This is a genomic window from Enterococcus sp. DIV0236 (assembly GCF_050558525.1).
Classification (GTDB): Bacteria; Bacillota; Bacilli; order Lactobacillales; family Enterococcaceae; genus Enterococcus; species Enterococcus faecalis.
On record NZ_CP187891.1, the window covers coordinates 519,042 to 749,727 of the forward strand.

A 230,686-nucleotide genomic window follows, 5' to 3' on the forward strand; every position below is an offset into this window, starting at 1 on the left:
GAATTCAGAAAATTTGAATTCGTGTCTTATGATTTTTTTATTGAAAAACGGTATACTAAAAGAGAAATAAAGGTTTGAAAGGATGAGGTTTTTATGGATATTTCAGTAATTGATGCAACAAAAGTTAACACAGAAACAGGGCTTCACATTGGTGAGAGCAATGCCCCTGTCAAAATGATAGAATTTATCAATGTTCGCTGTCCTTATTGCAGAAAATGGTTTGAAGAGTCTGAGGAACTGTTAGCACAATCTGTCAAAAGTGGTAAAGTTGAACGTATCATTAAGTTGTTTGATAAAGAAAAAGAAAGTTTACAACGCGGCAATGTGATGCATCACTACATTGACTATTCAGCGCCTGAACAAGCGCTGTCAGCATTGCATAAAATGTTTGCTACGCAAGATGAATGGGGAAACTTAACCTTAGAAGAAGTAGCGACGTATGCTGAAAAAAATCTGGGCTTAAAAGAACAAAAAGATGCAACGCTTGTTTCCGCAGTGATTGCTGAAGCCAATGCGGCGCACATTCAATTTGTACCAACGATCATCATTGGTGAGCATATCTTTGACGAAAGTGTCACTGAAGAAGAATTACGTGGATACATTGAAAAATAAAAAAAATGGAAACAGCGACTGTCGCTGTTTCCATTTTTTTATTTTTAATTTAAGGCGCTACTATTTTCCATTACTTCATCGATTAAACCATATTCTTTTGCTTGTTCGGCAGTCATATAGTTATCACGATCGGTATCACGTTCAATCACTTCAATTGGTTGGCCAGTTCGTTCAGCTAAAATTGAATTTAAACGTTGACGAGTGTCTAAAATGTGACGAGCAGCAATTTCAATTTCTGTTGCTTGCCCTTGAGCGCCACCAAGTGGTTGGTGAATCATGATTTCCGCATTTGGTAAAGCGAAACGTTTGCCTTTTTGACCAGCTGTTAATAAGAAGCTACCCATAGAAGCTGCCATTCCTAATACGATAGTTTGGACATCCGCTTTAACGAAATTCATGGTATCGAAAATCGCTAAGCCTGCAGAAACGCTGCCACCAGGAGAGTTAATGTACAAGTAAATGTCTTTTTCTGAATCTTGGGCATCTAAGAATAATAACTGTGCAATCACTGAGTTTGCCACATTATCATCGATAGGGCCGCTTAGCATAATGATGCGGTCTTTTAATAAACGAGAGTAAATGTCATAAGCACGTTCACCGCGAGATGATTGTTCAATAACTGTTGGAATTAAATTCATAAGTAAATCCTCCTATATAAAGAAACTTTTAAAGTCATTCTATCACAAAGCACTTTGAATGCCTATGAAAAGTATACCTCTTTGGTCAATAAAGGTCAACGAAGTCGCTTGAAAAATTTTGTGTCATTTTTTATCCGAAACTTTTGGATTATGTTATACTAAAATGGAAAATTAGAAAAGAGCGAGGGGAAAAATATGTTTGTTTTTATCGCCGGAATGGTCGGTGTAATCGTCGGTGCGCTAATAGTCACAGCAAGTGCCGCCTTACATTCATCTTACAAAGAGCGAAAAGAAGTACGTTATCGTGAACTAGAACATTTGGTTAAAGAAATTGAATCATTGAATTTATTAAATAAAAAAGTCAAAGAAATTTTACAAAAGCGTGAATTATATATAGACAGATCAATTGAATACTTATCGATGGATGATTGTTTCATCAGCATCGATGATTTTATTTATTTGGAATCATTTTCTGCTCAAAATAATTTTTACTTACCGACGTACTTAATTGAAGAATTTTTCAAAAAAATTGCGCATCGTAAAGTCATTTTGACGGCCAGCGAAGTTGCTGAAATGGGTGGTCACACCTATAAAGGCGGCCGTGTTATTTTGGAAAATTTTTCAGACGAGATTTTAGCAATTATTGAAGATAAAAAACGTAAAATGCAGCGTTTGTCTAACGAACCACTTCATTATTTTAAAGCGATTAAATAAAAAAGAACCAGCGTACCCGCTAATTTTTTTGGGTATCTGGTTCTTTTTCTTGTTGTTCCATATCGGTCATAGTGTCTTCAATTTCTTTATGTAAGAAATAAGAAATAACTGTACGGATGATCACCAAGGTTGCCAATTTCAAAATATCTTGAAAAGTTGGTTTGACAATGGATTCAATAATATCAGCAGCAATTAAAATTTCTAAACTTAACAGAATGTAGCTACCAAGGAAGTTTTTGATGAACGTATTCATTTTGGTTAAGGTAAAGCGGCTTTGATTTTGTCGTTCACTTTTAATGAAATCTTTTCCTGCTAAACAAACACCCCAAACTAAAACAATAATCGAAAAAACATTCAGTCCTAAAATACATAGCTCAAAAAGTGGGGTTAAAAGCGTCATTAACTGATGGGGCCACTCATTCATCGTATTCACTCCTACCAAAAAGCCTTTTCTTTAACTATAACGAAACGGCTGACTAACGTCAAATATTGTTGAAATAAACAGGCTAAATTATTCAGCTTATAGAACAAAACTAAGAAATTTATGAATAGCATCTAACAATTAAGTAAAAGGACTGTAAAGGTTCTTTTACTTTTTTTGTGTAAAAAAAGAGTCTTAAAAGGAATCAAGTAGCAAAAAGTAAGTAAAAACCAACTTTGTCAGTGGATAGTCTTTTCATTAATTTTTAAAAGACAAATTTTACGTTTTCAAGAGCCGAATACTGCCAAGTTTTAGCCTTTAAAGGTGATAGAATCAGAAATTGAGTAAGAGATGTGTCACAAAAATAAGGAGACACATCGACTTGATGAAAGATTTAAGGAGCTGTAGTTGAAGTAAAGAGAAGCAAGTGTCCCAAACACTAGCGAAAGAAAATAGGGAGGATTAAAATGTTTAAGAAAGCAACGAAATTATTATCGACAATGGTGATTGTCGCTGGAACAGTTGTGGGAAATTTCAGTCCCACATTGGCTTTAGCCGAAGGAGTGGTTAAAGCAGGAGATACAGAAGGAATGACCAATACGGTGAAAGTGAAAGACGACAGTTTGGCTGACTGTAAACGGATATTGGAAGGACAAGCTGCTTTCCCAGTTCAAGCGGGTGAAACGGAACCGGTTGATTTAGTGGTTGTTGAAGATGCCAGTGGTAGTTTTTCAGATAATTTTCCACATGTAAGGCAAGCGATTGATGAAGTGGTTCAAGGATTATCTGATCAAGACCGTGTGATGCTGGCTTCGTATCGTGGCGGAAAACAATTTATATTTCCTGATGGAAAAGTAAAAATTAATTCAGCTGATTATGATATGAATGTGCGTGTTGATACTCAATTAACCCATGATAAAAGCCAATTTGTCTCTGGATTTGGAGATGTTCGGACGTATGGTGGTACACCAACTGCCTCAGGATTGAAACTTGCTTTAGATACGTACAATCAAACACACGGAGATTTAACGAATCGAAAAACATATTTCTTATTAGTGACAGATGGGGTCGCTAATACACGTTTAGATGGTTACTTGCATAAAACCAACACCAATGATTCAATCAATGAATATCCAGATCCAAGACATCCTTTTCAAGTTTCGGTTGAGTATAGTAATGACTATCAAGGTGCAGCAGCAGAAGTTTTAGCGTTAAACCAAGAAATTACTAACCAAGGCTATGAAATGATTAATGCGTATTGGGAAAGTGTTGAATCTTTAAGTTCAGTGAATTCATACTTTGATAAATATAAAACAGAAGTGGGTCCTTTTGTAAAACAAGAGTTGCAACAAGGGTCTAGCACACCAGAAGATTTTATTACAAGCCAATCTATTGATGATTTTACAACCCAATTAAAACAAATTGTCAAAGATCGTCTGGCGCAATCGACACCAGCAACAGCTTCATTAACGATTGCCAATCAATTTGATATTCAATCGGCGACCGCTACGGACGATGCTGGAAATGATGTGCCTGTTCAAATTAACGGACAAACCATTTCAGCAACTAGTACAGAAGGTTACGTAGGAAACATCACGATTCACTACGAAGTCAAAGAAAATACAGCGATCGATGCAGCAACCCTTGTAAGTAGTGGGACAATGAATCAAGGAACAATTGCTAAGGAATTTCCAGAAGCGACGATTCCTAAAAATGACAATGCGCATGCGTGTGACGTGACGCCAGAAGATCCAACGATTACAAAAGATATCGAAAATCAAGAGCACTTAGATTTAACCAATCGTGAAGATAGTTTCGATTGGCATGTCAAAACAGCCTTTGGTAACGAAACAAGCACTTGGACCCAAGCCAGTTTAGTAGATGATATTAACCAATTATTAGACATTATAGATGTAAAAGTCACAGATGAAAATGGTAAAGATGTTACAGCCAATGGCACAGTAACACAAGAAAATAACAAAGTAACTTTTGAAATGAACAAACAAGCAGACAGCTATGACTATTTAAGCGGTCATACGTACACAATGACTATTACCACTAAAATTAAAACTGACGCAACGGACGAAGAATTAGCACCTTATATTGAACAAGGCGGGATTCCCAACCAAGCTGACTTAAACTTTGGCAACGAAGGTGACGTGTTGCATTCCAACAAACCAACCGTAACACCGCCTGCACCAACGCCAGAAGATCCAACGATTACAAAAGATATCGAAGGTCAAGATCACTTAGATTTAACCAACCGTGACCAAGAATTTAAATGGAACGTCAAAACAGCTTTCGGTAACGAAACAAGCACGTGGACCCAAGCTAGCATGGTGGACGACATTAATAAAGTGTTAGACATTACAGATGTAAAAGTCACAGATGAAAATGGCAAAGATGTTACAGCTAACGGCACAGTAACACAAGAAAATAACAAAGTAACTTTTGAAATGAACAAACAAGCAGACAGCTATGACTATTTAAGCGGTCATACATACACAATGACTATTACCACTAAAATTAAAACTGACGCAACGGACGAAGAATTAGCGCCTTATATCCAACAAGGCGGGATTCCCAACCAAGCTGACTTGAACTTTGGCAATGAAGGTGACGTGTTACATTCCAACAAGCCAACCGTAACACCGCCTGCACCAACGCCAGAAGATCCAACGATTACAAAAGATATCGAAGGTCAAGATCACTTAGATTTAACCAACCGTGACCAAGAATTTAAATGGAACGTCAAAACAGCTTTCGGTAACGAAACAAGCACGTGGACCCAAGCTAGCATGGTGGACGACATTAATAAAGTGTTAGACATTACAGATGTAAAAGTCACAGATGAAAATGGCAAAGATGTTACAGTTAACGGCACAGTAACACAAGAAAATAACAAAGTAACTTTTGAAATGAACAAACAAGCAGACAGCTATGACTATTTAAGCGGTCATACATACACAATGACTATTACCACTAAAATTAAAACTGACGCAACGGACGAAGAATTAGCGCCTTATATCCAACAAGGCGGGATTCCCAACCAAGCTGACTTGAACTTTGGCAATGAAGGTGACGTGTTACATTCCAACAAGCCAACCGTAACACCGCCTGCACCAACGCCAGAAGATCCAACGATTACAAAAGATATCGAAGGTCAAGATCACTTAGATTTAACCAACCGCGATCAAGAATTTAAATGGAACGTCAAAACAGCTTTCGGTAACGAAACCAGTACTTGGACCCAAGCCAGCATGGTGGACGACATTAATAAAGTGCTAGATATCACTGATGTAAAAATCACAGATGAAAATGGTAAAGATGTTACAGCTAACGGCACAGTAACACAAGAAAATAACAAAGTAACTTTTGAAATGAACAAACAAGCAGACAGCTACTCATACTTAGCTGGACATACGTACACAATGACTATTACCACTAAAATTAAAGACGGCGCAACCGATGAAGAATTAGCACCTTATATTGAACAAGGCGGCATTCCCAACCAAGCGGACTTAAACTTTGGCAACGAAGGTGACGTGTTGCATTCCAACAAACCAACTGTAACACCGCCTGCACCAACGCCAGAAGATCCAACGATTACAAAAGATATCGAAGGTCAAGATCACTTAGATTTAACCAACCGTGACCAAGAATTTAAATGGAACGTCAAAACAGCTTTCGGTAACGAAACAAGCACATGGACCCAAGCCAGCATGGTGGATGACATTAATAAAGTGTTAGACATCACAGACGTGAAAGTTACTGATGAAAATGGCAAAGATGTTACAGATAATGGCATAGTAACACAAGAAAATAACAAAGTAACTTTTACTATGAACAAAAAAGATGACAGCTACTCTTACTTAGCTGGTCATACATACACAATGACTATTACCACTAAAATTAAAACTGACGCAACGGATGAAGAATTAGCGCCTTATATTGAACAAGGCGGGATTCCCAACCAAGCCGACTTAAACTTTGGCAACGAAGGTGACGTGTTGCATTCCAACAAGCCAACCGTAACACCGCCTGCACCAACGCCAGAAGACCCAAAAAAACCTGAACCTAAACAACCGCTAAAACCGAAAAAACCGTTGACGCCTACAAATCATCAAGCACCAACGAACCCAGTCAATTTTGGAAAATCAGCAAGTAAAGGAATTCATTTACCAATGACTAATACAACAGTAAATCCACTTTACATGATCGCAGGTTTAATTGTCCTTATAGTGGCTATTAGCTTTGGCATAACAAAAAATAAAAAAAGAAAAAATTAGACAAACTAAAAAGGAAGAAAAAACATGAATAAAAAAATTTCGTTCAGTCTGTTAATTTTGTTACTTAGTTTGTTGGTAGGTTTTACATTTATTCCGCATAAAAAGGAATTAAGTTTCAATGAGTATCAAGAAAAAAAACACTCTGGCGAAACATTTTATGTTGTTTTAAAAAAGAAAAACTGTTCAGATTGTCAGGATTTCGAGAAACTATTACAAGCACCTAAACAGGTTTATTATGTAGAATTAACCAACAAAGAGACCATGAAGGAATGGTCAACATTTATCCGAGAAAATAAAGTTTTACATGTGCCATCTATGTTTAAAATAGATAACGGCCATCTCAAGAAAATTGATGGAGAAGGAGATGCGAATCAATTATTCGCAAACTATCAAAAAATAACGAAGTAAAAAGAATAAAAAGACAAGCCAAGTTTCCTAAATAAAGGAAACTTGGCTTGTCTTTTTTCTAGTAATAGTCGTTTATTAAATAACATGTGAAATGTTTTACAAATCCATTTTGGTTTGATAAAATAAACGCAAACATATGAATTTGTTTTCATTTGTTTTGGGAGGAGGAACGAATGATTGAATTGATTTTACTTTTGTCGGTGATTCTTTTAGGTTTATTGATTGGAAATAAAAGAGTTGATAAGTGGCTTTTTCTTAAGGCATTACTTTTGTTTTCTGTTATGCTAAGTGTGAGCATCTTAATTTCGGTAGCTATGTATTTATTATTAACAATGGTCGTTGCAAACGTAATAGGGCAGCGGTTAGAGTCGTTATTTCTTTTAGGGATAGTCGTTATCATCAGTACGAGTCTTTTGTTATATTTTTTATTGAATTTAACGACGAAAAAAATTGTTTTACCCATCGCTTTAATGAAAATAATTGAATATTATATTCAATGGGTATTGATTTATGTTACTATTTATCAAGTGATTTTTGATCAGTTTATTGTTTCTTCAGAAGTAAAAAATACGTTACAAGGAACTATTGATGAGCCAGTCGCAATCATTATTGTTATTTTGCCATCATTTATTTCAATTTGGATTGCCGTTGTTTTATTTAGGCTTCGTATGGAAGAACTTTAATCAGATACTTTTAGAATGGAGGAGTTTGTATGTCTGCTTGGCAAACATTTAAAAATGGAACAAGGCAATTTTTTAAAGACATCTTGCAGTATTTATGGTTATTTTTTACTTTAAATGTCTTATTATTATTGGTGGGTGGGGCTTTTAGTTGGGCTACTTCCAACGCACTAAAAACTCAAGGTATTCCTTATCTTTCGTTTAATAACCTGAATTTATTGTTAGAAAAGCCGCTTGCTCTGGTGTTATTAATTCTCTTGTTGTTACTTTTTTTAGGTGCAGTTTTTTATCAGTTTACCTTTTTATTATTAGGGATTTTTCAAATACGGCAAGACCATCGCTTTCATTTTAAAGGAGTTACCAAGGCATCTTTTAAGGTTCTTAAAAAGCAAGGTGCCCGTTCGTGGTTATTCTTTTTCGGTTATTTTGTTGTCATTGTCCCTTTTGGTAACCTGATTTTCCAAAGTAATCTATTGACGAAATTTGTGATTCCAGATTTTATTGTTGAATTTTTGTCCCAACGAATTCCTTACTTGGTTGGGTTACTGGCCTTTGGGTTATTAGTCTGGTATTTAGCTATTCGTTTCATTTACACGCTTCCATTAATGATTCTGGAGAGAAAAAAAGCGGGCGAGGCAGTTAAGGCTAGTTGGTCAATGACAAACAAACGATTATGGTTCATTATTCGTAATATTGCATTTGTGACGATTGCGGTATTTGTTTCAACGTATGTTATTTATGTGTTACTTTATCTTCTACAGTTGAAGTTAGATACCTTGAGCGATACCATTAGTTTGCTAGGTGGTATTTTAAATTTAACGGTTGTCCAATTTTTACAGTTTGTCTCTAATGCTTGGCTTTCAGTATTACTGATTAATTTCTTATATACACAATTAAATGTTCAAGCAGAAACGACGACAAAAGTTGCCTTTGACAAAGAAACGAAACGTAATAAATTAGTGACTATCGGAATGGGCCTAGGACTATTCACCATTTTTGGCGGCTATATAATTTTCAACGCTGTTTACTTAACAGGGCTATTAGAATCAAAACCTTTGATTATTTCGCATCGAGGGGTCACCAATAGTAATGGCGTACAAAATACTATTCCTGCTATGGAAAGAACCATTAAATTTAAACCAGATTATATTGAAATTGATGTTCAAGAAACCAAAGACCATCAATTTGTTGTGATGCATGATGCAAACCTTCAAGAACTCGCCGGCGTTGATGGCACGCCGCAAGAATTTACGTTGGCTGAATTAACAAAAATGACCGTTAAAGAAAATGGCCAAGAAGCACCAATTGCCAGTTTTGATGATTATTTAGCGAAAGCAAACCAAGCCAAACAAAAATTACTAGTAGAAATTAAAACGTCTAAACAAGATAGTCAAGGTGCGCTATCTAACTTTATTGAAAAATATGAACGTCCTTTGATAAAGAATAACCATCAGGTTCAATCTCTCGACTACAATGTGATCAAAGCGTTTAAAAAAGCCAAATCAAAAGTAAAAGTAAGTTTTATTTTGCCCTATAATTTCACTTTTCCAGAAACACAAGCTGATTTGTATACAATGGAAGCTACCACGTTGAACGATACTTTCATTTTAAAAGCTGACCAACAGAAAAAAGCAGTTTATGCTTGGACAGTTAATGACTCAGAGGTATTAAGTAAAATGCTCTTTATGGACGTTGCTGGAGTGATTACCGATGATTTGGAGTTAGTCAATGAAGAAGTCAATGACTTTGAAAAAAATCCATCGTATGCGGATCGTATTTTGCATTATATTTTTATGCTGCCAAGTGTGGCTTCTCAATAAAAAATGAAGAAGAGGGTTAAACGAAATGAAAAAAGAATTTTCGCGAGTACTTCTTAAAAATCAATCAGATGAAATTCTTATTTTAAAAGATCGGCCAGACACTTGGAATTTCCCTGGCGGAAAACAAGAACTTGGTGAATCAGCGCTGGAATGTGCGATTCGTGAAATGAAAGAAGAATTAGCAGTGGAAATTACTGAACTTGAAGAAATTTTTACTGGACCACTTGTTTTTGATTCAATCGTTTGGCAAGGACATTTTTATTTTGCCAAACAAGCCCAAGGAAAAGTTACGCTGAACGAACCAAATAAAATTAAAGGCGTACAATTTATTAAGCGGTTTGAGGAAGTAAATTTTTCACCAGGATTAGCTCCGCTATTTGATTATTTGGCGCGTAGCGATTATTTAAAGTTAAACAAAACTAACTGGAAATAGAGAGAATAGGAGTGTCTTTTGCTAGGGCTTTGTCAAGCGCATCTTTGATTAGTTTAGAAAGCCCAAGGAAAAGTCGTGGGCATTGTTTATTCCTAATAAATGTGTTATAGTAATTAAGTAATCAATTTTGATAAGTAATTTGAGTTATATATTTAAAAACTATACTTCTCCTTTTGCCACTCAACATTTTTTGCAATAACTTGCATATTTTTATGCACTAGGAGGAAATATATATGAACAACGGTACAGTAAAATGGTTTAACGCAGACAAAGGTTTTGGATTTATTACAGGTGAAGATGGCAATGATGTATTTGCACATTTTTCAGCTATTCAATCAGATGGATTTAAAACTTTAGACGAAGGCCAAGCAGTAACTTTTGATACTGAAGAAGGTCCACGCGGCTTACAAGCAACGAACATCGTAAAAGCTTAATAATGAATGAAAACGGACCACGTGTTGGTCCGTTTTTTTGATAGCTGTTGTCTGATCTCGCCATTAATTACATAGCAAAACAAAGCAGAGGCCATTTAAAGGAGGAGAATCTGAAGATGACCTTAACTGAGCTGTTACTTGTAAGTGGATTATTTTGGCTAGTAATCATAATTGGTGTGATTGCGGGTAGCATATTTCTAATTAAGTATTTTAGAGGTCGGAGCTGAACGGTTCTGTTCTCGCCAATTATCAGGTTTTAAGCCTGGGACAAAAATCCAAAGTGATTTTTGCCCCAGGTTCTTTATTTAATTAGGGTATCAAGTTTTAGGTAAAATAATTAACAAATTAAAAGCAATTTACTATATAATCAGAAAGGGATCTTTAAGAGAGAAGCAGGTGTTTGCTTGTCGTAATACTTTGTTTAGCAGATAGAAAAAGGAAACGTTATGCGTTACAATAGGAACGGAGGAGTTTTAACCTTATTGGATTTGTAGCTGAAGCAGAACAAATGTTGTCGCGTTAAGTGCGATTGAGCTTGCCACAAGCAACATTTGAAAAAAATACGGATAGAAAAATCATTCCTAAACAAGAAAAAAACACTCTTTAGATGAATAAAGAGTGTCCAGAAACGTTGATAAATCAACATATTTAAATAACGCGCCCTGAGGGAATCGAACCCCCGTCTCAAGAACCGGAATCTTACGTGATATCCACTACACTAAGGGCGCGGCACGAATACTAGTTTAGCTGATATTGACAAAAATTACAAGAGGGAGGACGAAAATAATGAAATTTGAGCAACGAATGTCCCAACAACAAAAACAAGTCCAGAAGTTGGCCATGACTCAACAGCTTCAACAATCCATTCAAATTTTACAATTTAATACGGAAGAACTGGCTGCCTTTGTTGAAGCGAAAGCACTAGAGAATCCATTAATTGATTTACAAGTAGACACGCAGTACACCACAGATTTTCCGATAACTAGTCGTTCTTACACCAACCAAGACGAAGAAAATAATTATATGAATCAAATTCCAGACTATCATTTATCATTATTTGAGTCTTTAATTGATCAAATTCATTTGAATTACCGCGATACATACTTGCGAACATTGGTATTGTTTTTAGTAGAATATATAGACGTGAATGGTTATTTAACGATTTCGTTAGAAGAAGCGGCAGAGAAAACCGAAGCAAGCGCCATTCAAATGCTAGATGCATTAACTTTGTTACAACAGCTAGATCCAGCAGGTGTGGGGGCACGCAATTTACAAGAATGTTTGATGCTACAAACAGAACGAGACGATACCGCGCCTAATTTAGCGTATATTTTATTGGAGGAAGAGTTTGATGCCTTAGTGAGTCGTAAATGGGGCCCGTTAGCTAAAAAATTCGGAATTGAATTAGCAGAAATTCAATTGATCTTTGATTATATACAAACGTTATCGCCAGCGCCAGGGAATATTTTTGATGCGACCGAGGAATTGTATATTCGACCAGATTTAACTGTCCGAATCAAGGAAGATCGAATAGTGGTGATTTCCAACAAAGCCGGTCGACCGACATTAAATTTTCAAGAAAATTATTTCAAACGAATGCAAGAGACTGACGACAAAGAAGTCCAAGAATATATTAAGGATAAGAAAAACGAATTTGAATGGTTAGAGCGCGCAGTGAATCAGCGGGGGGATACAATTTTACGTGTAGGGCAAGAAATTGTGCGTCGTCAAGAAGCCTTCTTTTTAGAAGCAGATCGGCCATTAAAACCAATGACTTTAAAAGAAATTGCGGATGCTTTGTCTATTCATGAATCGACAGTTAGTCGCGCGGTTAATGGAAAATATCTAGAAACCACGTTTGGCGTCTTTGAATTGCGCTCATTCTTCTCCACAAGTATTCTTTCATCAGAAGAAGATGGCGAGGATGTCTCAACAACGATGGTTAAAAAGCAACTACAAAAATTAATTGATCAAGAAGTAAAAAGTAAACCGTTATCTGATCAAAAATTAGTCGAGCGATTAAAAGATTCAGGCATGGAAATATCCCGGCGAACGGTAGCAAAATATCGTGAAGCCCTAGGGATTCCATCTTCATCTAAACGAAAACGATATGAGTAAACAACCAAAGCTTATGAGTGATTTTCATAAGCTTTGGTTGTTTTTTTGTGATTTAAAAAATGCTGGTTTTTTGAATTGTAAAAAAAGCCTAAAGGAGGCAAAGTTTGCTTGCCATTTCCTAGGAAAAAACGTATATTAAAGTTACTTGCTTCTTTAAATAAAGGAAAAGAATAATTTTATAGAAAAGTTGGAAAGCACAAATGAATCAGACAGCAAATAGCAAGAAAAAACGCTATATTACAGGTTTTGATGGCATTCGGACGATCGCTGTAATTGGCGTGATTTTGTATCACCTTTTTCCCCAAGTCATGCGAGGTGGCTACTTAGGTGTTCCGATTTTCTTTGTTGTTTCAGGTTATCTTATTAACGACTTGTTGCGGCAAGAATGGGCAGAAAATCAGACCATTGATTTAAAAGGATTTTATGTGCGAAGGATGAAACGGCTGTATCCAGCATTAATCGTGATGCTTTTAAGTGCAGTTAGTTATATTACACTCTTTCAGCAGGATTTATTAAACAATATTCGCAGCGTTGTCGCTAGTAGTGTTTTTTATTACAACAACTGGTGGCAAATTCTTAAAGGGTTTTCTTATTTTGATGGATTTGCGACACAATCGCCATTTGTACATATTTGGTCATTGGCAGTTGAAGCGCAAAATTATTTAATTTGGCCATTACTTTTTATTCTTCTGGAACGCTTTGTTCGTAAGCGCGGTCGAATTTTCAGTTTAGTTTTAATCGGCGCCTTAATTTCGGTGACGCTGATGGCCGTTTTATATGTTCCTGGCGCAGATCCTACACGTGTCTATTATGGAACAGACACACGTGTTTTTTCTATTTTACTAGGTAGTGCATTGGCGTATGTTTGGCCAAGCACACGTTTGAAAGAAGAAATTCCAGAAGCCTCTAAAAAAATCTTAAATGGCGCTGGTTTAAGTGCCTTAGTTCTTTTAGTGTTAGCCTTTTTAACATTATCAGATCATACAAATTTTGTTTATTATGGCGGCATGTTTTTAATTAGTTTGGCAGCCACTGTCTTAGTGGCCGTCACTGCACATCCAGGGGCAGATATGAATCGTTGGTTAACGAATCCAGTCTTTACGTGGATAGGTAAACGGAGTTATGGCATTTACTTGTATCAATTCCCAATCATGATTTTTTATGAGGCCAAAATTAAGACCTTATCGGACCATGTTTTTCTACATTCATTGGTTGAAATAGCATTAATTTTAGTCGTGAGCGAATTGTCTTATCGTTTTATCGAACATCCACTGACACGATTGTCTTATAAGGATGTCTGGACTCAATTCACTGAGTTCTTACGGAAACCGTGGGACCTTCGTGAAAAAGGGACAATGGCCTTTATGACAGTGATTAGCGTGATTGCAGTATTCGGTTTAATTGTGGCTCCAGCAAACGCTAAAAGTGCGCAACAAGAGCAACTAGAAAAAAATATTGCGAAAAATCAGCAAAAAATTGAAGAACGTAAAAAAGAAGTCCAAGAAAGTGGCACGAAAAATAGTAGCACGTCCACAGAAAGTAGTACAAAACCGAGTGAAAGCCAAGACGTTCTACCCACACAACTCACACCAGAGCAAGTAAAAAAAGCGCAGAATTTAGAAATCACAACTATTGGTGATTCTGTTATTCTAGATGGTGCTAGCGGGTTACAAGATATTTTCCCTAAAATGATTATCGATGGGGAAGTGGGCCGTCAATTGTATAGTAGCATTTCACTAATTGGTGAACTAGACAAAAAGAAAATGCTCAAAGATACTGTTTTAGTGAGTTTAGGTACGAATGGTCCTTTTACAGAGGCACAATTTGATGAATTTATGAAAGCGTTAGGTAATCGAAAAGTTTATTGGATTAATGTTCGCGTTCCAACTAGAAGATGGCAAAATCAAGTAAATAGTTTACTTAGTCAAATGGACAAAAAATACGATAACTTAACGGTCATTGACTGGTTTAATTATAGTAACGCCCATGATGATTGGTTTTATGATGACCGAGTTCATCCAAATGTGGCAGGTGGCGAGCAATATACACACTTTATCGCGGAGAAAATTTTACAGTAGCAAGAAACTTCCAGCTCAGATGAAAGGGGCTGGAAGTTTTTTGTTGCAGATAAAGAAATCGTTTACAAAATATGGTGTTTACGTTACGATAAATAAATAATCATCGTTTTTATAGGAGGTAGATAATGAGAGAAAATCGGAGTGAAAACAGCGAAATTTATGCTGAAGATATTAGTTTTTTCTACAAAAAAAATTATTTTGTTTTGGAAGATATTAATTGGAAAATCGAAAAAGGACAATGTTGGGGGATTCTCGGGCACAACGGTGCGGGAAAAACGACACTAAGTTATTTAGTTTTAGGCTTGCTGAAGCCGAGCAAAGGTGTAGTACATAATTATATAAAAAAAGTAGAATATCTTCCGGAAATGGGTGGTTTCTATGAACGACTGACAGTCAGAGAAAATATACTTTTTAAATTGGAGCTGTCGGGGGAAAAACAAAAGTCAAAAAAATTGACACAAGTGTTAAAAGAATTTGGATTAATAGACTATGAGTTTAAACGTGTAGATAAATTGTCACAGGGATTAAAAAAAAGAGTTGCTTTAGCAATGCTTTTTTTAAGAGAGAGTGAAGCTTATTATTTTGACGAACCTACGAATGCTTTAGATCCAGAAATGAAAAAGAAGTTACGACAATTAATTATTCATTTAAAAGAAGCAGGAAAAATCATTTTCATTAATAGTCATGATTTAGCTTTCGTTGAAGAAATATGTACTAATTTTTTAATATTAAATAATGGAAAAGTCTGCTTCAATGAGCCAAATATAGGAGTCAATTTAGAAGAAATCTATTTGGAAAAAGTAGGTGAACGCCATGAATAAAGAATTTTTTTATGAAATCCAAGTAGTGATTAAACGTGAGTTTCTGGAATTAAAAAGTCATCTTTGGAAATATTTCGGTTTAATGCTTTATTTGATTTTTTTTACAGTTTTCATTAGTAAAAGCGGCGGTTCAGAAGGAATTGTTTTGCCAAATGAAGCTAACTTATTTTCCAGCTTTACTTTGGCCGGTAGTTTTGCTGCTATGTTTATCATGAGTACAATGCTTCAAGAAAAAAAGCAAATGACCTTACCTCTATTACTTCTGTCTTCTGTCAGTATAACTAGGGTAGTTGTTGGGAAAATAGTGGTTGCTGTAATGATTAGTGTACCTTTTCAAGTGTTTCAACTACTTATTAGTCTTGTTATTTTAAATAACCAAAAGAGTCCATATCTTTATCTATTGGCACTACAGAACATAGTTACTTTACCTTTTATTACTTACCTGTTAGGAAGTTTAGTTCTATTGCTTTCAGTAATTATCAAAGATAAAAAGGTGGCAGAGTATCTTTCTGTTTTTTGTTCGCTGACTTTAGGTGGCATTCTCGCAAGTGCCTATATTTTATTCAATGTACAGTTTTCTTTAGTAAAGATTTTACTTTATTTTCTGTTTTTAATAAGTTGTAGTATTTTGCTGACTATGGCAACAAGTAAGATAGTTAAAAATTCGCTATTCTTTATTGAATAGTGTGATAGAAATTTATAATAGGTTAATGATTTTCTTGAAAACCTAAGCTTTTTTTTTAGATATCTGGTATACTGTTTTTGTTACAAGTTCCCGAAAGGATTTAGCAAGTAATTGTCGTTACTTACTAAAGATGCCTTGTAACCGAAACTATTTAGGGGGAATAACATTATGACAGAAAGACATTTATTTACATCAGAATCCGTTTCAGAAGGACATCCAGATAAGGTAGCTGACCAAGTCAGTGATGCAATTTTAGATGCGATTTTGGAGAAAGATCCGATGGCCCGCGTGGCATGTGAAACATCCGTAACAACTGGTTTAGTCCTAGTATTTGGAGAAATTTCTACAACAGCTTATGTAGATATCCAAAAAATTGTTCGTCAAACTGTGAAAGATATTGGTTATACACGAGCAAAATATGGATTTGATGGAGAGACTGTCGCAGTTCTTGTAGCAATCGATGAGCAATCACCTGATATCGCTCAAGGGGTTGACGCAGCCTTAGAAGTGCGTGATCAAGATGAAAAAGACGATATTGGCGCTGGTGACCAAGGCTTAATGTTTGGTTTTGCCGTTGACGAAACACCGGAATTAATGCCATTACCGATCGCGTTAAGTCATCGTTTGGTTCGCCGTTTAGCAGAATTGCGGAAGGAAAAAGTCTTACCTTACTTACGTCCTGATGCAAAATCTCAAGTAACAGTGGAATATGATGATCAAGGTCAACCACAACGTGTGGATACGATTGTCATCAGTACACAACATGATGATGAAACAACCTTAGAACAAATCGAAAAAGATATTAAAGAACAAGTAATCAATGAGGTGATTCCTCATGAACTTTTAGATGATGAAACAAAATACTTTATCAACCCAACTGGTCGCTTTGTAATCGGTGGCCCTCAAGGAGATGCCGGCTTAACTGGTCGTAAAATTATCGTTGATACTTATGGCGGTTATGCTCGTCATGGCGGCGGTGCTTTTTCTGGAAAAGATGCAACCAAAGTTGACCGCTCTGCTAGTTATGCTGCGCGTTATATCGCGAAAAACATTGTTGCTGCTGGTTTGGCGAAAAAAGTAGAAGTCCAATTAGCTTATGCAATTGGTGTGGCGCAACCAGTGTCTATTTCTATTAATACGTTTGGTACGAGTGATCTTCCAGAAAGTAAATTAATCGAAGCAGTTCGTAAAAACTTTGATTTACGTCCAGCAGGTATTATTGAAATGCTAGATTTACGTCGCCCAATTTATAAACAAACTGCGGCTTATGGTCATTTTGGTCGAACAGATATTGATTTACCGTGGGAACAAACAGATAAAGTTGAAGCGTTAAAAGCTAGTTTAGCTGAATAATTAAATAAAAAAAACAAGAAGTCAGCCAATACTTGGCTGACTTCTTGTTTTTTTTTTGTAATAATTTTTTTATGAAAAAGCATTTTTTTAAGACATTTTGTTCTTTTTTGTATAGAATAGCTATGGAGCAATTTAGAAAATTGACAATTGAATAGAAAAGGATGTGAACAAATGGCAAAAGAAACAAATGTTAAGTTAGTCACGGTGAGTGTTTTTGTGGCAACATTTATGACAGCCATTGAAGGGACCATTGTGTCTACTGCGATGCCAACGATTGTCGGCTCGTTACATGGCATGGAAATTATGAACTGGGTATTTTCAATTTATTTATTAACGAATGCGATGTTAACACCGATTTATGGGAAACTTGCGGATAAAATTGGTCGCAAACCTGTCTTCATGATTGGCATTATCATTTTTATTTTGGGCTCCTCGTTGTGTGGCTTTGCTCAAGATATGTTGACTTTAATTATTGCCCGCGCAATTCAAGGTGTGGGGGCAGGCGCAATTTTACCAGTTGCGTTAACGATTATTGCCGATATGTATACATTGGACAAGCGAGCGAAAATTTTAGGTTTAAACAGTGCCGCCTGGGGAATTGCTAGTATTTTTGGTCCGTTAGCAGGTGGTTTTATTGTAGATACAGTCGGTTGGCATTGGATTTTCTTCATTAATGTTCCTATTGGACTTGTTTTATTGGGCTTGATTAGTATTTTCTTAGTTGAACCAAAGCGGGAACGGACCAAGATGCCAATGGATATTTTGGGCAGCGTTACTTTGATGGCCGTGCTGCTAACGTTATTGCTAGGTTTTCAAATGATTAGCGATAATGGTTTTACATTAGTAACATTTGGTTGTTTAAGTTTGAGTGTGCTCTTTTTTGTAGCGTTTGTGATGATAGAAAAACGCGCGCAAGACCCAGTGATTGATTTGCATTTATTTAATCAACCAACGTTTGTTTTAGTAAATCTTATTGCAGCGCTTATTAGCGGTTTCTTAATGGGGATTGATGTCTACATTCCGATGTGGATGCAAGGTGTCTTAGGAAAAAGTGCAGGAATTGGTGGCTTAGTTTTAGCGCCTATGTCGTTACTTTGGATGGCTGGATCATTTATAGCAAGTAGCTTCATGGAAAAATATGCTATGAAAAAAGTCTTAACGATTGGGTTATCGATTCTATTAGTCGGGGCCATCTTTTTAGTGGTAATGCCAATGGCCGTTCCGTTTTGGCTTTTCTTTGTAGTGTCTTCTGTCTTAGGAGTTGGTTTTGGGATTACTATCACAACGACTACGGTGACAGCACAAAGTACAGTGGAGCCTGAAAAAATGGGGGTTGCAACATCGTTTAATACGTTGGTGCGTACAATTGGGCAGACTGTGATGGTGTCAATTTTTGGTGTGATTTTAAATGCAGGAATGTTTGCGAAATTGGAAGCGAGCGCGTTAAACGTCGATGCAGATGTCATGAATCAATTAGTGAATCCACATACTGCAAATTTAATTCCAGCTGCGTTGTTAAAACCATTACGCGGTATCCTCTATGCAGGTCTGCATAATGTTTACTTAGTCGGTGCGGGCTTAGTTGTTGTCGCTCTTTTGTTAAATATTTTCGCAAAAGCGCAACGAGCGAAGGTTTAGTGGTACACTAATAGAAAGAGTATTGGAGGGAAAAGTAGATGGCCTTTTTACAAGCAAATATTTATTCAAATGTATTGGAAATGGAAGTGAATGTGAACGTAATTTTACCACAAGAAACGGTAAAAAAAGTGGGCACAAGTACCCAAGCAGCATTGACAGATATTCCCGTGTTGTATTTATTACATGGGATGGGAGGGAATCACAGTGTCTGGGCTCGCAGAACCTCTATTGAGCGGTATGTCGCTGATTTGGGGATTGCTGTCATTATGCCGTCCACGGATTTAGCTTGGTATACGGACACGCAATACGATATGAACTATTGGACGTTTATCTCAGAAGAATTACCGAAAATTTGTCATCAACTCTTTCCGCAGTTAAGTACAAAGCGAGAAAAAACCTTTGCCGCTGGTTTGTCAATGGGTGGTTATGGCGCCTTGAAATTAGGATTAGCGAAACCAGAATCTTTTGCAGCCGTTGCTTCTTTGTCTGGGGCAGTTAGTTTATCATCCACTAGTTTTGGGGAATTATTAAAAGTCCGTAAGCGAAGCTATTGGGAAGGTATTTTTGGCCCGTTAGATCAAATTGAAGGTTCCATTCACGATCCGCTGTATTTATTACAACAATTAGTAGAAAGCCAAACAGAAATGCCCCAATTTTACCTTTGTTGTGGGGAGCAAGATATGTTACTTTCTGCTAATCAACAGATGGCTCAAGCGTTGGAACAGGCACAGGCAAGTTACACTTTTGAAACTGGACCAGGAGAACATGACTGGGTGTTCTGGGATGAATGGATTCAAAAAGCCTTGGCTTGGCTACCGATACCAAAATAGAGAAAGTAGTTTTCGCTATTTATTTTAAAAGTTAACCCTTGGTCCGTCAGTCATTTCGACTGACGGACCAAGGGCTTTTTTTATTTAGATGAAGAGGTGTTATCTGCTTGCAACCCATCTAAGTAGGTTTTAACAGCTTGAATAAAGGCGGATTTTTGGTGAATGGAGCGCCGAAATTGAATGCTTTCCTCCATGTATGTTAACCCATTGTCGGAGACATATTGTTTCATGTGCAGCACTTGTTCTTTTAAATAGTCATCTCCGTTCAACACTTGCAAAACGAGCTGTTTTTCCTCCGTTGCGTCCATAATCATCCCAAATAAAAGATGTTGTAAAGACGTTACTGCTAAATGAGTCATTTCTGGTGAAAAACCTGCTTCTCTTAAAATGCCCATCATTTGATTTAAATGGCGTAATCGTTGGGGATAGGCAGGGACGGTTTGGATTTCGATAGCTACGGCACAGGGAAATTGTTGATAGAGATCATAATAGTTTTCCATGAAGGCTAGTAAGTCAGAATACCATTCACCACATAATGCAGGTTCTTGAAAGTGCTCTTCAATCGCTTCAGCCATACTTTGAAGTAAGGCTTGCTTATTTTTAAAATACCAATAAATTGCGGGCGCCTGTACACCAAGCTGTTTGGCGACTTTACGCATAGAAAGTTGTTCTAAAGTGGGACTTTTTTCTAACAAAGAAAATGCGGCTGCAATAATCGTGTCTTTTGATAATTTCGGTTCCATGATTTTAGCTCCTATTAAACGTTATCTTCGTAAGTTTATCAAAAAGAAGGTACACTTTATGATAGGAAAAACTTGTGAAAAATTAACTTGTTCGCTTGTATTTTACCACTAAAAATGGTAAATTATGAATCGGCCTTATTTTACAGTGTTAAATTGGTGAAGTCAATGAGCAAATTGATTTTTTTGTAATGGGGAAGAATTCGCAGACCAACACTGAAGAAGCAGGGAACTATTTTAAGAAAGTAGGGATAAGATGGACCTTATTATTCAACACGCCAAAAAATACAAAGGCTCGGTAGTTATTGCCTTGTTGGCGGTGATCGTAATGGTTGTCTCAGCACTTTGGCAACCAAAATTGTTACAACAAGTGTTGGAAGCAATTATGAATGACGATAGCGACAAAATGAAAAACTTAGGGATTCAATTAATTGCCATTGCAGGATTAGGACTCGTTGCAGGGGTTATTAATACAATTTTTTCTGCCAAAGTTGCCCAAGGTGTCAGTGCTGACATTCGTGAAGCAACTTTCCGCAAAATCCAAACCTTTTCATTTGGCAATATCGAAAAATTTTCAGCAGGTAACTTAGTTGTTCGTTTAACAAATGACGTTACTCAAATTCAAAATGTCATTATGATTGCGTTGCAGACACTTTTTAGAATTCCTTTTTTATTTATCGGGAGTTTTATTTTAGCGATGCTAACCTTGCCACAACTATGGTGGGTGATTGTTGCACTTGTCATCGCAGTTATTTTGATTTCTATGCTGTCCTTTTCGCAAATGGGCAAGCATTTCATGATTATTCAAAACTTGATTGATAAGATTAATGGTATTGCAAAAGAAAATTTGTTAGGCATTCGTGTCGTCAAATCATTTGTTCAAGAAAAAAATCAATTGTCACGTTTTACAAAAGTGAGTGAAGAATTAACCACCCATAACTTAATCGTAGGTAGCTTATTTGCTGTGATGATTCCAGCGTTTATGTTGGTGGCGAACTTAGCCGTTGTAGGCTCGATTTTCTTTGTGAGTAACTTAGTCAAGGATGATCCAACTTTAATTGGTGGTGTCGCTTCCTTTATGAACTATTTAATGCAAATCATGATGGCGATTATTATCGGCGGAATGATGATGATGATGACTTCTCGTGCCGCTGTTTCCATTAAGCGGATTAAAGAAGTGATGGAAACAGAACCAGATGTTATCTACAAAAAAGTCCCAGAACAAGAGTTAATTGGTAGTGTTGAGTTTGATCACGTATCTTTCCGTTATCCTGGGGATGAAGAAGATACCTTGAAAGACATCTCTTTCTCTATTCAGCCAGGTGAAATGATTGGGATTGTGGGCGCAACTGGCGCTGGTAAATCTACGTTGGCACAATTAATTCCACGTTTATTTGATCCGACAGAAGGAAAGATTGAAGTTGGTGGTGTCGATTTACGAGAAGTGAACGAACACAGTTTACGAAAAACAGTTTCCTTTGTGTTGCAAAAAGCAATCCTGTTCTCTGGAACGATTGCGCAAAATCTACGCCATGGTAAACGTGACGCTTCTGAAGCGGACATGGAACGGGCTTCAGGCATCGCCCAAGCCAAGGAATTTATTGAAAAATTAGCAGAAGGTTATGATGCACCCGTCGAAGAACGGAGTAATAACTTTTCTGGTGGACAAAAACAACGGTTATCAATTACTAGAGGTGTGATTGGTGAGCCTAAAATTTTGATTTTAGATGATAGTACCAGCGCGTTGGATGCTCGTTCGGAGCGGTTAGTCCGAGAAGCGTTGGATAAAGAGTTAAAAGAGACTACCACGATCGTTATTGCCCAAAAAATTTCTTCTGTTGTCCATGCAGATCGTATTTTAGTATTGGATAATGGACGTTTAGTCGGGGAAGGCACGCATGAAGAATTAGCAGCTACGAACCCCGTGTATCAAGAAATTTACGAAACTCAAAAAGGAAAGGAGGAAGCTTAATGACTGATTTAATAAAAGCTAGTAAATTTTTCTATCATTATTTAAAACGTTACAAAGTTTCTTTCCTCTTTATTTTCTTAGCAATTTTCGCAGCGACTTATTTACAAGTCAAAGCGCCGCAATTCGTTGGGGAAGCTATTCAGGAATTAGCGAAATATGCGGTTAATGTGATGCAAGGAAAAGACGATAAAAGTGCGTTCGTTTCTGTCATTTGGAAACTACTCATTTTTTATGTCTTAACTAGTGCCGCTAGTTTCATTTATAGTATTCTCTTTACACAAGTCGTGGGGAAATCAACAAACCGCATGCGGATTGGTTTGTTTAACAAATTAGAAAAATTGACGATTCGTTTCTTTGATTCTCATCAAGATGGTGAAATTTTAAGTCGTTTTACTAGTGATTTAGACAACATCCAAAACAGTTTAAACCAAGCGTTGCTACAAGTATTAACCAATATTGCCTTATTGGTTGGTGTCTTAATCATGATGTTCCGTCAAAATGTGGAACTGGCATGGGCCACAATTGCTTCTACGCCGATTGCGATTTTAATTGCGGTCTTTGTGATTAGCAAGGCGCGCAAATATGTCGATTTACAACAAGATGAAGTGGGTAAATTAAATGGCTATATGGATGAAAAAATTAGTGGGCAACGTGTGATTATCACTAATGGCTTACAAGAAGAAACCATTGACGGCTTTTTAGAGCAAAATGAAAAAGTTCGTGCAGCTACGTATAAAGGTCAAGTGTATTCAGGATTACTTTTCCCAATGATGCAAGGAATGTCATTAGTCAATACGGCAATTGTTATTTTCTTTGGTGGTTGGTTAGCAATCAATGGTTCTGTTGATCGTGCCGCTGCGCTAGGTTTGGTCGTTATGTTTGTCCAATATTCCCAACAATATTATCAACCATTGATGCAAATTTCTTCAGGTTATAGCATGATTCAATTAGCTGTTACAGGCGCTCGTCGTTTAAATGAGATGTTTGATGAACCAGATGAAATTCGTCCCGAAAATGGCGAAAAATTAGAAGAGATTAACAAAGCTGTGGCTTTAAATCATGTTGTTTTTGGCTATAATCCAGAAACGCCTGTGTTGAAAGATGTTTCTATTCATGTGGACAAAGGTGAAATGGTCGCTTTAGTCGGACCGACAGGCTCAGGAAAAACAACGATTATGAATTTAATGAATCGCTTTTATGATGTGAATGAAGGCGCCGTAACGTTTGATGGTGTGGACATTCGTGAAATGGATTTAGATAGCTTGCGTTCACATGTAGGCATTGTTTTGCAAGAGTCCGTTCTATTTTCAGGAACAATTCGTGAGAATATTGCTTTTGGTAAGCCAGAGGCCACGGATGAAGAAATTGTTCAAGCAGCGAAACAAGCGAATATCCATGAATTTATTGTAAATCTTGAGCAAGGCTACGATACTGAGATTACGGAAGAGAATAACCTTTTCAGTACGGGACAAAAGCAATTAGTAAGTATTGCACGAACGATTATTACCAATCCAGAATTATTAATTTTGGATGAAGCAACAAGTAATGTTGATACAGTAACAGAAGCCAAAATCCAAAAAGCGATGGACGAAGCAATTAAAGGGCGCACCAGTTTTGTGATTGCCCATCGTTTGAAAACGATTCTAAATGCGGATCGGATTATTGTTTTACGAGACGGTGAAGTCATTGAAGAAGGCAACCACCATGAACTAGTTGAACAAGATGGATTCTATGCGGAACTTTATAAAAATCAATTTGTTTTTGAATAAGTTGAAAAAGAAGCAAAATGAGTCATTCTCATTTGCTTCTTTTTTTGCTATGCTAAATAGAAAAAGGAGAAATGTCAATGGAAAAAATGAGGAATGTACGGCAATTACGGCGCACGTTTTTGGTGCTAAATACTTTATTTGTACTGAGTGTATTCAGAGAGAATCGATGGACAAAATCGGCACTACTTTTTTGGTTGTTGGCTAATAGTTTTTTATATGGACTGCAGTGGTTGATTTATCTTGGGGGCGAAAAAGGCTGGCTGATACATTTGCAGCGGTGGTATTATTGCGCGATTCTTCTCCAAATAGTAGGCACATTGATTGTATATTTTTCGTTTTTTGTATAAAGGTCTCTCGTTTCTTGCCGGAGAATATGCTAAAATAAAAAGCAGCAGGGGGCGAGAAAACCATGGAAAAGCCAAATAAACGCAAAGCTGATTTAGAACGTACACGGCAAATTATTTTGTCTGTCGCTTCTGAATTATTCATGACAAAGGGGTTCAAAAATACCTCCACTCGTGAAATTGCTTTAAAAGCGAACATTACCCAACCGAATCTCTATCACCATTTTAAAAATAAAAAAGAACTGTATTTAGCTGTGATTGAAGAATTAACGTCCCGTGTTCAGGAAGAATTAGTCCCAATTGTTTCTGGAAATGCATCAGTAGAAGAAAAACTTTATCAATTAATCAAAGTTTTGTTAGATGAACATCCGACCAATCTTTTCTTAATGTTGAACGATATGTTTCAAGAAATGGGCCCTGATTACAATCGTACGCTGTATCAAATTTTCAAAAAAACCTATATCAATAATATTGCGGCTATTTTTGAAAGTGAACCTGAAACCAATTGCTTACAAGAGGGCATCAGTGTAGATGATGCAACTCGGTTTATTTTATATAACGTTAGTGCATTATTAAGTATTGAAAAAACGTACCAGCGAAAAACAGTGGATGACGATGTCAAAAAATTCATTCAATTTATGCTACATGGCGTTCTGAAAAGTCACAAATAAAAAATAGAGAAGCCCTGTTGGAAAACAGACTTCTCTATTTTTTTGTAAAATTCACTTATCAATTGATAAATAATTATTGATTTATCGATTGATAAGTGATATAGTTTATTTCGAAAAGAAGAAAGAGGTGAACCATTCATGTTTTTAGGATTTAATGAAATGAAGTATTCAAAAGGACGGTACGTCCTTGTAGTCTTAGTAATGGTCTTGATTGCTTGGTTAATTTTTATTTTGTCAGGTTTAGCGAACGGTTTAGCTCAAGGAAATCGTTTAGCCGTAGATCAATGGCAAGCGAATCAAGTGGTTTTATCAAAAGAGGCCAATAGTAATTTAAATGTATCAGTGTTAGATGAAAACGTGAAAGAGACGATTTCAGGAGGCAAAATTGCACCGATTGGTCAACAGTCGTTAGCCATCCGCCCAGCAGATGATAAAAAGGCTGAATTAACGAATGTTAGCTTATTTGGGATTGAAAAAGAAAGTTTTTTAATGCCAAAAGTGATTGAAGGAAACGCATTTACTGATAAAAATCAAGTGATTGCTTCAGAAACATTGAAAAATCAAGGATTTAAAATTGGCGACAAATTAACTGCAGGGAAATATGATGAGCAATTAGAAATTGTCGGCTTTATTTCTAAAAGTAGCTATAACATTGTGCCAGTTATTTACACTTCTCTGGATACTTGGCGGTCAATTAAATATGGTGACAATCCAGCAATGGCCAAAATGGTTAATGGTTTCATTGTTCGCAGCAAGGACAACGCGGAAGTTAAAACGACTAATAAAGACAGCCAAGTTCTTTCAATTTCAGATTTTATTGAAAAACTGCCAGGATACAGCGCTCAAAACTTGACCTTGGATGGCATGATTTATTTCTTGATTGTGATTGCAGCGTTCATTATCGGTATTTTTATCTTTGTGATGACTTTACAGAAAACAGCAATGTTCGGTGTCTTAAAAGTTCAAGGGGTGCCGACTAGTTTCTTAGCAAAGGCAGTCATGCTACAAACCGCTTTATTGGCTGTTCTAGGAGTGGCGATTGGTCTTGCTTTAACGGGAATTACCGTGCTCTTTTTACCAGAAGCGATGCCTTATGCAACTAATGGACCACGCATGATTTTGTTTAGTGTACTATTGATTTTATCTGCATTAATTGGCGGGGCATTTTCAATTCGAACGATTGCTAAAATTGATCCGTTAATCGCGATTGGAGGTTAGAGACATGGCAAATGTTTTAGAAATGAAAAATATTTATAAAAAATACGGTGAAAAACATACAGAAGTGATCGCGTTAAAAGAATTATCTTTTGCGGTTCAACCAGGTGAATTTGTCGCAGTAATTGGTCCTTCTGGTTCTGGTAAAAGTACCTTTTTAACGATTGCAGCTGGTTTACAGGCACCGACAAGTGGCGAAGTCATTGTTGGCGGGCAATCACTAAATAAGTTAACGAAAAAGCAACGTTTGGCGCAACGTTTTCAAAAAATCGGCTTTATTTTACAAAGCTCTAATTTGGTGCCATTTTTAACAGTGGAAGATCAATTTCACTTAATTGAAAAAGTTGATAAGTCACGTAAAAATAGTGAATTAAAAGAGCAATTGTTAGAGACGTTGGGTTTAAAAGAATTACGAAATAGTTATCCTCGTGATCTCTCTGGTGGGGAAAGACAACGGGTAGCCATTGCGTGTGCATTGTATCATGAGCCAGACGTAATTTTGGCAGATGAACCAACGGCTAGTTTAGATACAGAAAAGGCGTTTGATGTTGTCCAATTACTAGCGAAAGAGGCTAAAGAGAAAGATAAAGGGATTATCATGGTGACACATGATGAGCGTTTGTTGAAATACTGTGATCGAGTGGTTCGTATTCGTGATGGTGAATTGACAGAGTAACAAAACAAATAAAAGAGAACATGATCGGATTGCTGGAAACAATCCGACCATGTTCTCTTATTTCTTTTCAATACAGAAAAGAACAGGTGGCTGATTTTTTTGATTGATAAACTCATAACGTAAGACACTGTAAACATCTTGTGGTAAGGCTTGCGTGTAATTAGTGACCAAATCAAGTTCCTCTGAACCACCTTCGTGGCCATAATAAACGACTAAAATAATGCGACTTCCTTTTACCAAATGAGGCAGTAACCCATCTAACGCCTGTTTAGTCGTAGCGGGTTTTGTAATAATTTCCTTATTACTTTTAGGTAAATAGCCTAAGTTAAAAATAGCGGCAGTGATTTCTGTTTCTTCATCTAGGACAGCATGAAGATGTTCATGTCCTAATGGAAATAACGTAGTTTGTGGGAGTAAATTAAGTTCTGTTAACTTTTGTTCTGTATTGATCAACGCTTCTTTTTGGATATCAAAGGCGAAAACTTCACCAGAAGGGCCAACCAGCTCTGCTAAGAATGCTGTATCATGACCATTTCCCATTGTTGCATCAATGACGAAGTCGCCAGGTTCCACTACTTCTTTTAAAAGTTGGTGACTAAAATGTAGGGCTGTTTGTAGCATTAATTGAAAACTTCCTTTCCTGAAATGACAGTATATTTTCCTTGATAACTGTTGCGGCGTTTCATTTCCGTATCAATCGCATTGAGAACTTCCCATTTTTTCAAGCTCCACATCGGTCCGATAATTGTTTCAAAGGGAGCATCGCCTGTCAAGCGATGAATAATAATTTCGGGTGGAATCATTTCTAACTGATCACAAATCACTGAAACATAGGCTTCTTTGCTCATCAATTGTAAGCGTCCTTCATTATAATCCCGCATCATTTTGGTATTTGTCATTAAATGAAGTAAGTGCAGTTTAATCCCTTGGATATCTGAATCCTGAATAGTTCGCCGCACATTTTCGCGCATCATAGCGGGGGTTTCACCAGGTAGCCCGTTAATTAAATGTGTACAGACCCGAATCCCGTGTTTCCGTAATTTAGCCACACCATCTAGATATGTTTGATAATCATGGGCGCGATTAATGGCAGCGCTAGTTTCCTCAAACGTGGTTTGCAAACCCAACTCTACCCATAAATAAAAGCGTTCATTTAATTCAGCTAAATAGTTCACTACCTCATCAGGCAAACAATCAGGACGGGTACCAATGGATAAACCAACGACGCCTTTTTCATTGACTACTTGTTCAAACCGATGACGAATAACGTCAACTGGCGCATGTGTATTGGTGAAATTTTGGAAGTAAACAATGTATTGATCGACAGTTGGCCATTTTTGATGCATCAATTGGATTTCTTTTTGAAATTGAAGCGGCAGGGGATCGCTAGGTGCAACAATCATGTCGCCTGAGCCAGAAACACTACAGAACGTACAACCACCTTTGGCAACCGTCCCATCACGATTGGGGCAATCAAAGCCACCATCAATTGGCACTTTAAAAATCTTTTCACCAAACTGTTGACGAAGTGCATAGTTCCAAGTGTGATAGCGTTTATTTGGATCATCTGAATAAGGAAAAATTTGCATAATCAAGACTTCTTTCTAGCGTTGTTTGCTTTGAAATCGCCAAACAAAGCGTTTTTCTAAATAAATAGGGTAACTTAATAACAACCAAGCTAAACCAAGACAAAAACCACCTAAGATATCGCTAGGGAAATGGACACCTAAATAGATTCGACTAACCCCAATCATGAAAATCCCAATACCTAGTAAAATTTGCACACAAAGGCGGACCGTTTTATTTTTAATGAAAATTGGCAGAATCAATAAAATAGTGCCGTAGAACAAGGTGCTTCCTACAGCATGTCCGCTAGGAAAACTATACGTATGTTCAGTTACTAAATGCTCCAAAGTAGGACGTTGGCGCATAAAGAATAATTTTAATAAAGAATTACCTACGCCAGCAATTAAGGCAGTATTAATAAAGAGCCATAATGCTTCAGCATAATATTTCCAAACAATAAACAGAGCAATGACAACGATTGCTAAGATGATAATCGTCAATGAATTGGCAAATTTGGTGTACCAAATAAAAAAGTTATTTAGCTGTGGAAAAGGACGACGAACAAAAGAAGTAATCGTTTGATCAAAGCCTTTGAGCCAGGTTGGATAAAAACGAACAACATAGCCTAAAAACATAAATACTAAAAGAAAACAACTACCTGCAAATTGATAATAAAGTTTGTTTTTCATAAAAAATCCTTTCAAAATTTAATCGCAACAATCCGTATTATACCATCAAAAGGGTAAAAAATTAAAAGATAATTTCATTGCCTGATTAGAGGGGATACAGATATTAAAAAAGTTCTGGCAGCACAATCTCTCATTGTGGTGCTAGAACTTTTTTAAATGGCGCATGTTTATTGATTATCATCATCAGGAGTATCAAAGGTAATATCGCCGAATTCGCTAGAAAGGTTAAACTCTGTATCCGCACGACCATTCTTATAAGATGTTCGCTCTTTGTTTAAAAGTTGAACATCGCCTAATTTTGATTCCCCTTTGATTGAAATGTTACGCAAAATTTCTCCAGAATTTACATAAATATCTCCATGGACAAGAGCAACAGTTAATTTTTTAGGCACAGCTGGCATGTCTAAAGAAAAATCACCATTTTCACTTGAAAAGTTAGCTTCTCCTTTGAAATCATAGACGCTAATATCGCCATCTGTCGTTGTTGCTTGGATGTTTCCGCGAGCATTTTGCACTCGAATATCACCAGAAATAGTCGTATTTTTGATTTCATCGAAATAGGCTGAATCCAACGTTATATCGCCGTCAGTGGTTTCAACTGTTGCTTTTTTAGCGGAAGTATCCGCTGAAAGGTAGATACCATCTGAAGAGTTAAGCGTCATTTTTTTGGCTTTAACACCCGATAGACTAACATAAGAATTTGGTAGATTAGTTGTTAATTCGTCTACGTTAAAAGCATTCAATGAAACTGGTGAATGGGTTGAGCCATCAATTACTAACTTTTTCACATTATTAGGAATCTGGACACTCACGTTCGGTGTGAAGTCACTAAAAATACCAATATTAAAGAATGACAATTCGGGTTGGTTTTGTGTGCGAGTGGTATTGATGGTTGCTGTTATTTTATTTTTTTCTTCTTTGACATTTAAGGTGCCTTCAGCTTTTGAATAAAAGGCATTATTCGGTGATCGTAACCCCATTTTGTTACTATCAGTTTTATAAATGGTATAAGGGCCTTTGCCTTTTAAGGATAAGTGAAGTTCTTCGCCTGCTTGTTTATTTTTTAGTGTATAACTTTCTTTTAGCGGTGTGACTGATTTTTCCGCTTGCTTGTAATAATAGACGGCGCCAGATCCACCAATTAGCATCGCTAAGACAGCAATGGATAAGAGAATCCCTGTTGTTTTTTTCATTAGATATCACCTCGTAAAACAGCAATGTTCCATTGGAAATAACGCTTAAAGACATGTGCTGAAAATTTTAAAATTGGTAGAAACAGTAACCAACCAATGATTGATGCACCAAATAAAAAGAGACTCATAGATAATTGGAAAAAGGAAGCGGCATTTGCTTGGGTAATAACACTATAAATACCATAAATTGGTGAAAATAAAGTTGCAGCTCCGGCAATGCCACAACCGACGTACATTAAGGCAATCCCTAAAATAACCCAAAACATGAAGAAAAAATTTAAACAGAAAATACCAAGCACTTGGAAAAATCGGGTTAGCGGCCGATGCTGTGGTCGTTGATAGTATGGAGAATCATTATCATAGTAAAATTCAGATTCTTCTTCATAGGGATGATCATAAGCAGGTGTAGCCGCTGGAATTTCTTGCCAGCCATTATTTTCAATTTTTCGTTCCGTCAATTCGATGCCTTGTTCTTTTAAAATTTCTTCTGCGATAACCCGTGGTTTCCCCAATGATTTTGCCACTTGTTCTTCTGTTTCGCCTTCCGCAACACGAGCATCAAATAACGCCTTGTATTTCGCAAGAATAATAGCTTGATCTTTTGGATTTAATGCTTTTAAATAAATTTTCAGCTCAATAATAAAATGTTCTTTATTCATTCCGCTCCCTCTTTCTACACGATTCATTTCTCATCTTAAACTATAATTTCTTTTTGGGCGAATAACAAGAGAAATTAAAAAAATCAGACTAAGGTAAAGAAGCGTCTACAACTAAAGTCGCAGTTTTTTTCCGAGTAGTAACAAGAGAGTAAATCCGTGTTAAAAAACATTACTTCTTTACAATCTAGTTACAGTAATATGAAATTTTGTTGAAGTGTTTTTAATTCGCCAGAAAAAAAGGTATACTTGTTATAATAACAAAACTAAAAAATTACATTTACATATAAGTTAAAAAAGGAAAGTTGGGGACGTATCAATGAAGAAAGAATCAATGTCACGTATCGAAAGAAGGAAAGCACAACAAAGAAAGAAAACGCCAGTACAATGGAAGAAGAGCACTACTTTATTCAGCTCGGCGTTAATTGTTTCATCTGTAGGAACGCCCGTTGCGTTACTACCAGTGACTGCTGAGGCAACAGAAGAGCAGCCAACAAATGCGGAAGTTGCCCAAGCACCTACTACGGAAACTGGCTTAGTAGAGACACCAACAACAGAAACTACGCCAGGAACTACGGAACAACCGACAACGGATTCGTCAACAACGACTGAATCGACAACTGAATCATCAAAAGAAACACCAACAACACCAAGTACCGAGCAACCAACAGCTGATTCAACTACACCTGTGGAATCAGGAACGACTGATTCTTCAGTAGCAGAAATTACGCCAGTAGCTCCTTCAGCAACCGAGTCTGAAGCAGCGCCTGCGGTTACACCCGATGATGAAGTAAAAGTACCAGAAGCTAGAGTAGCTTCTGCGCAAACTTTTTCAGCGTTATCACCGACGCAAAGTCCTTCAGAATTTATTGCCGAGTTAGCTCGTTGTGCACAACCTATTGCGCAAGCCAATGATTTATATGCATCAGTGATGATGGCTCAAGCAATCGTTGAAAGTGGTTGGGGAGCAAGTACGCTATCTAAGGCACCAAACTATAACTTATTTGGGATTAAAGGCAGCTACAATGGACAATCTGTCTATATGGATACATGGGAATATTTAAACGGCAAATGGTTAGTGAAAAAAGAACCTTTCCGTAAATATCCTTCTTACATGGAATCATTCCAAGATAATGCGCACGTGCTAAAAACAACTTCTTTCCAAGCGGGCGTTTACTATTATGCTGGGGCTTGGAAAAGCAATACAAGCTCGTACCGCGATGCAACTGCTTGGTTAACAGGTCGTTATGCGACAGATCCTAGCTACAATGCTAAATTAAATAATGTCATTACCGCATATAACTTAACTCAATATGATACACCATCTTCTGGTGGAAATACTGGGGGCGGAATAGTTAATCCAGGAACAGGCGGCTCGAACAATCAATCAGGAACGAACACGTACTATACTGTAAAATCAGGAGATACCTTGAATAAAATTGCCGCGCAATATGGTGTGAGCGTTGCTAATTTACGCTCATGGAACGGCATCTCTGGCGATTTAATTTTCGTTGGTCAAAAACTTATCGTGAAAAAAGGTGCTTCAGGTAACACTGGTGGCTCAGGCAGCGGTGGTTCTAACAATAATCAATCAGGAACGAACACGTACTATACTGTAAAATCAGGGGATACCTTGAATAAAATTGCCGCCCAATATGGCGTGAGCGTTGCTAATTTACGCTCATGGAATGGCATCTCTGGCGATTTAATTTTCGTTGGTCAAAAACTCATCGTGAAAAAAGGTGCTTCAGGTAACACTGGTGGCTCAAACAACGGTGGCTCTAACAATAATCAATCAGGAACGAATACGTACTACACAATTAAATCAGGCGATACCTTGAACAAAATTGCCGCCCAATATGGCGTGAGTGTTGCTAATTTACGCTCATGGAATGGCATTTCTGGCGATTTAATCTTCGCTGGTCAAAAAATTATTGTGAAAAAAGGTACTTCAGGTAACACCGGTGGCTCAAGCAACGGTAGTTCTAACAATAATCAATCAGGAACGAATACGTACTACACGATTAAATCAGGCGATACCTTGAACAAAATTTCTGCACAATTCGGTGTTAGTGTGGCTAACTTACAAGCCTGGAATAACATCAGCGGTAGTTTGATTTTTGCTGGTCAAAAGATTATCGTGAAAAAAGGCGCCAACTCAGGTTCAACGAATACGAACAAGCCTACGAATAATGGTGGCGGTGCGACAACATCCTACACGATTAAATCAGGTGATACGCTGAATAAAATTTCTGCACAGTTTGGCGTGAGTGTTGCTAATCTACGTTCATGGAACGGGATCAAAGGCGATTTAATTTTTGCTGGTCAAACAATCATCGTGAAAAAAGGCGCTTCTGCAGGTGGCAATGCTTCTTCAACAAATAGTGCATCAGGCAAACGCCATACAGTTAAAAGCGGTGATTCACTTTGGGGCTTATCAATGCAATACGGAATCAGCATCCAAAAAATCAAACAATTAAATGGCTTAAGCGGGGATACAATTTATATTGGTCAAACTTTAAAAGTTGGTTAATTTAAGATTGAAAAAAATAGCTATCTTTGGTAACATGAGTCTTATAATAGAAAAAAACAATGAGAAGGAATAGTAGAAAGAACCATGTGATAGAGAGCGTATGGCTGGTGGAAATACGTACAGAAGCTTTTGAACTCGCCTTTAAGTTACTTTTTTGAACAAACCAAGTAGGAAAAGTCGGTGACGATCGTTAAGACGTTTGAGGTTAAGGTGACGGTGACTGACCGTTTCTTTGACGAATTTAGGTGGTACCACGTTGCATTTGTATGTTCACGTCCTATAGGAATTTTTCCTATAGGACTTTTTTTTATCACTAAGTGGCTAGTTTAAGTCAGAATAGTGACAATGGCTGCAGGTGGCAAATTTTAAGAATGAAAAATTTTATATTACTAGGAGGAATAACATGAGCTACAATCACAAAGAGATTGAGAAAAAATGGCAAAAATATTGGGCTAAGAACAATTGTTTCAATACATTGGACGACCCAAATAAAGAAAAATTTTATGCACTAGATATGTTTCCCTATCCATCTGGACAAGGCTTACACGTAGGTCACCCGGAAGGCTATACAGCAACCGATATTCTTTCACGTATGAAACGTGCGCAAGGCTATAATGTGTTGCATCCAATGGGCTGGGATGCGTTTGGTTTGCCAGCAGAACAATATGCGTTAGACACAGGAAATGACCCAGCTGAATTTACTAAGAAAAATATCGAAACATTCCGTCGCCAAATTAATTCACTAGGATTCAGCTATGATTGGAATCGTGAAATTAATACCACTGATCCTGAATATTACAAATGGACACAATGGATATTTACAAAATTATATGAAAAAGGGTTAGCTTATGAAGCAGAAGTTGCGGTTAACTGGGTACCTGAACTAGGAACTGTTATTTCAAATGAAGAAGTCATTGATGGAAAAAGTGAACGTGGCGGTTATGATGTGGTTCGCCGACCAATGCGTCAATGGATGTTGAAAATTACTGCTTATGCAGATCGCTTATTAGAAGATTTAGAGCTTGTTGATTGGCCAGAAAGTATTAAAGATATGCAACGAAATTGGATTGGACGTTCTGAAGGAGCCAATGTGACCTTTAAAGTCGCTGGTACAGAAGAAAGTTTCACGGTGTTTACAACCCGTCCTGATACCTTGTTCGGTGCAACCTATACTGTTCTAGCTCCTGAACTAGAACTAGTGAAAAAAATTACGACATCTGAACAAACAGCAGCTGTAGAAGCATATATTGAAGAAACCTCAAAAAAATCTGATCTAAATAGAACGGATTTAGCAAAAGAAAAAACAGGTGTTTTCACAGGTGCGTATGCTATAAACCCGGTCAATGGCCAAGAAATTCCAATTTGGATTGGCGATTATGTTTTAGCAAGCTATGGCACAGGCGCAATCATGGCGGTCCCAGCGCATGATGAACGGGATTACGAATTTGCGAAAACATTTGGCATTGATATCCTACCAGTAATCGCAGGTGGCGACATTACAACAGAAGCCTATACAGGGGATGGACCGCATATCAATTCTGATTTCTTAAATGGATTAAACAAAGCAGAAGCCATCGCTAAAATGAATGAGTGGCTAGAAGAAAATCACGTAGGGAAAAAAGAAGTATCTTATCGTTTACGTGACTGGTTATTCTCTCGTCAACGCTACTGGGGTGAACCAATTCCTGTGATCCATTGGGAAGATGGAACAACCACAACGGTTCCTGAATCTGAGTTACCTCTACGTTTACCAGTAACATCGGATATTCGCCCAAGTGGAACTGGGGAATCGCCATTAGCAAACATTGATGAATGGGTCAATGTCGTCGACCCTGAAACTGGCATGAAGGGAAAACGTGAAACGAATACTATGCCACAATGGGCTGGAAGCTCTTGGTATTACTTACGATTCATTGATCCTCATAATAAAAATGAAATTGCTGATTTTGAAAAATTAAAACGTTGGTTACCAGTTGACATCTATATTGGTGGTGCCGAACATGCGGTGCTGCATTTACTTTATGCTCGTTTTTGGCATAAATTCTTATATGATATTGGTGTGGTTCCTACCAAAGAACCTTTCCAAAAATTATACAACCAAGGTATGATTTTAGGAGAAAACAACGAAAAAATGTCTAAATCACGTGGCAATGTTGTAAATCCCGATGATGTGGTGGCTAAATATGGTGCGGATACGTTACGTCTTTATGAAATGTTCATGGGCCCATTAGATGCTTCCATTGCTTGGAATGAAAATGGCTTAGAAGGAAGTCGTAAATTCTTAGATCGTGTTTGGCGTCTGATTGTTGATGAAGAAGGCAAAATGCGTGACCGAATTACCACAATTAATGATGGCCGTTTAACGAAAGTTTATCACCAAACGGTTAAAAAAGTGACAGAAGATATGGCAAACTTGCACTTTAATACAGCGATTTCTCAATTAATGGTTTTTGTGAATGAAGCCAATAAAGTGGATGCCTTACCTTATGAATATGTGGAAGGATTTGTCCAATTACTTGCACCAATCGCGCCACATATTGGTGAAGAACTATGGCAAATTTTAGGTAACGAGGAAAGTTTAACTTATGTCCCTTGGCCAACCTATGATGAAGCGGCCTTAGTAGAAGATGAAGTGGAAGTAGTTTTCCAAGTGAACGGAAAATTACGTGGCAAACAAAATGTCGCTCGTGGGTTAAGCAAAGAAGAATTAGAACAAATTGCAATGAACCATGAAGCTGTTAAAGAATTTATTGAAGGAAAAACAGTGCGCAAAGTGATTGCTGTTCCAGATAAATTAGTAAATATTGTTGCAAATTAAGTTATATGTTTTTATTAAAAAAAGAGCCGGACGTATCAAAACGTCAGGCTCTTTTTAAGGTTGTTTTGTTTTACCTTTTTGATTCATATGTTCTTTACATGTGATTGTTATAACCGAAAGCAAGGCGATGAAGAGAAAAAAGTAACCGAGCGGCGTACAGAAAAAGGCGGGTTCTTTTAAAAGTCCATCGCTAGATAATGTTGATCCAACTAAAATAGAGATCATAAATAATAAAAGACTAATCAAGCCAAGAAATAAGCTAATACGATATTTTTTCAACTTCAGTTCCTCCTTTAATGAACTATCACTAAGATAAATCAAAAAGGTTAACTTTTTTTTAGGCAACTGTTAAAACTTAGATAAGAAATCTATTTTCTAAGTTTGTCGTTGTTGGTAATTGGTTAAGATCATACGTGAAAAGGGACCGACAATCAGCAATTGATAAGGAAGGGCAACAATAAAGTTCAGGCCCCAAGCTTGGAAATACGCACTTAGTGACAACGTCTGGCCTTCCATTAATAAGCCAAATAAAGACATACAAGTCACCATGCCGATAATCATGAGACTCGAAATGGTCAGAATAAGTAATAGCCGTTTTTCTTTATTAAAGGGTAAAGAAAAAGCGATTTTCTTAGCTAAGACACCAACGATGAAAACGTCTAAAATAAAAGCAACGATAAATCCAGGAAGCAAACCTTTTGATAAGGCGTACAATGAAAATTCTCCATGCAATAATAAATTATAGGTGCTCATTCCGAAAACCATCAGAAAGCACATTAACGTAGTAAAAAGCATTCCTTCTTTTTTATTAGTAGGCATTTTTTTCTCCTTTCATTTATTGAGAGTAATGATTGTTCTAGGCAGAAAAGGACAAATTCTCTCGACTTTTACTAGTGTAGCAAAAATAAAAGTTCTTCATAAGTTAGAATTTGCTAAGAATTTGATTCAAATAAAAAGGTGTACTAAGTCAGCAGTACACCTTTTTATTCGTTATTTAGTTTATTTTTGTGTTATTTGTAACGTCCTCTCCAAACCATTTTTGAGAAATTTTACTAAGGGTGCCATCTTTTCGTAACGTTTCAAAGGCAGTATTGATTTTTTGGACTAATTGATTGTCTGATTTGCGGACGCCCACAGCAAAATCTTCATTGTCATAGCCTACATGAGAAATAGTATAGTTTTTTAAATTATCTTCGTGGGAAAGATAGTAGTTGGCGTAAACGCGATCGATTAGGAGTCCGTCAATTCGACCAGATTTTAAATCTAAGAAAGCTTCATTAAAGCCGTCATATAAAATAGGTGTTTGGTCTTTAACAAATTTTTTCAAAACGTCAGGCTGACTTTCGAAGCCATCATAGCCAGAAGAGCCGTTTTGAACCCCTAAAATTTTGCCTTGCATGTCGCTCGCTGTTGCAATGTTTTTTTCTTTTAAAGAAACAAGTACTTGGTCGTTCGTCATGTAAGGTTGTGTGAATTGAACTTTTTCGGCCCGCTCGCTCGTTTTAGTGTAGCCGTTCCAAATAAGATCAATGGTTTGATTTTGTAATTCTGTTTCTTTCATAGACCAATCAATCGGTTGGAAGTCAACGGAAATGCCATAAAGTTTAAAAACCGCTTTGGCTAAGTCGACATCAAAGCCGACAATTTTGCCTGATTTATCTTGAAAACCCATGGGCACAAAGGAGTCATCTAAGCCAATAATAATCCGTTTTTCTTCGTTAATCCGTGTCCATTGATCTTCGTTGCTTTTTCTTTTACCACAACCTGCAAATAGGAGTAAACTACAACAGATAACCAGCAAGGCTAAAGAATATTTCTTTTTCATCATAAACTCCTTTCTATTGGACGGGGGCAACCGTCAAAAGATTGTCTGCAATTTTTTCAGCGAAAGCCATATCGTGGGTCACGACAATCTGTGTCATGCCTTGTTTCCGTAAATCTAAAATAACTTCTTCCACTTGTTGGCGTAAAGCTGGATCTAGCGCGCTCGTTGGTTCATCGTACCCAAGAACTTTTGGCTTCATTGCTAAGGCACGAGCAAGTGCAACTCGTTGTTTTTGTCCACCGGAAAGTTGGTACGGATAGAGTTTTTCTTTACCAGCCAAGCCCAATTTTTCCAGTAATTCTAAAGCTTCTTGCTGACTTTTTGCTTTTTCTTCTTTTAGTACTAATGTAGGTGCTAAGGTAATGTTTTCTAAAACTGATAAGTGAGGGAAAAGTTGGAAATCCTGGAAAACGACCCCAACCACTTGATCGGCATTGTCCATTTCAGCAGGATTGAAAGGAACACCATCCAACAAAAGCTCACCAGAATCAATGGTTTCTAAACCAGCCAAACAACGAAGTAAAGTGGTTTTTCCACCGCCTGAAGGACCAACAATCGTTAAAATTTTACCCTCTGGAATTTCTAAATTTAAGTGATCAATAATGGTCCGGTTGTCAAAATGTTTGGTTAAATTTTTAATAGTTAACATGGTAGAGTCCTCCTATTTATAATATTGATAGAATTTTTCAATTTTCTTAGAAGCAACAGTCAAAATTGCCGTAAAGAGTAAATAAATCACTCCCACTAAAGCTAATGGCACTAATGTAACATCGCGGCTCATCGCAATTTTACCAGCACGTAAAAGATCGCCTAAGCCAAGGACATAAATAAGAGAAGTATCCTTGACCAAATTGATAATTTCATTTCCTACGGAAGGCAGCACGATTTTAACAACTTGTGGCAAAATAATCCGAGTGACTGTTTGAAAACGTGTTAAACGTAAAACCTTAGCAGCTTCATATTGACCTTGGGGAATTGCTTGAATCCCCCCGCGGAAAATTTCAGCAAAGTACGCAGCATAATTTAAAATAAATGCGAATAAGGCCGCATCGTAACGTTCAAAGACAATACCAATTAATGGTAAGCCGTAAAAAACAAAAATTAATTGTAACAATAGCGGAGTGCCGCGCATTAACCAAATGTAGAGGTTAATTAAGTAACGTAAAGGTTTAAACGAACTTTGTAAAATAAAGGCAATGATAATCCCCAGTGGAATCGAGCCAAGGAGCGTAAAGAAAAAGACTTTCAGTGTCATGCCAGCTCCGCTAACTAAAGCAGGTAAAATTTCTAAAATATAATCCATCATTTTTTCCTCCAACAATTTTTATTAAAAAACAAAAAAGCCTCTTGGCTGTGAGCCAAGAGGACGAATCGCATTCGTGGTGCCACCTCAATTTACTTATCTTTCACAAGATAAGCCTTATGTAGTTGCGTTGACAACTACTCTCTGTTAACGATAGAGTCACCGGTTTTTCTTACTAAAGGATTCAGAAAAACATCTTTTAGGTGTGAGTAAAGAAGAATCCATCTTTTTCTTTCAGCCAATGAAAAAGTCTCTGTAAAGGAAGAGCTAAATTACTATGTCCTAAGCCTTGATTGTAAGTATGAAATTGTTCGAACGGAACAGAAAACCTGTTGCTTTTCTAGCTTAGCCCATTAAGCATATGGAAAAGAGGACAACAGACTTGAGCAGTTGAGGCACTCTTTCAGGTTGAAAAGCGCATCTAAAAAACAAAAAAGTCCTTTGGCTGACTAGCCAAAGGACGAATAATCAATTATCGTGGTTCCACCTTAGTTTATTCGTGTTTCGCAACACGAACCTTATGAAGTTCATAACTTCGCCTGTTAACGAGTGGTCCCGGACTTTCCTACTAAGGGTTCAAAAAGTCAACTCCCAGATGTGGTTCGCTGTTTCTTTACGTCTTTTTCCACCAACCAAAGACTCTCTTCACTAAAGGAAACAGTTACTCTTCTGTTCTCTGTTTTTCAATACTGTACCACCAGAAAAAATATCTGTCAACTCTTATTCTTAAAAAAATATTTTTCTTTCAAAAAGTAAGTGCTGAAAAAGGACAAATGTATGGAAAATCATGTAAAATGTAGGTAAGTTGTTTGAACAGAAGGAGGAGTTTTGGTATGAAACAGAAAAAGTGGTTAATCGGACTTGTTGCACTGGGCTTGGTTTTAGCAGCATGTGGAAGTGGCGGTTCGAAAACGACCTCAAACGAACCAGCTACACAGAAAATTAACGTCGCATCTGGTGGTGAACTCTCGACATTAGACAGCGCTCATTATACAGATGTCTATAGTTCCGATATGATTGGTCAAGTAGTTGAAGGCTTGTATCGACAAGATAAAAACGGAGATCCTGAGCTAGCTATGGCGAAAGCAGAGCCACAAGTTAGTGAAGACGGGTTAGTCTATACATTCAAGTTACGAGAAGCAAAATGGACAAACGGGGATCCAGTTAAAGCAGGGGATTTTGTAGTTGCGTTTAGAAACGTGGTCGATCCAGCGTATGGTTCAAGTAGCAGTAATCAAATGGATATTTTTAAAAATGGGCGTGCGGTGCGGGAAGGACAAGCCACGATGGAAGAATTTGGTGTCAAAGCAATCGATGACCAGACACTAGAACTAACATTGGAAAATCCAATTCCTTATTTAGCCCAAGTCTTGGTTGGGACACCTTTTATGCCTAAAAATGAAGCCTTTGCCAAAGAAAAAGGTACTGCTTATGGGACTTCTGCAGATAATTTTGTTGGCAATGGACCGTTTGTAATTTCAGGTTGGGATGGCAATTCCGAAACTTGGAAATTGAAGAAGAATAATCATTATTGGGATAAAGAACACGTAAAATTGAATGAAATTGATGTTCAAGTAGTGAAAGAAATTGGCACAGGAGCCAATCTTTTTGATAATGGCGACTTAGATTACACTGTTTTAGCAGATACTTATGCACTTCAGTATAAAGAGTCAAAACAAGCGCATTTTGTACCTAAAGCCATGGTGGGTTATTTAAGTCCCAATCATCGCCGTGAAATTACCGGCAACGAACATGTTCGAAAAGCTTTTTTACAAGCGATTGATAAAGAAACTTTTGCAAAAGAAATTTTAGGAGATGGCTCGACAGCTTTAAATGGTTTTGTACCAGCTAATTTTGCAAAAAATCCAGATACAGGTGAAGATTTCCGTAAAGAAAATGGTGATTTATTGCCATATAATATTAAAGAAGCCCAAGCTAACTGGACCAAAGCGAAAGAAGAGTTGGGCAAAGATAAAATTGAATTGGAACTAATCTCAGCGGACTCAGCGATTGCCAAGAAAACCATTGAATTTGTTCAAGGGCAATTGCAACAAAATTTACCAGGTTTAACAATCAAATTAAAATCATTGCCTTTGCAAAATCGTTTGGATTTACAAACAGCAGGTAATTACGATTTAGCCTTTGGAACATGGACACCTGACTATGCTGATCCCATTAATTTTTTAGAATTTTATGATTCAAAAAGTGGCTTAAATACTTCTGGTTATAACGATTCGGCGTATGATGCGGGTCTCCAAAAAGTTAGAAAAGATTACGCCAATGAACCTGAAAAACGCTGGAATGAATTACTAAGTTTAGAAAAAACATTAATTGAAAAAGATGCCGGTGTTTTACCACTATTCCAAGGAGCCATTGGTTACTTGAAATCAGATCGCTTACAAGGTTTGCAAGTATTTTCTTTTGGTCGCACAGTATCCTATCGTTTAGCTTATGTAGAAGAATAAATTGACTTCTGAAAAGTCCTATCTTTTGAAAAAGTCTGCTTTCTGTTTTATCCTTAAAGTAGGAAAATTAACTAAAAAAATCAACTATGAAAGGTAGGTTTTTCAAATGTTTAGCTTTCTATGGGCATTAATTGTCGGAGGAATTATTGGCGCAATTGCTGGCGCAATTTTAGGAAAAGACGTGCCAGGTGGCATTATTGGAAATATTATCGTGGGCTTTTTAGGAAGTTGGGTAGCATCACTCTTGTTGCCTTCTTTAGGACCAGTCATCGGCGGCTTTCCAATTATCTCAGCGTTGCTAGGAGCGATTATCTGTATCGCAATTTACTCTTTTATTGTAAACCGCAAGGCGTAAAATTGTATCAAAATGATATCTTGAAAAGCATCATAAAACTTGTGAAGGTTGATTAAACCATTACTTTTGATGTCTTTTCTCTCATATTTTAAGTCTATGACAAAAATCTCTTTGGATTTTTGTCATAGACTCTTTTTTTTAAAAATATTTATTATGAGAATTTCCTGCGTTAGACTGCTTATTTTTCATTTATTATTCATTTTTGATAAAGGAAGTTTTGTTGGATAAAGTGAATAGCTCAAGGCTCAACAAAAATAAAGAAAAAATTAATATGTTAAGTTTGAGGAAGGTGAAATGCTGCTCTCATAATACGCCGTTTTATTCATTAAACGATAGTTGAAAAAAATAAGTGCCCTTGTTATTCTTTGAATTAAACTAATGGGGGCGAAAAGCATGGAATCGTTAAAAAGTAATCTTTTTTTGACCAGAGAAGCATATTTGGAAGCTTTTGAAACAATCATGACACCTTTAAAAACAGCTATTTTAACATCAGAAAAACCTGGCGTGAATTTTGGGTCCAGTGGTGCTGTCTATGATCAGCAACATGCTGAAATGGAAGCGCTCATTCGACCATTATGGGGAATTGGACCGTATTGGGTTACTTGTAAAGATGATGTTTTAAGAGATGCTTATGTGGAAAAATTAATCGCAGGAACTGATCCGTCATCCCCAGATTATTGGGGCGTTATTGTTGATTATGATCAATATATTGTGGAAGCAGCAGCATTATCTTTAACTTTATTGCTTCATAAGACATATTTTTGGTCCTGTTTTTCTGAGAAACAGCAAGAAAATATCATGGTTTGGTTAAATAAGGCACTTGGTTGTAAAATTCCTAAAAATAATTGGACGTTTTTCAAAGTGCTCATTCGTTTGGCACTCGAGGGATGTGGACAAGTGATTAACCAAACGGAACTAGAGGAAGAATTGGCGTTGATTGAACGCATGTATTTAGGTGATGGTTGGTATATGGATGGTAAAACTACGCAAAGAGATTATTATATTTCGTTTGCTTTTCATTATTATAGTTTGATTTATGTCAAATTTATGCGAGAAAGAGATCCTATTCGTGCGAAACGTTTTACAGAACGAGCCGTCATGTTCGCGCAGGACTATCTGTACTATTTTGATGAGGAGGGCGAAGCGTTACCTTACGGACGTAGTCAAACGTATCGGTTTGCTCAAGGAGCATTTTTCGCAGCTTTGATATTTGCAGAAGTAGAGGCGTTACCTTGGGGACAAATAAAAACGCTGTTAGCAAAACATTTACACTGTTGGATGCAACAGACTATTTTCACTTATGATGGTCGGTTGTCCATTGGCTATCATTACGAAAATTTAGTAATGGCAGAAGGTTATAATGCACCAGGCTCTCCGTATTGGGCTTTTAAAACATTTTTGTTGCTCGCTGTGGATCAAGACCATCCGTTTTGGCGTGCTGAACCGCTGGCGATAAAGCGAGAAGAAAAGCGTTTGATAGAAAAGGGAAACATGTTATTAATCCATCCTAAAATGAAAACGCATGTCCTCGGCTATCCTGCAGGACTATGGCTTGAAAATCAAGCGCATGCCGCGGCTAAATATAGTAAATTTGTCTATTCTAGCCGCTTTGGTTTTAGCGTTCCCAAAGCTGGCGCGTGTTATGAGGAGGGAGCTTTTGATAACGTATTGGCTGTTTCTCGTGATGGTGAATATTTTCGTGTTAAAGGGAAAGTTCATGATTTTTATTTAACAGAGGAGCAAGTTTATTATAAATGGCTACCTTTTCAAGAAGTAGAAATTGAAACAACCATTTATCCTTTTGGAGAATGGCATGTTAGAGTACATGAAATAGTGACATCGGTTCCATTAAAAGTGCGCGAAGGAGGATTCAGTCTACCGTTACTTGGAAAATTTTCAGAAAAAGAACTTGGTAAAGAGTGGGCTAGAGTCGATTCAGGAGAATTGGGTTCGCAAATAGTTGCAATTGAAGGGTATGACCACGCAGGTATTCTTCAACCTGAACCCAATACATCGTTGTTTTTCCCAAGAACAAGTTTACCTTATTTGCAAAAAGAGCTACCAATAGGAACGCATCGCCTGATTTGTTTGGTAGGCGGTGTGACAAGGGAGGAATAAAAAATGATAAAAATCGAATTGAAAAATAAAGACAATCAGATTATTACTGGCCGAATCGATCACGAGAAGCCAGAAGCGCCATTCATGGCGGAGGGAGACACGTTAGCGGTATTAGCAATTAAACAGTACCTTTATCAAGTTGGCGATAAAATTGTAGTGACTTATACAGGGGCTACCCCTTATTTGATGGTTCAATTAGATGAAACTTTGGCTCCTTCATTGATTTATCTAAAAGAAAAAGTTTGGGAATATCAAATTCCATTAGAAGAATCTGCTCGAAAAGCTTTTGTTGATACGGCCTTTCATTCAGCAAGGCACCAAATAATGGTTCGACAAGCGCACACGTTTGAAAAAGACAATTATCAAAATCTTTCTATGAATACACATGACCAAAAAGAATATTCAGGAGCCTATCCTCATGCGTATGCAAACGTTGAAACGAGAGACGATGCTGTTTTCTTTGCGAAAAATGCTATTGATTCTAAGTTTGGTAACCTTTCTCATGGCTCGTATCCATTTGCTTCTTGGGGAATTAACCAACAAAAGGAGGCACAGTTAACGATTGACTTTGGCAGACCTGTAGAAACGGACTGGATCCGCTTGCTATTTCGGGCGGATTACCCACATGATAGCTATTGGGAGGAAGTCACTTTAGCCTTTTCAGATGGAGAGGAACGAGTAGTTGCCACAACGAATACCGCCTGTTTTCAAGAAATAAAGTTCCCAATGAAAACAACACAAACTTTGACATTAAAATGCTTACGAAAAGCGCTGGACTCTTCTCCATTTCCAGCGTTGACCCAAATTGAAGTATTCGGTCGGAATAAATAACAAGAGGTCGGGACAGAACCGTTTAGCTCCGAGAAATAAGAAGAAATTTCCGAAAATTGATCTTTGATTTTTGGAGACCAAGTAGGTATTGTTCATCATCGAATCACTACGTTCTTCGTGATTCTCAACAATTTCGGCTTATTTCCGAAGGACCTTCAACTCTTAGAGCTTTAGCTCTTAGAAGTTGTTGAGATCGGAGCAACGCGTAGTGTTGGTTCTTTTCCCGCCGTTTATCAGTTTTTGAGCGTGGAGCAAAAATCCAAAGTGATTTTTGTCCCACGCTCTTGTTTTTAAGATAAATAATCAAGAAAGGTCGCTTTTTATTTTCTTTTACGTTATAATACAATAAGTTAATATGTTAACAAGTTAAGGAGTGATGGAGATGTGTAGTCAAGAAAATAAACAAAGACTGATCTCTCTAGGAGAAAATGTCACAGATGAATGGATTCAAACGCAATTAAATGAATGCGTTTCAAAAATTGCTAAAAATATGCAGCGTTTCGGAACACAGTTTCCTTCAGCTTGTGCTACGAATGGTCGATATCGTCTCAAAGCTAACGATGATTGGACCAATGGCTTTTGGACAGGCATGCTTTGGCTGGCATATGAGTGGTCTCACCAAGAAAAATTTCGTTTACTGGCAATGGAAAATATTGACAGCTTTCAACAACGATTAGAAGAGCATTTTGTTTTGGACCACCATGATATTGGTTTTTTATATAGTCTATCGGCGGGTGCTGGGTATAAAATTACCGGTGATGAGCGCTGTAAACAAGAAGTGCTAGCTGCCGCTGAAGTATTGTCAGCACGATTCCAAGAAAATGGCTCCTTCATTCAAGCGTGGGGCCATTATGGTGATCCCAAAGAATATCGATTAATTATCGACTCGTTAATGAATTTACCGCTTTTATTTGAAGCAACTAAATTATCTGGAAATAGGGTTTATGAGGAAATTGCCTCACGTCACTATCATACGTTAATGAAAACGGTGATTAAATCCGATGCGACAACTTATCATACCTATTATTTTGATCCAGAAACAGGCAAACCAAAACATGGAGCTACGCATCAAGGACATAGTGATACTTCCATTTGGGCACGAGGCCAAAGTTGGGCAATTTTAGGGATTCCCCTAAACGAAACATTTCTCCATTCCCAACCATTTCCAGAAATTTATCCACAAATAGTGGAGGTTTTTCTAGCTCATTTGCCAGCAGATTTAATTCCCTATTGGGATTTTGATTTTAATGACCAAATGCCATCTGACAAAGATAGCTCGGCACTGTCAATTGCGACATGTGGTTTATTGGAAGCAGACAAACTACAGGCTTTTCCTCAAGCAAAAGAGCTTGCCAAAGGAATGATTTATCAATTAGGAGAATATTATCGTACGAAAAATGATTCCGAAAATGAAGGACTGCTACTCCATGGTGTTTACGCACATGCAGAAGGAAAAGGGATTGATGAACCCAACTTATGGGGCGATTATTTTTACATGGAAGCCTTAATGCGTTTAGCAAAACCATCATGGCAAAGATACTGGTAAAGGGGAAAAATGATGCAAACGTTTGAGATTAAAGAAGACTTTTTATTAAATGGACAACCAATAAAAATTATTAGCGGGGCGATTCATTACTTTCGAATGACACCTAGCCAATGGGAAGATAGCCTCTATAATCTGAAAGCTTTAGGAGCTAATACAGTAGAAACCTACATTCCTTGGAATATTCATGAACCAGAAGAAGGCGTATACGATTTTGAAGGAATGAAAAACATTGAAGCATTTGTCCGCTTGGCAGAAAAACTGAATTTACTAGTTATTCTGCGTCCTTCGGCTTATATTTGTGCAGAATGGGAGTTTGGTGGCTTACCAGCATGGCTTTTGAAAGAAAAAGGCGTACGATTACGTTCGACAGATCCTATTTTTATGACTAAAGTTCGTAACTATTTTCAAGTATTATTGCCTAAACTAGCACCGCTGCAGATAACACAAGGTGGACCAGTGATCATGATGCAGGTTGAAAATGAATATGGGTCCTATGGCATGGAGAAAGCGTACTTGCGACAAACCAAGCAGATAATGGAAGAACTGGGGATTGAGGTTCCTCTTTTTACATCTGATGGCGCTTGGGAAGAGGTTTTGGATGCGGGGACGTTAATTGAAGAGGATGTTTTTGTGACAGGAAATTTTGGTAGTCATTCGAAAGAAAATGCTGCCGTTTTGAAAAAATTTATGACTCGTCATGGTAAAAAATGGCCGTTGATGTGCATGGAATACTGGGATGGGTGGTTCAATCGTTGGGGCGAACCAGTGATTCAGCGGGAAGGTACCGACTTGGCGAAAGAAGTAAAAGATATGCTGGCAGTGGGTTCTTTAAATCTCTATATGTTTCATGGAGGAACAAATTTCGGCTTTTATAACGGGTGTTCGGCGCGAGGTGCAAAAGATTTACCTCAAGTCACTAGCTATGATTATGATGCTTTATTAACAGAAGCAGGAGAACCAACAGAAAAATATTATGCCGTTCAAAAAGCAATTAAAGAAGTATGTCCAGAAGTTTGGCAAGCACAACCACGCACGAAAAAACTGGGGAATTTAGGAAGCTTTTCAGTAACTGCTAGCGTATCTTTATTCGCAGTAAAAGATCAAATGATGACACCGAAGACCACCGCGTATCCATTAAGTATGGAAGAAGCTGGCTCAGGCTATGGCTACTTGCTTTATTCGTTTGATTTAAAAAATTATCATCATGAAAATAAACTAAAAGTGGTTGAGGCCAGTGATCGTTTACACATTTATGTAGATGGAGATTTAGCTGCTACCCAATATCAAGAGACAGTGGGAGAAGAGCTACTGATTTCAGGGCAAACTGAAAAAGACACACTTGCGTTAGATATCTTAGTGGAAAACTTAGGTCGCGTTAATTATGGCTTTAAATTAAATAATCCGACACAAAGTAAAGGAATTCGAGGTGGAGTGATGCAAGACATTCATTTTCACCAAGTCTATCAACACTATCCCTTAACTTTTTCACAAGAGCAATTAGCCAAGATTGATTACACAGCTGGAAAAAATCCATTGCAGCCTTCATTTTATCAAGTAACATTTGAATTAGAACAGCTAGCAGACACGTATATTGACTGTCGAGGCTACGGCAAAGGATTCGTTGTGGTCAATGGCCATCATCTAGGTCGTTATTGGGAAATAGGACCCATTCATTCGCTGTATTGTCCCAAAGAATTTTTACAGCAAGGACAAAATGAAGTAGTAATTTTTGAAACAGAGGGAATTGAAATTGAGTACTTGAAATTTACGAATCAAGTAATCATAGATTAAAAAAATAGAAGTAGAAGCTGAAATTTATTCGGCTTCTACTTCTATTTTGGTTTTGAAATATTTCCAATGTTTATAACTAATAATATATTCAGCAACACTACCATCTGCGAGATAGGAATGTTTAACTTGTTTAACAGCGGGTTCACGAAAACTTAATTGAAGTAAATTCAATAACTCAGCATCTTCGGGAAAGACAATTTCATTTGTTTCTACAGAAGCCAACGAGAAGAGGTCTACTGAAAAATCTTTACGGACTCGTTCATACACACTTGCATAAGCTGTGAGGTCCTTTGAGAGCGGCTCTTTAACAAGCTTTTTGGGAAGATGTGTGATATGTACGAGAAAGGGTGTATCTTCAGAATAGCGTACACGCTTGATTCTATAATAAGAAGCGTTAGCTGGTAAGCCTAATTCCTTTAAAATTTCGGCTTGATTATCTTCTTCAATTGAAAGGACTTTAACTTTTTCAGAGTCTAAAGAATGCAACTCGATATCAGAAAATTTTACATTTTGAGAAACTTTTGATTTCGAAACAAAGGTCCCTTTTCCTTGGATACGATACAAGTAACCTGCACTGGTCAGCTCATTCAGTGCTTTGACAGCTGTGATAGAACTAACAGCATATTTTCGTTTAATATCGGCTTCAGAATAAAATTTATCACCAGGAATAAAGGTATGATTTTTTATTTCACGTAAAAGGTCTTGTTTAATTTGTTCATATTTAGGTAACATGCGATTGCCTCCATTCTAGTAATCGAATGAATTAAGCATAACATGTTAACTAGCCTTTAGCAAACACTTTGAAAAAGAGGAAAGACAATTTTTATTTAAAGAATTCAAAAAAATAAATTCAATATATTAAGATATTAGGTTTACGGATAACTTAGTATGTGTTATAGTAAGTTCGTAGAGAACATAACATGTTAAGTAGGGTCACCTACATCTAGGGAGGGAAATTCGTGGAAAACATTGTACTAATTAGTCATGGTAGCATGGCTGAAGGCGTCAAAGTTAGCTTAGAAATGATCGTTGGTCGGCAAGAACACGTGCATACAGTCTCATTACGACCAGATAGCGACAATCTTCAATTTGAGAAAGAGCTAAATGAAAAAATGAAAGCCCTTAACGGTACGACACTGATTATTGCTGATTTACTAGGAGGAACGCCATGTAACGTGGCAACTAAGAATTATTTGAACGTTGACGGAGTGGAAATTATTGCAGGGATGACGCTCTCTGTTGTGATTGAAGCAGTGGTTAATCAACAGGCTTCGATTAAAGAATTAGTTTGTTTAGCACAAGAAAATATTGTTGATGTAAAGGCTGGAATGAATCAAGCGGAACAAGAGATTTCAGAAGCCAGCAAAGAAAAAGAGTTAAGTAACTATAGTCAATATGCTGGAAAAGAAAATATTGTAAACACACGGATTGATGAACGGTTAATTCATGGACAAGTAGCGGGAATTTGGTCGACAAGTCTTAGTACACAGCGAATAATTGTAGCCAATGATGAGGCGGCTACAGATCCTTTACAAAAATCATCTTTGAGAATGGCAGCGCCTTCTTCGATGCGTTTATCTGTTCTTGGAGTAGAGGCTGCCGCTAAAAATATTCAATCAGGAAAATATGGTAAACAGCGTTTATTTTTATTATTTAAAAATCCGAAAGATGTGCTCCGCTTTATCGAAGCGCAAGGACCTATCAAAACTGTAAATGTTGGGAATATGAGTTACAAAGAAGGAGCACGCGAAGTAACAAAAAGTATTCAAGTTTTACCAGAAGAAGAACAAATTTTTGAAACAATCGCTTCAAAAGGCGTCACTGTGACAGCCCAATTAGTTCCAAACGATCCAGTCGTTGATTTTATGAAAAAATTACGCGGCTAAAACAGTCAGACTAAGAAAGAATATTTTTAAATTTAGGAGGAAATTTCAATGCATTTAGCAGCGTATCAAATTATTTTAATTACTATTTATGCGTTTATTGCTATTAATGACTCACTTATTTCAAATACGTTGACGCAACCAGCTATTGCTGGAATGATTTCTGGAATGATTATGGGAGATTTAAAAACTGGTTTAATGGTTGGCGGCACTCTTCAATTAATGCGTTTAGGAATTGCTGCTTTTGGTGGAGCATCGGTACCTGATTATTTCACAGGGGCTGTTTTAGGAACCGCTTTCGCTGTAATCTCTGGAAAAGGAGCGGAGTATGGCATTGGTTTAGCTGTTCCTGTTTCTCTGTTGATGTTGCAACTAGATGTAGTCGCCCGTTTTTGTAATGTCTTTTTACTTCATAGTGTCGATAAAGCGATTGATAAGATGCAAGTAAAACGGATTCCACGCTTAGTTTTATCTGGTTCTGTTCTGTGGGGACTGTCTCGTGCTATTCCGATTTTATTAATGTTATTAGCGGGGGATGCTGTAGTAACAACGATTACCGATAACATGCCAGAATGGCTAATGACGGGCTTAAAAACAGCTGGAGGAGTATTACCTGTTGTCGGTGTAGGGATTTTATTACGTTACTTGCCAACGAAGCAATATATCCCCTATTTACTATTAGGCTTTTTCTTAGCGGCTTATTTAAAAGTTCCAATGTTAGGTGTTTCGATAGTTGGGATGGTAGCAGCGATGCTTGTATTTAAACGTGATGGGGCAAAAAGCACGACACAAGCAACAACAGGAAATGGTGATTTTGAAGGAGGATATGACGGCGATGAGTAAGCATAAACTGACAAAAAAAGAATTAAATGCAATTAGCTGGCGTTATATTTTAGGAAGCCAATTAAACTGGAACTATGAACGTATGATGAGTTCAGGATATTTATACGGCATCTTACCTGTTTTAAAAAAATTCTATGGTCATGATGAAGCACAATTTCAAGATATGATGCGCACACACAATCAATTTTTTAACACCAATGCTATTTTTGGGAATTTAATTATGGGGATTGATGTGGCGATTGAAGAGCAAGATGGTTATAAAGCGAAAGAAACAATTATTGCGTTAAAAACAGCTCTGATGGGTTCTTTGGCAGGCGTTGGGGACTCTTTATTCCACGTTATTTGGGGGACGATTTTCGGCTCTGTTGCAGGGACACTGGCTCAAAATGGTTCGGTGGTGGGCTGTGTTATTTGGATTATTGCAAATATTGCACTATTGTTTGGTCGGGCCGCGCTCTTACCACTTGGTTATAAGCAAGGGGTCAAACTAGTGACGACCTTAAAAGACAAGTTATCTGCCTTTACGAATGCAGCAACTGTTCTTGGTGTGACTGTGATTGGTGCCTTAATTCCTTCAGTTATCAAGGCGACAGTTCCTTTTGTTTATAAAAAGAACGGGGTCGAATTAGTTATTCAAGATACGTTAGATGCGATTTTGCCTTCCTTAGTTCCAATCTTACTTGTTCTTTTAACTTATTGGATGTTAGGTCAAAAGAAATTAAATTCCACACGAGTGATTTGGATTATTTTAATTTTATCGATTGTTTTGAGTGCCTTTGGTATTTTGGCGTAAAAAGTATATTAAGTGATTTTCAGAGAGTCGGAGAGTGTAGAAAGTATTTTTCTTCACTCTTTTTCTCTGATTCGGATGTAAGCGTTTTACAATAATTTTTTAGGAGGAGAAAGAATGAAAAACAGGAAAATATGGTTAATGCTGGTCGGACTGTTTACTGCTTTGACGAGTGGATTTATGGGAACCACTCTTACTTTTGCAGAAGAAAACGAAGCGAGCCAAACGATTGAGCAACCCTCTTACATTTCAGATTTCCCCAATCAAGTTGGGCATTGGCAAGATTTGGTGGGAACAGCAGAAAAAAAGAATGATTCTGCTGGTTTATGGATAGCAAACACGAAGCAAGGGACAAACCTCGAATCTGTCTCTATCAATCTTGATGCACGCGAACAATCTTCAGGAGATCTTGAACTAACCTTTTTATATGAAGGGCAAAGTAACTTCGGATTGGTTTTTCGCGGAGATAAACAAAAGACGAGTCAATGGCAATCTTTTGCTTATAATCGTGACGGCCGCTGGCAATTAGGACAACCAGGCGGTAAATGGCTAACTAATATTCCGGGACCAACATTACTAAGTGGCCAACAATATAAACTGCTGGTTCGCTATGATGGGAAAAAAATTCAAACATTCCTGAATGATCAATTATTTTATGAAAATGAAGAGGTTCATTATCCTGATGGTACGTCCATTAATGATGACTGGATGGGTACTGTAGGAATTAGACTATTTGGTAATCTATCAAAGCTGAATATCATTTCTATGAAAAGTGGCCCCGTTGGTAGCGTTCCTGTTATCGATTCATCTGCAGAATACCGAGAATTAAAAGAAAAATGGCGAAATCAGCTTGTTTCAAAAGAATATGATTCAACTAACCAAGCGCTTGTAGACTATGTCCAAAAAATCTCCAATGAAGCAACAGAACTCGATCAAACGATGAATAAAGAGCCGAACCGCAGCTATTTATGGCCACTAGAGCCTGGCAATACGCCATCGGCTGATTTAACGACTCAATTTACCAAATTGCAAAAATTAGCGTTAGCCTATGGAACGAAGGGGAGTACGCTTTACCAAGATGACAAATTGGCAGCAACCATTATTGATGGCTTAGATTTTATGGTAACGCAAAAAGGGTATGATGGGAAAAAGTACCACGGAAATTGGTGGGACTGGCAAATTGGTGTGCCACAGAAGTTTCTTAATATTCTAATGATTTTAGAGGATAAAGTTTCTCCGGAAAAGCAACAAATCTATACAAATGCGCTGAGCAGTTATGTCCCAGATCCGTTTAAACAGTTGTATACAAAACCACAAGGAACGTTTGTGGATTTAGCTTTTATCCCAAATTTTGTGACATCAGGAGCGAACCGCACGGACTTAGCTTTAACTGTTTTGGGGTTAGGAATTTTACAAAAGGATAGCGGGAAAATTAATCAAGCATCCAGTAGTATCGTCGATGTATTTAAATTAGTCACAAAAGGTGATGGTTTTTACCAAGATGGTTCTTTTATCCAGCACAATAACATTCCTTATACAGGTTCGTATGGCAATGTTTTGGTGAAAGGGGTTGGACAAATTTTGGCCATTACAGCAGATTCATCTTTTCAAATGGATGCAACTCTTGTGACAGAATTTGTTGAAAATGTTGATCGTGCCTTTCTTCCTTTGATTTATAAAGGTGAAATGCTACCAACTGTGAATGGCCGTTCCATCTCAAGAGCCCCAGCAGTTGGAAAAACAGGCTATGGCTCAACTACCATGTATAATTTATTAATTGTGGCTAAATTTGCTCCTAATAATTATCAAAAGAAATTTCAAGAAGCCGTTAAATATTGGATGAAGGAGAACCCAGATTATTATTTGACAAATGCTCGTGATTTTAATGATTTACAGATGACTATGCAACTTTTAACTAATCCAGAAATTACGGGAGGGCAACTTCCTTTTACAGGCACGAAACTTTATGCTTCGATGGATCGATTTGTCCAACGCACACCTAGTTATATGTTTGGGCTAGGCTTGTATTCAAAGCGCACTGCATCTTTTGAAGCAGGGAATAAAGAAAATAAACGTGGCTGGCACACTGGTGACGGAATGATGTACGTATATAATGATGACGAGGTTCAATTTAATTCCAGCTATTGGCCAACTGTAGATCCCTATCGACTACCAGGAACAACGGTAGATACCATTTCTTTGGCAGATGAAGTTTCAGCATTTACAACAATCACATCGAAAGAGCAATGGGTTGGTGGAGTAACGTCAGACAATCAGGCAGTAGTAGGGATGGCTCTTAATAAAGACGGGACCAAAAATAATGGGAAACTTTTACCTATGAACCTACAAGCTAAAAAATCTTGGTTTGTATTAAATGGGCAAATTATCGCATTAGGCGCAGGAATTAAAGGGGATACAGAGGCTTCGATTGAGACAGTTGTTGATAATCGTTTGTTAAATGATGCGTATCAGTATCAAGTGCTATCAAATATTGGGGAGATTCATGAGAAAAATGAAACGAGTAAAAAACAATGGTTATTACTAAAGTCGGATCATTCCAATGCTAATATGGGTTATTATTTTCCAGAAGAAACAACGGTAAATGTTAAAAGTGAAACTAGAAAAGGAACCTATAAAGCAATTAATGAAGCATTTCCAAGTGATAAAGAATATGTAGGTGATTATCGAACATTTACGATTCAACATGGTCAACACCCAACGAACGAGCATTATGCTTATGTAGTTTTACCAGGAATCGATGAAACTGATTTAAAAACATATGCTGCCAAAAAAACAGTAGAAGTTCTCTCAAATACAGAAGAAATTCAAGCAGTTAAGCAAGAAGAAGAAGGCTATCTTGGGGTTAACATTTGGTCAGAAACTGGCGGTACAATAGCAGGGATTACCTCAAATAAAGCTATTTCTTTAATCAGAAAGACACAACAACACCAAAAAACGTATACTTTCTCTGATCCCACACAAACAACTAAGACACTGACTTTAAAAATACCAAAAGATTACAGCACAGTAATTAGTCAAAGTGACGGAATCACTTATGATGATGCAACAGAAACCTTTACTATTAATTTTGAAAATGCCGCAGGAAGTAGTAAACAAATTATTGTAGAATAACTAAAAGAAATTAAAGTAGCCTCAAATTCCAGTTTAATCGGAATTTGAGGCTACTTTGTTGAAATTATTTAAGATTCTAACATTTCTGCAGGTAATAAAATCGTTTCACGATGGCCATCATCAAAAGCAAAAATTCGCGACGGATATGCCGTAGAATAACTAAATGGTAAGTCGATTGCCATTTCTACTGAACTATTTTCTTGAGAAAAATGGACAGTCACTTTGCCATTATTGTTCAACAAATCAAAGTGAAGTAAGTCGTTTAAAGGGATAACCCCTTTTAGATTTAAGTCAATAATCAACCAAATACTATCAATTAAGCCACTAGGTAAGCTAGAAACAACACCTAATGAAGCATAGCGGCTACGGTCACTATCAAAACGTTCAAACATATGGATGACCTCCTTTTTGTTTACTTACTTTTAGTATACTGCAAATTTAAAAAAAAGAAATTGTTTCGTTTGAAAATATTGCGTAGATTAGCAAAAATTTAATATTCCTCTGTAGCTTCCTAGCTCTGCAGGTGTCATCATTTATGTGAAGAAATCAAGCCATGCAGTAAAAAGAAAATGGGACGTACGTTGTTTCAACGTACATCCCATTTCTAAAACTTAAGAGAATCAGCTGAACAAAAGTGTACTCTTTATTCGGCTAATTCTGGTTCAGTCGTTTCAGCAGCTGTTCCTTCTTCTTCTTCTTCAGGAGCAGTTTGTGCTTCAACAATAGCAACTAGTTGTTCTTCTGGATCAGTTAAAATTTCATAGTCTTTGTGTTCAGGTAAATCAGCGATTGTAAGAGCATCACCAATTTCTAAGTTTGTAATATCTACTTCAATTGATTCTGGCAATTTATCTGGTGTGGCTGCCACTAAAACAGTGTACAAGTTTTGAGCTAAGGTACCCCCAGCTTTCACACCTGCAGATTCACCAATTAATTGAACTTCTGCTTCGACTTCTGTTGTTTCTTTCATATTTACAGATAAGAATTCAACATGAAGCATTTGACCAGTAAAGGTATCTAATTGTGCTTTCGACATTAATGTGTTGATGTTTTTGCCATCAACTGTCATTTTAATAACGGTGTTAGCACCATGTTCGCGTAAAATTTTTGATAAGTCTTTTTCTTCAAAATAGATTGGTGTACTTTCAATTTGGTAACCGTAAACAATGGCAGGTACTTTCCCTTCGTGACGTAGCTGATTTCTTAGTGAACGTGGACGGATAGCTCTTTCTTTAACTTCTAATTGTACTGACATAACCTAATTCCTCCTTGAAATAATGAGTGATTTGGTTAAACTCAGAAACAAAACATAATGGAAAAAAGAAACTCTTTTTTCAGTTGTTCTTGTCTAGAAAAATGCTAACAATAATCAAAAAATCCCCACAAATATTGCCAGGCAACACTCATGGGAATGGTTCATTGTTATCGTTGTTCTCTCCCAGGTCATTACGCTGTTTTTGAGAAACCTTTATTTACTTTACTTATTAACCGTAACACTTATATTTTTATACGTCAAGGAATTACCTTTTTCTACTTTTCATCTTTAACGGATTCCACTATACTAATACCAGAATGGAGCGGAACAATGCGATTAGATAAATTACTAGAAGAACTTCAGTTTGGATCACGAAAAACGGTGAAACGATTAATCAAAGGCAAGCAGGTCACTGTGGATGGCATCGTGACTTTAAATGAAAGCCAAAACGTCGATGCGCAATTACAAATGATTAAAGTAAAAGGACAATTAATTTCGCATAAGACACATGTGTACTACATGTTGAATAAGCCAAAAGGTGTGGTTAGCGCTGTCTCAGATGCATCTAAAAAAACAGTTATTGATTTGATTGCGCCACAAGACAGACGCCCTGGTCTTTATCCAGTGGGCAGACTCGATGGCGATACGGAAGGGTTACTTCTATTAACAGATAATGGACAATTAGGGTATCAATTAATTCGGCCAAATAAAGAAGTAGCGAAATGTTATGAAGTGAAAGTCAATGGTTTGGTCTCTGCAGAAGATTGTGCTAAATTTAAAGATGGGATTGTTTTGCAAGGAGGCATTCAATGTAAGCCAGCAAAAATAACTGTTCTTGCAGCGACTGAAACGGAGAGTCATGTTTTCCTGACTATTCAAGAAGGAAAATTTCACCAAGTGAAAAAAATGTTTTTATCTGTGGGGAAAAAAGTGACTGCTTTAAAACGTCAAACTATGGGGCCGTTGCGGCTAGATCCGCAATTACCTTTAGGTGCTTATCGTTCATTAACAAGAGAAGAGTTACAATTGCTATTGCCTTATTTTTTTATTGAAAAACAACAAACAAGCAAAGCGTTACCGAGTAATTTGAAAAGAGAAGAGGAACGGAAATGAAAACATTGCTTTTTGATGTTGATGATACATTGTTAGATTTTAAATTGGCTGAAAAGAAGGCGCTCCATGCCTTATTTGAAGAAGAAAATGTACCATTTACATCTGAAGTCGAGTCAACATACCACCGAATTAATCAAGGATTATGGCGTTCATTTGAAGAAGGAAAAATAACAAAAGATGTTCTCCTTGATACACGGTTTGGTTTATTGTTTGACGCGTTTAATCGAGAAGTTGATAGCGTTAGAATGGGAGAAAACTACCGAGAATATTTAAGTCAAGGACATGACTTGCTTGGCAATAGTCAACGTATCTTGGAAAAATTAGCACCCCATTATGATTTATATATTGTGACAAACGGAGTGGCAAAAACACAGTATCGTCGGTTGGAAGATTCGAAATTAATGCCTTATTTTAAAGATATTTTTGTTTCAGAAGAAGTGGGTTATCAAAAACCGATGAAAGAGTATTTTGATTTTGTTTTTGAACGGATTCCTAATTTTAGTAGAGAAAAAACAATGATTATTGGCGATTCTTTGCATTCAGATATTCAAGGAGGCCAACAAGCGAAAATTCAAACTGTTTGGCTCAATCCGACCTCCGCTCCAGCAACACCAACAATTCAACCCAATTATACGATTCAACAGCTAGATGAGTTGTTACCAATTCTTGGGCATTAAAAAACAACATTTCCTGTACAGGAAATGTTGTTTTTTAACTTAAATGTAACCGTAAGCGAACCATATCTTTTAAAGGCAAGCCGTTTTCCATAATGGGCTCATCATAATGATGGATAAAAAAATCTGGTTCAATATGTGTCATTCGAAAACCGACTTTTTGGTAGAGATATAGCTGTTGAAAGCCTGTGCTCCCAGTCCCAATCTCCAAGTAATCATACTTTTCTTTTTTGGCAAAATCAATGGCAAAATGTAATAATTCTTGCCCGATGCCCCGCCCTCGGCTTTCTTCTGAGACAGCGATGTTTACGATTTCCAATGTCCGTGGGTGAGTCGGCAACAGGACTAAAATTCCTTGAAGTTCTTCAGTCTGATAGTCAAAGCAAATACCGCGGGTAATGTAATCTGCCACCATTTTTTTTGAGGGATCTGCCTCATAAAGAAGAGCGTAATGCGCAGTTGTAAGTGCTTCTTTTTTGACTTTTTTAATCATAGGTAGGATTCTCCTTTTATTGATAAGTATACTGTAATTGAAAGAAGTGTGGGCAGATTTTTCATAAGAAGATAAAAATCACATGAAAAGTCTTGGAAAAGGTCTGGCATTCTTCAGAGTTTTCATTATAATAGTAAAAGACAATGAAGTTTTTGAAAAGAAAGAGGTTTATACATGAAAGATAGTCAGCCAATTATCATTGGTGTTACTGGCGGATCAGGAAGCGGAAAAACCAGTGTTAGCCGTGCGATTTTTAATAATTTTCCCGATCATTCAATTATGATGTTAGAACAGGATTCTTATTATAAAGATCAGAGCCATTTGAGTTTTGAAGAACGTTTAAATACCAATTATGATCATCCTTTTGCGTTTGATACAGATTTATTGATTCAACATGTTGAACAACTGTTAAATTATCAAGCCATTGAAAAGCCAGTTTATGACTACGTTGCGCATACAAGAAGTACAGAAACGGTGATCCAAGAACCGAAAGAAGTAATTATTCTTGAAGGGATTTTAATTTTAGAAGATCGCCGCTTAAGGGATTTAATGGATATTAAAGTGTATGTGGATACAGATGATGACATCCGTATTATTCGTCGAATCAAGCGTGATATGGAAGAACGTGGCCGTACTTTGGATTCTGTGATTGAACAATATTTGACAGTCGTCAAGCCCATGTATCACCAATTTATTGAACCTACGAAACGTTATGCAGATATCATTGTGCCAGAAGGTGGCGAAAACCACGTCGCTATTGATTTAATTAATACAAAAGTGGATAGTATTTTAACAAAAATGTAATAGTCAGCTTAAATAGCCGTCTCTATATCAGAGTCGACTGTTTAAGCTTTTTTTGACTTTTAAAGGGTGGTTTTATCAAATATTTTAAGGGATAGCTAAAAAGTTGAAAATATTGCAAGAAACAATATGCTATAATTTTTTAAAGGAAAAGGAGGGAAGGGAATCTGAATGATAAAAAGAGGTGAGGTTTTTTATGCGAATCTCTCACCAGTTGTTGGTTCTGAACAAGGTGGGATTCGACCTGTCCTGATTATTCAAAATAACAAAGGTAACTTATTTAGTCCAACGTTGATTGTTGCACCGATTACCCGTAACGTAAGCAAGCGGCTGCAACCAACGCAAGTCCTCATCGAAATTCCCCATAACGAGTGCAGGACGCCATCACTTATTTTGTTAGAACAAATTCGAACATTGGATAAAGAACGAATGCTACACAAGGTTTGTCAACTTTCTCGTGAAGAGATGGAACAGGTCAATCAAGCTTTAAAAGTTAGCGTTGGTATCCGTTAATTTACATATAAAGAAATCGTTTTGGGGAAACGGTTTCTTTTTTTTTGTTGAAATGGTTTCCAAATATTCGTTTTTCTCGTATAGTGAAAGAGGAGGCGATCACATGGATAAAATTCGTTATGGAATTATGAGTACTGCCCAAATTGTCCCAAGATTTGTAGCAGGGCTTCGAGAAAGCGCGCAAGCTGAAGTGCGCGGGATTGCATCAAGGCGTTTAGAGAATGCTCAAAAAATGGCTAAAGAATTAGCGATTCCGGTGGCTTATGGCAGTTATGAAGAGTTATGTAAGGATGAAACAATTGATATTATTTATATTCCCACCTACAATCAAGGACATTACTCAGCAGCTAAGCTTGCGTTATCACAAGGAAAACCCGTCCTACTGGAAAAACCATTTACATTAAATGCTGCTGAAGCAGAAGAACTCTTCGCAATCGCACAGGAGCAAGGGGTTTTTCTAATGGAAGCTCAGAAGTCTGTCTTTTTACCAATTACCCAAAAAGTAAAGGCGACAATTCAAGAAGGGAGATTGGGAGAGATTTTATGGGTTCAGTCAGTTACTGCCTACCCCAATGTGGACCATATTCCCTGGTTTTACTCGAGAGAAGCGGGTGGTGGAGCGCTTCATGGCTCAGGAAGTTATCCATTACAATACTTACAATACGTATTAGGGAAAGAGATTCAAACTGTTACGGGAACCGCAACGTATCAGCAAGGGGCGACGGATAGTCAATGTAATTTAGCTTTGAAATTTGCTGAAGGGACGCTGGGAAATATTTTTATTAATGTTGGTTTAAAGATACCTAGTGAAATGACCATCTGTGGGACGAAAGGGCAAATCGTTATTCCTAATTTCTGGAAAACAGATTGTGCTTATTATACAGATGCTCAAGGCAACACTGTCAAATGGTCTGAACAATTCACTAGTGAATTTACCTATGAAATCAATCATGTGAATCAATGTTTACAAGACAAAAAGTTAACTAGCCCCGTAATGACGAAGGAATTAACGATAGCAACCGTTAAAATTGTTGAAAGTTTTTATCAAGAATGGTTTGATAACGAATAATTACCATCACTTGCTATCCAAACTATTCTGTGTTAAAGTGTGTTTTATGCGACGAGTTGACTCAATCAGATAGCTTCGGCTATTCCGTTTTGACGGCTAGTGATTGTCAAACACAACGACACCCGATAGTACGGCTATCAGTTACCGGATTTGTAACGTGTCGGACAGAATACTTTTGTGGAGAAGGTTTCTGTCTATTTATGTAAATAAATAGTGTGGTATCCCTTAACAGTAGTAACTGTTAAGGGATTTTTTTGTATGAAAAGAGAAGTGTTGCACTTTTATAAGTGCAACTTTTTTGTGTTGTGGAACAGATAAAATAACGCTATAGTTTTAAGTGTAAAGGGAAAAGAAAAGAGGTGACAAGGCATGACCGTGTTGTTGTCCAAAAGAGCGATAAATATTTTATTGATGCTTTTGGATTTGGAAGGGAGTATTACCACGCAAGAATTAGCTGAGAACTTTACTGTCAGCGTTCGAACAATTAAGTATGATTTAGAAGATATTCGTGCTTGGTTTGAACAGCACGATGAGACACTTTATTCAAAACGAAATAAGGGAATCTGGCTAGATTTACCTGACTCTAAACGCTTACTGTTAAAAAATGAAATTATCGATGTCGATCGATTTGAAACCTATCCTGATCAAAAAAGACGAGTCAATGTATTGATTTTTCAGTTATTGTCAGTCAAAGGGTACTTAACGGCACAGCAGCTAGCAGATGAATTATTAGTGAGTCGAAACACAATTGTCAGTGATTTGGAACAGGTCGAACGGTTGCTGCAAGCATATGATTTAACCTTAATTCGCCAAGCACGGCAAGGGTTTACAATTAGTGGTGAAGAAAGCAATGTACGCTTACTGATGGAATTTATCACTCAAAAAGAACTTACAGAATACGATATTTACCAAATTATGAACTATGTGACAAAGACAAAAGGGGCTGAAAAAATCCCTAAAATTAAATTTGGGTCAGGGACATTGTTTCAAGGTTGTTATCGTAGTGCATTGAAAAAAATGCGAAATTTAATTAATCCACTCGATCAAAATCAATTTGATTATGCCGAAATATTATCTATTACGTTGAGAGTGGCAATTGCCGCAGCACGTATGCAGATGGCACATACAATTGGGACTTACCGAGTGTTATCACAAAAAACACGCTTTGAACAACGGAACGAAGTACCACTTTTACTTTTACAAGAGGTGTTTGAACGGTATGACTTGCCTTTATTAGCGGATGAATATTTTTATATTTATAGTGATTTATTCGGAACCCATCAACGGCAAGATATGGTTCAATTAACAAAGCAAGTGATTGAAAGCGTTTCAAAAGAGCTGAATTATCCTTTTGTAAATGATCGCCAATTATTTACGAACTTGTTTGCACACCTGTCCTTACGTTTTACAAAGAAACATTTATTTATTAATGAATACAATCCGTTTTCTGAAGAAATCAAAGGAAAACACCCAGCGTTATTTTTAGCTATTCAAAGTGCCTGTAAACAATTAATTCAACGTTCTGTTTTGTTAGTCAACGATTCTTTCTGCGCATATATTGCGTTGCATTTTTTGGCAGCTCAGGAACGACAACAGCAGGAAGCTAAAGTTGTTAGGATTGTGTATGTTTGCTCGACGGGCTTAGGTGTGACCAGTTTAATTGAACAAAAAATTTTAGAGGAAGTACCAAACGTTGAACTCGCAGGATTTGCTTCTGTTTTAAATGCAACTGAAGTGATTCAAGCAGAAAAGCCCGATTTGGTATTGAGTATTTTCCCAATTGAAGAAATGACATACCCATTTATTAAAGTTAGTCCATTGTTGACGGACACAGACTTAAGTTTGATTCGGGAAGAGGTCGATAAAATTTTATTAGGGAAACGTCAAGGAAAAGGTACCGCTCGCTCCACGAAATCTGATGTAATTGAAAAAAATGAACGGATACAAAGCCAAGATTTATTAGTAAAAGCGTATATTATTTATGAAGAGTTAAAACGAATGTTTCAAACAAAGTTACTGAGCGAATATCAAGAAGCCTTTTTACTTCACGTTTTATTAATGACACATCGGATTACGTTTAATAAACAATACGAAGAGATTCCTTGTAATAGAGAAGTATCTCATGAACGGCAAGAAGAAATTCGGCAAATTGAATGTTTATTTGCTAAAAATGAGTTACCTGTCAATCATGCTGAAATTTCAGCATTACTTAATTATTTAGAACAACCAAAGGAGGAAGAGGATGGAACTAGCAATGGAAGCACAGGAGATCATTCGACAAAGTGCTGAACCAGAAAAGCTACAATCGATTATCAAACAAACCAGTGCGCGATTAGCAGAAGCACAAATTGAACCAACGGAATTACAGTGGACGATTTTGATTAACCATCTCAATGAGATGCTGAATCGTTCAAGAGAAGGAACGACATTAGCTGGTGTTGATCGGACGTTATTTACGGAACTAACACCAGAAACGTTGAAAATTGCACAAGAAACAACAGAAGCAATTGGTCAGTTATCAGAAGATGAGTGGTATGTTTTAGCTGTTCATTTTGAAGTTGCTAAACAAAACAATTAATAGGAGGAAAAGTTATGATTACAGTAGTTATCGCAGATCGTTTAGGAAAAGGACAAAATGTTGCAAAAGGAGTGGAGCAAGCCGGTGGTCGCGCGGTTGTTGTTCCAGGAATGGGCGCTGATATGCGTTTAGGAGATGTGATGCAACAAGAAAAGGCAGATTTAGGCATTTCTTTCTGTGGCAGTGGTGGTGCAGGAGCGTTAACGGCTGCTACTAAATACGGGTATCCCGAAAGACATGGCATGCGATCAATCGAAGAAGGGGTAACAGCAATTAACGATGGGAAAACTGTTCTTGGATTTGGTTTTATGGATCAGGAAGAACTTGGTAAACGAGTAACTGAAGCATTTATTAAGAAACACGGAGCATAGAAAGTAGTAACTTAGAAAGGAGCGGTAATTATGGATGCCACAAAACGGTCAACACAAACCGTGATTGTTTCTGGAAAAGGTAATAAGAAGAATGAAGCTTTTGCAAGTGCGTTGAATGATGTTTCAAAAAAAGTATTAAAAGAAACAACAGAGGTCCTCATCCGGATTGAACCGAAAGAAGTAACTATTCGTCAGGCAAAAGAACAAGTTTATACAGAAAAATTTCTGTTCTTCTTCTTTCCTAGAAAGAGAGTGATTTATCATGTCGAACTAGCTGTAGAAGTGGAAATCCAAGCCATTGCAGTCGAAGAAGTTGATTTTTTAACGGAAACAATTAAAGAACCGAACGCAGTAGTAGTTCCGTTTCTTTCAAAAAGAGGCGTATAAAGGGAGGAAGAAGGAATGGAATTTGTAATCATTTTGCTGAAGTCATTGCTTATTGGTGGTTTACTAGGTTTTGCAGCTGGCGCAGGCGCTGCTCGGATGTTTCATGCACCACAAACGCAAGGGTTAGGGGCATTTAGAACATTAGGGGAAATGAACGCGGCACAAGGAGATCCAGCATCACACTTTTCTTTTGGTTTAGGTTTTTTCTTTAATGCTTGGGCTTCGGCCGTGGGAGCAGGGGCCTTTACACAAGATGTGACCCACCGGATTGTGCCTAACTGGGCTGCAGCAATTTTATTGGTAAAGGATAAAGATGTCACTAAAACGATGCATAATCCCAAAAAAATGGGGATTGTCGGGGCCTTTGTAGGAATGGCGACTGTGGCTTTCTTAAATAGTACAGCTGCAGCAATTCCAGAATCGCTACAAGTAACAGCAGTTGCGGTGTTGGTACCTGCAGCAACGATTTTAATCAATACTGTGATGCCCGTTTTATTCTGGCTAGCGGCTTTAGATGCAGGAAAACGGACGGGTTTCTGGGGAACGTTATTTGGCGGATTATCTCAATTAGTCATGGGCAATGCTGTCCCAGGAGTTGTATTAGGGATCTTAATCGGTAAAGGTGTCGATGATTTAGGGTGGACCCGAATGACACGCAGCATGCTTGGTGCCATTATCTTATTATTTATTTTAAGTGGCTTCTTCCGAGGGTTCGACTTAGAAATGATCGAAAGTTTCCGCTTGTCTATTCCTCAATGGTTAAATAATTTACACAATGTCTTCACCGTTAAATAGAAAAAAGGAGGTCTCATAGATGGAACAGCAAGAAAAAAATGAATGGGCACAACAAGAACAAGAAATTCAAGAAGGTTTAAAAGGCAAAAGTTTTTGGTATGCTGATTGGGGCTTTCCGATTTTAGTCGGGATTATGTCAGCGGCAATTTTTGCAGGAACACATATGTATGTAGTTTATGGTGTGGGCGCCTTTAATGAAGTTTCAATTGTTGCGATGCTAAAAGCTGGTTTAGATGGTGGTTCTTATGGCGCTGCCGCAGCATTTGGTGCAAGTTTCCTGTTTGCACGAATTTTAGAAGGTTCTTTAGTCGGGATTTTAGATTTAGGTGGCTCAATTTTAACGGGGATTGGAATTGGCGTACCTGCAATTTTCCTCAGCATGGGTATTAAAGCACCTGTAGAAAACTTTGGCTTAGCCCTTTTAACGGGTGCGATACTAGGGTTAGCAGTTGGCGGCGTAATTGTGTTGATTCGGAAATTTACTATCAATCAAGGAAATTCCACTTTTGGTGCGGATGTGATGATGGGGGCTGGTAATGCCTCAGGACGTTTCTTAGGCCCGTTAATTATTTTGAGTGCGGCGGGTGCTTCGATTCCTATTGGGATTGGTGCTACATTAGGAGCTTTAGGTTTTTACATTTGGAAAAAACCAATCGCTGGGGGCGCAATTTTAGGCGCAATGATTTTTGGTGCAATATTCCCAGTTTCTTTATAATAAGAAAAAGCCTTTTGTTTTGCACTTTCTCTGTCACAAATAAGAATAAGCGTTTACATTATAATGTTACTATGTTATTATAAATGCGAAATAATTATTATTTTTATTAGTTGAACGGAGGAATTAACAAATGAATGGTTTTGTACAGTGGATGGAAGTTAAGTTAATGCCGATTGCGAATAAATTTGGTTCGCAACGCCATATGACAGCGATTAGAAAAGGATTAATTGCAACGATGCCTTTAACAATTGTGGGCTCATTCTTTACAATTTTTCAAAATATTCCAATTGAGGCATACACAAAATTGATTGAACCTTATCAAGCAATTTTAGATATTCCTTCCCGCTATACGATGGGGTTACTTGCACTTTATGCAACATTTGGGATTGCTTCATCATTGGCCAAAAGTTATAAGCTTGACTCTTTGACGTGCGGAATTTTAGCATTAATGGCCTTTTTAGTAACAGCGGCACCACCAACACGTGTCTTTGAAGATGTTGACAACGTCATTACAGCAGGGCGCTATATTAATTTAGCAAATTTAGGTTCAGCTTCTTTATTTGGTGCGATTGTAACAGCGCTGTTATCTGTTGAAATTTATCGCTTCTTTATTGAAAAAGATATTATGATTAAGATGCCAGATGGCGTACCGCCTGAAGTGTCAAATTCATTTATTGCATTAATTCCAGGAGCAGTTATTCTTTTATTATTCTGGGTTATTCGCCACGTAATTGGTTTTGATTTGAATGGTTTCTTGAGTACGTTATTAATGCCACTTAAAGGTATCCTTGCTGGTAACAGTTTATTTGGCGGCTTACTAACAGTCTTCTTAATCTGTTTCTTCTGGGTTTTAGGGATTCATGGTCCAGCGATTATGGGCCCAGTTATTCGTCCTTTCTGGGATATGTCGATTGCAGAAAACCTTGAAGCTTTTACCAATGGTGCAAACGTTCATCAGTTACCTAATATTTTTACAGAACAGTTTTTACAATGGTTTATCTGGATTGGTGGCGCTGGAACTACGCTTTCTTTAGTTGTTTTAATGATGTTTTCTAAATCAACGTATCTGAAAAGTCTTGGCCGTTTATCGTTCTTACCAGGCTTGTTTAATATTAATGAACCAGTTATTTTCGGAACGCCGATCGTAATGAATCCTATTTTAGGTATTCCGTTTATCGTGGCACCGTTAATTACCACAACGTTATCTTATTTCTTAACAGTCGCTAATATAATTCCGATGATGGCTGCACGCTTAGCGTTTGCAATTCCAGCACCAATTGCTGCTTGGATGAGTACCAATTGGAGTTTCTCGGCCGCAGTATTAGTGATTGTTAACTTCTTAATTACAATGGCTATCTACTATCCATTTTTCAAAGTTTATGAAAAACAACAATTGGATAAAGAAGCAGAAGAATTAGCAGCTGAACAAGCAGCAAAAAATTAAAAAATGTTAGGGCGGGTGTTCTGATATGAATATCCTGCCCCTTCTAAGTCAGAGAAGAAAGTCAGGAGCGTATAAGATGATTATTTGGTTCATTTTCTTTTTTATCGTTAGTCAAATTATTATAGAAAAAGGGCAGTTGCCTACTGTTGTTTATCAATTTGGTTTGGTAAAGACGTTGGTTTTTACGGCAGTTTGTATTACTCTTTCCATGATAATTGGCGGATTTCTAAATCAACCAGTATTGCTCGTTGGCTCTACAACAATCCTGTGTAGCTCGGTGATTGCTTGGAAATTTCGAAATAAATTTGAAAATAGCGGAGTGTGAGAACGAAGATGAAAAGAGCATTAGGTGTATCAGTTTATCCAGATCATAGTGATATCAATCAAGATAAAGCGTATTTAAAAAAAGCCAGCGAATGTGGGTTTACTCGAATTTTTATGAGTATGTTAGAAGTGACCGATGGCAAAGAAGCGGTTCAGAAAAAATTTAAAGAATTAATTAGTTATGCGAAAAATTTAGGATTTGAAACAATTTTAGATGTCGTTCCAAGTATCTTTGATGAATTGGAAATTTCATATGATGATTTGACTTTTTTCAGCGAATTAGGAGCTGATGGGATTCGATTGGATACAGGGTTTGATGGAAATAAAGAAGCCATGTTGACGTTTAATCGATTCGGCGTGGCTATTGAGTTGAATATGAGTAATGATGTCGCTTATCTTGATAACATTTTGACGTATGAAGCGAATCGACCTTTCTTATATGGTTGTCATAACTTTTATCCACAAGCGGGAACTGCATTGCCGTATGATTTCTTTGAAAAATGTAGCATCCGTTTTAAAAAGGAAGGTATTCGGACAGCTGCTTTTATTTCATCACAGGTAGGTGAAATTGGTCCTTGGGATGTGAATGATGGGCTACCTACTTTAGAAATGCATAGACAGTTGCCAGTCACTGTTCAAGCTAAACATTTATTTGCAACAAATTTAATTGATGATGTTGTTATTGGAAATGCTTATGCTTCCAACGAAGAATTAGAAGCATTGGGTCAGTTGAATCGTTATCAAACAGAATTGACCATTGTTTTTGAAGAAGCGACTTCTGAAATTGAAAAAGAAATCGTAACAAAAAATCAACATTTTCGCCGTGGAGATATCACTCAGCAGATGATTCGTTCCACAGAAGTGCGTAAAAAATATAAAAATGAAGTTAATCCCCCACATGATAATCAAGCAATGCTACAACCTGGAGATGTTGTTGTGGGAAATGATGCATTTGGAAAATACAAAAATGAATTACAAGTCGTTTTAGAACCACATCAAGACTCACGCAAAAACCGAGTAGGGCGTATTATAGAAGAAGAACTTGTATTATTAGAATTCATTAAGCCTTGGACAAAATTTAGATTTATAGAAAAGTAGGGAAGAATATGGACTACGATTTACTTATAAAAAATGGACAGACAGTAGATGGTATGCCTGTTGAAATTGCAATTAAAGAGAAAAAAATAGCTGCTGTTGCAGCAACTATTTCAGGTTCTGCAAAAGAAACTATCCACTTAGAACCAGGTACTTATGTATCCGCAGGCTGGATAGATGATCACGTTCATTGTTTTGAAAAAATGGCTCTTTATTATGATTATCCAGATGAAATTGGGGTCAAAAAGGGTGTTACGACAGTGATTGATGCTGGGACAACAGGTGCTGAAAACATTCATGAATTTTATGACTTAGCGCAGCAAGCAAAAACAAATGTTTTTGGATTAGTCAATATTTCTAAATGGGGCATCGTTGCTCAGGACGAACTCGCAGATTTAAGTAAAGTACAAGCGAGTTTAGTCAAAAAAGCGATTCAAGAATTACCAGATTTTGTTGTAGGGATTAAAGCCCGTATGAGTAGGACCGTTATTGGCGATAACGGCATTACGCCTTTAGAATTGGCCAAACAGATTCAGCAAGAGAACCAAGAAATTCCCTTAATGGTTCACATTGGATCAGCACCGCCTCATTTAGATGAAATTTTAGCCTTGATGGAAAAAGGGGATGTCCTAACCCATTGTTTTAATGGGAAAGAAAATGGCATCTTAGACCAAGCAACGGATAAAATAAAAGATTTCGCTTGGCAAGCGTACAACAAAGGAGTCGTATTTGATATCGGGCATGGTACGGATAGTTTCAATTTTCACGTAGCTGAAACAGCGTTGCGCGAGGGAATGAAAGCTGCATCAATTAGCACAGATATCTACATCCGTAACCGAGAAAATGGTCCTGTTTATGATTTAGCCACAACGATGGAAAAACTCCGTGTGGTCGGCTATGATTGGCCAGAAATTATTGAAAAGGTAACCAAGGCTCCTGCTGAGAATTTCCATTTAGCTCAAAAAGGCACTTTGGAAATAGGTAAAGATGCTGATTTAACGATTTTCACGATTCAAGCAGAAGAAAAAACATTGACTGATTCTAATGGATTGACACGAGTAGCCAAAGAGCAAATTCGCCCAATCAAAACAATTATTGGAGGACAAATCTATGACAATTAGTTACGAAAAATTCCACTTAAAAGAAGTCATTAATGCTTCTGGCAAAATGACCATTCTAGGTGTCTCCAAAGTTTCGGAGGCAGTCCTCGCGGCTCAACGATTCGGCGGCGAACATTTCTTTGAAATGAGTGAACTTAGTGTGCAAACAGGGGCCTTTTTAGCCAACTTGTTGAAGGTAGAAGATGCCCAAATCGTTTCCTCGGCTTCGGCGGGGATTGCCCAATCGGTGGCTGCCCTGATTGGAAAAGGCAGCTTGTACCACGCATATCATCCCTATACAGAAAAGATCGAACAACGGGAGATTGTTTTACCTAAAGGGCACAACGTGGACTACGGCACGCCTGTAGAAGTTATGGTAGCGCAAGGCGGCGGCCAAGTGGTGGAAGCTGGCTACGCCAACATGTGCAGTCCAGAACACGTGGAAATGATGATTTCTGAAAAAACAGCGGCCATTCTATACATCAAAAGCCACCATACCGTGCAAAAAAGTATGCTGACGGTGGCCGAAGCGGCCAAAGTGGCGCAACGCCACAAGGTGCCGCTAATTGTTGACGCGGCAGCAGAAGAAGATCTTTTCAAATACACCGAAGCAGGCGCTGATTTGGTGATTTACAGCGGCGCCAAAGCCATTGAAGGGCCAAGTGCTGGTTTAGTGGTCGGGAAAAAAGAATACATTGACTGGGTGCGCCTACAAGGCAAAGGCATTGGTCGAGCAATGAAAATTGGCAAAGACAATATCTTGGGCTTTACGCAAGCAGTGGAAGAATACTTGGCACATGGCAGTGAATCAGGGGCTTCGATGCAAGAGCGCTTAAAACCGTTTGTTGAAGCCATCAACAACCTGTCAGGTTTAACCGCCAAAATTGTCCAAGATGGCGCTGGACGAGACATTTATCGCGCCAGTGTCAAAGTGGACGGCAGAAAAACCGCCAAGGAAGTCATCCAAGCGTTAAAAGCAGAAAGTCCAGCTATTTATACGCGAGAATATCAAGCCAACAATGGCATCATTGAATTTGACATTCGTTCTGTCAATCAAGAAGAAATGAACAAAATCGTGCAACGATTACAAGAAATTATGGACACAAAGGAGAAATAAGCCATGTCATTAAAACCTAATTATTTAGAAGAACGCATTTGTTTAAACGTCTTAGCCAATTCAGTAGAAAATGCCCAAGCCTGTTATGAAGCAGCAGAAGGGCATGTTGTGTTAGGCGTCCTTTCAAAAAACTATGAAACCGATGAAGCAGCCATTGACGATATGAAAAAATACCAAGCAGCAACCAACAACGCTTTATCTGTCGGTTTAGGAGCTGGTGATCCAAATCAAAGTCAAATGGTGGCTCGCTTATCAGAAGTTTTACAACCGCAACACGTGAACCAAGTCTTCACAGGTGTCGGCGCTTCGCGGGCCTTACTTCGTCAAGACGAAACAGTGATTAATGGCTTGGTTTCACCCACAGGCAAAGTTGGCTATGTCAACATTGCGACAGGTCCGTTAAGCTCTGGTGCGCCAGCGGCGGAAGTGCCTATCGAAACCGCCATCAAATTGTTGAAAGACATGGGGGGCAGTTCCATTAAATATTTCCCGATGAAAGGCTTGGCTCACAAAGAAGAATACCAAGCAGTAGCAGCAGCTTGTGCCAAGTATGACTTTTATTTAGAGCCAACAGGGGGCATTGATTTAGAAAACTTTGAAGAAATTGTTCAAATTGCGGTGGATGCCGGCGTTAAAAAAATCATTCCTCATGTCTACAGCTCAATTATCGATCAAGAAACAGGGGACACTAGAACAGAAGACGTGAAAACGTTACTAACCATGATGAAAAAGACATTGAATAAGTAGGTGGCAAAGATGAAAATTGCTGCGTTTGGTGAAGTCATGCTTCGTTTCACTCCGCCAGAGTATCTAATGTTAGAACAAACAGAGCAGTTAAGAATGAACTTTGTAGGGACTGGCGTAAATCTCTTAGCAAATTTGGCTCATTTTCAACTAGAAACAGCATTGATTACGAAATTACCTGCCAATCGTCTTGGTGAAGCTGGCAAAGCAGCGCTAAGGAAGTTAGGAATTTCAGATCAATGGGTAGGAGAAAAGGGCGATCATATTGGTAGTTTTTTTGCAGAAATGGGTTATGGAATCCGACCCACACAAGTAACTTATCAAAATCGCCATCAGAGTGCTTTTGGCATCAGCGAGGCGAAGGACTACGATTTTGAGGTCTTTTTAGCGGAAGTAGATATGGTGCATATTTGTGGTATTTCGTTAAGTTTAACTGAAAAAACTCGTGATGCTGCTTTGATACTTGCTCAAAAGGCGCATGCCTGTCAAAAGAAAGTTTGTTTTGATTTTAATTATCGACCTAGTTTAAATACAGCAAATAGCGCACTCTTTATGCGTCAACAGTACGAACGCATTTTACCTTATTGTGATATTGTTTTTGGCAGTCGACGTGATTTGGTCGAGCTATTGGGTTTCATTCCGCGAGAAGATTTAGAAGGTGAGGCACAAGAAACTGAACTGATTCAGCGTTTCATGTCTCAATACAATTTGGAATGGTTTGCTGGGACAACGAGAAGTCATTCCCAAAATCAAAACTACTTAAGTGGGTATTTATATACCCAAAATGAGTACCAACAGAGTGAAAAAAGACCGCTTCTTAATCTTGATCGAATTGGTGCTGGTGATGCTTATGCGGCGGGGATTTTATATGGCTATAGCCAAAATTGGTCGTTAGAAAAGGCAGTTACCTTTGCCACAGTCAATGGGGTCCTTGCACATACGATTCAAGGAGATATTCCTTTGACAACGGTCAAACAAGTGAATCACGTTCTTGAGCATCCGAATCTTGATTTAATTCGTTAAAGAAGAAAACCAGAAGAAAAGTCGTGTGTGGCTTTTCTTCTGGTCTTTTTTTCATTATAATTAAAAGAAACAGATTGCAAAGGAGGCAGCAGGATGAGTGTTGCACATCTTTTAACAGTTTTAGAAAATGATGAATTTATTGAACGGATTCAAAAACGACCAGAAGCGTTCATTGGAACGACTGGCTTAGTCGGCTTAGAGAATTTACTTGTTCAGACAATTAACGGTTTATTAGAGTTTTTCATTGAAAAGAATCAAGGGAAAATTGCTATACAGTTATCGCGTCAACAAATCTCTTTTCAGGTATCTTCCACACGACCGCTTGTTTTTGAACAAAAGCAAGTCGATTTAGAACCACCTTTTCTGTATTTATCTGTTTTACAAGCCTTCTCAAAACAAGTAGGAATCAGTATCGATCAAGAAAAACAGCGAACTATTTTTATTTACCATCAAGGGCAATTGAAAAAACGATTATTATTACCTATTGAAGAAACCCAGGAACGAATTGAAGTCTTATTTTGGCCAGATACGCAAATTTTTGGTACAGAATCACTTTCTTATATGCGTGTTTTACAACAATGTCAACAGATTGCCATGTTGAATCCAGGCTTAAAGATTCTCTTAACACAAGAAGAGGAACAAAAAAATCTTTGTTATTACCCTAAAGGTTTAAGTAATTATTTATTTGAAAAAGATAACCCATTAACTAGAAAAGCTGCACCGATTATTCAAGCCAAGCAAACAGAATTGGCCCTTGTTCAATTTATTTTGAGTAAAAATCATGCGCCGCAAGTGCAAAAAACATTTGTTAATGGGCATTATCCCAGTCTTGGCGGAACCCACTATGAGGGCTTTCTTGATGGCGTAGTGGCCGCCTTTAATCAATTTTTAGAGGAGCAACATTACTCATTATCTGTGACAGCAGATAGTTTTTTAGCAGAATTTGATTTTGTTTTAGCCATTACGATACCAAAGCCCCGCTACACTGATGCAACGAAAACCATTTTAAGAAATACAGAGTTATATGAAGCGGTTAAAGAAGTCGTTTTTGACGAATTACAACACTACTTTCAACGTCATCCCAAATGGTTAGAGCAAGGAAGAAGCGAGGGAAATGAATGAAAATTTTTGTCGATGGCGATGGTTCACCTGTGAAAGAGACGGTTATTGAAGTCGCTGTAGAGAAAGCTTTGGATGTGGTGATTGTTACTAGTGTAGATCATTATTCCTTAAAAGATTATCCAGAAAATGTCTCTTTTGTGTATGTTGATAAAGGAGCGGATGCTGCTGATTTTAAAATTGTGCAGTTAATAAAAAAAGGGGATCTTTTAATTACACAAGATTATGGCTTAGCTTCCTTGGTTTTGCCAAAAGGAGTGTCGGTTTTACATCAACTGGGTTATCAATATACGAAAGAAAATATTGATGGCTTGTTAGAACAACGCTATTTTAGTGGCCAAATTCGGCGAAAAGGTGGCCGAACGAAAGGACCTAAACCTTTTACAGACAAAGATAGAACAACGTTTAAACAAGCCCTTATTGAGCTGGTGGAACGGAGTCTTTAGTAAGGAAAAGGCAAGCAAAGAATTTTTCCTTCACTAAATTTGCTTCTATTATGAAACTGGGTTTTATGCTAAAATAAGTAAGGATAATTTGAAAAATAATTTTTTCTAAAAGACAGGAAAGAAACTAGGAGGACAAGCATTTGAAGATTATTTTGTTGTATGGCGGCAGAAGTGAAGAGCACGATGTGTCTGTTTTGTCTGCATATTCCGTTTTAAATGCAATCTATTATAAATATTATCAAGTACAGTTAGTCTTTATTAGTAAAGATGGTCAATGGGTAAAAGGCCCTCTCTTATCTGAACGACCACAAAATAAAGAAGTTTTACATTTAACTTGGGCACAAACACCTGAAGAAACAGGCGAATTTTCAGGAAAACGAATCAGTCCTTCGGAAATTTATGAAGAAGAAGCGATTGTTTTCCCTGTTTTACATGGGCCAAATGGTGAAGATGGAACAATTCAAGGATTCATGGAAACCATTAATATGCCTTATGTAGGCGCAGGTGTCTTAGCTAGTGCTAACGCAATGGACAAAATCATGACGAAATATCTTTTACAAACTGTTGGCATTCCACAAGTACCATTCGTGCCAGTTTTAAGAAGTGACTGGAAAGGAAATCCAAAAGAAGTCTTTGAAAAATGTGAAGGTTCTTTAATTTATCCGGTCTTTGTTAAACCTGCCAATATGGGTTCTAGTGTCGGAATTAGCAAAGCGGAAAATCGTGAAGAATTGCAAGAAGCATTGGAAGAAGCTTTCCGTTATGATGCCCGAGCAATTGTTGAACAAGGGATTGAAGCACGTGAAATTGAAGTAGCCATTTTAGGAAATGAAGATGTCCGTACGACTTTACCTGGTGAAGTGGTGAAAGATGTCGCTTTCTATGATTATGATGCAAAATACATCAATAACACGATTGAAATGCAAATCCCAGCGCATGTTCCAGAAGAAGTAGCTCATCAAGCGCAAGAATACGCTAAAAAAGCGTATATTATGTTAGATGGAAGTGGCTTAAGTCGCTGTGATTTCTTCTTAACAAGCAAAAACGAATTATTCCTGAATGAATTGAACACCATGCCTGGTTTTACTGACTTTAGTATGTATCCTTTACTATGGGAAAATATGGGCTTGAAATACAGTGATTTAATTGAGGAACTGATTCAGTTAGCTTTGAATCGTTTTAAACAACGCCAAGAATTTTATAATAACTAAGAAGAAAAAATCACACAAGACTGGGACATGACAAGACTTTGGCATGTCCCAGTCCCTGTGTCAGAGGAGCAAAACATAATGAAATTAACCTTCTGGGAAGTAGCACAAGCGGTTGAAGCCAGTAATGATTGGCAACAATGGCCTGATTTTCCTTTAACAGGCATTGAATTTGATAGTCGTAAAATTGTGAAAGGAAATCTCTTTGTTCCTTTACAAGGTGAAAATGATGGTCATCGTTTTATTGAGAGTGCCATGGCTAATGGCTGTCAGGCCGCTTTTTGGGGACAGGATTTAGTCGATGCGCCGCAACAATTGCCTGTTTTGCATGTTACTGATCCACTGGTTGCTATGCAAAAATTAGCTACCTATTATTTAAATAAAATGCAACCGAATGTCATCGCTGTGACTGGCAGTAATGGAAAAACCACCACTAAAGATTTAATTGCTGCTGTGTTATCTGAAAAGTTTGTGACTTACAAAACGCAAGGCAATTACAATAATCAAATTGGCTTACCCTATACTATTTTACACATGCCTGATGAAACAGAAAAACTGATTTTAGAAATGGGCATGGATCATGCTCAGGAAATTTCTTTCCTTTCCAATCTGGCTCAGCCAGAAGTTGCTGCCATCACAATGATTGGCGAAGCCCATGTGGAAAATTTAGGCTCACGAGCAGGCATTGCACAAGCAAAAATGGAAATCGTAGATGGTTTAGCCAAAGACGGTAGTTTATTTGTGCCAAGCGATGAACCTTTGCTAGAACCATTGGTGGAAAAAGTCACGCAACAAGTGATTACTTTTGGTTTTAGCCAGGAAAGTCAACTTCAAGGAATCGTCACAAATGAAGCCAAAGAGCAAACCTCATTCAAAATCAGTGATACACAAATGACGTTTACGATTCCAGTGCCAGGAACCTATAATGTCACCAATGCATTAATCGCAATTGGTATTGGTCGGTATTTCCAATTAACGGATAGTGAGATTCAAAAAGGATTGGCTACAGCGGAACTAACAAAGAATCGGACAGAATGGCTGAAAGCAGCGAATGGTGCCGAAATTTTAAGTGATGTGTACAATGCCAATCCGACAGCTATGGGTCTTGTTCTGGACAGTTTTAGCAAAATGTCCAAAGTAGGAAAACGAATTGCTGTTTTAGGAGACATGCTGGAATTAGGTCCTGATTCTGCTGCCATGCATCAAGCAATGGCGCAGCATTTAGCCCCAGATGCGATTGAAGAAGTCTTTTTATATGGTTCTGAAATGGCTTATTTAGCTGATAAATTGCAAGAAACCTATGCACCAGCTAACATTCATTCTTTTAAAAAAGAAGAAAAAAATGAGTTGATTGAAGCTGTCAAAAAAGTCTTACAGCCAGAAGACATGGTGGTTTTAAAGGGAAGTAACGGGATGGGACTTCGTGAAGTCATCGATGCACTTTTGGAAAAGTAAATAAGTTTCATAAAACTTGCTGAAAATGGGATTCTATGATAGAATGACCTATTGCCGGAAGATGACGAGAAAAATTGAATCGTAGTAAATAAAATAGATCTATTTCTATGTTTAATAATAAATGTGAAGCTGAACGACCACGTTTGGCTTTTCTAATGCCATAAGGTGAATTTTTCGGTGAAATCAGGAAAGAAGAAATAGTTGGCACACTATAATGGATTTCTTTTTAACAACTGAAAGTGAAGACACCTGAAACTAGGAAGAAATCGTTCTTTCCGAAACAAAATCTAGGAGGATATCATTTGAAATTTAAAGAACTTGGTTTAGCGCCAGAATTATTATCAGCGGTAGAACGCGCAGGCTTTGAGGAAGCAACCCCTATTCAATCAGAAACAATTCCGTTAGCGTTAGCAGGAAAAGACGTAATCGGACAAGCACAAACAGGAACAGGGAAAACCGCTGCTTTTGGCTTACCAATGCTTAACAAAATTGACGCAGACAATCGCGTTATTCAAGGATTAGTCATTGCACCAACCCGTGAGTTGGCTATCCAAACACAAGAAGAGTTATTCCGTTTAGGCCGCGATAAAAAGATTCGCGTCCAAGCCGTTTACGGTGGGGCTGATATCGGTCGCCAAATCCGTGGACTAAAAGATCGTCCACATATCGTTGTAGGTACACCAGGACGTTTACTAGACCATATTAATCGTCGTACCTTGAAATTAGAAACTGTTGAAACATTAGTTTTAGACGAAGCAGATGAAATGTTAAACATGGGCTTCTTGGAAGACATTGAAAAAATCATCTCACAAGTGCCAGAACAACGTCAAACACTTCTATTTTCAGCAACTATGCCGCCAGCAATCAAGAATATTGGCGTGAAATTCATGAAACAACCAGAACATGTGAAGATTAAAGCCAAAGAAATGACGGCTGATTTAATTGATCAATATTATGTACGTTCAAAAGACTTTGAAAAATTTGACATTATGACACGTTTACTAGACGTGCAAACCCCAGAATTGACCATTGTCTTTGGTCGGACAAAACGCCGTGTTGATGAACTTGCCCGCGGGTTAGAAGCGCGTGGTTACAAAGCAGAAGGCATCCATGGCGACCTATCACAACAAAAACGGATGAGCGTTTTACGTTCATTCAAAAATGGTAACTTAGATATCTTAGTGGCAACAGATGTAGCAGCACGTGGGTTAGATATTTCAGGTGTCACCCATGTCTATAACTACGATATTCCACAAGATCCAGAAAGTTATGTTCACCGTATTGGTCGGACAGGTCGTGCTGGTAAAGGCGGTATGTCTGTGACGTTTGTAACACCAAACGAAATGGGTTACTTACATGTCATCGAAAACCTAACGAAAAAACGGATGACACCATTACGTCCACCAACCGAAAAAGAAGCATTTAAAGGACAATTAAGTGCAGCTGTTGAAACCATCGAAAGTGATCTAGAAGAAAATGGTTTAGACAAATATCTAGAATCTGCTGAAGCGTTATTAGAAAAATATTCAGCGACAGACTTAGCTGCGTTATTATTAAAAACAGTAGCGAAAGATCCAGCAGATGCGGTTCCTGTAAAAATTACCCCAGAACGACCATTGCCTTCAAATAAAAAAGGCTTTAACAAAAATGGCCGTGGTGGTGGCGGTGGGAACAACCGTAATCGCAACCGTGGTGGCAATGGTAAAGGTGGCAGCTATCGTGGCAACAAAAACCATAAAGATGGCGACCGTAATTACAAAAATAGCGACCGCAAAAATAAAGATCAACGTGGCGGCAAACGTCATAACGATAAAAAACGTGGTTTCGTCATTCGCGAAAACGCCAAATAATCAAAAGAGCGAGTGTTCCGTCTATGAACGGAACACTCGCTCTTTTTTGGTAGATAATCGTTAAATAGAAAAACTTAAAAAAAGTAAAAAAGGCATCAAAATGATATAGAAAAAGAAAAACGCCAAAATTATCCAAGTTTTCAACGGGGAAGTTACATTGAAGAGTTTCATTTTTTGTTGTAGCAAATGAATGGTTATAATCCAAACCAGTTGCAAGAGAAAAAATAGGCTGGGATTTTTAAATAAGATTGGAAATATGTAGAGCAACAAAGTAAAAATAAATAGGGCGCAACGAAGTAACTTTTTTTGCCGAGAAGTTAAAGTCATACGTTTTTCTCCTTTTTCTTTTTATTCTCCCATAAGTAGCCAAAATTTTCTATAAAATATCAGAACATCCACTTAGTTTTCTGATTTTTTTCCGATGCTTCTTAGTTGTTATCTTACTTTTATAAAAATTCAGAAAAATTTTATAAAAATGTAAATAGGAAGAAAACGTATGGTACTTCAATTTGTGTGAGATCTTGTAAAACATTCTTTATTTTTTTAGCGAATCAGTGGAAAAATTTTGAAATTTTGTTAAAATGAAAGGTAATTCGGAGTAACTATATTAAATAGGAAGTAAGGCGGAAAATGATAAAGGGAATTGGTATTGACGCAGTAGAATTAAGTCGGATAAAACCGATTGTTGAAAAACAAGGATCATTTATTCAACGGGTTTTAACACCTAACGAATTGACCCTTTTTGAAAAGTTATCTACAAAACGTCAAATAGAATTTTTAGCTGGTCGTTTTGCTTGTAAAGAAGCGTTCTCTAAAGCATGGGGCACAGGGATTGGTAAAGTTGGTTTACAAGATATTGAGGTGCTGACTGAAAAAACAGGTGCACCATACGTAGCAAACTCGCCCCATAATGGTAAAGTGTTCGTCTCGATTACGCACACAGATACTATGGCGATTGCACAAATTGTTTTAGAAAGCGAATAATAGAAGCAACGAAGAAAGAAGGATGTACAATGGTCGTTGGATGGCATCGTCCTACACGGTTACATATCGATACGCAAGCAATTACTGAAAATGTCCAAAAGGAATGTCAACGTTTGCCAGAAGGAACCGCTTTATTTGCAGTTGTAAAAGCGAACGGCTATGGGCATGGCGCCGTAGAATCCGCCAAAGCGGCGAAAAAAGGTGGCGCGACAGGTTTTTGTGTCGCGTTATTGGATGAAGCAATTGAATTGAGAGAAGCAGGTGTTCAGGACCCCATTTTAATTTTGAGTGTGGTAGACTTAGCTTATGTGCCTTTGTTGATTCAATATGATTTGTCTGTAACGGTAGCTACACAAGAATGGTTAGAAGCTGCTCTTCAACAACTAACGCCTGAGAGTAACACGCCATTACGTGTTCACTTAAAAGTCGATACTGGCATGGGACGGATTGGTTTTTTAACCCCGGAAGAGACCAAGCAAGCAGTGCGGTTTGTTCAATCCCACAAAGAATTTTTATGGGAAGGGATTTTTACTCATTTTTCAACAGCTGATGAAATCGATACAAGCTATTTTGAAAAACAAGCAGGGCGTTTTAAGGCTGTTCTAGCAGTTTTAGAAGAGTTACCTCGGTATGTCCATGTTAGCAATAGTGCGACAGCGTTATGGCATCCTGATGTGCCAGGAAACATGATTCGCTATGGGGTAGCCATGTATGGATTGAACCCTTCAGGTAATAAGCTGGCCCCAAGCTATGCGTTAAAGCCGGCCTTACGGTTGACCAGTGAACTTATCCATGTAAAACGCTTAGCGGCTGGTGAAGGGATTGGCTATGGCGAAACCTACGTAACTGAAGCTGAAGAATGGATTGGGACAGTGCCAATCGGCTATGCAGATGGCTGGTTGCGTCATCTCCAAGGATTTACAGTGCTCGTGAATGGTAAGCGTTGCGAAATCGTCGGACGAGTGTGTATGGATCAATGTATGATTCGTTTAGCAGAAGAAGTTCCTGTCGGCTCAGTCGTTACATTAGTTGGAAAAGATGGCAATGAAGAAAATACGTTACAAATGGTAGCCGAAAAATTAGAAACCATTCATTATGAAGTTGCATGTACTTTCTCACAAAGAATCCCCAGAGAATATAACTAGATAGGAGGTTCCACTATGGTCAAACGCGGAGATATTTATTTTGCAGACCTTTCCCCAGTAGTGGGCTCGGAACAAGGTGGCGTCAGACCTGTCCTTGTTGTCCAAAATAACTTAGGTAATCATTTTAGCCCAACGATTATCGTTGCGGCGATTACAGCCAAAATGGCAAAGCCAAAATTGCCAACACATATCGGGATTAATTCTGATGAAACAGGCATTGAAAAAGATTCAGTGATTCTTTTAGAGCAGATTCGAACAATCGATAAGGGTCGCTTGAAAGAAAAAGTTTGTCATTTGAGACTTGATATTATGGAAGAAGTTGATCGTGCCTTAGGCATCAGTGTTGGACTTAGTAGCGATTCAGCCCCAGCAAAAGCAAATTCAGCTACATAAAGAACGATAGCTACTATGAAATCAACAAAGACTAATTGGATTTTTTTAAAAGCGACTGATCTAGTTCGGTTCGCTAAACATAGTTTGAGTAAAAGCGAGAGAGATGGCCAAGTGGCATCTCTCTTTTTTTGTTTTATATTTTAAAAATTAAAATATAAATATAAAATATAAAATTTTATCATTGTATTTTAAATAAAGTTGTTGGCAAGGCTCAAACGGAATGTTACAATCAATACTATATAGAGTTTTTAAAGAGCGTAACAGGTGATTTTACAAGTTTTGATTGTCGAGCGATGACATAAAGGAGATTATATTTGTATGATGATTGTTGTACTTTTAATGAGTAGTTGCTTATTTTTATTTGTAAGCTATCAATTGTATTTGCGATTACTTGTCGAAAAACTGGATTCAGAGGACCGGACATTAAAGAGGAAAATAAATTTCTATAAGTATCAGAAAAATAGTCGTTTAATGATTTATTTATTGTTTAGTGTTTGTCTACTTAGCGTATTATTGTTAGGAATTGTTTATACATATTATCAATTAAATCAACGAAATATCCGCATGGAACAACGGATCGAGCGTTTGGCACAAGGCCAAGCTACTCAAGGTGACAAAATAAAAAAACAAGCGATTAAAAAAACAGCCTTAAATCAGTTTCCCTGGAAGCAAGCTGTTTCGGCAGAATCGGCCGCTGTCTTGACTAATTATGAATTACAATTAGCGCGTGAATGGCGTCCTTACTTCGGAGAGACGAGTATCACAATAATTAGAAGTGAAAAAACACAAACCTTGACACTGTCTGTTTTTTCAGTTGGCTTAAGTTACCATGAATTTCAAACAGGCCAAGACAATATTGTAGCACTTATTGCAGCGTTGAATTCAGTTAAAGAAATTACCATGATTGATTTTAATTTTACTTATCGAGATCAAGAGCAAACCCTTGTCAAATCCATTGATACGTATGCTCGTGAGACGTTGGAAACAAATTTGGAGCCTGTCGTGATTAGTTAAAAGGACGAGAGAAAGGACATATAGATGACAAAAAGACGTTTAATCAAAAAAATTAAAGATATTTCGGATGATACGCTTGAAAAAGAAGTCTTTTTTCAGCCAGGATTCGAACCAGAAAAAATAATTAGCGGAATCAAACCAGAACAACAGGAAAAAGAAATGGCGACGTTAAGAGAAAGGCTCGCCTACTATCAGAAAAAAGAAACAGCCTTTAAAAAACTTCAAGAAGAAAATGAGCAATTAAAGAACCAACAAGAAACGGAAAAACAAGCATTAGAAGAAAAAAATCAGTCATTACTTGAAATACTAAATCAAAAGGAACATGAAATTTTTGAATTGGAAGAGCAACTGGAAACGAACAGTGAAACCACGACAGAGGCTACCACTCTTCAAACAAATCTGCAAAATGCAGAAAAACAATTAACCACTGTACATAATCAAATGGAACGTTTAGAAAGTGAATTAACGCAGCAAGTGGCAGAATTAGAAAAAGAATCGGCTGAACAGCAACAACATATCCAGACATTACACAACCAGTTAGCAGAAGAAAAAGGAAAGTTGGAGAAAAAAGGAGATATTACAGGAATGGAAAAGCAAGTAGAAACGTTAACGACAGAATTAGAAGAAAGCACAACGACTCAACAAGCATTGCAGGAACAAATTGAAAAACTAACTGTACAATTACAAAAAGTAGAAGCCGAAAAACAAGCCTTACAAGAGGCTGTCCAACAAGAAGTGATTGTGAAACAGCGCATGGAGGAGTTAAAGAATGAGCTTCAAAATAGTTTACAGCAAAAAAATGAAGCAGAAGTAAAACTAGGTCGACTACAAGGTGTCAATGACAAACATCTTGCTGAAAAGCAAGTTTACGAAGGAGAATTAGCTGCTCTAAGAAAAGAAGTAGAGGCCAAAGAAGACAATTTAGAACAAGTTCAAAAAGAATTGAAGACACTACAAGCCGTTTCAAAAAATATTGAACCGAGTAGTGAGCAGTTAACAGAACTGCTACGCGCAAAACAGCAAATTAACGATTTATTAATGAAAAATCAGCAATTACAAGAAGAGGCTTTAAAATCGCAACAAGAAATTGGCGAAGTGATGGTTTCTGCCAAAAAAGAAGCCAATCGGATTGTTAATGAAGCGAAAGTAGAAGCAAAACATCTAATCAATTCTGCAGAATTAGAAATGTTAAATATTGGTAACCGAGCGAAAAGTATTTCGAATGAAGTCGAAGCATCAAAAGTAGAAGTACTTGAGATTTATCGCGAATTAGAGGAACGTTTAACTAAACTGACACGTCTTGAACAAGATAACTATTAATAAAATGGTCAGTAAAAAGTTAACGGGAGCAAGGAAACTACATTGTCTTGGGGTCCTTTTTTTAGCTGTTACATTAAGTAGCTCCGCAGAAAGATTACAGGCTGCTGCTGTCTCAAAGGAAGAGCAGTCGCTAAGGCAACCGCTTATCAGGAAAAACATAGTAACAGAGAAGAGCGAATATCTTGTAGAAGCAAATCAAAGTATTTGGGAGCTGGCACAAGATGCGCAGAAACCATTGAATCAGTTTATGAAGGAAAACCAGTTACGTAGTAGTTATATAAAAAAAGGAACGCAATTAGTTAAATAGAAAAAAGGAGCAAGAAAGGAAAAGTTTATTTAAGAAGCTTTTCCTTTTAAGAAAACGATGGAAGAATGGATAAAGCCCGTTATGCGAACAATTCGCCACATTAAGCGCGCCTTCTTGAAGCAAAAGTTGCCTGCGACATATCAGCTAAAAAAGCAAAAGGCTAACACAGCAATGGAATATTTGCTTGAGCAAACAGATAACCATCAATCAATAAGAGGACCGAAAAGAAAAATGACCGCTGAAGAGATTAAAAAAAAGCGGCAAGCCTACCAAAAGAAACAACGCGTCCAAGTCGTTAAATTTTTTATGCCAGCTATTCTTTTCGCCATTTTTGTGTTCTTTTTTGTGTTAAAGACATCTAGCTACCCAATTGCTGGGCAATCCATGAAGCCGACACTTAACGCAGGGGAACGAGTCTTAGTACAACGGACGAAGCAAGTAGCAAGGTACGATGTGATTGCATTTAAAGCACCGCTAGCTAGCAAAGGTACGTACGTCAAGCGAATCATCGGGGTTCCTGGTGATCGAATTTGGGTAAACGAGGGAAAACTTTATCTTTCAGAAGAACCTATAGCAAGCGATAATGAGGCACTGCCTGAGAATGCCAGTCGTTTTGACTTATCAGAAAAAGCGGCAGCCCAACTTCGCCTGTTTCAGAAGATTCCAGCTGGTCATTACTTTGTCTTAGGGGACAATCGTACGCATTCAAGTGATAGTCGTACGTTCGGCTTTGTCGAGATACAAGCGATTGAAGGAATCGTGGTGTTTAAAATGGCGCCGTTTAAGGAAATAGGGAAAGTAAAATAAAAAGCTTAAGTCAGCCATCTAAGAGTAGGGCACTTAAGCTTTTCTTTTTAGAGATTATTTGCCCAATAACAATTGAATGATTTTTTCAATTGATTGTAGGTCGTAACGATTACTAATATCCGAAAAAATATAGTAATGGTCATACTGGGCAACGAGCTGTTCATTATTGGTATTCATTAAAAGCAAATCATAATGGTTTTCTGCGTTGTAAGGCTCAATTTTCAGCGGATATTTTCCAGCGATACTCTGTTGTATTTTTTGTGCTACCAACTCGCTATAAGCACTGCTCAGTGAGTGATAAACACCAATTGTTATTTTTTTTTCATTTAATTCAGCAATGTGATTCAAAATAAGTGTATAATTAATTTCAGTAAATTGATTTTGGTACTTAGAAGCAGTGACTTTTGTGGCAAAGTTCGTTGTAGCGATCTCCACTAATTCGTAAACTTCACTTTCGCTAAAGGGATGACGTAAGATTTTCAAAAGTGACTGAATTGTCCAATAATCAAAGGGTAAAATAAATCCTGAAAAATAATAGAGTTGCGCATGTAATTGGAAAAGTAAATTTTCAATATAAAGTAGCCGAATAGGCAGCACGTAATGGGATAAATAACCACGTGCTTTAAGGTACGTTAAAATGACCCGGTTCATTTCGTTAAGATACGTTTTTTCAATTCGTTGTTGTTTTGCTAAACGAAAGGCGAAAGCAGCATTCGCAGAATAATTATGCATGGAACAAAAAAAGTCATAAAACATATAGGCTTCGTTGATTGTATATGGACGGTCGATTCTTTTCATATATGTATGTATAGATAAATTAATTTCTTCAAATAAAGGTCGATCGAGTTGGACATCCTGTGGACTAATCGTTGGCAGGGGTTCTAAAACCATGCGACGAAAAGAAATTTTCATCCAAAGTTTAATTTGGAGAATTTCTGTATGGTCAAAGGTAATTCTGGGGATTTCTTGTAATATCTCGATTAATCCTAGGTATTGATTGGCCAGTTCTTTTTCTAAATCTGTTTTTTCTTCAAAGATAAACCAGAAAAAATTAAAAAAGAAAAAGCGAATTTGTTTTTCTTCGCCGACAAGTTTTCCTCGTTTGATACGTAAATTAAACTCATTGAGTAAGTCATTTAATTCAACAATTTTTCGATAATAGGTAGCAGAGCTAATGGCATAATTCTGTTGGAAATACCCGCCATTTATTTCATTTTTATGGAAGAGTTGCTGGACCATGTGAAACTTAATAGATTTATCCAAGAACAACATGATCATTGATTTCATGGAAAAGGTTGGTGCTTTGTTTAGATAAAGGGTATCACCTAATGCAGTCACGGTGAGGCTTTCTTGAAGTTGCTCTTCTTTCAAAAATTGCTCTAAAAAAGAAAGGTATTCATTCAATGTTGGTAAACTAATATTGAAAAAATCTATTAATTCATTTCGTGTTGCTTGGCCTTTATTATTATATAGGAATAATAAAATATCATTCATATAATCATAAGGTTTCTCTAAAAAATCTCTTTTTAACATCGTTACTCACCTCTCTTTTAAGAATACTGTATCTATGATAAAATGGCAATAAACAACTGATAAAAAGATTGTTTTTTGAGGTGTTTTTTATTATCGTTGAGAAAAAGAAATAAAAAGAAAAAACAAAGTATTTAAATGATAACAAAATAATTAAAATGAAGGAGCGATAGAACATGAACAGCGTGGTGAACTTTAGAGATATTGGAGGATTTCCAACGCAACAAGGCACAGTTGTCAAGACAGGGCATTTTTTTCGGAGTGGTGAACTCGTCAATGTTGCACAAGCGGATCAACAGAAACTGGTAGAGGACTATCAAATTAAACGAATCTATGATTTTAGAAGTGCAGCGGAAACGCAAGAACGACCAGATGATTCAATTCAAGGAACCAACTATCTACATATAGATATTTTGGCCGATATTCAGGCGCAGACTGCTTCATTAGAAGGAATGCTTAAAACGGTTGGTTCACCCGATGAAGCAATGGACATGGCTTATAAAGAAATGGTTCTTTCCAATTCGGGGCGCAAAGGTTACCAAACATTTTTTGAAAACTTTTTAAGTTATCCACAGGAAGCTATTTTATTTCATTGTTTCGCAGGAAAAGATCGAACAGGAATCGGCGCAGCCTTGATATTAAGTGCTTTAGGTGTGGAACATTCTTATATTTTAGAAGATTATTTAAAGACGAATGAGCAAAGAAAAACCGCTAACGAGCAAATTATTGCGCAATATCAAGCAAATGGAACGCCTCCAGCAGAAATTCAACAATTAGAAACGCTACTTTATGTGAAAAAAGAGTACTTAGCGACCGCTTTACAGGCGATTGAAAAAGAATTTGGTTCGGTAGAGGGCTATTTAAAAGAGGGACTCGGCTTACCTTTATCCGCCAAAAAAGACATGCTAAGTCTGTACACAAAATCATAGATCCTAAAAAAAGGACTATCCTTTCTAAAAAAGAAGTTTTATAATAGAAAAGAATCTGTTTGTAAGGAGGGATAGGGAATGAAAGAAGGACAAGAACAATTCTTAACGTTCATACTAGATCGAACAAAAGAAGATAAAAAAGAAAAAATGCAAGCGCTACTTGCAGAAATGTTTGAACGCCAACAAACAGGCAAATTAGATAAAATGTACTTGATGACAAAAGCACCAAAACTTTTGGCTTATTTAAAACCAGAAGCCATTGATGAAGTTAAACAAGTCGTTTCGGAATTTTCTAAAAATATGAAATAAACAATCTTAGCTTGAACTTACGACATTTTAAAAATGTGTCGTAACATTCAAGCTTTTGTTTGTTATTCTCTTGTATTTTATGCTAAAGTTATTCAGGCACAAAAAAAAGCAGGTGATTTTATGAAACATATAAAAAATACATGGGAACTATTTATTTTAGATTGGAAAAGAATTTTTAAAAACCCAGTAGCAACATTTTTGATTGTTGCCTTAATGATTATTCCATCATTATATGCATGGTTTAACATTAAAGCACTATGGGATCCGTATTCAAATACAGGAGAGTTACCAATAGCGGTCTATAGTGATGACCAAACAGCAACTTTTCAAGATAAATCGGTCAATATTGGTGATGAAGTCTTGAAAAACTTGAAGAAAAACAAGCAATTAGGTTGGCGTTTTGTTGATTCGAAAAAGGAATTAGACAAAGGGGTCCAATCAGGAAAATATTTTGCCGGGATTTATTTACCTAAAGATTTTTCCAAAGATTTGCTAAGTTTTACTTCTGGTGATATCAATAAACCTAAAATTGAATACTCAATTAACGAAAAAATTAATGCAATTGCGCCGAAAATTACGTCAAAAGGCGCTTCTTCCATTCAGTCACAAATTTCGGAAGAATTCATCAAAACGGCAAGTAGTACGTTAATCAAAACATTCAATGATATTGGCTATGATATTGATAAAAACATGGTCAGCATTCAAAAAGTTAAGAGCATGATTTTAGATACAGATGCCAACATTGGAACCATTGATACGTATGCAAAACAAGTCACAGACTTACATGGTAAGATGCCAGAGCTAAAAGAAAAATTAGCGAAAGCCAACGATGCGATGAAATATTTACCTGAAGTTGATGCTTTAGGAGAGAAGATTGTTGAGCTAAATGGTAAAATGCCAAGCATCAAAGAACAAGCTAGTGTTATTTTGACGTTACAAGAAAAAATTCCAGAAATTCAAAACGCTGGCCGACAAATTGCTATGATTGATGAAGACTTTGCCTCTGTGGAACAAACAATGAGCGAAGGAATCCAAGAAGCAAAACAAGGATTAGAAATCATTCAACAAGTCCAAACGGCGTTACCAGATATTCGTAAACTAGGTGATCAAGCCAATGATTTAGGGAATGTCACATTAGATGGCGCCAATAAATTGGAAAAGGCTTTACCTGACATTACGCGGAGTGTAGGGACGATTGTCAAGGCAATTGAAACAATTAGTTCTGGTATAAATATCGGATTAGAGCAACTGAAGGATAAACGTTTGCCAGTGGAAGAAAGAGAGCAAATTAAACAACAAATATCTGAAAATTTAGCGAGACAGCATGAGAATATTCTGCAATTAATTCAATTGTTTACGCAACTACAAGAAGCAACTGGAAGTACTGCATTGCAAGATTCAATTGATAAATTGAATGAGGTAAATCAATTTATTTCAGACTTGAAAACGGTAGTTGATGGTATTGACGTCAACTCAGTAACAAATGATGACTTAACAATAATTCAAGATCAAGCGAAACAAGTACAGGATACTGCAGCAAAGATTTATCCAGATGAAATTAGTAATACCGTTTCAACCATCTTAAACAAACTAACTAGTACCATCCAAAACGCTCAAGGTCAACTAAACAAAGCGCAACAAATTGACTTTGAAGGATTATTGAGCTCAACAAGTCAAACGGTCACTAATGCGATTTCTTTATTAGAAAAATATCAAGCCGAAATGCCGGCAATTAAACAAGAAATTCATGATGCGAATACGATGTTGAATGGCAATATGGAAACCATTGTCAATGGCATTAATCGTGGTGCTGATTTGTATAAAAACGATTTACCAGTCATTCAAGACAAAGTCAGCAAAGCGGCAGCCTTTATGCAAAATGACTATCCAGGTATCCGAGAAGATTTAACGAATACCTTGAAAACAGTCAATGAGAAAATGCCAGATGTTGAAGCGGCCTTAGACAAAGCCAACGAACTGATTATTAATGATTGGCCAAATATCAAAACAGGATTACACAAAGCAGCGAATGCAATCCGTAAAGGTGAAAAAGAAGTTGATTTAGGTGAAATTCTTAAATTACTAAAATTAGATGCCAATAAAGAAAGTGACTTCTTTACACAACCAGTTGAAGTCAAAGAACATGCTGTTTATCCGATTGCTAATAATGGTTCGGCAAGTACGCCATTCTATACAGCTTTGTGTTTATGGGTTGGCGCTGTATTATTCTCAAGTGTTGCGACAACGGATGTTTATCTTGAAGGAAAAGATAAAAAACGCTTCTCTAAACGGGAACAATTTTCAGCACGGATGTTTACTTTCATTGTCATGGGGATTGGTCAAGCACTGATTGTAACCTTAGGTAATTACTTTGCGTTAGGCGTAGATGTTCGTAATCCAGCGTATAGCGTCTGGTTTGCGGTATTGATTGCCATTACGTTTATGATAATGGTTTATGTGCTTGTTGCTCTCTTTGGCAATGTAGGGAAAGGAATTGCGATAATAATCTTGGTACTATCCATCTCTGGTGGGGGTGGGAACTACCCAATTCAAGTCTCAGGTAAATTCTTCCAAATGATTAATCCGTTCTTGCCGTTTACGCATGCGGTGAACTTGCTAAGGGAATCAGCAGGAGGCATTTACTGGCCAAATGCTTGGTTTGCAATTTGGATTATGGTGGGGATTTCAGTCGTCTTTAGTATTGGCGGCGCAATTCTTTATCCACATCTGGAACACAGATCGAAAAAATTTGCGGCTTTAGCACAAAAGAGCCATTTATTCCATTAAAAAACAAAAAGCTGAAAACGTCTCTAGCGTTTTCGGCTTTTTGTTTTTCTTTATTTTCAAGGTAACCCTAACAAAGAAGTTTTGGGGGCTCTTGCTTTTGACTTTTTGGCAATGCTAAATAATAAAATCTCCCTCAGAAAGTGAGGTTTTTTGTGTACAAATGTATAAAAAGGTTTTATAGTATTTTTTTAAGAAATAAAAAGTGGGTAGGGGTTGTAAAATGATTCAAGCATTGCTTCAACGATATGAGAAAAAAATTGAACGTCGTAAATTGGAAAAACGAACAGCATTCGGTGCTTTTGCCGGGCGGATTGGGCTTGTTTCTAATTTATTTTTATTCGTTAGTAAATTTATGATTGGCTTGCTTTCAGGTAGTGTTTCAATCATGGCAGATGCCATTAATAGCTTGTCCGATACTATTTCTTCAGTTTTAACATTAGTCGGTTTTTATATTGCTGGTAAGCCAGCGGATAAAGAACATCCCTATGGCCATGAACGTTTTGAATATATTAGTGGAATGCTTGTATCATTAGTGATTACGTTTATTGGGTTTGAGTTTCTAACGACCTCCGTTGATCGTATCCTGCATCCAGAATCAATCAAGGTGACACCCATTTTATTTGCTGTTTTAGCTTTGTCAATTGGGATTAAAATTTGGCAAGGGCTGTTTTACAAAAAAGTATCAGCAAAAATTGATTCTCAAGCATTAGTTGCTTCTGCTAAGGACAGCTTCAATGATGTTTATACTACATTAGCTGTTTTGGTTTCTGCATTTATTGAAGGCGTCACTGGTTTGCGAATTGATGGATATATTGGTTTTTTAATTGCTGCATATATTATTTATAGTGGCTTGCAGTTAATTCGCGAATTTATTAATGAGTTGATGGGCATGCGTCCGAGCCAAACAGAAATTGATGAAATGAAAAATGTCTTATCAAAAATGGAAACAATTGTAGGGTATCACGATTTACTGATTCATAATTATGGTCCCAGCCAAACGTTTGCGTCTGTTCACATTGAAATTGATGATCGCTGGGATTTAAATAAAGCCCATCAGACAATCGATGCGATTGAAGCGAAGTTTAAAGAAGAATTAGATGTTAACCTTGTTTGTCATATTGATCCAGTGAATTTGTATGACCCAACACAACAATTTGTTCATCAAACAATCAAAAAGATTATTCGTTCTTTTGATGCGTCTTTAAAAGTCCATGATATCCGCTTAGTTACCCATGGTGAAGAACCGAAGATTTTGTTCGACTTGGTTTTACCTACAGAATCAAAATTATCTGAATTTGAACTGGGTGTGGAAATTCAACGGCAAGTTTATGAAAAAATTGGTCGTTATAAAGTGGAAATTACCTTCGATCATACGTACTTGTTACAATAAAAGGGAATAATTAACTAAGTTTTTAAGCGAGAGCCAAAAGGTCAAATAGACTTTTAGCTCTCGCTTTTTTGTTTAGAGAATGCAAATCCTTTTGTTATCTGGATTCTCTTGATAAGATAAAGGAAGCGGGGGACTTTAAATGAGTGTCTGATTAAAAAAAGATGGTGATTTTTTTATCTTTTTCAGTAACAAAAATCAATTGACTTTTCATTGTGAGAAGCGTAGCATATGGATTTGTTTGATAAAAAATAATGAAAAAAGTGAGCGGGTCACTCTAGAGAAAAGGAGTAGAAAAAAATGGCGGATTTAAAACGACTGTTCATTGGGAAACCATTGAAATCAGCCGAAAATGATGAACATAAATTAAGCAGATTTGCAGCGCTTGCGTTGTTATCTTCTGATGCACTTTCATCCATTGCGTATGGTACAGAACAAATAGTGGTGGTTCTGGTTACTTTGTCGGCGGCTGCGATTTGGTATTCATTGCCAATTGCTGCATTTGTTATTATTTTACTTATTTCTTTAACATTGTCGTACCGACAAATTATTCATGCGTATCCGCATGGCGGCGGCGCATACGTTGTTAGTAGTGAAAACCTCGGCAGAAATGCCGGTTTATTGGCTGGTGGTTCGTTGTTAGTCGATTATATGCTAACAGTAGCCGTTTCAGTTTCAGCGGGTGCAGAGGCGATTATATCAGCGATTCCAGCGTTATATGGTCATCAAGTAGCAATTTCTATTGGGATTGTGATATTGATTACCTTAATGAACTTGAGGGGCCTGAGAGAATCAGCTTCGTTCTTAATGTTGCCAGTGTATAGTTTTATCGCAATTATTACCTTACTGATTGTTGTTGGGCTATTTAAAATTGTGACTGGCGCACAGCCATTGAATGCGACAGCTTTACCAGGAGCCGTGGTTCCAGGAATTTCTATTGCCTTAGTTTTACGGGCGTTTTCATCTGGTTCTTCTTCCTTAACAGGGGTTGAAGCAATCAGTAATGCAGTGCCATTCTTTAAGAAACCACGAGCAAAAAATGCTGCTGGGACGTTAGCGTTAATGGCAACGATTTTAGGGTTCTTCTTCGTGGGGATTACATTTATTAACTATTGGTATGGGATTGTGCCCAAAGAAGAAGTGACAGTTCTTTCACAAATTGGGAAAGCGGTCTTTGGTCAAAATATTTTATATTATTTATTACAGTTTGCGACAGCCTTAATTTTAGCGGTTGCTGCTAACACAGGATTCTCAGCCTTTCCAGTTTTGGCTTATAACTTAGCCAAAGATAAGTTTATGCCGCATATGTATATGGATCGTGGCGACCGTTTAGGCTATTCAAATGGTATTTTAACTTTAGCTGCTGGTTCCATTGTTTTATTATTGATTTTCCAAGGTTCCACAGAACGTTTAATCCCATTGTATTCAATTGGTGTGTTTATTCCGTTTGCTTTGTCTCAATCGGGCATGGTTGTAAAATGGCGAAAAGAAACTAAAAATTGGTTGCCAAAATCAATTGCTAATATTGTCGGCGCCTTTATCTCTTTCGCGATTATCGCCATTTTGTTTATTTATCGATTAGGGGACATCTGGCCGTTCTTTATTATTATGCCGGTGTTGATTTATGCATTTTATCGGGTCAATACTCACTATAAAAATGTGGCGGAACAGCTACGTTTAGAAGATGGGGCACAGTTGCATGAGTTTGACGGGAATACAGTTATTGTTTTAGTAGGGAACGTAACCAAGGCAAATGTCGGCGCCTTGAACTATGCGCGTTCCATTGGTGATTATGTTGTTGCTATGCATGTCTCAATGGATGAAAATGTTGAGAAGGAAAAAGAAATTCAGGAAGAGTTTAAAAAACACTTCCCGGACGTTCGTCTATCAATTGTCCATTCTTCGTATCGTTCACTGCAAAATCCTATCTTACGTTATGTTGATTTGGTTAGTAAAAATGCCACGAAGCATAACTACAGTACAACAGTTTTAGTACCACAATTTGTACCAAATAAACGTTGGCAAAATATTTTGCATAACCAAACAAGTTTACGCTTGCGGATTCGTTTAGCGTGGCGGGAAAATATTATTGTGGCTACCTATAGTTATCACTTGAAAAAATAAAAAAAAAGTCTGCCATCTTTTGATGGCAGATTTTTTTATTGACGTAATTGTTTTTGATAAATTCTAGCGCAAGACTGCTCTTCAGTGGTTACCATTGTCAAAAATTCCCAGTCATATCTTTCATAAAAAGTAGTATGGTCTGTAAGCAGATAAAGCTTTTTAAATCCAGAATTAGCAAGAAAATCACCAACTGTTGTTAAAAGAATTCCTGCTAAGCCTTGGTGACGAAATGTTGGTTCGACATACAATGCACAAAGGTTTGGCGTAAGGTCTGCACGATTGTGGAAGTCATTATCAATTACGCCCACGCCTGCAACGATGTCCTGCTGTTTATTCAAGCAGACCCACCAATGTGGTACGTGGTTTTCGCTAGTTAGCATTTCCTGCATACTTGCTTGATACGCTTCAGCGGGGATTTGCCACTTTTGGCTAAACCATTGAGCAGCTGCCGGAATTAAGTGTGGTTGTTGGTTTAAATCGATAATAGTATAGTTAGACATTATTAATCTCCTAGATAAAAGAACAGATCCCATTGAAAAGAAACAATGTTGGATCTGCTCTGTATTTTTTATTAATTGGAATGTTTGCTAGCTGGGTCTAAACGACGTTCAATAATCCCTAGAACCCAATCTGTGATAATCGCCATAAAGGCTGTTGGTAAGGCACCGACTAAAATGATAGAAGCACCATCTGTGGCATTGGTTCCACGAATAATAATATCCCCTAAACCACCAGCACCAACGAAAGCGCCAATCGCAGTAATCCCGATTGCGACGACTAACGCATTTCGAATACCTGCCATGATTACTGAAACAGATAAAGGTAACTCGACCATATAAAGAAGTTGTACTTTTGTCATACCCATTCCTTTACCAACATCTAAAATATTGCGATCCACTTGAATCATGCCAGTGTACGTATTCTTGATGATTGGTAGGAGAGAATAAAGGAAGACCGTTACAACCACCGTGTTGACGCCTAAGCCCATTCCCAACATTAAAATCGAAAGCATTGCCAAAGCTGGTACTGTTTGGATAATGTTCGCTAAACGGATAATCCAGTTGGCTAAGCTACGTTTACGTGAAATCATAATCCCAATAGGAATCCCGACAATTGCAGCAAAGATTACGCCATAAATCGAAATTAAAAAGTGACGTAAAAATTGTTGAAAGACGTAGCCGCCATTTTGTTGGAAATAGTAGATAAATTGTTGGAATAAATTCATATTATTCATCTGTTACTCCCCCTCAAAATAGTTATTTTCTTTTAAGAAACGTTCGGCTACGACAGCAGGTTCAATTAAATCATTATCTGCTTGATAGTTCAATTCTTGCATTTTTTTGGTAGAAATTTTACCATCTAAGCGATTTAAGACATCTTTAATTTCCGGCGTTTCTTTTAATAATTTGTCACTAACCACAGGAGCGGCATCATAAGGCGGGAAGAAGCGCTTGTCATCTTTTAACATGACTAAATCGTAACTACCAATCCGGCCATCTGTTGAGTAACCTAAGATGACGTCCATTTTTCCAGCGTTGACTGCATCGTACACCAAGCCAATTTGCATTGGTAAAATAGATTTAAATTGGAAGTTGTATTCCTTTTTAAAGCCTTCATAACCGTCGCCTTCACGTGTGATCCACGCAGTATCGACACCAGCAACTAATTTGTCTGCGACTTTCCCTAAATCACTGACTGTTTTTAAATTGTATTTCTCAGCCGTTTCTTTTGTAACTAAGAATACATAAGTATTTTCAAATCCATATGAAGGGAACCAAGTTTGTTGATAACGTTTTTCAAATTCTGATTGAACTAGGTTAAACGCTTTTTTAGGGTCTTTTTCCGCTGGTAAGCCCAGCGTAGTAGTCACGTCAGTACCAGTATAACGAGCTGCAGAAATTGAGGCATCTCCGTTTAACATTGCTTGGTGATTGATGGTAGTAGTGGCTAAGTTGTTAATCACATTTGTTTTTTTATCTGTGTAATGCTCAACCATATCCGCTACAATGCTCCCTAAAATCTGCGCTTCTGAAGTAATCCCACCTGTAATGGCGACAGTGTTATCATCAGAAGTTGAAGCGAGACCAGGTAAAGAACAACCTGCCAATAAAAGTAAACTGCTTAAGAAGAGTAAGCTTAACTTGAGTTTCTTTTTCATCATTATTCGCCCTCCCTTAAAGCTTTTGGCGTTAAACGATTTTCTAATAATCCAAGAAGAACATCTGCTAAAAGCGCTAAAATAGTTACCGGAATAGTCCCGCCAAAGATTAATTCTGGCTGATAGTTATTTAATCCACTGAAAATCATATCACCAAGACCACCTGCACCAATATAAGAAGCCAGTGTAGCCCAAGCAATGACATAGACAGCAGCTAAACGAATGCCGGCCATAATTGTTGGCATGGCAATAGGTAATTCAACACTAAAAATAGACTGTAAATTGGTCATGCCCATGCCTTTAGCAACATCTCGGTAATTTTCATCGACATTTTTCATTCCGATATACGTGTTTCTTAAAATAGGTAGAAGGGAATAGATGAATAGCGCGATAATAGCGGGTGTTTTGCCGACACCAAAAATTGGAATCATCAAAGCTAATAAAGCCAACGAAGGAACCGTTTGTAAGGCACTTGTTAAACCAATGACAATATTGGCTACTTTGGGCAAACGTGTTAACCAAACGCCAACGGGCACAGCGATAGCGACCCCTAATAAAAGTGCAAAGAATGAAATATAAATATGTTCAATACTTTTTGAAATCATTTCTGATCCATATTCTTGAAAGAAGCTACTCATTGCTTACGCCTCCTCTTTATCAGTTTCGGACTCGCTTTGTTTTGCTTCTACAGCTTCACTAATCGTTGTTTCATCGCCCCAGATAACATCATAAACAATGTCAACAAGGGAAGCACGTGTTAAGATGCCCACCACTCGTTTTTGTTCATCAACGACTGGCACATATTTTAAGCCGCGTTTTAAGATTCTTTGTAAAGCATCACGTAAAAGAGCGGTTTTTTGAACAAAGAAGACATCTTTATTCAAGATATCACCAACACTAGAAGCTTTGCCACGTTGCTGATCTAATGTTTCAACATCGATAAAGCCTTTAAGCACATGGGAATTATCAACAACTAATAAGGTATCAACCCGTTTTTCACGCATCAATTTAATCGCTTCTTGTAAAGATTTTTCCGGCGTGATAGTAATAGCTGAATTTAACATGACTTCATCAACAGTGGTGAAATCAGGTTTGGCTTGTAATAAGCGATCTTCTCCGATGAGTTCTTCTACAAATTCATTGGCTGGATGACGTAAAATATTATCTGGTGTGTCAAATTGAATTACTTTGCCTTCGCTCATAATGGCAATTTTATTTGCTAATTTCAACGCTTCATCCATATCATGGGTAACAAAGACAATAGTTTTTCCTAAACGTTCTTGCAAATCTTTCACTAAATCTTGTAATGAATCACGGGTGATAGGATCTAAAGCACCAAAAGGTTCATCCATTAGAATAATATCTTGATTGGCAGCTAAAGCCCGCACAACGCCGATTCTTTGTTGTTGTCCCCCAGAAAGTTCATTGGGATAGCGGTCCAACATTTCTCGTGGTAACTCAACCAAATCAATCATTTTTTCGGCTATCTTATTGCGTTCTTCCACAGGTACTTTTAATAATTTAGGCACTAAAACGATATTTTCACGAATGGTCATGTGAGGCATCAAGCCGATATTTTGAATGACATAGCCAATTTGGCGACGTAGCTCTACAGGATTGATTTTTTGAATATCTTGGCCATCAATTAAAATTTTTCCTTTTGAAGGGTCGGTCATGCGGTTAAGCATCCGCATTGATGTTGTTTTTCCACTACCACTTGTTCCGATGAAGCAGATAAATTCACCTTTATCGAAAGACAAATTAATGTCATCAACGGCGACTTTTCCGCCTTTATAAAATTTTGATACATGCTGAAATTCTATCAACTTACTCACCTCAACTAAATATTTTGAAAATGTATCTTATTACTAGTATGCTATAAAAATGCGATTTCGACAAATGTAATCTATTTTTAATGGGAAAAAGAAGGCGGTAAAATTTTTTTAATTCGTTCTAAAAAAAAGAAAAGATAACTATTGTTTAGTAAAAGTTATCTGAACGAAACAAGATGTTAAAAAGAGTATTCTGAGAAGGAAGAAAAGCCGCTATAACAAAGAAAAGTGTCCTTTGTAGCAAGTTGACGGGAGCTGAGTTTTTCATTAGAATGGAAAGAGAACAAGGGAATAAAATAAAAAAAGGCGCTTCATGATTTAGCGGCAACTAAATCACGAAGCCTTGAATAGTCACCTGTGCAAGTGGACCATCAAGTTGCCCGTTCAATCAATGGAAACCATTGATCACTTTTATTTTACTGAATTTTTGAAAAAATTACCAGTTTTTTTAAGAAGTAAGAAGTGGAAGAACGAAGGATGCTTTTTATGGAATGTGCAATGACGTTCAGAAAAATCTGAAGGTCATTTTTTATTCTCTTGTTCAAACATTCAAACATAGGGGAAGAGAGACGGACGTAATTTTGTCACCGATTATTACGTCCGTCTTCCGTTGTTTTCTAAAGCGTTGGTTACATGTCTTTGTAGAGGTTGGCTTCAATTGCAGTCCGTTTTGGTTCTAAAAAAGGCGGTAAAGCCAATGTTTCCCCTAAATGTTCCAGAGGCTCATCCAATGTAAAACCAGGAGTCAAAGTAGCAAATTCAACCCGATTCCCGCCTGGTTCACGAATGTATAAACTTTTAAAATATCCACGACTTACATACATTTCAATTTCCCAGCCTTGTGCTAAAGCGCGAGTGTGTAGTTCTTGTAATGCTTCATCATCAGCCACAGAAAAAGCAATATGATCCATACTGCCACGCCCCATTCGGCTTGTTTTATCCGACGTTGTTTGATGAACAGAAAAGCTTTCCGTCTCACTTAAAATAATCGTATTGCCAACTGCTTGCCAACCAAGAAATGTTTCAAAAAAGGCCAAGGTTTTTTCAGAATCTGGCACATGAAATTCAGTAGAGGCCAAACCGATAATTTGAACCGCTGCTGGAATGTCGTTAGAAACAACGAGTGTTTCTTTTAATGGATTTTCAGGAACTTCTGTCAGGATAATATGCGTATCATCTGGATCACTGAAATGTAGGCTCTTTTCTTTTTTGTTAAATGGAATTTTGTTTTCTGTTAAACGTTGTTCCCAAAAGGAAAGGCTGTTTTGGGGAATTTTTAAGCCAATCGTGGCTAAATAATTTTTTTCTTCATAGCGGTTGCCTAATAAGGGCACGATAAAAAAAGTTACTAAGCTTCCCGGTGTGCCTTGATAATCGCCATAAAAATAATGAGGCATGCGATTGTTGTCTTGATTTACGGTATTTTTGACAAAGCGTAAGCCTAACAATTTTGTATAGAATGATTGGTTTTCTTGACCATGACGCGCTAATAGTGAAACATGATGAAATTGAGCATGCATTTTGAGTTCCTCCTCTAAATAACTATGTACACTTACTTAAAGTAAGTATAGTGCTTCTGACATTTTTTGACAACTATTTAGTTTGATTCAGAAGGCTGACATAGCCAGAAACAAGAAAAAGTGTTAGAATAACCAAGATAAAAACTAGTAGAAAGAGTGACGGAAATGCTAAGTACAGAAGATTTTGATTTTGATTTACCAGAAGAATTAATTGCTCAAACCCCACTAAAAGATCGCGCTAGTTCACGATTATTAGTTGTAAATAAAGAAACAGGGGACATGGAGGATAAACATTTCCATGATATTCTTGATGAATTACAGCCTGGGGATGCATTAGTCATGAATAATACACGGGTACTGCCGGCCCGTTTATATGGAGAAAAACCTGAAACAGGCGGTCATTTGGAAGTTTTACTTTTAACAAATACAGAAGGCGATACATGGGAAACCTTGATTAAACCCGCGAAACGTGCAAAAGTCGGCACGGAAATTCAATTTGGCGATGGTCGCCTAAAAGCGGTGGTTAAAGAAGAGTTGGAACATGGTGGTCGAATCATTGAATTTAAATATGATGGTATTTTCTTAGAAATTTTAGAATCGTTAGGAGAAATGCCATTGCCGCCATATATCAAAGAACGTCTAGATGACCCAGATCGTTATCAAACGGTTTATGCTGAAGAAAATGGTTCAGCTGCAGCACCAACAGCGGGTTTGCATTTTACAAAAGAACTATTAGAAGAGATCAAAGCAAAAGGTGTTCATCTCGTTTATTTAACTTTACATGTCGGTTTAGGAACATTCCGTCCCGTGAGCGTTGATAATATAGAAGAACATCATATGCATAGCGAATTCTATCGTTTAACTGAAGAAGCGGCTAAGCAACTAAATGAAGTACGCCAAGCAGGCGGTCGGATTGTTGCGGTTGGAACAACTTCTATTCGTACGTTGGAAACAATTGGCACAAAATTTAATGGTGAAATCCAGGCTGACAGTGGCTGGACCGATATTTTTATCACACCAGGGTATCAATTTAAAGTCGTAGAGGCTTTTTCAACGAACTTCCATTTACCAAAATCTACGTTAGTGATGCTTGTGAGTGCCTTTGCAGGAAAAGACTTAACATTGGCTGCTTACCAACATGCAATTGAGGAAAAATATCGTTTCTTTAGTTTTGGCGATGCAATGTTTATTAAATAAGCGACACTTTGTGAGCAGAATACTTGGGATTGAAACAAAAATATATTATGATAAACACGTGATTTTTGGAATCACAGTAAAGGTGTGCTTTATTTTTTCTTCCCCTGTAAATAATAAAGTTAGAAACCAAAACGCTACTAGGACGAAAATGCTTAGTAGACAATCTTAGAATAAAAAGAACAGCGCAACCACGGTTGCGCCGTTCTTTTTTTTATGTAAGAAAAGATTAATTATTGAAACAACAATACGAAGAAGTGCTTTCTTCGTATTGCCGGTACTAAGTTGTACCTCGGCAACTCCAAGTACAATCAGAAAAATTGTCTTGTTAAGTACAGCTTATACTGTTTAGGCTTCTTGTTCTACATCGTCATTCAGTGTTTCTTTGAAGGTGAACACATCATCAATGGTTACGCCAAAGACGTTCGCGATGTCATGCGCAAGAAGTAATGAAGGATTGTACTTGTTTCGTTCCAGTTGAATAATTGTTTGTCGAGAGACACCGACTCGATTGGCCAAATCTTGCTGGGTCATACGAGCCATAGCACGATAAACATGAATTGAACTTTCAAACGAAGATTTTTTCTTTTTTCGCATAGCATTCCCTCCTTTAAAAGAAGATAAAATAGAATGTGCACCTTGAATATAACACATATGATTATTTGATACAAATATATTTTATTGACTAAAAGAAAAAACCGAGCTTAAATTTAAGCTCGGCCTTGTTAACGGGAAGACATCAATTGGTTGAATAAGTGTTTACATTTCGCGATACATGTAAAGCAAAAGGTGAACGTGATGTGGTGAAACTAAAACCTTGTTTTCATACAGTTTCGACGCTTGGATGGTGGATAACTTGCGTTAGGTGATAACAGATAGGGTAAATGCTTTATAGAAACTCCATCCTTCTATAACCTTTCCCTATTTTCCGATACGAGTTATCACTAACAATTACTCTACACGTATTGTTTACAGGTGAATCTTGCAATTCTAACAACTTTGAGTTTACCGATTTTTATCTACTGAGAAAATCTTCAACCAATTGATTAGCATGTCCTCCTTACACTTAAAGAATAGCACTTTTTGAAAACGTTTGCAAGTTATAACACTTATTAATAAGATTAAATATAATATTTTTCTGGTTATTTTATAACATGTAAAATAAATAATCGTGCGAACTAAATAACATTGTATTTTTTTGTTGTTTTGTTTTGAATATATAGAAATAAACTATTTTTTTATCAGACAAAATGAAAAAAATGTCCATTGCTTTTTGGCTGAATTCGTTTCTTTTTTCATAAAATTCCCATAATCAAATAGAAACATTGCTGTAGCAACAACGAAAATACCAGTTTTTTCTGGACATATGAGAGAACGCTAAGCCAAAGATGAAAAAAGTTGCGTGTTCAAAAAAAATCATGTTATATTTAATAGAGACACTATTATATAGGAAGAAAAAATTAGAGGGGGAATAGGATGGAAGCTTACAAGCAAACTGTCGATACTGTCACAAAAGAAGTTTCAGTCAATACTGAAACTGGTTTAACACAACAAGAGGCCCAACAACGGCTGAAAGAAAATGGCCGCAATCAATTTGAAGAGGCTAAGAAGGATTCTGTGTTAAAGAAATTCATTCACAGTTTATCTGATTTTACGACGATTATTTTATTAGTTGCTGCGGCAATTTCGTTTTATACAGCAATCGTAACAGAACATGGCGAATATTTTGAAGGAATCTTAATTATTGCAATTGTGATTATCAATGCTGTTTTAGCCATTGTTCAAGAAGGAAATGCTGAAAAATCTCTGGCGGCTTTACAAGACATGAACAAGCAAAGTAGTGCAGTCTTACGAGATGGCAAGGTAATCGAAGTCGATGCTGAAGAACTAGTAGTAGGAGATGTTCTAGTTCTTGAAGCTGGTTCAATGATTACAGCCGATGCACGACTTATTCAAGCTTCTCAAATGCGCGTAGAAGAGTCAGCACTAACAGGTGAAAGTGAACCTGTTGAAAAAGATCCTACATACGTGGGGCATGACGATGATGGCTTAGGAGATCAAATAAATATGATTTTCAAAGGCTGTACCGTTGTGAATGGCCGCGGACGAGCAGTAGTAACTGCAACAGGAATGAATACAGAAATGGGTAAAATTGCTGGGTTACTGAATAACAGCGATCAGCAAAAAACACCATTACAAAAACGCTTGAATCAATTAGGCAAACGTATTAGTTTGTTAGCCTTAGGGGCTGCAGCAATTGTTTTCATTATTGGTGAACTGCAAGGAGAACCGCTTCTTGAAATGTTTATGACAGCCGTTTCCTTAGCGGTGGCAGCTGTACCAGAAACACTAACCGTGATTGTAACATTAACCTTAGCATATGGTGTTCAAAAAATGGCTAAGAAACATGCGATTATTCGTCGATTGCCAGCAGTAGAAACGCTAGGAACTGCGAATGTTATCTGTTCTGATAAGACAGGAACACTGACACAAAATAAAATGCGCGTCCGCCGAGTATGGCATCGTGGTGATGAAGTAACGGATACGGAAGATGCCATGACCGATGAAGCCATGGAAGTACTGAAAATGGCTGCTTTATGTACAGATGTCATTGTGGAAAAAGAAGGCGATGAATTAACTGTTACAGGGAATCCGACAGAAGCGGCAATTGTTCGTGCTGTCGAAGAAAATTATCATACTAAAGAAGAACTTGAAGAAAAATATCCTCGTATTGGTGAAATTCCCTTTGATTCAGAACGAAAAATGATGACTACGGTCCATCAATGGGGGAAAAAGTACATCTCAATTACTAAAGGAGCCTTTGATGTGTTACTACCTCGTTTTGGTTTCGGAGATGTCGATCAAGCGGCTATTGTTAATGATCGTTTCGGAAAACGAGCGTTACGAGTTATTGCTGTCGGTTATGCCGTATATGATGAACCACCCAAGGAAATTACATCAGAGGCTTTAGAAAAAAATCTTCGCTTGTTAGGCTTAATTGGCATGATTGATCCACCACGTCCAGAAAGTAAGGGCGCCATTGCTCGTGCGAAAAAAGCTGGAATTAAAACAGTCATGATTACTGGTGATCACGTGGTAACAGCCAGTGCAATTGCTAAAGAATTAGGAATTTTAAAAGATAAAAGTGAAGCCTTATCTGGTTCAGAACTGAAAAAAATGAGTGATGAAGAATTAGATAAACGGGTTAAAGATTTATCCGTTTATGCGCGTGTAACCCCTGAAGATAAAATTCGAATTGTTCAATCATGGCAACGTTCTGGCGCTGTTGTAGCAATGACCGGAGATGGCGTGAATGATGCGCCAGCCTTGAAAGCTAGTGATGTCGGTTGCGCAATGGGGATTACTGGAACAGATGTGGCCCAAGGCGCTTCAGATATGATTTTGACGGACGATAACTTTGCAACTATTGTTGATGCAGTGGCGCAAGGACGTGCCGTGTACCGAAATATTCGTAAAGCCATTAACTTCTTATTAAGCTGTAATATTTCTGAGATTTTTATTGTTTTAATTGCCATGTTACTTGGTTGGGGTGCGCCATTTACTGCAGTTCAACTGTTGTTTGTTAACGTGGTCGCAGATGGGTTACCTGGTTTTGCATTAGGAAAAGAACCAGCGGAAAAAGGAATTATGGATGAGGCACCAATCCCTAAAAACGAAGGGATTTTTGCACGAGGCTTATGGCAAAAGATTGGGATTAATGCAGCAGTGTTCACAGTCATTACTTTGTTTGGTTTTTACCTAGGTGCCTTTGTACCAGGTGTTTCAGCCTATGTTTCAAACAGCTATGAAGTTGGACAAACAGTGGCATTTTTAATCTTAGCTTATTCCTCTATCTTACATGTCTTTAATGTTCGTAGTGCGAACTCTGTTTTCCGTGTAAAATTATCAAGCAACAAGTCGCTCTTTGAAATGGTCGTTTTAGCATTACTAATTACCACAACCATTGCTTTATTACCATTCACACAAGAACTATTTGGATTAGTGCATATTAGTTTAAATCATTGGATGTTAGCAATTTTCCTATCCTTTGTGCCAATTTTCGTCAATGAAATGATTAAGTTCCATTTCTCTGAAGTCGAAGAGGAAGAAGAAGTGATTTAAATTTAACAGGAATAAAAGGAGCTACCTTTGTTCAGAAAATTATCTTAATAGTTAGCAAGTGGGGCAGCAGTCGTTTCGACTGCTGCCCCACTTATTTTTGATTTTCCTTTTTTCAAAATAGGTGGGTTTCTTATCTAAGATGAACATTCTCTAATAAAAAGACTTGCTAAACGATTTAAAACGTATTATAGTGAGTAGCATCGTTAGTCAAAAAGCGCTTTTTGACTAATGAAAAAGATATATAAAACGTTATATAATAAAGAGTTTTAAAAGTTTTTATGGAGCTGTTGGTTAAACTAAACGAAGTCATTTCTTTTGTAGGAGGAAAGTATTGTGTTACACAAAGCAGAGGGGTTTGATCGTCGGAAATTTACGATGGCAGGGATCTTAGTTGCCATGGGCGTTGTCTATGGAGATATTGGAACGAGCCCTTTATATGTAATGAAAGCCATTGTAGGAGATAATGGTGGCTTGGCACGGGTCTCTGAATCGTTTATTTTAGGTTCGGTCTCATTAATTTTTTGGACATTGACTATCTTAACCACGATTAAATATGTTGTTATTGCTTTAAATGCTGATAACCATGGAGAAGGTGGGATTTTCTCTCTTTATACATTGGTTCGTAAAAAAAGTAAGTATTTGATTATTCCCGCAATGATTGGCGGCGCCGCTTTACTGGCTGATGGCGTTTTGACCCCAGCTGTGACAGTGACGACAGCGATTGAAGGCTTACGGGGGATTCCGGCATTTTTTGAACGTTTTGGCAATGACCAAACGATTATAGTGGTTATTACGTTGACGATTATTTTAATTCTTTTTTCTGTTCAACGATTTGGAACAGAATTGGTCGGGAAAGCTTTTGGGCCGATTATGTTCTTGTGGTTCACTTTTTTAGGCATCATTGGTTTAATGAATTTTAGCCAAGATTGGACAGTTATTCGTGCATTAAATCCATATTATGCTTTGCAATTACTAGTCAGTCCAGAAAATAAATTAGGTCTATTTATTTTAGGGAATATTTTCTTGGCTACAACTGGTGCTGAAGCTTTATATTCTGATTTAGGGCATGTAGGAAAAATGAATATCCGCATTAGCTGGCCGTATATTAAGATTTGTTTGATTCTTAATTATTTAGGGCAAGCTGCGTGGTTGTTAACGGTCAAAGAAAACCCTGAAATGCAGGCATTAGCTGAAATTAACCCATTTTTCCAAATGATTCCACGAGGTATTCTCGTATTTGGCGTTGTTTTTGCAACAATCGCCGCAGTGATTGCTTCGCAAGCGTTAATATCAGGTTCGTATACTTTAGTTTCTGAAGCGATTAAATTGAAGTTATTACCAAGACTTAAAATTATTTATCCTGGGAGCAATATCGGTCAAATGTATATTCCAGCGGTAAATTTAATTTTGTGGTTAGCTTGTTCAGCAATCGTGCTGGCTTTTAGAACATCGACACACATGGAAGCTGCGTATGGTCTATCGATTACGATTACGATGTTAATGACAACCATTTTATTGTTGTTTTATCTTTTGGATAAAATTCCAGCTTGGTCTGCGTATCTAATTTCCTTGTTCTTTGCTGCCATTGAAGTTGTCTTTTTCTTTTCAAGTGCTGCGAAGTTTTTCCATGGTGGATATGTTGCTGTGGGAATGGCAGTCTTCTTGTTATGCATCATGATTATTTGGGAACGCGGCAACGAGATTAAGGAAGCAACGGCGGAACAAGTGTCGCTGGAAAAATATGTACCACAACTTAAAGCTTTGAAAGAAGATACATCTGTACCTATGTATCAAACCAACGTGGTCTTTTTAACCTCCGATCGAGTGGACGGCGAAATTAATCGTAATATTATTTATTCGATTTTGGACAAACAACCAAAACGAGCGAACGTTTATTGGTTTGTTAATGTTCAGGTAACAGATGAACCCTTTACTCAAGAGTATTCTGTTGACATGCTAGGAACTGATTTTATTGTGCAAGTTCAGCTATATTTAGGCTTCCATATTTCTCAAGAAGTGAATGTATATTTAAGACAAATTGTTCATGACTTGATGAAAACAGGCCGCTTGCCAAAACAGCCACAACGTTATTCATTAACGCCAGGGAGAGAAGTTGGCGATTTCCAATTTGTATTAATTCAAGAAGAATTATCTAACGTTTCTGAACTGAAAAAATGGGATCGACAAATTATGCAGGCAAAATTAGCTATTAAAAACTTAACTACCTCTCCTGAAAGTTGGTTTGGCTTGGAATACAGTGAAGTCAAATATGAATCTGTTCCTTTAATCATTGGCCCACAACGGAAAACGCACTTAGTCGAACGAAAGAATCGTTCATAAATAGAAGAAATTTAACTAAAAGATTGAGCCTAGGTCCTTGAGATACATGGCTCAATCTTTTTTGTAGAATCAGAGTAAATACTGTAATTCCACAAAGAATTCATTTAAAAGTGTTTGGTCTTTAAAGGAATTCATTCGCTTAAAGATGGCCAGTAAGACTTCTTTTTGTGGTTCAGTTAATTGATCTACTTTTAACAAAGGAAGAAAAGCGATAATCAGAGAATAATCCAATTCTGGATTTTGAGAATGTGTAAATAATTCATGTAGTTCCGACAAAATAAACGGATGATAATAAGATTGGTCAGACTGTTCTTCTGCAGTTGTTGGTTCATAAATAGAAATACTCTCTTGGGAATGAGAGGGGGCTTCTACTGTTAAAGGAAAAGCATAAAAGGACTGCTGTAACTTTTGCGCTTGAATCATGATTTTTAAGGAATCGTGATAGGATAGCTGTTCTTCAGATAAACGTCCCATCAACTGAGTAAAAAAAGGTGGTTTTAGCAGTTGTTTATTTTGAAAATTTTCTTTTAATAGCTGGCGCACAAATCGATCGAAATCACCATAAAGTAGCCAATCTACTGTTGTATCGCAGGCTTTAGCGATTTTTTTTAAGTATCGTTTATTGGGTAAATTCAAACCTAATTCCCAGTTACTAATTGTACTTCCACTAGATAAACCAATTTTATTGGCTAAATAACGTAAAGTGTACTTCTTCTTTTTTCGAGCTTCACGCATGCGCGCCCCGACTTGCTTTGTAGTAATTTTCATTGAAACACTCCTTTTGTAATAAATATGAGGATAAGGTGTTCTTAAAATATACATACGCAAAATTCGGCTCTTTTTTTTTTCTAAACTAAAAAAAGTAATTATTTCTAACAATTTTCATCTTGTGCTATGCTTAAGATGAAAATACTTAAGAAGAGAAGGGATCATATGTCAGCAAAACATAATCATGAACAACACCAGGAAAAACAGCCAACAATGTCCCACGATAAAATGAATCACATGAATCATGACATGGCGCATGAACAAATGGCTATGTCACACCAACATGAAGGAATGAAGGGAATGGATCATTCAATGCATATGGGGAATTTTAAACAAAAATTCTGGCTGTCATTGATTTTAGCTATTCCGATTATTGTTCTTTCACCAATGATGGGTTTTCAATTACCTTTTCAATTTACTTTTCCAGGTTCTGATTGGTTGGTCTTAATTTTAGCAACTGTGCTATTTTTTTATGGTGGACAACCATTTTTAAGTGGCGCTAGAATGGAATTACAGCAAAAGAGTCCAGCAATGATGACGTTAATTGCGATGGGGATTTCGGTATCATATTTTTACAGCTTATATGCGTTTTACATGAATCATTTTACGAATCAGGCCCACGTGATGGACTTTTTCTGGGAATTAGCCACTCTGATTGTTATTATGCTTTTAGGCCATTGGATTGAAATGAATGCTATTTCTAATGCTGGTGATGCCTTGAAAAAAATGGCTGAACTGTTGCCTGACACAGTCAAGCGAATGACTGAACATGGGGAAGAAGAAATTCCTTTGCAAGATGTCCAAGAAGGCGATCGCTTGATTGTTCGTTCGGGAGATAAAATTCCGACAGACGGTAAAATTTTGAAAGGAAGCACAACAGTCGACGAATCGATGGTTACAGGGGAATCAAAAACAGTAGAAAAAAACATTGGTGACTCCGTGATTGGTGGAGCTGTCAATGGCAACGGAATGATTGAAATTTCGGTAACTGGCACGGGTGAAAATAGTTACCTGTCAAAAGTTATGGAGATGGTTAAACAAGCGCAATCGGAAAAATCAAAACTAGAATCCATTTCAGACCGTGTAGCCAAGTGGTTATTCTATATTGCCTTATTCGTAGGTGTGTTAGCATTTATCGGTTGGTTACTCGTAACGAAAGATTTGTCTCTAGCATTTGAACGAATGGTTACAGTTTTTATTATTGCCTGTCCCCATGCGTTAGGCTTAGCAATTCCTTTAGTGATTGCTAGAAGTACCTCCATTGCTGCTAAAAATGGCTTACTTTTAAAAAATCGGAATGCATTAGAACAAGCCAATAAGGTTGAATATGTGTTGCTGGATAAAACTGGAACTTTAACAGAAGGACAATTTACAGTTACTGGCTTAGAATTAATGAGTAAGCAGTTTACTAGAGAAGAAGCACTTAAATATATTGGGGCATTGGAAAAAAATGCAAATCATCCGTTGGCAATTGGGATCATGAACTATTTAAATAAACAAGCCGTTCAACCTTATGAAGCCCATAATCTGCAAGCTTTATCAGGCGTAGGACTGGTTGCTACTGTTCAAAACCAAGAAGTCAAAATAGTCAATGAAAAAGAAGTTGCACGGTTACAGTTAACCTTCGATGAAACAATTAAAACAAACTATCAGGAGCAAGGAAATACCTTGAGTTATTTAATCATCGCTGGTCAATTAGTCGCACTGCTTGCTTTAGGAGATAAAGTCAAACCAGAAGCTAAAACATTTATTGCAGAGTTACAAGCGCAAGGCATTACGCCAGTCATGTTAACGGGGGATAATCAAACAGCTGCCAGTGCAGTTGCTAATTATTTAGGAATGAAGGAATACTACGCAGAGCTCTTACCAGAAGATAAAGAAAAAATTGTGCAACAATATCTTACTGAGGGACATCAGGTCATGATGGTAGGAGACGGTATTAATGATGCGCCAAGTTTAGCCCGTGCTTCAATCGGCATTGCGATAGGCGCTGGTACAGATGTAGCGATTGATTCGGCAGATGTTGTACTGACGGATAGTGATCCTAAAGATATTTTAAGGTTCTTAGATTTAGCCAAACAAACACGACGTAAAATGATCCAAAATCTTTGGTGGGGAGCTGGGTACAATATTGTCGCCATTCCTTTAGCGGCTGGGGTTCTTGCACCAATTGGGATTGTTTTAAATCCAGCTGTAGGTGCTGTCTTGATGTCATTAAGTACAATTATTGTAGCAGCAAATGCTATGACACTGCATATTTCAAAAAAATAATTCGATATAATTGTAGAGAGCGGAAAGTAATCAATACTTTTTGTTCTCTATTTTTTTCTTCTTAAAAAAATTTTTGCCTTATTTGACGTATTCTTATAACAAGGGAGTGAAAGGGGACGATATATGGATTTCAAGGAATTATTGTCTTTTGAACATAAAAATATGTTAGAATTGTTGGATTTACTGCAACAAGAGCAGACATTTTCTGTTTTGATGGCTGCAGAAAAACTAAAGGTGAGCGACAAAACCATCCATTGTTACATTCAACGTTTTGAAAAAAAGCAGGAAACGTTTAAGATAGAAGGGCTTTGTAAGATTTATACAACGACCAAAGGAATTGTAAAATATCGTGAATTATGCGTTTGTGGCTTGGCTCGGTTTAGACAAAAATTTTGTTATTTTATTCCCGAATTTTATATTTTACGTTGTCTAATTGAAGAGCGAATCAATTATGCACAATTGACCCAGGTATTGGGATTACAGGAATCAACTCTTCGGAAGAAACTTTCTAATATTCGACGTTGGCTAGTTAATTTTGATATTATTGTACGTCAAAAACATTACGATTTAACTGGCAATGAATGGCAAATTCGACAGTTAATCCTTTGTTTTTATTTGTTTTTTCAAGAAAGCTGTCTAGAAGAAAACAGAGAAATGACTCGGAAAATCATTACCTTTTTTGAGTTGGATTTAAATGTAGCACAACAGAATCATCTTAGTTGGCTAATTTATATTTGGGAGAAACGATATAGAGGCGGGCATGAAATTTCAGTGCCAAATGCTAATTTATTTCAACAAACAAGTGCTTTTTTTTATTTATTTCGTGTGGAAGTGTTGAGCACTTCTTTTATGTCTCTTAAAGAACAAAAAGCGTTATTTGTGATTCTTGAAGCACATTTTGGTGGTTGTTTTGGCAAGAGAGCGCGAAAGTATTTTATTCATGAGCAAATGAAAATAGAAAGTTTATGCTTAAAAACAGCTATTTTTATTATGAAAGAAATTAGGAGAAATTTTACACAACATCATTTTAATTATCAAGAAATTCATTTATGTCGATTTTTAAGTACGCATATGAATAGTTTATTAGACGGACAAGCATGGTTGCCAGCTCATAAACAGGAACAAACACTCGCTGTACGTTATCATCAAACTTGGCACAGATTACAGAAACTAATTAGGCTTTTAAAACGCCTATACCCAGCCTTTACTTCAGTAAAAGAACGGGAATTGACGAGTTGCTATTTTTATCACATCCTAGATTTATTTAACCCGATTTTATATGAAAAAAAATATATTATTTGCCTATTGACGGACTTTCCTCCAGAAAAGGAACAAGCGTTGGGGCAATCTATAAAAAGCTATTTCAGTGAAAAAAAGAATATTACAATTATTCATGGAAAACCAGCGTATCAACTTCACCAAGCACACCTCTTAATTGTCAATCATTTGTTTCAGATGAACGTAGCGCTTTCTTCTGAGACAGTTGTTTATTTGCCAGAGGAATTATCTCCTGCTTTTTTTGAAAAAGTCGAAGCGAATCTATCGTAAGAAGTCCAATTTTGTCTAAATAGTGTTAAAATGAAGAAGTAAGAGGAATGGATGAGGAGGATATTAAAATGAAACAACTGCAATTTGGTACAAGTGACGAAACAGTTTCTTCGGTTATCTTAGGATGTATGCGCTTAAATGGTGCTGAAAATCCTCAACAGGTAATTGAAACTGCTTATGATCATGGCATTACATTTTTTGATCACGCCGACATTTATGGTGGCGGCGACTGCGAAACCATTTTTGGTAAGGCCTTAAAAGAAAGTACCATTCGTCGTGAAGATATTTTTATACAAACGAAATGTGGGATTCGTCAAGGCTTTTTTGACTTTTCAAAAGCACATATTTTAGAAGCGGTCGAAGGGAGTTTACAGCGTTTAGGTGTAGATTCAGTCGATGCATTATTGTTGCATCGTCCAGATACTTTAGTGGAACCAGAAGAAGTAGCTGAAGCTTTTCATTTATTAGAAAAACAAGGAAAAGTTCGCTATTTTGGTGTAAGTAACCAAACGCCAGGACAAATTGAACTTTTAAAAACAGCTGTTAAACAACCGTTATTAGCCAATCAATTACAATTTGGCATCAAGCATACTGGCATGGTGGATCAAGGCTTACAAACAAATATGGAAATATCAGGAAGCATTGATTATGATCATGGTATTTTAGATTATTCACGGTTGAAACAAATGACTATTCAAGCATGGTCACCGTACCAATATGGTTATTTTGAAGGTGTCTTTATTGGAAATGAAAAATTCCCTGAGTTAAATCAAAAATTAAGCGAATTGGCTGAAAAATATCAAACAACGCCAACTGGTTTAGCCAGCAGCTGGATTCTGCGCCACCCTGCTAATATGCAAGTCATCGCAGGAAGTATGAATCTTGGTAGAATTGAAGAAATTGCTAAAGCAGCAGACATTGTGATTAGTCGCGAAGATTGGTACGATATTTATCGTGCAGCGGGAAATGTTTTGCCGTAAAAAGATTCTCATACTTGTGAAGATCCAGCGTGTATTGCTGATTGATTTTGGTATTTGATATAGTTGTCACTAAGGAACTATGTCAAATACCTTTTTCTTTCATTCTGCAATCGCCGTCTACTGCAAATTCTGTAGTTTTTTGTTAAAATAGAAAGGAAACTAGTTTGCTAAAGATGAGGGGAAAAAAATGACCAAAAAAAAATTATTACTCGTTGATGGAAACAGTGTAGCCTTTCGTGCATTTTTTGCGCTACATAACTCATTAGAACGATTCAAAAATAAGAACGGCTTGCATACAAATGCTATTTATGCGTTTAACAATATGTTTGAAAATGTAATGCAAAAAGAAATGCCTACTCATGTTTTAGTCGCTTTTGATGCAGGGAAAACCACATTCAGAACAGAATTTTATTCAGAATATAAAGCCGGACGTTCAAAAACACCTGGGGAATTTAAAGAACAAATGCCGTATATTCGTGAACTTTTAGAAGGTTTAGGCGTAAAATATTATGAACTACCTAACTATGAAGCAGATGATATTATTGGTACATTAGCCAACAAAGTTGATAAAGATGAATTTGATGTTGTCGTGTTATCAGGGGACCGAGATTTGACACAATTAGCGACGGACACTGTCAAAGTAGATATCACTGTTAAAGGAGTTAGCGATATTGAATCATATACGCCTGAGCATATTGCTGAAAAATATGATGGGTTAACGCCTAAGCAAATTATTGATATGAAAGGGTTGGCTGGCGACACGTCGGATAACATTCCAGGTGTAACGAAAATCGGTGAGAAAACCGCGATTAAGCTGTTAAAACAATATGGCTCAGTTGAAGGGGTTTATGAGAATATCGATGAAATGAAAAAAAGCAAAATGAAAGAAAACTTGATTAATGATAAAGAGCAAGCCTTTCTTTCTAAACGTTTAGCGACAATTGAAGTCAATGCACCAGTCGAAGTCAATGTGGAAGACTTGGCATATGAAGGGAAAAACTTAGAAAAATTGGTTCCTTTTTATAAAGAAATGGACTTTAAACAATTTTTAGCTAAGTTGGACATTACAGAAGAACCTGTTGAAATGGAAGATATTTTATTTGAAGTAGTCGAAGATCAGTTAACCAATGAAATGTTTACAGACGATATGGCTCTTTATGTTGAGATGATGGAAGATAACTATCATACGTCACCGATTGTCGGCCTTGCTTGGGGCAACAACAAGAAGATTTATACCACGAATAATTTAGCTGTTTTTGAAAGTCAGCCATTTATTGACTGGTTGATGGATGAGACACGTAAAAAAAATGTCTACGATGCAAAACGGACGTACGTTGCACTAAATCGCTATGTAGGAAAAATGACAGGGATTGCCTTTGATGTTTTATTGGCTGCTTATTTACTTGATACCAATGACAATAACGCTGATATTGAAGGTGTAGCACAACATTACGGATATGATGCGATTCAATCTGATGAAGCCATTTATGGAAAAGGGGCCAAAAAAGGCTTGCCAGAGGACGAAGAAGTTTTCTTTGGTCACTTAGCACGTAAAATTAAAGCAATTCAATTTTTAACAAGCAAATTAGATAGCGAATTAACAGAAAAGAATCAAGCTGATTTATTCTATAAAATGGAATTACCACTTTCTCGTATTTTAGGCGATATGGAAATAACTGGGATCCGTGTTGATGCCACGCGCTTAAAAGAAATGCAAGTAGAATTTTCAGAACGTCTGAAAGAAATCGAAGAAAAAATCTATGCAGAAGCTGGCGAAGAATTTAATTTGAATTCACCTAAACAATTAGGCGTTATTTTATTTGAAAAAATGGGCTTACCTGTGATCAAAAAGACGAAAACTGGCTATTCAACAGCGGTAGATGTTTTAGAACAACTAAAAGAACAAGCACCAATTGTGGCAGATATTTTAACTTATCGTCAAATTGCCAAAATTCAATCGACCTATGTTGAAGGACTCTTAAAAGTAATTCAGCCAGATAATAAAATTCATACTCGGTATGTACAAACACTGACACAAACAGGACGATTAAGCTCAGTAGATCCTAATTTACAAAACATTCCTATCCGTTTAGAAGAAGGCCGAAAAATTAGAGAAGCCTTCGTACCAAGAGAGGATAATTGGTTGATTTTCTCTTCTGATTACTCTCAAATTGAGTTACGTGTGCTCGCGCATATTTCTAATGATGAGCATTTAAAAGAAGCGTTTGTGGAAGGACAAGATATCCATGCCAGCACTGCAATGCGAGTTTTCGGTGTTGAAAAAGCAGAAGATGTCACACCTAACATGCGTCGTCAAGCTAAAGCGGTGAATTTTGGAATTGTCTATGGTATCAGTGATTATGGCTTGTCTCAAAACTTAGGCATTACTAGAAAACAAGCGCAACAATATATTGATACCTATTTTGAAAAATATCCAGGCGTGAAACAGTACATGGAAGAGATTGTCCGCGATGCCAAAGACAAAGGCTATGTGGAAACATTGTATCATCGCCGTCGTTATTTAAGTGATATTAATTCAAGAAACTTTAATCTACGTTCGTTCGCTGAACGTACAGCGATTAATACACCGATTCAGGGAAGTGCCGCAGATATTTTAAAAATTGCGATGATTGAAATGGCGCGTCGTTTAAAAGAAGAAAAATTACAAGCAACAATGTTATTACAAGTGCACGATGAATTAGTTTTTGAAGTACCAGAATCAGAATTAGAACAATTAAATCAACTCGTCAAAGAAGTGATGGAGCACGCAGTTTCCTTACATGTGCCACTTATCACCGATAGCAGTTGGGGAAAAACATGGTATGAAGCAAAATAATAGCTTACCCATTAAGAACGATGAATAAAATAAGGATAAGTAGGATCTGGACGTTGGTATCTAAGCGTTCAGACCTCTTTATATAAAGGAGCAAAAATAATGCCAGAATTACCAGAAGTAGAAACAGTGCGAAAAGGACTTGAAAAACTTGTTGTAGGAAAAACCATTCAAGAAGTCATTATTTTTTGGCCAAGAATTATTGAATCACCAGAAGTTGATGTATTTCAAGGTCAATTAGCTGGTCAAACGATTGAAGGGATTGAGCGAAGAGGAAAATTTCTGATTTTTAAATTGTCTGATAATGATATGATTTCTCACTTACGGATGGAAGGAAAATATGAGTTTCATCAGGCTGATGATGAAATTGCCAAACATACCCATGTAATGTTTACTTTTACAGATGGCACGCAATTACGTTATTTAGATGTACGGAAATTTGGGCGTATGACATTGGTTCCTAAGAATCAAGGTCATCAATATAAAGGGATTTTAGCTTTGGGCCCAGAGCCAACACCAGACGTTTTCCAATTAGCTACTTTTCAACAAGGCTTGAAAAAGCATCATAAAGCAATTAAGCCATTGCTGTTAGATCAAAAGCTAGTGACGGGTTTGGGGAATATTTATGTAGATGAAGCACTTTGGCAAGCGCAAATCCATCCAGAACAACCAGCAGATTCCTTAAAACCTGCGGAAGTTGCTACGTTGTATCAAGCAATCATTGACGTCTTGGCACGCGCTGTTGAAGCAGGTGGAACCACCATCCGCACCTATCTAAACGCGTTAGGAGAAGCAGGGACTTTTCAAGTAGCGTTGAATGTCTACGGGCAAACAGGCTTACCTTGCAATCGTTGTGGTACGCCAATTGTTAAAACAAAAGTGGCACAACGTGGTACGCATTATTGTCCACAATGCCAACAATTGAAAGGTCGTCGATTGAAATGACAAAAGTTTTAGGCATTACAGGAGGGATTGCGACAGGTAAAAGTACGGTTGTTGCTCTTTTTAAAAAAGCGGGTTATCCAATTGTTGACGGCGACATTATCGCCCGCGAAATTGTTGCAAAAGGGCAACCAGCCTTAGCCGCAATCGTTGAAACTTTCGGACCAGAAATAGTATTAACAACTGGTGAATTGGATCGGAAAAAATTAGGACAATTAATTTTCGCTAGTCCTCAAAAAAGAGAGCTGTTAAATGAAACGCTGAAACCTTTTTTAAGAAAAGAAATTTTACGTCAAATTGAAGAAGCTAAAAAGAAAGCCTCCCTGGTTATTGTTGATATTCCTCTGCTTTATGAAGCTCATTATGAGGCGATTATGGATCAAGTTGCTGTGGTATATGTACCAGAAAAGATTCAAAAAGAGCGTCTGATGGCCCGAAACCAATTAACAGAAGAAGAAGCGCAACAACGAATTGCTAGCCAATGGCCGATTGAAATGAAAAAAGAACGAGCAGATATCGTTTTTGATAATCAAGGAACTAGAGAAGAAACGGAACAACAAGTGAAGAAGTGGCTAGAGGAACAAACTGGAAAGAAGTGAATATTTTTTAAATGGCGTAAAATGTTTTGAAAATTTCAGAAAAACAGTGAAAGTCTTTGTTTTTATTAAAGAATGGCAAAGATTCAACTAAGAACCAGTTCTAAAGACCTAGTAATAGCGCAATTTCATGTTATAATATAGGCAACAAAAATTATACAGAATAGAAGAGGTGAACGTTATGCGTTGTCCAAGATGTCATCATAATAATTCCCGTGTTATTGATAGCCGTCAAGCAGATGATGGACGTGCAATTCGCCGTCGTCGTGAATGTGAAAATTGCAGTTATCGGTTCACTACATTTGAAAGAATTGAAGCGGCGCCATTACTTGTAATCAAGAAAAATGGGGATCGTGAAGAATTTAATCGTGATAAAATTTTGCGTGGGCTCATTCGCTCTGCGGAAAAAAGACCCGTTGCTATGGAACAAATGGTTCAAATTGTCGATAATGTTGAAAATCGAGTGCGTAGTTTAGGGGAAAATGAAGTCTCTACAACGCTTATCGGTGAATATGTGATGGAAGATTTAGTCAATCTAGATGAAATTGCCTACATCCGCTTTGCGAGTGTTTATCGACAATTCAAAGATATGAGCGTGTTTTTGAAAGAGTTACAGGACATTGTCGACAAAGCAAAATCTTCTTCTCCTGACTCAGAAAATTAAAAAGGAGGTCTTTCTTTGAAAGGAAATCGGCAAAGAATCCAACCAAAAAATATTTTTCAAGCGGTTATTGATTCACCGCTTTCTGATCAAGAGAAAGAGGTTTTAACCTTTTTATATCAACCAATTGTCGGCGCCAATGCGTTTAGTTTATATTGGCTTTTGTTATCTGAAACAAAAGACTCAGAGGAGAATGGCTCGCTGTTTCATGCAGATTTAATTAGTTTGCTGGACTTGAGTTGCCAACAATTAGAAGAAGCTTGCTACAAATTAGAAGGCATTGGGTTGCTAGAAACGTATAAAAAAACAGATCGGGAATTAGGAGATTGTTATTTATATTATTTAAAAGCACCTGAAACAGCCGCTCGTTTTTTTAAAGATGAAGTGTTAGCTTTAGTGTTATTTAATCGGGTTGGACAACGGAAATTTGATCAATTAGTGCAAAAGTTTCAACCGCATCCTACCAAAACAGAGGGCTATCAAAATGTTTCCGCTAGCTTTCAAGAGGTTTATGCCTTTAAAGAAGAACAAATTGTTTCCGAAGCGAACCGATTGACAACGATTCAAGAAACTTTTTCTCAACAAGAAAAATCGAAGAAAATTTCTGTATCAACGGATTCTTTTGATTGGCACTATTTTGTGGAAGGTTTGCACCGTTTAGGTTTACAACTGCCTGAAGATGAGGCTAGTTTTCAAGAAGAAGTCTATGTTTTTCATCAATTATATGGCATCAATGAGTTAGATATGGTAGACTTTGCTTCGAAATCCTTTGACTATTATACAAGTCGAATTTTGCCTAAGGAATTAGTGCGAACGATTCATCAAGCGTTTGATCCTGATAAAAAACCACAACCAACAAACGTAGTGACAAACAAGCAAGCACAATTGACGGTGGAAGAGCAACAAACGTATCGATATAACACATTAAAAATGAATGGTTTTTCTGAACTGGATATTCAAATGATTATGGATAGTGAAAAGAATCCGCCTATTCAATATTTAGAAGCTTTAAAAAATAGTCGAGGCGGCTATACGACACCACAAGAACGTTCATTAGTGAAATATTTGGTTGCCAAATCAGGCTTACCGACTAGTGTGATTAATATTTTGATTAACTATGTTTACAACATTCAACAACAACCGACTTTAAAAGCGGAGTATGTGAATCGAATTGCGAATGAATGGGGACAAAGTGGCATTCATTCACCAGAAAAAGCAATTGAACATGTCAGAGAATTGGCAAAACAAAGCCAAACCAAACAAAAACAGCGACAACAAAATTATTCAGGGAAACGCCAAACTGTTCGACAAGAGCGATTGCCAGAATGGGCAGATCAGCCAAACGATGAAACAAAACTTTCCCCAGAAGAACAAGCCGAGTTAGATCGACAAATTCAAGAATTTTTAAACCAAGGAGGTGACCAATGATGGAAGACGTAGGAAAAGAAATGTCAAAAATTATCCAGAAGCGTGACATCAATGAACGATATGAAGAGCTGGTTAACGAAGTATTGAAAGATCAAGATGTTCAAGCCTTTATACAAGCAAACCGAGAGCGTTTAACCGATGAAGATATTCGTAAAAGTTATGCTAAGCTGTATGAATTTGTTCAAGAAAAAAAGAAATTTCAATTAAACGATCCGGCAATGATTGCTCCAGGCTATGAGCCAAGATTGATGTTGAATTTTCATTACATTGATGTAACGTATGTCCCAACGGCTGATTTAATCGCCCGTCAGAAGGAAGAAGAAATTCGTAATCGAGTAAGGGCAATGGACATGCCAAAAGATGTCCGAGAAGCAAATTTACGAGATTTCGATCCATCTTCTCAAGGTCGAGCCAAAGCGTTAGCAGAAGCAATGCAATTTTTAAGAGAATATCCTGCGACACCAAAAGAATTTCATAAAGGGCTCTATTTACAAGGCCCCTTCGGTGTAGGAAAATCTTTCTTATTAGGTGCGATGGCTAATGCTTTAGCAGAACGTGGATTTACTACGACAATTGTTCATTTTCCAACATTTACAGTAGAAATGAAGCAAGCCATTGGTCGCGATCAAGTTGGTGAAAAGCTCGATGCAGTAAAAAAATCCCCTATATTAATGATTGATGACATTGGTGCGGAATCCATGACTAGTTGGATTCGTGACGACGTTTTAAGCGTAATCTTGCAATACCGAATGCAAGAACAATTAGTTACTTTTTTCTCTTCCAATCTAGATTTAAAAGCTTTAGAAGAGCATTTAACCGTGACGCAACGAGGAGAACAAGAGCCGCTAAAAGCCAGACGAATTATGGAACGTGTGCGTTATCTGTCAAAAGAGATTACGATGACAGGAAATGATCGACGAAACGGTTAAAGCAATCCTTTTATTTTTATGGATTGCTTTTTTTCTTGCGCTTGAAGAGGTAGCGTAAGTTTCGCAAAAACAAGTACTTTTGTGTACACTGACAATAAAGAAGTGAGGAAAAGAGGCGTAACAATGAAGAGAAAACTTTGGATTTTTATTGGGGTATTCGTGGTGCTTCTGGGAGGATATTTTCTTTTGTTTAGAGAAAAATCCTATAAAGTAGAGGTGGAAAAAGTGAATCCAAAAATTCAACGCTTAATGTCGACAGACAAACAACATTTTTTAACAAAACATGAATTTCACACAAAAGAAACCGCTGAACGCAAAGATTTGTTGAAGTTTTTTATTGAAACCCGGCTCAAAACAGACGGCGGTTTTTTAACCAACTATTTACCAGATGCTGAACGCAAAGATGTCGCCACAGGACATGAGCTGCTAAGTGAGTCTTCAGGTCTATATTTGCGTAATTTAGCTTTTGATACGCAGGGACGTTTTGATAATTTTTACAAGCAGACGAAAGACACCTTTTACGACGGCGTCCAATTTAGTTACCGAATTGACGAACAAGGCAATAAATACAATGTCAATGCCTCGATTGATGATTTACGGATCATTCGTTCATTAATTGAAGCAGGGGGTCATTTTAAAACAGATCAGTACGATCAAGAAATTAAAAAATTAGGCAAGAGTTTTATGAAAACCTCTATGAAAGATAATATTCTAATTGATTTTTACGATAGTAAATCAAAACAACAGTCTTCAGAAACTTCTTTGTTTTATATTGACTTAATTACGCTGGGTTATTTATACAAAGAATTTGGGATTTCAGCAGACTATTTGCAATATCATTACCAATTAATAGACGATGGCTATATTTCTGATGATTTACCTCTTTATCAAACGAAGTTTAATCATCAAACAAATAAATACGAAAACAACGGAACACTTAATATTATTGAATCTTTATTAACGATTGTTCATTTAAGTGAAGTGGGTATGGCGAAACAGACTAGTATTGATTTTGTACGAAAACAAGTTCAGCAAGGAACGCTATTTAACTCGTATGATTTAAATGGATCGCCCGTGGATAAAAATCAATCTGCAGCCAGTTATGCGATAGCGGCTTTAATTGGTGTTGCCGAAAATGACAAAGAGTTGTATCGTGCGGCAATTACAGTACTTAATAATTTTCAAATTATGGATTCAAGCAGTCCGATTTATGGAGGATTTGGTGATAAAGTTACGAAACAAGTCTATTCCTATAATAACTTAATGGCTCTTTTGGCCTATGATTTCTAGATGAGGTGAAAGCATGGAAAAGATCAAAAAATACATGAACTCGGCTTTTGAATGGTTGAGTCGTTATATTTCTCCAAGTCTTTTGGCCGTTTTAGGGATTGGGTTAGTGACAAGCATTTTGTTATTCGTTTATCCGATTAATGGCTTGGGAGATAATGGCGAGTATTTTCGTGTGTTAAATTCAAATAGTCTTTATCGTGTCAATGGTGATAGCTACGACAATGTGGCCTATTTTGTTAAGGACTTTTCGATTATGCGTTATTTTAATGAAACAACGACGCACTTTGTTTCCACTCAACAATTTTTCATCACCATTGCCATTTGGCTTAATAAACTTTTTTATAGTCAAACACTTTTCGATATTCGTTTCTTAGGTTTCGTTTATCTTAGTTGTTTTTTAGTGTCAATTTATATTCTGGTACGAGGCTTAACCGAAGGCGTATCTTTGAAAAAAAGTTATCTTATCTCCTTGTTGGTTATTTTCATCTTGGGGGATACCTCCTATACGATTTATTTTAATTCCTTTTATACAGAAGCGACGAGTTTTTTACTTTCTGTGAGTGTCTTAGCATTTTCAGTCTATTTTTATCGGGTGACGAAACCACGAACTTGGCTCAGAAGAATAGTTTTAGTTATCTTGGCACAAGCAGTAGTACTTTTAATAGGAACAACACGCCAAGAATATTTGCTGATTATTGGCGTAATTATTGCTGGATTAGGATTTTTTGTCTACTTGTCACAACGTTACCAACGATTGTCAATGACGGCCTTTTTAATTGCGTTGATTGGTTTTACAACGTTAGCAGCTTTTATCGTTCCTAACGATATCTATGAACGTGATGTCTACCACAGTATGACGCGCGGTGTAATGAAGGATAGTAAGGTTCCAGATAAACGGATGTCAGAGGGCGGAATCAACCCGCAATATGGGTTGCAAAAGGGACGTTCCTACTTTGAAGAATACAGTCCTGTATCACCAACTTCTGAACAAATGAAAAAAGATTTTTTTGATAAAACGAGTTTTGGATGGGTGTTATTGAATTATTTAAATTATCCATCTGAATTATGGCAAGGACTGAATTCAGCGGTCCCAAATGTTTACTTAGTAAAGCCTAATAATGTGGGGAATTTTGAGAAAACGACGGGGCGTGCACCGCTGGAACAATCTAAATTTTTTATGGTGTATAACCGTATTAAAGCCAGTTTTTTCCCTAAAAACTTTGCTTTCTATCTATTATTAGGCGTGATTCTGTTTGGTTTATATGGCGTTGGTTTATACAGAGGACTCAAGAGAAACGAACCCAGATTAGTTTTTCGCTTCTTTTTAATGACAGGGATATATCTTAATTTATTAGTTGTTTTCATTTCAACAATTATTATTGATGGGGATAGTGACTTAGTACGTCATTTGTTTTTAGTCTCAGTATTTTTAGATTTTCTCTTGTTACAAATTGTTTCTGATGTTATTGGTAAACGAATGTGGCAAGATACAACACCACAAGTCATTGGGGAGGTAGAGGGAATTGAAAAATAAACAATATCTTATTGGCTGGGTGTGTTTCTTACTCTTTTTCGTTTTTTTTGGCTTTGCCAAACCGGCGCTGGCTGCACCAAGTAAACATGTCTTACTTGTCTATGACAGCTTGAATATTGCTGGGAAAAAAGAAAATGATGTGGATGCTTTACAACGAGTGTTGACGAGTTTTGGAGTAGAAGTTCAGAGCGTGGCGGTGTCAGACTATGTGCCTGGAGAATTGCTAAATGATGGCTATGACAGTTTGATTTCTATGGTGAATTGGCCTGAACAAGCCGGCGTTATTGCCTCTGATTTTCTAGCAGATCGAGTTCATTTTAAAGGCAAACAATTACACATTGGTCGAAACATGCGTGACGATGAAAAACAATATTTTAGCGGTACATGGAAAGAATTAAGTCATCGTCAATATCGGTTAGAAGATGAAAAAAACCGCTTTTCTCAAGTATTGCCTTTTCAAGATCAATCAGTTGTGCTGGAAAATACGCAAGGTCAGACAGTTGGCCGATTAAAAACACAAGAATTAGCACCAGAAGAATATCCATTTGGTGTAATTGAGAATGGGCATGCTTTTCTACCAATGTTTGAACGCAAAGGCGCTGTTTTTTTAGAAAGCTTGGACGTGATTAGTCAATGGCTGGAAAGTGAAAAAATGTCACGGCCGTTTTTGACGATTTCTGATTTTAACCCGTTAAGAGATATGTCTGTGGCAACCTATTTGCAAGAAGAATTAGTTAAAACCACGTATCCTTATATTTTATCCAGTACGAGCGTTTCACAAAACAATACGATTTTACCTTATAAACTATTTACGAATGCGTTACGTGCGTTTGCTTCGACGGGGGTTATTTTCTTAGAAACACCGGTCGTTAACAATGTTGATTTAAATGACCAACGTGCCTTGAAACAATTGATGGAGCAGCAGATTAGTTTATTGGTCGACAGACATGTCTATCCAGTAGGCATTTCTGCTCCAGGATACTGGAATCAAGACCTTCAATACCAAGAGGATGGTCTAGCAATTAGTGATACAGTGATTCTAAGAGAAAATCCGCCGATTGAACGCGTTTTTTATCGGAACCAAACGGGAGAATCAATCACTTATAAGAATGCTTTGTTTGATTTACCGTATGATTATTTATCGGGGATTGAATGGACGGATAAAGATAATCCGAATGACTATCGATTTCCAATGCCGACCACCATTAGTTTTTCATTTCCAAATTCTAAAAAAGAAGTGGATCATCTAATTCAAGAAGTCAAGGAAGCACCAATAGTGTTTAGTGTTTCAGAAGCGGATCAACATTTCACTGTTCAAACACAAACGCAGAAAATCGAATTTCGGAATAATCGGTTCTTCTTAAACAATCAAATTGTCAATGGTTTGGCTGATACAGGGGCCTCAACAGTTGAAAAACAACGATTTACAGGCTTATTTTCATTCTTTTTCAGTATTACAAACAATATTTTGATTGGCGTTGTCACGCTGACTTTAATCATCCTGATTATTTTGTTTATGATTGGACGAAAGAATTATCGGTCGAAATATATTAATAAGGAGGAAGACAAATGACCATTGCTGACATTGTAATGTTAACAGCAACTATCATTATTTGGAGTCTACTAATTGTAAATATTCTCTTAGTTATTTTTGGCTATGTTTATTATTTAAAAACAGATCCTGTCGCACCACCACCTGTAGAGGATGAAGACGCGCCGTTTGTTTCAATTATGGTGCCGGCCCATAATGAAGGAATTGTCATTGTGCGAACAGTTGAAGCGTTATTGAATTTTAATTATCCGCAAGATCGCTATGAAATTATTGTGATTAATGACAACTCAAGTGATAATAGTGCCGAGCTTTTAGCGAATGTCCAAAAAAAGGCGGTTAATCGAAATTTGCAGATTATTAATACAGACAGTATAACAGGTGGGAAAGGTAAGTCTAATGCCTTAAACATTGGTTTCAAGCAAGCCAAGGGGGACGTGATTGCCATTTATGATGCGGACAATACACCTGAACCGAATGCACTCCGTTATTTAGTTGGAGAGTTAATCGCTAGTGAGGAATACGGCGCGGTTATTGGTAAATTTAGAACGAGAAATCGCAATGCAAGCTTGTTGACACGCTTTATTAATATCGAGACACTGGCCTTTCAATGGATGGCACAAGCCGGTCGTTTTCAATTATTTAAGTTATGCACGATTCCTGGTACAAATTTCATTGTTCGTCGTAGTATTATTGAAGCCATTGGCGGCTGGGATGACAAAGCGTTAGCCGAAGATACAGAAATCAGTTTCCGCATCTATATGATGGGCTATAAAATTAAGTTTCAACCAAAAGCAGTGACGTGGGAGCAAGAGCCGCAAACTTTGTCAGTTTGGTTCCGGCAACGGACGCGATGGGTCAAAGGCAATATTTATGTCATTGTTAAAAATGCTAAATTATTGTTTAATCCTAAAGCGAGTCGGATCCGTTTTGATATTTTATATTTCTTGTCCATTTATTTTCTCTTAATGACATCGCTCGTTTTGTCAGACATCATGTTAGTTTTATCAATGTCTGGTTACTTAACAACGACCCTGCAAGGATTTAGCAATTCCTTATGGTTGTTAGCGATTTTGTTATTTATTTTCAGTACTTTTGTCAGTATTACAACCGAAAAAGGCGAAATGACTTTAGAGAATATCTTAATTATTGCCTTGATGTATATTACATACAGTCAGATGTGGCTAGTAGTCGCCGCTTATGGCATGGTGATGTATATTAAAGAAAATGTTTTTCATAAACAAACACAAACAAAATGGTACAAAACTGAACGATTTAAATAAGGAGGAAACGTGCAATGAAACAAAAAACAGTCACTTTAATAGGGTTGTTCTTTCTGGCAATTCTGATTGGTGTCGCAAGTCCGACCGTATACGCCGAAAACAAAGAACAAGACAACCATACCTTTACACAACCTTTTCAAAATAAAACAATCTCTTTAACAGGTACTTCTGTCCGTAGCACCATGTATTTTACAAAAATTGATTATTGGAACGTTAAAAAAGCATCATTCAATATGACCTACCAAATCACACAATTAAAAAATAATCAGACCTCAGATTTAACTGTGGCAGTGAATGGTGTGAAGTTTTATTCTTGGCGTCCTGAAAATACGACTGGTATTCAACAAAAGACGATTGAAATCCCTTTGGAACTGATTAAAGAGACAAATACATTGACTGTTGAAGGCCAAATTATTAATCAGGCAGGAAACGACATGTATAATTTAATTGAAACTCCAGCAAATTGGTTAACGATGTATGAAGGATCTAACGTAAACTTCCAATACGATTTACAATTACCAGAGAATACAATTCATTCTTTTTATAATCATTTTGTGGGAGCAGACACGATTGCGAATAAACACAGTGTTATTTTGACACCAGAAAATGCATCGGAAAAAGAATTAGCTGCAGCGACCCATGCGTTAGCTGGCGCTACTCGTTTGATTACTACTTCAGAAGAATTGTTGCCAATGGCTTCTTTGAACAAAGAACAGTCAGCACCCTATCAGTTGATTATTGCCAGCTATGATAAATTACCAGATCAGTATAAAAGTCAAATTGATAGCAAACGCGTGGAGGACCAGGCTGTCTTAAAATTTTTCAATCAACCAGATAAGCATGTTTTAGTAGCTACTTCTAAAGATGAGGACTTACTTGTTCGTGCGGGACGTTATTTAGCAAACTATGAATTAATGACCCAAACAGATAAAGAAGAGACAACAGTTGATGAGAATACCGATACGTTTAGTTCAACTTTAGAATTTGATGGAAATTATCCATTAACCTCAACGGGGGATAAGCTAGAAGGGGCCTATCACCAAGAACAAACGTACTTTGTCAATTTACCAGTGGATCGAAACAATGCCAATGGAAGTCGCGTGCATTTACATTTTAAATACGCTGAAAACTTAGATTTTGATTCTTCTTTAGTGACGGTCTATGCCAATGATAAACCAATTGGCAGCAAGAAATTAACCGCTGCTCGTGCGAACGGTGATGAATTAAATCTCGAATTTCCAAAGAACTTAGAAATTGCTGATAGTTTTGTTTTAAAAGTTGCTTTTGATTTGAATGTTAAATCACCAGAAGTTTTACGAAATGGTCAGACTCCATGGGCCTTTATTGAAAATAATTCGAATGCGTTTATTCAAACAGAAGAACTGAATGACATATTATTTAACAACTATCCGAACATTTTTATCAGAAGCCGTTCTTTTGCTGATTTAGCGATTTTATTACCAGAAAAAATGGACGACAACTATTTTAAAGTGTTGACCAATTTATTTAACTTAATTGGTAATTATGCCGAAAGTAATGTCGGTGAGATTACGTATTATAAAAAAGCGCCTAAAAATGCGGCATTAGAAAATCATAACTTGATTATTTTTGGTACGCCTAAGGATAATCCGATGATTCGTAAGTTAAACGATCAGTTGTATTTCCATTATGATAAGGACTTCACACGTTTTGTTTCAAACGAGAAACTTAGCATTGAAAAAGATTATGGTAAACAAATCGGTACGGCGCAGTTAATGTTTTCTCCATATAATGCGAAAGCCGCGGCGTTAATCTTAACAGGAGCTAAATCACAAGGTGTCTTTTTAGCCTCTACACAAGTGAATACAGAGAAGAATACTTCTATGTACAAAGGAGATGCCATTGTGGTCGATCCGAACTATCGTCGCTATGATTATCGTTTCAAAAAACGTGTAAGCAACGTCAGCAACGAATCATTAGGTAAACGAATTGTCAATAATCATAAATTAATGATTTATCTATTTGTCTTCTTAATTGGTATGACTATTATTGGATTAAGTGCGTTCTTCATCGTGAAGAAGAATTTGAAAGGTGGGGAATAGAGTGAATCAAAAACGAGTGACCTTACTTTTGGATTTAACTTTGTTGGTAGGAATTGTTTTGGTTGTCGGCACAACCATCTTTATGGCCTTAGGAACGAATGATTTCTTTGTGGACTTAAGTTGTCTATTAATTTCAGTTATCTTAATTATCGTTACCTATTTTGTAGGAATTACAGCGGGGTTAACATTTTCGCTTATATTTATTTTTCTACAATTGACTTATGTTGTATATCAGTATGTCTATCATGATTTGTTTAGCTATGGCTCATTATTTTGGCTAATCATGCCGCCGCTCTACTGTTTAACAATCTATGCAGTGACTTATCAAATTCGTACGATTGAAGAAGAAAATATTCGCTTACGTAAAGAAACTTCACGGTTAAATGCGTTAGATGCAGTAACTAATTTAAGAACAGCAAAAATGTACGAGGAAGGATTCGATTTATTTTCTGATATTTCTACACGTTATGAAGCGCCGTTATATTTAGTCGTGATCCGAGTGGCCTATTGGGAAAGTATTCGTAACTTATTAAGTCCTGAACAAAAGAATGAATTGCTACAAATCGTGACAGCGGCGATTAAAGAGACAACGGATGATCGCTTCTTACCATACTTTATCGACGGCACACCGCCGACTTGGGCGTTATTAATTTTCCGCGATGGGGATGACGGATACACTACTAGAAAAGAATTCAAACAACAAGCTCAAGAGAAATTTGCCCATTCTGAAACCTTAAGGAATATTACTTTGACATTACAAGTTTCCTATACCAAATATGATCCTGCCGAATTTAACAACGCTTCAGAATTTTTAGGGGATGGAATTAATTCTCTTCAATATGATGTTTAAAAAGGAGGCAAACAAATGACTGAAAAACTTGCTGTTTTTACAGGGAAATTAGCAGAGGCTGGTGTGTTAAATGAGACGCAGCCATTGTCAATGCGATTACATTTAGAAAATATCCAAGCAGAAAGTGATCCAGAATCCATTGTTCCCTTATTTTCTCATGGGGTAATTTTAAACATACTTGTTGAACAGTTAGAGGAAAGTATCCCACTGTCTCACTTGAAAAAAGGGACCAAAGTCCGTTTCACAGTCGTGGGCTTGCCGCCGATGACTATGTCAATTCCACCGCATGTTGGTGGGCAAGCGATTGAATTGATAGAAGAAATCTAAAAAGCTTCTGCATTAGCTATGATTATTAGCTAATGCAGAAGCTTTTTTTATTCAAAGGTCATTCTTTCAATTCGATCGAACGCTTCCTTTAATAAATCTAAATTTTGTGTTGCGGCTAAACGAATGTACTCATCGCCCGTTGTTTCACCAAATGCTTTTCCAGGAATCACTAATACCTGTGTCTCTTTTAAAAGTTTTTCCACAAAAGGAACGGAAGTTAGTCCAGTTTTTTGAATATTAATGAAGGCGTAAATACTTCCTTTGACTGGATGAAGCGAAAGGAAAGGAATCTTTGCTACTCGCTGGGCCACATACTCTAAACGTGTTTGGAACACTTCAACGATTGGGTCTACAAATTCGTCAAAATGTTGTAACGCATAGATTCCTGCTTGCTGTGACAACGTAGGCGCAGAATACGTAACGCCTTCATTAATTAATTTGGCTACTTCGTTAATATAGTCTGGGGCAATCATATAACCAATACGCCAACCAGTCATTGCAAAGGCTTTTGAAAAGCTACCAAAAGTGATAGTATTTTCTGGAGCAAACGTAGCCATGGGAGTAAACGTTTCTTGGAAACAAAAGGCTTCATAAACTTCATCTGAAAGAATGTATAAGTTGTGTTCAATCGCTACCTGTGCGATTTCTCTGAAAGTTTCTTCAGAGAAAACAGCGCCTGTTGGGTTATTCGGTGAATTAAGAATAATCGCTTTGGTTTTAGGCGTGATTTTTTCTTTCAAAAGAGCTACATCAATTTGGAAACCATCTTCTTCATAGGTTGGTAAAAAGACCGGAACGCCATCTGCTAAAAGGACTTGGTCTTTATAAGGAGAGAAATAAGGTTCATGAATAATCACTTCATCTCCAGGATTTAGAATCACTTGTAAGGCAAGGTACATTCCGTGCAGAGCGCCAACTGTGGCCCGGACTTGATTCGGTTGAAAAGATAATTGATAATGTGACTGATAAAACTGAATGACCGCCTCAATGAATGCCTCGCTACCATCAGAAGCGGTATATTTTGTATGCCCATTTTTGGCATCGTTAGCTGCTTGTTCGATAATCCGCTCATCGGTAATTAAGTCAGGGTCACCAATCGATAAATCGATTAAATTTGGGGTCTTTTTCGCCAATGTTGCAATATCCATGAGTAAATTTTCAGTAGGTTGTTGGTAACGTGTTGCGATATTCTTGCGATCCATACCAGGTGCTCCTTTTTATAAAACTTTTCTTAGAAAATCTTGTGTTCTTGGGTTTTGTGGCGCATCAAAAATTTCTTCAGGTGTGCCTTCTTCTTGAATGATTCCTGCATCCATAAAAATGACACGGTCCGCGACTTCTTTTGCGAAGCCCATTTCGTGGGTAACCACTACCATTGTCATCCCTTCAATAGCTAAATTTTTCATAACGGATAGCACTTCGCCCACCATTTCAGGGTCTAAGGCAGAAGTTGGTTCATCGAACAGCATCACGTCAGGGCGCATGGCTAAAGCACGAGCAATCGCTACCCGTTGTTGTTGCCCACCAGAAAGTTGAGCGGGATAATTTTCTTTTTTATCTGATAAACCAACTTGTTCCAGTAAAGAAAGAGCATGTTCTGTGGCTTCAGCAGCGGCTTCTTTTTTTACTTTAACAGGACTAATCGTTAAGTTTTCCAAGACATTTTTATGCGGGAAAAGATTGAAATTTTGGAATACCATTCCCATTTTTTGACGAAGTTGATCAATGTTGGTATTTTTATCTAATAAATTTTTTCCTTCAAATTCAACGCTGCCACCAGTTGGTGTTTCTAATAAGTTCAAGCAACGTAAAAAAGTACTTTTACCACTACCAGAAGGGCCAATAATTACGACAACTTCACCAGCTTCAATTTCTAAGTCAATTCCTTTAAGTACTTCATTTTTTCCGAATGTTTTCTGTAAGTTTTTAATGTTAATCACTAGTACTCATTCTCCTTTCAGCAACACCTAATAGACGTGAGATAGTAAAGGTTAGGACGAAATAAATTAACGATACAATTAAGTAAGGTAGGAAGGGTTTAAAACTTGCTCCTTGAACGTTGCCAGCTTGGAAAATTAGTTCTGAAACACCAATGACTGAAACAACGGAAGATTCTTTAATTACTGTAACAAATTCGTTGCCTAACGCTGGTAAAATATTTTTAATAGCTTGTGGGAAAATGATGTATCGCATTGCTTGGTTTTGATTCATTCCCAAAGAACGAGCAGCTTCCAATTGTCCTTTATTAACAGCCTGAATACCAGCACGAATAATTTCTGCTACATATGCACCACTGTTTAAAGAAAGAGCAATACAACCAGCTGCTACTTTTGATAAGTCCAAACCAAGAACGCCTGTCCCGAAATAGACAATAAAAATTTGAACAAGCAAAGGAGTGCCACGAACATATTCAATATAAGCAATGGCAATGCCACGTAAAATTTTGGAATTGGCTAACTTCATTAAGGCAAGTAATGCCCCTAAAATGGCACCAAACAAAACACCAATGAAAGCTAGGAAAATGGTATAGCCCGCACCGTTAAGGTAGAACTTTCCATACTTTTGTAAAAAGCTTTGATCTTTTTGGAACATTAATTGATTGGCTTCTTTTTTATAACCGTCCATTAATTTTTGATCATTAATTTGTTTAATAGAGGCATTTACTTTCTCCGTCAAAACGGGCGCATCTTTAGGAAAAGCAACGGCAGTATCTTTTGAGCCTTTTTCAAAGGTAACATTAGCAAAAGCTAAATCCTCATTTTGAGAAACATAGGCTTCGCCAACCGGTTCTTCCATAACGACTGCATCTAATTTATTATTTTTTAGATTCATAATTAAATCTGGAATTTTTTGAAGAGAAGTAGGGACAGCACCGGTTAATTCGGTTTTAATTAATTCTTCTTGTGTCGTTTGCTTTTGGGCACCTGCACGAACGCCTTCGAAATCTTTAGTGGAATGAAATTTATCTTTGTCTTCTTTCCGAACAATGACTCTTTGTTGAACGTTCATATATGGTTGAGAAAAAGCCACTTCTTTTAATCGTTCAGGCGTTGGCGACATGCCAGAGATGACCATGTCAATCTTGCCAGTTTTTAAGGCCCCTAACAGAGCATCGAAGCCTAGTTCTTCGATTTTTAATTTAACGCCTAAATCGTCGGCAATTTTTTGAGCAATAGAAATATCAAAACCAACAATTTTATCTTCACCATCTACTTTTGCATGAAATTCATAAGGGGCATAGTCTGCGGATAAGCCGACAACTAGTTCTCCCTTTTGGATGATTTTGTCATAGACTGGATCGTTTTCGGCTGCAAAAGTTTCTTTAATAGGTAATAATGAGAGCAACAAGAATAAAATTGGTAAAATCGTCTGTAGCCATTTTTTACATTTGGTCATTTGCGTAAACTCCTTTTTGTATTATTTTTATAAATATTCAAAAAAAGCGAATAAATGTATAAAAATTTATTGTGTTATGATGTGGTTTATCATATCATAGAATATGTAAAAGGAAAAGTAGTAGAGTTGAAAAAATACAACTTTTTCAAAAAAATTTTCAAAAGTCAAAAATGAAGGGGATTTTCAAGATGGAACAATCATTAATTGTGAGAGGGACACCACAAGAGTATCTTTGCGAAATTGGTTCGTGGGAATTATTAGAAGGACAACTATTATGCAGAAATATTCATCGTGTATTCATTTTACACGGGACTGAGTCATGGCAAGCGGCAAAACCGTATTTTCCGACGTTTCAAAAAGTAACAGCTGTTTTTGAAAACTATGGAGGTGTTTGTACAGATCAACGTGTGCAAGAGTTAGAAGCGCAAGTGCTGGACAATCATTTAGAGGCCATCGTCGCTGTTGGTGGAGGAAAAGTGGCCGACTTGGGCAAAGCCTTAGCACACAAAATGGCGTTACCGGTAATTATTTTGCCCACTTTAGCAGCTACTTGTGCACCGTGTACGCCATTGAGTGTAATGTATCGAGAAGATGGAGCAATGGAACGATATGACGTTTTTCCGCAAGCAAACGCTTTGGTGTTGGTAGAACCAAGAGTGTTATTGCATTCGCCTCGGTCTTTAATGGTGGCAGGTATTGGGGATACATTAGCTAAATGGTACGAAGCAGATGCGATTATTTCGCAGTTAGATGTCCAAGTATTACCTATTCAAGTTTCTCATTTTGCCGCGGAAAAATGCCGCGATATTTTGTTAAATGAAAGTATCAATGCTTTAAAAGCGATGGAAGAGCAGCAATTAAATCAATCGTTTATTGATGTCATCGAAACGAATTTAATTATTGGTGGAATGGTGGGTGGCTTTGGCGATGATTATGGTCGGACAGCGGGTGCCCATTCCATTCATGATGCACTAACTTTGCTGCCAGCTAGCCATCGACAATTGCATGGAAACAAAGTGGCGTATGGTGTGTTTGTTCAATTAGCCATTGAAGAGAAATGGCAAGAAATCGCTGAATTGATTCCTTTCTATCACCAACTAGGTTTGCCTATTTCTTTAAAAGAAATGGAGATGGACTTAACTGAAGCCGAGTATCAAGAAGTAGCAGAACGTGCTTGTATAGAAGGCGAAACGATTCATTATATGAAACAAAAAATTACCCCTGAAATTGTGAAAAAAGCGATGCAAGATTTAGAAAAATATACAGCGACAAAATAAGTGCCAAACAGCAACTAGCTCATTTGAATTATTTGAACTAGTTGCTGTTTTTTAAGGATCCTTTTTTGAAAAAAGAAACCTTGAGAAATCCTTGCAAATTCAATAAAAAAAAAGTATGATGATGGGAGGACAAATTATAGTAGAAAGTAGGGAAATGAATGACGGAACCAGCCATTCGTTATCGTTTAATCAAAAAAGATAAACACACAGGTGCGCGTTTAGGTGAATTAATTACTCCTCACGGCACATTTCCAACACCAATGTTTATGCCGGTAGGTACACTTGCGACAGTTAAAACAATGTCACCAGAAGAATTAAAAGAAATGGGTGCCGGTGTTATTTTAAGTAATACTTACCATTTATGGTTACGCCCAGGTGAAGATTTAGTCGAAGAAGCAGGCGGTTTACACAAATTTATGAACTGGGATCAACCTATTTTAACTGATTCAGGTGGCTTCCAAGTCTTCTCATTAAGTGATATGCGGAAAATCGAAGAAGAAGGTGTGCATTTTAGAAATCATTTAAATGGTTCAAAAATGTTCCTTTCTCCAGAAAAAGCGATCAATATTCAAAATAAATTAGGATCAGATATTATGATGAGCTTTGATGAATGTCCACCATTTGATGAAAGCTATGAGTATGTCAAACGCTCGATTGAACGGACTTCTCGTTGGGCTGAGCGTGGCTTAAAAGCCCATGCGAATCCTGATAGACAGGGATTATTCGGTATTGTTCAAGGTGCGGGATTTGAAGATTTACGTCGTCAAAGTGCCAAAGATTTAGTGAGTATGGATTTTCCTGGCTATTCGATTGGTGGCTTATCTGTTGGTGAGTCTAAGGAAGAAATGAACCGAGTCTTAGACTTTACGACACCGTTAATTCCTGAAAATAAACCACGTTACTTAATGGGTGTGGGTGCCCCTGATTCATTAATTGATGGAGTGATTCGTGGGATTGACATGTTTGATTGTGTGCTACCAACACGTATTGCGCGCAATGGTACTTGTATGACTTCACAAGGTCGCTTGGTTGTTAAAAATGCCCAATATGCAAGAGATTTTCGTCCGCTTGATGAAAAATGTGATTGTTATGTTTGTCGTAATTATACGCGGGCCTATATTCGTCATTTGATTAAATGTGATGAAACATTCGGAATCCGTTTAACATCGTATCATAATTTATACTTCTTGTTAGACTTAATGAAAAACGTCCGTCAAGCAATTATGGACGACAATTTATTAGAATTCCGACAAGCGTTTTTTGAAGAATATGGCTTTAATAAAGCGAATGCAAAAAGTTTCTAAAAATTAGAGGAAAAAACTAGTTCTTCAAGCATTTTTTTGATACAGTTAGTAGTGTGAATAATGCAGAGTGAGGTGAAACAAATGGGTGGCGGATTTACAATGATTTTTACATTAGTCCTTTTAGGAGGAATGATGTTTTTCATGACACGTTCTCAAAAGAAACAACAGCAAGAACGTCAAAAACAACTAAACGCAATGAAAACTGGCGATAGTGTTGTCACAATTGGTGGTTTACATGGTGTTTTAAGTGAAATCAACGAAAAAACAGTTTTAATCGATTGCGAAGGTATTGTCTTAGAATTTGACCGTGCAGCAATTCGAACTGTAACACCTGGAACTGCTGTTACAAATGATTCAGCAGTAACTAGTGTACCAGTCACAGAAGTTGAAGAGACAGTCACAGAAGAAGTAACTGAAGTTCCTGAAACATCAGATCCTTCAAAAGAAAAGAAAGACTAAACGAATCAACTAATTCATTTAATGGTTAAAGAGAGCGGAACAGGCTTTTCAAAGGCGAAACTGTGACCAGTAGTCACACGAGAAAGCCAATAAGAAGAGATAATTTCTATTCCGCTCGTGTCGTTTATCTTAAAATGTAGGACTAGGAAGGTAGGTCATTTGGACTTACGTCCTAAGTCCTTTTTAACTATTAAGTTTACAAAAAAGGTTCCTTTTTATAGTGTTGGAAGATAGTTAAAAAGTGAGCAATCTTTCGCTTGGTTGGAAGGAGAAGAGCCCATGACAAAGGAAAAATTAAGTTGGTTACAACAAAAAATGCTCAATAAAAGTATTAAAAAGAAGTGCCAAAATTTTCGTGAACTAGGTTATTCTTCCATCAACGAAGAAGATTTATTGACTTATTTACTCACCTATCGTTGGAAAAAGCAAGCCCGTTTATCTGTCAAAGACTGTCGCAAAGACATTCAGAAGGTTAAGCCGAATGAATTTTTTGACTATCAACAATTATTGGCACAGACATCAAAAAATCCTTTAAGGGACTGGCATGATATTGAAGACTTATTCTAGAAAAAAGAATAGGTCTTTTTTTTGAGATAAAAAAAAATTATAAATAGTTGTGAAAAATATCACAAAAACTATTTACAAGATTCGTTTTATGTTGTATGATGTGAATGTGAAATAGTTAACAAAGTTTTTTTAAAATGAAACTCTTAGGAGGATGAACATGGTTAAAACAGTAAAAAAAGAAAAGACAGAAACAGTTGATGTTTCATCAATGATTGATGAATTAGCAACAAAAGCGAATGTCGCTTTAAAAGCAATGGAAGATTTTACACAAGAACAAGTAGATCACATTGTCCATCAAATGGCGATGGCGGCGTTAGACCAACATATGCCTTTAGCAAAAATGGCTGTCGAAGAAACTGGCCGTGGAATCTATGAAGATAAAGCAATCAAAAATATGTATGCATCTGAATACATTTGGAATAATATTAAACATGATAAAACAGTGGGTGTAATTAACAAAGACGAACAAACCGGCTTAATGGAAATTGCTGAGCCAGTTGGCGTGGTATGTGGGGTCACACCAACAACAAACCCAACGTCAACAACTATTTTTAAATCACTAATTGCCTTAAAAACAAGAAATCCAATTGTTTTTGCTTTCCATCCTAGCGCACAAAAATGTTCGGCAGAAGCGGCACGTATTGTACGGGATGCGGCGATTGCAGCAGGTGCACCAGAAAATTGTATTCAATGGATTGAACAACCATCGATTGATGCAACATCTGCTTTGATGAATCATCCAGGGATTGCCATTGTTTTAGCAACTGGTGGCGCAGGCATGGTAAAATCTGCATACTCAACAGGTAAACCAGCACTAGGCGTTGGTCCTGGGAACGTACCAGCTTATATTGAAAAAACGGCTAAAGTAAAACGTGCGGTTAATGATTTAATTGTTTCAAAATCATTTGATAATGGAATGATTTGTGCTTCTGAGCAAGCGGTCATTGTGGATAAAGAAATTTATGCTTCTGTCAAAGCTGAGTTTGAAGCACATAACGTTTACTTCGTGAAACCGAATGAATTACAAAAACTAGAAGATGCAGTGATGAATGAAGGCAAATACGCAGTAAATCCAGCGATTGTCGGTAACTCTGCAGAAAAAATTGCTGAATTAGCAGGAATTAGTGTACCAAAAGGCACAAAAATTTTAGTCGCTGAATTAGAAGGTGCAGGTCCAGAATATCCATTATCAAGAGAAAAATTATCGCCAGTTTTAGCAATGATGAAATCAAACAATGCAGAGCATGCTTTTGAACTATGTGAAGCGATGTTAAACTTAGGTGGTTTAGGACATACAGCAGTAATTCATACAGAAGATGAAGAGTTACAAGTTGCTTTTGGTTTACGTATGAAAGCTTGTCGTATTTTAGTGAATACTCCATCAGCAGAAGGCGGTATCGGTAACATTTATAACGAAATGATTCCATCTTTAACACTTGGTTGTGGTTCATACGGGAAAAACTCTGTTTCTAAAAACGTATCAGCCATTAACTTAATTAATATTAAAACGGTAGCGAAACGGAGAAATAATATGCAATGGTTTAAATTACCTCCAAAAATTTTCTTTGAAAAAAATTCTTTACAATATCTACAAAAAATGGAAAATGTTGAACGTGTCATGTTAGTTTGTGACCCAGGTATGGTTCAATTTGGCTATGCAGATATCGTACGTAAAGAGCTACAAAAACGTAAAAATGATGTGAAAATCGAAGTATTTTCTGATGTTGAACCAAACCCATCAACAAATACTGTTTATGCAGGTACCAAAATGATGGTTGATTTCCAACCAGATACAGTGATTGCCTTGGGTGGCGGTTCTGCAATGGACGCGGCGAAAGGCATGTGGATGTTCTATGAACACCCAGATACAGAGTTCTTTGGTGCAAAACAAAAATTCTTAGATATCCGCAAACGGACATATAAAATTGCCAAACCAGAAAAAACACAATTTGTTTGTATCCCAACTACTTCAGGAACTGGTTCAGAAGTTACACCATTTGCCGTTATTACTGATAGTGAAACACACGTGAAATATCCGTTAGCAGACTATGCGTTAACACCAGATGTAGCGATTGTTGATCCACAGTTCGTAATGTCTGTGCCAGCTTCAGTCACTGCAGATACAGGTATGGATGTTTTAACACATGCTATTGAATCTTATGTTTCCGTGATGGCTTCAGATTACACACGTGGTTTAAGTTTACAAGCAATCAAGTTAGTTTTCGATCATTTAGAAAATTCAGTGAAACGTCCAGATATGGAATCTCGCGAAAAAATGCATAATGCATCAACCATGGCAGGGATGGCATTTGCCAATGCATTCTTAGGTATTTGTCACTCTATTGCTCATAAAATTGGTGGGGAATATGGCATTCCACATGGTCGTACAAATGCGATTTTATTACCACATATTATTCGTTACAATGCGAAAGATCCATCAAAACACGCAATGTTCCCTAAATATGATTACTTCCGCGCCGATACTGATTATGCAGACATTGCAAAATTCTTAGGCTTAAAAGGAAATACTACCGCAGAATTAGTAGAAGCTTTAGCAACAGCAGTAGCAGACTTAGGTAAATCAGTCGGAATTGACATGAACTTGAAAGCCCAAGGTGTCTCACAAGAAACATTAGACACAACGGTTGATCGTATGGCAGAACTTGCATATGAAGACCAATGTACAACTGCAAATCCGAAAGAACCATTAATTAGTGAACTAAAACAAATTATCTTAGATGCTTATGTAGGATAAAAGAACTCAAATAAAGAGACCAGAACATTAATGTTCTGGTCTCTTTAACGTTTTGCGAAAACAGTGCTGTCGATACCACGGTTATGACACCAATTAACTAAAACTGGATCGAGGATAAGTGCGGTACTAGTCAATTCTTCTGTCGTCTTTTTTCCTAAAAGAGTATAAAGCATTTTCACTTCTTCTTGCCATTGCTGTACAAGGGCTAAGGTATTTTCTAAACCATTTTTACTCATAAGGGAAGCTAAGATAGTCCCAGCAACTCCCATGCTTTTGGCACCTAAAGCGAGTCCTTTGACAATATCAAGAGAGTTACGCACACCGCCAGAACCGAGAATAGTTAGTTTCTTTTGCCAATTTTGTGATTCCAGAAGAGAGATGACCGTTGATTGCCCCCAATCATCTAAGAAAGAAAGTTCGCGTTTCTTCCGCCGGGCATTTTCAATTTGTGTAAAACTCGTTCCGCCTTGGCCGCTCACATCCGCTGCTTGAACGCCGATAGAGGTGAGTTTTTCTAAGGTTTCTTGGCTCATGCCAAAGCCAACCTCTTTGACAATGACAGGCACTTCTACGGCCTGTACGATAGCTTCAATTTTGGTTAGCCAATTAGTGAAATCACGATCTCCTTCAGGCATGACCAATTCTTGGGGCACATTTACATGGATTTGTAAGGCATTCGCTTGAAATAAATCAAGCGCTCGCTTTGCTTCTTCCGCACCCAAGCCTGCACCAATATTGGCAAAAATGAGTCCATCTGGGTTTTCTTTTCGCATAATTTGATACGTATCCGCTAAACTAGCATCTTTTAACGCTGCCGAAACAGATCCTGTCGCAACTAAAAGGCCAGTTTCTTTGGCAATAATGCCTAATTGCTGATTAATTTCTTTTGCACGCTGGCTACCACCTGTCATTGCATTGACATAAAAAGGTTGGGGAAGCTGAAAAGAAAGAAACGAAGTGGAAATATCCACTTCGTTAACAGCGGATTCAGCAAACGATTGGTGAACAAAACGCACACGATCAAAGTCATTACTTTTTTCTTTGTGGAACGCTTTAGCTAATGATAGATGTTCATCTTTTCGATTCATGCTTCTCCTTACACTCCTTTTGACCATAGGTATAGACGTGAAGTGGCAGTGGGGTAATTCCGTCTTTTTCCCAAGCAGTCATTAATGGTAAAATCCCAGATTTTTGGCGGAAAATTACAATCCCACAATCGCCCCCGCCAGCGCCAGAAGATTTCGCAGCTCCTGTATAAGATTCAGCCAAATCACAAAGATTTTTCAAGGCTTCTGTTTCGATTACCACACCAGTCAGTGAAGATAATTCGGCGAGCAATTGGCGATTTTTAGTAATTTGTTTTTGGATAACAGAAATTTTTCCTGTGTTAAAGCCATTAATCATTGTTTCGACACAAAGCCGACTTTTCATTAAGAACTGCTCATAAGCCGCTTGTTTTTCTTCTTTTGATTGATGAACTCGATCAACTAAGTCTGAAGTGGACGCAGGACTACCTGTCCAACCAATTAGTAAACGTAGTTGTTTCGGTACTTTTAACGGAAAAATCATTAATTCAGGCCAGTCCATTGCTAACAAATCAGTTAATGTTTCAGTGGTTACTTTTTGATTGACCCAATCATGATCGAAGGTTGAAAAGGCAATCCAGCCCCCGTAACAGCTGGCGGCGATATCTCCGCAAGAACCATTTCCTTGAACGGCTAAGTGAGCTAATGCTGATAATTTGAAAATTTCCTCATTTTCCAAACCTAAGTCATAAAAAATATTCAAGGCTTTGACAGTTCCAACGGTTACTGCACCGCTTGAACCAAGACCATATTTTCGTCCATTTGAACTATCTAATTCACTCGTCACTTTTAAATGATAAAATGACAATTCTTTGTTTTGCTCTTGCGCATATTTTTCAGTTAGATGAATCGCCGCTAGAACATAATGAAAAGGATTTTCGCGAATATCTAATACGAGCTCACCATTTCGGCGTGTCCAACGAATAGGTAAAGAGCTGTATTGTGCAGATTGAATACTGCCTTCATCTGTTGTTTCTTCGACAGTTACAGTTACGAATTGATCCACAGCAACGATAATGGCAGGGTGGCCAGGTTCAACAACGGCATATTCTCCTGCAATAAATAACTTTCCTGGCGTAGTAACTTCAATCATGCTTATTTATCCATTCCTTTCGTTTCAAACAATTCAATTCCGGGACCAGCAAAAGCTGGGACTAACTGCTCTTTTGAAAAATGTTCACTTAAAAATGTTTTTAATGCTTCTAAGTTTTTCTTTTCGACTAAGACCTTGACATTCGGACCTGCATCCATTGTAAAGTAGCAAGGAATTCCTTTGGCCCGTGCTTGGCGAACTAAAGCCATCGCTTGTAAACTGCCTGGGGACCAGTAAGTAAATGGAGGGACAGCACCTAAGGTTGTTCCATGCATCCTTAACCCATTGGCTTCAATGATTTCTCCTAAACGAGGGAAGTCTTTTGTTTTAATTGCTTCATGAACTTGGGATAAATCTTTTTCCACATTGTCCAACCAACCTTGATAGAAGCTAGAAGTTTCTACTGTTCGTTTCATTCCATCACGGCTGGAAACATCTTTTTCGCCATCATTAATTAAGATAAAGAGCATGGCCAATTCGTTTTCCCAATTATTAGCTGGAATATTTTCAGCAAACGACGTTTCATCAGAGTGGCCTTTGTTCCATTGAGCAAAACCACCAAAAATACTACGACAAGCAGAACCTGAACCACGTCGCGCTAAACGTGATAAGTCTTTTGCTGAAAGATTTAATCCTAAGGCTACGTTACAGGCCCCAGCTAAAGCAGCTAGACCACTCGCTGAAGAAGCCAAACCGGCTGCAGTAGGCACAAAATTTTGACTTTCCACTTTTGCAAACCAAGTACAATCGGCTTGTTGACGAACAAGGTTCAAAAATTCTTTGACTTTTTTTGTTTGTTTTTCGTTTTGCAAGATACCATCTAAAATAAATACATCTTCTGAATAATGGGCATCAAATGTCACAGTTGTTTCTGTGTAAAAGGCATCTAATGTTAATGATAAACTACTATTCATTGGTAAAATGTATTCTTCATTGGCTTTTCCCCAATATTTAATCAGAGCAATATTTGTATGCGCTCGTGCTTTTCCTGAAAGCATTACTTTTTCACCTCTAATGATTGAATCCATGTAGCAACAGCTCCATTTTCTTCTAAAGTCTGTGCAATGGTTTGTGCGGTCTTTTTATTATCTGTTAAGGCAATCATACAGCCACCGCGACCGCCGCCGGTTAATTTTGCTCCTAGAGCGCCATGTTCTAGAGAGAGAGCCACTAGTCGATCCAGCATATCGTTGCTGACGGTTAATTGCTGGAGTTGCTCTTGCGCTAACGTCATTAGCTGACCTAATTTTTGTTTATCATCTTGTAAAATCGCCTGCTTTGCTTCTTTAGTAAAAGAACCTAATTGTTTCATTGTTTCAGCGATTGCTGTGGGATTATTTTGAGCTAGCTGCGCAATGTCTTTCACTGCTTCACGTGTTTGACCTTTAATTCCCGTATCAGCTACTACTAAGTAGGCATTAGATAAATTCATCGAGAAATGTGTGGGCGGAAATCCTCTAGTAAAAAATAAGGGATCAGCGCCGCTTGTTGCTGCGGCATCGATACCACTAGGATTGCCATGAGCAATTTTCTCACTTAAGGAAACAAGCTCAAACAATTCTTGATATGTATAAGCGTAATCAAAATAATCAAAAAGGCTTCGAACGATGGCCACAGCGGTTGCTGCGCTTGAGCCCATTCCTCGTTCAGCGGGAATCGTACTTGTTAAGGTCAAAGTGCCTTTAAACGTATCTTCCTTTAAAAAATGTAAGGTTTGCTGAACAACTTCCTTGATATTTGCTAGCTCTTGGGGCACGTCTTCAAGCAATCCTGTAAAATATGCACAATCAATCTGCATAGTTTTTGCTGGGGTAAAGACGGCTGTGATTTCTGTCGCTTGAAAAGGAAAGGCGATTGCTGGTTCGCCGTAAACAACGGCGTGTTCCCCCATTAAAATAATTTTTCCCGTCGCTTGACCGAGGCCTTGTTTTTTTATATTCATTCACTGACATTCCTTTTGAGTAGAATCGAGTATAGGACAAAAGACGTTCTTGGATTAGAAGAACGTTTGTCATAATCTCTTCATGATTTATAGGAAATGATTCCAAAAGTTTCTCTTGTTCCAAAAAAAGAGATTGCTTAACCTAAGATAGTTTACCTAAAAATAAGGCACAAGTAAAATGGTTCCGTTGGTTTTTCCAAAAAATTAATAACAATTTAATAAGAAAGAACCGACAGAACCAGTTATTCGGCTATTTTTTTAAAATTTTCTTAGGTAATCACCAAACCAAGGGCACTTGCCAAATAAATGGCTTGTTCAGGGGTGACTTTAAGACCTGATAAATAGTTTGGTGAGAAAGTCAAGCGTTCAAAGGTGTTTTGGGAAAAATCCAATCCTTTTAAAGAAGTATTTAGCCAATTACTTTCGGTTAAATCGCAAGCTTCTAGCAGGAGTTTCTTCCAGGTGACCTCGAAAAATTCACTTTCGACTAAACGTGTCTGATTAAAGTGAACAAGATTAAAATTTGCAAAACGAAAAGAAGCATAATCGGCTTTGCAATCCTCAAATAGACAATCTTTTAAATAGCTATCTGCAAAATTCGTTCCTGTCAAATTGCAACGAAGGAAAGTCACTCGATGAAAACTGCCAGACAGCCATTCGACGTTAGAAAAATCGCAAGCTTCAAAACGCACATTACTACAATCAAAAGAAGCAAACTGGCCATTTGCTAATGAAAGATGATCGAAAACAGCATCCCGAAAGACTAAGTTACGAACTTCTTGATTCGGTAAATCAATCTGCTGATACAAATGATTTTCTAAGATTGCCTCATCTTCTAATTGACAGTTCGTTAATAGAGGAAGTTGTTCTGGCAAATTTGGTGGCAAGGGATAAGTTATTTTCATAAAACGCCTCTTTCTTCTTGTTGATTTTCAAAGGTTTCATCAATTGAGTAGGCCCGATTATAGAAACGTAGCGCAGTTGTGAAAACATAAGCGCCGGCAAAACCAAGTAAACTACCTAACACAATCCCGACTAATCGATAGTTTAAAAGATTACTAATGACTTGCTGTCGTGCAAGATTTGATAATAATAAGGACATCGGGGTAATAAAAAAGCTGGCAATCGCATAGTTTCTGTTAATGAATCCTTCAAAAGCTGCATACAGAATACTAATGATACCGATTGTTTGTAAAGGTGTAAAGGGAATCATTAATAAAATTGCAGAAAGCAACAAACCAAGACTCGTACCTAGAATCCGTTGAACATTTCGCTGCATCACAGAATGTAAATTTTCCCCTTGTAAAATGGCTGCGCAAGTAAACGTCATCCAATAGGCGTTGACTAAATGAAGCGATTGGCTTAAATAAGCCGCTAAAAATAAAATGGCCGCATAATGCAAAGCATCTAATAAAGAAGCGGGATCGATATAAAGTCGTTCTTGAAGAGAGATCCGTTTTTGAAAAACGTAGGGGCGCTTGTCGATGAAATGAAGCACAATGCCCATGATAATGCCGGTCACTACTCCTAAAAGAACAAAACTGGCCATGATGGGAATCTTATGTAAAGGAAAATTGTTGCTTGTTCCCATTGCGGTTGACATGATAACTAACAAAGCACCAGGCTTCTCAATGCCATACAATCTAAAAAGTAAGCGTGCAAGAAAAGCGACGATGGCAATTGTAATGGGAATCAACCAAGGTACATGGTGACTTAGCATTCCTAAGCTGTTGCCCAGAACAATAAAAAAGCCAACAATATTCAGTCTGCGCAATAATTGGGGCAAAGGAAGCGGCTGATAATAAATAAACGTATAAATGCCCATCGAGCCAAAGGTCCCAATGAGTAAATTATTGGAAAAATAACCAATTAATAATGGAATTGCCATACAAATTGCGACACCAACTAACCGAAATAATTCGTCATTTGCTTTATCAATAGCAAACAAATCCTTTAAAAACGTAGAATTCTTCATATTTTGTCACTCCTTTACTTCCTAATTTACCATAATGTTTAGAAAACTGACAAAAGAATTGCAATAAAAGACAGGAAGAAAAAGAGTGATTTCTGATAGGAAGAGAAGAAAAATTAAAAAAAGTTAACATTTTGACTTGCAATTTTAATATGAAAAATGTAAGATATATTCCATAGCAATAAATAATTATTAAATTCTGATTTTTCAGAAAATACAGATTGTATTATTTTAGGAGGCAACACTATGAAATTGAAAAAGTCATTAACATTCGGTGTGATTACATTATTTAGCGTAACAACTTTAGCGGCTTGTGGAGGCGGCGGAACGTCAGATAGCTCAAGCGCGTCTGGTGGCGGTAAGGCAAGTGGCGAACAAGTTTTACGTGTCACAGAACAACAAGAAATGCCAACAGCTGATTTATCACTAGCAACAGACAGAATTAGTTTTATTGCATTAAATAATGTATATGAAGGAATTTATCGTTTAGACAAAGATAACAAAGTCCAACCTGCAGGTGCAGCGGAAAAAGCAGAAGTTTCTGAAGATGGACTAACATACAAAATTAAATTAAATAAAGATGCAAAATGGTCAGACGGTAAACCAGTGACTGCTAATGACTATGTTTACGGATGGCAACGAACAGTTGATCCAGCGACAGCTTCTGAATATGCTTATCTGTATGCCTCTGTAAAAAATGGTGATGCCATTGCTAAAGGGGAAAAAGATAAATCAGAATTAGGAATTAAAGCAGTCAGTGATACAGAATTAGAAATCACTTTAGAAAAAGCAACACCATACTTTGATTACTTATTAGCTTTCCCATCGTTCTTCCCACAACGTCAAGATATTGTGGAAAAATATGGTAAAAATTATGCATCAAACAGCGAAAGTGCTGTCTACAATGGTCCATTCGTCTTAGACGGCTTTGATGGTCCTGGTACAGATACAAAATGGTCATTCAAGAAAAACGATCAATATTGGGATAAAGACACAGTGAAACTGGACTCAGTAGATGTGAATGTCGTGAAAGAATCACCAACTGCGTTGAACTTGTTCCAAGATGGACAAACAGACGATGTCGTTCTTTCTGGTGAATTAGCCCAACAAATGGCCAATGACCCAGCTTTTGTTAGTCAAAAAGAAGCATCAACACAATATATGGAACTAAATCAACGTGATGAAAAATCACCATTTAGAAATGCGAACTTACGTAAAGCAATTTCTTACTCAATCGACCGTAAAGCGTTAGTTGAATCAATCTTAGGGGATGGTTCTATCGAGCCAAACGGTTTAGTACCAGCAGATATGGCAAAAGACCCAAGTGGCGGCAAAGACTTTGCTAAAGAAGCAGGTAGTCAAATTGAATATGATACGAAAAAAGCTAAAGAATACTGGGAAAAAGCGAAAAAAGAATTGGGGATTTCAACCTTAACAATGGATATTCTTTCTTCAGATGCAGATTCTTCTAAGAAAACAGTTGAATTTGTTCAAGGGTCAATTCAAGATGCTTTAGATGGTGTGAAGGTAACGGTTAGTCCGGTTCCATTCTCTGTTCGTTTAGATCGTTCAAACAAAGGCGACTTTGATGCAGTAATCGGTGGTTGGAGTGCTGACTATGCTGATCCAAGTAGTTTCTTAGACTTATTTGCTTCAGATAACTCATATAACCGTGGACGTTATAACAATCCAGAGTTTGACAAGTTCGTGAAAGCTGCAAGTAGTGCAGATGCGACAGATCCTGAAAAACGTTGGGATGATATGTTAAATGCAGAGAAAACGATTATGGGAGACATGGGTGTGGTACCATTATTCCAAAAATCAGAAGCGCATTTACGTGCTGAAAAAGTCAAAGATGTCGCAGTTCATCCTGCTGGCGCAACGTATGACTACAAATGGGCATACATTTCAGAATAACCTGACAAAAGATCGATAGCAAACAAAAAAGGACCTTTGCCATGGAATAAAAGGCAACGGTCCTCTTGCTATCTTGTCTTAGACCAAGTAAAATAGTAGAAAGCCTAAAGACAGAATCAGTAAGATGCCCCCAGTTTTTAGCCAGAAAGAGCGATGTGCATCGCCAATGACTGAAAGCGGGATAAACTCTTTCGGTTCATTTTTCTTTTTAAAACGAAACGCGTTTTTCATTGAGCGCTGAAAGTTATCGAAAAAGCCAGAGGACATAATCCATAAAGCAATGCCGATAATTAAAAAGAAAAGCGAAACGATAAAGAAGGTATCTGATAATGAGGAGGTAGTGATAGGTTCTTTACTTATTAATAAGTAAAGAAAAATGCCGATACTGGAAATAACGGCTGTAATAATTGGCCATTTAAAAGTTTTCATGTGTTCACCCTATCTATTATTGTGGTCTATCTAGTCATTACTTTAACGAAAATAACTGAGGAAGTCAAAAAAATCTCGGAGGTGTCATTATTGAATAGTTTTGGAAAATATTTTCTTAAACGGATCTTTTTCATGATTATCACTTTGTGGTTAATCGCAACGATTACGTTTTTCTTAATGCAATTATTACCAGGTACGCCTTATACCAACCAAGAAAAACTTAGTCCAGAAACAATCGCTATGTTGAATAAACAATCTGGCTTAGATAAACCAGTGATTGTTCAATACGGAATTTACTTAAAGAACCTGGTAACGGGAGACTTTGGTATTTCATTCCAATTTAAAAACCAACCTGTTGCTAAGTTATTAGCTGGTCGAATTGGACCATCCCTTCAACTGGGTGGACAAGCGATTATCTTTGGTACGTTAGTCGGTATTTTATTGGGGATTATCGCAGCGATGCGTCAAAATACTTGGGTAGATACGTTGGCAACATTGTTAGCCATTTTAGGTCGTTCTATTCCAAACTTTGTTTTCGCGGTATTATTACAATACATTTTTGCAATGAAATTAAGAATCTTACCAATTGCTATGTGGAATGGTTTTGCCTACACAATCTTGCCAACTATTGCCTTGGCAATGAGTCCAATGGCCGATTCGGCTAGGTTTATTCGAACCGAGATGGTAGAGGTCTTGCATAGTGATTATGTCGAATTAGCCAAAGCAAAAGGCTTGAGTCGCTGGCAAGTTGCATTCCGCCACGGGTTAAGAAACAGTTTAATTCCATTGATTACCTTATTAGGACCTTTAGCCGTTGGTTTAATGACAGGTTCTTTAGTAGTAGAAAATATTTTTGCCATCCCTGGAATTGGGGAACAGTTTGTAAAATCAATTATGACAAACGACTATCCAACAATTATGGCAGTAACTATTTTGTATTCAACAATGTTAGTTGTTGTAATTCTGATTGTTGACTTACTTTATGGTTTAATTGATCCAAGAATTCGCGTATCAGGAGGTGCAAAAGGCTAATGGAAACAGTCAATAAAAATAATCTACCACAAGCGATTAAAGATATTCCGGCAGATGAGTTTCAGCCTCTAAACACTTCAACTCTAAAAGAAAGAGAGCGTATTGCCACACCGTCTTTAAGTTTCTTACAAGACTCGTGGCGTCGTTTGAAAAAGAATAAAGCTGCAGTTATCTCAATGAGTTTCTTAGCAGTTATTATCTTTATCTCTATTATTACCATTTGGGTTTCACCACATAACCCAACGAAACAAAATGTTTCTTACATTAACTTACCACCACGAATTCCTGGCTTGGAAAGCGTGAATGGTTTAAATGGTAAAACAACAGTTGCTGGTCAATTAGTTGATAAATATGCACAAGCAAACGTTCCAGATAACGTAAACTTTTATCTAGGAACAGATGGTTTAGGTCGTGATGTCCTAAGTCGTTTATTTATGGGAACACGTATTTCCTTATTAATTGCGTTTATCGCGGCAATTCTAGATATTACGATTGGGGTAACGTATGGACTGATTTCCGGGTTAGTCGGCGGTCGTGTCGATACAGTGATGCAACGTATTTTAGAAGTTCTTTCTGGTATTCCTAACTTAGTTGTTATGATCTTGATGCTAACAGTCTTTGATCCAGGGATTGTTTCGATTGTTTTAGCCATGGTTATTACAAACTGGATATCAATGGCCAGGATTGTGCGAGCCCAGACCATGAAACTAAAAGACCAAGAGTTTGTCATGGCAGCAGAAACATTGGGCGAATCTCGTTGGAAAATTGCTATTAAACATATTTTACCGAATATCTCAAGTGTCATTATTGTCCAAATGATGTTCAGTATCCCATCGGCAATTTTCTTTGAAGCGTTCCTAAGTTTTATTGGGTTAGGCTTACGTCCACCAACCGCATCTTTAGGAACCTTGTTAAACGAAGGATACAAAACTTTCCGTTTCCTTCCATATTTAATGTGGATTCCAGCGGCAACACTTTCAGTTATCATGATTTGTTTCAACTTGTTAGCTGATGGTTTACGTGACGCATTTGATCCTAAGATGAAAGAGTAAGAGTGGTGAATGACTATGGAAAAAGTATTAGAAGTTAAAGACTTAAGAATCTCCTTTGATACATTTGCAGGTAAAGTCAACGCCATTCGTGGTGTGAGTTTTGATCTTTATAAAGGTGAAACGTTAGCCATCGTAGGTGAATCAGGGAGTGGTAAATCTGTTACAACCCGCAGTATTATGCGTTTGTTGAGCAGTAATGCCAATATTGATAACGGGGAAATTTTGTTTAAAGGGCAAGATATTGTTCATAAAACAGAAAAACAAATGCAAGCCATTCGTGGTAAAGAAATCGCAATGATTTTCCAAGATCCGATGACTTCATTAGACCCAACGATGCCAATTGGCAAACAAGTGGCGGAATCATTAATCAAACATAATAAAGTCTCAAAAAAAGAAGGCTTAGCGCAAGCATTAGAATTACTAAAATTAGTCGGCATTCCTAATGCTGAAAAACGTTTGAAAAACTATCCACACCAATTTTCTGGTGGACAACGTCAACGGATTGTCATTGCAATTGCTTTAATTTGTTATCCAGAAGTTCTAATTGCAGATGAACCAACTACAGCGTTGGATGTAACCATCCAAGCACAAATTTTAGAGTTATTAAAAGATTTACAAGAAAAAATTAGCACTTCGATTATTTTCATTACCCATGATTTAGGGGTAGTAGCAAACGTGGCTGACCGTGTCGCTGTCATGTACGGTGGACGTCTGGTTGAAGTGGGAACAGCAGAAGAAATTTTCTATAATCCACAACATCCATATACTTGGGGACTTTTAGGGTCAATGCCAACGATGGAAGGAACAGAAGACAAACTTTATGCGATTCCAGGTTCACCTCCAGATTTATTAGATCCACCAACTGGAGATGCCTTCTATCCACGGAATGAGTTTGCTTTAAAAATTGATACAGAAAAAGAACCACCTTATTTTGAAGTATCACCAACCCACAAAGCAGCAACGTGGTTATTAGCACCACAAGCACCAAAAGTTACGCCTCCAGCAGAGATTGTTCGTCGTTGGGCAATTTATGCAGAGCGTCAAAAAAATCCAGGAGGTAGTAATTAATGGCAGAAGAGAAAAAAGTCCTATTAGAAGTCACTGGTTTGAAACAGTATTTCAATGTTGGTCGTAAAGACGAAGTAAAAGCCATTGATGACATTAGTTTTCATATTTTTGAAGGCGAAACCTTTGGATTAGTTGGCGAATCAGGAAGTGGAAAATCAACAACTGGTCGCAGTGTCATTCGTTTATATGATCCAACTGCTGGTGAAATTCTTTTCGATGGAAAAGACATTAGCAAAATTAAATCAAAAGCGGACATGCAAGCATTCCGTCGCGATGTTCAAATGATCTTCCAAGATCCATATGCTTCATTGAATCCAAGAATGAAAGTCAATGATATTATTGCTGAAGGAATCGATGTCAATGGATTAGCTAAAACACCAAAAGAGCGGGAAGAAAAAGTCAACGAACTTTTAAAAACGGTGGGATTAAATCCAAGTCACAGTACGCGTTATCCTCATGAGTTTTCTGGTGGGCAACGTCAACGGATTGGGATTGCTCGTGCTTTAGCGGTTAATCCACGTTTCATTATCTGTGATGAGCCGATTTCGGCTTTGGATGTGTCGATTCAAGCCCAAGTAGTAAACTTATTACAAGATTTACAAAAAGAACAAGGCTTAACTTACTTGTTTATCGCACATGACTTATCGATGGTAAAACATATCAGTGACCGAATTGGCGTAATGCACAGTGGGAAATTATTGGAAATGGGCACAAGTGATGATGTCTATAATTTTGGCGTTCATCCTTATACAGAAAGTTTGCTTTCTGCGATTCCATTACCAGATCCAGACTATGAACGCACACGTAAACGGATCGTTTACCAGCCTGCAGCGGCAGATGGGAAAGATCGTGAGCTCCGTGAAATTCTCAATGGACACTATGTTTATTGTGCTGAAGACGAAGTTGCAATGTACCGTGAAAAAATTGAAGAGAAGAAAAGAAAAGCTGGTTTATAACCAGCTTCTTTTCTAACTATCTTGGTAGGGTGGTTATGAGATGAAGGCTCTGAAAGCTTATAAATACAGACTTTATCCAACCTCAAAACAAGAAGAGTTTATTCAAAAAACATTTTCTTGTGTTCGCTTGGTGTATAATCTAATGTTACAAGACCGGATTGATATCTACAAAGAGATGCGAAAAAATCCTCAACAAACGTTTAAAATGCCAACGCCAGCTAAATATAAGAAACAATACCCTGTCCTCAGAGAAGTTGATAGTTTAGCCTTGGCAAATGCACAAGTTTATTTGGATCGAGCCTTTAAAAATTTTTATCGGGAAAAAGGGATGGGCTTTCCAAAAAAGAAAAAGAAAGAAACGGTGCATTCCTACACTACGAACAATCAACATGGCACGGTCAAAATTTTGGATAATCGTTATTTGAAAGTACCTAAATTGAAATCTTTAATTAAAATGAAGGTACACCGCCAACCGCTGGGGGAGATAAAATCTGTAACTATTTCTATGAGTGCGAGTCACAATTATTATGTTTCCATTTTGTGTGAAGCGCCGATTGAAACGAAAACAAAGCAACAAAAAATGGTGGGAATTTGTAGCAGTAGGGAAAAATTTGCGCTGCTTTCGAATGGTGAAAGCTTCGAAAAAAGCTATTGTTCAAAGCATTTAAAGCAAAAACTACGTCAAGAAGAACGAAAATTAAACAAGCGTAAAATGATTGCTTTAGAAAAAGGTGTCGATCTTTCGCAAGCAAAAAATTATCAAAAACAAAAAATAAAAGTCGCAAAAATTCGCGAAAAAATAGCCAACCAACGAACGGATATTTTAAACAAAATTACAACGGAATTGGTTTCAAGTTACGATGTTATTTGTATTGAAAAAGCCCATCACAGTAGTGAGCGGCCACCAAAACATGATCGTTCTGAACTGGCTTGGTCTTTATTTTTAGCTAAACTGTTGTATAAAGCACAATGGTATGGCAAAGAACTCATTTGTATTGAGTCAGAGGAGATAGAAACAGAGTTGTCTTTTTCTGAAAGTACAGAAAATTCAGAGTATCTTAGAAGCCAAAAAATCTTAGAACGTGGCTTGTCTAAACGAGAAACCTTATAAATAGAAGAACTGTAGGGACTACAGGGATCGCCTAGGGGATAGAAAATGTACACCATGTGTTGAACCATTTGTTTCTAGGAAGTCACATTGAGACAGTCCACTAATTATTAATGATCAAAATACGAATTCAAACGAATCTAGTGCTAGATTCGTTTTTTTTGAGGAAATATATTGACAACTAGGATAAACTAAGGTAAACTAGTGAAGTTGAGAAATGAAAGCAGAAGCACCCGCTTCTCGCCTTAGTTGAGTATATCGCTGGGCTAGATAAAGTATTCCTTATTTTTTTAAGTAAGGCAGACTGTTGGCGGGTTCTGGATAGGAACCTGTTTTTTTATTGCATTTAGCAAACAAAGCAGACTTCCGTTAGGATTTTCTCTTAAAAATTTTGGAGGTGAATGACCATAGCAAAGGATATGATGGTTAACGACGGCATTCGTGCACGCGAGTTACGTTTGATCGGACAAGATGGTGAACAATTAGGTGTAAAAACCAAAGCAGAAGCATTACAAATCGCTGAATCTGCAAACTTGGATTTAGTACTTGTAGCGCCAGGAGCGAAACCACCAGTTGCGCGAATTATGGATTATGGAAAATTCCGTTTCGAACAACAAAAGAAAGAGCGTGAAGCTCGCAAGAAACAAAAAGTGATCAACGTCAAAGAAGTTCGTTTAAGTCCAACAATTGACGTAAATGACTTCAATACAAAACTTCGTAATGCGCGTAAGTTCTTAGAAAAAGGAGACAAAGTGAAAGCTTCTATCCGTTTCAAAGGCCGTGCCATTACCCATAAAGAGATTGGTCAGAAAGTTCTTGATCGCTTAGCTGAAGAAACTGCGGACATCGCCACAGTGGAACAAAAAGCGAAAATGGACGGACGCAGCATGTTTCTAACGCTGGCACCGAAAAACGACAAGTAAACGAAGAGACCGAGCATTCGGACTTTTGGTAATTTCTACAAGAAGGATATTCGACAGTTGTGACTGTTAGAGTCTTTCACTTGAAGCAAAGATTTTGAGGAGGAAAATTAGTCATGCCAAAACAAAAAACACACCGCGGATTAGCAAAACGTGTAAAACGTACTGGTGGAGGCGGCTTAAAACGTGGCCGTGCCTTTACATCTCACCGTTTCCACGGTAAAACTAAAAAACAACGCCGTCAATTGCGTAAAGCAAGCATGGTTGCAAAAGGCGATTACAAACGTATCCGCCAACAATTAGCAAGAATGAAATAAAACAACTCGGTGACTTTTAGATTACCGTCAAGAGAAACAAGATATTAGGAGGAATTCAACATGGCACGTGTTAAAGGTGGAACAGTAACCCGTAAACGTCGTAAAAAAGTCCTTAAGTTAGCGAAAGGCTACTACGGATCAAAACATACTTTATTTAAATCAGCAAAAGAACAAGTAATGAACTCTTATTACTATGCATTCAGAGACCGTCGTCAAAAGAAACGTGACTTCCGTAAATTATGGATTGCACGTATCAACGCGGCAGCTCGCATGAATGGCTTAAGCTATTCTAAATTAATGCACGGTTTGAAATTGGCAGAGATTGATATCAACCGCAAAATGTTAGCTGACTTAGCCGTTAACGATGCAGCAGCATTTACAGCGTTAGCTGAACAAGCAAAAGACGCTTTAAGCAAATAAGCTTAAACAATCTTTCACACCCTACTCCTTGAGTAGGGTGTTTTTTTTAATAACTCCGTTGGTAACTTTCATCTATAAATGAAAAAACTTGTGAGAGCGGAATTTCTTCAGAAAGACTTAACCAATGCTCTTTATTCATATGATAGGCAGGAAAATAGCCAGGTTGGTTCTTTAATAAGGCAATCAATTCAGGCGCAAATTTAACGGTTAAAATAGTGAGCTGCTTATTCTCGGTAGCGCCGAGCAGTTGTGCATCCAGTGGCATAATTAAAGCAAACCATTTTGCATTTCTAGGATGACGAAAGACGAGATAGTCTGGGTGTTTTTTAAAAGGAAAATCGGGCGTTATCTGATAACGTTCTTGGATATAGGCGCTAATAGTTTCTTGAAAAGTCATAGGTTTCTTCCTTTCGTTAAGGCTAGGCATATCTATTTACATCATAGCAAAAATTACATAAAATTACTTCGTTCAAAGGAATGGGAGGAGGGAGCAGATGACATTAATTTCAACAATTTTAGTAACCTTGGTGGCTGTAGAATTTTTCTACATTATGTATTTAGAAACGATTGTACCAACATCTGAGACAACAAGCCGTGTTTTTAAAATGGATAAGCAAGAGTTACAAAGAAAATCAGTGACTACATTGTTTAAAAATCAAGGAATCTATAATGGACTAATCGGTGCAGGACTTATTTATAGTGTCTATTTTGCGCAAGCAACGATGGAGATGACAAAATTTTTATTGATTTATATTATTTTAGTGGCGGCGTACGGTAGCTTAACTAGTGATAAAAAAATCATTTTAACACAAGGCGGTTTAGCTATCGTGGCTTTGATTAGTTTACTCGTTTAGCCATCAGAGTTAATAGAGAGAGACAGTCAAATCGACAGAAAAAACACGGTTGATTTGACTATTTTTTATGGAATTGAGAGAGACAAAATGTGGTATACTTTGTTTATTAGATAGGGAGGAATTAAAAATGCTGAACCAAAAAGAAGTAAAAAAAACCGATTATCCTCAATTAATTTCTCTATGGCGTTCTTCAGTAGAAGCTACCCATTTGTTTTTGAGTCAGGCAGATATTGATAAAATCGAAGTGGTTTTACCTGATTATTTTCAACAAGTTCAATTAAGTATGTGGTTAAATGAAGAACAGAAATGTGTGGGCTTTAGTGGAACAAATCAACAAACGTTGGAAATGTTATTTATTGACCCAGTCTATTTTCGTAAAGGCTATGGTGGAGAAATTATCAAAAAGTTAATAGAGCAAGAATCAATTATCTTTGTTGATGCTAATAAACAAAATGAAGGGGCAGTGAAGTTCTATCAATCTCAAGGGTTTCAAGTAATTGGTGAATCAAAGGAAGATCCTCAAGGAAATCCGTTTCCTATTTTACATATGAAACGGATATAGAAAAGAAGGGAGAAGCCATGCGAGTAATCGTTACAGAATACCAACCAGCCTGGGTGGAACAGTTTGAAGAAGAAGCCCAAGCGTTGAAACAGATTCTAAAGGAAAATTGTCTTAAAGTTGAACATATCGGTAGCACATCTGTGCCTAATTTAGCAGCCAAACCAATTATTGATTTTTTGATCATTGTTGAAGAAATTGAAAAAGTAGACCTGTTACAAGGGGAATTTGAAAGAATTGGTTATGAATATATGGGGGAATTTGGGCTATCAGGACGTCGTTATTTACGAAAAGGCCCGATAAAAAGAACACATCATGTGCATATTTATCAGTTTGACAATACGCAAGAAATTTTGCGCCATCTTGCTTTTCGAAATTATTTACGAGAAAATCCGTCAATTGCTACAACCTATGGTACATTAAAAAAGCAATTGGCCCAAGCACACCCCGATAGCATTGATAAATATATGGATGGCAAAGATGCGTTCATTAAGAAAATAGAAAAAGAAGCGTTGAAGAAATATTGGGAAAATAAAAAAAGTTGCTAAAGCTAGCAACTTTTTTTTGGTTCTTTTTTGAAAAAATGATAAAGAAGACCACTTAAAAGAACACCTAGAATAATTCCAATCGCTAAATTATGCGTATAGACGATCACACCCACTGTCACGAGTAAAATAACAATTTCAGTAATTTCAAAAGTTCGGAAAAGCTGTAAACTTTCCCAATCAAAGGTGTCGACTGCCACTGTCATCATGATCCCAATCAATGCAGCTGTAGGAATGGCTACCATCACGGATTTAAAAACAAAAATGAATAGAAGGAGGGTAATACCTGAAATCAAAGTAGAAAGCCGTTTTCGTCCCCCTGATTTAACATTAATGACCGCTTGCCCGATCATCGCACAGCCAGCTTGGCCACCAAAAAAGCCGGTAATTATATTAGCGAATCCTTGCGCCTTAACTTCTCGTTGGCTATCACTTTGGCTCGTTGTCATTTTGTCCACAATGGGGATCGTCAATAAAGATTCAATTAACCCGACCATTGCTAAGGCAACAGAACTAGGTAAAATAATCCACAACGTTTCTAAGTTGACGGGTACATTAGGCCAACGGATTGCTGGATGAAACTGGCTCATTTCACCAAGATCACCTACCGTTTGTAAATGACCTTTTAAAAAATAGGACAGGATAGTCATGAATAAAATAACAATTAAAGCAGGAGGCACAATTGTAATAAACTTAGGTAATAGATAAATAAGTAAGATACTACAGATAATCATGCCGTAGGACCACAGTGTTTGATGAGGCAATTGTTGTACTTGCGCCATGAAAATTAAAATGGCTAACGCATTGACGAATCCGTACATCACTGTCTTGGGAATAAAGCGCATCAATTTGTGGATACCTAAATAACCTAAAATAAATTGTAGAAAGCCTGTTAAAATAGTCGCAGCAAGCATGTATGACAAACCATGTGCTTGAATTAAGCCTGCAAGGACTAAGGCCATTGAGCCAGCAGACGCCGAAACCATTGCCGGACGGCCGCCCGTAAAAGTAATCACAAGTAAAGTAACAGCTGAAGCAAACACTGCAGAAAGCGGGTGAACACCAGCAATAATCGCAAACCCGATTACTTCTGGTAAAATGGCGACAGAAGAAACGAGACCGGCAAAGAGATCATTTCGTTCATTGCCTAACCATTCGCTTTTTTTAATACTAAATAACATCGAAAAACTCCTTTAAGTTAATAAAACCTTATTCATAATAGCATGAATAAGCTGAAATGAGCGTGGGACAAAAATCACTTTGGATTTTTGCTCCACGCTCAAAAACTGATAAACGGCGGGAACAAAAGCAACTCCTTCGGAAATAAGCCGGAATTCTCCAAAAATTACAGAACAATTTTCGGAAATTCCTTCTTATTTCTCGGAGTTAAACGCTTCTGTCCCGACCTCATTAGAACTGTAACAGTGCCAACAACAAAATGGCTAGGACGACTTGAACAGTTCCTACTGATAAACCATAGATTAAGAAACGTTTGCCTTCTTGGAAAAACTTTTTAAAATCGAGTCGTAACCCGATTGCTGCCAAGGCAGTAATTTCAAACCAAGAACTAAAGAAATGAGCAGTCTCACTGATCACGACGGGGAAATGAATCAAACTATTAAAGACACAGGCAATGAAAAAGCCAACTACATACCAAGGTAGGGCGCTGCTTTTTTTGGTGACTTCTACCAACTCAGCCTCTGATTCTGCCGTCTTACTTTGCTTGAAACGTCCAAATAAATAGACAACTGCTACGAGTAGGACAATCCGCATAATTTTAAAGAGCATCGCAAGTTGAACTGCGTTCTCATTGACCATATTGGCACTGGCGACAACCTGACCAACTGATTGTAAAGTCCCTCCGATTAGTGCGCTACGAGCCAACAAATTGGTACCATAGAGAATCCCACTTAAAATGGGTAAGGTCAACATTAAAACGGTTCCTAATAAGTTTACTAAAGTAATAATTTGGCCTTTTTCTTCCTCGTCTGCTTGAATTGCTGGAGCAATCGAAGCAATAGCAGAAGACCCACAAACGGCATTACCACCAGCCATCAATAAAGACATATTATCAGAAAAAGCCAGTTTTTTACCGATCAAATAGGCAAAAATAATGGTCAGCGACATTTGAATGAGAATAAATGCGACACCTTGTAAGCCAATTTGGGCAATCGTTTGAAAGGTCACGGTGGTTCCCAATAAAACAACAGAAAATTCTAGTAATTTACTTTCGGCTACTTTGGTTCCGCGATTTAAATTGGCACCGCGAACAAAGGTATTTCCCAAAAAGATTCCTAGTAAAATAGCTATCGTTGCGGCGCCTAAGCTAGGTAACCAGATGGCAAGGAACTTGCTAAGGCAGGCGACAAGGAAAGCTGTTAGCAAGCCGGGAAGAATTTGGAATAAAGATTGGATATAATCATTTTCTGAATTTTTCATTGAAAAAATCTCTCTTTCTTGTTCATTACTTCCAGTATAACGAAATTTTTTACATTTGAGAAATAAATAGTTAAAATAATATTTATAATAGAAAGTTATCGAAAGGATGCCTATGTTTAAATTATTAAAGACTTTTCAAATTGTGTATGAGCAAATGAACTTTTCCAAAGCAGCTACCTGCCTATATATCTCACAACCAGCCGTTTCTAATCAAATCAAACAATTAGAAGAAGAATTAGGCTGTTCATTGTTTTTAAGAAATGGTCGACAAGATGTAGTCCCTACTAGGCAAGCGGAAGTCTTGTATAATCGTTTGCTAAATTTAGCTGATGATTGGCAAGAAACATTAACAGCTCTTCATCAGGCGAGATTACCTAAAGAAACTTGCCGAATTGCTGCGTCTAATACTTTTGCAGTTTATTATTTGCCGCAACTGATGCAGCATTTACAGACACAGTATGCAACAATCAATTTTGTTTTAGAAATGAACAATTCAGAAGAAGTAGTGGAAAAAGTTGAAAAACATCAAGTTGATTTTGGCTTTATCGAAAAAACATTAATTACGAAAGGCGCCTCTCGTGAAGAAATTATTCAGGATCAATTGGTTTTAGCTGGGGACCCTGCCAATCAGAATTGGTTGGTGCGTGAAAAGGATTCTGGGGTCTTTCATTATACCCAACAGTATTTAGAAGAAAGTAATCAAAGCCCAACACTCATGACGGTTAAAAATAATGAAATGATTGTTAAAATGTTGGAATTGGGCATGGGGCAATCGTTGCTTTCAAGAAAAGCGATTACTGAAAAAATTCCTTTCCAAACGTTAGGTGAAAAGTACTGGCGTTCCTTTTATTTTTTGACACGGGGACATTTAAAATCCTCCTTGCTTCAAGAAGTAAAACAAGCAATTTATCGATTCTATCAGACGGAAATGAATAAATACTAAAACGTTCTCTTTGTTTATTTATCAATCTTTGACTACACTAAAGAAAACGAAGGAGGGAACCACAATGCCTAAATTTTCACCTTGTTTATGGTTTGACACACGAGCGGAAGAAGCTGCTAACTTCTATACAACAATCTTTGAAAAAGGTGCGATTCTAAGTAAAACGAACTACGTTAATGAGGAGCATCAACCTCAAGGAACATCATTAATGACCATTGAATTTACCTTGGCGAACCAAACAATCATTGGTTTAAATGGCGGACCAGAATTTTCCTTTACGCCAGCTAGTTCATTTTTTGTTGAATGTAAAACATTATCACAAACAGAAACGTTGTGGAAAAATTTAACAACAGATGGACAGATATTGATGCCTTTTGGGGAATATCCTTTTAGTCCTTTATATGGTTGGTTAGTGGACAAATTTGGTGTCTCTTGGCAAGTGTCTTTTTCAGGAAAAGAACAAACAATTGTACCAACCTTTATGTTTGCTAATGAAAAATATGGCGAAGCAGCCAAAGCTCTATCAGAATGGTTGGCGATTTTCGGTCCAGGCGAAATAATTGAACAAGTTGAATATGAAGATGGGAACATTGCGCAAGCACTTTTCACATTACAGGAGCAACCGTTTCGAGTAATGGATGCACGAGATAAACATGATTTTGATTTTACCATGGCCTTCTCCATTTATATTGATTGTGAAAATCAGGAGGAAATAGATCGGCTATGGCAACAAGTGACTGCTAAAGGGAAAGAATGGCCGTGTGGCTGGATGGAAGATCAATTTGGGGTCAGTTGGCAAACAGGCAATCCTGAACTGAAACGTTATTTATCTGACTCAAATCCAGCTAGAGCAAATGAAGTGACCAAAAAATTGTACCAAATGAAAAAAATAGATTTAAACCAGTTAAAAGAAGTGTATGACAAATATAATCATTAGAAAAACTGAGGTTGTCTGATCGACTACACTTCGTTACGTTGGTATCAATTCCAATACATGGAACATACTAGAGTTGAAGGGCTTGTCTTTTAAGGATCAAGACCTTCAACTCTTAAAAAAGGCTCGATTCTTGCGAGTTCCAAAGAGGCTACTTCTATTTTGTTGTTTATCTTAAGGGTTAGGACTCTGCCGATTTTTTTATAAGATTATGCTATAATTAAGAGTAGCAATTATTGAAGGAAAAATGAAAAGTCCAAAATAGGAAGTGGTAAAATGATTGAGTTAATTGTGTTGTTAACAGTTTTTACTTATGGAACAAACTTTGTTTTATATCTTATTTTGAAAAATAAAAAGTCCATGCCAATTGTCGAAAAAGCTTCTATTGTATTAGGAATTAATATGTCTGTGTTATTATTAGATGGTATTTTTGCTTTCGTTGGTAAATTCATCATGTTATCAGAATGGGAATTATTAGCGCCTATTTTTGAAATAGTGTAAAAATCATCATAAAGTCCTATATCCAAAAAGAATGAAGTTTGTTAGGATAAGAAAGATGAAAATTTAGAAATAAAAGAGGTGGGATTGCATGGCTAAAATCATGATTGTCGAAGATGAAACAACCATTCGAGAATTAATTAGCGAGGAATTACAAAAATGGCAATTTGAAACGATTGGAACAACCGATTTTAATGATGTATTGGATGATTTTCAAGAGGAGAATCCTCAATTAGTCTTGATGGATATTAATTTACCTGTGTACGACGGGTACTATTGGTGTCAAAAAATTCGTGAAGTTTCTAAAGTACCAATTATTTTTATTTCGAGTCGTAGTACCAATATGGATATGATTATGGCGATGAACATGGGCGCGGATGATTTTGTCACAAAACCGTTCCAGATAGATGTTTTAATTGCTAAAATCAATGCTTTGTTGCGCCGCTCTTATAACTATTCCGATACGGATAGTGAAGTGCTTTCACATAATGGCATTACTTTAAATGTGGACAATGGACGAATGGAAATCAGAGGTGAAATGATCGATTTAAGTAAAAATGAATACCGATTACTGTATCTTTTAATGAAAAAGCACGGAAAAATTTTAACACGTGAAAAACTATTGCGCGCTTTATGGGACGATGAACGTTTTGTGGATGACAATACGTTGACGGTAAATATCAATCGTTTACGAAAAAAAATTGAGCAAGCAGGGATTGCTGGCTATATTGAAACCAAAGTGGGCGTCGGTTATATGGTGCCCTAGATAGGAGTAGACAATGACCATTCTAAAGTATTTAAAAGATCGCTGGTTATTACTAATTGGTTGGTTATTTTTTCTGTTCTTAACTTGTTTTATTTTATGGTTGGCTCCTAATGTCCGCTTAGATTGGACAGTGGTTGGCTATATCTTTTTACTGCAAAGTGTTTTTTTATCGCTATTTTTAACAATTGATTATTATTTAAAACGTAAGTGGTGGCTTTCGTTGGCAACGGAAAAAGAGCCGCCTTCTTTACAAGAATATTTGAATACAGCAGAAAAAGAAGAAGAACTACTTGTCCAAACGTATATTAACGGTTTATTGCAAGAGCACCAACAAACCATGCAGCAAGCAATTAACAACCAACAGGACCAAAAAGATTACATTGACTCTTGGGTTCATGAAATCAAAGTCCCCCTAGCGGCTATCACGTTACTGGTACAATCTGTCGAAGATGATATTCCAGAGAAAAAATATTATCTATTGGAAAATGAGTTAGGTAAAATTGATGAATATGTCGAGCAAGTCCTATATTATGCTAGACTGGACAGCTTTTCTCGAGATTATTTACTTCAAGAATATTCTTTAAAAGAAATTGTGCAATCTGTTGTTCGTACGCAAGCAAATTATTTTATCCAAAAAAGATTGCAATTCTCAATTGAAGGGGAAGATGAAGCGGTTTTAACCGACCGAAAATGGGTCATTTTTATTTTCCGCCAATTATTAAGTAATGCAGTCAAGTATACGCCAGAAGGCGGCACGATTACGGTCCTAATTTCCAAAAATAAACAAGGTATTTATTTATCTTTAAAAGATTCTGGGATTGGCATTCCGACACAAGATCAACGACGCATTTTCGATAAAGGATTTACTGGTGAAAACGGGCGAAAAAGCGAACAGCATTCGACTGGTCTTGGCCTGTATTTGGCCCATAGCTTAGCGAAAAAGTTAGGTCATGATTTAACAGTCGAATCGACAGAAGGGCAAGGTACGACGATGACATTGTTTTTCCCTTCCCTCAGTTATTATAATGAAGTAAAATAAAAAGTAGGTCTATCAGCAAATTAAAGAGGTGATAGGCCTTTTTTTATTTATTAAAACTTTCTTGCTAACTTCTCTTACTCTTCTTAGTTGTTTAGAAAACGTTTTTATTGTTAGAATGAAATGAAATAAATTTGTTAGGAGAATATTATGAGTTTACTTATCGCTTTAGTGCCCATGATTGCGTGGGGCAGTATTGGTTTAGTCAGCGGTAAAATTGGTGGAAGCGCCAATCAACAAACGTTAGGTATGACAATCGGCGCATTACTATTTTCAATTGTTGTCTTTTTTGTCATCCAGCCTACGTTGACGACAGCCACATTAATTGTTGGATTTATATCTGGTTTATTCTGGAGTTTGGGACAGAATCAACAATTTCATAGCATGAAATATATGGGCGTTTCAGTTGGCTTACCAATTTCAACTGGGATGCAGTTAGTTGTTAATACCGTTGCAGGGGCTGTTTTTTTCCATGAATGGACAAAAACAAAAGACTTTGTTGTGGGCTTTATCGCTTTGGCCTTTTTAGTTTTTGGGGTGTATTTAACAGCTCGACAAGATGATGATAGTCAACCGAAAACCTCAAACAGTATGTTAGATTTTAATAAAGGGATTCGGGCGTTGATTTTCTCAACAGTTGGGTATGGCGTCTATACCATCATTATTAATGCCACTGGTTTAGATCCGTGGGGAATTATTTTGCCACAAAGTATTGGTATGTTAGTGGGGGCTAGTTTATTTGCCTTCAAAAAAGTCAAAGTTGATCGTTTTGTTTGGATGAATATGACGACGGGTCTGCTTTGGGGCTTAGGAAATATTTGTATGTTATTAACCATGCGTGAAATTGGCTTAGCTATTAGCTTCTCTTTATCACAAATGGGGATTATTATTTCGACTCTTGGGGGCATCTTCCTTTTAGGGGAAAGAAAATCAAAAAAAGAAATGTTTTATGTTATTTTTGGTTGCATTTTTGTTATTCTAGGTGGTATTCTTTTAGGGTATATGAAAGCGTAAATAGTTTATTTACGCTTATTTTTTTTACGGGGGTAAACACATGTCTATTTTCAGAAAAAAAGAAATCACTGTGCCTGTCAATGACAGTGGTGGGATGAAAAAAAATCTTAAGACGATGGACTTAATTTTTCTAGGAATTGGGGCTGTAGTAGGAACAGGGATTTTTGTTGTGACAGGTGTCGCAGCGGAACGCTATGCAGGTCCAGGGCTCGTCTTATCATTTCTGGTAGCAGCAGCCGCGATTATTTTATCTGGTTTATGCTATGCAGAATTTGCATCACGTATTCCGGTCATTGGTGGGCCGTATGCCTACATGTATGTGGTCTTTGGAGAAATTGTGGCTTGGATGACTGGTTGGATGATTATTTGTGAGTTTTTCTTGGCGGTTTCATCCGTTGCTTCAGGCTGGTCAGGCTATGTCCATGGCTTTTTGGATAGCTTAGGTTTTTCTTTGCCGCAAGCGTTAAGTGGCGCTTATAATCCAACAAATGGTACATATATTGATTTGATTGCCATGTTGGTCGTTGTAGCCGTAACTTTTTGGGTATCTTTAGAAGCGAAAACAGCGTTACGTTTAAATAACTTAATGGTTTTCGTGAAGTTTGGGATTATTTTATTATTTGTTCTCGTGGGAATCTTTTATGTGAAACCAACGAACTGGCAACCATTTATTCCTTATGGTTTTTCAGGCGTTTTCAGTGGTGCTGCTTTAGTTTTCTTTGCCTTTCTAGGGTTTGATGCGGTCAGCATGGCCGCGGAGGAAGTGAAGAATCCGAAAAAAGATATTCCAAAAGGGATTATTGGTTCCATTATTATTTCAACATTGTTATATATTGTTGTTACGTTAGTTTTAACTGGGATTGTTCCATTTACGGATTTAGGGGTCAAGGATCCGGTGGCTTTTGCGATGCGCTTCATTAATCATGGCGCAATCGCGACAATCATTTCAGTTGGTGCTATTTTAACCTTATTAACAGTGACGATTGCGATGATGTACAGTTTAGCCCGTGTGATTTATGCGATTAGTAAAGATGGATTATTGCCGCAGTTTATGAGCAAAATCGATGAGAAGCGGCACACACCTAAGAATGCAACCTATGTAGCTGGATTTTTAGCAATGGTTTTTGCTGGGATTGTTCCAATGGAGATGTTGGCTGAACTTACAAATATCGTGACACTCTTTTATCTGATGTTTCTCGCTTTAGGAATTATCAAATTACGGACAATGAAAGGAGAACCGCAAGCAGGTGAATTTAAAGTACCACTTGTGCCGGTTCTACCATTAATTTCAATCGTGGTTTGCGCGGCTTTGATGTTCCAATTGTCTTTAGCTACTTGGCAAGTATTTGGCATAGCCGTAGTGATTGGTTTGGCTATTTATTTCTTTTATGGACGACACCATAGTATCGTTCGTTTCGAGACAAAAGAATAAAAATGAACGAAAAAAGAGAGGAATACTTGTCAAATAGACAGGTGTTTCTCTCTTTTCTTTCTGGCATTTTCTTCATTTTCAAGAGAAAACCGACAAGAAATATAGTTTAATAATGTCTAATTATGGTATACTGTTTAGGAGTAAATCCTGAGGGTTTAGGAAAATGACTAAAGGAGGTTTTTTCTGTATGTCACAGAAAGAAACATTTTATATTACCACCCCAATTTATTACCCAAGTGGGAAGTTACATATTGGGAATTCATATACAACAATCGCCTGCGATGCAATGGCCCGTTACAAGCGTTTAATGGGTTTTGATGTATTTTATTTAACAGGTGTGGATGAACATGGCCAAAAAATTGAAAAAAAAGCTGCTGAGTTGAATGTGACACCAAAAGAGTACGTTGATAAAATGGCAGCAGATGTTCAAAAATTATGGAAAACATTAGATATCAGCTATGATAAATTTATTCGGACAACGGATGATTATCACATGGCAGCCGTGCAACAAATTTTTGATCGTTTAGTAGAACAAGGAGATATCTACCTTGGAGAATATGAAGGTTGGTATTCAGTTTCTGATGAAGAATTTTTCACTGAAACACAATTAGCTGAAGTATATCGTGACGATGAAGGCAATGTCATTGGTGGGAAAGCACCAAGTGGTCACGAAGTCGAATTAGTTAAAGAAGAATCCTATTTCTTCCGCATGAGTAAATATGCGGATCGCTTGGTACAATATTACGAAGAACATCCAGAATTTATTCAACCAGAATCTCGTAAAAATGAGATGCTAAATAACTTCATCAAACCAGGATTGGAAGATTTAGCCGTTTCAAGAACGACTTTCTCTTGGGGAATTCCATTAAAAAATGATCCAAAACATGTGGTTTACGTATGGATTGATGCGTTATCAAACTATATTACAGCACTAGGTTATGGCTCAGAAGATGATTCATTATTCCAAAAATATTGGCCTGCGAACGTGCAAATGGTTGGGAAAGAAATCGTGCGTTTCCATACGATTTATTGGCCAATTATGTTAATGGCCTTGGATTTACCATTACCGAAAAAAGTCTTTGGACATGGTTGGTTATTGATGAAAGACGGAAAAATGTCTAAATCTAAAGGAAATGTTGTTTACCCTGAAATGTTAGTAGAACGCTACGGTCTAGATGCGTTACGTTACTATTTATTACGAGCAATTCCATTTGGTAGTGATGGCGTCTTTACACCAGAAGATTTCGTTTCTCGCTTAAATTATGATTTAGCTAATGACTTAGGAAACTTGTTGAATCGAACAATTGCGATGATTAATAAATATTGTGATGGCAAAGTACCAGCCTATGCTTCAAAAGTTACCCCATTTGATAGTGAACTATCGACAACTGCGGCGAATGTTATTGGAAAATATCATGAAGCAATGGAAAAAATGGAATTTAATACGGCCATTGCAGAAATCTGGACGCTAGTTTCTCGTGCAAATAAATATATTGATGAAACAGCGCCTTGGGTATTGGCTAAAGAAGAAGAGAAACGCAACGAATTAGAAAGTGTCATGATCCATTTAGCGGAAAGCTTACGAATTGTGGCAATCTTATTGCAACCAGTCATGACAGAAACACCAGGGAAAATTTTCGAACAATTAGGCTTAGATCCAGAAACAATGAACATGGAAAATATTCATTTTGGTGAGTTTCCAACAGATGTAACAGTAACAAGTAAAGGAACACCTATTTTCCCACGTTTAGAAATTGAAACAGAAGTGACGTATATTCAAAAGAAAATGTCCCAAAGCGAAAGTGCTACAGAAGAGGATATTAAATGGAATCCAGAAGAAACAACGTTGGTTTCAACGAAAGAAAAGCAAATTAAGTACGATGATTTCGATAAAGTGGAATTAAAAGTTGCCGAAGTTATTGACTGTAAAAAAGTCAAAGGAGCAGATAAATTATTGCAATTCCGTTTAGATGCTGGAGATGAAAACCATCGTCAAATTCTTTCAGGTATTGCTGAATTTTATCCAGATCCAGCTGCGCTAATTGGCAAAAAAGTAGTCATTGTGGCTAACTTAAAACCAAGAAAAATGCGTGGTCAAATTAGCCAAGGAATGATTCTTTCAGCTGAATCACCAGAAGGGAAACTTCAAATTGTTGAAGCACCAAAAGAAATGCCAAATGGTGCAGGAATCGCATAAAAGCATAAGTAGTAAAGATAAAAGGTGAATTGTAACCTTTTATCTTTACTACTTTTTTTGTATACTAGAAGAAAAGTGATTTGATGTGGGGGAAGTTTGATGGCTTATCATAAATTTAAATTTTATGAGCAACGAAAAAATGATCCTAAATGGCGTCCGTATTATTTAGAAGCTATGAGAGTAAGGGAACAAGCACGGCTAACAGTTCAACGTAGAAAAAGAAGGGCAAGAATTAGAACCTTTTTAGTGGTTGCGATACTGGTTATTTTAGTTTTTCTGTTATTGGCTCATTGGACATATTCACAAACAAATGAACTCTCTTTCTCCAGTTTTATCGACGTCCTAAAATCGAAAATCAACGAATTTTTAAATTAAAAGAATCGAAGAAAAGCCTAGAAAAAATCATTTGCGATTTTTCCTAGGCTTTTCTATGTTAGAGTTTCACTTTTTTAGGTATTCGTTTTTTACCAAAACGGCCTTTCGTTAGGCGACTTGGTAAAATGATCAGTAAGAGTGAAAAAGGGACACTAATAATTTGCCACGTGAGTAAACGGCCTAAGCTATTATTTTTATAGAGCCACTCTAATATAAAATGCAGCCCTAAAATACTTAACAAAGCCAAGCCTGTCAGGAAATAAGGCGTTGATACCCAGTCGGTCGTTTTCAAGAGACTAAAACCTAAAGGAATTAGATAAAAGTAAGCACTTGTTAAAGTAATACGCCAACTTTTCATAACAGTGCCTAAATTAATTATAAAAAAAAGTAAAGATAGGACTAAAGCAAAAGGTGGAAACAAAGCCACTAACGCCGAATAGATGGTTCCCCAGACGAGCATTAAGGGACCTTTAACAATAGCGGCAATAAGTGTAAACAAGCCAATTAGGAGTAACTGCTGTGTCAGTGAGCCAAAGGTTAGCAAGCCAAATAAAATAAGCAGTAGCCAGTGCCAAATGGTTTGGTTTTGTTGTTTTCGCTCAATAGTTACATTTTTTTGGATAGAGGTTTTTAAAAAATTTTCTAAATCAGGTGATTGTTTCACCTTCTCACGCTCCTCTCAACTTAAGAGACAACAAACGAGTAGGTCTGCTAATTAAAAAGCAGTACCTACTCGTCTATTATAAGTGGTTTTTCTAAAAATAAAATCCGCCTTAAGTCTCAGTTACCGGGCTGCCAAGTAAGGTGTAAACCATTCAGAAAGTGTGCCGGTATAAGGTAAAACGACCCGTTTCATTCCACGAGAAATAGCAGTATACAGGATTTTTTTATCTCGTTTATTGTCGGAATAACGATTAACATTTGGGTTATGAAGAATTACATTATCAAATTCTAGACCTTTTGCCATATCAATTGATAAAACTTGCAGTGACGGATGTTCTTCCAATGAAAGAGAAGCACTAAGTTCTTTTGTTAATTGTTCTTTTTCTGCAAATGTTTTAGTAATAATGGCGGTGCTTTCTTTCGGATCAAAAGTTGCAATGGAAGTGACGATTGCTTTAAGATAGTCAGACGCAGAGTCACAAGGAATAAATGTCGGCTTTTCTCCATCATGCCGGATGGGCACAATGGTTAATTGCTCTGGTTGAGTACCTAATGTTTGGAAGAGTCGTGTAATTTCTTTACTTGAACGGTAACTGTTTAATAATTGATACGTTCCAACAGAACGGCTGGTTTCGTTAACCAATAAATCATGGGCTTCAGAAAATTCAATGGCTGTATTAAAAATGGCTTGATTTTCATCACCAGCTAAAGTAAAACTAGCTTTAGGGAAAAGTGTCAGCAGTAATAATAATTGGGCTTCTGTATAATCTTGGACTTCATCGACTAGGATAAAAGCCATTTGCTGGTTGGCGAGGTTTTCAATAAATGCATGTTTCACCAAAATAAGGGCCACAATTTCATCGGCTGTGAAAACAGCTGTCTCTTTTTGATACGATTTTTCAGTGAATAAAGAATAAAACGTTTCAAAAAAGGCCCATTGATCTAGCCAAGCATCATTTTTGATAGCGGCAGTGACAGAGCGATATTTTTTCTTCAAACGTTTTAAAGCAAAATCAGCCAGATGTTTTTCATTATCTTCGGTAATCACTGTGCCAAAATAACGAACTTGTTCAGCTTCTGTTAAATCTTGGAATTGATCCAACATTTTTTTAGAATGGGCTTGTTTTAATAAGTACCGTGTCCAAAGACTGGTTAACTTTTCTTTTGTGGCTGAAATTCGTTGGCGAATACTCAAGTCAGCTGGTGTTTCTTGATAAAGTTTAAAAATTGTTTCTGAAGTAAATAAGGTCTGCTTTTTAAAAGTTAAAGGACGGAAAAAATGTGGCTGCACAACCGCTTTTTCAGGATTGCTTAAAAGAAACGTTGCAAATTCTTTTGAACGAATAACGTGCTCTTGCTCCGTTGCCTCAGAGCGAGTAATGCGTTCGAAATAGTCCGTTTCTTCTTCCATTGGCCATGCTTCTTTGGTAGTGAAGCGCAAAAATTGTAAAAGAGTCAAATTCAAGGGATTTCGTTCGCCTAAATTCGGTAAAACTTGAGAAATATAATCAATAAATGTTGAATTTGGTGAAAGTAATAAAATATTATCCGCTGTAATTTCTACTCGATGTTGATAAAGTAAATAAGCAATCCGTTGCATAATCGCAGACGTTTTCCCACTACCGGCAATCCCGTTGACTAGTAGGAGTGGCTGCGTTTCGTCACGAATTATTTGATTTTGTTCTTGTTGGATGGTTGTCGTAATGTCCTTCATATAAGGAGAAGCATCTTCTTCTAAAGAATGCAATAACACATCATCTTGAATCGCAATGGTTGTGTCAAAATAGTTGATTAATTGATCTTTTTCAATAATTAACTGTCTTTTCAAATCAAGTTGTACAGGAATGGTTTGTTGATGTGCCGTGTAGGCTGTTTTCCCTAAAACATTGTCATAAAATAACGAAGCAATCGGTGAGCGCCAATCGTGAATGCGCGTTTCTTCTTCTAAAGAAGTAAAATCGTTTACGCCAATATAAAAGTTTTCTGGCTCTTCAGGGCTGTCTTCAAAAGTCACGCCAATTTTGCCAAAATAAGGAACTTGTAATAGGCGTTTCACTTTGTCTAAATTTTTAGCTGTTGCTTCATTTTTTAAGTTCCATTGATCAATTTCACGGTTCTTCATTTCCAACATGGCAAACGTTTCTAGATTATCGGCATAACTATCAAAATTCAGCTTAGAATCGCGACCAAATTCTTCTAGCATATGTTTGCCATCTTTCATTGTGTTCGCCAATTGCTCTTCGTAAACTTTTTTAGCCGCTTGCAGCTCATGATAAACCGTTGTTAAATGCTGTTGTTCATAAATTTTTTCATCGGTCATGGAGATTCCTCCTTTTAATAACATGACTGAATAGTATACGTTACTTTTAGCATAAATGCAAGCGCTGTTTATGAGGAAATGGCGAATCTTGTCGCCTAGTCATTCAGATTTTTCAAGAAATATGATAAAGTAGAGAGGAGATAAAGGAGGCAATCATAATGATTTTTGATACACATACACATTTGAATGCAGAACAATTTAATGATGATATTCCAGAAACGATTGCACATGCCCAAAAATTGGGTGTTACAGAGATGGCCGTGGTCGGTTTTGATGAACCAACGATTGAAAAATCTCTTTTACTTAGTCAGGAATATGCCAATATTTATAGTATCATTGGTTGGCATCCAACAGAAGCGGGTAGCTATACGCCAGAGGTTGAACGACGATTACAAGAACAATTAACGTTGCCAAAAATTGTCGCATTAGGTGAAATCGGTCTTGATTATTACTGGATGGAGGATCCTAAAGAGGTGCAAGAAAAAGTCTTTCGCCGTCAAATTGCGATTGCTCGGGAAATGAATTTACCGTTTAGTGTGCATACGAGAGAGGCATTAGAAGATACCTATCGAATTTTAAAAGATGAAAAAATTTCAGATATTGGTGGAATCATGCATAGTTTCAGTGGTGATGCCGAGTGGATGAAGAAATTTTTAGATTTAGGTTTGCATATTTCTTTTAGTGGCGTCGTAACGTTTAAAAAGGCGTTGGATGTTCAAGAAGCGGCGATGGCGGTACCACTTGAACGAATGTTGGTGGAAACAGATGCACCCTATTTAGCCCCTGTTCCTTATCGTGGTAAACGGAATGAACCAGGCTATACACGATACGTAGTGGAAAAAATTGCTGAATTACGACAACTAACCTTTGAAGAAGTGGCAGAACAAACGAGAGTCAACGCTCATCGCTTGTTTCGGATAGATAAATGAAGGAAAAAATGAAAGTTGCAGAAATCATTGTCGTTGAAGGAAAAGACGACACACGCCGCATTCAAGAGGTAGTTGAAGCGGATACGATTGAAACGATTGGTTCTGCTATCAATGATGAAATTTTGACACAAATTGAACACGCACAAGAAACGAGAGGCGTAATTATTTTTACAGATCCAGACTATTCGGGCGAAAAAATTCGTAAAACAATAATGGAAGTTGTCCCTGATGCAAAGCATGCTTTTTTATCAAGAAAAGTCGCAGTGCCTAAAAAAAATGGTGGTAGCCTAGGGGTTGAACATGCTAGTGATGAAGCAATTATTGAAGCCTTAAAAAAAGTCGTAACACCTGTTCAAGCTGATGAAGACTATCAAGAAATTCCTAGACAAACACTGGTTGAATATGGTTTAATAGCGGGAGCAAATGCAAAAAAATACCGTGAATTATTAGGAGATGACCTAAGAATTGGCTATACAAATAGCAAACAGTTAGTCAAACGGTTAAGCATGTTTCGGATTACAGAAGCAGAATTGAAAGAAAGCATGACACGTATTTTAAAAGAACTTGCAAACGAAGAATAACTACATGGAGGAACAAGCGTGACGGACTATAAAGAAATTGCCACACCATCCAGAACCAAAGAAATACTAAAAAAACATGGATTTTCATTTAAAAAGAGTTTAGGTCAAAATTTTTTGACAGAGCCTAATATTTTAAGAAAAATTGTAGAAACAGCGGGAATCAATCAGCAGACAAATGTTGTCGAAGTCGGGCCTGGAATTGGTGCATTAACAGAGCAATTAGCGATGAACGCGGCACAAGTTGTAGCTTTTGAGATTGATGATCGCTTGATTCCTGTCTTAGCAGATACCTTAAGTCGCTATGATAATGTGACAGTGGTGCATCAAGATGTTTTAAAAGCTGATTTGGTCGAGACAACCAACCAAGTTTTTCAAGAGAAGTATCCGATTAAAGTGGTAGCTAACCTACCTTACTATATTACTACGCCAATTATGATGCATTTTTTAGAATCTTCTTTAGATGTAGCCGAAATGGTTGTGATGATGCAAAAAGAGGTCGCTGATCGAATTGCTGCTAAACCAGGAACGAAAGCTTATGGCTCATTATCAATTGCTGTCCAATATTTTATGGAAGCAAGTGTCGCCTTTATTGTGCCAAAAACAGTTTTTGTGCCGCAGCCCAATGTTGACTCGGCGATTATTAAATTGACGCGCCGTGCTACACCAGCAGTGACAGTGACCAATGAAAAAGAATTTTTTAAATTAACCAAAGCCAGTTTCCAATTAAGACGTAAAACATTGTGGAATAACTTAACGCATTTTTATGGGAAAGATGAACAAACGGTGGCTTGGCTAAAAGAGAGTCTAGCTGAAGCAGAAATTGATCCTTCTAGACGTGGTGAAACATTGTCTTTAGAAGAATTCGCTCGTTTAAGTAATGCTTTAGAAAAAAATAAACCAGTATAAAAAAGAACTTTCTGTTATTTATGAGAAATAACAGAAAGTTCTTTTATGTGTCTTGACACATTGCGGCCGTTCAGCTACACTTGAGAAAAACAAAAGGTGTCATGACACCTTTAGGAGGCAGTTTTAATGAAAACAAACTCAGTAAAACGTTTAACAATTTCAGCACTTTTAATTGCAATGGGGATTATCATTCCAATGGTTATGCCAAGAATTACCATTGGTCCAGCCAGTTTTACATTAGCAAGTCACGTCCCAGTTTTTATTGCCATGTTTATTTCTCCAGTGGTGGCAATTGCGGTTAGTCTAGGAACAGGTTTTGGTTTTTTCTTATCCGCAACACCGATTATTGCTTTGCGGGCCTTATCTCATTTGATTTTTGCAGTCATTGGCGCAGTGATTTTACAAAAGCATCCAGAAATTTTAATCAATAAAGAGGGGAAATTCACTTTATTAAATGGGAAATTACAGTTGTTTAACGTGGGAATTGGAGTGATTCATTCTGCTGCCGAGCTAGTGGTTGTTTCTGTATTTTACACAATGGGCAACTTGCCAGGAACCTATTATACAGCCGGCTTCATGTATTCTATTTTTCTTTTGATGGGCGTTGGTGGATTAATTCATAGTTTGGTGGATTTCAGTATTGCCTACTTTTTAGCAAGTACCTTAAGTAAACATGTAGATATTCCAACTTTTACAGAAGCGAAACAACCCAAAGCGATAAAGAAGAAGGTTAAATTAGCATAAAGAGAAACAATCGAGGCATCCGTCATTGTGACGGATGCCTCGAGATTTTTTATTTAATGACTTCTTCTGTTTGAGGGTCGAAGAAATGTCCTTTGTTAATATCAAAAGCTAAGTCAATCATTTCACCAGGATGGTGGAAGTCACGAGCATCTACTTTTGAGATAAACTCTGTATCACCAATTTTTGTATAAAGCATGGATTCAGCCCCTAATAATTCAGAAACAACGACTTCAGATTTAATCACCGCATCTTTCATTGCCGTTAAAGCCACTTGTTCGCTATGAATATCTTCTGGACGAATACCGAAAATTAATTCTTTGCCTTCATAACCATGTTCAACAAGCTCTTTGTTTCTTCCTTCAGGAATTGCTAGATTTAAGCCATGTTGGTTAGAAATAACCCCATTGTTTAAGGTAACTTTGAAGAAATTCATGGCAGGTGAGCCGATGAACCCAGCTACGAACATATTTTTTGGTGTATTGTAAACTTCTTTTGGTGAACCAATTTGTTGAATAAAGCCATCTTTCATAATTACGATTCGATCAGCCATGGTCATCGCTTCGGTTTGGTCATGTGTCACATAAATTGTCGTAGTTTCTAAACGTTGGTGTAGTTTAGCGATTTCAGCACGCATGGCTACACGTAATTTTGCATCCAAGTTTGATAAAGGTTCATCCATTAAAAAGACTTTGGCATCACGGACAATTGCCCGGCCAAGTGCAACACGTTGGCGTTGTCCACCAGAAAGCGCCGCAGGTTTACGCTGTAAGTACTCTGTTAAGCCCAGAATATCCGCAGCATTTTCCACCCGTTTTTTAATTTCAGCTTTATCATATTTTCTTAGTTTTAAACCAAAAGCCATGTTATCAAAAACAGTCATATGCGGATAAAGCGCATAGTTTTGGAAAACCATGGCAATATCACGATCTTTCGGTGCAACGTCATTCATGACTTTGTCCCCAATTGATAATTCACCTTCAGTAATATCTTCTAAGCCAGCAATCATTCGCAATGTTGTTGATTTACCGCAACCAGAAGGTCCGACAAAGACGATAAATTCACGGTCTGTAATTTCTAAGTTAAAATCTGTAACAGAATAATGTTCTGCATTGTCATATTTTTTATACACATTTCTAAGCGCCATTTCCACCATTTGATACGTCACTCTTTTCTTTTTGATTTGTTACTCACAGTTTAAATGAAAACGCTATCTTTCGGCAAGGGAGAGTTGCACAAGAAAAAGAAGACTTTTTCGTCAAGGTGACAAAGGACAAACACTCTCAGCGGATTTATCGCTAAACTTTTGTTATAATATAACAAAGACAGGAGTTGGATAACATGAAAATCGCTTTAATCGCTCATGATCGTAAAAAAACATTAATGATCAAACTAGCAACCGCTTATAAACATATTTTAGAAAAACATGAATTGTATGCAACGGGAACGACAGGCATGAAAGTGATGGAAGCAACTGGCTTACCCGTGCATTGCTTTAAATCGGGGCCATTAGGTGGGGATCAACAGATTGGCGCAATGATATCGGAAGACAACATTGATTTAGTTATTTTTTTAAGAGATCCTCTTTCCGCGCAACCGCATGAACCAGACGTGACGGCTTTGATTCGTCTAAGTGATGTCTATGAAATTCCTTTAGCGACCAATATCGGCAGTGCTGAAATTCTTTTGAGAGGTGTCGAGGCGGGGTTTGCGGACTTCCGTGAGGTTATCCATGAAGGGGATCGTCGACCGTTAGCTTTTTAGAGAACCTTAATGGTTATTTTGACTATTTTGTGGTATATTTTATGAGGACTTTTGTCCAAATAAAATAACAGAGTAGGAGACAAAGCGTTAAGTGCTAAAAGGATGGGATGTTGCCTTTTGGACGAAGAACATAAACAGTGTGTTGCTAGAAAGCAAAGGTTCTTACTTTGCTTATCATCAGAACAACACGTTCAGCTTTTTAATGTTCGCGGTTTTGTTTTCGCATTCGCTGCATGGTTCGTCATGTAGCAGCTCTTAGAGGAGATGCTAAAAATGACAAAGAAAAAATTTGGCACAAAATCCATTGCGTTAATGGGCGTACTCATTGCGGTGGTCGTTGTCTTTTCACGCTTTTTTGCGTATGAAACAACGTTTTTAAAAATCAGTTTCACGTTTATTCCAGAATCATTGATTGGGATGATTTTCGGACCTTTTTGGGCTGGAATCGGCACGGCGGTGGCTGATGTGGTAGGAATGCTGCTTTTTCCAAAGGCAGGCTATTTTCCTGGGTTTACTTTAAATGCCTTTTTGGCTGGTGCTATTTATGGTTATTTCTATTATAAGAAAGAAATGACATGGCAACGAGTGATTTTGGCGACATTGTTGGTCACCGTTTTAATTAATATCATTTTAACTCCTTTGTGGTTAAGTTTAATGTATGGCGTCAATCTAGCAAATTTTGCTTGGTGGGTACCACGCTTAATTAAAACAGTTATTTTCTTTCCTATTCAAGTAATTGCCACTTATTATTTAGGCAATAAAATTCCCTTTAAACGTTTATTTGGGAAGCCATTATCTGAATTAGATCAATAAATTTAAAATTAAAAGAGTCACTTTTCATCATCCCAGAAAAGTGACTCTTTTTTATTGTGCTTTTTGATTAAACTGCGCTTCGTAAAGGTCACGATAATAACCCTGTTCTTTTTGCAATAATTCGTCATGGGTGCCAATTTCAACCACTTGACCATTGTCCATAACTAGAATTTTTTCAGCACTTTTGATTGTTGCTAAGCGATGGGCAATAACAAAACTGGTCCGGCCAGTCATCATTTGTAAAAAAGCATCCTGAATTTTTTGCTCAGTCAATGTATCAACTGAACTGGTCGCTTCATCTAAAATAAGCATCGGCGGATTACTAATCATCGTGCGTGCAATAGTCATTAATTGTCGTTGTCCTTCAGAAATTTTAACGCCTTGGGAACCAATCTCGGTATCTAGTCCTTGAGGTAAACGCATGACGAAATCAAAAATATGGGCTTTTTTCATGGCTTCTATAATTTCTTCGTCAGAGGCTTCAGGATTCCCGTATGTTAAATTTTCCCGAATGGAACTATCGAATAGCCAAGTATCTTGGAGAACCATACCAAAACTTTTTCGTAAGCTGTCCCGAGTAATTTGAGTAATGTCGTGAGTATCAACCGTAATTTGGCCACGGTCGACCTCGTAAAAGCGCATTAACAAATTCACTAATGTTGATTTACCCGCACCAGTTCGCCCAACAATGGCAATTGTTTCTCCTGGTTCAGCAATTAAATTAAAGTTTTCGATTAAAGGTCGCGTCGGCGTGTAAGAAAAATCAACGTCTTTAAATTCAACACGGCCTCGCGCTTCTTTCAAAATAATTGCGTTCGGGGCATCAGGACGTTCAACTGGTTGATCCATCATATCAAAGGTACGTTCCAATCCAGCTAAGGCTGCTTGGATTTGGTTGGTGATTCCTGAGAGTTCAATAAAAGGTTTAGAAAATTGACTAGAGTAAATGGTGAAACTGGAAATAACACCAACTGTGACTAAAGGATTGCCACTTAAAACTAACAAGCCACCGACTAATCCAATCGATAAATAAGATAAATGGTCGATAAATCGAGAAAGTGGGTTGGTTAAGGAGGAAGAAAACTGAGCCTTCTGTCCTTTTTCATACAACGTTTGATTCAATGCTTCAAATGTTTCTTGCGTAGCTTGTTCTTGTTGAAAGGCTTTAACAATTTTTTGGTTGCCAACCATTTCTGAAACGAAGCCGGAAATTTCACCAACAATCGTTTGTTGTGCAGCAAAGTTTTTTTGTGAAGCTTTTGCAACAAGCCAGTTTACAATAAAAATAATCGGCGTACTGATAAGAACCACTAATGTGAGCAGGGGACTTAGCCGAATCATAAAGAGCAAAGCAACAACGACGGTGGCCATGCCGGAAAATAATTGGTTGAAGACAGCCGAGCAAGCCATTGAAATATTGTCAATATCGTTGGTAAAGCGACTGACGATATTTCCGTGTGACGTTTGGTCATAATAACTTAACGGTAATTGATTTAAATGGGCAAAGGCATCTTTTCTCAGCTGTGTGGTCGATAAATAAGACACGCGATTACCGAGACGTTGAATCAGCCATTGACTTAGAACGGTTACGAGTAAAATTCCTGCTAATAAACCTAAAATTTTGATGAGTTGCGCAGCATTGACTTGTCCTTTACCAACCATTGTATCAACGGATTTACCTATATAATAAGTCATGAGGACAGTCGAAAAACCACTGAGAATTCCTAGGATTAAGGCGCCAATAATTTCTTTTGGATAGCGTAGTAAATACGGCTTAAAACGTGAGAAGGCACCAAAATGAATTTTTTTAGTTTGCATGGGTATCCTCCTCCTGTGACGCAACGATTTCTTGATACTCTTTAGAAGAAGTAAGTAATTCTTCGTGGGTGCCAAGGCCAGCGACTTTTCCACTATCTAGGACTAAAATTTGATTCGCCGTAGCAATCGAACTCACGCGTTGTGAAATTAAAATAACGGTTGTCTCTGCTCGTTCTTTTTGTAAAGCACGGCGCAGATTCAAATCTGTTTGATAGTCGAGGGCACTCAAGGAATCATCTAAAATAAGTAAATGCGGTTTCCTAATCAAGGCACGGGCAATGGTCAACCGTTGTCTTTGTCCACCAGAAAAGTTTTTTCCGCCTTCGTTAACAGGCGTGTCTAACCCTTGGTCTAATTGTTCAACAAATTCTTTACATTGGGCGATAGCTAATGCTTCCCAACAGTCTTCATCAGTTGCATTTGGTTTGCCCCATTGTAAGTTTTCTCGAATAGTCCCTGTAAATAAGACGGCAGTTTGTGGGACACTTGCCACTTGTTGGCGTAAAGTAAAGAGCGGCCAATCGCGCACATTTATACCATTAATAAAAAGGTTTCCTGCACTCACATCATAAAATCTGGGAATGAGTTGGGTTAAGGTACTTTTTCCGCTGCCGGTAGGTCCTGTGATGCCGAGAATTGAGCCTTTAGGAATCGTAAAATTGATATTTTCCAAAGCCAAACCGGCCTCTGGTTCATAGCGAAAATCTACATGGTCAAAGGTAATATCACCAAATTGTGGAGATGTTTTTGCTGATTCTGGTGTATCTGTTAACTGGCTTTCTACAGTTAAAACCTCATTGACACGGTTTGCGGAAGCGGCGGCTCGCGTAAAAATTACCACGAGATTAGAAGCAACAATTAAAGCGAGCATCATTTGATTCATATAATTGATCAATGCTAAAACTTCCCCTTGTTGCAAGGAACCGAAAGAAACTTTTAAGCCACTAAAATAAAGTAAAAATAAAATTCCAACATTCATAATCAAAGTGGTTAAAGGCGTTAATAAAGCAGAGACATTCGATACGCGAATGTAAATATCGCCTAAATCATCTGAAGCTTTATCAACATGTCGTTGCTCTGTTTCCTTTCTAGCAAACGCACGGATCACACGGACACCGCTTAAATTTTGACTAATTTGACGGTTTAACCGATCCAAATATTCTTGGACTTTTTGATATAAAGGCACAGTCACTTTAATGATAATAAAGAGAATAAGGCTAAAAATTGGTAAAAGTAATAGGAAAAGAAAGCCCATCTGCACATCAATGTAAAAAGCCATGACCACAGAACCAATACTTAAAAAAGGTGTCCGAATGACCAACCGAATAAACATCGCTAAAGCCAATTGAAGCTGGTTGATATCGTTTGTGATCCGGGTGATGAGGGTATCTGTACCAAAACTATTCAATTCTTTGTGTGAAAGCTGATTAATTTTCTTCATTAATTGATTTCTTAGCTCCGTCCCAAAACCTTGCGAAGCGACTGAAGCATAATATTGACAAATCATGACAAAAAATAAACCAACTAACGACATAACAAGCATCCAGAGGGCCATTTCTATGACAGTCTGTCGGTCGTTTTGACGAATACCGACATCGACTAAGTGAGCCATGAATAAGGGCAAGACTAACTCGAAACAAGCTTCTAAAAATTTGAAGACTGGACCGAGGATAATTTGTTTTCGATAATTTTTTGCGTATTTCAATAAACCAAACATAAGATTCCTCCCTTTGCTGCTCTCATTGTAGCCTAATCTTTCAATGAAAGAAAGTTGTTCGCTACATTTTCTCAACTTCTGTTAAAATAGAAGAAAAGCGCAAAGAAGTGGAGTGTGACAGAAACGTGGAAAAAATGAGTCAGGTTATTTTGTTATTTTTTATTTATTCCTTTATCGGCTGGTTATGGGAAACGGTGTATTGTTCATTAAAAGCTAAAAAATTTGTTTATCGAGGATTTTTGGTAGGGCCCTATTGTCCTATTTATGGATTTGGGGTCTTAAGCGTTCTCTATTTTGTGGAACCCTTTGAAAACAATCTCTTGGTATTGTATGTCGGATCGGCTGTTTTAGTGACGATTTTAGAATATGTCACTAGTTATGGCTTGGAAAAACTGTTCCATGCCTCTTGGTGGGATTATCATGATGTACCTTTTAATTTAAACGGTCGCGTGGCTTTACCGGTTTCTCTTTTTTGGGGATTGGGGTGTGTCTTGATTGTCAAAGTTATTCAACCAGAAATCGCCAAAGTTGTCAGTTTTTTACAAGCAATCTTTGGCAACTACTTAGCACTTTGCATAGTGATTGTAATGGGGCTTGACTTAATTTATACGTTGCTGAACATGCAAGGTTTCAAAAAACTTATTACCGAGATGGGCCAAACGTTGGAAACGAACCAACAAGAATTTAAGCAACGGTTGAACACAAAAATGGAAATCGCTACAGCTGATTGGCAGAAGTTAAAAGAACGAACCAAAAAAGAGCATTTCCAAAATCGGTTAAATTTCCAACAACGTCGTTTTATTAACAATTACCCAAAACTAACTTTAAAAAACATTAAAAATTCCAAAGAAGTTCGGCATCTCTTAGAAGATTTGAAGAAAAAGGGCCAATAATTAACAAAAAATATTACAAAATATTTCAATCAATGGTCTAATGGGATAAAAAAAAGAAAAATCGTCAAAAGCTAGTTTTTAAGGCGTCTTAAGAAATTCTTAAAGAATTGAGATAGAAATGGACTAATGAATAAACGCAGGATAAAAAAAGAGTTGCATTTAAATTGTAACAAATTGTAACATGATTGAAATAAAACAAGCCCTCCTGACTAGTATAATGAGTAGGTGTTTTAGATAAGTTAGGAAAGGTGTTGGATTTAGTGAAGGTTAAAAAGTTGATACCATTTTTAACAACAATGATGCTTATCAATTTTGGACTTCCAGTCGCTGCGGCAGCAGAATCACTTGATTCGTTGCAAGAAAAAGAAGCGCAAGCGAAACAATCTGGGGAGTTAATTAGTAAAGAAATCAATTCAGCCTTAGACGATGTAAATGCTAAATATGCGGAAATCGAACGTTTAAAAACGCAAATTTCAAAAGCGGAAGATACGTTGAAAACTTCGAAAGAGGAAATAGAAAAAACAGAAAAAAATATTTCTCGTCGTAAAGAAGCTGTTGGCGATCGTATGAAGGATATTCAATTAAATGGCGACCAACGTACTTGGCAAGCCTTATTAGATGCAGAAAATTTATCAGATTTCTTTAATCGGGCCTACGCCATGACCGTTTTACAAAACTTTGAACGGGAAAAGATTGAAAGCTTAACTAGCGAAAAAGAAAAATTAGCTGCATTACAAGAAAAAGTTGAAAATACGCAAACAACTTTAAAACAAAATGAAGAGAAATTACAAGTTGAAGCTTCTTCAATGAATAATAAAGTCTCTGAGTTAAAAGAAAAAATGGCGAATAATGAAGAATTATTGGCTCAAATTTCGACAGACAAACAGAAAGAGCAACAACGCTTAGTCAGCGAAAAAGCAGCAGCTGAGGCACAGAAAAAACGTGCGGCAGAAACTGCCAAAGCAGAAGCAGCGAAGAAACAAGCAGCTGCCGACAAACAAGCGCAAGCAGATGCGGCGGCTAAACTAGAAGCCGAAGCTGCTGAAGAGTCAAGCAGTCAAGCATCAAGCTCTTCTACAAGTACGGAAAGCAGTAGCACTGAATCTTCAAGTTCAGCTAGTTCATCCGAATCGTCATCAACGCCAGAATCATCGACAGGCGAATCATCAACACCAGGAACTGGCTCTGGTCGTGTGCTTCAGATGGAATCAACTGCTTATTCTTGGCGCGAAGCTGGTGCAAGTAATCTAAGTGCTACTGGTATTGACTTAAGTAAAGAAAGCAATGTAGTTGCAGTCGATCCAAGTGTAATTCCTCTAGGTTCATTAGTGAAAGTCTCTGGTTATGGCTTTGCTATTGCTGGAGATACAGGTGGCGCTATTCAAGGAAATATTATTGATGTTCATTTTGATTCAGTAGACCAATGCCGTCTTTGGGGACGACGTCAGGTTACAGTAGAAATTCAATAATAAATTTGTTATACTAAAGACAAGATAAAAGGAATTGGCTAAGTCAGTAATGATAGTAGCCAGTTCTTTTTTAGTTAAATGTAAAGGAGAATTACAATGATTCGCTCGGCAACAAAAGAAGACGGTCAAGCGATTGCTCGGCTGGTCTTAGTTATTTTAAAAGATATGGAGTTACCAATTTTAGAAGAAGTCTCAGAAGAACAAATGATTGACCTGTTAGCAGAGGCAACGGCGTATCCAACCTATCGCTATGGCTATCAACGAATTTTAGTTTATGAACATGCAGGTGAAGTTGCAGGGATTGCTGTCGGCTATCCTGCGGAAGATGAAAAGATTATTGATGAACCTTTAAGAGAAGTCTTTAAAAAACATGGCTTAGCAGAAGATGTTCGGCTATTTATTGAAGAAGAAACTTTGCCTAATGAATGGTATTTAGACACGATCTCTGTGGATGAACGTTTCCGTGGAATGGGAATTGGTTCTAAGTTATTAGATGCTTTACCTGAAGTAGCCAAAGCTAGCGGGAAGCAAGCCTTGGGTCTAAATGTTGATTTTGACAATCCAGGGGCGAGAAAGTTATACGCAAGCAAAGGCTTTAAAGATGTCACAACAATGACTATTAGTGGTCACTTATACAATCATATGCAAAAAGAAGTGTAAAAATAACGAAGCTAAAGTCAATCACTTTAGCTTCGTTATTTTTCATTAATCCGTTAAAGGATCAAAATCTAATCCAAAATCATCGGAAGTTTTTTGTTTTTTCTTATTATATAACCAGTAGTCAAGGACAGCTGCTATACAGATGCACAACGGTGCGTCCTCATCATTGGCAACAGTTAAAACAAAATAGTCGCCTGTACAAAGCATGGTTTTATCCATTGACATGATTTTTTTATGGACTTGATAAATTGAATATTGGTGCGCTTTGATATCCCCAACAACTGCCCAGTGAAGGCCTTGAACATAATAGAAATCAGCATTCAAATTGAACAGTTTTCGTAGAGTACCCACTTTTTCAAAACGCTGATATAACTCAAATCGTGTACCAAAAGTCCAAGAAACTTGTTTAATACTGGCTAAAATTTCTCCGTTCATTGCATATAAAGAAAGCGCATCTCCTCGTGTGCCCCAGCGCCCCACCAATAGAAAAAGTGAACGGCCTGCTTGGTCTTTCACGATGGTTCGCGTAACTTTTCCTAACTGTTGTTCTTGAATAAAAAATTCAGACACGACACGATCTCCTTTCTATATATAAATGAGTGCTGTAACTGGTAGTGCTTATTACAAATCTTCTCTTATTGCACGCAGGATGGCTTCGCCAACACCATTTTCTAAATTAGTGGCTGTTTCATATTTAGCGTATTCTTTTAATTCCAGTTCGGCATTGCCCATTGCAAAACTTACCCCAGCCCATTGAATCATGCTGACGTCATTTAAATTATCACCAATAGTCATGACTTGTTCAGCGGGAATCCCACGTTCTTTAGCGACGCGCGCAACCGCAATCCCTTTTTGTGCTAGGCGGTGGTTAATTTCAATATTATTAAGCGCAGAAGAGGTAACAACCAAATCATCTAGTTCTTCTACTTCCATCCCAGCAGGACCTAATACTTTCGGCCCATCCATACTGAAGCCAATAATTTTAAGGACTTCAATCGAATCATCTTTTAAAATGTCGTCTAAACGATCAACATAGGTAATATGCAATAAAGATAGGTGTGCTGAAGCCATGGCGATCGCCACTTTATAAGTTAAATGGGGCATGGATTCTGCAATATGAGCGGCAAAGTTTTCAATTCTTTTTTCTTGATGTTCAGAAAAAATACCTTTATTTGTAGAGATTTCATAGTAAACATTGTGTTGACTCAAAATAGTTAGTACTTCTGTTACTGTTTCTTTTTCGATCCCAGCCGTGAAAAGTGAGTGTCCATCTTTGTCGAACACTTGGGCGCCGTTTAAAGTAATCATGGCACAGTCAATTCCAGCTTCTTCTAACGCGGGTTTCGCTTCGGTATATGCGCGGCCAGTAGCAACCATAAATTCGATTCCTAAACGTTCCGCTTCGCGAATTGCTGAAGCGTTATCATTTGTGATGCTCATTTTTGCATCTAAAAGTGTTCCATCCATATCTGAAGCAATTAATTTAATCATCGATTCTCTACACCTCATTATCTATTTAAAGCTTACCTATAGTTTACCACGTTTTTCCAAGAGAAAGTACCCAGAAATTTCTTGTCAGGTTTGGAGAAATTCGTTATGCTTAGAGAGCGAAGGAGTGAGCATTATGAAAGAAATTATTCACAATAGTTGGCAAACCGTTTTATCTGCTGAATTTGAAAAACCGTATTATCAAGAATTGCGGGAATTTTTGAAAAAAGAATATCAGACACAAACGATTTATCCAGATATGTATCATTTATTTTCAGCGTTAGAACTAACCCCTTTTGAAGAAGTAAAAGTAGTAATTTTGGGACAAGACCCATATCATGGACCCAATCAAGCACACGGACTAAGTTTCTCTGTCCAGCCAGGTGTGAAAGTGCCGCCATCTCTTGTGAATATTTACAAAGAATTACAAGCTGATTTAGGGTACCAACCCGTCAACCATGGCTTTTTAGAAAGCTGGGCTAAACAAGGCGTGTTGTTATTAAATACTGTGTTGACCGTTCGGGCAGGTCAAGCCTATTCCCATCGAGGTAAAGGGTGGGAGCAACTGACAGATGTCATTATCGAAAAGTTGAATGAGCGTGAAAAACCCGTTGTTTTCATTTTATGGGGACGTCCAGCTCAAGAAAAAATTAAAATGATTGATATGACTCGGCATGTGATTATCAAATCGCCACATCCAAGTCCATTGTCAGCGCATCGTGGTTTTTTTGGCTCACGTCCGTTTTCTCAAGCGAATGCCGCTCTAGAACGTTTAGGGGAAACGCCGATTGATTGGCAACTTCCTGAAACAGTGTAATGTAACAGCACAATCTGTTATAGTGTAGAAGAGTTAGTTTGTGAAAAGTTTATCGGATTATTGGTTTTTTTGACTAATACAGCTAGAAAAAACTGTTATTTTCATTGAGAATAGTGTATGATGGATTTTGTAAATATAAAACTGGAGGGTTTATCGTGGAATTATTCGATAGCTTAAAATTTAAAGTCGTACGCCGTAATATCAAAATTGTTTTCCCTGAAGCAACAGATCCTAGAATCTTAGGTGCTGCTGCCCGCTTAAAATCTGATGAATTAGTAGAACCAATCTTAATTGGTGATCCAACAGATATTGCAAATGCTGCTATGGCTCGTGGAATCAACACATCAAACTTTATTATTATCAACCCAAATGATTATGAAAAATGGGATGAAATGGTCGAAGCATTTGTTGAACGCCGTAATGGAAAAGCTACTAAAGAAGATGCTGAAAAAATCTTAAAAGATGTCAACTATTTCGGTACTATGTTAACTTACATGGGTATTGCTGATGGTATGGTTAGTGGTGCTATCCACTCAACAGGTGATACAGTTCGTCCTGCGTTACAAATCATTAAAACAAAACCAGGCGTAAGCCGTACAAGTGGTGCCTTCTTAATGATTCGTGGTCGTGACCAAGAAAGATATTTATTCTCAGACTGCGCGATTAACGTGAACCCAACTGCACAAGAATTAGCTGAAATTGCTGTTGATAGTGCCAAAACAGCTGAATTATTTGACATTGAACCAAAAGTTTCATTGTTAAGTTTTTCAACAAAAGGTTCTGCAAAAGCACCAGAAGTAACAAAAGTTGCTGAAGCTACAAAAATTGCGCAAGAATTAGCACCTGAATATGCGATTGATGGTGAATTACAATTTGATGCTTCTTATGTATCTTCTGTTGCACAATTAAAAGCGCCCAACTCAAAAGTTGCTGGAGAAGCAACAGTCTTTGTATTCCCAGATTTACAATCAGGAAATATTGGCTACAAAATTGCTCAACGTTTAGGTAACTTTGAAGCAATTGGCCCAATCTTACAAGGATTGAACAAACCAGTTTCTGACTTATCACGTGGTGCAAACGAAGAAGATGTTTATAAATTATCAATCATTACAGCTGCTCAAACATTAATGAACGACTAATTAACTATGTCAAAGCATGATAAATAAGCAAAGTAGAAGTTGAGGTTCCCAGGACACTTGGGCCTCAACTTTATTTTTTTGAAGCTGCCACTAGTCAACTTATTGAATTTTCGGTATACTTTCATACATAGATTCTTGCAGATGGGAGGCAAAAAAATGAACATTGTCCTGAACAATCCATTGGAAACAGAAGCAATTGCTAAAATCATTGGACAAAAGGCACAAGCTGGTGATGTAATTGTCCTGACTGGTGATTTAGGGGCCGGTAAGACGACAATGACGAAAGGGATTGCTTTAGGATTAGGCATTTCCCAAATGATTAAAAGTCCCACCTATACGATTATCCGAGAATATCCACAAGGACGACTTCCGTTATACCATATGGATGTTTACCGTGTTGAAGAGGGTGCGGATGAATTAGGGTTAGATGAGTATTTTGAAGGAGATGGGCTATCCGTTGTAGAATGGGGCAGCTTGATTGAAGAAGAATTGCCAGAAGATTATTTAGAAATTATTTTAAATAAAGATTCTCAAGAAGTGGACAAGAGAGTTCTTGAATTCCGCGGAACTGGTCCATTGGCAGAAGAAAGAATAGCAGAGATTTTACAAGCGTGGGAGGCTCGCGAATATGACTGAACAAACATTTTCTATTCGAGAAGCAGTGCCTACTGATGCGGATCAATTACTATCTGTGATGTCAAAAATTGGGAGTGAAACGCCCTATTTGGTAATGGATGAGCGAGGAATGGCTATGTCGACAGCAGAATTGGCTGAAAATCTAGCAACACTCTATGAATCGCCAAATAATGTTTTATTGGTGGCATTAGCGGGAGAAGCGATCATTGGGACCGCATCTGTGTCTGCTTCTTCTAAAAAGCGGATGGAGCATATTGGTGAAATCGGCATTAGTATTTTAAAACAGTACTGGGGCTATGGACTGGGCAGTATCCTGATGGAAGAACTTATTCGCTGGGCGCATGAAAGTCATGTTATTCGTCGCTTGGAATTAACGGTACAGGATCGTAATCAACGAGCGATTCATGTCTATAAAAAATTAGGGTTTGAAACAGAGGCAATTATGCCTCGGGGCGCCAAAACAGACCAAGGTGAATTTTTAGATGTTCATTTAATGCGTTTGCTGATTGATTAATTATTGGTTAATAATTTTAATTTCTTAAATAATCGAACGATAATTGCATGAAAAAACAAAATTTTCGCAATTATCGTTTGTTTCATATTTATTTTTCTGATATTTTTGTTATAATTATAGAAGAATTTAACGAAAAAATGAAAATTTATTTTGGGAAGGAATGTAAGAAATGACGAAGGCAACGAAGATGAATGTTAACTATCGAGAGTCGATCTTGGATCGTGCGTATCGTTTAGAGCTAATAAAAAAAGATGAGTATGCAAAACATCAAGAAAAATTATCATTATTAAATGAAAAATTGTCTGACGGGGAACCAGCTCAATTTGATGCAAAAGAAGAAACGTTTTGGAAAAAAATTTCGCAAAAAGTTATTTTATAAAAGTAATACATACGAATAAGAGCGTACACATAGAAAGAAGCGTAAGCAGTGTTAAACTGCTTACGCTTCTTTTTTAATGAATAGGAATAACTGTTTCACGCTTAATTAATTTGTGAGGAATAACGAGACGGACACCATTCGTCAATTCTTCGTGGATTAATTCATATAATTTTTTCATCGCCATTCGACCTAATTCTGACGTGTCGATGTCAATACTTGTTAGATAAGGATGTGTCAATGTTGAAAAGATTGAGTTGTTAAAACTAATAATGGATAACGTTTCAGGAACTTGATAACCATAGATTTGCGCAAGTTGCATCGTCCGCAAAGCAAAGATATCATCAATCACCACCAACGCCGTGGCATTATTTTGATGAAGAATATCATCGAAAGCCATGTAATCTTCAGGTTTTTCTAACGCAACGCTTGGTAAAACAGTTAATCCTTGCATCATCATTGCTTTTTGATAACCAAAGTAACGTTCAAAGTACAAACTTTCATGCGTTGTATTGGTCACAAATAAAATATTTTTATGGCCGTTTTCAATTAAAAATTCCGTCGCTTGTTTCCCTAATAATTGATTATCATTATCCACGTAAACTATTTCCGTTTCATGTTGGTAAGGTTGACCGATTAAAGTAAAGGGAATGTTGTTTTCGTATAAGTAATCAATGACGGGGTCCTTACTATCTGAATACACAAGAATAAAACCGTCCACTTGTTTTTGAAGATGCATTCTTTTAACGTTTTCCAATAGTACATCAAAACTTTTGGCAGTTGCAATAGCAGTAGTCATATCGTAAAGACGGGCTTCCTCGTTGATGGCTTCCATAATTTCTAAATAAAATGGATTCCCTAACCGTTCTTTCGAATCTAAAGGAGGTAAAATTACGCCAATGGCACTTGAAATTCGTTTACCCAAATTCCGTGCTGTCATATTTGGCACATAGCCTAAGTCATCCATGACTTTTCGCACTTTCTTTTTTGTCGATTCAGAAATACTTGGATGATCGTTAATGACACGCGAAACGGTTGAGGTTGCAACCCCCGCTTTCTTAGCGACATCTTTTACTGTAATTGCCATTTTTGCCACGCCTTTCTTAGTGATTATAGAAGGTTAAATTGATAAACCGTTTGGTAGGTTTGCTTTTTATTAGCTGGTAATAAAATAGAGCCCCACTGAGGATGATGAACAATGTCTGGATACTCTTGTGGTTCAATTGCTAAGCCATAGTTTGAATGCATCGCTTGTCCATTAATAGAAAATGGAGCCTCAAAACCAGTCGTAGAAAATAATACCATACTTTGGTTCGTTGTTGCTATCGTCATTTTTCTTCCAGAAGTAGGTTCTTGTAAGCATAATTGTGGCTGTCTTAAGTCAGAGCCAACTAAGGGGAAAACATCATCTAACCCAGTTGGATAGCGTTGGAGGATTGTTTCGATAGGTGTCAGTTCATTAAAACGTATGGATAGTTCAGAAGCTGGTAAAATCCGTCCAGTAGGCAGCTTATTATCGTCTAATTCTAACATACCTTGACAGTTCAAAGATAGCAAATGTGACAGAATGTCTAACTTTCCATCGCCAGATAAATTAAAGTAGGCGTGGTTTGTAGGATTAAAAAGTGTTTCCTGTTTACTCCGTCCAGTACTGATCATTCGTAAATGATTATCTTCTAGCTGGTAGGTGATGGTGGCCTCAATTGGTCCAGGATAGCCAGAAATGGTATCGGTTAAATGAAAAGCAACGCCAATGATATCTTTTTTTTCAAAGGGCTCGACTGTCCAATATTGAAAAGACCACCCCTTTGAGCCACCATGGATATGATGACTGTCGCTGTTTTGTTCTAATATTCCATTTTGCCAATGGCCATTACGTATGCGTCCAGCAACTGGCCCAACAGTGGCGCCAAAAAAGCTTTGATCCTTTAATACATCTTGATACGAATCATACGATAAAAGGATATTTTCCCAATGATTATTTTTGTTTGGCATCAAAAGTTGATGGAGGCGCGCGCCATAATTGAGAAGAACGACTTCTAAAAAGTCGTTCTTCAAAGTAATTTTTTTTAAGTTTGTGTTTGGAATATCGGTTACGGTGATACGATTATCCTTCATGATCAAGCCACACTTTTTTTAAGTAATCAAACGTTAAAGCGCTCGTCTCTGGCACGATGGGCAACCCTTCGCCTAACTCTTCTTTGCGGCCAACGCCAACAGGCTGCGCTCCACTAGCAAGAATCGCTTGAATCCCAGCTTTGGCATCTTCAATGCCAAGACATTCTGCTGGTGTCAAATCAATTTCTTTCGCAGCTAAAATGAAAATATCTGGAGCGGGTTTGCCTGCCTGAACGTCTGCTGGATTAGCAATGGCATCAAAAAGGGGCGTCAATTGCATTTTTTCTAAAAGGAAAGGCCCATTTTTACTTGCAGAAGCCAAGGCGATTTTAATATTGGCTTCACGTAATTCCGTTAATAAAGAAAGAATTCCTGGGTAGACATCTTCAGGCGTAATCGCTTGGATCATTTCCAAGTAATAATCGTTTTTCCGTTGCGCTAACTGGGCAAATTCTTCAGAAGAAAACGTGCCTTCTTTTTTTCCGTATTTTAACAGTAACTGCAGAGAATCTTCACGGCTTACACCTTTCAGTTGTTCGTTGAAAACACGGTCAATGGAAATTCCAATTTCGTTCCCTAATTTTTTCCAAGCGTGGTAATGAAATTCTGCTGTATCAGTAATAACGCCATCTAAATCAAACAAAACGCCTTTAAACATGAACTTCTTCCTTTCTGATCGGTAAAACTAATCGATCTTTTAACGTGTATTTTTGATCGTAAACAGTTAATGGAATTGCAGGACCGTCGAGTAAAGTGAAGGCCACTTGGTCTGCTGCAACTTCAACAAATAGTAAACGATTCCGATAATTAATGTGGAATGAGTAGGCTGTCCATGTCGCTGGTAAAAAGGGTGCAAATTTTAGTTGTTGATGGTCCGTTTTCATTTGGGCAAAACCTTGAACAATCGCTAGCCAACTACCAGTCATTGAGGTAATGTGTAAGCCATCTTCTGTATCATTATTGTAATTATCTAAGTCAAGGCGCGCTGTTCGTTGATACATTTCCACTGCTTTTTCTTCCATGCCTAATTCAGCAGCTAACACAGCATGAATGCTTGGTGAAAGAGAAGATTCATGGACAGTCATTGGTTCGTAAAAGTTAAAGTTCCGGCGTTTTTCTTCTAAAGAAAAGGCGTCATTGAAGAAATAAATTCCTTGAAGAACATCGGCTTGTTTAATGAAACAAGACCGCAAAATTTTATCCCATGACCAATGTTGATTTAAAGGCAGCTCACTAAGTGGTAAATCAGAAACAGGCATTAAATCTTTATCTAAGAAAGTGTCATGTTGTACAAAAATGCCTAATTCATTATCCACTGGGAAGTACATATTTTCTACAATGTCTGCCCATTTAGCTAATTCGTCGTCTGCAATTTTGAGCGTTGTTTCTTCTTGGAATTTTAAATAAGACTCACGGGTGTAACGTAGAACCCACGCAGCGATGGTATTGGTATACCAGTTATTATTGATATTATTTTCATATTCATTTGGCCCCGTTACGCCATGAATCATATATTGTTTATGACGTTGGGAGAAGTGGACCCGATCTGCCCAAAAACGAGCGATTGCTACAAGTACTTCTAGACCAGCATCTTTTAGATAATCTTCATCTCCTGTATAGTTGACATAATTATAAATCGCATAAGCAATCGCACCATTTCTGTGAATCTCTTCAAAAGTGATTTCCCACTCATTATGACATTCGACACCAGTAAAAGTAACCATTGGGTAAAGGGCACCCTTTAACCCTTGTTGTTGGGCATTATGAATGGCTTGAGGCAATTGATTGTGGCGATATTTCAGTAGATTTTTAGTAACTTCGGGCTTAGCCAACGCCAAGTAAAGTGGGACAGCATATGCTTCAGTATCCCAATATGTGGCACCACCATATTTTTCGCCAGTAAAGCCTTTTGGTCCGATATTTAAACGATCGTCTTCGCCATAGTAGGTTGAGAAAAGTTGGAAAAGATTAAAACGAATGCCTTGTTGGGCTTCATCATCTCCTTCAATAACAACATCAGCTAATTGCCAACGTTTTGCCCAAGCGGCAGCTTGCCCAGCTTTTGCTTCAGGGTACAAGGTAGTCATTTCTGCAAATAATTCGTTTACTCGTTTGATTTGTTGCGTTTCTGGCACATCACGACTGGTAACGACAAGCACTTCTTTTGTGATAGCGGTCGTTTCGCCTTCGTTTAAAGACACCGTCAATTCTGCGGTTAAAGCCAAGGGCTGTTGTGTATATGTAGGCACAACAGAGGCTCCATCGATGAAATGGCGCATGCCTGCAGTCACTGTAAAACGCTCTATTTCAAAGTTGTTAGGAATGGTCTTAGTTGTAACAAAACCAAGTGTTTCTTGTGTTTCAATAGCTCTTTCTTCCCAAAAATGTTCTTCATAATTGCTGTCTTCATTTTGAACATCGCCATCCAATTTTGAGTGAAGAGTGATTGTGCCTGTACCTTCCAGCATTTCAATTGTTAAGTGGATGTAAGCTGCTTCTTTTTTTTCTAAGCTTAAAAAACGTTCAAAAGAGAAGCGCACTTTGTTCTTCGGTGTTTGGATGGTGAATTGCCGAGAAAGAACCCCGTTTTGCATGTCTAATTCTAAAGAAAAATCTTCGTAAGTTGTAGTGGCTAAATCAATTGTTTGTCCATCAATTTGTAAGTCCATTGCGATGAAATTAATTGCGTTAATCACTTTACCAAAATATTCAGGATAACCATTTTTCCACCAACCAACACGTGTTTTGTCTGGATACCAAACACCTGCTAAATAGGTTCCTTGATGGTAGTCGCCAGAATAGTGTTCTTCAAAATTTCCCCGCATCCCCATATAGCCATTGCCAATGCTCGTTAATGATTCTTGTAAACGTAAATTTTCTTTATCTAAGTGTGTAGTACGGATTTTCCAAGGATCAATTTGGAATAAACGTTTGATTTGTTTCATGAGAATCCCCCTCAGTGATTTTATTGATAGGTCTATCATAAACGCAACCGATTGCATTAGTCAATAGTCAATGCTTAAAAAGTGTAATCTTATGAATAAAAGCTGAAACAAAGGTAGGATAGAAGGAGCTTTATTTGCTTTATTAAAAGACAAAATAAAAAAGGATTAAGTAGTAGGGAGTTGTTTTCCACAATATTTTTGAAATTAAAGCATTTACAAAAAGGAAACAGGAGTATATAATGGCAACATAACGAAACCGATTGCGTAAGGAGTGGCAGGAATGAAAAAAATGTTTAGTTTTGAGTTTTGGCAAAAATTCGGGAAAGCTTTAATGGTCGTTGTGGCAGTAATGCCCGCAGCGGGTTTAATGATTAGTATTGGGAAATCGCTTCCTTTAATCGATCCTAATTTAGGCTTGTTAGTAACAACAGGCGGAGTTCTAGAGAGTATCGGTTGGGCAATTATTGGCAACTTACATTTACTATTTGCGTTAGCAATAGGTGGCAGTTGGGCCAAAGATCGTGCAGGTGGAGCATTTGCAGCGGGGATTTCTTTTGTTTTAATCAACCGTATTACTGGAGCCATTTTTGGTGTAACAAATGAAATGTTAGCTGATGAACAAGCTTTCACGCATACCTTATTTGGCACCAAGATTATGGTGAAGGGATTCTTTACAAGTGTCTTAGAAGCTCCGGCATTAAATATGGGTGTTTTTGTAGGAATTATTGCTGGTTTTGTCGGTGCGATGGCTTACAACAAGTATTACAATTATCGGAAATTACCAGATGCGCTATCATTTTTTAATGGTAAACGGTTTGTCCCATTTGTCGTTATTTTGTGGTCAACAATTGTCTCAATTGCATTAGCACTTATTTGGCCAAATATTCAAGCGGGAATTAATAATTTTGGGTTATGGATTGCGCAATCTCAAGATAGTGCGCCTATTTTAGCGCCATTCTTATATGGAACGTTGGAACGTTTGTTATTACCTTTTGGGTTACATCATATGTTGACGATTCCAATCAACTATACACAATTAGGTGGAACGTATGAAATTTTATCTGGCGCACAAGCTGGAACCCAAGTCTTTGGTCAAGACCCTTTATGGTTGGCTTGGGCAACAGACTTAGTGAATCTTAAAGGTGCTGGTGATATGAGCAAGTATCAGTTTGTCTTAGAAAATTGGACACCAGCTCGATTCAAAGTAGGCCAAATGATTGGTTCTTCAGGAATTTTAATGGGGATGGCTTTGGCGATGTATCGTAATGTCGATGCAGATAAAAAAGCTAAATATAAATCAATGTATTTTTCTGCTGCTTTAGCTGTTTTCTTAACTGGTGTGACAGAGCCGTTAGAATTCATGTTTATGTTTGCTGCAGTGCCGCTTTATGTGATTTATGCCGTGATCCAAGGTGCTGCTTTTGCAATGGCTGATATTTTACCATTGCGTGTGCATTCGTTTGGAAATATTGAATTGTTAACAAGAACACCGCTAGCAATAAAAGCTGGTTTAGGTGGCGATTTAATCAATTTTGTTTTAATGGTCATCATTTTTGGTGTTGTCACTTATTTCTTAGCGAATTTCTTAATTAAAAAATTTAATTACGCAACACCTGGAAGAAATGGAAACTACGACAATGATAACGGCGAAGAAATCGCATCTGGCGCGGCTGGTTTAGGCGTCGTCGATCAGCAAATCGCGCAAATTGTCTACTTACTTGGTGGTAAACAAAATATCAAAGAAGTTGATGCGTGTATGACACGCTTACGTGTCAGTGTAAAGGATCGAGAAAAAGTCGGTTCGGAAGAGGCGTGGAAACGGGCAGGCGCAATGGGCTTGATTGTGAAAGATAATGGCGTTCAAGCCGTTTATGGACCAAAAGCTGATGTTTTAAAATCCGATATTGAAGATTTACTAGCTTCCGGCGTTGACATTCCAGAACCAGTTATAGCAGAAAGTACAGCAGGAGTGCCAACAACGAATTTCTTAGGTAAGAAAAAAGATTTCGTGGCTGTAGCGACAGGGGAAGTTATTCCAATGGCGCAAGTCAATGATCCTGTCTTTTCACAAAAAATGATGGGGGATGGATTTGCAGTTAAGCCTCTAGAAGGAGAGGTGGTGGCACCAATTTCGGGGAAAGTCCTAAGTGTTTTCCCAAGCAAACATGCGATTGGGCTACAAACAGAAGAAGGTATTGAAGTACTTGTCCATATGGGAATTGATACAGTTGAAATGGCAACACCTGCTTTTGAATCTTTTGTTAAAGAAGGACAATCATTGAAAGCTGGGACGAAACTAGCTAAAATGAACTTGGATGTGATTGAACAAGCTGGCAAAGAAACAACGATTATTGTCGCTTTTACAAACAGCGACAAAGTGGAACAAGTAGTTATTCATCAACTAGGAACCACCACTGCGGGAACTGTGATCGGACAGATTGAAATTTAAATGATTAGGTATGAGGTCGGGACAGAACCGTTTAACTCCGAGAAATAAGAAGGAATTTCCGGAAATTGCTTTTTAATTTTTGGATAATTTCGGCTTATTTCCGAAGGAGTTGGTTCTGTTCCCGCCGTTTATCAGGTTTTGCGCGTGAAGCAAAAATCCAAAGTGATTTTTGTCCCACTCACAGACCTAATCACATGTAAGAGAAGGGGAAAAGATGAATCTTTTAACAATCAATACTCATAGCTGGTTAGAAGAAGAACCATTAAAAAAATTAGAGGAGATTGCCAAGGTGATTTTATCTTCTGAAAGTGAAATAATTGCCTTACAAGAAGTGAATCAGAAAGTCGCTTCCAAGAAAGTGCCGTTAGAACAGTTAACTACTTTTTGTCCCATAGCGACCCAAACGCCAATCCATGAAGATAATTTTGCATATCTAATCGTTCAATATCTAGCTGAAAAAGGCCAACACTATTATTGGAGTTGGGAAATGAGCCACATTGGTTATGCTATTTATGAAGAAGGGAACGCACTACTTTCGAAATGTCCGTTGACTAGTGAAGCTCTCCTTATTTCAGAAAGCCAAGAACCAACGAATTATCGAACAAGAAAAATCTTAGTAGCGGAGACAGAGAGTTCAAAAGGTACGCTTACTGTTGTCTCTGGTCACTTTTCTTGGTGGGAAACACCCTGTACAGGTTTTGCCTATGAATGGCTACAACTAGAGAAATACTTAGCGATGGGGCAACAACCGTTAGTCATTTTAGGCGATTTAAACAACCCAGCTGGTACAACTGGCTATCAATTAGTGGAAAATAGTTACTTGCCGATTCAAGATGCATTTGTTGTAGCGGGAGAGACAAGCGGTGAAGCGACAGTAGAGAAAAAAATAGATGGCTGGGAAGAAAATGAAGCAGCCTTGCGGATTGACTACGCATTTGTTCCAAAACAGTGGCACGTACGAAAATATGAAGTAATTTTTGATGGTAGGAAAACACCGATAGTCAGTGATCATTTTGGCTTACTCATTCAACTAAAATAAGAAAAAGCGCTGAATTTTCAGCGCTTTTTCTTATTTATTCGCTCATGTAATTATTCTTATCAGTCTTGTTTGGCTAATTCTTGATCCCGAAGGATGGTGGCCTCAATCCCTTTGATGACTGTTGAAATAAACGCATTGTTTTCTAATTCGACAATCCCAGCAACCGTGGTTCCACCAGGAGAACTGACTTGGTCGATTAAAGTCCAAGGATTCTCTGTGCTATTTGCCAAAGTTTGAGCGCTGCCTAGTACAGCTTGTGTGGCAATTTCTAAGGCCAACTCTTTGTTCATACCATTTTTAACGGCTGCTCGGGCAATCGAATCAATAAATAAGAAAGCATACGCAGGAGTGCTACCTGCAATAGCAGTAAAAATTGAAAAATACTGTTCCTCTAATTCCCAGGCTTGGCCAACTGCTCGAAACAACGATAAAACAGTCTGGATGTCTTCAGGGGATGCAAAAGCGTTACCACAGACAGCTGCTGCACCTGCGCCAATTAATGCATTCATATTGGGCATCACACGAACAAGACGAAGCGGTTGGGTAGTCTCAAACAGTTGATACAATTCTGCAATAGTCGTACCTGCTGCAATGGAAACAATTAACGGTTGCTTGTCTAAAATTGCTTCTTTTGCTTCAAGTAAAGCCGATTGAACGAATTGCGGTTTCACCGCTAAAATAACTAAGTCAGCTACTGCAATGGCTTCTTGTGGTGAAGCAACCGCGTGTGCACCAATTTCTTGTGCAAAAGCGGCGGTTTTTTCGACTTGAATATCATAAAAATAAAGGTTTTCTGCGGCAATAAATTGCTTTTTTAGCGCACCTTTGGCAATAGCGGATGCCATATTTCCAGCACCGATAAAACTAATTTTCATAAAAAATTCCTCCTAAAAACTGTTGAATCTCTTTTTTCGTGTTACCATGTATCTAGTATAGAAGGAAACGCCAAAGAAAAAAATAGAGGGAGTAAAGTAAAAAGTGTTGGATTATGAGGTGATTAATTGGCAAGCAAAGAAGAGCAATATGCAGCATTTTATCAGTTTTTAGAGACCTTAGATTGTTATTTAACCACTACCAATGCTCTTGAGAATGAAGTAGCGCAATTTAAGGAAAATCCGCATCGAGAAATTGCGGGCTTTATGTTGGCATCTTCGGAAACAATTGACGTTCCGAAAGGATTTATTCGGATGCTCTATTGTTTAGAGCAAGATGGCAATGCTTATTTGGATCAACAAAGGTGTTCGTTTTCGGCTGGCCAAGTCATGATTGTCAATGAGGCCACCTCGGTTAGCTATCAGGGGCAAGGAATGTCTATGATTATATTTTATTTTAAAAAGCACTATTTTCTTGATACGCTCTTAAATCAGCTGGCGGAAGAACCAGTCATGTATCGTTTTTTTACAGAAATTGCTAGCAGTGAATTTGAAAACATTCCTCGATATTTCGTTTTTGCCAGCCAGCCAAATTCGGATGTTCATGTCTATTCGCTATTATTGCTGAAACAAATTGTGAAAATGGCCTATTTTAATAATAAAGTGACCAAAGCGGCCTTTGTTTTGCTAGTGGTGGAACTAGGTCAACTGCCTAGAGAAGCTTTAAAGATGCAAGATAATTATTTGTCGAATCATCAACGTGTTGAGGTGATTTTAGCGTATATTGAGCAACAGATTGCGCGTGTCACTTTAGCAGAAGTCGCCGCTAAATTTCATTTTCATCCGAATTACTTATCGAATTTTTTAAAAGAAAAAACAAACAAAACGTTTACGGAAATTGTCTTAGCCTACCGAATCCAATTGGCGAAAAACTACTTGAAGCAAACAGATTTATCGATTCAAACAATTGTTGAACGAATCGGCTATCAAGACAAAGCTTTTTTTTATAAACGTTTTAAAGAAGAAATGGGCATGACCCCAAAACAATATCGACAGAAAGAGGGAATGGCAGATGTACGAAGAAGTCTTTGAAGAATTTCAGTTAACTGTAGTAGAATTACCAATCGAATTCGTTGATGATTTGCCTGTCTATCGCGGACACTTAAAAGAATTAACGTTTCTTTCAGCGGAAGCCTCTTCACGAAAAAAACTCTACCAACAGCTTTTACAGGCTTATTTGTTGTATAGAGAAGAGAATCAAGCAGTTGTTGAAGAGGAAGAAATAACCTCCTCATTATTGTCTACAGAACAGTTATTAAAATACTATGATGGTGAAACGTTCGATGGGTTTCAGTTGCCATCAAATGAATAAGAAAGCAGGGGAACAGATGGATACAATGGCAAAAATTAATCAATTTCGTGATGAAAGAAATTGGCGCCCCCACCATAATGAAAAAGATTTGGCGCTCTCAATTTGTTTAGAAGCAGCAGAATTGTTAGAACTTTTTCAATGGAAAACAGCAGAAGAAGGCATCAAACAAGAAGAACGAATCAAAGAAGAATTGGCTGATGTTCTCATTTACTCCTACATGATGGCTGATAATTTAGGGTTTGATTTGGACGAAATTATCGAAGAAAAGTTGAAGAAAAATGCGGTGAAATATCCAGTGCCACACTAAGAAGCTTGTATTTTGATTACACGCCCCAAAGTTTAGAAAAATATCAGTTGGGGCGTATCAAAATTGATACTTTTTTAGTTTCAACTAGTTGTATTTGATTTAATCTATTGTCTCGAATAAGTAGATGAATCCTATCTGCGAAGTGGGTGTCGTTTATACTCCTAGTCTTAGCCAACGTTTATTATTTACCCTTGCAATAGCCAGCGCAATGACTGTTAGAACTATAATATACAAGATAATCAATAAATTGTGGTCAAAACTAATTGAGTTTTCTGAGCCTTCTAAAAAATTCTGGACGTTTAGATATAATTCGTTTGAAGCATCAAATATTGCAAAAAAACGTAAAAATCCACCAATTGCAACAAAAAGTACTGTTGTAATCCAATAGAGTATGCTAGAACCGATAGATAAAAGAACGTTAGCAGATAAAAAACTGATCAACGCAACAATTAAAATATACTGAATTGAAATCATCGATAATAAAAAAAACATTTGCAGAATTACAGAAAAATCCATAAAAATAAAGGAAACGATAAATAACAGAACTAGAATACTGCCTAGGGTCTCTACCGTAAGTGTCAAAACTTTTTTTATATAAAAAGTAAGGCTATTGGTATTCATCATACGATAAAATAAAATTGTTTTTCCTGAGTACTCTTTATTAATAAAGAAAGAGACTAGAAACGAAAACATTAGAAAGCCAAATTGTGTAAATACAGTATATGTACTAAATAAGTATTCTCGGTAACTTAACCTAGTTACTTTATCGATGCCAATAGGTAGAATCCATCCCATTGCAAAGATTGCAACGATAATTGCAATTAAAATAATCATTATTTTGTTGGAAATCGTTTTTTTTAATTCCAAAATTTCACCCCTCAATATACTTCTGAATAACTTCAGTTTGATTAGTAAAACGAATCATTTTGAAATCTTCAATTAAGTAATAGTTGCCTTTTAAATTTTTTAAATCTGATAAATTGTGTGTGATGTTTAGAATAATTTTTTTAGGATGATTTTTTATATATGCAAGTAGAAATAGATAGATTTCATTAATTGTCTGTTTATCTAAGGCGTTGGTAATTTCATCTAATACAATAATTGATTTATCTTCCAGAAAAAAAGAAAGTAATTTTAGTTTTTGTTTTTGTCCATCACTTAATTGTCCAATTAAGGAAGTTTTAGAAATATTTGTAGCGTGCAAAGAATGAGCCAAGTGTGCGACTGAATCTAAACCAAATCTTTTCTCTAGAAGAATAAATAATTCGCAGACTTTTAAATCATTAGGGACATTAGAAAAGCTTGAAATAATCGTAACATTTTTACTTATTTCAGAAGGGATTAAACCACTCCGGTTTAACAATAAATCCTTAGCAAATTGTGATTTCCCTACACCGTTTTTCCCTAAGATATGATTAATCACCCCTTTTCTAAATGAAACTTTTGTATGTTCTAAAAGTAATTTATTATTTATTTTCAATGTGTAATCATTTAGTTCTAACAACTTAGTCACCTCACACAAACCAACTAATGACTGTTTCAATGACCAATAACAAACTAATTGCTTGTATTAGCTTTACAATCAAGTGATTTTTTCTTTTATTTTCTAATTCATCTACACTGAATAACGTGATTAAAACTTTATAACCATCAGAGTTTAACACAGGAACTAGATTCCATAACAACGCATATGAAAAAAAAATGAATGAACTGTCGAGTATTTTATTTTTCAAAAATAAGAGATTGATGACCTGAATAAAGTTAATGGTTAGATAATTTGTAATTAATCCAGCTAAATGAACTATTATTTTTTCATTTTTTGAAATAAGATAAATTTCATTCATTTCAACATAGATTGCTGGAAAAATATAATAATTCATCTTAAATCCAATTTTTTGATGTTTTTTTCCAATGTAGTTTAAAGATTTTATATGCCCTAATTCATGTATAAAAATATTCAAAGAAAGATAGAAAAATAGGAAGATATAGGCAAGGTGTAGATTAGCAGATATTGATTGTATTTTTGTATCAGAATGGTTTAAAAGAATCACATTTATAAAAAGAAGAAAAATAAAGAACGTGATGATTGATGCGAACTTGATTACAGTCACCTTAGGAGTATATTCGTTTAGTGATTCTTGTATACTTTTTGGTAAATTTTTCAATTCGCTTTTTAAATATACATTCTTTTCTTTATCTTTAATAAATACGGAATTTTCAACAAAAACCTCATATTTTTCATCTGTATATTTATAACATTTGCTCATAATATTTCCTCATATATGGCGTAAGTAATTTAATGTTATTTTCTGTTTTAAACAATTGACGACAAATACTACAGATAGATGAAAATTCTTTATTAATTTTTATATGAGAAAATTCATTATTATTTGAAACTATATTGATGAACCAACTGAAACCTTCTCTTCTCATGATATATAATAACAAATTTGAGTTCATTTTTGTTATTGTTTTATCAAACTCCTGATATAATTCATCGTTCAAAATTAGTGCAGTATCAAAAATAGCAGGTGAACAGCAAGGGTAAACATTACCATTAAAATGATAGACTGGTTCAAAACCTGGACATTTTAGTTGATTTGGATGACTTAGTGAATAAATATTTTGAAATTCATCATCATTTATATTTTTGGCTTCTCCTACAGGAATTAAAGGGAATTTAGTCACAGGTATTCCTAAAATAGCTTCTCCTAAATCGTGGATTATTTTATCTCCTGTACTATTTTTACTAACAGCTATATTTACAGTAATTTGAATATCTGGATATTTTCTACTTTCTATTAAAATATTTCTTATGTAGTCAGTTTTAATAAATTTTGAGTGAAAATCATCATGGCTTATTGAAAGGTTCGTAACTCCCATTCTATTCATATCTAAAAAATATTTTTTTACTGTTTCAATTTCTCTTCCCCAAAAACCGTTAGAAATTAAAGTACTGATTTTTCCAGAGGAATTAACTATTTTTAATAGGTTATATAAAAAGGGATAATTTAAAAATATTTCTCCCCCAGTAAAAGAGATAGTTTTTATTTTTGGATTGTTTGAAAAATTCTCTACTAAGTTGATCACTTCGTTTTTATCTAATGCTTCTTTTTTTGTAGGTGAACAAGAGAAACAGCAATGCTCGCAAGAAGCATTGCATCTTGCACCTAAATTCACAACAACACTATCATACAAAAGATTCACACCTTCTTTCATTAATATCTAATAAAACTGAACAGCTTTCACTTAGAAAGCTGTTCAGTTTTATTTTGTTAAAGCACTCACTGGATTTACTTTCCTGAACCAGCAATCCAAGCGCCACCTTTGGATTTCACAAAATACCATAAGTCATTGATTTTTGCTAATTTTTCAGATTTTTCAACCAATTCTTTCATTTCCAATTCTTTCATAATAATATCTCCTTTATAATTATTCCATATAAGTGGTATTTAAATGTTAGCAAATTTTTTTTGATATGTAAAGGTAAATTTACTTTTAAATAGAGATTAAACCGTTTTTCTAAAAAATATATTTATTAATTTATATATTTTAAGTTTATATTTATTAATTCATATAAAAAACATAAATATAAAATGATATTAAAATATAATAAGTGGTGAAGTAGAAATTAATGCTTAAAAGAAGACTTCAAATATCTTAGTTCCAAAATGATAAGTTTGTTTAATTTACGGTTATAGCTAGTGTAAATATATAGAATATATGGTATAGAAACTTTTTCATTGACTTTCACATGGTGTCAAGGTTTATGATAAGAATATCAATTGAATGAAAAGGAGACTCTATGTATCAAATTGGGCAATTTGCCAAGTTAATGGATATTTCCCCACGGATGTTGCGTCATTATGAAAAAGCAGGAATTTTTGTTCCAAATGAAATTGATAAAAAAACAGGATATCGCTATTATAGCGCACATCAAATTCCTTTATTGAAACAAATTTTACTGTTAAGAGATTCAGGGTTTAAAGTTGAAGAGATGGCGGAAACTTTGAGAAAACTTAAGGATGCTTCTTTTTTGGAAACTATTTTGTTAAGAAAACGAGATCAATCGCGACATTTAATTCAAATGGAGGAGCAAAAGATTAAAAAAATTAATCAACAGTTAGTAGCTTTGAAGGAGGAAAAACAAATGATTAAAGGGACAGAAATCGATTTTATTGTTAGTGATAGCCTTAAGGCGCTTGCCTTATATAAAAAGGTGTTTGAAATAGAGGTAGTGGAAGCAACCGAATACCCTATCGGAATGAATGAAGCGGTTTTTCAACTTTATGGCACGAGGTTTCACATGTTAGATGCCAATGAAGAATATGGTTTAAAATCACCAACCCAAGAACATCCCAATACTATCTGGTTTAATATAACAGTAGAAAATATTGAAGAGACACATCAACTGGCAATGGAAAACGGTTGTCAAGAAGTACAGCCTATTACTGAAATGATGGAAGGAGCGCTCAAAAATTCATTGTTTATTGATCCGTATGGGTACATGTGGATGCTCCACCAAATCTATCAAGAGTTGAGTTTTGATGAGCGGATTGAGATTTTAGAAAACGAGCTGTAAAAATCAATATTCTTGTGTTTGTTTAACTAGTTATCTGAAAAGAACGTAACGTTTGTCAACTAAGCGTTACGTTCTTTTTTATGCGTGTTAACAGAAATTAGTTAAAAAGATAGAGATTTGAACGTCTATATTCGGTATACTAACTATTAAGAAAATAAATTTTTAATACAAAAAAATTTATTTAGCTCTGTGGAAAATCAGAGCTAGAACATTCGGTAGGAGTGGAAGGGAGAAAAAATCAGTGTATGGGAAAAATAAAGTAGGGATAGAATTACAAATGAGCGTGGGGGAGTATCGAAAAATAAAAGTAAAAAGTATTGTAATGAAGAATTTAGTTTATCTAGCTGTTCTTTTAATAGGGATCTATTTGGGAATGAGTTTCTTAAAACGATTTGAAAGGACTTATTCAGCTCCAACAGACGATGTCGTAGTAAAAATTAATCAAAATCATCTTTTTGTTTCAGATAATGCACAAATTTTGAACGAAGAAGTCATTAATAATGTACAAAAAATTAATCAAGAACTTAGTAAGACGGAAACGAAACCACAACTAATGGTTATCACAGTTGAGCAAGTTCCTGAAAACGAAACGATTGAAAGCTTTACCAATCAAATAGGTAATAAATTAGGTATCGGAAATAAACTTTATAATAATGGAGTGATTTACTTAGTAGCTGTCAAAGACAGGCAAGCAAGACTTGAAGTAGGCTATGGGCTTGAAGAGATAATCCCAGATAGTTTAACCGATGAAATAACAGATAGTACCGTGAAAGATTTTTATAAATTAAAGGATTTTAATGCAGGAATACATATTGTCACCACTCGGATTAAGGAACTACTTACTACTGATACTATGTCCAAAACGACCTCGCTACCTAAGGTTAGTTTTTTGCAGAAAATTTGGTTATATTTATTAGGAATAGGAAGGTCGTTAAAGCCTTGGCTAATTATAGTTTTTATTATTGTTATGTTGTATTTTTTATGGGAATTACGTAATGCGGGGAAAGAACTTAGTGCCCGCTTGGCTCTAGTTGACATGGCAAATCGCTATAAGGAAGATGTAGCTATGTTTTATAATGGCGGTATTTCCTCTAAGGCAATTGTTTTAGGAGAACAATCAGTTGAATTTAAAGCTGCCAAGGCGCGTTTGGAGAAAAATATTTTATATCCTGAAAATTCGAAAAAAGAGATAATAATTCCCGCATACTATGATATGGATTTTGCCTTTGGCGAGGTGACACCAAAGAAATTTATTTATAATTATGTTGCACAGTGGAAAGATTTAAGAAGCTCTTCTATGTGTGCTTGTTTTTGGAAGGTGAATCAACCATGGATCTATTTACCGTGTTTTTGGATAGGTGAAGTGTATTGGGAAAAAGTTCCAGAAACGAAATTGCCTGCGTGTCGGATTAGTGGAATTAATGATAACTTAATACCTGCTTACCTAAAAATTATTTTGTTTCCTCTTTCGATTTTATTAAAACATCCTTTTTTGGTATCGGTGACTCTGATTATTTATGTTCAAGTTAGTTTATCAGAGCAGTCGTTTCCTTCGACAGTTTTCACACTAATCACAGAGATTCTGACATTTTTAGAAGACGAAGACTCTTTAGTACCCATGGTTAGTCTGGTCTATTTTTTGATTCCGGTCTTTTTCTTATTTGGTTATATAAAATCAATAGGTGTTGGCTTACAAAATAGATTGCACCTGGATTCTATGATCCGTAGGTTTTTAAAAGATATCCAGCAAGTAAGTTCAGAAAAATCAAAATCATTAAAACAATTAGCAAACGATTTAGACAACCAGCACTATAAAATTGAAAAAAAATTATTGCGGAAAAAAATTAGAGAAAAAAAGATTACCAACAAAAAAGCTTCAAAATCCTTCTACCCGATAAGATTTATTAAGACTACGTATCCTGAATACTATGATATGCGTTTTGCTTATGGAAATGTGTCTATTGCTAAATTTCTAGCAAGTTCACGTTCTGACAGGCAACTAAAAAAGACCAGTATGTATGCGAATCGTCATGATTGGTGGGTTACAAGCAACGAGGGTTCTTCTGATGATGGCTCCGGTGACAGTTTCGGAGGTGGGAGTTTTGGCGGAGGTGGAGGTACTTCAAGTTGGTAGAAAGTTAAACTAGGTTAGGATGAACTTGGGATAACAAAAGCGCCTCTTAGAAACCAAGGTTTCTAAGAGGCGCTTTTGTTATCGTTACGTCACAGGAGGGATTCGAACCCCCGACCGTCCGCTTAGAAGGCGGATGCTCTATCCTGCTGAGCTACTATGACAATAGTTGTAACACAACAAAGCTAATTATAATGGAAGTAGTGTTAGAAAGTCAATCGGAAATTTAAATAACAGAAGAAGTTTTTTTGGAGAGAGAAAGTGAAGAAAATAGAGAGTTTATATTGACGAGGTTTTCTGGTTCTGTTATTATAGTTAGTGTTGTAATTGTGGTCTCCACAGCTACAACCGCACAGAACAAGTTTTTAAGCATGAGCAATCATCACTTGGGATGGCGAGTCTAAGTCTAGAAGAAGGAGGTGCTGTATAGCATGTACGCAATTATCAAAACTGGTGGTAAACAAGTGAAAGTTGAAGTAGGTCAAGCAATCTACGTTGAAAAATTAAACGTTGAGGCTGGCGAGAAAGTTGTTTTTGACGAAGTTATCTTAGTAGGTGGCGAATCTACAAAAGTTGGTGCGCCAACTGTTGCAGGCGCAACTGTTGAAGGAACTGTTGAAAAACACGGCAAACAAAAGAAAGTCGTGACTTTCCAATACAAACCTAAAAAACACTCTCACCGTAAACAAGGTCACCGTCAACCATATACAAAAGTTATGATCGAAGCAATCAACGCTTAATCTCTCTTGTTGACAGGAAAGAAGGCCTATCAATGATTAAAGGTTCTTTTAAACGAACAGGCTCCGGCCGAATCGTTTCATTCGAATTAACCGGGCATGCTGAAGCGGGTCCTTATGGCAGCGATGTGGTTTGCGCGGCAGTTTCTGCCTTAGCAATCAGCACAGTCAATGGGATTGATGCCTTAGCAGGTTTTGAACCGATTGTGGAAGTTGATGATGTAGAAGGTGGCTACCTTTATGTCGAGATGTTAACAACTGTCAATCAGGAACAAAAAAATATTGCCCAAATTCTATTAGAAAATCTTTTATTAGGTTTACAATCAATAGAGAACGAAAATACTGAATTTATTCAAATAAAAACAATCACTGAGAAATAGGAGGTGCAGACTATGTTATTGACTATGAATTTACAATTATTTGCCCATAAAAAAGGTGGCGGTTCTACATCAAACGGCCGTGACTCTGAATCTAAACGATTAGGCGCTAAAAGTGCTGATGGCCAAACAGTTACAGGTGGTTCAATTTTATACCGTCAACGCGGAACTAAAATTTATCCAGGTGTGAACGTTGGAATCGGTGGCGACGATACGTTATTTGCAAAAGTTGATGGTGTGGTACGTTTCGAACGTAAAGGCCGCGACAAAAAACAAGTATCAGTTTATCCAGTAGCTAACTAATACGATTAAAAAGCTGAATCTGCGGATTCAGCTTTTTTTGTCTTGCATAAAGGGTTAGCCGGAAAATAAAGAAACATCTCAAAATAAAAAAAATCTCACATTGGGTTTAACTGCTTGTCTGACAAGGTTAATTGATGATATATTTAATGTAATAACAAGCTTGTTATAAAATAATTGAGTCAAAAGAAAGAAGGGTATTATGCAGAAGAATTTTAGTGTAGTAAAGAAGTACGTGAATTTGATTTTGGATATTGTATTAGGGATTTTAGGAGTTTTCTTATTAGTATTTATGGCTAGTTATTTAGTTGACCTCGCTACATATCTCATGAAGCCAATGACGCCGGATAATTTTTCAGTTATCATGCAAGAAATTATTTCATTCTTTATGTTATTTGAGTTTATTATGATGATTCTTCGCTATATTCAAGAAGGACACCATATTCCGATTCGTTATTTGATTTTAATTTGTTTAACCGCAATTTTACGTCAATTAATGGTTGCACATGGCGATGGCTTGCAGACTTTATTGTTATCTTTATCAATTCTTTTACTAGTGGTTGTGCTATTTATTCTCGGGTTAAATGGCAGCAAATTTTATACGCTAGGAAAAGCGAAAGTAGAAGAAGATCACGAGCAAGATTTTCATCATTAATCGAACATAATCAAAGACCGTCCAACGTGAGAATTTTTCTCTAACGTGGGGCGGTCTTTTTAATGCATAGTTAAATAGTTAACTCAATCAGTTCAATTGTTGGCAAGACACCAAAGCGTGCGCTGATTTTAGTGGTTCCGATTCCTGGGTGAACAATTAGCGGCGTTTCATCTTCTAAATGATAAAGCCCATGTGTATATTTTTTAGCAAGCTGATTTTTGTAAGTGAAAAAAGGCAAGCGAATCTGTCCACCGTGACTATGTCCTGCTAAAATGAGGTCAATGTTTTTGTTGACTGCTGAGTCTGCGACATCTGGCTCATGGGTTAGTAGCAGAGTGGGCGTTCCAGTAGGGCGGTTGACTAAAGCCGCAGCTAAGTCGGTTTGTCCATATAACGAATCTTCTAAACCAGCGACGTACAAGGAGATGTGGTGTGAGACAGGCAGTAATTTGCCCGTGTTTTTTAGTACGGTAAAGTCGGCAGCTTCTAAGATTGTTTCGTAAAAATTGGTATCTAACCCGCTATACTCGTGGTTGCCATAAATAGCGAATTTGCCATATGGGGCGTTAATTTTACGGAAAAGTTGACTCACTTCATCCTGAATTTCGATACCGAAACGGGCATAATCATCAAATAAGTCTCCTGTAAAAACGACTATGTCTGGTTGTAATGTATTTGTTTTTTCAACAATCTGTTTTAAGGCCTTCACAGAATAATTCTTTTTTAAATGAATATCAGAGAGTTGAACAATCCGTAAGGTTTTCCCTGATTCTGTTACTTTAATTTGATTTTTGTGTATGACTAAGCATTTAGGTTCAATAAAAAAACTATAGCTTAAAATGCCGATAATAATGAAAAATAGTGCCAGAAATAAATAAACGTTCATAATTTCCTCCTTGAAGTCGCTAAATTAGTTTACTACAAAAGTGTTAAGCAAAAAATAAGGAAAGGTAAAATTTTCAGTAAACTTTCTCGATGAAGTTTTTTGGTGATTCATGCTTTTCTGAAGTAAATTTGCTATAATGAAAAATGAGAAAAAAGAAAGAAGGTCGAACCAATGATGGCAAGAGTCGAAAAGCTACGGGAGTTAATGAAAGAAAATAATTTACAAGGATTTTTAGTGACAAGTCCGTATAATTTACGTTATTTAACCAATTTTACTGGGACAACAGGCTTGGCAATGATTACATTAGATAAAGCTTTTTTTGTAACGGATTTTCGTTATACGGAACAAGCTGCGGAACAAGCAACTGGTTTTACTATCGTTAAAAACACAGGACATATTTTTGACGAAGTAGCAGATTTAGCTGAACGTTTGCAATTAGATAATTTAGCTTTTGAAGAAACGCAAGTTAGTTTCGCTGATTATAGCTTATTGGAAGAAATTTTACCATGTGAATTAGTTCCTGTAATGGGTTTGATTGAAGAATTAAGAGAAGTGAAAGATGAAGAAGAAGTAGCGATTATTGAAAAAGCGTGTGCCATCGCGGATCAAGGATTTGCCTTTGTCTTAGAGATGATTAAACCTGGAATGACAGAGATTGAAGTGGCTAATCAATTAGATTTCTTCATGCGTTCAAAAGGAGCCAGTGGTGTTTCTTTTGAGACAATTGTGGCCAGCGGTCTACGTTCGGCGATGCCACATGGTGTTGCTAGCCATAAAGTCATCGAAAAAGGTGAGTTAATCACTTTAGATTTCGGTTGTTATTATGAAGGCTATGTTTCTGATATGACACGGACATTTGCCATTGGTAGTATTCAGCCAAAACTAAAAGAAATTTATGACATTGTTTTAGAAGCACAATTAAAAGTGTTAGCAGAAGCTAAACCTGGGTTGACGGGCATTCAATTAGATGCGATTGCACGGGATCATATTGCTTCCTATGGCTATGGCGATGCGTTTGGCCACAGCACTGGTCATGGCATTGGGTTAGAAATTCATGAAGGACCAAATGTTTCATTCCGAGCAGATAAACAGTTTGTACCAGGGAATGTGATTACGGACGAACCTGGAATTTATTTGCCAGGAATTGGTGGCGTGCGTATTGAGGACGATTTATTGATTACTGCTGAAGGTAATCGTGTATTAACACATGCGCCAAAAGAATTAATCATTTTATAAAGGTTGGGAGAACATGGATATCCAAGAGTATCAGCGGTTTATTAGTGCGTTTTATAAAAAACGTAACTGGTATCAATATGATCCGTTTATTCGTTCCAACTTTTTAACAGAAGAAGTCGGCGAAGTTTGTCGGGCCATTCGGACAATTGAAATTGGCCGTGATCGACCGGATGAAACAGTTTTGGCAGATGAAGAGAATCTGGAAAATTTAACGGAAGAGTTAGGCGATGTGTTGGATAATTTATTTATTTTAGCGGATAAATATGACATCTCTTTAGAAATGATTATGCAAAAGCATCGGACGAAACTAATGGAACGTTATCCTGAAGAATAAAGACGTAAAAATAAGAAAGCCAAAATTACTTGGTCTTTCTTATTTTTACGTCTAAAGCCTTGAATTAGAAATTTATGACAAGAAATTATCTGTTCTTTTAGTCAGAACTTAGCTTTTCTGGTAGCGAAATAGGCTAATTAATGATAAACTAAGAACGAGTATTGATAAGCAAAATTTGGACGTTCTTTCACAACTAACTGAAGAAACCAGTGTTGTTTTAATTTTTAAGAATCATCCGTTGCTTAAAAGAGAATCCTTAAGAGACTTAGTGATTCATCAAATAAATCGTTTATTTAACGATTTTGTGCGTAATAGATAAGGAGGACAACCAAATGTCAGAAGAAAAAAATCTTGTAATCAATGCAAACGATTCTTTAGGAGAAATCGTGATCGCTCCTGAAGTCATTGAAGTAATTATCGGAATCGCTGCTTCAAAAGTAGAGGGCGTTTATGGGATGCGCGGCACGTTTGCCAATAATGTGAATGAATTATTAGGCCGTGCAGCACACGGCAAAGGTGTATATTTACGAACAGAAGAAGAAGGCTTAAAAGTCGATATCTATTGTTACTTGAACTACGGTGTTTCTGTACCAAAAGTTGCGTTAGAAATGCAAGACCGTGTGAAACAACAAGTCTTATTTATGACAGATATTGATTTAGTTGAAGTGAATATTCATGTTGTAGCGGTAGTACCTGAAAAAATCCCTCAACCAGACTTAAATGAATTATTCCCAGAAGATGAAGATGGAGAAGAGAATGAGTAAAACAGAATTAACCCGTCACGAGATTCGTGAAAAAGCGCTCCAAGCCCTTTTTCCTTTAGATTTTAATGCTGATTTAACCAAACAAGATGCCATTGATTATGCATTGGCTTATGATAATCGGGAAATCGTCAGTGAAGATGGCGAAGACCTAGTCCCTACGTATTTAGATTTACTTGTCGGCGGTGTGTGTAGCCGCAAAGCAGAACTAGACGAAGTGATTACGAACCATTTAGGTAATAACTGGTCTATGCAACGCTTAGCAAAAATAGATATTGTTATTTTACGTTTAGCTATTTTTGAAATGCTATACGTTTCAGATGTGCCAAACATTGTGGCATTAAATGAAGCCGTTGAGTTAAGTAAAAAATACAGCGACGACCGTTCACGTAAATTTGTTAATGGTGTGTTATCAAATGTAATGAAAGAAATTGATTCAGAGGCGTAAGCTCTGAATCTTTTTTTACTATCTAACTGGTGTTAAGATACTGGGTTATATGCTAAAATAAATACTATTAAAGAAGTAAAGAAACAATAGAGGGAGCGAAGGAATGAGTACAGTAATTAACGGTCGTGAATTAGCAGATCAAATGCAAGCAGAGATTCAAAAAGATGTAGAAAAGATGACACAACAAGGCATCCAACCAGGATTAGTTGTTTTATTAGTTGGGGAAAATCCTGCCAGCCAAACGTATGTGAGAAATAAAGAACGTGCAGCAGCCAAAATTGGCATTCTGTCAAAGGTCGAAAAACTGCCAGAAACTATTTCAGAAGAAGAATTATTGGCTGAGATTGACAAATATAATCAAGATTCACGCTTTCATGGCATTCTTGTACAACTACCTTTGCCAAAACATATTGATGAAGAAAAGATTTTATTAGCGATTGATCCCAAAAAAGATGTAGATGGGTTCCATCCAATGAATTTAGGCCGTTTGTTTGTAGGCAAACCGGAAATGATTCCTTGCACGCCGTATGGAATTATGAAGATGTTTGAAGCCTATGATATTGATTTAACAGGTAAACGTGCGGTGGTTATTGGTCGAAGCAATATTGTTGGCAAGCCAATGGCACAATTATTGTTAATGAAAAATGCGACCGTGACGATTGCCCATTCTAAAACTGAACATTTAGCAGAAGTTGCAAAAGAAGCGGATATTTTAGTTGTAGCAATTGGACGCGGGCATTTTGTCACCAAAGAGTTCGTGAAACCAGGTGCGGTAGTGATTGATGTGGGTATGAATCGCAATCAAGAAGGAAAACTGATTGGTGATGTAGCATTCGATGAAGTTTCTGAAATTGCAAGCTATATCACGCCGGTTCCCAAAGGTGTTGGCCCAATGACGATTACCATGTTAATGTATCAAACAGTCGAGGCAGCAAAAAAACAAAAGTAAGGTGAAAAAATGACGCAACAGTATTTAACAGTAACAGCCTTAACGAAGTATTTAAAACGTAAATTTGATGCAGACCCTTACTTAGGACGTGTCTATTTAACAGGTGAAATTTCGAACTTTCGCTTCCGAGCGAACGCGCATCAGTACTTCAGTTTAAAAGATGACCATGCGAAGATTTCTGCAATTATGTTTAAATCAGCCTTTCAAAAATTGAAGTTTCAACCAAAAGAAGGCATGAAAGTCATGGTGGTGGGGCGGATTTCGCTTTATGAAAACAGCGGCTCCTATCAAATTTATATTGAACATATGGAACCAGATGGTGTAGGTGCACTTTATCAAGCATTGGCAGAATTAAGAGAAAAACTAGGAAAAGAAGGACTTTTTGAAGGGCCTAAACAACAGTTGCCTCGTTATCCCAAACGAATCGCTGTGGTTACAAGTCCTAGTGGTGCTGTTATTCGGGATATCATTACGACAGTCAAAAGACGGTATCCGATTGCACAACTGGTCCTTTTTCCAACCTTGGTCCAAGGCGAGCAGGCGGCGGATGACATTGTGCGGAACATTCAGCGAGCCGATGCGCAAGGCGATTTTGATACGATGATCATCGGCCGTGGCGGTGGTTCAATCGAGGATTTATGGCCATTTAATGAAGAAAAAGTGGCTCGAGCCATTCATGCTGCCACCACACCGATTATTTCATCGGTTGGTCACGAAACAGATGTGACAATTGCCGATATGGTAGCAGATGTTCGTGCAGCAACCCCAACGGCAGCAGCGGAACTAGCGGTACCAGTTTTAAATGAAGAACTATTAAGAATTAGTGAACGGCGTAGTCGTTTAGAACAAAGCTTTTTATATCTCTTACAACAACGAACAGAACGTTTCCAACGACTACAAAACTCTTATGTGTTTAAGCAACCTGAGCGACTTTATGAAGGTCAAACGATTAAATTAGATCGAATGACGCAACGTCTTTTCCAAGCAATGACAACAATTCATCACAAAAAACAACGTCAAGCCCAAGGAATTATCGCTCAATTGCAACAACAGACACCAAAGGGACAATTAAGAGAAAGTCAGCAACAATTGGCATTTTTACAACGAAACTTGCAAACACAAATGACACAATTGTTCCTAAACAAACAAAAGCAATTCACGTCTGCTGTTCAACAATTAGACTTACTCAGCCCACTCAAAATTATGGGTCGAGGATATAGTTATACTACAAAAGAGGACCGTGTCGTTAAAACTGTTACCGAGTTACAGCCAACAGATCAATTAACGATTCATTATGCTGACGGTACAGTTCAAGCAAACGTCGAAACAATAACAGCGAAAAAAGAGGAGTTTTAACATGCCAGCAAAAGAAAAAACGTTTGAAGAATCATTAAATGCCTTAGAAGAAATCGTTCAGCGCTTAGAACGAGGAGATGTTCCTTTGGAAGAAGCCTTAGCTGCCTTTCAAGAGGGCATGGCATTAAGTAAACAATGTCAAGATACATTGGAAAAAGCGGAAAAAACTTTAACGAAAATGATGACAGAAAACAATGAAGAAATTGTTTTTGAAGAGAGCGAGGAAGCGTAATGACGAATTTTAGTCAACAGCATTTACCGTTGGTTGAAAAAGTCATGGTCGATTTTATCGCAGAATATACTGAAAATGAGCGTTTGAAAGAAGCAATGCTCTACTCAATACACGCAGGTGGCAAACGATTACGCCCATTATTAGTGTTAACAACAGTGGCCGCTTTTCAAAAAGAGATGGAAACACAAGACTATCAAGTGGCTGCCTCTTTAGAGATGATTCATACGTATTCATTAATTCATGATGATTTACCAGCAATGGACGATGATGATTTACGTCGTGGCAAACCAACCAATCATAAAGTGTTTGGTGAAGCGACTGCCATTTTAGCAGGGGACGGCTTATTAACAGGCGCGTTTCAGTTACTTTCTTTGAGCCAATTAGGCTTAAGTGAAAAAGTTTTACTGATGCAAAAACTGGCAAAGGCAGCGGGGAATCAAGGCATGGTTGCCGGCCAAATGGGTGATATTGAAGGAGAAAAAGTCAGCTTGACTTTAGAAGAGTTAGCGGCTGTTCATGAAAAGAAAACCGGAGCGCTAATTGAATTCGCCTTAATTGCTGGGGGCGTATTAGCCAATCAAACAGAAGAAGTCATTGGTTTACTGACACAGTTTGCGCATCACTATGGCTTGGCTTTTCAAATTCGTGATGACTTATTAGATGCCACAAGTACAGAAGCAGATTTAGGTAAAAAAGTAGGCCGAGATGAAGCGTTGAATAAAAGTACGTATCCAGCTCTTCTAGGGATTGCTGGCGCGAAAGATGCGCTAACACATCAATTAGCAGAAGGTAGCGCTGTTTTAGAAAAAATCAAAGCAAATGTTCCCAACTTTTCAGAAGAACATTTAGCAAACTTGTTAACTCAGTTACAATTGAGATAGAAAGAAGGCACTTATGAAAAAAGAACGCGTCGATGTCTTGGCGTTTAATCAAGGACTATTTGAAACACGAGAAAAAGCCAAACGTAGTGTGATGGCTGGTTTGGTTTACAATGATAAAAATGAACGTTTAGATAAACCAGGGGAAAAAATTTCTGTGGAGACACCCTTACATACTAAGGGCCAAGTAATGCCTTATGTTTCTCGTGGGGGCTTAAAACTAGAGAAGGCACTAAATGTTTTTGCAATCAACGTTCAAGGCAAAACAATGTTAGATATTGGTTCCTCCACAGGTGGTTTTACCGATGTTGCTTTACAAAATGGGGCTCGTTTGAGTTACGCTTTAGATGTTGGCTATAACCAACTAGCATGGAAAATTCGGCAAGATGAACGCGTGGTGGTAATGGAACGTACCAATTTTCGCTATAGTAAACCTGAAGATTTCACTGAAGGGGTGCCGGATATTGCAACGATTGATGTTTCCTTTATTTCATTACGCTTAATTTTGCCACCTCTTCATGATATTTTGAAAAAAGGCGGTAGTGTGGTGGCGTTAATTAAGCCACAATTCGAAGCTGGCAAAGAGTTTGTTGGGAAAAAAGGAATCGTGCGTGATCCAGAAACCCATCAAATGGTTGTGGAGGAAATTACACGCTTTGCCATGAATAACGGTTATGATGTGAAAAACTTAGATTTTTCACCAATCACTGGTGGCGAAGGAAACATTGAATTTTTGGCACATTTAGTTTCTGTTGAAGGGGAAGGATCCTATCAAGCGCCAGAATCCATTGAAGAAGTTGTCGCGCATGCGCATCAAAAATTAGCGGAATGATGAGAAAAGTTAGAAGAAAGAAGTGGACGCCTATAGGTGAAAGCTTCTTTTTTGTATAAATCTAGTAATTCATCTTTTAAAATGCATAAAAATAAGCTATGATGAGGGCAAGAGTAAACTGAAAAGGAGAGCGGCGCCATGAGAAAGCAAGATAGACACCGTTTAATTACACGTTTATTGACTGAAAAAAATATTCAAAAGCAAGAAGATTTTGTCAACTACTTACAAGAAAAGGGCGTAGCTGTAACACAAGCAACAATTTCTCGCGACATTAAAGATATGAAACTGATCAAAGTTCCATCTGCAGAAGGGGGTTATCGGTATAGCCTTCCATTAGAAACACAAGCTAATACGAGTGCTAAACTTGCAAAGCTTTTAAAAGATGCCTTTGTAGCTGCAGAACAAATGGAAAAATATGTCGTATTACGAACCATTCCTGGCAATGCGGCGGCGTGTGGTAGTTTAATCGAAAAGAATTACCAAGAGAAACTTTTTGCCGTCATCAACGATGATGATAGTGTTCTCATGATTGCGCGAACTGAGGAAGCAGCAGAAAAACTTCATAAAGAGCTGTTAAGCTATCTATAAAGAATGAGGTGAACAAGATGTTACAAGAACTTTCCGTGAAAAATTTTGCGATTATCTCTTCGTTACAATTAGAGTTTCAAATGGGTATGACCGTTTTAACGGGAGAAACGGGTGCGGGGAAATCCATCATTATTGATGCAATGGGATTACTCACAGGCGGACGCGGCTCCAGTGACTATATTCGTCAAGGAGCAAATAAATGCACCTTAGAAGGACTTTTTTCAATGCCGAAAAGTCAAGAATTAAAGCAATTATTAGAAGAATTAGGTATTGAAACAGAAGAAGATTCTTTAGTGATTCAACGAGATATTTCCGCTTCTGGTAAAAATGTTTGCCGTGTCAACGGACGGATTGTCAACATTACTAATTTAAAAAGAATTGGGGAATATTTAGTAGATATTCATGGCCAAAACGAACATCAAGAATTGATGCAAAGTGAACGCCATATTGATATGTTAGATGAATTTGGTGGGAAAAAACTTTTAGCAGTCAAAGAAAAATATACACAGGCGTATCAAGAGTATCGCGCACTCGAAGCCAAAGTCAGAAAGCGACAAAAAAATGAAAAAGAATTTGCCCAAAGAATGGACATGCTTCATTTTCAAAGTGATGAAATTGCTAGTGCACAGTTAGTCGCTGGCGAAGAAGAACAATTGTTAGAAGAACGCAATAAACTGAACAATTTTCAAAAGATTGCTGATGCACTGACGATTAGTTATGCCGCGCTAAATGGTGAAGACGATAGTAGTTTGGATAAAATCGGAACAAGTATGAATGAACTCGCTTCGATTGAATCCCTTGATCCAGAATATAAATCATTGTCAGATACTGTTCAAAATGCTTACTACTTACTACAAGAAGCCAGTGGAGATCTTTCTAGGTTAATTGATGGCTTAGAACTAGACGAAGGTCGCTTGAATGAAGTAGAAAATCGTTTGGAATTAATCCGTCAAATGAAACGTAAATATGGCGATTCAATCGAAACGATTTTATCTTACTATGAAGAAATCACCAAAGAGTTAGCAGAGGCTGATTTTTTGGAAGGTGGTACAGGTGACTTAGAAGCGTTGCTTGCAGAGAAACAACAAGCGGCTCATCAACAAGCGTTAGCTTTACGAAAAGAACGAAAGCGCCTAGCCAAAGAGCTCGAACAACAAATTTTAACCGAATTAAAAGAACTATATTTGGAGCGAACTGAATTTGAAGTCCGCTTTACAGAACTTGAGCATTTACAAGAAAATGGCTTAGACGGAGTAGAATTTTATATTACTACTAACCCAGGGGAACCATTAAAACCGTTAGTTCGGGTGGCTTCTGGCGGAGAACTTTCGCGAGTGATGCTGGCTATGAAAACAATCTTTTCTCAAACGCAAGGGATCACTAGTATTGTTTTTGATGAAGTAGATACAGGAGTCAGTGGCCGAGTAGCACAGGCGATTGCTGATAAAATTTATCAAATTTCAGAAAATTCGCAGGTGTTGTGTATCACGCACTTGCCACAAGTGGCGGCCGTTGCCGATGAACATTATTTTATTGAAAAAGAAATCGTGGCGGGGCGGACAGAAACAAGCGTCCGAATTTTATCTGAAAAAGAGCGAGTAAACGAAATTGCGCGTATGCTCGCAGGAAGTGAAATTACGAAATTAACCATTGAACATGCACAAGAGCTGTTGGCGATGGCGAAAAAATAGCCGCTCTATTTGAGTAAGTAAAAAAAAACAGCCCCTTCAATTGATAGAAGGGGCTGTTTTTTTACTTTTAATGTGTGAAAAAGTTCTCCAGTTTAAAGACTAAGAATCGCTGTTAAAACAGTTGAACCTACAATTGCGATCAGCATTAGCCAAACCACGACTTTCGTGATTTTTGAAAAGCGACTTTGTTCTTTGTCGTTCATAAATGACACGTCCTTTTTAATTTCTGCTAATAGTGTACAACCTTTTCCTGAAAACAGCAACCTAAAGTTATAAGAGATTCTTTTTCTTTAAAATTCGAATACTAATTATGCAGATTAAGGTAGTGATGGCAAAAATAATCCAAAAGGAATATTCATGCTCTGCAAAAGGGAGTTTCACATTCATGCCGTAAATTCCTCCGATGATGGTCGGAATGGTCAAGACAATTGTTAAGGATGTTAAAATTTTCATGACATTATTTAAGTTATTTGAAACGATTGCTGAAAAAGTATTACTAATGTTATCAACTAATTTTAGTTGTATTTTAGTCGTATTCAGTCCTTGTTCTAGTTCAATCAGAATATCCCTTAAAAATGGCAAATGTTTTTCTGGATGATTAAAAATTTCAGCGCTATATAAACGTTTTAATACTTTTAAATTATCCGTTAAAGCTGCTTCGAAATAAACTAGACTTTTTTGAATGTCCATAATCTGATACAATTGACTATTTTCTGTGGCTACTTGGAGCTCTCCTTCAAGTTTGTTGGTTTGTTGGATAAGTGCCTGTAAGTTTTTATTGAAGGAAAGGGCCATCTTCCATGAAAGGGCTAAAATTAAGGCCTTCTCAATAGAAAGATCTTGATGCGTGAATGCCTCTTTTTGAATCCCATGAACGATGTCGTTAGGCCCATTGCTAACAGTAATTAGTTTGTTATCGACGGTTGCGATTAAAGCAATCGGCACCGTTTCTACTTGCAGATAGCCACTAGGACTGATACTAGCTTTGGGATAACGAAATAAAAGTAACGTAGGCGTTTGTAATTTTTCGTGGCGGAAGCCTTCCACTCGAGCATTTTCTTCATCATCTAAAACGCCGGTAAGATAATCTGTTGGTAAGTGGTATTGATTGACGAGACGCTCGATTTCTTCTTCTGTAGGAGATTCTACCGAAATCCAACTTAGGGCTTCATCGTCTGGTGAACAAGGTTCAAAATAGTCATTTTTCAATAATAAATAATTAATCAAAAGATTCACCCCGAATCAACATTTTTTGTTCTAAATCCATTATAATAGAAGTATGACACAATACGAGAAGAAAAGCTTATAAAAAACATTCAAAAATAAGTGGCCGCGATAGGTGAGGCCTCGTTTTGAAAATGGTTTGATAAGTAATCCGTTTTTTATATGAAAAAGCAAGCAAAAAGGGCTTTTAGCACATATATTTAAACGAAATGAAACATCTGTGTAACGTTGATGAAGTATAGTTATAGCAGGTGGAATGAAAGGATTTGTTGAGAGAATGGTGTCGTTTTCGGCAATAATGTTATTTTGGTATATTTTTCCGGTAATTGTGCTCTTTGCGTGCAATTTTCTCGTGTCCACTTTTTCCCTAACGGAACGTTGGAAAATAAAAGCACCGGATTTGGCCATTCCGTTTTTATTCATAGGGATCCATGAGTTATCCAAAGATAGTTACGATGAATCGATTATGCCGTATTTTGTGATTTCTATTTTGTTATTAGGAGTCGCTGTTGCCCTGTTTCAAGCTTATTATTATGGAGAGATTTTATATAGACGATATTTCAAGATGTTTTGGCGGTTGACGTTTTTACTAACGTTTGTGTTGTATGTGTTGCTTATCTTGCTAAATATCAGTCATTATCTACTGTAATAAAGCGTGGAGACAATAGGGGAAATACGCTGTGGGAAAATGTCCCCCACAACTCCCCACTCCGTGGGGTTTTTTTGTTATTTGTGGGGTTATTTTATAAAAAACATAGTAAAAACCTTGTTATAATAACATTTTTTGTTGGGTGATGCTTGTTACATAAAACCCTGTAAATATTACAGAAATTTTAAATAACAGTTAAAAAATAGAAGTTTTTAGATTTATAGTGGTAGAAAGTGGTGGGATGTGGTAGACTTGTTCTATCAAGTGGAAAAGCGGGTGTATTGGCTATGCTTATGGGTGAATACCAACATAATATCGATGCCAAAGGCCGCCTAATCGTTCCATCAAAGTTTCGTGAGGAACTTGGTGAAAAATTTGTGGTAACGAGAGGGATGGATGGCTGTTTATTTGGTTATCCTTTAAATGAATGGTCACAACTTGAAGCAAAACTTCAAGAAATGCCCTTAGCTAAGAAAGATGCACGTACCTTTGTACGATTCTTTTATTCCGCTGCAACAGAATGTGAGATTGATAAGCAAGGTCGTATCAATATTCCAGCGAATTTACGAACACATGCCAGTTTAGAAAAAGGCTGTGTTGTTATCGGCGTCTCTAACCGAATTGAAATTTGGAGTGACGAACGTTGGCATGCATTCTCTGATGAAGCTGAAGAAAACTTTGATGAATTAGCAGAAACAATGATTGATTTTGGATTTTAGGAATGAGGCAAATGATGACTGAAGAATTTCGCCATTACACCGTTCTTTTAAAAGAAACAGTGGATGGATTACAAGTGAAGCCGGATGGCGTATACGTAGATTGCACACTCGGTGGTGCCGGACATAGTGAATACTTACTGACACAATTGAATGAGCACGGTCATTTATATGCCTTTGATCAAGACCAAAAAGCGTTGGCACATGCTAAGACTCGTTTGCAGAAATATGTAGACAAAGGTCAAGTGACCTTCATCAAATCAAATTTTAGAAATATTAAAGAAGAATTGGCAGAACACGGGGTGTTCCATGTTGATGGAATTCTATACGATCTAGGTGTTTCTTCACCACAATTAGATGAAGCAGAACGTGGTTTTAGCTATCATCAAGACGCACCCTTAGATATGCGCATGGATCAAGACGCACCCTTGACGGCTCGCGAAGTGGTGAATACGTATAGCTATAGTGAGTTAGTAAAAATTTTCTTTCGTTATGGGGAAGAGAAATTTTCGAAACAGATTGCTCGAGAAATTGAACGTGTTCGCGAAAAGCAACCAATTGAAACAACAGGTGAACTCGTTGAGATTATTAAGACGGCGATTCCAGCTCCAGCAAGACGCAAAGGTGGACATCCTGCAAAACGAATTTTCCAGGCAATTCGCATTGCCGTTAATGATGAATTAGGGGCAGTTGAAGAGTCGCTAGAACAAGCAATTGATTTGCTAGCGAAAAATGGCAGAATCAGTGTGATTACGTTCCATTCGTTAGAAGATCGTATTGTTAAAACAATGTTTAAAGAATACAGTACGGTACAAGATTTGCCACCAGGCATTCCAGTGGTACCAGAAGAATTTCAACCAGAATTAAAAGTAATTACCAGAAAACCAATTTTACCAAGTGACAGTGAGTTATCTGAGAATAATCGTTCACGAAGTGCGAAGTTACGCATTGCCGAAAAAATAAAATCTAGATAGAGAGAGGGGTAGACACATGGCTGAATTGAAGAAAGTAAATGATTTCCATTATGAAGCACCAGAAATGGATCAGCCAACTGTGGCAACAGAGCAAGACAGAAAAATGCAAGAGGAAACACTACCTGTCCCCACTCTATTACCCAAAAAGAAACTAAAAAATGTCTCTTTACTAGAAAAATTAATCGGTGTTGTATTAGTTTGTGCAACGATTGGTATTGCAATTGCGACAATTCAAGTAAGAACGACAATTGTCCAAACCATGAACGATATTACAGAAACACAAGCAGTCATTAAAGAAAAGGAAGATAACGCTTTGAAATTGGAACAAGAAAGAAGCGAACTTTCTAAATCAGATCGAATCAAAGATGTCGCTAAAAAACAAGGACTAGAAAATAACGGCGACAATGTTAGGACTGTTAAATAATGAGTAAAAGACATAAATTTAAACAATTCATGAAAAAGAAAAACTTAAATCCGATGAACAATCGTAAAAAAGTAGGCATCATTTTATTCGCTACGAGTATTGGATTGTTCTTTTTATTTGCCTTTAGAACGACATACATTGTGGCAACAGGCAAAGTAGCCGGTGTATCACTAAAGGAAAAAACAGCTTCTCTATATGAAGGAAGCCAAGTGGTAAAAGCTAAGCGAGGATCAATTTTAGATCGATATGGTAATCCAATTGCAGAAGATGCTACTTCCTATTCGTTATATGTCGTATTATCAAAAAAATATACGGGACAAAATAATGAAAAGCTATATGCGGAGAAAAAAGACTTCGATGATATTGCTGAAATTTTAGCGAAATATACCAAACTAGACAAAAAAACAGCATTGAAATACTTGAATAATGGGATCCATGAAGATGGGTCAACACAATATCAAGTGGAATTTGGTACGGGTGGTCAAAACATCACCTTGGAAACACGCCAAAAAATTGAAGCAGATTTGAAAAAGAAAAAAATCTCAGGTGTTTATTTCAATGAACATCCAGCCAGATTATATCCCAATGGTCAGTTTGCTTCTCACTTTATTGGCTATACAAAAGCAGCCAATCCAGATGATGATAAAGAAGGCTTAGTAGGCGCAATGGGACTAGAACAGACCTATAATGATATTTTAAGTGGAACCGATGGCCGTGTGTATTTTGAAAAAGATATTTATGGCAATGCCTTACCAGGAACTGTGGCGGAAGAGAAAAAAGCAGTGGATGGTCAAGATATTTACACGACGCTAGATAGTCGCTTGCAAAATACCTTAGAAGATTTAATGACGCAAGTTAATGAAAAATATGAACCAGTTTCTATGACTGCCATGTTAATGGAAGCAAAAACAGGCGAAATTGTTGCCATGTCTCAACGGCCAACATTTAATCCTGAAACGAAACAAGGGTTAGACGATAATGGCACGTGGCAGAACCTATTAGTTGAAAGTCCTTATGAACCAGGCTCAACAATCAAATTATTTACAACAGCTGCTTCTATGGAACAAGGACAGTTTAATCCTAATGAATTATTCAATCGTGTTGGTGGAATTCAGGTTGGGGATGTAACTGTGAATGACCATGACTACACTCGGTTGAACGGCAAAGAATATTTGAATTATCGTCAAGCCATTTCTTGGTCTAGTAATATTGGTATGGTAAAACTAGAACAAAAAATGGGTGATGAAAAATGGATGGAATATTTGAAAAAATTTGGTTTTGGTACGAGCACGCATTCAGGTTTAAGTGGTGAATCTGCTGGTAAATTGCCAGGAACAAACTTTGTAGATAGAGCAATGTCGGCATTTGGTCAAGCAATTACGGTTACTAATTTCCAAATGATGAAAGGTTTCTCAGCTATTGCAAATGACGGTTCAATGTTGCAACCTCATTACATCAGCAAAATTGTTGACAAAAATACAGGAAAAGAAACGATTACGGAACCACAAATCGTAGGAACCCCAATCAAAGCGCAAACAGCTCAACAGATTCGTACGTACATGATTGATACTGTTGAAGACCCGACTTACGGGATTGCGTATGATATTTATAAAGTGCCAGGCTATCATGTTGCTGCCAAAACAGGAACTGCCCAGATTTCAGATGGTAAAGGGTACGTTGATGGAGCAAGTCAAGTCTTGTCTTCTGTAGTGGAAATGGTCCCAGCAGATAATCCTGAATATGTTTTGTATATTACACTGAGACAAGCAAAATCAGGTTCGCCTTCAGAAGCAATGGCGGCAATTGCAAACCCATTAATGAAATTAGCGTTAGACATTAAAGAGACAGATCCGGAAACAACGAAAGTAGCTTCTGATAAAGTCACAGTTGCTGATTATAAAAACATGACACCAGCGGAAGCGTTGGCCAATGCCAAAGTGAACGGGGTGGATCCTGTGATTATCGGTGATGGTGAAAAAATCAAGAAACAATCAACACCGTCTGGTCAAACATTAATGCCTAATCAGAAATTGATTTTGATCACAAATGGAACGAACTATATGCCTGATTTAACCGGCTGGTCGAAGAGCGATGTTACCAAGTTTGGCGATCTATTAGGTTTGACTGTCGAGTTTAAAGGTGAAGGCTATGTGACGAAACAAAGTATCGCTGCTGAAACTGAAATTACGGAGAAAAAATTAACCGTGACTTTAGAAGGCACAGAATAATAACGTAGAATAATTAGGAGAGATAACATGGAGTGGACACAGATTTTTATTCCCATAGTGGTGAGTTTTGCCATTACAGTGAGCGTAATGCCACTATTCATTGGCTATTTTCAAATGAAAAAACAAGGGCAGGTTACTCGTGAAGATGGCCCAACTTGGCATAGCGTGAAAACAGGTACCCCTACAATGGGGGGAGTCGTTTTCCTTGTAGCCAGCTTGATTACTTCATTAGCAATGGGGTTGTTTTTCCACCAATTTACGCCGTCTCTACTAATTACTCTATTTATTTTAGTATTATACGGTTTGCTAGGTTATTTAGATGATTTCATTAAAGTCTTTAAAAAACGGAACATGGGCTTGAATTCTCGTCAAAAATTAATTGGTCAAATTTTTGGTGGGTTGGTTTTCTACTTTGTTTATCGAAGTGAAGGCTTTTCAGACACCTTAGATTTGTTTGGAGTAGCAGAAGTTCCGTTAGGTATTTTTTATGGCGTGTTTATTATTTTTTGGTTAGTCGGTTTTTCTAATGCCGTGAATTTGACAGATGGGATTGATGGCTTAGTTGCTGGTTTAGGAACAATTTCATTTGGTACTTATGCAATTATTGCCTGGAAACAACAACAATTTGATGTTGTGATTATCTGCCTAAGTGTGATTGGTGGGCTGATTGGCTTTTTCCCTTATAATAGAAAACCAGCAAAAATCTTCATGGGTGATGTTGGTTCATTAGCATTAGGTGGATTGTTAGCAGCAATTTCAATTATTTTGCATCAAGAATGGACGCTACTTTTAATTGGACTTGTCTACGTTTGTGAAACAGCAAGTGTTATTTTACAAGTTGCTTCATTTAAATTATTTGGTCGACGGATTTTTAAAATGTCACCAATTCATCACCATTTTGAAATGTGTGGTTGGTCTGAATGGAAAATTGATTTTGTCTTTTGGTCTGTCGGTTTAATCTGTTCAGGAATCACATTATGGATTCTTTTCTAATCTATCAAAGGGGAAATTGACAATGAAAAAAATAACAACCTATCAAAACAAAAAAGTGTTGGTTTTAGGACTAGCTAAAAGTGGTGTCAGCGCAGCGAAACTCTTACATGAGTTAGGTGCGCTCGTTACCGTTAATGACGCAAAACAATTTGATCAAAACCCTGACGCCCAAGATTTATTAACCTTGGGTATTCGTGTTGTTACAGGGGGGCATCCAATTGAATTGTTGGATGAAGAATTTGAACTAATCGTTAAAAATCCTGGTATTCCTTATACAAATCCACTTGTGGCAGAAGCACTAACTCGGAAAATTCCTATCATAACTGAGGTGGAATTAGCAGGTCAAATTGCCGAATGTCCAATTGTCGGCATTACGGGCACCAATGGTAAAACAACCACGACCACGATGATTGGTTTACTGCTAAACGCTGACAGAACGGCTGGTGAGGCGCGTTTGGCGGGAAATATTGGTTTTCCAGCGAGTACGGTGGCTCAAGAAGCAACGGCCAAGGATGATCTTGTGATGGAACTTTCTAGTTTTCAGTTAATGGGAATTGAGACGTTTCACCCACAAATTGCAGTAATTACAAATATTTTTGAGGCACACTTGGATTATCATGGTTCGCGGAAAGAATATGTTGCTGCAAAATGGGCCATTCAAAAAAACATGACCGCAGAGGACACCTTGATTTTAAATTGGAATCAAGTAGAGCTTCAAACGTTAGCCAAAACCACAGCTGCCAACGTATTGCCTTTTTCAACGAAAGAAGCAGTAGAAGGGGCTTATCTTTTAGATGGGAAATTATATTTTAATGAAGAATATATTATGCCCGCCGATGAGTTAGGTATTCCTGGCAGTCACAATATTGAAAATGCACTCGCAGCGATTTGTGTAGCTAAATTAAAAAATGTATCGAATGCTCAGATTAGACAAACTTTGACAAACTTTTCAGGCGTTCCCCATCGAACGCAATTTGTTGGCGAAGTTCAGCAAAGACGTTTTTATAACGATTCAAAAGCAACCAATATTTTAGCTACAGAGATGGCGTTAAGTGGGTTTGACAACCAAAAGCTACTTTTACTTGCGGGTGGCTTGGATCGCGGTAACTCATTTGATGAATTGGTTCCTGCTCTGCTGGGACTCAAAGCAATTGTTTTATTTGGTGAAACCAAAGAAAAATTGGCGGAAGCTGCTAAAAAAGCGAACATTGAAACAATTTTATTTGCTGAAAATGTTCAAACGGCGGTTACCATTGCCTTTGATTATTCGGGAAAAGATGATACTATTTTACTATCACCTGCTTGCGCAAGTTGGGACCAATACCCGAATTTTGAAGTACGCGGGGAAGCCTTTATGCAAGCTGTTCAACAATTAAAAGAAAGTGAAATGTGAGAAAATGAAGATACTAGTAACTGGTGGTGGCACAGGTGGGCATATCTATCCTGCGTTATCCTTCGTCGAACACGTCAAAAAAGAAGCACCTGCAACAGAATTCTTGTATGTGGGAACAGAAAATGGTCTAGAAAGTCAAATTGTGCCAAAGGCGAAAATTCCATTTAAAACGATTAAAATTCAAGGATTCAAGCGTTCGCTAAGTCCTCAAAATTTTAAAACAATTTATTTATTTTTAACAAGCATTAATAAAGCAAAAAAAATTATTCGTGAATTTAAACCAGATGTGGTCATTGGTACAGGCGGTTATGTTTCTGGTGCAGTGGTTTATGCGGCCCACCAATTAAAAATACCGACAATTATTCATGAACAAAATAGTATCCCCGGAATGACAAATAAATTTTTAAGTCGTTATGTGGATAAAATTGCGATTTGTTTTCCGGATGTCGCTAGTTTTTTCCCGAAAGAAAAAACAATTTTAACAGGGAACCCGCGGGGACAAGAAGTCGTAACGGTGGAAAAGTCAGCTATTTTATCAGAGTTTGGCTTGGATCCAGCAAAGAAAACGGTGGTTTTATTTGGCGGAAGTCGTGGCGCCTTGAAAATTAATCAAGCGTTTGAACAGGCCTTTCCTTTGTTTGAAGAGAGAGAGTATCAAGTTTTATACGCTTCAGGAGAAAGATATTATCAGGAACTTCAAGAAAGTCTAAAGCTTTCTGAAAAGAAATTGACAAACATAAGTGTGCAACCGTATATTGATAAAATGGTTGAAGTGATGGCTAATACCGATTTAATGGTGGGACGTGCAGGAGCAACCTCAATTGCGGAGTTCACCGCATTAGGATTACCAGCAATTTTAATTCCGAGTCCTTACGTCACGAATGATCATCAAACGAAAAACGCGCAAAGCTTAGTAAAAGTTGGTGCTGTTGAAATGATTCCAGATGCAGAATTGACTGGCGCTCGTTTAGTTACGGCAATTGATGATATTTTATTAAACAATGAAAAAAGACAACAGATGGCAACGGCGTCCAAAGGGGAAGGCATCCCAGATGCAAGTGATCGTTTGTATCAAGTTGTGAAAACGTTAGTCTGAGATAGGAGGTGTGGAAGATTAGTAACGAGAACGATATATTCAAAAAAAGAAAACCATTACCTCCAAAAAAATCGGAAGAGTCTAAACCTGAACTGACACCTTGGCAAAAACAAAACCAAGAATATTTGAAGAAGCAAGCGGAAGAAGCTGCTTCAAAAGGTGAAAACGAACAAGCAGAAGTCACCATCACTTTACAAGAACAAAGTCAAGAAGAGCCTCAACAACATCTTCCACAAGAAACAGTGGAAGAAGAGGAGCATTTTGCAGATCGTTTACCGAACGTTAAGAAAACACGGAACAAGCGCTTATATAGGCGTTTAGCCTTTATTTTAACTTGTTTAGGGACAGCCATTTTAGTGGCATTGTATTTTGTTTCGCCTCTTAGTCGATTGAGTGAAGTAACAGTTTCAGGTAACAAAAGTGTGGAGAGTCAAGCGATTATTCAGCAGTCAAAACTTGAAACGGGCAGTGGCTTATGGGAGCAGTATTCAAATAGAAATTATTTTTCTGCAAATATTCAGAAAAAGTTTCCAATTATAAAAAAGGCGAACATTAAGTTAAATGGTATTAATTCATTTAAAATTGATATTCAAGAGTATCAAATTGTCGCTCTTGCTGCGACTAAAGGCGGCTATCATCCGATTTTAGAGAATGGTAAAACTTTGGCGGAAACCACCAAAGCTGCTGAAAGTGGCAAACCAATTTTTGAGAATTTCAAAGAGGATAAATTAATCCCTGAATTAATGGCCTCTTACAACAAATTACCTCAAGAAATTAAACAAGGAATTTCAGAAATTAAATATGCACCATCAAAAACCAATAAAGACTTGATTAATGTCTATATGAATGATGGAAATCGAGTGATTGTTAATATTTCTGATTTAAGTGAAAAAATGGCTTATTATTCACAAGTAGCCGAGCAAATGGACAAACCTGGAATCGTTGATATGGAAGTCGGCATTTTTTCTTATCCGTATGAAAAAGAAAGTGAAGAAACGGGCAGTGAAGTTTCCGAAGATTCAGCGGTTGAAAATCAAGAAGTTGTGGACCCAAATGCAGGCGTAGCAACGGATGAAGCGAATAACGGTACGCCGACAAATGGAGAAAATCAAGAAGTGCAACAAGCAGAATAAGTTTTTTACAAAAATGTTTCAAAAATTAACGAACAAATTCGTATAATCTGCTTTCTAAAACCCCCATTTTTATGGTAAAATTGGAAGAAGTGAATAATACTAAAAAAGAGATAGTTAAACGGACGCCTTTGTCCGCTTAGATATTGGAATTAATAGGAGGAGGAATTCCGTTCATGGCAAAAACAGGAATGTATGTAGGCCTCGATATTGGTACAACTTCTGTCAAAGTAGTTGTCGCTGAATATATTGAAGGTCAAATGAACATCATCGGCGTTGGAAATGCAAAATCAGACGGTTTGAATCGAGGGATTGTCGTCGATATTGATCAAACAGTTCAAGCAATCCAACGGGCCGTTCGACAAGCCGAAGAAAAAGCCGGCATTCAAATTAAAAGCGTAAATGTTGGATTACCAGCGAATTTATTAGAAGTAGAAAGCTGTCAAGGAATGATAGCTGTTAGCAGTGAATCAAAAGAAATTACAGATGAGGATGTGCGCAACGTCGCATCTGCAGCTTTGGTTCGTTCAACTCCTCCTGAACGTCAAATTGTTGCAATCTTACCGCAAGACTTTACCGTCGACGGCTTTGAAGGCATCAAAGACCCACGTGGAATGCTTGGCGTTCGCATGGAGATGTTTGGCGTTGTCTATACTGGACCAAAAACAATCATCCATAACATCCGTAAATGTGTTGAAAAAGCTGGCTTAGGAATTAACGAATTAGTGATTACACCGCTTGCTTTAACGGAAACAATTTTAACAGATGGCGAAAAAGACTTTGGAACAATTGTCATTGATATGGGTGGCGGTCAAACAACGACATCTGTTATCCACGACAAACAATTGAAATTTACTCATGTTAACCAAGAAGGCGGCGAGTTCATCACGAAAGATATCTCAATCGTATTGAATACTTCTTTTAACAACGCCGAAGCCTTAAAAATTAATTATGGGGATGCTTATCCAGAAAGAACTTCAGCAAACGAAGAGTTTTCTGTTGATGTTATCGGTAAGTCAGAGCCTGTAAGAGTGGACGAACGTTACCTTTCAGAAATTATTGAAGCGCGTGTGGAACAAATTTTGAGAAAATCAAAAGAAGTTCTGGATGAAATTGATGCGTTTGAATTACCTGGAGGCGTTGTGTTAACTGGTGGCGCCGCTAGTATGCCAGGTATTGTCGATTTGGCGCAAGAAATTTTTGAAGCCAACGTAAAACTATACGTACCAAATCACATGGGCTTACGTAACCCAGTCTTTGCTAATGTCATTAGCATTGTGGAATATTCAGCGCAACTAAACGATATTTATCACATTGCCAAATATGCAATCCCTGGTGAAAAATCGAAACCAGCACAATCAGTCGCTGTCCAACAAGAAGTTCGCTATGACACATATGCTGAACAGCCTCAAGAAGAATACG

The 230,686-nt window shown here is 37.3% G+C and carries 218 protein-coding genes, 2 tRNA genes, 1 pseudogene, 2 riboswitches and 5 other annotated features (1 of these 228 running past the window's edge); of the genes and pseudogenes, 159 read left to right on the forward strand and 62 right to left on the reverse strand.

Going from position 1 to position 230,686, the window contains the following annotated elements:
- The first annotated feature begins 93 nt into the window (after nucleotides 1–93).
- Entirely contained in the window at nucleotides 94–612 is a 519-nt protein-coding gene (locus IGK27_RS02550; RefSeq protein WP_002361283.1) for a DsbA family protein, read from the forward strand.
- Nucleotides 613–656: 44 nt separating this feature from the next.
- Here the strand turns inward: IGK27_RS02550 and clpP are convergent, their stop codons facing one another.
- On the reverse strand, nucleotides 657–1,250 hold the full coding sequence (gene clpP, locus IGK27_RS02555) for an ATP-dependent Clp endopeptidase proteolytic subunit ClpP (RefSeq protein WP_002355633.1): 594 nt from the start codon (nucleotides 1,248–1,250) through the stop codon (nucleotides 657–659).
- A 195-nt stretch (nucleotides 1,251–1,445) separates the two neighbouring features.
- On the opposite strand from clpP, the gene IGK27_RS02560 reads away from it, so the two are divergent.
- Nucleotides 1,446–1,964: a hypothetical protein gene (locus IGK27_RS02560; RefSeq protein WP_002355635.1), complete on the forward strand. Its 519-nt coding sequence runs from the start codon at nucleotides 1,446–1,448 to the stop codon at nucleotides 1,962–1,964.
- A 19-nt stretch (nucleotides 1,965–1,983) separates the two neighbouring features.
- On the opposite strand, the gene IGK27_RS02565 is transcribed toward IGK27_RS02560, so the two are convergent.
- On the reverse strand, nucleotides 1,984–2,388 hold the full coding sequence (locus IGK27_RS02565; RefSeq protein WP_002386155.1) for a DUF1622 domain-containing protein: 405 nt from the start codon (nucleotides 2,386–2,388) through the stop codon (nucleotides 1,984–1,986).
- Nucleotides 2,389–2,852: 464 nt separating this feature from the next.
- Between IGK27_RS02565 and IGK27_RS02570 the strand changes: the two genes are divergently transcribed.
- From IGK27_RS02570 to IGK27_RS02595, 6 genes are all read left to right on the forward strand, one after another.
- Nucleotides 2,853–6,674, forward strand: coding sequence for an isopeptide-forming domain-containing fimbrial protein (locus IGK27_RS02570; RefSeq protein WP_131501857.1), 3,822 nt, complete (start codon nucleotides 2,853–2,855; stop codon nucleotides 6,672–6,674).
- Nucleotides 6,675–6,698: 24 nt separating this feature from the next.
- Nucleotides 6,699–7,082: a bacteriocin gene (locus IGK27_RS02575; RefSeq protein WP_002358745.1), complete on the forward strand. Its 384-nt coding sequence runs from the start codon at nucleotides 6,699–6,701 to the stop codon at nucleotides 7,080–7,082.
- A gap of 173 nt (nucleotides 7,083–7,255) precedes the next feature.
- Nucleotides 7,256–7,765 (forward strand): SA1002 family membrane protein, encoded by a 510-nt coding sequence (locus IGK27_RS02580; RefSeq protein ID WP_002363210.1) that lies wholly within the window; start codon nucleotides 7,256–7,258, stop codon nucleotides 7,763–7,765.
- A 29-nt stretch (nucleotides 7,766–7,794) separates the two neighbouring features.
- Complete coding sequence (locus tag IGK27_RS02585) at nucleotides 7,795–9,582, forward strand: glycerophosphoryl diester phosphodiesterase membrane domain-containing protein (RefSeq protein ID WP_002363211.1); 1,788 nt, start codon at nucleotides 7,795–7,797, stop codon at nucleotides 9,580–9,582.
- Between the two features lie 25 nt (nucleotides 9,583–9,607).
- Nucleotides 9,608–10,015: an NUDIX hydrolase gene (locus tag IGK27_RS02590; protein WP_002361287.1), complete on the forward strand. Its 408-nt coding sequence runs from the start codon at nucleotides 9,608–9,610 to the stop codon at nucleotides 10,013–10,015.
- Between the two features lie 233 nt (nucleotides 10,016–10,248).
- A complete protein-coding gene (locus IGK27_RS02595) occupies nucleotides 10,249–10,449 on the forward strand; it encodes a cold-shock protein (RefSeq protein WP_002355647.1) in 201 nt (66 codons plus the stop codon).
- A 656-nt stretch (nucleotides 10,450–11,105) separates the two neighbouring features.
- Here the strand turns inward: IGK27_RS02595 and IGK27_RS02600 are convergent.
- Nucleotides 11,106–11,177, reverse strand: a tRNA-Arg gene (locus tag IGK27_RS02600).
- A gap of 58 nt (nucleotides 11,178–11,235) precedes the next feature.
- Here IGK27_RS02600 and rpoN point away from each other — a divergent pair.
- The 7 genes from rpoN (at nucleotide 11,236) to IGK27_RS02635 (ending at nucleotide 19,972) form a co-directional block, all read left to right on the forward strand.
- Nucleotides 11,236–12,567, forward strand: coding sequence for an RNA polymerase factor sigma-54 (rpoN, locus tag IGK27_RS02605; protein ID WP_002361288.1), 1,332 nt, complete (start codon nucleotides 11,236–11,238; stop codon nucleotides 12,565–12,567).
- Between the two features lie 200 nt (nucleotides 12,568–12,767).
- Entirely contained in the window at nucleotides 12,768–14,645 is a 1,878-nt protein-coding gene (locus tag IGK27_RS02610; RefSeq protein ID WP_033626531.1) for an acyltransferase family protein, read from the forward strand.
- Nucleotides 14,646–14,770: 125 nt separating this feature from the next.
- Entirely contained in the window at nucleotides 14,771–15,466 is a 696-nt protein-coding gene (locus IGK27_RS02615) for an ABC transporter ATP-binding protein (protein ID WP_002407720.1), read from the forward strand.
- Complete coding sequence (locus IGK27_RS02620) at nucleotides 15,459–16,151, forward strand: hypothetical protein (RefSeq protein ID WP_033626532.1); 693 nt, start codon at nucleotides 15,459–15,461, stop codon at nucleotides 16,149–16,151. Before IGK27_RS02615 ends, IGK27_RS02620 begins: the two co-directional genes overlap by 8 nt.
- Nucleotides 16,152–16,226: 75 nt before the next feature.
- Nucleotides 16,227–16,322: riboswitch (SMK box riboswitch) on the forward strand.
- On the forward strand, nucleotides 16,320–17,504 hold the full coding sequence (gene metK, locus IGK27_RS02625) for a methionine adenosyltransferase (RefSeq protein ID WP_002355656.1): 1,185 nt from the start codon (nucleotides 16,320–16,322) through the stop codon (nucleotides 17,502–17,504). (Overlaps the previous riboswitch by 3 nt.)
- Nucleotides 17,505–17,675: 171 nt before the next feature.
- The gene (locus IGK27_RS02630; protein WP_002355658.1) at nucleotides 17,676–19,142 is read left to right on the forward strand and encodes an MDR family MFS transporter; all 1,467 of its coding nucleotides are present in this window, start codon (nucleotides 17,676–17,678) and stop codon (nucleotides 19,140–19,142) included.
- Between the two features lie 38 nt (nucleotides 19,143–19,180).
- Nucleotides 19,181–19,972, forward strand: a complete 792-nt coding sequence (locus tag IGK27_RS02635; protein WP_002355660.1) for an alpha/beta hydrolase — start codon at nucleotides 19,181–19,183, stop codon at nucleotides 19,970–19,972.
- An 80-nt stretch (nucleotides 19,973–20,052) separates the two neighbouring features.
- Here IGK27_RS02635 and IGK27_RS02640 read toward each other — a convergent pair whose 3' ends face one another.
- On the reverse strand, nucleotides 20,053–20,715 hold the full coding sequence (locus IGK27_RS02640) for a TetR/AcrR family transcriptional regulator (RefSeq protein WP_016626815.1): 663 nt from the start codon (nucleotides 20,713–20,715) through the stop codon (nucleotides 20,053–20,055).
- A 253-nt stretch (nucleotides 20,716–20,968) separates the two neighbouring features.
- Between IGK27_RS02640 and erfC the strand changes: the two genes are divergently transcribed.
- The 5 genes from erfC to IGK27_RS02665 all read left to right on the forward strand — a co-directional run bounded on the left by erfC (nucleotide 20,969) and on the right by IGK27_RS02665 (nucleotide 27,359).
- Nucleotides 20,969–22,684 carry a multidrug ABC transporter ATP-binding protein/permease ErfC gene (erfC, locus tag IGK27_RS02645; protein ID WP_002364772.1) on the forward strand — a complete coding sequence of 572 codons (1,716 nt, stop codon included), beginning with the start codon at nucleotides 20,969–20,971 and terminating at the stop codon, nucleotides 22,682–22,684.
- Nucleotides 22,684–24,453 (forward strand): multidrug ABC transporter ATP-binding protein/permease ErfD, encoded by a 1,770-nt coding sequence (gene erfD, locus IGK27_RS02650; protein ID WP_002358756.1) that lies wholly within the window; start codon nucleotides 22,684–22,686, stop codon nucleotides 24,451–24,453. The genes erfC and erfD overlap by 1 nt, the downstream gene beginning before the upstream one ends.
- Nucleotides 24,454–24,862: 409 nt before the next feature.
- Nucleotides 24,863–25,468, forward strand: a complete 606-nt coding sequence (locus tag IGK27_RS02655) for a TetR/AcrR family transcriptional regulator (protein WP_002355664.1) — start codon at nucleotides 24,863–24,865, stop codon at nucleotides 25,466–25,468.
- A gap of 138 nt (nucleotides 25,469–25,606) precedes the next feature.
- Complete coding sequence (locus IGK27_RS02660) at nucleotides 25,607–26,686, forward strand: ABC transporter permease (protein ID WP_002355665.1); 1,080 nt, start codon at nucleotides 25,607–25,609, stop codon at nucleotides 26,684–26,686.
- Nucleotides 26,687–26,690: 4 nt separating this feature from the next.
- Nucleotides 26,691–27,359 (forward strand): ABC transporter ATP-binding protein, encoded by a 669-nt coding sequence (locus IGK27_RS02665; protein WP_002363221.1) that lies wholly within the window; start codon nucleotides 26,691–26,693, stop codon nucleotides 27,357–27,359.
- A gap of 57 nt (nucleotides 27,360–27,416) precedes the next feature.
- Here the strand turns inward: IGK27_RS02665 and IGK27_RS02670 are convergent, their stop codons facing one another.
- The 5 genes from IGK27_RS02670 to IGK27_RS02690 all read right to left on the reverse strand — a co-directional run bounded on the left by IGK27_RS02670 (nucleotide 27,417) and on the right by IGK27_RS02690 (nucleotide 31,466).
- Entirely contained in the window at nucleotides 27,417–27,980 is a 564-nt protein-coding gene (locus IGK27_RS02670; RefSeq protein WP_002355667.1) for a class I SAM-dependent methyltransferase, read from the reverse strand.
- Nucleotides 27,980–28,948, reverse strand: coding sequence for a TIGR01212 family radical SAM protein (locus IGK27_RS02675; protein ID WP_002381264.1), 969 nt, complete (start codon nucleotides 28,946–28,948; stop codon nucleotides 27,980–27,982). Before IGK27_RS02675 ends, IGK27_RS02670 begins: the two co-directional genes overlap by 1 nt.
- A gap of 15 nt (nucleotides 28,949–28,963) precedes the next feature.
- Nucleotides 28,964–29,614 (reverse strand): phosphatase PAP2 family protein, encoded by a 651-nt coding sequence (locus tag IGK27_RS02680; RefSeq protein ID WP_002355669.1) that lies wholly within the window; start codon nucleotides 29,612–29,614, stop codon nucleotides 28,964–28,966.
- 167 nt (nucleotides 29,615–29,781) lie between these two features.
- The gene (locus tag IGK27_RS02685) at nucleotides 29,782–30,807 is read right to left on the reverse strand and encodes a DUF4097 family beta strand repeat-containing protein (RefSeq protein ID WP_033626533.1); all 1,026 of its coding nucleotides are present in this window, start codon (nucleotides 30,805–30,807) and stop codon (nucleotides 29,782–29,784) included.
- Nucleotides 30,807–31,466 (reverse strand): DUF1700 domain-containing protein, encoded by a 660-nt coding sequence (locus IGK27_RS02690; protein WP_002381265.1) that lies wholly within the window; start codon nucleotides 31,464–31,466, stop codon nucleotides 30,807–30,809. Before IGK27_RS02690 ends, IGK27_RS02685 begins: the two co-directional genes overlap by 1 nt.
- 316 nt (nucleotides 31,467–31,782) lie before the next feature.
- Here IGK27_RS02690 and IGK27_RS02695 point away from each other — a divergent pair, with 316 nt between their 5' ends.
- Nucleotides 31,783–33,996 carry an autolysin gene (locus IGK27_RS02695; protein WP_002396937.1) on the forward strand — a complete coding sequence of 738 codons (2,214 nt, stop codon included), beginning with the start codon at nucleotides 31,783–31,785 and terminating at the stop codon, nucleotides 33,994–33,996.
- Between the two features lie 50 nt (nucleotides 33,997–34,046).
- Nucleotides 34,047–34,279: a binding site (T-box leader), on the forward strand.
- Between the two features lie 120 nt (nucleotides 34,280–34,399).
- Complete coding sequence (leuS, locus tag IGK27_RS02700; RefSeq protein ID WP_010824437.1) at nucleotides 34,400–36,814, forward strand: leucine--tRNA ligase; 2,415 nt, start codon at nucleotides 34,400–34,402, stop codon at nucleotides 36,812–36,814.
- 54 nt (nucleotides 36,815–36,868) lie between these two features.
- Here the strand turns inward: leuS and IGK27_RS02705 are convergent, their stop codons facing one another.
- From IGK27_RS02705 to IGK27_RS02725, 5 genes are all read right to left on the reverse strand, one after another.
- Entirely contained in the window at nucleotides 36,869–37,093 is a 225-nt protein-coding gene (locus IGK27_RS02705) for a DUF3955 domain-containing protein (RefSeq protein ID WP_002383054.1), read from the reverse strand.
- Nucleotides 37,094–37,189: 96 nt separating this feature from the next.
- Complete coding sequence (locus IGK27_RS02710; RefSeq protein WP_002355676.1) at nucleotides 37,190–37,633, reverse strand: hypothetical protein; 444 nt, start codon at nucleotides 37,631–37,633, stop codon at nucleotides 37,190–37,192.
- Nucleotides 37,634–37,808: 175 nt separating this feature from the next.
- Nucleotides 37,809–38,642: an amino acid ABC transporter substrate-binding protein gene (locus tag IGK27_RS02715; RefSeq protein WP_002355679.1), complete on the reverse strand. Its 834-nt coding sequence runs from the start codon at nucleotides 38,640–38,642 to the stop codon at nucleotides 37,809–37,811.
- A 10-nt stretch (nucleotides 38,643–38,652) separates the two neighbouring features.
- On the reverse strand, nucleotides 38,653–39,288 hold the full coding sequence (locus IGK27_RS02720; protein WP_002355681.1) for an amino acid ABC transporter ATP-binding protein: 636 nt from the start codon (nucleotides 39,286–39,288) through the stop codon (nucleotides 38,653–38,655).
- A 12-nt stretch (nucleotides 39,289–39,300) separates the two neighbouring features.
- Nucleotides 39,301–39,945 carry an amino acid ABC transporter permease gene (locus IGK27_RS02725; protein WP_002383057.1) on the reverse strand — a complete coding sequence of 215 codons (645 nt, stop codon included), beginning with the start codon at nucleotides 39,943–39,945 and terminating at the stop codon, nucleotides 39,301–39,303.
- 53 nt (nucleotides 39,946–39,998) lie between these two features.
- Nucleotides 39,999–40,241: a binding site (T-box leader), on the reverse strand.
- 154 nt (nucleotides 40,242–40,395) lie between these two features.
- Nucleotides 40,396–40,628: a binding site (T-box leader), on the reverse strand.
- 147 nt (nucleotides 40,629–40,775) lie between these two features.
- On the opposite strand from IGK27_RS02725, the gene IGK27_RS02730 reads away from it, so the two are divergent.
- The 6 genes from IGK27_RS02730 to IGK27_RS02755 all read left to right on the forward strand — a co-directional run bounded on the left by IGK27_RS02730 (nucleotide 40,776) and on the right by IGK27_RS02755 (nucleotide 49,048).
- Entirely contained in the window at nucleotides 40,776–42,407 is a 1,632-nt protein-coding gene (locus tag IGK27_RS02730) for a peptide ABC transporter substrate-binding protein (RefSeq protein WP_002394211.1), read from the forward strand.
- A 106-nt stretch (nucleotides 42,408–42,513) separates the two neighbouring features.
- Entirely contained in the window at nucleotides 42,514–42,762 is a 249-nt protein-coding gene (locus IGK27_RS02735) for a GlsB/YeaQ/YmgE family stress response membrane protein (RefSeq protein WP_002355684.1), read from the forward strand.
- A gap of 378 nt (nucleotides 42,763–43,140) precedes the next feature.
- The gene (locus IGK27_RS02740) at nucleotides 43,141–44,880 is read left to right on the forward strand and encodes a DUF2264 domain-containing protein (protein WP_050444180.1); all 1,740 of its coding nucleotides are present in this window, start codon (nucleotides 43,141–43,143) and stop codon (nucleotides 44,878–44,880) included.
- Between the two features lie 3 nt (nucleotides 44,881–44,883).
- Nucleotides 44,884–45,711 carry a hypothetical protein gene (locus tag IGK27_RS02745; RefSeq protein ID WP_002391333.1) on the forward strand — a complete coding sequence of 276 codons (828 nt, stop codon included), beginning with the start codon at nucleotides 44,884–44,886 and terminating at the stop codon, nucleotides 45,709–45,711.
- A 382-nt stretch (nucleotides 45,712–46,093) separates the two neighbouring features.
- Entirely contained in the window at nucleotides 46,094–47,257 is a 1,164-nt protein-coding gene (locus IGK27_RS02750; protein ID WP_033626518.1) for a glycoside hydrolase family 88 protein, read from the forward strand.
- Between the two features lie 12 nt (nucleotides 47,258–47,269).
- Nucleotides 47,270–49,048, forward strand: a complete 1,779-nt coding sequence (locus IGK27_RS02755) for a beta-galactosidase (protein WP_267589424.1) — start codon at nucleotides 47,270–47,272, stop codon at nucleotides 49,046–49,048.
- 24 nt (nucleotides 49,049–49,072) lie between these two features.
- Here the strand turns inward: IGK27_RS02755 and IGK27_RS02760 are convergent, their stop codons facing one another.
- A complete protein-coding gene (locus IGK27_RS02760; RefSeq protein ID WP_002355690.1) occupies nucleotides 49,073–49,780 on the reverse strand; it encodes a GntR family transcriptional regulator in 708 nt (235 codons plus the stop codon).
- 260 nt (nucleotides 49,781–50,040) lie between these two features.
- Between IGK27_RS02760 and IGK27_RS02765 the strand changes: the two genes are divergently transcribed.
- The 4 genes from IGK27_RS02765 (at nucleotide 50,041) to IGK27_RS02780 (ending at nucleotide 55,696) form a co-directional block, all read left to right on the forward strand.
- Entirely contained in the window at nucleotides 50,041–50,934 is an 894-nt protein-coding gene (locus tag IGK27_RS02765; protein WP_002383065.1) for a PTS mannose/fructose/sorbose transporter subunit IIAB, read from the forward strand.
- A 48-nt stretch (nucleotides 50,935–50,982) separates the two neighbouring features.
- Complete coding sequence (locus IGK27_RS02770) at nucleotides 50,983–51,774, forward strand: PTS mannose/fructose/sorbose/N-acetylgalactosamine transporter subunit IIC (protein ID WP_002358771.1); 792 nt, start codon at nucleotides 50,983–50,985, stop codon at nucleotides 51,772–51,774.
- Entirely contained in the window at nucleotides 51,767–52,567 is an 801-nt protein-coding gene (locus IGK27_RS02775; protein ID WP_002383066.1) for a PTS system mannose/fructose/sorbose family transporter subunit IID, read from the forward strand. The genes IGK27_RS02770 and IGK27_RS02775 overlap by 8 nt, the downstream gene beginning before the upstream one ends.
- Before the next feature lie 114 nt (nucleotides 52,568–52,681).
- Complete coding sequence (locus IGK27_RS02780) at nucleotides 52,682–55,696, forward strand: polysaccharide lyase 8 family protein (RefSeq protein ID WP_033626517.1); 3,015 nt, start codon at nucleotides 52,682–52,684, stop codon at nucleotides 55,694–55,696.
- 68 nt (nucleotides 55,697–55,764) lie between these two features.
- Here the strand turns inward: IGK27_RS02780 and IGK27_RS02785 are convergent, their stop codons facing one another.
- Nucleotides 55,765–56,088, reverse strand: coding sequence for a DUF960 domain-containing protein (locus tag IGK27_RS02785; protein WP_002355697.1), 324 nt, complete (start codon nucleotides 56,086–56,088; stop codon nucleotides 55,765–55,767).
- Between the two features lie 251 nt (nucleotides 56,089–56,339).
- On the reverse strand, nucleotides 56,340–56,951 hold the full coding sequence (locus IGK27_RS02790; RefSeq protein WP_033626516.1) for a 50S ribosomal protein L25/general stress protein Ctc: 612 nt from the start codon (nucleotides 56,949–56,951) through the stop codon (nucleotides 56,340–56,342).
- Nucleotides 56,952–57,281: 330 nt separating this feature from the next.
- Here IGK27_RS02790 and IGK27_RS02795 point away from each other — a divergent pair, with 330 nt between their 5' ends.
- Nucleotides 57,282–58,064, forward strand: a complete 783-nt coding sequence (locus tag IGK27_RS02795; RefSeq protein WP_002361308.1) for a pseudouridine synthase — start codon at nucleotides 57,282–57,284, stop codon at nucleotides 58,062–58,064.
- Nucleotides 58,061–58,741, forward strand: a complete 681-nt coding sequence (locus IGK27_RS02800) for a YjjG family noncanonical pyrimidine nucleotidase (protein ID WP_002378056.1) — start codon at nucleotides 58,061–58,063, stop codon at nucleotides 58,739–58,741. The genes IGK27_RS02795 and IGK27_RS02800 overlap by 4 nt, the downstream gene beginning before the upstream one ends.
- Before the next feature lie 34 nt (nucleotides 58,742–58,775).
- Here the strand turns inward: IGK27_RS02800 and IGK27_RS02805 are convergent, their stop codons facing one another.
- Nucleotides 58,776–59,231 (reverse strand): GNAT family N-acetyltransferase, encoded by a 456-nt coding sequence (locus IGK27_RS02805; protein ID WP_002363227.1) that lies wholly within the window; start codon nucleotides 59,229–59,231, stop codon nucleotides 58,776–58,778.
- 174 nt (nucleotides 59,232–59,405) lie between these two features.
- Here IGK27_RS02805 and udk point away from each other — a divergent pair, with 174 nt between their 5' ends.
- The 21 genes from udk to cshA all read left to right on the forward strand — a co-directional run bounded on the left by udk (nucleotide 59,406) and on the right by cshA (nucleotide 79,385).
- Nucleotides 59,406–60,035 carry a uridine kinase gene (gene udk, locus IGK27_RS02810; protein WP_002355702.1) on the forward strand — a complete coding sequence of 210 codons (630 nt, stop codon included), beginning with the start codon at nucleotides 59,406–59,408 and terminating at the stop codon, nucleotides 60,033–60,035.
- 168 nt (nucleotides 60,036–60,203) lie between these two features.
- Nucleotides 60,204–60,545 carry a type II toxin-antitoxin system PemK/MazF family toxin gene (locus tag IGK27_RS02815; protein WP_002355703.1) on the forward strand — a complete coding sequence of 114 codons (342 nt, stop codon included), beginning with the start codon at nucleotides 60,204–60,206 and terminating at the stop codon, nucleotides 60,543–60,545.
- 103 nt (nucleotides 60,546–60,648) lie between these two features.
- Nucleotides 60,649–61,614: a Gfo/Idh/MocA family protein gene (locus IGK27_RS02820; protein ID WP_002363228.1), complete on the forward strand. Its 966-nt coding sequence runs from the start codon at nucleotides 60,649–60,651 to the stop codon at nucleotides 61,612–61,614.
- A 369-nt stretch (nucleotides 61,615–61,983) separates the two neighbouring features.
- Nucleotides 61,984–63,903, forward strand: a complete 1,920-nt coding sequence (locus tag IGK27_RS02825; RefSeq protein WP_002388793.1) for a BglG family transcription antiterminator — start codon at nucleotides 61,984–61,986, stop codon at nucleotides 63,901–63,903.
- Nucleotides 63,869–64,192: a PRD domain-containing protein gene (locus IGK27_RS02830; RefSeq protein ID WP_002386165.1), complete on the forward strand. Its 324-nt coding sequence runs from the start codon at nucleotides 63,869–63,871 to the stop codon at nucleotides 64,190–64,192. The genes IGK27_RS02825 and IGK27_RS02830 overlap by 35 nt, the downstream gene beginning before the upstream one ends.
- Before the next feature lie 14 nt (nucleotides 64,193–64,206).
- Nucleotides 64,207–64,563, forward strand: a complete 357-nt coding sequence (locus tag IGK27_RS02835; protein WP_002355707.1) for a glycine-rich SFCGS family protein — start codon at nucleotides 64,207–64,209, stop codon at nucleotides 64,561–64,563.
- A gap of 30 nt (nucleotides 64,564–64,593) precedes the next feature.
- On the forward strand, nucleotides 64,594–64,950 hold the full coding sequence (locus IGK27_RS02840; protein WP_002355708.1) for a DUF4312 family protein: 357 nt from the start codon (nucleotides 64,594–64,596) through the stop codon (nucleotides 64,948–64,950).
- Nucleotides 64,951–64,965: 15 nt separating this feature from the next.
- Nucleotides 64,966–65,745, forward strand: coding sequence for a DUF4311 domain-containing protein (locus IGK27_RS02845; protein WP_002364749.1), 780 nt, complete (start codon nucleotides 64,966–64,968; stop codon nucleotides 65,743–65,745).
- 19 nt (nucleotides 65,746–65,764) lie between these two features.
- Nucleotides 65,765–66,460, forward strand: a complete 696-nt coding sequence (locus IGK27_RS02850; RefSeq protein WP_002355710.1) for a DUF4310 family protein — start codon at nucleotides 65,765–65,767, stop codon at nucleotides 66,458–66,460.
- A gap of 130 nt (nucleotides 66,461–66,590) precedes the next feature.
- The gene (locus IGK27_RS02855; RefSeq protein WP_002358780.1) at nucleotides 66,591–67,904 is read left to right on the forward strand and encodes a PTS sugar transporter subunit IIC; all 1,314 of its coding nucleotides are present in this window, start codon (nucleotides 66,591–66,593) and stop codon (nucleotides 67,902–67,904) included.
- Nucleotides 67,905–67,929: 25 nt separating this feature from the next.
- Entirely contained in the window at nucleotides 67,930–68,229 is a 300-nt protein-coding gene (locus IGK27_RS02860; protein ID WP_002363233.1) for a hypothetical protein, read from the forward strand.
- An 8-nt stretch (nucleotides 68,230–68,237) separates the two neighbouring features.
- Nucleotides 68,238–69,326, forward strand: coding sequence for a DUF871 domain-containing protein (locus IGK27_RS02865; protein ID WP_033626514.1), 1,089 nt, complete (start codon nucleotides 68,238–68,240; stop codon nucleotides 69,324–69,326).
- Between the two features lie 8 nt (nucleotides 69,327–69,334).
- Entirely contained in the window at nucleotides 69,335–70,444 is a 1,110-nt protein-coding gene (locus IGK27_RS02870) for an amidohydrolase/deacetylase family metallohydrolase (RefSeq protein ID WP_002373486.1), read from the forward strand.
- A complete protein-coding gene (locus IGK27_RS02875) occupies nucleotides 70,434–71,540 on the forward strand; it encodes a DgaE family pyridoxal phosphate-dependent ammonia lyase (RefSeq protein WP_002378061.1) in 1,107 nt (368 codons plus the stop codon). Before IGK27_RS02870 ends, IGK27_RS02875 begins: the two co-directional genes overlap by 11 nt.
- A gap of 3 nt (nucleotides 71,541–71,543) precedes the next feature.
- Nucleotides 71,544–72,287, forward strand: coding sequence for a 2-dehydro-3-deoxy-phosphogluconate aldolase (dagF, locus tag IGK27_RS02880; RefSeq protein WP_002378063.1), 744 nt, complete (start codon nucleotides 71,544–71,546; stop codon nucleotides 72,285–72,287).
- A 9-nt stretch (nucleotides 72,288–72,296) separates the two neighbouring features.
- On the forward strand, nucleotides 72,297–73,307 hold the full coding sequence (locus tag IGK27_RS02885; RefSeq protein WP_002401535.1) for a sugar kinase: 1,011 nt from the start codon (nucleotides 72,297–72,299) through the stop codon (nucleotides 73,305–73,307).
- A gap of 93 nt (nucleotides 73,308–73,400) precedes the next feature.
- Nucleotides 73,401–74,429 carry a DNA topoisomerase II gene (locus IGK27_RS02890; protein WP_033626507.1) on the forward strand — a complete coding sequence of 343 codons (1,029 nt, stop codon included), beginning with the start codon at nucleotides 73,401–73,403 and terminating at the stop codon, nucleotides 74,427–74,429.
- The gene (locus tag IGK27_RS02895) at nucleotides 74,426–74,872 is read left to right on the forward strand and encodes a YaiI/YqxD family protein (protein ID WP_010775653.1); all 447 of its coding nucleotides are present in this window, start codon (nucleotides 74,426–74,428) and stop codon (nucleotides 74,870–74,872) included. The genes IGK27_RS02890 and IGK27_RS02895 overlap by 4 nt, the downstream gene beginning before the upstream one ends.
- 140 nt (nucleotides 74,873–75,012) lie before the next feature.
- Nucleotides 75,013–76,083 carry a D-alanine--D-alanine ligase gene (locus IGK27_RS02900; RefSeq protein ID WP_002355721.1) on the forward strand — a complete coding sequence of 357 codons (1,071 nt, stop codon included), beginning with the start codon at nucleotides 75,013–75,015 and terminating at the stop codon, nucleotides 76,081–76,083.
- A 78-nt stretch (nucleotides 76,084–76,161) separates the two neighbouring features.
- Nucleotides 76,162–77,535 (forward strand): UDP-N-acetylmuramoyl-tripeptide--D-alanyl-D-alanine ligase, encoded by a 1,374-nt coding sequence (locus tag IGK27_RS02905; RefSeq protein ID WP_002355722.1) that lies wholly within the window; start codon nucleotides 76,162–76,164, stop codon nucleotides 77,533–77,535.
- A gap of 302 nt (nucleotides 77,536–77,837) precedes the next feature.
- Nucleotides 77,838–79,385, forward strand: coding sequence for a degradosome RNA helicase CshA (cshA, locus tag IGK27_RS02910; RefSeq protein ID WP_002355724.1), 1,548 nt, complete (start codon nucleotides 77,838–77,840; stop codon nucleotides 79,383–79,385).
- A 60-nt stretch (nucleotides 79,386–79,445) separates the two neighbouring features.
- Here cshA and IGK27_RS02915 read toward each other — a convergent pair whose 3' ends face one another.
- Nucleotides 79,446–79,712, reverse strand: coding sequence for a hypothetical protein (locus IGK27_RS02915; RefSeq protein ID WP_002364744.1), 267 nt, complete (start codon nucleotides 79,710–79,712; stop codon nucleotides 79,446–79,448).
- 303 nt (nucleotides 79,713–80,015) lie between these two features.
- Between IGK27_RS02915 and acpS the strand changes: the two genes are divergently transcribed.
- The 7 genes from acpS to lepB all read left to right on the forward strand — a co-directional run bounded on the left by acpS (nucleotide 80,016) and on the right by lepB (nucleotide 85,355).
- Nucleotides 80,016–80,369 (forward strand): holo-ACP synthase, encoded by a 354-nt coding sequence (gene acpS, locus IGK27_RS02920; protein ID WP_002355727.1) that lies wholly within the window; start codon nucleotides 80,016–80,018, stop codon nucleotides 80,367–80,369.
- A gap of 29 nt (nucleotides 80,370–80,398) precedes the next feature.
- Nucleotides 80,399–81,514, forward strand: a complete 1,116-nt coding sequence (gene alr / locus IGK27_RS02925) for an alanine racemase (protein ID WP_002355728.1) — start codon at nucleotides 80,399–80,401, stop codon at nucleotides 81,512–81,514.
- Between the two features lie 15 nt (nucleotides 81,515–81,529).
- Nucleotides 81,530–81,907: a type II toxin-antitoxin system PemK/MazF family toxin gene (locus IGK27_RS02930; RefSeq protein WP_002355729.1), complete on the forward strand. Its 378-nt coding sequence runs from the start codon at nucleotides 81,530–81,532 to the stop codon at nucleotides 81,905–81,907.
- Nucleotides 81,908–82,225: 318 nt separating this feature from the next.
- Entirely contained in the window at nucleotides 82,226–82,921 is a 696-nt protein-coding gene (locus IGK27_RS02935) for a hypothetical protein (RefSeq protein ID WP_002364743.1), read from the forward strand.
- Nucleotides 82,922–82,945: 24 nt separating this feature from the next.
- A complete protein-coding gene (locus IGK27_RS02940) occupies nucleotides 82,946–84,241 on the forward strand; it encodes a hypothetical protein (RefSeq protein WP_002355731.1) in 1,296 nt (431 codons plus the stop codon).
- Entirely contained in the window at nucleotides 84,222–84,548 is a 327-nt protein-coding gene (locus IGK27_RS02945; protein WP_002364740.1) for a hypothetical protein, read from the forward strand. The genes IGK27_RS02940 and IGK27_RS02945 overlap by 20 nt, the downstream gene beginning before the upstream one ends.
- A 57-nt stretch (nucleotides 84,549–84,605) precedes the next feature.
- Nucleotides 84,606–85,355 (forward strand): signal peptidase I, encoded by a 750-nt coding sequence (gene lepB, locus IGK27_RS02950; RefSeq protein WP_002397969.1) that lies wholly within the window; start codon nucleotides 84,606–84,608, stop codon nucleotides 85,353–85,355.
- A 54-nt stretch (nucleotides 85,356–85,409) separates the two neighbouring features.
- Here lepB and IGK27_RS02955 read toward each other — a convergent pair whose 3' ends face one another.
- Nucleotides 85,410–86,888, reverse strand: coding sequence for a helix-turn-helix domain-containing protein (locus IGK27_RS02955; RefSeq protein ID WP_033626504.1), 1,479 nt, complete (start codon nucleotides 86,886–86,888; stop codon nucleotides 85,410–85,412).
- Nucleotides 86,889–87,061: 173 nt separating this feature from the next.
- Here IGK27_RS02955 and IGK27_RS02960 point away from each other — a divergent pair, with 173 nt between their 5' ends.
- The 5 genes from IGK27_RS02960 to IGK27_RS02980 all read left to right on the forward strand — a co-directional run bounded on the left by IGK27_RS02960 (nucleotide 87,062) and on the right by IGK27_RS02980 (nucleotide 94,421).
- Nucleotides 87,062–87,814 carry a tyrosine-protein phosphatase gene (locus IGK27_RS02960; protein ID WP_002355736.1) on the forward strand — a complete coding sequence of 251 codons (753 nt, stop codon included), beginning with the start codon at nucleotides 87,062–87,064 and terminating at the stop codon, nucleotides 87,812–87,814.
- A gap of 78 nt (nucleotides 87,815–87,892) precedes the next feature.
- Nucleotides 87,893–88,123, forward strand: a complete 231-nt coding sequence (locus IGK27_RS02965; RefSeq protein ID WP_002355737.1) for a hypothetical protein — start codon at nucleotides 87,893–87,895, stop codon at nucleotides 88,121–88,123.
- 120 nt (nucleotides 88,124–88,243) lie between these two features.
- Nucleotides 88,244–90,910 (forward strand): YhgE/Pip domain-containing protein, encoded by a 2,667-nt coding sequence (locus IGK27_RS02970; protein ID WP_075320526.1) that lies wholly within the window; start codon nucleotides 88,244–88,246, stop codon nucleotides 90,908–90,910.
- A gap of 220 nt (nucleotides 90,911–91,130) precedes the next feature.
- Nucleotides 91,131–92,300, forward strand: a complete 1,170-nt coding sequence (locus IGK27_RS02975) for a cation diffusion facilitator family transporter (RefSeq protein ID WP_002391646.1) — start codon at nucleotides 91,131–91,133, stop codon at nucleotides 92,298–92,300.
- Between the two features lie 297 nt (nucleotides 92,301–92,597).
- Nucleotides 92,598–94,421, forward strand: a complete 1,824-nt coding sequence (locus tag IGK27_RS02980; protein ID WP_002379167.1) for an APC family permease — start codon at nucleotides 92,598–92,600, stop codon at nucleotides 94,419–94,421.
- Nucleotides 94,422–94,456: 35 nt separating this feature from the next.
- Here IGK27_RS02980 and IGK27_RS02985 read toward each other — a convergent pair whose 3' ends face one another.
- The 6 genes from IGK27_RS02985 to IGK27_RS03010 form a co-directional block, all read right to left on the reverse strand.
- Nucleotides 94,457–94,921, reverse strand: a complete 465-nt coding sequence (locus tag IGK27_RS02985) for a GNAT family N-acetyltransferase (protein ID WP_002378077.1) — start codon at nucleotides 94,919–94,921, stop codon at nucleotides 94,457–94,459.
- Nucleotides 94,922–94,992: 71 nt separating this feature from the next.
- A complete protein-coding gene (locus IGK27_RS02990; protein ID WP_002363261.1) occupies nucleotides 94,993–95,655 on the reverse strand; it encodes an ABC transporter permease in 663 nt (220 codons plus the stop codon).
- 3 nt (nucleotides 95,656–95,658) lie between these two features.
- Nucleotides 95,659–96,579, reverse strand: coding sequence for an osmoprotectant ABC transporter substrate-binding protein (locus tag IGK27_RS02995; protein WP_002355743.1), 921 nt, complete (start codon nucleotides 96,577–96,579; stop codon nucleotides 95,659–95,661).
- A gap of 2 nt (nucleotides 96,580–96,581) precedes the next feature.
- Nucleotides 96,582–97,217, reverse strand: coding sequence for an ABC transporter permease (locus tag IGK27_RS03000; protein WP_002355744.1), 636 nt, complete (start codon nucleotides 97,215–97,217; stop codon nucleotides 96,582–96,584).
- A 3-nt stretch (nucleotides 97,218–97,220) separates the two neighbouring features.
- Nucleotides 97,221–98,414: a betaine/proline/choline family ABC transporter ATP-binding protein gene (locus IGK27_RS03005; protein WP_002355745.1), complete on the reverse strand. Its 1,194-nt coding sequence runs from the start codon at nucleotides 98,412–98,414 to the stop codon at nucleotides 97,221–97,223.
- A gap of 626 nt (nucleotides 98,415–99,040) precedes the next feature.
- Nucleotides 99,041–99,931 carry a ring-cleaving dioxygenase gene (locus IGK27_RS03010; RefSeq protein ID WP_002355746.1) on the reverse strand — a complete coding sequence of 297 codons (891 nt, stop codon included), beginning with the start codon at nucleotides 99,929–99,931 and terminating at the stop codon, nucleotides 99,041–99,043.
- A 165-nt stretch (nucleotides 99,932–100,096) separates the two neighbouring features.
- Between IGK27_RS03010 and queA the strand changes: the two genes are divergently transcribed.
- On the forward strand, nucleotides 100,097–101,128 hold the full coding sequence (gene queA / locus IGK27_RS03015) for a tRNA preQ1(34) S-adenosylmethionine ribosyltransferase-isomerase QueA (RefSeq protein ID WP_002355747.1): 1,032 nt from the start codon (nucleotides 100,097–100,099) through the stop codon (nucleotides 101,126–101,128).
- A gap of 345 nt (nucleotides 101,129–101,473) precedes the next feature.
- Here queA and IGK27_RS03020 read toward each other — a convergent pair whose 3' ends face one another.
- Nucleotides 101,474–101,779: a helix-turn-helix transcriptional regulator gene (locus tag IGK27_RS03020; RefSeq protein WP_002355748.1), complete on the reverse strand. Its 306-nt coding sequence runs from the start codon at nucleotides 101,777–101,779 to the stop codon at nucleotides 101,474–101,476.
- An 822-nt stretch (nucleotides 101,780–102,601) separates the two neighbouring features.
- On the opposite strand from IGK27_RS03020, the gene IGK27_RS03025 reads away from it, so the two are divergent.
- Entirely contained in the window at nucleotides 102,602–105,247 is a 2,646-nt protein-coding gene (locus IGK27_RS03025) for a calcium-translocating P-type ATPase, PMCA-type (protein ID WP_002358801.1), read from the forward strand.
- A 333-nt stretch (nucleotides 105,248–105,580) separates the two neighbouring features.
- A complete protein-coding gene (locus IGK27_RS03030; protein ID WP_002381294.1) occupies nucleotides 105,581–107,587 on the forward strand; it encodes a KUP/HAK/KT family potassium transporter in 2,007 nt (668 codons plus the stop codon).
- A 69-nt stretch (nucleotides 107,588–107,656) separates the two neighbouring features.
- Here the strand turns inward: IGK27_RS03030 and IGK27_RS03035 are convergent, their stop codons facing one another.
- A complete protein-coding gene (locus IGK27_RS03035; protein WP_002381295.1) occupies nucleotides 107,657–108,355 on the reverse strand; it encodes a helix-turn-helix domain-containing protein in 699 nt (232 codons plus the stop codon).
- A gap of 126 nt (nucleotides 108,356–108,481) precedes the next feature.
- Between IGK27_RS03035 and IGK27_RS03040 the strand changes: the two genes are divergently transcribed.
- The 16 genes from IGK27_RS03040 (at nucleotide 108,482) to IGK27_RS03115 (ending at nucleotide 129,457) form a co-directional block, all read left to right on the forward strand.
- The gene (locus IGK27_RS03040; protein WP_002355752.1) at nucleotides 108,482–110,626 is read left to right on the forward strand and encodes a heavy metal translocating P-type ATPase; all 2,145 of its coding nucleotides are present in this window, start codon (nucleotides 108,482–108,484) and stop codon (nucleotides 110,624–110,626) included.
- A 123-nt stretch (nucleotides 110,627–110,749) separates the two neighbouring features.
- The gene (locus IGK27_RS03045) at nucleotides 110,750–112,174 is read left to right on the forward strand and encodes a helix-turn-helix domain-containing protein (RefSeq protein WP_002358806.1); all 1,425 of its coding nucleotides are present in this window, start codon (nucleotides 110,750–110,752) and stop codon (nucleotides 112,172–112,174) included.
- Between the two features lie 68 nt (nucleotides 112,175–112,242).
- Nucleotides 112,243–113,154, forward strand: coding sequence for an aldo/keto reductase (locus IGK27_RS03050; protein WP_002355754.1), 912 nt, complete (start codon nucleotides 112,243–112,245; stop codon nucleotides 113,152–113,154).
- A gap of 187 nt (nucleotides 113,155–113,341) precedes the next feature.
- Nucleotides 113,342–115,990, forward strand: a complete 2,649-nt coding sequence (gene polA, locus IGK27_RS03055; RefSeq protein ID WP_002355755.1) for a DNA polymerase I — start codon at nucleotides 113,342–113,344, stop codon at nucleotides 115,988–115,990.
- A gap of 99 nt (nucleotides 115,991–116,089) precedes the next feature.
- Nucleotides 116,090–116,932 carry a DNA-formamidopyrimidine glycosylase gene (gene mutM / locus IGK27_RS03060; protein ID WP_033626502.1) on the forward strand — a complete coding sequence of 281 codons (843 nt, stop codon included), beginning with the start codon at nucleotides 116,090–116,092 and terminating at the stop codon, nucleotides 116,930–116,932.
- Nucleotides 116,929–117,528 (forward strand): dephospho-CoA kinase, encoded by a 600-nt coding sequence (gene coaE, locus IGK27_RS03065; RefSeq protein ID WP_002358808.1) that lies wholly within the window; start codon nucleotides 116,929–116,931, stop codon nucleotides 117,526–117,528. The genes mutM and coaE overlap by 4 nt, the downstream gene beginning before the upstream one ends.
- Before the next feature lie 178 nt (nucleotides 117,529–117,706).
- A complete protein-coding gene (gene nrdR / locus IGK27_RS03070; RefSeq protein ID WP_002381296.1) occupies nucleotides 117,707–118,189 on the forward strand; it encodes a transcriptional regulator NrdR in 483 nt (160 codons plus the stop codon).
- A 15-nt stretch (nucleotides 118,190–118,204) separates the two neighbouring features.
- Nucleotides 118,205–119,614: a replication initiation and membrane attachment family protein gene (locus tag IGK27_RS03075; RefSeq protein WP_033626501.1), complete on the forward strand. Its 1,410-nt coding sequence runs from the start codon at nucleotides 118,205–118,207 to the stop codon at nucleotides 119,612–119,614.
- On the forward strand, nucleotides 119,614–120,543 hold the full coding sequence (gene dnaI / locus IGK27_RS03080) for a primosomal protein DnaI (RefSeq protein ID WP_002355760.1): 930 nt from the start codon (nucleotides 119,614–119,616) through the stop codon (nucleotides 120,541–120,543). The genes IGK27_RS03075 and dnaI overlap by 1 nt, the downstream gene beginning before the upstream one ends.
- A gap of 81 nt (nucleotides 120,544–120,624) precedes the next feature.
- Entirely contained in the window at nucleotides 120,625–121,833 is a 1,209-nt protein-coding gene (locus IGK27_RS03085) for a hypothetical protein (protein ID WP_002385036.1), read from the forward strand.
- Nucleotides 121,834–121,846: 13 nt separating this feature from the next.
- Nucleotides 121,847–123,367 (forward strand): membrane protein, encoded by a 1,521-nt coding sequence (locus IGK27_RS03090; protein WP_002385037.1) that lies wholly within the window; start codon nucleotides 121,847–121,849, stop codon nucleotides 123,365–123,367.
- The gene (locus IGK27_RS03095) at nucleotides 123,357–124,940 is read left to right on the forward strand and encodes a hypothetical protein (RefSeq protein WP_002358815.1); all 1,584 of its coding nucleotides are present in this window, start codon (nucleotides 123,357–123,359) and stop codon (nucleotides 124,938–124,940) included. Before IGK27_RS03090 ends, IGK27_RS03095 begins: the two co-directional genes overlap by 11 nt.
- Nucleotides 124,937–126,199 carry a glycosyltransferase gene (locus IGK27_RS03100; RefSeq protein ID WP_033626500.1) on the forward strand — a complete coding sequence of 421 codons (1,263 nt, stop codon included), beginning with the start codon at nucleotides 124,937–124,939 and terminating at the stop codon, nucleotides 126,197–126,199. Before IGK27_RS03095 ends, IGK27_RS03100 begins: the two co-directional genes overlap by 4 nt.
- Before the next feature lie 14 nt (nucleotides 126,200–126,213).
- Nucleotides 126,214–128,280 carry a cellulose biosynthesis cyclic di-GMP-binding regulatory protein BcsB gene (locus IGK27_RS03105; RefSeq protein ID WP_002364722.1) on the forward strand — a complete coding sequence of 689 codons (2,067 nt, stop codon included), beginning with the start codon at nucleotides 126,214–126,216 and terminating at the stop codon, nucleotides 128,278–128,280.
- Nucleotides 128,270–129,130 carry a hypothetical protein gene (locus IGK27_RS03110; RefSeq protein WP_002385041.1) on the forward strand — a complete coding sequence of 287 codons (861 nt, stop codon included), beginning with the start codon at nucleotides 128,270–128,272 and terminating at the stop codon, nucleotides 129,128–129,130. The genes IGK27_RS03105 and IGK27_RS03110 overlap by 11 nt, the downstream gene beginning before the upstream one ends.
- 15 nt (nucleotides 129,131–129,145) lie before the next feature.
- On the forward strand, nucleotides 129,146–129,457 hold the full coding sequence (locus IGK27_RS03115) for a hypothetical protein (RefSeq protein ID WP_002355767.1): 312 nt from the start codon (nucleotides 129,146–129,148) through the stop codon (nucleotides 129,455–129,457).
- A gap of 47 nt (nucleotides 129,458–129,504) precedes the next feature.
- Here the strand turns inward: IGK27_RS03115 and IGK27_RS03120 are convergent, their stop codons facing one another.
- From IGK27_RS03120 to IGK27_RS03130, 3 genes are read right to left on the reverse strand one after another with little or no spacing between them, the layout of a single operon-like run.
- A complete protein-coding gene (locus IGK27_RS03120) occupies nucleotides 129,505–130,659 on the reverse strand; it encodes a pyridoxal phosphate-dependent aminotransferase (RefSeq protein WP_002355768.1) in 1,155 nt (384 codons plus the stop codon).
- Between the two features lie 15 nt (nucleotides 130,660–130,674).
- Nucleotides 130,675–131,397 carry an amino acid ABC transporter ATP-binding protein gene (locus tag IGK27_RS03125; protein WP_002355769.1) on the reverse strand — a complete coding sequence of 241 codons (723 nt, stop codon included), beginning with the start codon at nucleotides 131,395–131,397 and terminating at the stop codon, nucleotides 130,675–130,677.
- Complete coding sequence (locus tag IGK27_RS03130) at nucleotides 131,390–132,853, reverse strand: ABC transporter permease subunit (RefSeq protein WP_002364720.1); 1,464 nt, start codon at nucleotides 132,851–132,853, stop codon at nucleotides 131,390–131,392. Before IGK27_RS03130 ends, IGK27_RS03125 begins: the two co-directional genes overlap by 8 nt.
- 170 nt (nucleotides 132,854–133,023) lie before the next feature.
- Here IGK27_RS03130 and IGK27_RS03135 point away from each other — a divergent pair, with 170 nt between their 5' ends.
- The 5 genes from IGK27_RS03135 to adhE all read left to right on the forward strand — a co-directional run bounded on the left by IGK27_RS03135 (nucleotide 133,024) and on the right by adhE (nucleotide 139,215).
- Entirely contained in the window at nucleotides 133,024–134,130 is a 1,107-nt protein-coding gene (locus tag IGK27_RS03135; protein WP_002355771.1) for an iron-containing alcohol dehydrogenase family protein, read from the forward strand.
- Nucleotides 134,131–134,288: 158 nt separating this feature from the next.
- Entirely contained in the window at nucleotides 134,289–135,434 is a 1,146-nt protein-coding gene (tgt, locus tag IGK27_RS03140) for a tRNA guanosine(34) transglycosylase Tgt (protein ID WP_002355772.1), read from the forward strand.
- A gap of 60 nt (nucleotides 135,435–135,494) precedes the next feature.
- Nucleotides 135,495–135,893 carry a preprotein translocase subunit YajC gene (yajC, locus tag IGK27_RS03145; protein WP_002383336.1) on the forward strand — a complete coding sequence of 133 codons (399 nt, stop codon included), beginning with the start codon at nucleotides 135,495–135,497 and terminating at the stop codon, nucleotides 135,891–135,893.
- A gap of 261 nt (nucleotides 135,894–136,154) precedes the next feature.
- Entirely contained in the window at nucleotides 136,155–136,460 is a 306-nt protein-coding gene (locus tag IGK27_RS03150; RefSeq protein WP_002364719.1) for a post-transcriptional regulator, read from the forward strand.
- Nucleotides 136,461–136,617: 157 nt separating this feature from the next.
- Nucleotides 136,618–139,215, forward strand: coding sequence for a bifunctional acetaldehyde-CoA/alcohol dehydrogenase (adhE, locus tag IGK27_RS03155; RefSeq protein WP_002388933.1), 2,598 nt, complete (start codon nucleotides 136,618–136,620; stop codon nucleotides 139,213–139,215).
- Nucleotides 139,216–139,259: 44 nt separating this feature from the next.
- Here adhE and fni read toward each other — a convergent pair whose 3' ends face one another.
- The 6 genes from fni to IGK27_RS03185 all read right to left on the reverse strand — a co-directional run bounded on the left by fni (nucleotide 139,260) and on the right by IGK27_RS03185 (nucleotide 145,310).
- Nucleotides 139,260–140,303 carry a type 2 isopentenyl-diphosphate Delta-isomerase gene (gene fni / locus IGK27_RS03160; protein ID WP_033626499.1) on the reverse strand — a complete coding sequence of 348 codons (1,044 nt, stop codon included), beginning with the start codon at nucleotides 140,301–140,303 and terminating at the stop codon, nucleotides 139,260–139,262.
- Nucleotides 140,287–141,393, reverse strand: a complete 1,107-nt coding sequence (locus IGK27_RS03165) for a phosphomevalonate kinase (protein ID WP_002364717.1) — start codon at nucleotides 141,391–141,393, stop codon at nucleotides 140,287–140,289. Before IGK27_RS03165 ends, fni begins: the two co-directional genes overlap by 17 nt.
- 2 nt (nucleotides 141,394–141,395) lie before the next feature.
- Complete coding sequence (gene mvaD / locus IGK27_RS03170) at nucleotides 141,396–142,391, reverse strand: diphosphomevalonate decarboxylase (RefSeq protein WP_002355778.1); 996 nt, start codon at nucleotides 142,389–142,391, stop codon at nucleotides 141,396–141,398.
- Nucleotides 142,391–143,335, reverse strand: coding sequence for a mevalonate kinase (gene mvk / locus IGK27_RS03175; protein WP_002355780.1), 945 nt, complete (start codon nucleotides 143,333–143,335; stop codon nucleotides 142,391–142,393). The genes mvaD and mvk overlap by 1 nt, the downstream gene beginning before the upstream one ends.
- A gap of 269 nt (nucleotides 143,336–143,604) precedes the next feature.
- Entirely contained in the window at nucleotides 143,605–144,240 is a 636-nt protein-coding gene (locus IGK27_RS03180; protein WP_002355781.1) for a pentapeptide repeat-containing protein, read from the reverse strand.
- Nucleotides 144,237–145,310, reverse strand: a complete 1,074-nt coding sequence (locus IGK27_RS03185) for an FUSC family protein (RefSeq protein WP_033626498.1) — start codon at nucleotides 145,308–145,310, stop codon at nucleotides 144,237–144,239. The genes IGK27_RS03180 and IGK27_RS03185 overlap by 4 nt, the downstream gene beginning before the upstream one ends.
- A 243-nt stretch (nucleotides 145,311–145,553) precedes the next feature.
- On the opposite strand from IGK27_RS03185, the gene opp1A reads away from it, so the two are divergent.
- Nucleotides 145,554–147,224, forward strand: a complete 1,671-nt coding sequence (opp1A, locus tag IGK27_RS03190; protein WP_002381303.1) for an oligopeptide ABC transporter substrate-binding protein Opp1A — start codon at nucleotides 145,554–145,556, stop codon at nucleotides 147,222–147,224.
- A gap of 78 nt (nucleotides 147,225–147,302) precedes the next feature.
- On the opposite strand, the gene IGK27_RS03195 is transcribed toward opp1A, so the two are convergent.
- Nucleotides 147,303–147,653: a DUF3899 domain-containing protein gene (locus IGK27_RS03195; RefSeq protein WP_002355784.1), complete on the reverse strand. Its 351-nt coding sequence runs from the start codon at nucleotides 147,651–147,653 to the stop codon at nucleotides 147,303–147,305.
- 90 nt (nucleotides 147,654–147,743) lie between these two features.
- On the opposite strand from IGK27_RS03195, the gene opp1B reads away from it, so the two are divergent.
- From opp1B to rplT, 8 genes are all read left to right on the forward strand, one after another.
- Nucleotides 147,744–148,685, forward strand: a complete 942-nt coding sequence (opp1B, locus tag IGK27_RS03200) for an oligopeptide ABC transporter permease Opp1B (protein WP_002381304.1) — start codon at nucleotides 147,744–147,746, stop codon at nucleotides 148,683–148,685.
- Entirely contained in the window at nucleotides 148,685–149,737 is a 1,053-nt protein-coding gene (opp1C, locus tag IGK27_RS03205) for an oligopeptide ABC transporter permease Opp1C (RefSeq protein ID WP_002355787.1), read from the forward strand. Before opp1B ends, opp1C begins: the two co-directional genes overlap by 1 nt.
- A gap of 9 nt (nucleotides 149,738–149,746) precedes the next feature.
- Nucleotides 149,747–150,805 (forward strand): oligopeptide ABC transporter ATP-binding protein Opp1D, encoded by a 1,059-nt coding sequence (gene opp1D, locus IGK27_RS03210; RefSeq protein ID WP_002355794.1) that lies wholly within the window; start codon nucleotides 149,747–149,749, stop codon nucleotides 150,803–150,805.
- Entirely contained in the window at nucleotides 150,805–151,761 is a 957-nt protein-coding gene (gene opp1F / locus IGK27_RS03215) for an oligopeptide ABC transporter ATP-binding protein Opp1F (RefSeq protein ID WP_002361357.1), read from the forward strand. The genes opp1D and opp1F overlap by 1 nt, the downstream gene beginning before the upstream one ends.
- A gap of 40 nt (nucleotides 151,762–151,801) precedes the next feature.
- Nucleotides 151,802–152,872 carry an RNA-guided endonuclease TnpB family protein gene (locus IGK27_RS03220; protein ID WP_033596027.1) on the forward strand — a complete coding sequence of 357 codons (1,071 nt, stop codon included), beginning with the start codon at nucleotides 151,802–151,804 and terminating at the stop codon, nucleotides 152,870–152,872.
- A 212-nt stretch (nucleotides 152,873–153,084) separates the two neighbouring features.
- Nucleotides 153,085–153,216: a sequence feature (ribosomal protein L20 leader region), on the forward strand.
- A gap of 54 nt (nucleotides 153,217–153,270) precedes the next feature.
- On the forward strand, nucleotides 153,271–153,792 hold the full coding sequence (infC, locus tag IGK27_RS03225; RefSeq protein WP_002355797.1) for a translation initiation factor IF-3: 522 nt from the start codon (nucleotides 153,271–153,273) through the stop codon (nucleotides 153,790–153,792).
- A gap of 113 nt (nucleotides 153,793–153,905) precedes the next feature.
- Nucleotides 153,906–154,106, forward strand: a complete 201-nt coding sequence (gene rpmI / locus IGK27_RS03230) for a 50S ribosomal protein L35 (protein ID WP_002355798.1) — start codon at nucleotides 153,906–153,908, stop codon at nucleotides 154,104–154,106.
- A 60-nt stretch (nucleotides 154,107–154,166) separates the two neighbouring features.
- A complete protein-coding gene (gene rplT / locus IGK27_RS03235) occupies nucleotides 154,167–154,526 on the forward strand; it encodes a 50S ribosomal protein L20 (protein ID WP_002355799.1) in 360 nt (119 codons plus the stop codon).
- 46 nt (nucleotides 154,527–154,572) lie between these two features.
- Here the strand turns inward: rplT and IGK27_RS03240 are convergent, their stop codons facing one another.
- Nucleotides 154,573–154,953: an MmcQ/YjbR family DNA-binding protein gene (locus tag IGK27_RS03240; RefSeq protein WP_002386182.1), complete on the reverse strand. Its 381-nt coding sequence runs from the start codon at nucleotides 154,951–154,953 to the stop codon at nucleotides 154,573–154,575.
- A 67-nt stretch (nucleotides 154,954–155,020) separates the two neighbouring features.
- On the opposite strand from IGK27_RS03240, the gene IGK27_RS03245 reads away from it, so the two are divergent.
- From IGK27_RS03245 to IGK27_RS03255, 3 genes are all read left to right on the forward strand, one after another.
- Complete coding sequence (locus IGK27_RS03245; protein WP_002358829.1) at nucleotides 155,021–155,380, forward strand: DUF1304 domain-containing protein; 360 nt, start codon at nucleotides 155,021–155,023, stop codon at nucleotides 155,378–155,380.
- Between the two features lie 67 nt (nucleotides 155,381–155,447).
- A complete protein-coding gene (locus tag IGK27_RS03250) occupies nucleotides 155,448–155,942 on the forward strand; it encodes a GNAT family N-acetyltransferase (RefSeq protein ID WP_002370719.1) in 495 nt (164 codons plus the stop codon).
- A 17-nt stretch (nucleotides 155,943–155,959) separates the two neighbouring features.
- Complete coding sequence (locus tag IGK27_RS03255) at nucleotides 155,960–156,487, forward strand: GrpB family protein (RefSeq protein ID WP_002394324.1); 528 nt, start codon at nucleotides 155,960–155,962, stop codon at nucleotides 156,485–156,487.
- A 2-nt stretch (nucleotides 156,488–156,489) separates the two neighbouring features.
- On the opposite strand, the gene IGK27_RS03260 is transcribed toward IGK27_RS03255, so the two are convergent.
- Entirely contained in the window at nucleotides 156,490–157,665 is a 1,176-nt protein-coding gene (locus IGK27_RS03260; RefSeq protein WP_002409048.1) for a SulP family inorganic anion transporter, read from the reverse strand.
- A gap of 229 nt (nucleotides 157,666–157,894) precedes the next feature.
- Nucleotides 157,895–158,923: a YeiH family protein gene (locus IGK27_RS03265; protein ID WP_002355805.1), complete on the reverse strand. Its 1,029-nt coding sequence runs from the start codon at nucleotides 158,921–158,923 to the stop codon at nucleotides 157,895–157,897.
- Between the two features lie 112 nt (nucleotides 158,924–159,035).
- Between IGK27_RS03265 and IGK27_RS03270 the strand changes: the two genes are divergently transcribed.
- From IGK27_RS03270 to IGK27_RS03310, 9 genes are all read left to right on the forward strand, one after another.
- Nucleotides 159,036–159,866, forward strand: coding sequence for a LysR family transcriptional regulator (locus IGK27_RS03270; protein WP_033626378.1), 831 nt, complete (start codon nucleotides 159,036–159,038; stop codon nucleotides 159,864–159,866).
- Nucleotides 159,867–159,930: 64 nt separating this feature from the next.
- The gene (locus tag IGK27_RS03275; protein ID WP_033626372.1) at nucleotides 159,931–160,803 is read left to right on the forward strand and encodes a VOC family protein; all 873 of its coding nucleotides are present in this window, start codon (nucleotides 159,931–159,933) and stop codon (nucleotides 160,801–160,803) included.
- 273 nt (nucleotides 160,804–161,076) lie between these two features.
- Nucleotides 161,077–161,301: a hypothetical protein gene (locus tag IGK27_RS03280; RefSeq protein ID WP_002355808.1), complete on the forward strand. Its 225-nt coding sequence runs from the start codon at nucleotides 161,077–161,079 to the stop codon at nucleotides 161,299–161,301.
- 88 nt (nucleotides 161,302–161,389) lie between these two features.
- A complete protein-coding gene (sapR, locus tag IGK27_RS03285; RefSeq protein WP_002358841.1) occupies nucleotides 161,390–162,064 on the forward strand; it encodes a two-component system response regulator SapR in 675 nt (224 codons plus the stop codon).
- 13 nt (nucleotides 162,065–162,077) lie between these two features.
- Entirely contained in the window at nucleotides 162,078–163,103 is a 1,026-nt protein-coding gene (sapS, locus tag IGK27_RS03290) for a two-component system sensor histidine kinase SapS (protein WP_002361370.1), read from the forward strand.
- 147 nt (nucleotides 163,104–163,250) lie between these two features.
- Complete coding sequence (locus tag IGK27_RS03295) at nucleotides 163,251–164,114, forward strand: GRP family sugar transporter (RefSeq protein WP_033626373.1); 864 nt, start codon at nucleotides 163,251–163,253, stop codon at nucleotides 164,112–164,114.
- Between the two features lie 40 nt (nucleotides 164,115–164,154).
- Nucleotides 164,155–165,546 (forward strand): amino acid permease, encoded by a 1,392-nt coding sequence (locus tag IGK27_RS03300; protein WP_002355812.1) that lies wholly within the window; start codon nucleotides 164,155–164,157, stop codon nucleotides 165,544–165,546.
- Nucleotides 165,547–165,733: 187 nt separating this feature from the next.
- Nucleotides 165,734–167,743: a methionine--tRNA ligase gene (metG, locus tag IGK27_RS03305; RefSeq protein ID WP_002355813.1), complete on the forward strand. Its 2,010-nt coding sequence runs from the start codon at nucleotides 165,734–165,736 to the stop codon at nucleotides 167,741–167,743.
- Nucleotides 167,744–167,842: 99 nt separating this feature from the next.
- Complete coding sequence (locus IGK27_RS03310; protein WP_002361374.1) at nucleotides 167,843–168,118, forward strand: hypothetical protein; 276 nt, start codon at nucleotides 167,843–167,845, stop codon at nucleotides 168,116–168,118.
- Between the two features lie 58 nt (nucleotides 168,119–168,176).
- Here the strand turns inward: IGK27_RS03310 and IGK27_RS03315 are convergent, their stop codons facing one another.
- Nucleotides 168,177–168,782, reverse strand: coding sequence for a hypothetical protein (locus IGK27_RS03315; protein ID WP_002383359.1), 606 nt, complete (start codon nucleotides 168,780–168,782; stop codon nucleotides 168,177–168,179).
- A gap of 120 nt (nucleotides 168,783–168,902) precedes the next feature.
- Complete coding sequence (locus tag IGK27_RS03320) at nucleotides 168,903–171,125, reverse strand: HelD family protein (RefSeq protein ID WP_174089856.1); 2,223 nt, start codon at nucleotides 171,123–171,125, stop codon at nucleotides 168,903–168,905.
- A 134-nt stretch (nucleotides 171,126–171,259) separates the two neighbouring features.
- Here IGK27_RS03320 and IGK27_RS03325 point away from each other — a divergent pair, with 134 nt between their 5' ends.
- The 4 genes from IGK27_RS03325 to IGK27_RS03340 all read left to right on the forward strand — a co-directional run bounded on the left by IGK27_RS03325 (nucleotide 171,260) and on the right by IGK27_RS03340 (nucleotide 174,261).
- Nucleotides 171,260–172,030: a TatD family hydrolase gene (locus tag IGK27_RS03325; RefSeq protein WP_002355817.1), complete on the forward strand. Its 771-nt coding sequence runs from the start codon at nucleotides 171,260–171,262 to the stop codon at nucleotides 172,028–172,030.
- Nucleotides 172,027–172,611, forward strand: coding sequence for a ribonuclease M5 (gene rnmV / locus IGK27_RS03330; protein WP_002355818.1), 585 nt, complete (start codon nucleotides 172,027–172,029; stop codon nucleotides 172,609–172,611). Before IGK27_RS03325 ends, rnmV begins: the two co-directional genes overlap by 4 nt.
- An 18-nt stretch (nucleotides 172,612–172,629) precedes the next feature.
- Nucleotides 172,630–173,517 (forward strand): 16S rRNA (adenine(1518)-N(6)/adenine(1519)-N(6))-dimethyltransferase RsmA, encoded by an 888-nt coding sequence (gene rsmA, locus IGK27_RS03335; RefSeq protein ID WP_002358849.1) that lies wholly within the window; start codon nucleotides 172,630–172,632, stop codon nucleotides 173,515–173,517.
- Between the two features lie 126 nt (nucleotides 173,518–173,643).
- A complete protein-coding gene (locus IGK27_RS03340; protein WP_010822620.1) occupies nucleotides 173,644–174,261 on the forward strand; it encodes a hypothetical protein in 618 nt (205 codons plus the stop codon).
- A 49-nt stretch (nucleotides 174,262–174,310) separates the two neighbouring features.
- Here IGK27_RS03340 and IGK27_RS03345 read toward each other — a convergent pair whose 3' ends face one another.
- The gene (locus IGK27_RS03345; RefSeq protein ID WP_033626375.1) at nucleotides 174,311–175,414 is read right to left on the reverse strand and encodes an ABC transporter ATP-binding protein; all 1,104 of its coding nucleotides are present in this window, start codon (nucleotides 175,412–175,414) and stop codon (nucleotides 174,311–174,313) included.
- 185 nt (nucleotides 175,415–175,599) lie between these two features.
- Between IGK27_RS03345 and mgsA the strand changes: the two genes are divergently transcribed.
- The gene (gene mgsA, locus IGK27_RS03350; RefSeq protein ID WP_002355823.1) at nucleotides 175,600–176,022 is read left to right on the forward strand and encodes a methylglyoxal synthase; all 423 of its coding nucleotides are present in this window, start codon (nucleotides 175,600–175,602) and stop codon (nucleotides 176,020–176,022) included.
- Nucleotides 176,023–176,088: 66 nt separating this feature from the next.
- Nucleotides 176,089–176,256, forward strand: a riboswitch (THF riboswitch).
- A 30-nt stretch (nucleotides 176,257–176,286) separates the two neighbouring features.
- Nucleotides 176,287–176,835, forward strand: a complete 549-nt coding sequence (locus IGK27_RS03355; protein WP_002385065.1) for a folate family ECF transporter S component — start codon at nucleotides 176,287–176,289, stop codon at nucleotides 176,833–176,835.
- Between the two features lie 51 nt (nucleotides 176,836–176,886).
- Here IGK27_RS03355 and IGK27_RS03360 read toward each other — a convergent pair whose 3' ends face one another.
- A complete protein-coding gene (locus IGK27_RS03360) occupies nucleotides 176,887–178,653 on the reverse strand; it encodes an ABC transporter ATP-binding protein (protein ID WP_010710751.1) in 1,767 nt (588 codons plus the stop codon).
- On the reverse strand, nucleotides 178,643–180,370 hold the full coding sequence (locus IGK27_RS03365; RefSeq protein WP_002363303.1) for an ABC transporter ATP-binding protein: 1,728 nt from the start codon (nucleotides 180,368–180,370) through the stop codon (nucleotides 178,643–178,645). The genes IGK27_RS03360 and IGK27_RS03365 overlap by 11 nt, the downstream gene beginning before the upstream one ends.
- A gap of 125 nt (nucleotides 180,371–180,495) precedes the next feature.
- Between IGK27_RS03365 and IGK27_RS03370 the strand changes: the two genes are divergently transcribed.
- The 3 genes from IGK27_RS03370 to IGK27_RS03380 all read left to right on the forward strand — a co-directional run bounded on the left by IGK27_RS03370 (nucleotide 180,496) and on the right by IGK27_RS03380 (nucleotide 183,392).
- Complete coding sequence (locus IGK27_RS03370; protein ID WP_002391494.1) at nucleotides 180,496–181,263, forward strand: putative ABC transporter permease; 768 nt, start codon at nucleotides 180,496–180,498, stop codon at nucleotides 181,261–181,263.
- A 248-nt stretch (nucleotides 181,264–181,511) separates the two neighbouring features.
- Nucleotides 181,512–182,732, forward strand: a complete 1,221-nt coding sequence (locus IGK27_RS03375; protein WP_002385067.1) for a 3D domain-containing protein — start codon at nucleotides 181,512–181,514, stop codon at nucleotides 182,730–182,732.
- Between the two features lie 96 nt (nucleotides 182,733–182,828).
- A complete protein-coding gene (locus tag IGK27_RS03380; RefSeq protein ID WP_002355832.1) occupies nucleotides 182,829–183,392 on the forward strand; it encodes a GNAT family N-acetyltransferase in 564 nt (187 codons plus the stop codon).
- Between the two features lie 45 nt (nucleotides 183,393–183,437).
- On the opposite strand, the gene IGK27_RS03385 is transcribed toward IGK27_RS03380, so the two are convergent.
- Both IGK27_RS03385 and IGK27_RS03390 read right to left on the reverse strand, forming a co-directional pair.
- The gene (locus IGK27_RS03385; protein ID WP_002355833.1) at nucleotides 183,438–183,962 is read right to left on the reverse strand and encodes an LURP-one-related/scramblase family protein; all 525 of its coding nucleotides are present in this window, start codon (nucleotides 183,960–183,962) and stop codon (nucleotides 183,438–183,440) included.
- Nucleotides 183,963–184,013: 51 nt separating this feature from the next.
- Nucleotides 184,014–184,883 carry a Cof-type HAD-IIB family hydrolase gene (locus IGK27_RS03390; protein ID WP_002383369.1) on the reverse strand — a complete coding sequence of 290 codons (870 nt, stop codon included), beginning with the start codon at nucleotides 184,881–184,883 and terminating at the stop codon, nucleotides 184,014–184,016.
- A gap of 133 nt (nucleotides 184,884–185,016) precedes the next feature.
- Here IGK27_RS03390 and IGK27_RS03395 point away from each other — a divergent pair, with 133 nt between their 5' ends.
- The 5 genes from IGK27_RS03395 (at nucleotide 185,017) to IGK27_RS03415 (ending at nucleotide 188,365) form a co-directional block, all read left to right on the forward strand.
- The gene (locus IGK27_RS03395) at nucleotides 185,017–185,697 is read left to right on the forward strand and encodes a uracil-DNA glycosylase (protein ID WP_016622781.1); all 681 of its coding nucleotides are present in this window, start codon (nucleotides 185,017–185,019) and stop codon (nucleotides 185,695–185,697) included.
- 155 nt (nucleotides 185,698–185,852) lie between these two features.
- A complete protein-coding gene (gene pta / locus IGK27_RS03400) occupies nucleotides 185,853–186,836 on the forward strand; it encodes a phosphate acetyltransferase (protein WP_002355836.1) in 984 nt (327 codons plus the stop codon).
- Nucleotides 186,837–186,977: 141 nt separating this feature from the next.
- On the forward strand, nucleotides 186,978–187,472 hold the full coding sequence (tsaE, locus tag IGK27_RS03405) for a tRNA (adenosine(37)-N6)-threonylcarbamoyltransferase complex ATPase subunit type 1 TsaE (RefSeq protein WP_002393465.1): 495 nt from the start codon (nucleotides 186,978–186,980) through the stop codon (nucleotides 187,470–187,472).
- On the forward strand, nucleotides 187,465–187,986 hold the full coding sequence (locus tag IGK27_RS03410; protein ID WP_002355839.1) for a GNAT family N-acetyltransferase: 522 nt from the start codon (nucleotides 187,465–187,467) through the stop codon (nucleotides 187,984–187,986). The genes tsaE and IGK27_RS03410 overlap by 8 nt, the downstream gene beginning before the upstream one ends.
- 169 nt (nucleotides 187,987–188,155) lie before the next feature.
- Nucleotides 188,156–188,365 (forward strand): hypothetical protein, encoded by a 210-nt coding sequence (locus IGK27_RS03415; RefSeq protein WP_430596428.1) that lies wholly within the window; start codon nucleotides 188,156–188,158, stop codon nucleotides 188,363–188,365.
- A 73-nt stretch (nucleotides 188,366–188,438) separates the two neighbouring features.
- Here IGK27_RS03415 and bopD read toward each other — a convergent pair whose 3' ends face one another.
- The 4 genes from bopD to IGK27_RS03435 are packed head-to-tail and all read right to left on the reverse strand — an operon-like array spanning nucleotide 188,439 to nucleotide 193,425.
- Entirely contained in the window at nucleotides 188,439–189,449 is a 1,011-nt protein-coding gene (gene bopD, locus IGK27_RS03420; RefSeq protein WP_002358859.1) for a LacI family transcriptional regulator BopD, read from the reverse strand.
- A gap of 23 nt (nucleotides 189,450–189,472) precedes the next feature.
- On the reverse strand, nucleotides 189,473–190,480 hold the full coding sequence (locus tag IGK27_RS03425; RefSeq protein ID WP_002385070.1) for an aldose epimerase family protein: 1,008 nt from the start codon (nucleotides 190,478–190,480) through the stop codon (nucleotides 189,473–189,475).
- Nucleotides 190,470–191,138: a beta-phosphoglucomutase gene (gene pgmB / locus IGK27_RS03430; protein ID WP_002355844.1), complete on the reverse strand. Its 669-nt coding sequence runs from the start codon at nucleotides 191,136–191,138 to the stop codon at nucleotides 190,470–190,472. The genes IGK27_RS03425 and pgmB overlap by 11 nt, the downstream gene beginning before the upstream one ends.
- Nucleotides 191,131–193,425 (reverse strand): glycoside hydrolase family 65 protein, encoded by a 2,295-nt coding sequence (locus IGK27_RS03435; protein WP_033626376.1) that lies wholly within the window; start codon nucleotides 193,423–193,425, stop codon nucleotides 191,131–191,133. The genes pgmB and IGK27_RS03435 overlap by 8 nt, the downstream gene beginning before the upstream one ends.
- A gap of 280 nt (nucleotides 193,426–193,705) precedes the next feature.
- On the opposite strand from IGK27_RS03435, the gene IGK27_RS03440 reads away from it, so the two are divergent.
- Complete coding sequence (locus IGK27_RS03440) at nucleotides 193,706–195,874, forward strand: PTS transporter subunit IIBC (RefSeq protein WP_033626377.1); 2,169 nt, start codon at nucleotides 193,706–193,708, stop codon at nucleotides 195,872–195,874.
- A 214-nt stretch (nucleotides 195,875–196,088) separates the two neighbouring features.
- The gene (gene mapP, locus IGK27_RS03445; protein WP_016614016.1) at nucleotides 196,089–196,913 is read left to right on the forward strand and encodes a maltose 6'-phosphate phosphatase; all 825 of its coding nucleotides are present in this window, start codon (nucleotides 196,089–196,091) and stop codon (nucleotides 196,911–196,913) included.
- Between the two features lie 59 nt (nucleotides 196,914–196,972).
- Here the strand turns inward: mapP and proC are convergent, their stop codons facing one another.
- Entirely contained in the window at nucleotides 196,973–197,788 is an 816-nt protein-coding gene (proC, locus tag IGK27_RS03450; RefSeq protein WP_016614015.1) for a pyrroline-5-carboxylate reductase, read from the reverse strand.
- A gap of 126 nt (nucleotides 197,789–197,914) precedes the next feature.
- Between proC and IGK27_RS03455 the strand changes: the two genes are divergently transcribed.
- The 3 genes from IGK27_RS03455 to IGK27_RS03465 are packed head-to-tail and all read left to right on the forward strand — an operon-like array spanning nucleotide 197,915 to nucleotide 199,464.
- Nucleotides 197,915–198,877: a helix-turn-helix domain-containing protein gene (locus IGK27_RS03455; RefSeq protein WP_033626464.1), complete on the forward strand. Its 963-nt coding sequence runs from the start codon at nucleotides 197,915–197,917 to the stop codon at nucleotides 198,875–198,877.
- A complete protein-coding gene (locus IGK27_RS03460; protein ID WP_002358867.1) occupies nucleotides 198,858–199,157 on the forward strand; it encodes a hypothetical protein in 300 nt (99 codons plus the stop codon). Before IGK27_RS03455 ends, IGK27_RS03460 begins: the two co-directional genes overlap by 20 nt.
- Nucleotides 199,150–199,464, forward strand: coding sequence for a nucleotide pyrophosphohydrolase (locus IGK27_RS03465; RefSeq protein WP_002363321.1), 315 nt, complete (start codon nucleotides 199,150–199,152; stop codon nucleotides 199,462–199,464). The genes IGK27_RS03460 and IGK27_RS03465 overlap by 8 nt, the downstream gene beginning before the upstream one ends.
- Before the next feature lie 153 nt (nucleotides 199,465–199,617).
- Here the strand turns inward: IGK27_RS03465 and IGK27_RS03470 are convergent, their stop codons facing one another.
- The 5 genes from IGK27_RS03470 to IGK27_RS03490 form a co-directional block, all read right to left on the reverse strand.
- Entirely contained in the window at nucleotides 199,618–200,298 is a 681-nt protein-coding gene (locus IGK27_RS03470) for a peptide ABC transporter permease (RefSeq protein ID WP_033626467.1), read from the reverse strand.
- A 37-nt stretch (nucleotides 200,299–200,335) separates the two neighbouring features.
- Nucleotides 200,336–200,977 (reverse strand): ATP-binding cassette domain-containing protein, encoded by a 642-nt coding sequence (locus tag IGK27_RS03475; protein WP_002385078.1) that lies wholly within the window; start codon nucleotides 200,975–200,977, stop codon nucleotides 200,336–200,338.
- A gap of 1 nt (nucleotide 200,978) precedes the next feature.
- Nucleotides 200,979–201,731 carry a hypothetical protein gene (locus tag IGK27_RS03480; protein WP_002378120.1) on the reverse strand — a complete coding sequence of 251 codons (753 nt, stop codon included), beginning with the start codon at nucleotides 201,729–201,731 and terminating at the stop codon, nucleotides 200,979–200,981.
- Complete coding sequence (locus tag IGK27_RS03485) at nucleotides 201,715–202,683, reverse strand: YydG family radical SAM peptide epimerase (RefSeq protein WP_002383387.1); 969 nt, start codon at nucleotides 202,681–202,683, stop codon at nucleotides 201,715–201,717. Before IGK27_RS03485 ends, IGK27_RS03480 begins: the two co-directional genes overlap by 17 nt.
- Before the next feature lie 74 nt (nucleotides 202,684–202,757).
- Nucleotides 202,758–202,916: an epipeptide YydF family RiPP gene (locus tag IGK27_RS03490; protein ID WP_308726315.1), complete on the reverse strand. Its 159-nt coding sequence runs from the start codon at nucleotides 202,914–202,916 to the stop codon at nucleotides 202,758–202,760.
- 353 nt (nucleotides 202,917–203,269) lie between these two features.
- On the opposite strand from IGK27_RS03490, the pseudogene IGK27_RS03495 reads away from it, so the two are divergent.
- From IGK27_RS03495 to IGK27_RS03505, 3 genes and pseudogenes are all read left to right on the forward strand, one after another.
- A pseudogene (locus tag IGK27_RS03495) lies at nucleotides 203,270–203,470 on the forward strand (MerR family transcriptional regulator); the annotation flags it as partial.
- Nucleotides 203,471–203,614: 144 nt separating this feature from the next.
- Nucleotides 203,615–204,046, forward strand: coding sequence for a VOC family protein (locus IGK27_RS03500; protein ID WP_002370677.1), 432 nt, complete (start codon nucleotides 203,615–203,617; stop codon nucleotides 204,044–204,046).
- Between the two features lie 241 nt (nucleotides 204,047–204,287).
- The gene (locus IGK27_RS03505) at nucleotides 204,288–206,180 is read left to right on the forward strand and encodes a TPM domain-containing protein (RefSeq protein ID WP_033626465.1); all 1,893 of its coding nucleotides are present in this window, start codon (nucleotides 204,288–204,290) and stop codon (nucleotides 206,178–206,180) included.
- Between the two features lie 87 nt (nucleotides 206,181–206,267).
- On the opposite strand, the gene IGK27_RS03510 is transcribed toward IGK27_RS03505, so the two are convergent.
- Nucleotides 206,268–206,341: transfer RNA gene (locus tag IGK27_RS03510), tRNA-Arg, on the reverse strand.
- A gap of 172 nt (nucleotides 206,342–206,513) precedes the next feature.
- Nucleotides 206,514–206,589 (forward strand) — a sequence feature (ribosomal protein L21 leader region).
- A gap of 19 nt (nucleotides 206,590–206,608) precedes the next feature.
- On the opposite strand from IGK27_RS03510, the gene rplU reads away from it, so the two are divergent.
- From rplU to psiE, 4 genes are all read left to right on the forward strand, one after another.
- Entirely contained in the window at nucleotides 206,609–206,917 is a 309-nt protein-coding gene (gene rplU / locus IGK27_RS03515; protein WP_002355866.1) for a 50S ribosomal protein L21, read from the forward strand.
- A gap of 32 nt (nucleotides 206,918–206,949) precedes the next feature.
- On the forward strand, nucleotides 206,950–207,294 hold the full coding sequence (locus IGK27_RS03520; protein WP_002355867.1) for a ribosomal-processing cysteine protease Prp: 345 nt from the start codon (nucleotides 206,950–206,952) through the stop codon (nucleotides 207,292–207,294).
- 12 nt (nucleotides 207,295–207,306) lie between these two features.
- Entirely contained in the window at nucleotides 207,307–207,594 is a 288-nt protein-coding gene (gene rpmA, locus IGK27_RS03525) for a 50S ribosomal protein L27 (protein ID WP_002355868.1), read from the forward strand.
- 199 nt (nucleotides 207,595–207,793) lie between these two features.
- Nucleotides 207,794–208,246: a phosphate-starvation-inducible protein PsiE gene (gene psiE / locus IGK27_RS03530; protein WP_002355869.1), complete on the forward strand. Its 453-nt coding sequence runs from the start codon at nucleotides 207,794–207,796 to the stop codon at nucleotides 208,244–208,246.
- 70 nt (nucleotides 208,247–208,316) lie between these two features.
- Here psiE and IGK27_RS03535 read toward each other — a convergent pair whose 3' ends face one another.
- Nucleotides 208,317–209,132, reverse strand: a complete 816-nt coding sequence (locus IGK27_RS03535) for a metallophosphoesterase (RefSeq protein WP_010777490.1) — start codon at nucleotides 209,130–209,132, stop codon at nucleotides 208,317–208,319.
- A gap of 171 nt (nucleotides 209,133–209,303) precedes the next feature.
- Here IGK27_RS03535 and IGK27_RS03540 point away from each other — a divergent pair, with 171 nt between their 5' ends.
- The 11 genes from IGK27_RS03540 (at nucleotide 209,304) to recN (ending at nucleotide 218,437) form a co-directional block, all read left to right on the forward strand.
- Nucleotides 209,304–210,368, forward strand: a complete 1,065-nt coding sequence (locus IGK27_RS03540; RefSeq protein ID WP_002391500.1) for a M24 family metallopeptidase — start codon at nucleotides 209,304–209,306, stop codon at nucleotides 210,366–210,368.
- 13 nt (nucleotides 210,369–210,381) lie between these two features.
- Complete coding sequence (locus tag IGK27_RS03545) at nucleotides 210,382–210,702, forward strand: MazG nucleotide pyrophosphohydrolase domain-containing protein (protein WP_002355872.1); 321 nt, start codon at nucleotides 210,382–210,384, stop codon at nucleotides 210,700–210,702.
- Between the two features lie 332 nt (nucleotides 210,703–211,034).
- Entirely contained in the window at nucleotides 211,035–211,466 is a 432-nt protein-coding gene (locus IGK27_RS03550; RefSeq protein WP_002355874.1) for an Asp23/Gls24 family envelope stress response protein, read from the forward strand.
- Entirely contained in the window at nucleotides 211,459–211,911 is a 453-nt protein-coding gene (gene nusB / locus IGK27_RS03555; RefSeq protein ID WP_002355875.1) for a transcription antitermination factor NusB, read from the forward strand. The genes IGK27_RS03550 and nusB overlap by 8 nt, the downstream gene beginning before the upstream one ends.
- A 103-nt stretch (nucleotides 211,912–212,014) precedes the next feature.
- Nucleotides 212,015–212,860, forward strand: coding sequence for a bifunctional methylenetetrahydrofolate dehydrogenase/methenyltetrahydrofolate cyclohydrolase (locus tag IGK27_RS03560; RefSeq protein WP_002355876.1), 846 nt, complete (start codon nucleotides 212,015–212,017; stop codon nucleotides 212,858–212,860).
- Between the two features lie 9 nt (nucleotides 212,861–212,869).
- Entirely contained in the window at nucleotides 212,870–214,216 is a 1,347-nt protein-coding gene (gene xseA / locus IGK27_RS03565) for an exodeoxyribonuclease VII large subunit (protein WP_075320524.1), read from the forward strand.
- Between the two features lies 1 nt (nucleotide 214,217).
- The gene (locus tag IGK27_RS03570) at nucleotides 214,218–214,448 is read left to right on the forward strand and encodes an exodeoxyribonuclease VII small subunit (protein ID WP_002355878.1); all 231 of its coding nucleotides are present in this window, start codon (nucleotides 214,218–214,220) and stop codon (nucleotides 214,446–214,448) included.
- Entirely contained in the window at nucleotides 214,448–215,329 is an 882-nt protein-coding gene (locus IGK27_RS03575; RefSeq protein ID WP_002369880.1) for a polyprenyl synthetase family protein, read from the forward strand. Before IGK27_RS03570 ends, IGK27_RS03575 begins: the two co-directional genes overlap by 1 nt.
- A gap of 13 nt (nucleotides 215,330–215,342) precedes the next feature.
- Nucleotides 215,343–216,158, forward strand: coding sequence for a TlyA family rRNA (cytidine-2'-O)-methyltransferase (locus IGK27_RS03580; protein WP_002364633.1), 816 nt, complete (start codon nucleotides 215,343–215,345; stop codon nucleotides 216,156–216,158).
- A gap of 138 nt (nucleotides 216,159–216,296) precedes the next feature.
- The gene (locus IGK27_RS03585; protein WP_002358881.1) at nucleotides 216,297–216,746 is read left to right on the forward strand and encodes an arginine repressor; all 450 of its coding nucleotides are present in this window, start codon (nucleotides 216,297–216,299) and stop codon (nucleotides 216,744–216,746) included.
- Nucleotides 216,747–216,763: 17 nt separating this feature from the next.
- Nucleotides 216,764–218,437 carry a DNA repair protein RecN gene (gene recN / locus IGK27_RS03590; protein WP_002386195.1) on the forward strand — a complete coding sequence of 558 codons (1,674 nt, stop codon included), beginning with the start codon at nucleotides 216,764–216,766 and terminating at the stop codon, nucleotides 218,435–218,437.
- 92 nt (nucleotides 218,438–218,529) lie between these two features.
- On the opposite strand, the gene IGK27_RS03595 is transcribed toward recN, so the two are convergent.
- Nucleotides 218,530–218,640 (reverse strand): DUF4044 domain-containing protein, encoded by a 111-nt coding sequence (locus tag IGK27_RS03595; protein WP_002383399.1) that lies wholly within the window; start codon nucleotides 218,638–218,640, stop codon nucleotides 218,530–218,532.
- A gap of 67 nt (nucleotides 218,641–218,707) precedes the next feature.
- Nucleotides 218,708–219,673, reverse strand: coding sequence for a magnesium transporter CorA family protein (locus IGK27_RS03600; protein WP_002386196.1), 966 nt, complete (start codon nucleotides 219,671–219,673; stop codon nucleotides 218,708–218,710).
- A 244-nt stretch (nucleotides 219,674–219,917) separates the two neighbouring features.
- Between IGK27_RS03600 and IGK27_RS03605 the strand changes: the two genes are divergently transcribed.
- The 10 genes from IGK27_RS03605 to ftsA all read left to right on the forward strand — a co-directional run.
- On the forward strand, nucleotides 219,918–220,310 hold the full coding sequence (locus tag IGK27_RS03605) for a DUF3397 domain-containing protein (RefSeq protein WP_002383401.1): 393 nt from the start codon (nucleotides 219,918–219,920) through the stop codon (nucleotides 220,308–220,310).
- Between the two features lie 233 nt (nucleotides 220,311–220,543).
- Nucleotides 220,544–221,029, forward strand: coding sequence for a division/cell wall cluster transcriptional repressor MraZ (gene mraZ / locus IGK27_RS03610; RefSeq protein ID WP_002383402.1), 486 nt, complete (start codon nucleotides 220,544–220,546; stop codon nucleotides 221,027–221,029).
- 14 nt (nucleotides 221,030–221,043) lie between these two features.
- A complete protein-coding gene (rsmH, locus tag IGK27_RS03615) occupies nucleotides 221,044–222,000 on the forward strand; it encodes a 16S rRNA (cytosine(1402)-N(4))-methyltransferase RsmH (RefSeq protein ID WP_002355891.1) in 957 nt (318 codons plus the stop codon).
- 16 nt (nucleotides 222,001–222,016) lie between these two features.
- Complete coding sequence (ftsL, locus tag IGK27_RS03620) at nucleotides 222,017–222,424, forward strand: cell division protein FtsL (RefSeq protein ID WP_002358883.1); 408 nt, start codon at nucleotides 222,017–222,019, stop codon at nucleotides 222,422–222,424.
- Nucleotides 222,424–224,652, forward strand: coding sequence for a penicillin-binding protein (locus tag IGK27_RS03625; RefSeq protein ID WP_002381310.1), 2,229 nt, complete (start codon nucleotides 222,424–222,426; stop codon nucleotides 224,650–224,652). The genes ftsL and IGK27_RS03625 overlap by 1 nt, the downstream gene beginning before the upstream one ends.
- 27 nt (nucleotides 224,653–224,679) lie before the next feature.
- A complete protein-coding gene (gene mraY / locus IGK27_RS03630; protein WP_002414266.1) occupies nucleotides 224,680–225,645 on the forward strand; it encodes a phospho-N-acetylmuramoyl-pentapeptide-transferase in 966 nt (321 codons plus the stop codon).
- 22 nt (nucleotides 225,646–225,667) lie between these two features.
- Entirely contained in the window at nucleotides 225,668–227,038 is a 1,371-nt protein-coding gene (gene murD, locus IGK27_RS03635) for a UDP-N-acetylmuramoyl-L-alanine--D-glutamate ligase (RefSeq protein WP_016627308.1), read from the forward strand.
- A 4-nt stretch (nucleotides 227,039–227,042) separates the two neighbouring features.
- Entirely contained in the window at nucleotides 227,043–228,134 is a 1,092-nt protein-coding gene (murG, locus tag IGK27_RS03640) for an undecaprenyldiphospho-muramoylpentapeptide beta-N-acetylglucosaminyltransferase (protein ID WP_002361408.1), read from the forward strand.
- 8 nt (nucleotides 228,135–228,142) lie between these two features.
- On the forward strand, nucleotides 228,143–229,267 hold the full coding sequence (locus tag IGK27_RS03645) for a cell division protein FtsQ/DivIB (RefSeq protein WP_002361409.1): 1,125 nt from the start codon (nucleotides 228,143–228,145) through the stop codon (nucleotides 229,265–229,267).
- A 173-nt stretch (nucleotides 229,268–229,440) separates the two neighbouring features.
- Nucleotides 229,441–230,686: the 5' portion of a cell division protein FtsA gene (gene ftsA / locus IGK27_RS03650; protein ID WP_430596429.1), read on the forward strand. It continues 77 nt past the right edge of the window; the window shows 1,246 of its 1,323 coding nt (coding positions 1–1,246); the start codon lies at nucleotides 229,441–229,443; its stop codon lies beyond the right edge, outside the window.

Bases quoted from the DNA above. Each gene is read 5' to 3' on its own strand.
- IGK27_RS03355 (WP_002385065.1), top strand. From the start codon at position 176,287: ATGCTAAAAATGACAAAGAAAAAATTTGGCACAAAATCCATTGCGTTA.
- IGK27_RS03040 (WP_002355752.1), top strand. From the start codon at position 108,482: ATGCTTAAGATGAAAATACTTAAGAAGAGAAGGGATCATATGTCAGCA.
- IGK27_RS02750 (WP_033626518.1), top strand. From the start codon at position 46,094: ATGTGTAGTCAAGAAAATAAACAAAGACTGATCTCTCTAGGAGAAAAT.
- IGK27_RS02570 (WP_131501857.1), top strand. From the start codon at position 2,853: ATGTTTAAGAAAGCAACGAAATTATTATCGACAATGGTGATTGTCGCT.
- IGK27_RS02795 (WP_002361308.1), top strand. From the start codon at position 57,282: ATGCGATTAGATAAATTACTAGAAGAACTTCAGTTTGGATCACGAAAA.
- IGK27_RS03280 (WP_002355808.1), top strand. From the start codon at position 161,077: ATGATTGAGTTAATTGTGTTGTTAACAGTTTTTACTTATGGAACAAAC.
- IGK27_RS02725 (WP_002383057.1), bottom strand. From the start codon at position 39,945: ATGATGGATTATATTTTAGAAATTTTACCTGCTTTAGTTAGCGGAGCT.
- IGK27_RS02550 (WP_002361283.1), top strand. From the start codon at position 94: ATGGATATTTCAGTAATTGATGCAACAAAAGTTAACACAGAAACAGGG.
- IGK27_RS02805 (WP_002363227.1), bottom strand. From the start codon at position 59,231: ATGATTAAAAAAGTCAAAAAAGAAGCACTTACAACTGCGCATTACGCT.
- IGK27_RS02975 (WP_002391646.1), top strand. From the start codon at position 91,131: ATGATTCAAGCATTGCTTCAACGATATGAGAAAAAAATTGAACGTCGT.
- erfD (WP_002358756.1), top strand. From the start codon at position 22,684: ATGACTGATTTAATAAAAGCTAGTAAATTTTTCTATCATTATTTAAAA.
- IGK27_RS02675 (WP_002381264.1), bottom strand. From the start codon at position 28,948: ATGCAAATTTTTCCTTATTCAGATGATCCAAATAAACGCTATCACACT.
- IGK27_RS02585 (WP_002363211.1), top strand. From the start codon at position 7,795: ATGTCTGCTTGGCAAACATTTAAAAATGGAACAAGGCAATTTTTTAAA.
- IGK27_RS02940 (WP_002355731.1), top strand. From the start codon at position 82,946: ATGACAAAAAGACGTTTAATCAAAAAAATTAAAGATATTTCGGATGAT.
- IGK27_RS03275 (WP_033626372.1), top strand. From the start codon at position 159,931: ATGCCTAAATTTTCACCTTGTTTATGGTTTGACACACGAGCGGAAGAA.
- IGK27_RS03000 (WP_002355744.1), bottom strand. From the start codon at position 97,217: ATGAGTAGCTTCTTTCAAGAATATGGATCAGAAATGATTTCAAAAAGT.
- IGK27_RS02610 (WP_033626531.1), top strand. From the start codon at position 12,768: ATGAATCAGACAGCAAATAGCAAGAAAAAACGCTATATTACAGGTTTT.
- IGK27_RS02690 (WP_002381265.1), bottom strand. From the start codon at position 31,466: ATGAATAAAGAACATTTTATTATTGAGCTGAAAATTTATTTAAAAGCA.
- IGK27_RS03255 (WP_002394324.1), top strand. From the start codon at position 155,960: ATGCGAGTAATCGTTACAGAATACCAACCAGCCTGGGTGGAACAGTTT.
- IGK27_RS02755 (WP_267589424.1), top strand. From the start codon at position 47,270: ATGCAAACGTTTGAGATTAAAGAAGACTTTTTATTAAATGGACAACCA.
- dagF (WP_002378063.1), top strand. From the start codon at position 71,544: ATGTCATTAAAACCTAATTATTTAGAAGAACGCATTTGTTTAAACGTC.
- IGK27_RS02980 (WP_002379167.1), top strand. From the start codon at position 92,598: ATGGCGGATTTAAAACGACTGTTCATTGGGAAACCATTGAAATCAGCC.
- IGK27_RS03185 (WP_033626498.1), bottom strand. From the start codon at position 145,310: ATGAAGAATTCTACGTTTTTAAAGGATTTGTTTGCTATTGATAAAGCA.
- IGK27_RS03135 (WP_002355771.1), top strand. From the start codon at position 133,024: ATGAAGGGGATTTTCAAGATGGAACAATCATTAATTGTGAGAGGGACA.
- IGK27_RS02915 (WP_002364744.1), bottom strand. From the start codon at position 79,712: ATGACTTTAACTTCTCGGCAAAAAAAGTTACTTCGTTGCGCCCTATTT.
- IGK27_RS02860 (WP_002363233.1), top strand. From the start codon at position 67,930: ATGAATATCCTGCCCCTTCTAAGTCAGAGAAGAAAGTCAGGAGCGTAT.
- nusB (WP_002355875.1), top strand. From the start codon at position 211,459: ATGAGTAAAACAGAATTAACCCGTCACGAGATTCGTGAAAAAGCGCTC.
- IGK27_RS02580 (WP_002363210.1), top strand. From the start codon at position 7,256: ATGATTGAATTGATTTTACTTTTGTCGGTGATTCTTTTAGGTTTATTG.
- IGK27_RS03390 (WP_002383369.1), bottom strand. From the start codon at position 184,883: ATGATTAAATTAATTGCTTCAGATATGGATGGAACACTTTTAGATGCA.
- IGK27_RS02905 (WP_002355722.1), top strand. From the start codon at position 76,162: ATGAAATTAACCTTCTGGGAAGTAGCACAAGCGGTTGAAGCCAGTAAT.
- IGK27_RS02875 (WP_002378061.1), top strand. From the start codon at position 70,434: ATGACAATTAGTTACGAAAAATTCCACTTAAAAGAAGTCATTAATGCT.
- murD (WP_016627308.1), top strand. From the start codon at position 225,668: ATGAAAAAAATAACAACCTATCAAAACAAAAAAGTGTTGGTTTTAGGA.
- mvk (WP_002355780.1), bottom strand. From the start codon at position 143,335: ATGAATATAAAAAAACAAGGCCTCGGTCAAGCGACGGGAAAAATTATT.
- psiE (WP_002355869.1), top strand. From the start codon at position 207,794: ATGCAGAAGAATTTTAGTGTAGTAAAGAAGTACGTGAATTTGATTTTG.
- IGK27_RS03535 (WP_010777490.1), bottom strand. From the start codon at position 209,132: ATGAACGTTTATTTATTTCTGGCACTATTTTTCATTATTATCGGCATT.
- IGK27_RS03180 (WP_002355781.1), bottom strand. From the start codon at position 144,240: ATGAAAATAACTTATCCCTTGCCACCAAATTTGCCAGAACAACTTCCT.
- IGK27_RS02635 (WP_002355660.1), top strand. From the start codon at position 19,181: ATGGCCTTTTTACAAGCAAATATTTATTCAAATGTATTGGAAATGGAA.
- clpP (WP_002355633.1), bottom strand. From the start codon at position 1,250: ATGAATTTAATTCCAACAGTTATTGAACAATCATCTCGCGGTGAACGT.
- IGK27_RS02710 (WP_002355676.1), bottom strand. From the start codon at position 37,633: ATGCCTACTAATAAAAAAGAAGGAATGCTTTTTACTACGTTAATGTGC.
- IGK27_RS03100 (WP_033626500.1), top strand. From the start codon at position 124,937: ATGACCATTGCTGACATTGTAATGTTAACAGCAACTATCATTATTTGG.
- bopD (WP_002358859.1), bottom strand. From the start codon at position 189,449: ATGGCAATTACAGTAAAAGATGTCGCTAAGAAAGCGGGGGTTGCAACC.
- IGK27_RS02620 (WP_033626532.1), top strand. From the start codon at position 15,459: ATGAATAAAGAATTTTTTTATGAAATCCAAGTAGTGATTAAACGTGAG.
- mapP (WP_016614016.1), top strand. From the start codon at position 196,089: ATGAATCTTTTAACAATCAATACTCATAGCTGGTTAGAAGAAGAACCA.
- IGK27_RS03395 (WP_016622781.1), top strand. From the start codon at position 185,017: ATGAAAGAAATTATTCACAATAGTTGGCAAACCGTTTTATCTGCTGAA.
- IGK27_RS03605 (WP_002383401.1), top strand. From the start codon at position 219,918: ATGAAAGGATTTGTTGAGAGAATGGTGTCGTTTTCGGCAATAATGTTA.
- nrdR (WP_002381296.1), top strand. From the start codon at position 117,707: ATGCGTTGTCCAAGATGTCATCATAATAATTCCCGTGTTATTGATAGC.
- IGK27_RS03360 (WP_010710751.1), bottom strand. From the start codon at position 178,653: ATGCAAACTAAAAAAATTCATTTTGGTGCCTTCTCACGTTTTAAGCCG.
- xseA (WP_075320524.1), top strand. From the start codon at position 212,870: ATGACGCAACAGTATTTAACAGTAACAGCCTTAACGAAGTATTTAAAA.
- rplT (WP_002355799.1), top strand. From the start codon at position 154,167: ATGGCACGTGTTAAAGGTGGAACAGTAACCCGTAAACGTCGTAAAAAA.
- IGK27_RS02830 (WP_002386165.1), top strand. From the start codon at position 63,869: ATGGAAGCACAGGAGATCATTCGACAAAGTGCTGAACCAGAAAAGCTA.
- metG (WP_002355813.1), top strand. From the start codon at position 165,734: ATGTCACAGAAAGAAACATTTTATATTACCACCCCAATTTATTACCCA.
- IGK27_RS02960 (WP_002355736.1), top strand. From the start codon at position 87,062: ATGAACAGCGTGGTGAACTTTAGAGATATTGGAGGATTTCCAACGCAA.
- IGK27_RS03195 (WP_002355784.1), bottom strand. From the start codon at position 147,653: ATGAAAACTTTTAAATGGCCAATTATTACAGCCGTTATTTCCAGTATC.
- IGK27_RS02740 (WP_050444180.1), top strand. From the start codon at position 43,141: ATGGGGGCGAAAAGCATGGAATCGTTAAAAAGTAATCTTTTTTTGACC.
- IGK27_RS03380 (WP_002355832.1), top strand. From the start codon at position 182,829: ATGATTCGCTCGGCAACAAAAGAAGACGGTCAAGCGATTGCTCGGCTG.
- IGK27_RS03550 (WP_002355874.1), top strand. From the start codon at position 211,035: ATGTCAGAAGAAAAAAATCTTGTAATCAATGCAAACGATTCTTTAGGA.
- IGK27_RS03310 (WP_002361374.1), top strand. From the start codon at position 167,843: ATGGCTTATCATAAATTTAAATTTTATGAGCAACGAAAAAATGATCCT.
- IGK27_RS02955 (WP_033626504.1), bottom strand. From the start codon at position 86,888: ATGTTAAAAAGAGATTTTTTAGAGAAACCTTATGATTATATGAATGAT.
- IGK27_RS03240 (WP_002386182.1), bottom strand. From the start codon at position 154,953: ATGCCTAGCCTTAACGAAAGGAAGAAACCTATGACTTTTCAAGAAACT.
- IGK27_RS02990 (WP_002363261.1), bottom strand. From the start codon at position 95,655: ATGAATAATATGAATTTATTCCAACAATTTATCTACTATTTCCAACAA.
- IGK27_RS02800 (WP_002378056.1), top strand. From the start codon at position 58,061: ATGAAAACATTGCTTTTTGATGTTGATGATACATTGTTAGATTTTAAA.
- IGK27_RS03165 (WP_002364717.1), bottom strand. From the start codon at position 141,393: ATGATTGAAGTTACTACGCCAGGAAAGTTATTTATTGCAGGAGAATAT.
- IGK27_RS03545 (WP_002355872.1), top strand. From the start codon at position 210,382: ATGGATATCCAAGAGTATCAGCGGTTTATTAGTGCGTTTTATAAAAAA.
- IGK27_RS03010 (WP_002355746.1), bottom strand. From the start codon at position 99,931: ATGCATGCTCAATTTCATCATGTTTCACTATTAGCGCGTCATGGTCAA.
- IGK27_RS03365 (WP_002363303.1), bottom strand. From the start codon at position 180,370: ATGTTTGGTTTATTGAAATACGCAAAAAATTATCGAAAACAAATTATC.
- IGK27_RS02780 (WP_033626517.1), top strand. From the start codon at position 52,682: ATGAAAAACAGGAAAATATGGTTAATGCTGGTCGGACTGTTTACTGCT.
- opp1C (WP_002355787.1), top strand. From the start codon at position 148,685: ATGGAAACAGTCAATAAAAATAATCTACCACAAGCGATTAAAGATATT.
- IGK27_RS02985 (WP_002378077.1), bottom strand. From the start codon at position 94,921: ATGTCTAACTATACTATTATCGATTTAAACCAACAACCACACTTAATT.
- IGK27_RS02745 (WP_002391333.1), top strand. From the start codon at position 44,884: ATGATAAAAATCGAATTGAAAAATAAAGACAATCAGATTATTACTGGC.
- dnaI (WP_002355760.1), top strand. From the start codon at position 119,614: ATGGAAGACGTAGGAAAAGAAATGTCAAAAATTATCCAGAAGCGTGAC.
- IGK27_RS03050 (WP_002355754.1), top strand. From the start codon at position 112,243: ATGAAACAACTGCAATTTGGTACAAGTGACGAAACAGTTTCTTCGGTT.
- IGK27_RS02865 (WP_033626514.1), top strand. From the start codon at position 68,238: ATGAAAAGAGCATTAGGTGTATCAGTTTATCCAGATCATAGTGATATC.
- proC (WP_016614015.1), bottom strand. From the start codon at position 197,788: ATGAAAATTAGTTTTATCGGTGCTGGAAATATGGCATCCGCTATTGCC.
- queA (WP_002355747.1), top strand. From the start codon at position 100,097: ATGCTAAGTACAGAAGATTTTGATTTTGATTTACCAGAAGAATTAATT.
- IGK27_RS03250 (WP_002370719.1), top strand. From the start codon at position 155,448: ATGGAATTGAGAGAGACAAAATGTGGTATACTTTGTTTATTAGATAGG.
- IGK27_RS03300 (WP_002355812.1), top strand. From the start codon at position 164,155: ATGTCTATTTTCAGAAAAAAAGAAATCACTGTGCCTGTCAATGACAGT.
- opp1D (WP_002355794.1), top strand. From the start codon at position 149,747: ATGACTATGGAAAAAGTATTAGAAGTTAAAGACTTAAGAATCTCCTTT.
- IGK27_RS03560 (WP_002355876.1), top strand. From the start codon at position 212,015: ATGAGTACAGTAATTAACGGTCGTGAATTAGCAGATCAAATGCAAGCA.
- IGK27_RS03035 (WP_002381295.1), bottom strand. From the start codon at position 108,355: ATGAAAATTACTACAAAGCAAGTCGGGGCGCGCATGCGTGAAGCTCGA.
- IGK27_RS02670 (WP_002355667.1), bottom strand. From the start codon at position 27,980: ATGCTACAAACAGCCCTACATTTTAGTCACCAACTTTTAAAAGAAGTA.
- lepB (WP_002397969.1), top strand. From the start codon at position 84,606: ATGGAAGAATGGATAAAGCCCGTTATGCGAACAATTCGCCACATTAAG.
- IGK27_RS03575 (WP_002369880.1), top strand. From the start codon at position 214,448: ATGACGAATTTTAGTCAACAGCATTTACCGTTGGTTGAAAAAGTCATG.
- IGK27_RS03480 (WP_002378120.1), bottom strand. From the start codon at position 201,731: ATGAGCAAATGTTATAAATATACAGATGAAAAATATGAGGTTTTTGTT.
- ftsL (WP_002358883.1), top strand. From the start codon at position 222,017: ATGGCTGAATTGAAGAAAGTAAATGATTTCCATTATGAAGCACCAGAA.
- IGK27_RS03460 (WP_002358867.1), top strand. From the start codon at position 198,858: ATGTACGAAGAAGTCTTTGAAGAATTTCAGTTAACTGTAGTAGAATTA.
- IGK27_RS03045 (WP_002358806.1), top strand. From the start codon at position 110,750: ATGGATTTCAAGGAATTATTGTCTTTTGAACATAAAAATATGTTAGAA.
- murG (WP_002361408.1), top strand. From the start codon at position 227,043: ATGAAGATACTAGTAACTGGTGGTGGCACAGGTGGGCATATCTATCCT.
- acpS (WP_002355727.1), top strand. From the start codon at position 80,016: ATGATAAAGGGAATTGGTATTGACGCAGTAGAATTAAGTCGGATAAAA.
- rpmI (WP_002355798.1), top strand. From the start codon at position 153,906: ATGCCAAAACAAAAAACACACCGCGGATTAGCAAAACGTGTAAAACGT.
- IGK27_RS02730 (WP_002394211.1), top strand. From the start codon at position 40,776: ATGAAACAGAAAAAGTGGTTAATCGGACTTGTTGCACTGGGCTTGGTT.
- IGK27_RS03500 (WP_002370677.1), top strand. From the start codon at position 203,615: ATGATTAAAGGGACAGAAATCGATTTTATTGTTAGTGATAGCCTTAAG.
- IGK27_RS02655 (WP_002355664.1), top strand. From the start codon at position 24,863: ATGGAAAAGCCAAATAAACGCAAAGCTGATTTAGAACGTACACGGCAA.
- IGK27_RS02935 (WP_002364743.1), top strand. From the start codon at position 82,226: ATGATGATTGTTGTACTTTTAATGAGTAGTTGCTTATTTTTATTTGTA.
- rsmH (WP_002355891.1), top strand. From the start codon at position 221,044: ATGACTGAAGAATTTCGCCATTACACCGTTCTTTTAAAAGAAACAGTG.
- IGK27_RS02965 (WP_002355737.1), top strand. From the start codon at position 87,893: ATGAAAGAAGGACAAGAACAATTCTTAACGTTCATACTAGATCGAACA.
- IGK27_RS03025 (WP_002358801.1), top strand. From the start codon at position 102,602: ATGGAAGCTTACAAGCAAACTGTCGATACTGTCACAAAAGAAGTTTCA.
- IGK27_RS02835 (WP_002355707.1), top strand. From the start codon at position 64,207: ATGATTACAGTAGTTATCGCAGATCGTTTAGGAAAAGGACAAAATGTT.
- IGK27_RS02855 (WP_002358780.1), top strand. From the start codon at position 66,591: ATGAATGGTTTTGTACAGTGGATGGAAGTTAAGTTAATGCCGATTGCG.
- tgt (WP_002355772.1), top strand. From the start codon at position 134,289: ATGACGGAACCAGCCATTCGTTATCGTTTAATCAAAAAAGATAAACAC.
- IGK27_RS03570 (WP_002355878.1), top strand. From the start codon at position 214,218: ATGCCAGCAAAAGAAAAAACGTTTGAAGAATCATTAAATGCCTTAGAA.
- IGK27_RS03320 (WP_174089856.1), bottom strand. From the start codon at position 171,125: ATGTTATTAAAAGGAGGAATCTCCATGACCGATGAAAAAATTTATGAA.
- IGK27_RS03295 (WP_033626373.1), top strand. From the start codon at position 163,251: ATGAGTTTACTTATCGCTTTAGTGCCCATGATTGCGTGGGGCAGTATT.
- IGK27_RS03625 (WP_002381310.1), top strand. From the start codon at position 222,424: ATGAGTAAAAGACATAAATTTAAACAATTCATGAAAAAGAAAAACTTA.
- IGK27_RS03410 (WP_002355839.1), top strand. From the start codon at position 187,465: ATGACTGAACAAACATTTTCTATTCGAGAAGCAGTGCCTACTGATGCG.
- IGK27_RS03425 (WP_002385070.1), bottom strand. From the start codon at position 190,480: ATGAAGGATAATCGTATCACCGTAACCGATATTCCAAACACAAACTTA.
- IGK27_RS03340 (WP_010822620.1), top strand. From the start codon at position 173,644: ATGAAAACAAACTCAGTAAAACGTTTAACAATTTCAGCACTTTTAATT.
- adhE (WP_002388933.1), top strand. From the start codon at position 136,618: ATGGTTAAAACAGTAAAAAAAGAAAAGACAGAAACAGTTGATGTTTCA.
- IGK27_RS03540 (WP_002391500.1), top strand. From the start codon at position 209,304: ATGATGGCAAGAGTCGAAAAGCTACGGGAGTTAATGAAAGAAAATAAT.
- IGK27_RS03520 (WP_002355867.1), top strand. From the start codon at position 206,950: ATGATTAAAGGTTCTTTTAAACGAACAGGCTCCGGCCGAATCGTTTCA.
- opp1F (WP_002361357.1), top strand. From the start codon at position 150,805: ATGGCAGAAGAGAAAAAAGTCCTATTAGAAGTCACTGGTTTGAAACAG.
- IGK27_RS02970 (WP_075320526.1), top strand. From the start codon at position 88,244: ATGAAACATATAAAAAATACATGGGAACTATTTATTTTAGATTGGAAA.
- sapS (WP_002361370.1), top strand. From the start codon at position 162,078: ATGACCATTCTAAAGTATTTAAAAGATCGCTGGTTATTACTAATTGGT.
- IGK27_RS02825 (WP_002388793.1), top strand. From the start codon at position 61,984: ATGACCGTGTTGTTGTCCAAAAGAGCGATAAATATTTTATTGATGCTT.
- IGK27_RS02695 (WP_002396937.1), top strand. From the start codon at position 31,783: ATGAAGAAAGAATCAATGTCACGTATCGAAAGAAGGAAAGCACAACAA.
- IGK27_RS02770 (WP_002358771.1), top strand. From the start codon at position 50,983: ATGCATTTAGCAGCGTATCAAATTATTTTAATTACTATTTATGCGTTT.
- IGK27_RS03470 (WP_033626467.1), bottom strand. From the start codon at position 200,298: ATGATTATTTTAATTGCAATTATCGTTGCAATCTTTGCAATGGGATGG.
- IGK27_RS02660 (WP_002355665.1), top strand. From the start codon at position 25,607: ATGTTTTTAGGATTTAATGAAATGAAGTATTCAAAAGGACGGTACGTC.
- IGK27_RS02930 (WP_002355729.1), top strand. From the start codon at position 81,530: ATGGTCAAACGCGGAGATATTTATTTTGCAGACCTTTCCCCAGTAGTG.
- IGK27_RS02790 (WP_033626516.1), bottom strand. From the start codon at position 56,951: ATGTCAGTACAATTAGAAGTTAAAGAAAGAGCTATCCGTCCACGTTCA.
- leuS (WP_010824437.1), top strand. From the start codon at position 34,400: ATGAGCTACAATCACAAAGAGATTGAGAAAAAATGGCAAAAATATTGG.
- IGK27_RS03580 (WP_002364633.1), top strand. From the start codon at position 215,343: ATGAAAAAAGAACGCGTCGATGTCTTGGCGTTTAATCAAGGACTATTT.
- recN (WP_002386195.1), top strand. From the start codon at position 216,764: ATGTTACAAGAACTTTCCGTGAAAAATTTTGCGATTATCTCTTCGTTA.
- IGK27_RS03585 (WP_002358881.1), top strand. From the start codon at position 216,297: ATGAGAAAGCAAGATAGACACCGTTTAATTACACGTTTATTGACTGAA.
- udk (WP_002355702.1), top strand. From the start codon at position 59,406: ATGAAAGATAGTCAGCCAATTATCATTGGTGTTACTGGCGGATCAGGA.
- IGK27_RS03595 (WP_002383399.1), bottom strand. From the start codon at position 218,640: ATGAACGACAAAGAACAAAGTCGCTTTTCAAAAATCACGAAAGTCGTG.
- IGK27_RS02595 (WP_002355647.1), top strand. From the start codon at position 10,249: ATGAACAACGGTACAGTAAAATGGTTTAACGCAGACAAAGGTTTTGGA.
- yajC (WP_002383336.1), top strand. From the start codon at position 135,495: ATGCAGAGTGAGGTGAAACAAATGGGTGGCGGATTTACAATGATTTTT.
- IGK27_RS02720 (WP_002355681.1), bottom strand. From the start codon at position 39,288: ATGTTAACTATTAAAAATTTAACCAAACATTTTGACAACCGGACCATT.
- IGK27_RS03245 (WP_002358829.1), top strand. From the start codon at position 155,021: ATGACATTAATTTCAACAATTTTAGTAACCTTGGTGGCTGTAGAATTT.
- IGK27_RS03115 (WP_002355767.1), top strand. From the start codon at position 129,146: ATGACTGAAAAACTTGCTGTTTTTACAGGGAAATTAGCAGAGGCTGGT.
- IGK27_RS02680 (WP_002355669.1), bottom strand. From the start codon at position 29,614: ATGAAAAACAAACTTTATTATCAATTTGCAGGTAGTTGTTTTCTTTTA.
- mvaD (WP_002355778.1), bottom strand. From the start codon at position 142,391: ATGCTTTCAGGAAAAGCACGAGCGCATACAAATATTGCTCTGATTAAA.
- erfC (WP_002364772.1), top strand. From the start codon at position 20,969: ATGGACCTTATTATTCAACACGCCAAAAAATACAAAGGCTCGGTAGTT.
- IGK27_RS03270 (WP_033626378.1), top strand. From the start codon at position 159,036: ATGTTTAAATTATTAAAGACTTTTCAAATTGTGTATGAGCAAATGAAC.
- IGK27_RS02560 (WP_002355635.1), top strand. From the start codon at position 1,446: ATGTTTGTTTTTATCGCCGGAATGGTCGGTGTAATCGTCGGTGCGCTA.
- IGK27_RS02895 (WP_010775653.1), top strand. From the start codon at position 74,426: ATGAAAATTTTTGTCGATGGCGATGGTTCACCTGTGAAAGAGACGGTT.
- IGK27_RS02615 (WP_002407720.1), top strand. From the start codon at position 14,771: ATGAGAGAAAATCGGAGTGAAAACAGCGAAATTTATGCTGAAGATATT.
- IGK27_RS02665 (WP_002363221.1), top strand. From the start codon at position 26,691: ATGGCAAATGTTTTAGAAATGAAAAATATTTATAAAAAATACGGTGAA.
- opp1A (WP_002381303.1), top strand. From the start codon at position 145,554: ATGAAATTGAAAAAGTCATTAACATTCGGTGTGATTACATTATTTAGC.
- IGK27_RS02715 (WP_002355679.1), bottom strand. From the start codon at position 38,642: ATGATGAAAAAGAAATATTCTTTAGCCTTGCTGGTTATCTGTTGTAGT.
- IGK27_RS03090 (WP_002385037.1), top strand. From the start codon at position 121,847: ATGGAAAAGATCAAAAAATACATGAACTCGGCTTTTGAATGGTTGAGT.
- IGK27_RS03325 (WP_002355817.1), top strand. From the start codon at position 171,260: ATGATTTTTGATACACATACACATTTGAATGCAGAACAATTTAATGAT.
- fni (WP_033626499.1), bottom strand. From the start codon at position 140,303: ATGAATCGAAAAGATGAACATCTATCATTAGCTAAAGCGTTCCACAAA.
- IGK27_RS02630 (WP_002355658.1), top strand. From the start codon at position 17,676: ATGGCAAAAGAAACAAATGTTAAGTTAGTCACGGTGAGTGTTTTTGTG.
- IGK27_RS02870 (WP_002373486.1), top strand. From the start codon at position 69,335: ATGGACTACGATTTACTTATAAAAAATGGACAGACAGTAGATGGTATG.
- IGK27_RS02775 (WP_002383066.1), top strand. From the start codon at position 51,767: ATGAGTAAGCATAAACTGACAAAAAAAGAATTAAATGCAATTAGCTGG.
- IGK27_RS03105 (WP_002364722.1), top strand. From the start codon at position 126,214: ATGAAACAAAAAACAGTCACTTTAATAGGGTTGTTCTTTCTGGCAATT.
- rpmA (WP_002355868.1), top strand. From the start codon at position 207,307: ATGTTATTGACTATGAATTTACAATTATTTGCCCATAAAAAAGGTGGC.
- pgmB (WP_002355844.1), bottom strand. From the start codon at position 191,138: ATGTTTAAAGGCGTTTTGTTTGATTTAGATGGCGTTATTACTGATACA.
- IGK27_RS02685 (WP_033626533.1), bottom strand. From the start codon at position 30,807: ATGAAAAAAACAACAGGGATTCTCTTATCCATTGCTGTCTTAGCGATG.
- rnmV (WP_002355818.1), top strand. From the start codon at position 172,027: ATGAAGGAAAAAATGAAAGTTGCAGAAATCATTGTCGTTGAAGGAAAA.
- mutM (WP_033626502.1), top strand. From the start codon at position 116,090: ATGCCAGAATTACCAGAAGTAGAAACAGTGCGAAAAGGACTTGAAAAA.
- IGK27_RS02815 (WP_002355703.1), top strand. From the start codon at position 60,204: ATGATAAAAAGAGGTGAGGTTTTTTATGCGAATCTCTCACCAGTTGTT.
- IGK27_RS02845 (WP_002364749.1), top strand. From the start codon at position 64,966: ATGGAATTTGTAATCATTTTGCTGAAGTCATTGCTTATTGGTGGTTTA.
- IGK27_RS02785 (WP_002355697.1), bottom strand. From the start codon at position 56,088: ATGTTTGAACGTTTTGATAGTGACCGTAGCCGCTATGCTTCATTAGGT.
- metK (WP_002355656.1), top strand. From the start codon at position 16,320: ATGACAGAAAGACATTTATTTACATCAGAATCCGTTTCAGAAGGACAT.
- IGK27_RS03465 (WP_002363321.1), top strand. From the start codon at position 199,150: ATGAATAAGAAAGCAGGGGAACAGATGGATACAATGGCAAAAATTAAT.
- IGK27_RS02850 (WP_002355710.1), top strand. From the start codon at position 65,765: ATGGAACAGCAAGAAAAAAATGAATGGGCACAACAAGAACAAGAAATT.
- IGK27_RS02575 (WP_002358745.1), top strand. From the start codon at position 6,699: ATGAATAAAAAAATTTCGTTCAGTCTGTTAATTTTGTTACTTAGTTTG.
- infC (WP_002355797.1), top strand. From the start codon at position 153,271: ATGACCATAGCAAAGGATATGATGGTTAACGACGGCATTCGTGCACGC.
- rplU (WP_002355866.1), top strand. From the start codon at position 206,609: ATGTACGCAATTATCAAAACTGGTGGTAAACAAGTGAAAGTTGAAGTA.
- IGK27_RS03120 (WP_002355768.1), bottom strand. From the start codon at position 130,659: ATGGATCGCAAGAATATCGCAACACGTTACCAACAACCTACTGAAAAT.
- IGK27_RS03435 (WP_033626376.1), bottom strand. From the start codon at position 193,425: ATGAAACAAATCAAACGTTTATTCCAAATTGATCCTTGGAAAATCCGT.
- mraY (WP_002414266.1), top strand. From the start codon at position 224,680: ATGGAGTGGACACAGATTTTTATTCCCATAGTGGTGAGTTTTGCCATT.
- IGK27_RS02820 (WP_002363228.1), top strand. From the start codon at position 60,649: ATGGATAAAATTCGTTATGGAATTATGAGTACTGCCCAAATTGTCCCA.
- IGK27_RS03260 (WP_002409048.1), bottom strand. From the start codon at position 157,665: ATGTTATTTAGTATTAAAAAAAGCGAATGGTTAGGCAATGAACGAAAT.
- IGK27_RS03020 (WP_002355748.1), bottom strand. From the start codon at position 101,779: ATGTGTTATATTCAAGGTGCACATTCTATTTTATCTTCTTTTAAAGGA.
- IGK27_RS03130 (WP_002364720.1), bottom strand. From the start codon at position 132,853: ATGACCAAATGTAAAAAATGGCTACAGACGATTTTACCAATTTTATTC.
- IGK27_RS03220 (WP_033596027.1), top strand. From the start codon at position 151,802: ATGAAGGCTCTGAAAGCTTATAAATACAGACTTTATCCAACCTCAAAA.
- polA (WP_002355755.1), top strand. From the start codon at position 113,342: ATGACCAAAAAAAAATTATTACTCGTTGATGGAAACAGTGTAGCCTTT.
- IGK27_RS02840 (WP_002355708.1), top strand. From the start codon at position 64,594: ATGGATGCCACAAAACGGTCAACACAAACCGTGATTGTTTCTGGAAAA.
- IGK27_RS03440 (WP_033626377.1), top strand. From the start codon at position 193,706: ATGAAAAAAATGTTTAGTTTTGAGTTTTGGCAAAAATTCGGGAAAGCT.
- mgsA (WP_002355823.1), top strand. From the start codon at position 175,600: ATGAAAATCGCTTTAATCGCTCATGATCGTAAAAAAACATTAATGATC.
- IGK27_RS02565 (WP_002386155.1), bottom strand. From the start codon at position 2,388: ATGAATGAGTGGCCCCATCAGTTAATGACGCTTTTAACCCCACTTTTT.
- IGK27_RS02735 (WP_002355684.1), top strand. From the start codon at position 42,514: ATGTTTAGCTTTCTATGGGCATTAATTGTCGGAGGAATTATTGGCGCA.
- IGK27_RS02995 (WP_002355743.1), bottom strand. From the start codon at position 96,579: ATGAAAAAGAAACTCAAGTTAAGCTTACTCTTCTTAAGCAGTTTACTT.
- IGK27_RS02640 (WP_016626815.1), bottom strand. From the start codon at position 20,715: ATGGAACCGAAATTATCAAAAGACACGATTATTGCAGCCGCATTTTCT.
- IGK27_RS03265 (WP_002355805.1), bottom strand. From the start codon at position 158,923: ATGAAAAATTCAGAAAATGATTATATCCAATCTTTATTCCAAATTCTT.
- IGK27_RS02590 (WP_002361287.1), top strand. From the start codon at position 9,608: ATGAAAAAAGAATTTTCGCGAGTACTTCTTAAAAATCAATCAGATGAA.
- IGK27_RS03345 (WP_033626375.1), bottom strand. From the start codon at position 175,414: ATGGTGGAAATGGCGCTTAGAAATGTGTATAAAAAATATGACAATGCA.
- sapR (WP_002358841.1), top strand. From the start codon at position 161,390: ATGGCTAAAATCATGATTGTCGAAGATGAAACAACCATTCGAGAATTA.
- IGK27_RS02890 (WP_033626507.1), top strand. From the start codon at position 73,401: ATGAGTGTTGCACATCTTTTAACAGTTTTAGAAAATGATGAATTTATT.
- rpoN (WP_002361288.1), top strand. From the start codon at position 11,236: ATGAAATTTGAGCAACGAATGTCCCAACAACAAAAACAAGTCCAGAAG.
- IGK27_RS03415 (WP_430596428.1), top strand. From the start codon at position 188,156: ATGACGAAGGCAACGAAGATGAATGTTAACTATCGAGAGTCGATCTTG.
- tsaE (WP_002393465.1), top strand. From the start codon at position 186,978: ATGGGAGGCAAAAAAATGAACATTGTCCTGAACAATCCATTGGAAACA.
- IGK27_RS02765 (WP_002383065.1), top strand. From the start codon at position 50,041: ATGGCTGAAGGCGTCAAAGTTAGCTTAGAAATGATCGTTGGTCGGCAA.
- alr (WP_002355728.1), top strand. From the start codon at position 80,399: ATGGTCGTTGGATGGCATCGTCCTACACGGTTACATATCGATACGCAA.
- IGK27_RS02885 (WP_002401535.1), top strand. From the start codon at position 72,297: ATGAAAATTGCTGCGTTTGGTGAAGTCATGCTTCGTTTCACTCCGCCA.
- IGK27_RS03485 (WP_002383387.1), bottom strand. From the start codon at position 202,683: ATGAAAGAAGGTGTGAATCTTTTGTATGATAGTGTTGTTGTGAATTTA.
- coaE (WP_002358808.1), top strand. From the start codon at position 116,929: ATGACAAAAGTTTTAGGCATTACAGGAGGGATTGCGACAGGTAAAAGT.
- IGK27_RS02760 (WP_002355690.1), bottom strand. From the start codon at position 49,780: ATGTTACCTAAATATGAACAAATTAAACAAGACCTTTTACGTGAAATA.